Source organism: Streptomyces sp. SS8 (assembly GCF_054072955.1).
In genome coordinates this window covers 1-230686 of sequence record NZ_JBSVCZ010000002.1, presented here as the reverse complement: position 1 = coordinate 230686, position 230686 = coordinate 1, and the positions used below count along the sequence as shown (strand labels likewise).

The window sequence follows — 230686 nt, the reverse complement described above, 5'->3', positions numbered from 1 at the left end:
ATCTGGAACGCAAGGCCACCGACATCGCCCACCCCATCAACGTCCTCGAAGACGCGGGTCTGCTGCACCGGGACGCGGGCGCCTTCCGCGACAACCGGCCCACCTACCGGATCGCCGAACCGCTGATCGGCTTCCACCACGCGATCATGCGACCGGTCTGGGACCAGCTCGAACGCCCCGGCAACGCGGCACGGGTCTGGCAGGCCAGCCGTGGCCGCTTCGTCAGCAACGTCCTCGGGCCCCATTTCGAACAGGTCTGCCGCGACTGGGCGCTGCATCACGCCGGCCCCGAGCTCCTGGGCGGTCTGCCCGCCCACGTCGGACACGGTGTCGTTCACGACCCCAGGGCCCGTACCGGCAACGAGGTCGACGTGGCGGTCATCGGAATCGCGGATGGCGCCAAGCCCCCACTCCTGGCCATCGGAGAGGCCAAGTGGAACGACACCATGGGAGCTGCCCACCTCGAACGTCTCCGGCACATCCGCGACCTCATCACTCTGGCAGGCCGATACGACACCGCGAACACAAAGCTCATGTGCTTCAGCGGAGCCGGATTCAACGACAAGGCGCATGCCGCAGCGGCAACCAACCCGGACGTCCGGCTGATCGACCTGGAGACCCTCTACGGTCAGGCCTGATGTACGCCCACGCGTCCGTGACTGCCGGGGTAGAGGCGTCTGTGGCCGGAAGCCGGTGGTCACCGTACCCGGCCGCCCCGACAGCGTTGCGCCTGAACCCCCGCCGACGGCCGGACCCACACCTGCTCCGGCACCGTCCGCACCCTGCCGGGGGTTATCTGGTCGCGTAGTAGGCGCGCAGTGCGGCCTCGCCGCCGGAACCCAGGGCGGTCATGATCCGCTGGAAGCGGGCGGAGCGCAGATCTCCGGCCACGATGACACGGGGATGCTGCCCGGCGGGCGGGCAGTACCCGTCCGCACCGCGGACCAGGTCGCCGGGCGGAGCGGTCGGCGCGTTGCCGATGCTGAGGTAGGCGGCATCCGCCGCGACCGTCAGCCGCTCGCCGCCCCGGCCCACCGCTTCCGCCGACACCACGGCGCTTCCCGTGGAGCCCAGCGTCAGGTGTTCGACGGGCAGGAGCGTGACCCGGGGGTCCTCGCGGATCTCCTCGACCTTGTAGTCGTCGGCCGCCGGATACGCCACGATCAGGCGCGTGCCGGTGGCCGGGTGGGCGTGCAGGAAGGTGCCGATCGTGCGGTCACCGCCGAGGGCGAGGAGGGTGCGGCCCTCGGCGTCGGCCTCCCCGGCCTGCCACAGCGGGGGCAGGGTCAGGCCGTCGGGGGCGGTGATCCAGGCGGCGTCGCGGGGCTGGAGGGGGCCGGTGCCGGTGGCGACGACGGCGTACGGGGCGGTCAGACGGGCGCCGGTGTCGAGTACGGCGGTCACGCGGTCCGCGTCGGCGCGCAGTTCGGTGACGTACCGGCCCAGTTCGAGACGGCACAGCTCCGTGTTTTTCAGCTCCGCGGCGATTGTCCCGGCCAGTCCGGGACCGCTGGTGTGGCCGCCCAGGACGTTGCTCAGGGCCGGGATCCGGTAGAGGTTGCGGCACAGCCGGTCCGGCTCGACCAGCACCGAGCGCATGCCGACTCCGGCGGCCATACGGGCGGCGGCGCAGCCGGCCGGGCCGCCGCCGACGATGATCAGATCCGTGTCATGGACGGCGGGCGAACCGGCACGGAACGGGGACGGGGTGTCGGCCATGGGGCTATTCCAGCACCGGGGCCCGGCGTACGCGGCCAGTCGTCCCATCACCTGCTCGCCGATGACGAGTTGACCGGCCCCGACCAGGCGGCGGGCGACGAGGAGACCGGCATCGTGGACGTCCGGCCGGTCGGGGCGGGCTTCCCGGCCTCGGTACAGGCTTCTCGCGCTCCTCGCGGGGATGTGACCTTCGTCGCGGCGGTGGGGTCCCGGCGCGTTCGCCGCTGCGACCTCCGCCGCCGGCGGTGGCAGCGGCGCGTCTGCCTCCGGCGGAGGTCACAGAGGTGCGGGCGGAAGCGCGTGGAAGAAAGACCGCGTCCGCGAACAGCAATATCTGTGCCCGCGACATGAGAAATAGACGCGGCGCGCGGCGAGTATTCCCCGGCCGCGGAACAGAGGGAAATTATCGACCGTGCAGGCCCGATCGCACCGTGCTACTGTCGATCTCAGTTGCAGGTGTGGTTGCCAGAAGGTTCATTCCCGACGAGGTAATCATCACGGCGACACGGAATTCACACGCAGTGGATTCCCGAAACCGCCTCCGAAGGAGAAACAAAATGGCTACTGGCACCGTGAAGTGGTTCAACGCGGAAAAGGGCTTCGGCTTCATCGAGCAGGACGGCGGCGGCGCCGACGTCTTCGCCCACTACTCGAACATCTCCGCCCAGGGCTTCCGCGAGCTGATGGAAGGCCAGAAGGTGTCGTTCGACATCGCGCAGGGCCAGAAGGGCCCGACGGCCGAGAACATCGTCTCCGCCTGACACCGGCGACGCGTACTTCGCAGCCGGGGCCCGCACCTGAGGGGTGCGGGCCCCGGCTCGCCGCTTTTCAGGGCTCGCGGCGGAAAGCAATCCGCCGCCCACCGGCCGGCGAGGCTTTTCCCGCCGGCCCGCAACGGCCCACATCGTCTTCGGCTCGTCTCGAGATTCTCTGCGCCACTCGTCTGCTGCGGGAATTCCTTGCCACGTGCCGCACCAAGGAAGGTTCCCCATGAAGAGTGCCCGCACGTCCCGCGCACCCCGTACGTCCCGCACATACGACCGCTTCGCAGGAGGCTCCGGCGGCAGCCGCTCCGGTGGTCCGCGCCGTTCCGGAGGCTACGGAAACCGGCAGACCGGACGGACCGCGCAGGGTGAGTTCGCTCCGCCGAGGACGATCACACCCGCGCTGCCCGCCGTCGGGTCTTTCTCCGATCTCGCCATGCCGGCGAGGCTGCTGGCCACGCTCGGCCGCGAAGGCTTGACCGTGCCGTTCCCGATCCAGGGGGCGACCCTGCCGAACTCCCTGGCCGGCCGTGACGTGCTCGGCCGCGGCCGCACCGGCTCGGGCAAGACCCTCGCCTTCGGCCTCGCCGTACTGGCCCGCACGGCGGGACGGCGCGCCGAGCCGCGGCAGCCGCTCGCCCTGGTCCTGGTCCCCACCCGCGAGCTCGCCCAGCAGGTCACCGACGCGCTCGCTCCGTACGCCCGCTCCGTGAGCCTGCGGCTGGCCACCGTCGTCGGCGGGATGTCCATCGGCCGGCAGGCCGGTGCGCTGCGCGCCGGAGCCGAGGTGGTCGTCGCCACGCCCGGGCGGCTCAAGGACCTCATCGACCGGGGCGACTGCCGGCTCGACGGTGTCGAGACCACGGTCCTCGACGAGGCGGACCAGATGACCGACATGGGTTTCATGCCCCAGGTCACCGCCCTGCTCGACCAGGTGCGCCCCGGCGGGCAGCGGATGCTCTTCTCGGCCACCCTCGACCGCAACGTCGACCTGCTGGTCCGCCGCTACCTGACGGACCCGGTGGTCCACTCCGTCGACCCGTCGGCGGGAGCAGTCACCACGATGGAGCACCACGTACTCCATGTGCACGGCGCGGACAAGCACCGGACGACCACCGAGATCGCGGCACGGGACGGCCGGGTGATCATGTTCCTCGACACCAAGCACGCGGTGGACAGGCTGACCAGGCACCTGCTGAGCAGCGGTGTACGCGCCGCGGCCCTGCACGGCGGCAAGTCCCAGCCGCAGCGCACGCGGACACTGGCCCAGTTCCGGAGCGGGCATGTGGCGGTCCTGGTGGCGACCAACGTCGCCGCACGCGGGATCCACGTCGACAACCTCGATCTGGTCGTCAACGTGGACCCGCCCGGCGACCACAAGGACTACCTGCACCGCGGCGGTCGCACCGCCCGCGCCGGCGAGTCCGGCAGCGTCGTCACCCTGGTGACCCCCGACCAGCGTCACGGCATGAGCCGGCTGATGGCCTCGGCGGGCATCACCCCCCGGATCACCCAGGTGCGTTCGGGCGAGGCGGAACTGAGCCGCATCACGGGCGCCCAGGCCCCCTCCGGTGTCCCGGTCGTCATCACCGCGCCGGAAGCGGAACGCTCCCGCGGCGCGTCCTCCCCGTCCCAGGGCCGGCGGGGCCGCCGGGGCCACGCGGGCCGGGGCCGGCCCGCCGGCGAAGCGGCACACCGCGGTGCGCAGCGGCGGCCCGGCTTCGGCTCGGCCGCCTAGAGCCGCCGCGACCACGGGACGGCCGTGACCACACGGTCACCGGCCGTCCCCTTCCACTGAGGAGGCATCTATTCAGGAGGCACCCATGACACCGGTTCGGACGCGGCACCGCGCGGTGGATTCCCCGCCCAGGACCATGGCCGCCGAAGGGAACGCGCCCGGGCCCCGGGTCTGGGACGACATGACGGTCGAGGTCGCTCTGTCCCTCATGGCCTGTGCCCGCGTCGACCACCTCGTCCTCTGCGACGGGGACGACCGGAACACGGGCCTGATCACCCTGGCCCGGCTCGCCGTCTTCCGCGACAGCTCCGCCTACACGGACCGGATCCGTCTGCGGGACGTCCTCGCCGGACCGTTCGCCTCGCCCGCCGATGCGCCTCGGCCGGGAGCGGGGTGCCGGCCTCGATGAGGGGCGGCGCCCGGTGGGACCGCCGCGACCTCGGGTGAGGCGCGGGCGGGAACCGCCGCCAGGGACCCGGTGAGGGCTCTGCCGACACGTGTCGGCAGAGCCCTCACCGTCGTACCGCCGCATCACCGCCTCCCCGTCCGTGCGGAGGCCGGCACAGCGCGAAGGCCGACAGATGGTGTTGAATCTCCTTCGGGGCCCTGGTGCCGTACGGTGCCGGGGCCTCTCGACGCGTTGCACAACGAGGTGACATGGCAGCAGATACTCCGCTCAGCGACCGTCTGGACGACGACGACTACCCCGCGTACACCATGGGCCGGGCAGCCGAGATGCTCGGCACCACCCCCGGCTTCCTCCGGGCCATCGGTGAGGCCCGGTTGATCACTCCGCTGCGCTCGGAGGGCGGACACCGCCGGTACTCCCGCTACCAGCTGCGGATCGCCGCCCGCGCCCGCGAGCTCGTCGACCGGGGGACCCCGATCGAGGCCGCCTGCCGCATCGTCATCCTCGAGGACCAGCTCGAGGAAGCCCAGCGCATCAACGCCGAGTACCGCCGTGCCGCGAACGAGACACCCGGCGGTTCCGGCTCCGGTTCGGACTGATCGCATGGGCGGGTCGGCCCGGGCGCCCATAGGACTCCGGACGCGCATGGGCGAGGACGCACACGTACTGGGTTCTTCGGTTCTTCCCGACGGGTGACGAGTGGCGGAGGGGAGCCGTTCCTCACGGGACGGCCGGGCGGCGCCCCCGGCGTGCGTCAGCGGGTGGCGAGGAGTTCGAGGGTGTCGACCACGCGGTTGGAGAAGCCCCACTCGTTGTCGTACCAGGCGACGACCTTGATGTGGCGGCCCTCGACGCGGGTGAGCGCCGAGTCGAAGACCGACGACGCGGGGTTGCCGGTGATGTCGGAGGAGACCAGCGCGTCCTCCGAGTACTCCAGGATGCCGGCGAGCGGCCCCCGCGCCGCGGCGCGGTACGCCTCCAGCACCTCCTCGCGCGTCACGTCCCGGGCGACGGTGGTGTTCAGCTCGACGATCGAGCCCACCGGGACCGGCACGCGGATCGAGTCGCCCGACAGCCTGCCGTCGAGGTTCGGCAGCACCAGGCCGATCGCCCTGGCCGCGCCGGTCGTGGTCGGCACGATGTTGACCGCGGCGGCACGGGCCCGGCGGGCGTCGCGGTGCGGGCCGTCCTGCAGGTTCTGCTCCTGGGTGTAGGCGTGCACCGTCGTCATGAAGCCGTGCTCGATGCCGGCGAGTCCGTCGAGCACGGCGGCCAGCGGCGCCAGGGCGTTGGTCGTGCACGAGGCGTTCGAGACGATCGTGTGCGCGGCCGGGTCGTACGCGTCGGTGTTGACGCCGTAGGCGAGGGTGACGTCGGCCCCGTCCGAGGGCGCGCCGACGAGCACCTTCCCCGCGCCCGCGTCGAGGTGGGCGCGGGCGGCGTCGGCCGAGGTGAAGCGGCCGGTCGCCTCGAGCACGATGTCGACGCCGAGCCGCGCCCAGGGCAGCTTCGCCGGTTCGCGCTCGGCGAGCACCGCGATACGGCGGCCGTCGACGACGAGGGCGTCCCCGTCCGCGCTGACCGGGCGGCCGAGCCGGCCGGCCGTGGTGTCGTAGGCGAGCAGCCGGGCGAGGGCGGCGGGCTCCGTCAGGTCGTTGACGGCGACGATCTCCAGGGTCTCCAGGGCGTTCTCGCGCTCCAGCAGCGCGCGCAGCACATTGCGGCCGATGCGGCCGAATCCGTTGATGGCGATACGGGTCATGGGTGGCCTCCTGCGGTCCGCCACCAGCGTCGCGTGCGGCGTCCGCCCGTGACAGCGGCACGATCGCCAGGGTCCGCGAGGATCGCGCCACGCGGCGGCGGGCCGCCCGCGCCATCCGCCTACCCGCCCCGGGCGAAGGTGCGCCGGTACTCACTCGGTGTGGTGCCCAGGACGCGCCGGAAGTGCAGCCGCAGATTGGCGCCGGTGCCCAGGCCGACGTCGGCGGCGATCCGCTCGACGCTCAGCTCCGAGCGCTCCAGCAGCTCACGGGCCATGTCGATACGGGCGCGCATGACCCACCGCATCGGCGTGTGGCCGGTGTCCTCGGCGAAGCGCCGCGAGAACGTGCGCGGTGAGACGCCCGCCTGCCGGGCGAGGAGTTCGAGGGTGAGGGGCTCGCCGAGCCGGCGCAGCGCCCACTCGCGGGTGGCGGCGAACCGCTCGCCCAGCGGCTCGGGCAGGCTGCGCGGCACGTACTGCGCCTGGCCACCGCTGCGGTAGGGGGCGGCGACCAGGCGCCGGGCCGCGTGGTTGGAGGCGGCCACCCCGAGGTCGCCGCGCAGGATGTGCAGGCACAGGTCGATGCCCGAGGCGGCCCCGGCCGAGGTCAGCACCCCGCCCTCGTCGACGAACAGGACGTTCTCGTCCACGCGGACGGAGGGGTGCCGCGCCGCGAGCGCCCGCGTGTAGTGCCAGTGCGTCGTGGCGCGCCTGCCGTCGAGCAGGCCCGTGGCGGCGAGCGCGAAGGCGCCCGTGGAGATGGCGGCCAGCCGCGCGCCCCGGGCGTGGGCGGCCCGGAGCGCTCCGACCACGGCGGGCGGCGGGTCGTCGCGGTCGGGGAAGCGGTAGCCGGGGATGAAGACGGTCTCGGCCCACGCGAGCGCCTCGAGGCCGTGGACGACGTGGTAGGACAGGCCGTCGCCGCCGGTCACCGGGCCGGGCGCCGCCCCGCACACCCGTACCTCGTACGGCATGCTCGCCCGGGTCGTGAACACCTGCGCGGGGATGCCGACGTCGAGGGGCTTGGCGCCTTCCAGGACCAGGACGGCGACGCGGCGCAGACGGGGGGACGGCACGGGGGACAGGGTACGAGGGGAGCGCGCGGGGTGCGTGCGTTACGGCGCCCGGCGGGGGCTTCGCGCCCCCGGGGCGTCCGCGTCAGTCGCGCAGCAGCCCGTCCAGGGCCGCCGCCGCGTCCGACGCCGCGGCGGCGAACGGCTCGATGACCAGATCGACCCCCTCGGCGCGCAGGCGCTCGGCGTCGCGCCGGCTGTGGGCGGTGACGGCCGTGACACCCCGGTACCCGTGGTGGCGCAGCCCGTGCAGCAGCGCCCGGTTGGTGTCCGCCACCGGGATGGCGGACACCACGCAGCGGGCCCGGGCCAGCGGCAGGGACTCCAGGAAGTGGGCGTCCTCGGCGCTGTCGAAGACGGCGGTCACCCCCGCCCGTTCGTTGCGCGCCACCCGGTGCGGGTCGTAGTCCACCGCCAGAACCCGGTGCCCGGCCCGGCTGAGCCGGTCCGCCAGCAGGCCGCCGAAGCGGCCGAGCCCGTAGAGGACGACGTCGGCGTCGCGGTGGGTCTCGGTGGGCCCGGTGTGGCGGGCGCCGGTCCGCTCGAACCTCACCAGCCACCGCTCCAGGCGCCCGTAGATCTGCCGGGAGTAGAGGATCAGGTAGGTGGAGGCGCCGATGGTGACCAGGCCGACGACGGTGACCAGGCTGACGGTGGCGCCGGTGATGTGCCCGAGGCTGTAGCCGAGGGCGGCGAGGATGAGGGAGAACTCCGAGATCTGGGCGACCGTCAGCCCGGCCAGGAACCCCACCCGGACCGGATAGCGCATGGCAGTCATGATCACGACGACGATCAGCGGGTTGCCGACGAGGACGAAGACCGAGAACACCAGCGCCCCGGCGATCTGCGTGCCCGCGTCCGTGAAATCCAGCTGCGCGCCCAGTTCCAGGAAGAAGAAGAGCAGCAGGAAGTCGCGCAGGCTGACCAGCCGGGCGCCCATGGCGTCCCGGTAGGGGGTGCCGGCCAGGGAGACCCCGGCCAGGAACGCCCCGACCTCGGAGCTGAAGCCGAGCCACTCGCTCAGCGCGGCCACCGACACCGCGTAGGCCACCCCGAAGAGCAGCAGCAGCTCCTGGGAGCGGGCGACCCGGTGCAGCAGGCCGGGCAGGACGTAGCGCGCCAGCGCGGCGACACCGGCCAGCAGGCCCAGGCCCTTGGCGAAGACCAGGGCGATCTCCGCAGCCATGCCGCCGTCGCTGTCGCCGGTCCGCTGCCCGAACGCGGTCAGCGCGATCATGACCAGCACCACGACGATGTCCTGCACGATCAGGAACCCCACCGCGATGCGGCCGTGGAGCTGCTCCAGCTCGCGCTTGTCGGAGAGCAGCTTCACGATGATGATCGTGGACGAGAAGGTGAGCGCGACCGCGACGTAGAGCGCCGTCACCGTGTCCATGCCCAGCGCGAGCGCGATCAGGAAACCGATCACCGAGGTGAACAGGACCTGGCCGAGCCCGGTGGCCAGCGCGATGGGCCCGGTGGTGCGGACCAGGTGCAGGTCGAGCCGGAGCCCCACCAGGAACAGCAGCACCGCGATGCCCAGCCGGGCCAGCAGCTCGACGGTGCCCTCGGCCTCCACCCAGCCGGCGCCGGCGGGGCCGACCAGGATGCCGACGCCGATGAAGGCGACGATCAGCGGCTGCTTCAGCAGCGTCGCCAGCAGGCCCATGGCGGCGGAGATCGCGAGGACCGCGGCGACGAGGGGGAAGTCGTACGGATCCATGGCCCGGTCCGATCACTGGTTCGTTCGCTGCGGGGACGCGGTCATCGCCCCGGCCCCGACCCCGGCATCGGTCCCGGCATCGGCCCCGGCATCGGCCCCGGCCCCGGGACGACCAGCACGTCGCACGGCGCCTCGGACACCACGTGCTGGGCGACGCTGCCGAGGACGGCGTAGCCGGCCGCCGAGCGCGTGCCCGTCCCGACCACGGCCAGGTCGGCCCCCTCCTCGCCGGCGATACGGGGTACGGCGTCCTGCGGTCGCCCCGGGGCGACCAGGACGCGCGCCGGGCGCGGTGACAGGTCGGCCGCGATCCGTTCGGCGGCCGGGCGAGCCTCCTCGGTGCGGGTGCGCCGCAACCGCTCCAGCTCCTCCTCCGGCACGCCCCGCATGCGCAGCAGGTGCTCGCCGGGGACGGTGACGCAGTGGACCAGCAGGCGCTCCGCGCCGGGGGTCAGCCCCGTCCCGGTACGGGCCGCGGCGAGGGAGGCGGTGGACCCGTCGACGGCGAGCAGGGCCTTCCGGTACGCGCCGCCGGGCGGCCGCCTGACGACCAGCGCCGGCACCTCGCCGGAGCGCACCAGGTTCCCGGCGATGCCGCCCAGCCCGGCGCCGCCGGGCCGGTGCCGGCCGCGGGCCCCCAGCACCAGCAGATCGGCGCCCGCTCCACCCGCCTCGTCCGGTACGACGGCGGCGACCCTGCCGGTGCGCACCGTCCCCCGGACCGCCGGGACCTCGTCGGCGTGTTCGCGCAGGTGCGAACGGAGCCTCAGCCGGGCGAACTCCACCAGTTCCGGGGCCACGCGCGGCGGTGCGACGTACAGCACCAGCAGCCGCGCGCCGTCCCGCGCCGCGATCCGGGCCGCGCGGCCGACGGCTTCGCCGGCCGGTTCGGAGAGGTCGGTGACCGCCAGAACGCACCGGGGCGGCACTGAGTACACGGGCATCACCCCCGGTCGACCGGCTCCCATGCCAGATTAGTTCCTTTTGTCACCACGGCGCCTCCCGGGCGCGCCCTCGGCGCCCCCCGGTGCACCCTCCCCGCCCGGCGTGCGCTCCGGCAGGTTTCACCGCCCTTCCCCACGGACACCCGCCCGGTCGAACCGGACGGAATGCGAAGTATGGGCGGAATCGACCGCATGTGACGCGCGCCTCGACGGCGCTCCCGCCGGCCGTGCGCGCCGCGCCACGCCCCGCCGTGAGGAGGCAGCGATGAAAGCCGTCGTCTACAAGGAACCCTTCAGCGTCGATGTCGAGGAGGTCGCCGACCCCCGGATCCAGGACCCCACGGACGTGATCGTCAAGGTCACCACATCCGCCATCTGCGGCTCCGACCTGCACATGTACGAGGGCCGCACCGGCGCGGAGCCGGGCATCGTGTTCGGCCACGAGAACATGGGGGTCGTGGAGGAGACCGGCTCCGGCGTCGCCTCGGTGAAGAAGGGCGACCGGGTCGTCATGCCGTTCAACGTGGCCTGCGGCTTCTGCAAGAACTGCCTGGCGGGGCGTACGGGTTTCTGCCTGACCGTCAACCCGGGCTTCGCGGGCGGCGCCTACGGCTATGTGTCGATGGGCCCCTACACCGGCGGCCAGGCGCAGTATCTGCGGGTGCCGTTCGCGGACTTCAACTGCCTGCAGCTGCCCAGGGGCACCGAGCACGAGGACGACTTCGCCCTGCTCGCCGACATCTTCCCCACCGGCTACCACGCCACCGAACTGGCACAGGTCTCGCCCGGGGAGACGGTGTGCGTGTTCGGCGCCGGACCGGTCGGCCTGATGGCGGCCTACTCCGCGGTGCTGCGCGGCGCCTCCCGCGTCTTCGTCGTCGACAAGCAGCCGGACCGGCTCCGCCTCGCGGGCCGGATCGGCGCGATCCCGGTCGACTACAGCAAGGGCGACGCCGCCGAGCAGATCAAGGAGCAGACCGACGGGGAGGGCACCGACAAGGGCATCGACGCCGTCGGCTACCAGGCGACCGTCCCCGAGGGCGAGGAGCAGCCGGCGATGGTGCTCAACACCCTGGTCGAGGCGGTGCGCCCCACCGGGATGCTCGGAGTGGTCGGGCTCTACGTGCCGTCCGACCCCGGCGGCCCCAGCGAGAGCGCCAAGAAGGGCGAACTGCTCTTCAGGATCGGCAAGTTCTTCGAGAAGGGCCTGCGGATGGGGACCGGCCAGGCGAACGTCAAGTCGTACAACCGCCAACTGCGCGACATGATCATCTCCGGCCGCGCCACCCCCAGCTTCGTGGTCTCCCACCGGGTCCCGCTGGACGAGGCCCCTGACGCCTACCAGCACTTCGACAAGCGCGACGAGGGCTGGACGAAGGTGCTCCTCAAGCCCGAGATGGGCAACGGGCACAAGAAGCAGAAGGTGTCGGCGTAGCCGCGCGGAGCGGAGCGACGCGGGTGCGGCGGGGCGGTCCGGGCGCGGGCCGCCCCGCCGTCGCGCCGTCTGCCGGTTCCGGAAAACCGCAGGCGGGCGACGAGTCCCGACGCGGGGTCTTGACGGCCCACCCCCCTGCCCATACCGTCTCGCCCGCTCCTTGAAACGAATCAATTGAAACGTATCAAGAGCGTACCGGCAACGTATCGACACGCCCCTCCCGCCCCTCACGGGTCCGGCCGGGGGCGGGAAGGACCGCGCGATGAGACGACCCCCCGGGCGAACCCGGCAGCGCACCGCCTCCGGGCCGCGGCGGCGGACATCCGTCCTGCTGGCCGCCGTACTGCTCGCCACCGGCGCCCCGGCCGCCCAGGCCGGCACCCCCTCCGGCGAGACACCCGGCGGCGGGCACGGTGGCGCACCCGGCGGCGGGCACGGCAAGGGACGGGCGGTCCAGCTCGAGAAGCTCGACCGCGGCCTCGTCGCCGTCGCCACCGGCGAGGGCGTCTTCCTCAGCTGGCGGCTGCTCGGCACCGAGACCACCGGCTCCACCGCCACCGGCATGGCCGGCCCGGACTTCCGCGTCTACCGGGACGGCGAGCCCGTGGCGACCGTCACCGACAGCACCAACCACCTCGACCGCGGCGCCCCGCCGGACTCCGAGTACCGCGTCGTCCCCGTCGTCGACGGCCGCGAGGTCCGCGACGGGGGCCGCGGCCAGGCGGTCACCCCGTGGTCGGAGTCCTACACCGAACTGCCGCTGCGCAGGCCCGCCGACGGCGTCACCCCCGCCGGGGAGAGGTACACCTACTCCGCCAACGACATGAGCGTCGGCGACGTGGACGGCGACGGCAGCTACGAGTACGTCGTCAAGTGGGACCCGTCCAACTCCAAGGACGTCTCCCAGAAGGGCTACACCGGCAACGTCCTCATCGACACCTACCGCCTCGACGGCACCCTGCTGCACCGCCTCGACCTGGGCGTCAACATCCGCGCGGGCGCCCACTACACCCAGTTCCCCGTCTACGACTTCGACGGCGACGGGCGCGCGGAGATGATGGTCAGGACCGCGCCCGGCACGAGGAGCATCCGCTACGACCGGCACGGGCGCGTGGTCTCCGAGCGGTACGTCACCATGCCGCGCGAGGACGTCCGCGCCGGCCACTCCCACCACGACGACCACCGGATGAGCGCCGCGGACTACCGCGAGCACCTCGTGGAGACGTTCCTCGGCTGGCACGAGCACCCCGAGGTGACCGCCGGGCGGTGGCCCACCACCCTGGAGGCGGCCTTCGGCATCGAGCCGCGCCACGACTACCCGCTCTCGCGCACCGCCGCCGAGGACCTGGCCGACCACTTCCTCGACGTCCACGCCCCCTCCCGCAGCTCCCGCAACGACCTGCGCGCCTTCGAGGGCTTCGTCCTCACCGGCCCCGAGTACCTGACGGTGTTCGACGGCGCCACCGGCCGCGAGCTCCAGACGGTGCGCTACGAGCCCGGGCGGCACGACGACGGCCTGATGTGGGGCGACTACGCCATGAGCCGCATCGAGCCGGGCAACCGCGTCGACCGCTTCCTGGCGGGCGTGGCATACCTCGACGGCGAGCGCCCCTCGGCCGTCTTCGCCCGCGGCTACTACACGCGCGCCGCCGTGGCCGCCTACCGCTGGGACGGCAGGCGGCTGAAGCGCCAGTGGCTCGCCGACAGCGGCTGGACGCCCATGTCCAACCCCTTCGACGACTCCCCGCACGGCGTGGACGGCACCGACCCCGAGTACGGCTCCCTCACCACCCAGGGCTTCCACTCCCTGAGCGCGGCGGACGTGGACGGCGACGGCCGCCAGGAGATCGTCTACGGCGCGGCCACCCTCGACGACGACGGCTCCCTCCTCTACAGCTCCTTCGCCGAGGGACCGCCGCAGAGCGCCGTGCCGGGGCGGAGCGTGCGGCTCGGCCACGGCGACGCCATGCACGTCGCCGACATCGATCCGGACCGCCCCGGCCTGGAGATCCACACCGTCCACGAGGGCGGGCGCTGGGCCCCCTACGGCCACGCGCTGCGCGACGCCGCCACCGGCGAGGTGCTGTACGGCACCTACACCGGCGTGGACACCGGCCGCGGCATGGTGGGCGACATCGACCCGGGCCGGCCGGGCCTGGAGACCTGGGGCTCGCACGGCGTCGGCCTGTGGAGCGCGGACGGCGAGCGGCTCGGCGACGCCACTCCGGGCACCAACATGAGCATCCGCTGGGCCGCCGACATGACCACGCAGACCGTGGACGGCTCGGGCGAGAACACCCCGGTGATCAGGGACTGGCGGCGCGGCACGCTGCTGACCGCCGAGGGGACCCGTACCAACAACGGCACCAAGGGCAACCCCTCGCTGGTGGCCGACGTCCTCGGCGACTGGCGCGAGGAGCTGCTGGTGCGCACCGCCGACAGCTCGGCGATACGGCTCTACACCGGCACCGAGGTGACCGACCGCAAGCTGTACACGCTGATGCACGACACGCAGTACCGGGTCGAGGTGGCACGGCAGCAGACGACGTACAACCAGCCCGCGTACCCGTCCTTCCACCTGGGGTCGGACACCGACTGGTCGCGGGTGCCCGTGCCCGGCACGCGCGTGCCCGGCCGGCGGTAGAGGCCGGCACCGGCCGGCCCGCCGGTCAGCCGTGCCAGAGGCCGGCCACGGCCCGCGCACAGGCGGCGGCCTGCGCACGTCCCGCACGTGCGCAGGCCTCCCGGCGGGAGGCGTCCAGGGGGTTGCGGCCGAGCTCCCGGCGGGCGGCGGCGTCCGGGACGAGCAGCGCGACCTCCGCCCCCTCCGCCCGCAGCCGGGCGGCGAGCCGCTCGGCCCTGGGGCCCGGCCCGAACGCCCTGGGCAGCGGGGCGAGCACCACCACCCGGCGGTGGCCGCGCGCCAGGTCGGCGTTGGTCGTCGACCGTACGCCACCGTCGATCCACCACCGTCCGCGCAGGGCGACCGGCGGCCACAGGCCCGGCATCGCGCAGCTCGCGGCGACCGCCCGGAGCAGGTCGGCGCCGCTGCCGGAGTGGAAGGTGCCCAGCGCGCCGGTGTGCGCGTCCACCGCCGTCACGCGCAGCGCGTCCGGCCACTGCCGCACCGGCAGCAGGGCGGCGATCGCCTCCAGCACCTCCTCCTCCGAGGAGGTGCTCGCCCTCAGCGCCATCCGCCCCAGCCGCCGCGCCACCGCCTCCGGGGTGCGCCGGCCCAGCTGCGCGCGCAGGAAGCCCAGGGCCGCGCCGGGGGTGATCCGCGCCCGCGGACCGGCCTCCTTTGGACCGGCCGCCCGCGACTGCCGCCGGTGGAGCTCCTCCGGATGCTCACCGGCCGCCAGCCGGGCGCCGACCACCGCTCCCGCCGAGGTGCCGATCACCGTGTCGGCGTCGGCGAGCTCCACACCGGCGGCGGCCAGTCCGGCCAGCATTCCCACCTGCCACGCCCCGCCCGCGTGCCCGCCGCTGCCCAGTACGAGCGCTCTGTCCGCCACGGCGCCGGCCTCCTCCCTCGTCGGCCGTGTCCGCCTACCCACCGCCGCGGGCCGGAAGCAGCCGCGCCACGGCCGTCTCCCCAGCGCCGTTCCCCCCGGCCGCCGTACAGGTGACGTACGCTCGCACGGCCGATCGACCCCACGAGACCGGAGACGCCATGTCCGCCCCGCCGACCAAGCCGACCAGGCCGACCAACTGGGCCGGGAACGTCGAGTTCGCCGCCCGGACCCTGCACCGCCCGGCGACGACGGACCGGCTGCGCGAGATCGTCGCGGCCTCCGACCGCGTACGGGTGCTGGGCTCGGGCCACTCCTTCAACCGGATCGCCGACACCACCGGCGATCTGATCACCCTCGACGACCTGCCCCGCACCATCGAGGCGGACCCGGCCTCCGGCACCGTCCGCGTCGCCGGCGCGGTCCGGTTCGGCGAGCTGTGCCCGGTGCTGCGGCGGCACGGGCTCGCCCTGCCGAACCTGCCGTCCACCCCGCACTTCACCCTCGCCGGGGCGTACGCCACCGGCACCCACGGCTCGGGGCACACCGGCGGCACGCTGGCCGCCGCCGTACGGTCGGTGGAACTGGTCGCGGCGGACGGCTCCCGGGTCACCGTCTCGCGCGGCGACGCCGGCTTCGAGGGGACCGTGGTCTCGCTCGGCGCCCTGGGCGCGGTCACCGCCCTGACCCTCGACGCGTGCCCGGCGTTCGAGGTGGAGCAGTACGTGTACGAGGGTCTGCCCTGGGATGTGCTGACACAGCGCCCGGAAGAGGTGTTCGGCGCCGCGTACAGCGTCAGCGTCTTCACCGACTGGACCGGCCCCGCACGGGTGTGGGCCAAGCGCCGCACCGTTGATCCGCTGCCCGACCTCGCCCGGACCGGCGCCCGCCCCGCCGACGGCCCCCGTCACCCGATCGAGGGGATGCCGACGGAGAACGCCACCGAGCAGCAGGGCGTGCCCGGGCCCTGGGAGGAGCGGCTGCCGCACTTCCGCTCCGGGTTCATGCCCAGCGCCGGGGACGAGCTCCAGTCGGAGTACTTCGTGCCGGCCGGCCGCGCGGGCGAGGCCTTCGCGGCACTGCGGGAGCTCGGGCCGCTGCTCGCCCCCGTGCTGCAGGTCTCCGAGATACGCACCGTGGCCGCCGATCCCCAGTGGCTCAGCCCCGCCCACGGCCGCGACAGCGTCGCCCTCCACTTCACCTGGACGTCCGACGCCGCCGCCGTCGCCCCCGTGCTGCTCCGCGTCGAGAAGGCGCTCGCGCCCTTCGACGCGCGCCCCCACTGGGGGAAGCTCTCGTCCGCGGACCCGGAGGCGCTGAACGCCTCGTACGCACGCTGGGGGGACTTCCGGGCACTGCTGGACCGCTTCGATCCGGCGGGCGTGTTCCGCAACGAGCTGATCGACCGCTGGTTCCCCCGCGGCAGGTAGCCGACGGCCGACGGGGAATCGGCGGGCGACCGGACGCCGGGAGGGGGCGGCGGCCGGGGGAACGGTGTCCCCTGTTCCCGGGATCGGAGGGGTTTGGCCCCGGCGGGCGGGCGGATCACTTCCCCCAAAACGGGCCAGTTGTGCCGGGAACATTCCCTCAGCGCCCTCCAGTCGCTACCTTCCCTTCCACCACGTCCGTAACCCGGACAGGCAATCCCCCACGCCGAACAGCCCGTCCCAGCTGTCCGCACCGGAAGGATCCTCCCGTGCACGCACCTCTCTCCAGAGGCAGGAAGCGCAGAATCATCGCGGCCACCGCCGTCGCGTCCCTCGCCACCCCCCTGCTGCTCGCCGCGACCGCCACCTCCGCCGTGGCCAAGCCCGACCCCGGCAAGCAGGGCGAGAAGCTGGCGAAGCAGCTGGTCAAGAAGGCCGATGCGGACGGCGCCATGAAGCACCTGCGGGCCTTCCAGGCGATCGCCGATGCCAAGAACGACAACCGCGCCGCCGGCTCCGCCGGCTACGACTGGTCCGCGAAGTACGCCGGCACCCTGCTCAAGCTCGCCGGCTACGAGGTCACCTACCAGAACTTCGACTTCGTCTACCGCGAGACGCTCGCGGAGAGGCTGTCGGTCCTGAGCCCCACTCAGCGCGACGTCCCCGTCAAGCTGATGACGTACACCGCGAGCACCCCCGAGGGCGGCATCGAGGCCGCTCTCGCGGCCGTGCCCGTGGACGCCGACGGCACCACCGGCTGCGAGGCCGGGGACTTCGCCTCCGGCGACTTCACCGGCAAGATCGCCCTGATCCAGCGCGGCGGCTGCACCTTCGCCGACAAGCAGGCCAACGCCGCCGACGCCGGCGCGGTCGGCGCGATCATCTACAACAACACCGACGGGGACCTCAACGGCACCCTCGGCGACGCCTCCGCCGGCCGCATCCCCACCGGCGGCATCACCCAGGAGGCCGGCGAGGCGCTGGCGGCCGACGTCGCCCGGGGCACCGTCACGGCCAACATGGAGATCCGCGAGTTCCACGAGACCCGCTCCACGCCCAACGTCATCGCCGAGACCCGCGGCGGCGACGAGGACAACGTGGTGATGTTCGGCGCCCACCTGGACTCCGTCGCCGACGGCCCGGGCATCAACGACAACGCCTCCGGCTCCGCCGGCATCCTGGAGGCCGCCCTCGAACTCGCCAAGGCCGACCGCAAGGGCAAGCACGCCAACAAGGTGCGCTTCGCGCTGTGGTCCGCCGAGGAGGTGGGTCTGCAGGGCTCCGAGCACTACGTGACCAGCCTGCCCGAGGCCGAGCGCGAGAAGATCGCCCTCTACCTCAACTTCGACATGATCGCCTCGCCGAACTACGGCCTGTTCGTCTACGACGGCGACGACTCCGACGGCGTCGGCGCCGGTCCGGGCCCCGAGGGATCGGCGCAGATCGAGCACGCGATCAACACCTTCATGCGCTCGCAGGGCGAGGAGCCGCGCGGCACCGACTTCACCGGCCGCTCCGACTACGGCCCGTTCATCGAGGCCGGCATCCCCTCCGGCGGCACCTTCACCGGCGCCGAGGGCATCAAGAGCGAGGAGGAGGCCGCTCTGTGGGGCGGCAAGGCCGGCGTCGCGTACGACAAGTGCTACCACCAGGCGTGCGACGACCTGGGCAACGTCAGCAAGAAGGCGCTCGGCGTCAACGTCGACGTGATCGCGAACGCCGTCGGCAACTACGCCTGGGACACCTCCTCCCTCACCGAGGACGTGCCCTTCGAGCCCACCAAGGGCACCGCGGGCAGCGGTGGCGGTCTGCACGACCACGACCACGACCACGGCCTGACCTCCTGAGGCCCTGGCCTTCTGGGGCCCCGGTCTCCTGAGGCTCCGGTCTCCTGAGGCTCCGACGGCCCGACGCTCCACGGACGTACGGCCGTGACGGCACCCCACCGCGGGCGCCGGGGCACAAGCCCCGGCGCCCGCGGCGCTCTGTGCGCCGCGGGCGCGGAGGCGCGCCGGCCCGTGGCCGCCCGCACCCCGGAGCCGGAACACGCCCCGACCCTCCGCCGGAAGGCTGTGTCCCCCGCCGCCGGGCCGGTAGGCTTTCCGTGTGATCTTCAAGCGAATCGGAAACGGACGGCCGTACCCCGACCACGGCCGGGAGAGCACCCGCCAGTGGGCGGATGTAGCCCCACGCCCGGTGCGTCTTGACCAGCTCGTCACCACCAAGGGGCAGCTCGACCTGGAGACCCTGCTCGCCGAGGACTCCACCTTCTACGGCGATCTGTTCGCCCACGTCGTGAAGTGGAACGGGGACCTCTATCTGGAGGACGGCCTCCACCGCGCCGTGCGCGCCGCCCTCCAGCAGCGGCAGGTACTGCACGCCCGGGTGCTCGAACTCGACTGACGCCCGCCGCCGTCTCCCGGTCCACCGATCGATCCGCCGACGCCCACCGGCACCCGCTGACGTCCCGGGCCCCGCCCCGCGGGACGCGTTGGCCCTTTCGGGGCCGACTGCGGTGCGCGCATTGATCGTTTAGTAGGCATTACGCCGTCTCCGCACTACGCTGCGCCCATGAGCATGCTCACTCCCCCCGGCATGGGCGGCAAGTACCGCATCACGGGTGACAGCTACCCGCGGATGCGGCGCCCGCGCAGGCGCCGCAGGATCGTCGTCGCCTCGGTCGCGGCGACCGCCGCCCTCGGTGTGCTCTCCTGGGGGACGGTGCAGCTCCTCGACGTGTTCACGGGCGGCGGCACCACGGTGCGGGCGGCCGGCGAAGGCGGCGAGTGCGAGCCGGCCGACGACGGCGCGAAGGGCGGCTCGAGCGCCGCCGCGGCGCGCTCCGCCGGGGACTCCGCCGCCTCACCCGACGCCCTGCCGAAGCCGTCCGCCATCACCGTCAACGTCTACAACGCCACCACCCGCGGCGGACTGGCCAGGAAGACCGCGGACGCGCTGGAGAAGCGCGGTTTCACCATCGGCGAGGTGGCCAACGCCCCGGCCTCCCTCGACAAGAAGGTGAAGAAGGCCGGGCTGCTGATGGGCCCGCCCGCCGCGTACGGGAACGGCGCGTTCGACGTCCTGCTCACTCAGCTGCCCGGGGCCGAGGTCAGGGCGGTCGAGCGCAAGGCCTCCGGGGACGCCGGGAAGGCCGGGGACGGGAAGAAGAGCGCCGCGGAGAGGGAGATCGACCTGGTCATCGGCAAGGCGTTCAAGGCCCTGGCCGAGGAGAAGGACGTGCGCAAGGCCATGGCGGCCCTGGCCTCCCCCTCCCCCTCACCCTCTCCCTCGAACTGCCGGTAGGCGCCACGGCGGACGGGTACGGCGACCGGGTCAGCCGGCCGTCCCGTACATCCGGTCGCCCGCGTCGCCCAGACCGGGGACGATGTACCCGTCCTCGTTGAGCCGCTCGTCGACCGAGGCGGTCACCACCGTCACCGGCGTGCCCGCCAGCTCGCGCTCCATCAGCTCCACGCCCTCGGGCGCCGCCAGCAGGCAGAGCGCCGTGACGTCGTCGGCGCCGCGCCGGATCAGCTCCCGGATCGCCGCCACCAGCGTGCCGCCGGTCGCCAGCATCGGGTCCAGGACGTACACCTGGCGCCCGGAGAGGTCGTCGGGCATCCGGGTGGCGTACGTGGACGCCTGGAGGGTGCGCTCGTCGCGGATCATGCCCAGGAAGCCCACCTCGGCGGTCGGCAGCAGCCGCACCATCCCGTCGAGCATTCCCAGCCCGGCGCGGAGGATCGGCACCACCAGGGGGCGCGGGTGGGACAGCCGCACGCCCGTGGTGGCGGTCACCGGGGTCCGGATGCCGACCGTCTCGGTGCGCACGTCCCGGGTGGCCTCGTAGGCGAGCAGGGTCACCAGCTCGTCGGCGAGGCGCCGGAAGGTCGGGGAGTCGGTGCGCTCGTCGCGCAGCGTGGTGAGTTTGTGCGCCACCAGCGGGTGGTCGACGACGTGAATCCGCATGCCATCGACAGTAGCCGAGCCGCTTTCCCGGCTCGCACTGGCGTACAGGCGCCATTTCGGGGGACAGTGAACAGGTACGACCGGAGGTGGGCCGTATGACCGGACCGAGGCAGCAGCACGACGACACCCCCGACGACCGTCGGGCGCTCATACGCGAGGACCAGCGAGGCCAGGACCAGGACCGGCGGGACCAGGACCGGCGGGGCCAGGGCCGGCGGGACCGCCGGGGGCCCGGGGAGCGCCGCGCGGGCGCCCGGACCGCCGGTGGCTCCGCGGCCCAGGTAGCCCGGACGGCCCAGACGGCCCAGGACGACGACGCGGAGCGCCGCCGCCGCCGGGCGGTCTTCCTGCGCGAACTGAACGAGGCCAAGGCGCTGCGCGAACGGGTGCAACCGCGCCGCGCCCGCGCCGCACGCATGCGCCAGGCGATGCGGATGAGGACATTTCGCTGGTAGTCCGGCGCAACACCCACGCGACGCACGGTCGAAGACCTCTCGCTCGGCGCCGGTTTCTGCCACGATTCCGATTGGGCGGGGCGCGGTCCCGTCAGCACTCGGGCACCTGAAACCAGTGGGAGAGTCACGGTGTACTTCGCCGCACTGCTCGCGCGCACCGAAGACGGCTGGGAAGCGAGCGACACGGAACTCGACGAGGTCGAGACCCTGGCCGATCTCGCCGACCTGGCCCGGGAGGCCGCCGAGGACGATGAGCCGGTCCTGGTCTGCATCGAACAGGAGGGCGTCTGGTTCGGCGTCGTCCGGGTGGAGGGCGAGGAGGACCCCCGCATCTTCGTCTCGGACGCGGCCGCGGCCGCACGCAGCTCCTACGGGGAGATCCTGCTCACCGACGAACTCCTCGGCCGCGAACCGGGTGGCGAGGAGGATCTCGACCTCCTCGTGGACCTCGACGGCACGGAGGACGGCGAGCCGCCGAGCGACACGGAGGACGACGAGGACGAGGGGGGCGTGTCCGCGCAGGCCGCCGGCGCCGCCCCGGCGGGACCGGTCGGCGACGTCGAGCTGCTGGCCGACTTCGGCGTGGATGGCACCGCCCTGCTCTCGCTGACCTCCGAGGACGCGCTGACCGAGATCGCCGACGCGCTCGGCTGCACCGACATGCTGGAGGCAGTCCGGTAGCCGCCCGGCCGCACCTGACGCCCTTCCCCCTCTCGTAAGCCGCACCGGCCCCGTGTGTCCCATGCGTCATGCGGGGTCCCGCCGTCGCGCCCGCCCGCCGTACGCGGGGCCGGGGCGGGCGGGGACACTGGGCGCATGAGCGTTCCGCCCGACCCCCAGGTCCCTTCCCCGGACTCCCCGGACTCTCCGGAGCCCCCGGATCCCCGGGGCAGCGGGCGTTCCCCGGACGAGGCGGCCGACCCGCTGCGCGACCCGTGGCGGGCGGCGATGCGCCGTGCCCTGGCCGAGGCCGCACGGGCTCCCGGGACCGGTGACGTGCCCGTCGGCGCGGTCGTCCTGGGCCCCGGCGGCGCGGTCCTGGGGCTCGGCCGCAACGAGCGCGAGGCGACCGGCGACCCCACGGCGCACGCGGAGGTCGTGGCGATCCGCGAGGCCGCTCGGGCGGTCGGCGAGTGGCGGCTGTCGGGCTGCACCCTGGTGGTGACGCTGGAGCCGTGCACGATGTGCGCGGGCGCGATCGTGCTGTCCCGGCTGGAGAGGGTCGTCTACGGGGCGGTGGACGAGAAGGCGGGCGCGGCGGGCTCCCTGTGGGACGTCGTGCGCGACCGCCGGCTCAACCACCGGCCCGAGGTGGTCTCCGGGGTGCTGGCGCGGGAGTGCGGAGCCCTGCTCACCGACTTCTTCCGCACGCCCCCGGGCACTCCTTCCCGCACCGCTCCCCGGCCGCCGCAGGGGGCCGCGGAGGGCCGGGAGGGTACTTCCCCGGGAACCGATTTCGGCGCACGCCCGACCATGGGCTAGGCTCTCTCCCGGTAGCGTGTCCGAGCGGCCGAAGGAGCTCGCCTCGAAAGCGAGTGTGGGGGCAACTCCACCGTGGGTTCAAATCCCACCGCTACCGCGGCAGTCGAAGGGCCTCCTCCCCGAGGAGGCCCTTCGCCGTGCTCCGTCCGCTCCACCCCGGCGCGGACGGGACCACTCGCGCGACCCCTGGGAGCGCCGGTCGCCGCCGGTTAGACTCTCGCGACCGCTCGGGCGGTCCTGTGTTCGGGGACGCCCGGGATGTTCGGGGATGTTCGGGGAGAGGCAAGCACCGTGAACGTGAAGAAGGCCGTGCTCTACGTACTCCTCGTCTTCGTCCTGTACTCGATCATCGCCTCCCCCGACCGCTCCACCGAACTCGTCGGCATCGGCTTCGAGGCCATATCCAGCGCCGCGAAGAGCGTCGGAGCCTTCATGTCCGAACTGGTGAACTGAACGGGCCGGACCTCGCGCGCACCACCGTCGCGAGCACCGTCGTCACAAGCGCCGCCCGCCGTCCCGCGGCCGCCCCCCGGACGGCCGTCCGCCGTGCGCGCACCGCAACAACACGAAGTTATGCGGTGCTTGCCCACGGTGCATATACCTTGTGATGCTATGACCGCTTTCGCCGGATGGAACAACCGTGAAGGGGTTGGACGAACGGTGGCGGTCACGCAGACCCTTCCCCGGACCCCGACCGGGGCAGCCCCCAGCCGTCGGAGCGCGGAGACCCGCGCCCTGACCCAGGTGCTCTTCGAGCGGCTCTCCGGGCTGGAGGCCGGCTCCGCCGAGCACGAACGGGTGCGCGGGGCCCTCATCGAGGCCAACCTCCCCCTCGTCCGCTACGTCGCCGCCCGCTTCCGCAGCCGCAACGAGCCGATGGAGGACATCGTCCAGGTCGGCACCATCGGCCTGATCAACGCCATCGACCGCTTCGACCCCGGCCGGGGGGTGCAGTTCCCCACCTTCGCGATGCCGACGATCATCGGCGAGATCCGGCGCTACTTCCGCGACAACGTCCGCACCGTGCACGTGCCGCGCCGGCTGCACGAGATGTGGGTGCAGGTCAGCGGCGCGACGGAGGACCTGACCGTGCTGCACGGCCGCTCGCCCACCACCGCCGAGATCGCCGAGCGGCTGCGGATCGCCGAGGAGGACGTCCTGGCCTGCCTGGAGGCCGGGCGCGCCTACCGCGCCACGTCCCTGGAGGCCGCCCAGGAGCGCGAGGACGGCATGCCCGGGCTGATCGACCGGCTCGGCTACGAGGACCCGGCCCTGGACGGCGTGGAGCACCGCGATCTGGTGCGGCACCTGCTCGTCCAGCTCCCCGAGCGGGAGCAGCGGATCCTGCTGCTGCGTTACTACCGGAACCTGACGCAGTCGCAGATCAGCGCGGAGCTGGGGGTGTCGCAGATGCACGTGTCCCGGCTGCTGTCCCGGAGCTTCGCCCGGCTCCGTGCCGCAAACTCCATCGACGCGTAACCCCCGCGGGGGACACCCGTACGGGCGCATCCCCATCCCGAACTGTGCAGTTTTATCGATAAGGGGCTACGTCGTGTTGCTGACTTGTGACATTCTGCGAGAAGTGCGTTTGCCGCGACGGCGCCGCCGGTATTGACCGGGAGGTGCCTCCCTCACACCCGAGGGCGCCGCCGCGATCCGTCCGCGACCTCAAGGGGGTGGCATGTCCGTAGAACTGGGCAGCTCGAAGGTGCTCGCCGAGCCCGACACCAAGGCCGACGACGCACCGTACGTTCCCTCAGACTGCGACGCCATCGACACCCGGACCCTCTCCCGCTCCCTGTTCCAGCGGCTCGCCGCGCTCGACGCCGACAGCCCTGAACGCGTCTACGTCCGAGACACCCTCATCGAGCTGAACCTCCCGCTCGTGCGGTACGCGGCGGCCCGCTTCCGCAGCCGCAACGAGCCGATGGAGGACATCGTCCAGGTCGGCACCATCGGCCTGATCAAGGCCATCGACCGCTTCGACTGCGAACGGGGCGTGGAGTTCCCGACGTTCGCGATGCCGACGGTCGTCGGCGAGATCAAGCGCTTCTTCCGGGACACCTCCTGGTCGGTGCGCGTCCCCCGGCGCCTGCAGGAGCTGCGGCTGGCGCTCACCAAGGCCGGCGACGAGCTGTCGCAGAAGCTCGACCGCTCCCCGACGGTGGCCGAACTGGCCGCCGCCCTCGGGGTGTCCGAGGAGGACGTGGTGGACGGGCTGGCGGTGGGCAACGCCTACACCGCCAGTTCCCTGGACTCCCCCGCCCCGGAGGAGGAGGGCGGCGAGGGCTCCCTCGCGGACCGGCTGGGGTACGAGGACAGCGCGCTGGAGGGCGTGGAGTACCGCGAGTCGCTCAAGCCGCTGCTCGCCAAACTCCCGCCGCGCGAACGGCAGATCATCATGCTGCGCTTCTTCGGGAACATGACGCAGTCGCAGATCGGCGAGCGGGTCGGCATCTCCCAGATGCACGTCTCGCGGCTGCTGACCCGTACTCTCGCCCAGCTCAGAGAGGGCCTGATCTCGGAGGAGTGACGGCCCGCGCGAGGAACGGCGTGTGAACGCGGGCAGCCGCCGGGACGGTGTGAGACCGTCCCGGCGGCTGCCCGCGTTCACGGAAGCGGCGCGGGTGGAGCGGGGCCGCCCGCACCCACCCCGGACCGCTCAGGAGAGGGCGAACCAGACGACCGCCGCGATGACCGCCACGACCGCGGCGATCCCCACGATCAGACCGACCCTGGGGCCGGAGGACTGCGTCGCGGCGGGCGGACGCGGCCCCTCCTCGTCGACGAAGGCGCGGAACATCTGGGTGCTGCCGGCCGGGTCGTGGCCGCCTGCCGGACCCTGGGGTGCATGAGGGTTGTGAGCCATGCCTCCGGACCCTAGCGAACAGGCCGGTCGCCGGTCACCCCCGGTCACGTCCCCGACCCGCACGCACGGCGGCCACAGCGGGGCTTGGCGCGGGGCACACCCTTTCTTGGGGAACTGTTTGCCCCACTCGCGTCCGAATTCATTTGCTTGGGGCAACCAATGAACATACGCTTGCATTGAGCAACGATCTCTGCGGACATGAGGAGGAGGACCCGGGTGACGTCACACACCCCCTACGAGGACCTGGCCCGGGAACTCGGCTCCGTCGGCGCCGTCCGGCGCGAGCTGGCCCGCAACCTGCCGCACGACTGCCCGCCCGCGCCGGCCGTCGTACTGACCCTGCTGGGGCGGCACGGTGAGATGCGGATGACACGGCTCGCCGACCTGATGGCCATCGACATGTCCGTCACCAGCCGCCACGTCGCGTACGCCGTCGAGCGCGGCTGGGTCGACCGCCGCCCCGACCCCCTCGACGGCCGCGTCCGGCTGCTGAGGCTGACCGGAAGCGGCCGGGAGATGCTGGCCGAGATGCACCGCCGTACCAGCGAGACGCTCGCGCACCTCCTCGGCGGCTGGCCGGAGGAGGACGTGGCCCGTCTCACCGAGCTGCTGGCGAGACTGCGGGCGAGCTTCGGCGACTGCGGCTGCGGCTGCCGCACCGCCCCCCGCGGCGCCCGCCCCCTCCCACCGCACCGCACGGCCGCCGCACAGGGCTGACCGGCCGCACCCCCGGCACACTCCGAGCACCGCACGTACCGCCGGGCCCGCACCGCCGAGGCCCGCACCGCCGTGCCCGGGCGCACAGCCGTCCGGACCGCAGACCCACGGCGTGCCGTGACACGCCGCCCGACGCCGGAAGAGACACGGAAAGCAAGGAGCGCATGGCAACGTCCACCCCTTCGGAGGCGCTCAAGGGCGAGAACGCCCGCACCTCCCCAGGCGCCGAACAGGTGCCCATGACGCACCGCCAGATCATGGAGGCGCTGTCCGGGCTGCTGCTCGGCATGTTCGTCTCCGTCCTGTCCTCGACGGTCGTCTCCAACGCCCTTCCCCGGATCATCTCTGACCTGGGCGGCGGCCAGAGCGCGTACACCTGGGTGGTCACGGCGGCGCTGCTGACCATGACCGCCTCCACTCCGCTGTGGGGCAAGCTCGCCGACCTCTACAGCAAGAAGCTGCTGGTGCAGTCGGCGCTGGTGCTCTTCGTCCTGGCCTCCGCCGGAGCCGGCCTGGCCCAGGACACCGGCACCCTGATCGCCTTCCGGGCGGTGCAGGGCCTGGGCGCGGGCGGTCTGGCCGCACTGTCCCAGATCATCATCGCCGCGATGATCCCCCCGCGTGAGCGCGGCCGCTACAGCGGCTACCTGGGCGCCACCTTCGCCGTCGCCACCGTCGGCGGGCCGCTGCTCGGCGGCGTGATCACCGACACCTCCTGGCTCGGCTGGCGCTGGTGCTTCTACGTCGGCGTGCCCTTCGCCGTCCTCGCCCTGATCGTGCTCCAGAAGACGCTGCACCTGCCCGTGGTGAAGCGGGAGAACGTGAAGGTGGACTGGCTGGGCGCCTCCTTCGTCACCGCCGCCGTCTCCCTGCTGCTGATATGGGTGACGCTGGCCGGAAACAGCTACGGCTGGCTGTCCTGGCAGACGTACACGATGGTCGGCGCCTCGCTCCTGCTGACTCTGGCCTTCGTCGTCACCGAGTCGCGCGCCGCCGAGCCGATCATCCCGCTGGGGCTGTTCCGCAACCGCACGATCACGCTCACCGCGCTGGCCTCGCTCTTCGTCGGCATCGCGATGTTCGGCGCGACCGTCTTCCTCAGCCAGTACTTCCAGCTCGCCCGCGGCGAGTCGCCCACGATGTCCGGTGTGCTGACCATCCCGATGATCGGCGGCCTGTTCGTCTCCTCCACCGTCTCCGGCCTGGTCATCACCCGCACCGGCCGCTGGAAGGCGTGGCTGGTGGTCGGCGCCGTCCTGCTGACGGCCGGGCTCGGCCTGCTGGGCACGATGCGGTACGACACCCCGTACTGGCGGATCGCGGTCTTCATGGCGCTGCTGGGCGCCGGCGTCGGCATGATGATGCAGAACCTCGTCCTGGCCACCCAGAACCAGGTCGCCCTCTCCGAGCTGGGCGCGGCCAGCTCCGTACTCGCCTTCTTCCGCTCCCTCGGCGGCGCGGTCGGCGTCTCGGTGCTGGGCGCGGTGCTCGCCCACCGCATCACCGACTACGTCACCGACGGCATGATGAGGCTGGGCATCCGGCCCGAGGGCGCCACCGGCGGCAGCGGCAGCGCCATCCCGGATCTGGACACCCTCCCAGGCCCGGTCCGCACGGTCGTCGAGAGCGCGTACGGCCACGGTGTGGCCGACATCTACCTCTACGCCGCGCCGATGGCGGTGATCGCGCTGCTGCTGGTGCTGTTCGTCAAGGAGGTGCCGCTGCGCACCCGGCTCGACGAGCAGACCGACGCCGGAAAGCAGGAGCGGCAGCCGACCGCGGCCACCGCCGCCGGCCCCGGCCACTCCGCCTGACCCCGCCGCCCCACACCCCACACCCCACACCCCACAGGGCCGGAACCGCATCCGCGGTCCCGGCCCTGCTCGGTACGCCGTGGCCGAACGCGGCAACCCGCATCGCTTCCCTCGGAAACCTCCTACGAGGATTCGAAACCTTGGGACACGGTCCGTAAGCGACTGGAAACATGGAGCGCGCAACGGCTGAGGCCGTGATGCCCGCTCTTAACCGCATCGCACGGGAAGCGCACCGCCACATGGAACTCGGCAACGGACTCAATCTGCGCGCAGGCCGCACCTACCTACCCAGGCAGGGAGAGACCTGCTCAAAGGTCTTCTCCCCCGGTTTCGCAGCCGAATGGACTCTGGAGATACCCGGACGCCCTGACCTGACCATTCATGACACCCGCTGGGACAACGGCGAGCGAGATGTCGTCCTCCAGCAGCCGCCTCTTCTGCCCGAAATGCCCGCAGCCCTTGTCAACCTGCACGGTCGCCTGCGCGCGGGCATCGAACCTGGACCCTCTGGCCGGATGCGCATCATGGCGTACTTGGCCCTTCCCTCACCCAACGGGCGACGGCCAAGCCTGAAGAAGGCCCTGACCACGGCGGCTCTAGTCGACGGATGCGGTGCGCGCGCCCTACGCATGCTGATCGCGCGTCCCGGTGTGACGCTCGATCCCCCTTTCGACCTCAGGAAACCGCAAGACAAGGAAACCTTCCAACACGCCATCCACTTCCCGGAGGACGACGCGGAGACGCCGGTTGCGGCCTACGTCCTCACCCGCACTGTGCCGGTCCTGCGACACAGCGGCTGGCTGCTGGAGAGTAATTCCTGAGGAACCTCATCAAGCTGCGGGAGCCGTGTGACCAAGGCGGCTCCGCCTTGGTCACACACGGCAGACGCGCAGGATCCGATGTTTCCCGTGAAACATCGCGGTACGACAAATCCCCGTTCCGGGCGAAAGACTGCCTCCCGGTGGGCTACCGCAGACCCACGCCGCCACGGCTCCAACACATAGGTGAGAGGCCCCACCGTGTCCGGCGGGGCCTCTCACCTGCTGCGCGCTCGGCAGGATTCGAACCTGCAACCTTCTGATCCGTAGTCAGATGCTCTATCCGTTAAGCTACGAGCGCTTGGCTTCCCGGCTGTCCTCTCGCCGGTCGGCGTTGCGGGAACAACATTACATGACCTCCGCCCAGAGGCGAAATCCATTCGGTCAACCCCACCTGACCTGCACAGACGCCCTGCAGAGGGCGCTCGTGACCCCAGCCGCGGGCCCGCCGGCGGCCCTGGAACGGAGGAAGCCCCGGCCGCACGGGCCGGGGCTTCGGTGATCGTGATGATCGAAGCGGAGGCTGAGGGATTTGAACCCTCGATGGGCTTTAAGGCCCAAACCGCATTAGCAGTGCGGCGCCATAGACCAGACTAGGCGAAGCCTCCCCACGCGCCGCGTCGCCGCGACGTGTGTGCTGATGATGTCACAGCCCGGGGGCTGTCTCCAATCGGAGCCTACGTTACCCGGCTGGCGGGTCCTGCGGCAAAGGGCTTTGCCCCTGGTGGCGGCACAGGTGGTGCGGCGGGCGGGTGGAGGTGCGCAACGGCGTGCGCGGTGGCGCGTTGGAAGGGGGAGGGAAGAACCCGCAGTCGTGCGGGTCCGCCCGCACCACACCTTCGCAGGAGCCGCCATGCCGCGCCGCCATACCGCCGCAGTCCTCGCCGGGGCCGCCGTACTCGCCACCGTGCTCACCCCCGCCTCCGCCGCCTCCGACCCCGCCGCCGCGCCGGCCTCCGCACGCCCCTGGCCCGCGCCCATGCCCGAGCCCGTCATGCCGACCGCCCGGCAGGACCAGCTCACCATCACCGTCTCCACCTCCCCCGACGGCGTCGCGGCACCGCACACGGCGCCGCGCGGGGTACGCGGGGGCGGGGCTCCGACCAGGCGGACGCACACCCTCGACTGCCACCCCGCCGGAGGCAGCCACCCCGACGCCATCGCCGCCTGCGACGCCGTCGACCGGGCCTCCCAGGGACCGCACGACCCCTGGCGGCCCGTCCCCGCGGACGCGATGTGCGCCCAGATCCACGGCGGCCCGGCCACCGCCCGCATCACCGGGGTGTGGCGCGGGCAGCGGGTGGACGCCTCGTTCCGGCGTACGGACGGCTGCGAGATCGCCCGCTGGGACGCCCTCGTGCCCGCCCTCCCCGGCCCGGAGGATCTCAGGGAGGAACCCGCGGCGGAATCCCCGGCGGAACCGGTGAAGTGACGGACCTCATACGCGGGCCCGCCCCGGGCCCGCGTTCTCCCCACCCTCCCCACGCATCCGCCGTCGCTTCCGCCACCGCTGGCCGTAGACTTCCCCTCAAGTGGCACGCGCGGGAGAGCGGCGCACCGATCCGGTTCCGGCCCGGTCCCGGCGCTGCCACGGTGCACCAGCTGGTCAGCAGGGAGGATGCGTCGTCGTGAGCAGCAGGCCATCCCGAGGCGCTGCTCGCCTCGCAGCCATACTCGACGCACTGCCGGACGCGTTGCTTCTCGTGAACTGCAACGGCACGGTCGTCAACGCCAACAGCATCGCCCTGGAGGTCTTCGAGTCGCCGGGCACGGCCCTGGTCGGGCGCGGACTGCTCGACCTGCTCCCGGACTTCGACTCCAAGCTCATCCCCGGCTCGATGCGCCGCCCCGACGACGCCCCCCAGCCCCGCACCAAGCCGACGCGGATGGTGGCCCGGCGCACCGACGGAACGCAGTTCATGGTCGAGGTGACCAGTGCCAACCTGGAGGACGGGCGCACCCCCTACGAGTCCTCCTTCGAGGCCGCCTTCGCCGACCACGGCAACAGCTACACCGGCGACGAGCTGCTCATGCTCGTCGTCCGCGACCTCACCGGCACCGTCGACACCGAGGCCGAGCTGGCCCGGCAGCAGCGCCAGACCGAGATGATCCTGCGCGCCGCCGCCGAGGGCGTGGTGGGCGTGGACACCGAGGGCCGGGTCGTCCTGGTCAACCCGGCCGCAGCCCAGATCCTCGGCCACCGGGCCGGTGAGCTGGGCGGGCAGAAGCTCCACCCGCTCGTCCACCACTCGCGCCCCGACGGCAGCCAGCTCCCGTGGGAGGAGACGCCGCTCGCCGACAGCCTGCGCTCCGGGCGCAAGCACCGGGTGCGCGGGCAGGTGCTGTGGACCAAGGACGGGCGCGCGGTGCCGGTCGACATGACGACCGCGCCGGTGCGCGACGGCGACCAGCTCGTCGGCGCGGTGCTCGCCTTCACCGACCGCACCGCCTACGACGCCCTCGCCGCACGCCACGAGCAGCTCCTGGCCGTGCTGGAGAGCGGGCTGCGCGGGCCGCTGGAGCAGCTCCGCGGCGAACTGGGCGGCCTGGCGGCCGATCCGGCCGGGCAGCTGTGGCCGGAGGCGAACCAGACGCTGCACTACCTGGCCGCCGGCTACGCGCGTATGACCACGCTCGTGGACAACGTGCTGGGCTACCAGCGGCTGGACGCGGGCGCCGAGCGGCTCGCGCGCGAGACGGTGTCGCTGGACGAGGTGGTGTCGGCCGGTGTGGAGGGCGCGATCGAGCTGATCGGGCCCGGGCGCGCGCAGTTCGCGGTGCACGCCCCGCCGGTCGACGTGGAGGTGGACCCGGTACGGCTGGCGCAGGCGCTGGCCCATCTGGTCGCGGACGTGGCCGGCGTGGACGCGACCGGCAACGCGCAGGGCCCCGCCTCCGGCGACTCCACGATCGTGGTCGCGGCGGCGCAGCGCGGGGACGTGGTGCGCATCGAGGTGCGCGGCCCGTACGGCGGCGGCAGCCCGGTGCACGAGCCGCTGGTGCGCGGGATCGTGCGGCGGCACGGCGGTGTGCTCCAGACCCATCAGGTGCCCGGCGCCGGAGGCGGCAGCGCCTACGTGCTGGAGGTGCCGGTCGGCTCCCCCGATCCGGAGAAGGCGGCGGCCCGGCGGAAGCGGGGCGCCCGGGAGCAGGATGCCCCAAAGGCGCGGGGGGACCAGGGGTCCAAGGACACTCAGGGCTCCCCGGACACGCAGGCGGCCCAGGAGGCACGGGCCGCCCAGGGCGGGGGCGAGACGACGGTGATGCCCGTGCCGTCGCAGCCGGTGCGCGGCACGCCCGCGGCGCACGCGGCGGGTGCGGCGGAGGCCGCCGGTGGCGGGGCGATCGCCCTGCCACCCGGCTCGCAGGACCGGGCGGAGACCGCCGCGCCGGACGACGGCAGCGGCGCCGGGACGATCCCGCCCGGCGGCGGACGGCGCCGGGCGCGGCGCGCACTGGCCCAGGGCGGCGAGCCCGCGGAGAACGCCGGGGGCGCCGGGGACAGCGGTGAACACGCGCCGGCCCAGTTCCCCCAGCAGAGCACCGGCCGGCGTGCCCGCAGGGCCGCCGCCGGGCCCCAGCCGCCGGCCCCGGCCGCCCCCGCGCAGGCGCCGGGGCGCGCGGCGTTCGCGCTGCCGCCGGGCCCGACCCCGGCTCCGGACCCGGCAGCGCAGCCCGGGCAGCCGCCCGCGCAGCCGCAGTTGCAGCCCGTACAACCGCAGTCCGGGCAGCCTCAGCCCGTACAGCACCAGCCCGTCCAGCAGCCCGGGGCCGGGGCCGGGGTCGGGGCCGTCCAGGAGGACCGGCCGACCGGCCGGCGCCGCCGCGTGCCGCCGCCCGAGGAGACTCCGCAGCCGGCTCCCGCCGCTGCCGGGCCGCAGGCCCCCGGGCCCGAACGGCACGCCCTCGCCCAGCACTCCGAGCACACCCAGCTCCCCGAACACGACGGCACGAACGGCGTGGGCGGTGCGGGTGGCGCCGAGCAGCCCGCCCAGGCCGACCTCACCGTGGTCGCGGGCAGTCCCATCCTGGGCGGCGCGGTGCCGCCCGAGGCGGCGCCCCGGCAGCGTGCGCTGCCGATGCCGGGCAGTGAGGCGGCGCCGCAGGAGCAGACCTCCGGCGTCAGTGTGCGCACCCTCGGCCAGGGTGTGCCCTTCGCCCGGCAGGCGGGCGAGCAGCACACCGGCCAGCACGCGGTCCAGCAGCCCGCGCCCCCGGCACCGCCTGCCGCGCCGCCTGCCACACCGCCCGCACCTGCCGCACGCCCCGCGCCGCAGCCCCCGGCCCAGGCGCCCGCGCCCGGCCCCGCACCCACATCTGCGTCCACGCCCACCCCCACGCCCGCGCAGACCAGTGCCGGCCCGGGCCGCCGCCGCAAGCTCGCGGCCCCGCCGGCGGAGAAGGAGCGCGCCGCCGAGGCGGCCGCCGCGGCCATCGCCGCCACGCCACCGCAGGCGCACCCCCAGTACCCGCCGGCCCAGCACACCCACAGCGGGCGGGAGTTCGCCATCGGCGCGCCCGAGGCCGGGGCCGAGGGGCCGGAGCACCTGGACGGTCCGGGCGGCGCGGTGGAGGTCACCGGCGGCAGCGGCCAGGTGCCGCTGCCGGCCGACGACGAACTGCCGCCCGAGCCCCTGGACAACCCCCGGCGACTGCTGGTGTGGCCCGAGCCGGACGTCTCCACCCAGCAGGCCCTGACCGACCGCGGCTACCGCCCCGTCATCGTCCACTCCCGCGAGGAGGTGGACGCCCAGATCGCGGCGTACCCGGCGGCCCTCTTCGTGGACCCGCTGACCGGCCCCATCACCCGTACCGCCCTTCAGTCGCTGCGCCAGGCGGCCGTTGCCGCCGAGGTACCGGTGCTGGTGACGGCCGGTCTGGGGGTGGCCTCGCGTGAGGCGGCGTACGGCGCGGACCCGGCCGTACTCCTCAAGGCCCTCGCGCCGCGCGACAGCGAGCAGCACCCGCCGCGGGTACTGCTGGTGGAGGAGCACGCGGCCATCGCGGACGCCATGGCCGCGACGCTGGGCCGGCGCGGCATGCAGACCGCGCACGCCCCCTCGGACGCGGAGGCGGTGCAGCTCGCGGCGCAGATCCGGCCGAATCTGGTGGTGATGGACCTGATGCAGGTGCGCCGCCGCCGTGCCGGGATCATCGACTGGCTGCGGGTGAACGGCATGCTCAACCGCACGCCGTTCGTCGTCTACACCTCCGCCTCCATCGACGAGGCGGAGCTGCCCGGTCTGGCGTCCGGCGAGACGGTCCTCTTCCTCGCGGAGAGGTCCACGAGCCCGGAGGTGCAGTCGCGCATCGTGGACCTGCTGGCGAAGATAGGCGCCAACTAGCCGCCGCCGGCCGGGCGTACCGGCCCACCGCTTCGTCGGCACGGCCGACCGGAGGCGTTCGCCGTCGCGGTGTCCGGACCGCCGCTTCACACGGTGCCGGGACCGGTGCCACTGGCCCGCGCACCGGCCTCGATGTCGTGGCGGAACCACACCGGCGAGGCCGACGCGAGGGAGCCCTACGGACCGCACGCGGGCGGCGGCCCGGACGGGAGTCCCGTCCGGGCCGCCGCGGCAATCCCTGTGCGCCGTACGCGCTCAGAGCCGGGTGACGTCCAGCTCTCCCTGCGCGTACTGCGCCCGGATCACCTTCTTGTCGAACTTGCCGACGCTCGTCTTCGGCACCGCCGGGATCACCGCCCAGCGCTCGGGAAGCTGCCAGCGGGCGACCTTGTCGGAGAGGAACTCGCGCAGGTCCTCGTACGAGACGTCACCGGCGCCCTCCTTGAGGACGACCGTGGCCAGCGGGCGCTCGCCCCACTTCTCGTCCGGCACGGCCACGACGGCGGCCTCGGCGACGGCCGGGTGGCCCATCAGGTGGTTCTCCAGCTCCACCGAGGAGATCCACTCGCCGCCGGACTTGATGACGTCCTTGGCGCGGTCGGTCAGCGTCAGGTAGCCGTCGGGGGTGATCACGCCGACGTCGCCGGTGCGCAGCCAGCCGTCGGGGCTGAACTTGTCCTCGGGGCGCAGGGGTTCGGCGTCCGCGCCCCCGTAGTACGCCCCGGCGATCCAGGGGCCGCGCACCTCCAGCTCACCGGCGGACTCGCCGTCCCACGGCATCTCGGTGCCGTCCGGGCCGATCAGCCGCGCCTCGACGGAGGCCGGGAAGCGGCCCTGGCTGATGCGGTACGGCCACGCCTCCTCCTCGCTCAGCCCGCCCGGCGGGTGGGCGACGGTGCCCAGCGGGGAGGTCTCGGTCATGCCCCAGGCGTGGGTGACGGTGACCCCGTACTTCTCGCCGAACTCCCGCATCAGGGAGGGCGGGCAGGCCGAGCCGCCGATGGTGACGTTCTTCAGGGAGGAGATGTCGCGCGGGTTGGCGGCCAGCTCCGCCAGCAGCCCCTGCCAGATGGTGGGCACGGCCGCCGAGTGGGAGGGCTTCTCGGCCTCGATCATCGCGGCGAGCGGGGCCGGCTGGAGGAAGCGGTCGGGCATCAGCAGGTTGACGCCGGTCATGAAGACGGCGTGCGGCAGGCCCCAGGCGTTGACGTGGAACATCGGCACCACCGGCAGGGTGGTGTCGGCGTCGGTCAGGCCCATCGACTCGCCCATGTTGACCTGCATGGAGTGCAGGTAGATGGAGCGGTGGGAGTAGACGACGCCCTTGGGGTCACCGGTGGTTCCGGAGGTGTAGCACATGGCCGCGGCCTCGCGCTCGTCCAGCTCGGGCCAGTCGTACGAGGTCGGCCGGCCCTCGATCAGCGCCTCGTACTCGTGGACGGCCGGGCGGCAGCCCTCCAGCACGGAGGTGTCGCCGGGGCCGACGACCACGATGTGCTCGACCGGCTCCAGCTTGGGCAGCAGCGGGGCGATCAGCGGCAGCAGCGAGCCGTTGACCAGTACGACCCTGTCGGCCGCGTGGTTCACGACCCACGCGAGCTGCTCGGCGGGCAGCCGGAGGTTGAGGGTGTGCAGCACCGAGCCCATGGACGGGATGGCGAAGTACGCCTCGACGTGCTCGGCGTTGTTCCACATCAGGGTCGCCACGCGGTCGCCCGGGGCCACGCCGAGTTCGTCGCGCAGGGCGTGGGCGAGCTGGGCGGAGCGGGCGCCGACCTCGGCGAACGTCCTGCGGTGCGGTTCGCCTTCCCCGGTCCAGGTCGTGATCCGCGATTTTCCGTGCACCGTGGTTCCGTGTCGCAGAATGCGCGAGACGGTCAGCGGTACGTCTTGCATCGTGCTCAGCACCGGGGCCTCCCGTGAACGAGATATACGTGCGCCGCCGCCTGCGGGCGGGCGGCGCTGTCGTTGCGGGAAGCCTGCCACCGACCGGTCGGTATGTCACTAGGTCGGACCCCGATATGTCGCCGTCTTTCCCCCGGCCCGCCGCTACGCGGCTACCGCCGCCTCCCCCTCGGCACCCCCCGCGCCTCTCAGCCCCCTCAGGTCACCGGCGTCTCCACCGGTGCTCCCTCGCACCTCTCGCGCCTCTCGCAGCTCTCGCGCCGCTTTCGTCCCCCGGGCCCCGCGAGCATCCCTCACACCCCGCGCTCCCCCCTCCGTACCGCCGCCCAGCACGTCCGCCAGGAGCCGCGGGTCCTCGCGGAGCTTGGCCAGCGCCCGCGACACCGCGCTCTTGACCGTGCCGACCGAGACCCCGAGCACCGCCGCGGTCTGCGCCTCGCTCAGGTCCTCGTAGTAGCGCAGGGTCACCATGGCCCGCTGCCGCTCCGGGAGCGCCAGCACCGCCCGCCACACCGCGTCGCGCACGGCCTGCTGCTCGGCGGGGTCGGGGCCGGGCACCGGCTCGGGCTCCGGCAGCTCCTCGCAGGAGTACTCGTCCACCCGGCGCCTGCGCCACTGCGAGGTGCGCGTGTTCACCAGCGCGCGGCGCACGTAGCCGTCGAGCGCGCGCTGGTCCTCGATCCGCTCCCAGGCCATGTAGGTCTTGGTCAGCGCGGTCTGGAGCAGGTCCTCGGCGTCGCTGGGGTTGGCGGTGAGCGAGCGCGCCGTGCGCAGCAGCACCGGCCCGCGGGCCCGTACGTACGAGGTGAAGGTCAGCGGCGTCACGGTCGCGGCCGTCCCATGCGTGGTCATGGCCCAACGCTAGGAGCCGGGACCCCCGTCCCGGATCGGCCCCAGGTCCCGATGCCGCGTCCCTCTCAGGGTGGAGGCGGGTCGCCGCCTCCACCCCCGGGAGGGGGACGGACCCCGTACCGCCTCGGGGTCGCCCCGGCGACCGCCGGCGGGCGGCGGACCGCACCGGCCGCGCGCACAACAGCGCACAACAGCAGAGCGGCCGCACCGAGTGCGGCCGCTCCGCCCATCCCTTCCTTCTCCCGGGACACCGGCCGGTTCCCCGCCCGGCCGGCGCCCGTCGGCTCATCCGAGCCCGTGAAGCGCGTGCACCACCACGGCCCCGAACCGGGTGATGCGGGTACGTGCCATGTTCTGTCCTTCCGGAGCGTGTGCCTGAGGTTGTCGCAGCGACGTCGCGAACTCAGACTGCCCTACGGAAACCCGGCGAACCACCCACAACGCCCCAACCACTCGCAAGAATGACGACGTGTCGATAAACCTCCCACGCAACCGCATAACCCTCTCCCACCCGTCCGCAGCAGGGCGGACGCCACCGGCACGCCCCTCGCACGCCCGTACGCGCCTCCACCGCACAGCGCCCGCGCCCTCCCCGCGCGCCCCGCGTCCGGAGCCAGGCGCCCCCACCGGCCGGCAGTGGAACGGCACGGCCTTTGGGGCGCGTCGTCCCTCCGAGGGCGCACGACGAACGCGCCCCGGAGGGGGAGACCACACATGGACACGAGCGGATTCGCCGAGTGGGCAGGGCACTTCGAGGAAGAACGCGAGCGCAGGCACGCCCAGGGCGACCCCTGCTGGGAACGGGGCGCCACCCTCCACCCGGCCGTATGGAGCAGTGTCCAGCGCTTCCAGGTGGGCGAGGACGGCGACGGCGCCAACCTGATCACCAAGGCGGACCGGGCCGGGGACCCCGACTACGCGCGGGCGGTCCGGCTGTTCGTCGCCGAGGAGCGCAACCACGCCCGCCTCCTCGCCCGCCTGCTGGCGGCGGGCGGCGCACCGACCCTGACCGGCCACTGGAGCGACAGGGCCTTCGTACGGCTGCGGCGCCTGATGGGGCTGCGCATGGAACTGCTGGTGCTGATGGTCGCGGAGGTGGTGGCGCTGCGCTACTACCGCGCCCTGCGCGACGGCGCCGACGACCCGCTCACCTCGGACGTGGCGGGCCGCATCCTGGCCGACGAGCAGCGCCACGTACCGTTCCACTGCGAGCGCCTGCACGACTCACTCGCGGAGCTGCCCCGCCCCCTGCGCCGCCCGGTGATGAGTCTGTGGCGGCTGATGCTCCTGGCCGCCTGCCTGGTCGTCGCAGCCGACCACGGCCCGGCCCTGCGCCGCCTCGGCCTCGGACGCCGCTTCACCGCCGACGTCATGGCCTCCTCCCGCCCGGTGGTCTCCGCGATCCTGAGCCCCGCCCGGCCGGGCATCCGCCCGGGCACGCCCTGACGCAGGGCGACGACCGCAGCACCGCCCCGGAGACCGTCAGTTCAGCGACTTCTCGATGGCCTCGAAGATGTCCGCGTCGGTCTCCTTCTGCCAGTCGGGCAGGTCGGTCCAGTCGGCCACGTACCCCGGCTTCGGGTCCTCGAAGTGCTTGAACATCTGGGCGATCCAGCACGTGGCGACGTAGCGGCCCTTCTGCTCCCGGGTGAGGCGCGAGGCGTGCCCGCCGCTGAGTTCGAGGAACTGCCGCACCTGCTCGTAGACGGCCCCGGCGGCCTCGCGCTCCCACTGCGGGGTCTCCTCCCAGGGCGTCACATAGCCGGGCTTCGGCTCGCCGGGGAAGTGCTCGCGAACGCCTGCGATCCAGGACTCACGGAACAGCCGCGCGCCCTCGGCCTGGGTCATACCTACCCCTTCCATTACTTCATGCTCAATGCACCGATCTCGGTCCTCAACTCGGCGACACGGGCGTCACGGGCCAAGGGACCAAGGTCATTTCCCAGAGCCCGAAGTCTACGGGTGATATAGCCGGAAGAGGATTCCCGTGCCAGGCGCAGGGCTTCTTTGGCGTAGGTGATGACCTGATCCGGGTCCTTGCGCTTGACCCCAATGGCTGCCAGGTTCGCGAGAACGGAACCTCGCCGCCGGAACGATCGGCCTTCCGCAAGAGATTCCTGGTCAAGGGCCCCCTGGAGGGCACGCTCAGCGAGGTCGAGCCGCCCGAGTTGCACGTATCGAGCGCCGCGTTCTTCCGCGAGCCGGGAGCCGTCGAAGCGGAGCCAGCCGCCGTTCTGCGGCGTCCCGGCCAGATCCGCGACCTTCTCCGCTTCGTCGAGCGCGTACTCGCACGCAGCGAGGTCCCCGATACCGGCGAACGCCTCGGCCTGCACCGCCGCAACCCAGTGTCGCGTCGAAAGACTGCTGTCCCCACGCCGTGCAATACGCTCAGCCGCCGACAGAGTGCTGACGGCCTCCTGATAGCGCCCTTCGTACATGTCAACGTAGGCGTGGCGAGTCAGAGAGCAAGCCCAGAGGTCGAACGCCCCAGCGTCTTTACTGGCCGATGCGGCGAGTGTGTACGCCGTTGCGGCATCAAGGTATCGGTTGCTGTCGAACGCCAGCTCGCCCGCAAGTTGAAATAGGTCACCCGCAGCACTGCAGAGAGTCTGCACCTCCTTGCCCGAACGGCTGTCCAGCGCTTCGGTGAGAGTCGCGAGCTGATCGCGGACGACGGGGTACACCGAACCTTTGGCGCGGGCAAGTTGGTACACCTGCCACAGATGCGCGTTCATACGGACGAAGTCCCCGGAAGATCGCCGCTGCTCGCTTTCCGCGAGGGCCTCCACCTCTTCCGCAGGCAACCCGGTCACAGCCCCGGCGACGGTGAGTATGCGCAAGAACTCGCGTCGGATCATTTCATCGATGTCCCTTGGGCCGTAGTCGTTGTCTGAAGAAACCCCTGCGGACTCCTGACTCGTACTCGGAGATCTGGAGACCAGGGCGTCCAATCCGGCAAGGTCGATTTGCAGTGCCGCTGCGTACTTCTGGCGCAATGAGGGCTGGATCTCGGTCTTCCCGCTCTCCCACCGACCGACCGTCGTACGGTCAACGCCAATGATGTTGGCGAGTCCTTCCTGACTGTAGCCCAGCGCCTTTCGCCGCTCAGCGAGGCCCACTGCCCACTCCTTCCCCGCACATCCCGCATGCGGGCGACAGTGCGCCCGTGCACGCTTCTGCATCAAGGCTGCCTCATGGATGCCGTGGAGTCTGCCGGTTCGGAACGGTTCCCTTGAACCAGCGACATCGACCGCCGGACAGACATCGAAGCCACAACGGCGAGCACCGCCATTCGTTACTGCGGCCCGCCCGGTTGCGGAGAGACCCACATGCACTGGATCAGCGAAGCGGTGCGTACGAAGAGGTGAGGAGTTGACGACCATGGCTACGGACGAGCCCGCCAAGGGCGACGCGCTCTACGACGAGATCCGGAAGACCGTGGGCGAGTTCCAGGACAGGGACGCCGCGTACTACCTCCTGCGCCCCGTCGGCGGAGGCCGCGAGTGGGCGGCCCTGCCCGAGGTGCTGCGTCCGGCCACGCAGGCCGAGTTGCTGAGCGCCCGTGTGAAGGCCGCCAACCGCGCCGCCCGGATGCCGTGACACGGGCCGCCACCTGGATGCGCTTCTGGTGCGAGCTGTCGGCGAGCGCCCCCGGCCGGCCGTCCCGGATCGTGCTGGGCCTGTACCTGGCCCCCACCCCGCGTCTCGCGGTGCGGTGGATGCGCGGGCAGGCGGAACGCGTCGCCCGGGCGCTCGATCCCGGCCCCGGCACCCCGTGGCTGCCCCCGGCCTGCCTGTGTCCCGTCCGGGCGGAGGGCGTCCCCGGCCCCGGCTCGGTCATGCGGGAGTGGGCGCGCGCCGAGGCGGAGCGGGAGAACGCCCTGGAGGTGCTGCGGGAGGGCTGGTCCTACACCGTCGCGGCCCACGACGAGACGGCCCACTACCGCCTGGCGGCCTGGCCGCTGGTGCTGCCGCCCGCCGGAGGACTGCGGGTGTACCGGCGCACCCGCGTGGCCGCACAGGCCGCCCCACTGGCTCCGCCCCGGCCGCGTCCCGCAGGACGACCGTGACCGGGGCGGCAGGCTCCCGTTCCTCACGGGACGGGAGCACGTACACGAAGAGACCACCCCGACGAAGGAGAACCCATGAACCCCATGCAGACGCTCCAGGCCGACGCGGGCAACCCGCAGGACGACAGCGACTCCGGCAACAAGCACGGCGGAGGCGGCTCGGACGAGGGCGGCAACACCAACGACGGCCAGGGCCCGGCGGACGGTCGCTGAGGTGGCCGAGGACACGACGGTGGAGGCCGGTCCCGAGCGGCTGGCCTCCACCCTCCTGGAGAAGGGCGCGCTGACCGCCGACTGGCTGCCGGCGTTCCACGCCGTGCCGCGCCACCTGTTCGTACCCGAGATGATCTGGCCGGGTCGGGCCGGCATGAACCGGCAGGACGACCGGGTCGTCCGCTCGCAGTCCCCGGACCTGTGGTGGGAAGCCGTCTACTCGGACGCGCCGATCACCACCCAGTGGGACGACGGTGCGTACACCGGGCCGGAGCGGGGCCGTACTCCGACCTCCTCCAGCTCGATGCCGACGATGGTGTTCTCCATGCTCGCCGACCTGGGCGTACGGCCCGGCGACCGGGTGCTGGAGATCGGCACGGGGACCGGATGGAACGCGGCGCTGCTGTGCCACCGGCTGGGGGACGGCCACGTCGTCACGGTCGAGGTGGACGAGGGCGTCGCCGCCGAGGCCCGCGCCCGGCTGTCCGCGGCGGGCTTCTCGCCCCGCGTCGTCGTGGGCGACGGCGCCGAGGGGTACGGCGAGGGGGCGCCCTACGAGCGGATCATCGCCACCTGCTCGGTGGGGCGCGTCCCCGCACGGTGGCTCGAACAGGCCCGGCCCGGTGCGGTGATCGTCGCACCGTGGGGGCCGATGTACGGCGGCGAGGGGATCGTCCGGCTCACGGTCCGGGACGACGGGTCGGCCTCCGGACCGTTCACCGGCTCCTCCGCGTTCATGCGGCTGCGAGAGCAGCGCAGGAGGCTGCCCCCGACGAGCGAGTACCTCGGGGGGCGTGAGTGGCCGGCCGGGGGCGCGGAGTCCACGACGACGCTCTCCCCCGACGACGTGGGCGACTGGATCCACATGTTCGCCATCGGCGTCCAGGTGCCCGACCTCTTCTGCCGGGTCGCCGGCGGACCGGACGGCTCCTACCGGCTGTGGCTGCACGACACCGGCCTGACGAGCTGGGCCACCGCCGACCACGAGAGGGGCCGGACCGAGTTCCGGATCGTCCAGGCCGGTCCCCGCCGGCTCTGGCACGAGCTGGAGTCCGCCTGGCGCTGGTGGTACCGGCAGGGACAGCCGGACTTCGACCGTTTCGGCCTCACGGTGGACGGACACCGCCACACGGTCTGGCTCGACTCCCCGGACAACCCCGTCCCGGACTTCACCAGCGCGCCAACGCCCTGAGCCCCGCCGCCCCTCACCTGTCCCCGCCCACCCGGACGGGGACAGGCCTCCCCAACCACACCACCAAGGAACCGAGTTGCCCGTACAGCACGACATCGCGGCCGAACGCGACCTCTGGGACGCCTACGCGAGCAGCACCCGCAACGACGTTACCGACGCCGAGCCCGTCTTCAACTGGACTCAGTACCGAGGGCACGGCCCGGGAACCGAAATCCTCGGGAACCCGGCCCGTGTGCTGGAGATCGGCTGCGGCACCGGCCGGGCACTCGCCCACCTCGCTCAGCGCGGCGTCAGGGCGAAGGGCGTGGACCTCTCACCCGTCATGGTCGCGAACACCACGAAGCGGTGGGGGCCGCTGGGGGTGGAGTTCGTGTGCGCGGAGGTGCTGGAGTTTCTGGCCGACGACCGGACGACCTACGACGCGGTGTACTCGGTCTTCGGCGCCGCCTGGTTCACCGCCCCCTCCCGCCTCTTCCCACTGGTCGCCGCCCGACTGAACCCGGGCGGCGTCTTCGCCTTCTCCCACCCGCCCGCCATCCCCGGCGCCTACGGCCCGCAGGGCATGTACAAGGGCGGCTTCGCCGGCCCGGCCATGTTCACCTACCGCTACAGCTACAAGCCGCAGGTGTGGGCGCGCTTCTTGGCCCGCGCCGGCTTCCGCGACGCCGAAGTCCGCATCCTCGACGCCCCCACCCCGGGCCACATCGGCACCCTCCTCGCCACCGCCACCAAGCCCTGACCGCCCACTCCCCATCAGCGGAGGAGCGAGCCCCTCGGGACTCGCCCCCGGCTCCTGGACACGAGGTCAAGGCCCGTCGGCCCGCTAGGGGAGAACGCCCGGACCGCCGTCCGGCTCGGCCTCGGACCGCTCGGCGGCCGGAGCTCCCGGCTGTCCCGGAATCGCGGTGACCGGCGCGGTGACCGGCGCGGTGACCGGCGCGGTGACCGTCTTCCTGGGGCCGAACATCAGGCTGGACGGCTGCTGCGTCCGCCGGTCGGACACGACGATCCCGCCGCGCCACTTCCTCTCGGGGTCCTGGTACCGGAACTGCAGCTTCTTCAGCCGCCGCCCGAACTGCTCCCGCAATGGCCGGTAAGCGTCGTCGCAGTGCACGTTCCACGTCACGTCGCTCAGGTAGGCGTGGCACGCGATGGGGAACAGCAGGGAGGACACCACGAGATCGGCGAGCTGGAGGAGCGTGTGGGTGTCGCTGTGGCCGAAGACCGGGGACTCGATGACCCCGCGGAGGCTGTCACCGCCCGTGCGGTACTTGCGGGTGGTCACGCAGTGCACGTTGGGCGCGTTCTTCACCTTCGTGCGGCTGTCGAGGACCATCATGCCGCGCGAGTGCTCGTGGGCGAGCTGGGCCTGCAAGGTCTCGTTCAGCGCGGCGACGGAGGCCGGGTACACCCCGGACTCGTCGAAGGCCATCCCTTCCTCCTTGATCCACACGCGGGCGAGGACGCGGGCTTCGTGGGTCTCCAGTATGTCGAGCAGCGAGGCCACCAGCTCCATGGCCGCACGGCGCCAGCCGTGGTTGCCGGCACGGAGGTTCTTGCGGACGTCCGAGCCCTTGATCTCGTGCTGGATCACCTCGGAGAGCTGCTCCGCGTTCCGCAACTGCGGCCGGTAGTGCTTCTTGACGTCGAGGAAGGCCCAGGTGAGGGACTTGACCTGGGCCCGGGGCACGGTGAATCCGCCGACGACGAGGACCGGAGGGGCATCGGGCCGCACGGGATCGAGCGTCTGCCCGTTGCCCGCCTCGTCGATGTAGCACAGATGCACCGAACCTCCCGAAACACGTCTGTGGCCGCCCCCGAAGGGACGGCCACAGGGTCTGCGCAGCCATATGCGCGATGTTTTGCTTGCTGAGGTCGATCCTGCCGAGAGCGGCTACGTTCGGTCAAGTCGGGCGCACGTTGGGTGGTACGGGTTTCGGCCAGCCTTGACGGGCGAGGCCGGGGAACGCCGCCCAGGCGGTCGGCACGACGGCGAAGCAGCAGGTTGGTGGGCCGGACAGGACGGTGGGCGCGGAGGTCGACGTCCGAGGCGCAAAGGGGGGGAGCCCCGGGCTCGTCAAGCCCGGACGGGCGTGGGGCTCCGGGAGTCGTAGGATCCCCCGTGTGATTACGGGCGAGCTGAAGAGCAAGGTGGGGCGCGTCTGGGACGCGTTCTGGTCAGGTGGCATCGCTAACCCGCTGGAGGTGATGGAGCAGATCACGTACCTGCTCTTCATCAAGCGGCTGGATGAGATTCAGTCCCGCAAGGACCGCAAGGCGGCGGCGACGGGCAAGCCCGACCCAGACCCCTTCTTCTCGGACGACCAGCAGGATCTGCGCTGGCAGAACTTCAAGATCAAAGCACCCGAAATCATGTACAGAATCGTCGCCGACGGCGTCTTCCCGTACCTGCGCCGCATGGGCGGGGACGAATCGACGTACTCCCATCACATGAAGGACGCCCGGTTCACGATCCCAGGGCCCAACCTTCTCGTGAAGGTCGTCGACCTGCTCGACGACATCTCCATGGACAGCAGTGACACCAAGGGCGACATCTACGAGTACATGCTCGCGAAGATCGCCACGGCCGGCCAGAACGGTCAGTTCCGCACGCCGCGCCACATCATCGACCTGATGGTCGAGATGACACAGCCGGGGCCCCGCGACGAGGTCTGCGACCCGGCGTGCGGCACCGCTGGCTTCCTGGTGCAGGCGGCGTCGTACGTGAAGCGGGTGCACCGTGACGCGCTGCTCGGGGTGGAGCAGCGCAAGCACTTCAACGAGTCGATGTTCCACGGCTTCGACTTCGACAACACGATGCTCCGCATCGGCTCGATGAACATGCTGTTGCACGGCGTGGAGAACCCGGACATCCGGCACCGAGACTCGCTCGCGGAGAGTGCGGCCGGCGAGGCCGAGCGCTACTCCCTGATTCTCGCGAACCCGCCTTTCGCGGGGAGCCTGGACTACGAGTCCACGGCGGTGGACCTCCAGCGCATCGTCAAGACAAGGAAGACGGAACTGCTGTTCCTCGCCCTGTTCCTGCGGCTCCTGAAGCCCGGTGGCAGGGCAGCCGTCATCGTCCCGGACGGGGTGCTGTTCGGTTCGACCAAGGCACACAGGGAACTGCGACGGACCCTGGTGGAGGAACAGCAGCTCCAGGCGGTGGTCAAGCTTCCGAGTGGTGTCTTCAAGCCGTACGCCGGTGTCTCGACGGCGATCCTGTTCTTCACGAAGACGGACTCGGGCGGCACGGACCACGTCTGGTTCTACAACGTGCAGGCGGACGGCCTGAGCCTGGACGACAAGCGCAACCCGCTGCTTCCGGAGGAGCGCCTGGGCGTCCGCCCGCAGGGCGACCCGCTGACACCGGACGAACTCCTGAAGAACAACCTCCCGGACGTCCTGGCCCGCTGGCAGGAACGAGACGGCGCGGAGAGGGACCGGGCCAGGACCGAGCAGAGCTTCTGCGTACCCAAGGTGGACATCGCGGCCCAGGGCTACGACCTCTCCCTGAACCGCTACAAGGAGATCCTCCACGAGGAGATCGAGACGCGGGCGCCGGCGGAGATCCTGGCGGATCTGGAGCAGCTGAACGAGGAGATCGCCAAGGGTACGGCGGAGCTGAAGGGGATGCTGGCGTGAGTCGGTGGCCGGAAGCCGCGCTGGGAGATCTTTGCGAAATCACCATCGGTAAAACCCCTCCGCGCGCAGAGCGGAAATACTGGGGAGAGGGCACGCCATGGTTGTCGATTGCCGACATGAATCAAGGGCGTGACCTCAGGGTAACGAAAGAGCAAGTCACTGACCTTGCCGCGAACGGCCCGGCTGGACGGCTCGTTCAATCCGGTACGCTGCTTCTAAGTTTTAAGCTCAGCGTCGGCAAGGTAGGGTTCTCTCGAGTTCCCATGTATACAAACGAAGCCATTGCCGCATTGCCTATTAAAGATAGATCTCGCACTCACCCTGAATTTATGTACTGGGCCCTAAAGTGCGCCGACTTGCTCCGTGGTGCGGATGATGCGGCCATGGGTAAGAATCTCAACAAAAAGAAGCTGGCGGAGTTCGCCGTTCCGCTTCCGTCTCTCGCAGAGCAGAGGCGCATCGCCGCCGTCCTCGACCAGGTGGATACCCTCCGCGCCAAGCGCCGCGAGGCCATCGCCCTCCTTGACGACCTGACCCAATCCATATTCCTTGACATGTTCGGTGACCCTTCTGTAAATACTCGCGGCTTTGAGGTGCGTGAAATTGAGACCCTGGTTGCGGAGGGTGACCGGATCAACTACGGTGTGGTACAACCTGGCCGGCATGTTGAAGACGGGGTTCCTTTGATTCGATCCGGAGACTTGAGGCGGCTTGGGGTTGACAGATCATCGTTGATGCGAATTTCTCCGAATATTGAGTCACGCTATTCTCGATCCAGGATTAAAGGGAACGAGATTCTGATCGGCTGCGTCGGCGCGATCGGAGAGGTGGCCATTGTTAGTGCCGATGACGTGGGTTCCAATATTGCCCGCGCCGTCGCACGGATCCCAGTTACCGACGATGCGGATCGTGAATATTTGGCCGCCTATTTGCGGATGGATTTTGCGCAGCATTATTTCACTAGGGAACTGCGCACAGTCGCGCAGCCTACGCTAAACATTAAGCAAATCAAGAGTGCGCCCGTGGTGTTTCCGCCCTCTCACCTGCGCTCAAAATTTGCAGAAAGCGTACGCAGCGTGATGCAGCAGCGTGCGGCACATGTAACCCACCTCGCCACCCTCGATGAACTCTTCGTCTCCCTGCAACGCCGCGCCTTCTCCGGCACTCTCTGGGAGCATGAAGCCACCGGCGAGGCCGCGTAAGCCGCTTTCGCCGTTTCCGGTGCGCAGCACCGGCCGCACCACCAGCACCACAAGCCGCTCGTGCGGTCGGGCAGGGGAGCCCGGCCCTCGGGTGGTTCTGCCGTAGGAGACGGACGGATACGTCGGCCCCGTGCGGGACCGGGGCTGGGACGCCAACTCGGGTCCCCGGTCCCGCACGGCAGCGCCGCAACAGGGGAGAGGGGCACCGCACCGCCATGGGTAGCGATCAGAACGGTCAGAGCAACCAGAACAGCGACGGCCAGGGTCAGGCCGACCACGGCAAGAGCGCCCGCGACCGCGCCGCAGCCGACAACGTCGGCCGCACCACCGGCGGCAACTTCGCCTTCCTCCGCGCCGAGTGGCCCGCCCTCTATGACGAGGCGCTCCGCGCCGAGCGGCTGATTCACCACGATCCCCGTGCCGCCTGCTTCTACGCCCGCCGCGCCATCGAGATCACGGCCCGCTGGATGTACGACAAGGACAGCAGCCTCAGCGAGCCCTACAAGAAAGACCTCGCGGCGATGCTCCACGAGCCGAGCTTCCGGCAGCTCGTCGGGCCGACGGTCAACGCCAAGATGGATCTCATCCGCCGGCACGGCAACAACGCCGTGCACAAGGCCGCCCCGGTCCCGAGGACCGTCGCCGAGGCCAGCGTCAAGGAGCTGTTCCACTCCCTCTACTGGTTCGCCCGCACCTACACCCGCCGGGCTTCGGCCGTGCCGCCCGCCGGGCTGGAGTTCGACACCAGCGCCGTACCGCGCCCCCTCTCCCCCCAGGCCCGCGCTCTGAAGCAGGCCGAACTCAAGGCCAAGGAGGCGGAGGACGAGGCACGCTTCAAGGAGCAGGCCGAACAGCTCGCCGCCGAGCGCGCTCAGAACGAGGACCTCGCCCGGCAGCTCGAAGAGCTCAAGGCTCAGATCGCCGCCGCGAAGGCCGCCAACCAGGCCGTGCGGGACACCCACGACTACGACGAGAAGGCGACCCGGGACGCCTTCGTCGACCTGCTCCTCAAGGAAGCGGGCTGGGACCTCCTCACCCCCGGCAAGGACACCGAGTACCCGATCGCCTCCGGGATGCCCACCAAGACGGGCAAGGGCTACGTCGACTACGTGCTCTGGGGCGACGACGGCAAGCCCCTCGCCGTCGTCGAGGCCAAGCGGACCCAGCGGGACGCCCGCGACGGGCAGCAGCAGGCGAAGCTGTACGCCGACGCGCTTGAGAAGCAGTTCAACCGCCGCCCGGTGATCTTCTATACCAACGGCTACGTGACCCACCTCTGGGACGATGGCCTCGGCTACCCGCCCCGCGAGGTACAGGGCTTCTTCACCAAGGACGAGCTGCACTGGCACATCCGCCAGCGCGCCGGACGCCTCTCCCTCACGGCTACACCGGTGAACGAGAAGATCGCGGGTCGCCCCTACCAGCTCCGCGCGATCAAGCGGGTGGGTGAGACCTTCGAGCGGGACCGGGGCCGTCAGGCGCTGCTCGTCATGGCGACCGGTACCGGCAAGACCCGTACCACCGTGGCCCTCGTGGACCAGTTGATGAAGGCGGGATGGGCGCAGCGGGTGCTGTTCCTCGCCGACCGGCAGGCGCTGGTCACCCAGGCGATGAAGGCGTTCAAGGAGAACCTGCCGAACACCCCCGTGGCCAGCCTCCTCGACGACAAGGCCGCCTCGGCCCGCGTCTACCTCTCCACGTACCAGACGATGATGAAGCAGATCAACGTCACCGACGGCGCGGGCCGCCGCCGTTTCGGTCCCGGCCACTTCGACCTGATCGTCATCGACGAGGCGCACCGCTCCGTGTACGCGAAGTACGGCGAGCTGTTCCGCTACTTCGACTCGCTGCTGCTCGGCCTGACCGCCACGCCCAAGGACGAGATCGACCACAACACGTACAAGCTCTTCGCCATGGAGGACGGGGTCCCGACCGACTCCTACGACCTCCAGGAAGCCGCCGCCGAGGGCTACCTCGTCCTCCCCAAGGCGGTGAAGGTGCCGCTGAAGTTCATGGAACACGGCATCCGCTACGCCGACCTCTCGGAGGAGGAGAAGGCGGAGTGGGACGCCAAGGAGTGGACCGAGGACGGTGACGTCCCGGACGCGGTCGACCGCCACGACATGAACAGGTTCCTCTTCAACGAGGACACCGTGGACAAGATGCTGGAGACGCTGATGACGCGCGGCCACCGCGTCGAGGGCGGCGACCGGCTCGGCAAGACGATCATCTTCGCCAAGAACAACATCCACGCCCGGTACATCGAGGAGCGCTACAACGCGAACTACCCGCAGGGCGCCGGCCACACGGCGCGCGTGATCACGTACAAGGAGACGTACGCCCAGTCCCTCATCGACGACTTCTCCAACCCGAAGAACCCGCCGAACGCCCCCGACATCGCCATCTCCGTCGACATGCTCGACACCGGCATCGACGTGCCCGAGGTGGTGAACCTGGTCTTCGCCAAACCCGTCTTCTCCAGGACCAAGTTCTGGCAGATGATCGGCCGCGGCACCCGTCTGCGCCCCGCCCTCTACGGCCCCGACCCCGACAACCCCGAGCACAACAAGCAGAACTTCTACGTCTTCGACTTCTGCGGCAACATCGACTTCTTCAACAGCCAACTCGACCGGTCGGAGGGGCGCAGGGCCGTCACTCTCGGCGAGAAGCTCCTCCAGCGCCAGCTCGACCTCGTCCGGGTCCTGGACAAGCGGCAGCAGCCCGACCCGGCACGGGACGCCGGCCCCGACGCGATCGGCACCGAGGCGGAGATCCGCTGGTCGCTGGCCCACCGGCTGCACCACACCGTCACCGGCATGAACCTGGAGAACTTCCTGGTCCGTCCGCACCGCCGGGAGGTCGAGGTCTTCAGCGACTTCGGCAGCTGGCACCGGGTGGACGACGACGCGGACACCGCGATCCGCGAGCACCTGCTCGGACTGCCCAGTGAGTTCCGTCCGGACGACGAGGAGACGGGCGAGGAGGCCAAGCGGTTCGACTTGGCGGCGTACGGCCTCCAGCTCGCCGCGCTGGAAGGCGGCAGGGATTTCGCCAGGCTGCGCGCGAGGATCCAGGACATCGCCTCCAACCTGCTCACCAAGACCAACATCCCGGCGGTCGGCGAGCAGGCCGAGCTGCTGGAAGCGGTGGCGGGCGAGGAATGGTGGGACGGCGTCACGCTCCCGCTGCTGGAGGACATGCGGCGCCGTATGCGCCGACTGGCGCGTCTCACCGACCCCAAGGTCAAGCGGAACGTCGTCTACACCGACTTCACCGACGAGCTCGGCGACATCACCGAGGCCGAGATCCAGGGAATGCCCCAGGGCACGGACAAGCAGCGCTTCAAGCAGAAGGCCCGGGCCTACCTTCTCCGTCACGAGGACCAGCCGGTGGTGCGCAAACTGCGTCACAACGAGCAGATCACCGAGCTCGATCTCGCGAGCCTTGAGGAAATTTTCCTCGCAGAGGCCATCGCCTCCCCGGAGGACCTCGACGAGGTGCGGTCCTCCGGCGGTCTCGGCCTGTTCGTGCGCGGGCTGTGCGGGCTGGACCGGCAGGCCGCGCAGAAGGCGTTCGAGGCCTTCTGCACGGGCAAGCAGCTCAGCTCCCGCCAGCTCGACTTCCTGACGCTGATCATCGACACGGTGGCCAAGCGCGGAATCCTGGGGCTGGGCGACCTCTACGAGGACTCGTTCGCCGATCTCGCCCCCGGCGGCCCGGACGACCTGTTCACGGATGACGAACTCAAGAGCCTCAATGTCATCTTCAAGGAACTGGAGCGGACAGCCAAGCCCACCACCTTGGCGGCCTAGAACCGGCGCTGCGGCGCTCGGTGGTCTCTCATGCGCGCAGGACGGAGGGAGCCAGCGTCCTCGCGCGGTCGTGGAGGTCGCGGGCGGTGCGGTTGCGGAGGTGGGGGCGGATCAGGGTGAACATGGCGCGGATGCGGTCGTCCACCCGTCCGCTCTGGACCATCGGGTACTCGTCCAGCGCGCCGTGCCAGGTCTTGCACGCCGCTTCCAGGTGCCCCATCTTCATCTGGAACTCCGCGAGTGTGGCCCTTTCCTTGACCCTGGAGCGACGGTAGACGTCGTAGCAGAGACGGTCGGATTCGCGCATGGCCTCCACGGCTCCGGGAATGTCGCCGAGTTCATGACGGACATGGCTCGTGTGGTACGCGAGCGCGGCGGGGTCGTAGGAGCCGAAGGTCTTCGCTCTTGACTCGGCCTTCTCCATCGCCGTCTCCGCGTCCCGCAGGTGGGCCAGGGCGGTGCGGCGGTCGCCGGTCTGGGCGGCGGCGTGGGCCTGCTGGCCGGCGAGGAAGGCGCGCATGCGCGGTCCGGCCTGCGGGGAGGCGGCGGCTGCCGCGTCGGCCAGGCGCAGGGCCTCCGGCCCGTGGCCGAGGTCGACGGCCTGGACGCTCATGCCGCGCAGCGTGGTGCAGTACGTCAGGTGGTCCTCGGCGGCGCCGGCCAGTTCCAGGGCCTTGAGGTAGTACTGCTGGGCCAGTCCCTGCAGGCCCTCGTCCACGGCCATGTAGCCGGTGAGGTAGCACAGGTCGGAGGCGGCCGAGAGCATGTCCTTGCGCACCGGCTCGGGGGCGTCGGCGCGCAGGTACGCCGAGACGGTGTTGACGATGAACGAGGCGGCCATGGGCCGGGCGTGACGGCCGCCGAACTGGTCGTCCAGTTCGCTGATCCGCTCGGTCATGGCGACCACCATGTCCACCTCCGGCCGTCCGATGCGCACAGTGCGGCCGGCCCGTACCGCCTCCATCCGGCCCACCACGTCCTGCCAGCCGGGGACGGTCAGCGCCACGGAGAACAGCCCGACGCCCAGAACGCTCCTGCGGGATGGGTCCATGTCCGTCCTCCCGAGGTTCATCAGTCCTTCCACGGTATCCGCGCCACAGCTCGTCTCCTCGGCCTCCAGACCGATCTCGGCCAGGGTGACCGGCCTGCGCAGCCGACGTGACAGGGCCTCACGGAGGAAGGGGCGTACGGCCTTGCGCGGCCTGGTGCCGCTCAGCCAGTGGCTCACCGCGGACTCGTCGTACCGCAGCGGCACCCCTGCCTCCGCCCCGATCCGGTTGACCGCCAGGGCGAGTTGGGCCTGCGACCACTGGCTCTCGGTCAGGACGCGCCGCAGGCCCTCGTTCGGCTTCCTGGCTCCCATGCCCACTCCCCCGCATCCACGCGATCTTTCACGGGTTTCACGCGCTGCCGCTCCACCCACGGTACCGCCCAGAGTAATCACACGGTTACGTATCCGTGAGCACGGAAGTGGTCGGTCCCGAAGTCCAGCGTGCGGAGGGAATCCGTCGCGCAGTCCGCCGTGACGCGGGTCCGGCCACGGCTGTCGACGGCGCCCAGATCCAACTCGGCTGCTTGCGAAGCCAGTTCGGAATCAGCATCCAAGCGGCACAAGGCACCGGCCGGCAGACAGCATCCCCCGACAAGAGAGGGAACACCGGTGACAGTGATCGTCAAAACTCCGCCGGCCCGGAAAGCCACCACCCGGCTTCTGTGGCTGGACCTGACGCGGAAGTGCCAGCTCGCCTGCGGGCACTGCTACAACTCCTCCGGCCCGGGCGGATCGCACGGCACCATGACCCGTGAGGACTGGATCGGTGTCCTGGACCAGGCCGCGGCCTGTGGCGTGCGCGGGGTGCAGTTCATCGGTGGTGAGCCGACCATGCACCCCGACTTCACGGCCCTGGTGGACCACGCGCTGAACGCCGCTCTGGAGGTGGAGGTCTACAGCAACCTCGTGCACGTCTCCCAGGAGTGCTGGGAGATCTTCCAGCGCAAGGGACTGGCGCTGGCCACCTCCTACTACTCCGGCCGGGCCGAGACCCACAACGCGATGACCGGCCGCCGCTCCCACGGAAGGACGCGGGAGAACATCGCCAGGGCCGTCCGGCTCGGCATCCCGCTGCGCGTCGGAGTCGTCACCGGCGACGAGGACCAGGCCGCGGGTGCCCGGCGGGACCTGGAAGCCCTGGGCGTGGAGCGGATCGGTGTCGATCACGTCCGTCCCTTCGGTCGGGGCGGACAGGGCCGGGTCCCCGACACGGCCAAGCTCTGTGGCCGGTGCGGATCGGGCGTGGCCGCCATCGGTCCCACGGGGGATGTGTCCCCGTGCGTGTTCTCCGGCTGGATGGGCGTCGGCAACGTCAGGCACACCCCGCTCGCCGCTATCCTCGGCGGCGAGGCCATGACCCGCGCCACCACGGCCATCCAGGGCGCGGCCGGGAGGAACGCCCCCTGCGGCCCCGACGACGAGGAGTGCACGCCCGGTTTTCCGGGCAGCTCGTGCAGCCCGAGGAACTGAGGACGATGGACACGCCCCTTCTCGCCGCCGACTTCCGGGAGTTGATCCGCCCGCACACGGGGGACCTGACGCGCGTCCGCCCCACCGCCGGGGGGCACAGCTCGGACGTCGCCACCGTGGTCGAGTGCGAGAAGGGGCCGTTCTTCGTCAAGGCGGTTCCCAACCGGCCCGGCGGCCGGCGCGACTCCATCGTGCGGGAGCGGCTGATCAACCCGGCCGTACGTCCCCTCTCCCCCGCTCTGCTGTGGCATGCGGAGAGCGACGCGTGGGTCGTGCTCGGCTTCGACGCCGTGGAGGGGCGGGCGGCCGACTTCTCGCCGGGCTCCCCCGACCTGCCCACCGTCGTCGGTCTGGTGGACCGGATCGGGGAACTGGACCTCCCCGAGGTCGCGCAGGAGTGGCCGGAGACCCGGTGGGACCGGTTCGTCGGAGACGAGGGGCAGGCCGCCCCCCTCCGGGGCGATGACCTGCTCTACACCGACATCAACCCCGGCAACATGGTGATCGGTGAGCACACCGCCTGGGCCGTGGACTGGTCATGGCCCACCCGTGGCGCGGGCTTCATCGACCCGGCCTGTCTGGTGGTGCAGCTCATCGCGGCCGGGCACAGCCCCGAGTCCGCCGAATCCTGGGCTTCCGGCTGCGCGGCATGGGTGGATGCGGACCCGAAGGCCCTCGACGCCTTCGCCCGGGCCAACGCGCTCATGTACCGCGCCTTCGCCGACCGGAAGCCGGATGCCTCGTGGCTCGGGGCGATGGCGGACGCTTCCCGGGCGTGGGCCGACCACCGCGTCGTGAGCACGTAGCGTGGAGGACTGAGCGGTTCTCCCGGCAGGGATGCCCGCCAGGTCACCCTGCCAACAGAGATAAGGGACCCCTACGGCGGTGGGGGTCCTTCGTCATGTGCGGATGCGGTTGGTGCCGCCCTTGCCCACTTCCCCGCGTCCACGCGATCTTTCATGGGTTTCACGCGCCGCCGCTCCACCCACGGTACCGCCCGGGGTAATCGCACGGTTACGTATCGGTGAGTACGGAACCGAGCGTCAGGAAGGGCGTACATGGGCGGGAGCGCCTTCTCACAAGGGGTCGAGGAGCGGATCGGGGAGGGGCGTGCGTGCTCTGCGGACGGGCGCGGGGATTCCGGGGTGCGCCCGGCGGGGGCGGAGGGAAGCCCGGTGGAGCCCGCCGCCGCGTCGGCGCGGCCGCGCAACGGCCGGCTCAGCACGGTTCCCTACATCGCCTCGTGGAGCCGGGAGCGGATGCGCCGCCCGCCCGTGGTGCGGCGGGTGGGGGTGGGCGGCGAGGGGATCGGTTTCGCCGGGGAGTCGGCGTACGACCGGGACTGGCACGGGGTGCTGTGGATGCGGCAGACCCTCGCGCGGGGAAAGGGGCACCCCCGGTACCACACGGTGCACACACTGCGGCAGCGAAGGGCCATGCGGCACATGCTCTGCCAGGTGTGCGGCGGGCCCACCCCTCAGGACGGCCCGCGCCTCTTCGTGCTGCGGGACGTCGGCCGCCCGGTGGAGGAGGGCGAGCGGACCACGGCGCCGCCGGTGTGCGTGCCCTGCGCCCGGATCTCCGTACGGGAGTGCCCGCGGCTGCGGGAGGGGCACGTCGCCGCGCTGGTGGACCGGCCGTGCGCCTGGGGCGTGGCCGGGATCGTCCACCACCCGGCCACGCTGAAGCCCCTCGACAACGCCCTGCAGGAGGTGTCCTACGAGGACCTCGCGGTCCGGTGGACCCTGGCCCACCGGCTGGTCGTGACGCTGCACGACTGCACCCCGGTGGACCTGGACGCCCTCGCCCCGTGAGGTGGGCCGGCTGCCGGGCCCTGCCCGGTCATCGGGTGGGGCCCGGCGTTCATCCGGTTCGTGAGCGAGCCGCAGTCTCCGGGCCTGTCCTCACCAATCGCCCCTGGTGAGGACGAACGAGTAGGAGCCGCCTGTGCAGATCCGTGAGGTTCACGCGACGGCGGAGGTGCCGGGAGCCAGTTCGGGAAAAGCGCCCTCCCAGGCACCGCGGATGTCACGGCTGACCAGGGTGCGCAGTACGGGCCACAGGTCGGTCAGCAGCTCGTGGTTGAGATACCGGACCAGATCGTCGTGCATGCCCTCGGCCAGGACGATCCGGTACAGGCTCATCCTCAGCCGGGGCTGATCGAGGTCGAACCGGGTCAGCCCGGACCACGCCAGGTGCAGCGGCAGGTCGACGGTGCCGTGGACCGGGCCGGTGAGTTCCGTCAGAGCGCCGGGGAGGCGTCGAGTGAACTTGGCACGGCGGAGGTCGGAGATGCTGGGCACGGCTGACACACTCCGATCATCCCGCAGCGGTACGGCGTAGCTCCGCTCAATCCTCAGAACCCGCCGGACAAAGGCCTGTGATCGGCCGGTGAGACGAGGCGAAGGGAGAGGAGCCGGGATGAATGGTGGACTCAGGCAGGGACGTCGAGCACCAGAACGATGTGCTCGTGCTCGCCGTACCGGACCGTCTCGGTACGCCGGAAGCCGTGCTTCTCCAGCAGCCGCACCGAGCCGGTGTTCCCGACGAAGGGATCGGCGTACAGGGGGCGGGCCTTCTCCCGCTCCAGGAACAGCGCCAGTGCCCGCGTGCCGATGCCCCGGCCCCAGTACCGTCTGCCGAGCCAGTACCCGATGAAGCGCCGCCCCTCGTCCCACCACGCCACCACGTTGCCCGCCAGTTCCCCGTCGACGGTGACGGCCTGCACGAAGACGGTGGGATCGCCGAGGACCCTCGTCTTCCAGTGGGTCATGAAGGCCTCCCGCTCCCGGGGCGGGAACTTCGCCCGCCGCACGGCCTCGGGATCGTGCTCCTGCGTGAAGAACTCCTCCAGATCGGCCGGTTCGACGTCTCTCAAGCGCACCTGGTCACCCATGCCGGCGAGTCTGGCGCAGGCCACTGACACTCCCGGGAGGCCAACGGCCCCAACCCGCTGTGGCGGGCGGCGGGAATGGCGACGGCCCCCGGCCGGGTGGAATGGTCGGGGGCCGTTGTGAGGTGCGGAGGCTGTGGGATTTGAACCCACGGTGGTGTCGCCACCACGACGGTTTTCAAGACCGTTCCCTTAGGCCGCTCGGGCAAGCCTCCCCACGCCGCGCCGTGCGGTACGGCGTGGGGGACAGCCTAGCCGGTTCGTCAGTCGCCCTCGCGGGAACCCAGGGTCAGTTCGGCCTCGTTCTGCTTGCCGCCCCGCAGGTAGGTGATCGAGATCTTCTCGCCCGGCTCGTGGGCCCAGATCTCGCTGATCAGGGTGGGGCCGCTGTCGATCGAGACGCCGTCGAGCTTGGTGATCACGTCGCCCGGCTTCAGGCCCGCCTTGTCGGCCGGGCCGCCCGGGGTGACGGGCTCGCTGCCGTCGTCGGTGTTCTCGATGATGCGGGCGCCGCTGCCCTGGGCCCGCAGGTCGACCTGGACGCCGATGACCGGGTAGACGGGCTCGCCGGTCTCGATCAGGGCCTTGCCCACGCGCTGGGCCTGGTTGATCGGGATGGCGAAGCCGAGTCCGATGCTGCCGGGCGTGCCCTGGCCGAGGCCGCCGCCGGCCGACTGGATGGCGGAGTTGATGCCGATGACCGCGCCCTTGGCGTTGAGCAGGGGGCCGCCGGAGTTGCCGGGGTTGATGGAGGCGTCGGTCTGGAGGGCGCTCATGTAGGAGGCCTTGGAGCCCTGGCCGTCGCTGGAGGCCACGGGGCGGTTCTTGGCGCTGACGATGCCGGTGGTGACCGTGCCGGACAGGCCGTACGGGGCGCCGATGGCGATGGTGGCGTCGCCGACCTGGACCTTGTCGGAGTTGCCCAGCGGCAGCGGGGTGAGTTCGGCGTCGCCGGCGTTCTTCAGCTTGATGACCGCCACGTCGTAGCCCTGGGCCAGGCCGACGACCTCGGCGTCGTACTTGCGGCCGTCGGAGAAGGTGGCGGTCAGCTCGCCGCCGTCGGCCGCGCTGGCCACCACGTGGTTGTTGGTCATGATGTGGCCCTGCTGGTCGTAGACGAAGCCGGTGCCGGTGCCGCTCTCGCCGCCGCCCTCGGCCTGGATCGTCACGACGCTGGGCAGGGCCTTGGCCGCGATGCCGGCGACGGAGTCGGGGGCGCGGTCGACCTGTCCGGCGCCGCTGTCGGCCGAGATGGTCGTCGAGCCGCGGTCCGTGCGGTCGGCGGCCCAGAAGCCGACGCCGGTGCCGACGCCGCCCGCGAGGAGGGCCGTCGCCGCGACGGCGGCGATCAGGGCGCCGAAGCCGCGCTTCTTCTTCTGGCCCTCCGGGGGCGGCGGGGAGGCGAGCGGTGCGCCCCAGGGGGAGGCCGGGCCGCCACCGGGGGTGCCGGGCGCGCCGGGGGCTCCCGGGGCGGGCGGCGGGGTGCCGTAGCCGCCGCCCGGCGCGCCCCACTGCCCGGCGGAGGGGTTGGGGGCGGGGGAGGCGTACGCGGCGGGGGGCTGCTGTGCGGCGGCGGGGTCCTGCGGGGTGTGGTGGCCCTGCGGGGGCTGCGGTGACGGCGGGGGCTGCGGGGCCGGGTGGCCCTGCGCCTGCCCCTGTGCGGCGTGCCCCTGCTCGGCGTGACCCTGCGCGGCGGGGGGCGCGGGCTGGGGGGTGGGCTGCGCGGCGGGCTGTGCTGTCGGCTGGGACGCCGGCTCGGGGCCTTCCGGCTCGATCTTCCGCAGGAGGGTCGTCGACTCGTCCCTCGGCGCCGCCTCGGGCTCGGGCGCGGGGGCGGGGGCCTGGAGGTCGTAGTCCTCCGGCGGGCTGTCGGTCGGTGTCCTGGGCGCGGCGGCGCCGTTCGCGGCGGACCGGTCGGCCGGCGGGTGCGGCACGGGGGCGCCGGCCGCGTGCTCTCCGGCGGCGCCCTCGTTCTCGGTGCTCACAGCTCTCTCCTCAGGTACACGACAGTCGCACGTCTGTCCGGGGACGGCGTGCGTATTCAGGTGTATGGCGTCAAGCTTCTCCCACCGCACGTCAGACCGGCGTAAGCGCACCCGTCCGGACGGACGCCCGGGCCGCCGCGCACGGGGCGGGGTGGCACCATAACGCGGTGAGCCCTGACCAGCCCCAGAAGTCGGCCGGATCCCGGCGCCCCATCTCCGTCGTCGCCCACCGCGGGGCCTCCGAGGACGCCCCCGAACACACCCTGGCCGCCTACCGCAGGGCCGTCGAGGACGGCGCCGACGCGCTGGAGTGCGATGTGCGGCTCACCGCCGACAAGCACCTGGTGTGCGTCCACGACCGCCGCGTCAACCGTACCTCCAACGGCCGCGGCGCCGTCTCCTCGCTGGAGCTGGCCGAACTGGCCGAGCTGGACTTCGGTTCCTGGAAGGGGCGGCTCGGCGACGAGGAGTCGCCCGAGACCGAGAGCCGCGAGCACACCTCCGTCCTCACCCTGGAGCGGCTGCTGCGCCTGGTGGAGGAGCAGGCCTCCGCGGGGCGCCGGGTGGAGCTGGCCATCGAGACCAAGCACCCCAGCCGCTGGGCGGGCCAGGTGGAGGAGGAGCTGCTGCGGGTGCTGGCCCGCCACGATCCGGCCATCCCCGTGCGCGTGATGAGCTTCTCGGCACGCTCCCTGCACCGGATACGGGCCGCGGCGCCGTGGATCCCCACCGTCTACCTGATGCAGTTCCTACTGCCGCGCCACCGCGACGGGAAGCTGCCCCCGGGCGTGGGGATCGCCGGGCCGAGCATCCGGATCCTGCGCAACCACCCCGAGTACGTGGCGTGGGCGCACCGGGAGGGCCACCGGGTGCACGTGTGGACGGTGGACGACCCGGCCGACGTGGAGCTGTGCGCGCTGCTCGGCGTGGACGCCATCATCACCAACCGGCCCCGGCGCGTACTGGCCCAGCTGGAGGAGATGTTCCGGGACTGAGACGGGCCGGGGCTGCGGCGGAGCCGGGGCGGGCCGGGCGAGGGGGCCGTGGGCGGGGCGGCCGGCGCACTACGGCGCATTCGCGTCCGCCGGAGGTGAACAGGCGGTGAGGGCTGCGTCACGGTACCGGGCCGGGCGGTTTCCGCCACCGGGCGAAAGGGCATCCATCACGTGGCGTGGGGCGAACAAGGAGGTCTCGGGGGTGGCGTTGGTGGTTGCACAGGGGGCGCCGACGTCGTCGACGATGGCCGTACCCCACGGTCCTGCGGGTGTGGGTGCGGCGAGGCGCCGGATGCGCGAGGAGCTTCTCGGCTCCGGTACGCCCGAAGCCGTCGTGGACGACGCGGTTCTCATTCTTTCCGAACTTCTCAGCAACGCGTACCGGCACGCCAGACCGATCGGTGTGAGCGACTGCGTACGCGCGGCCTGGGGCCGCACAGCCGACGGAGGGGTGAGCGTCTCCGTCACCGACGGCGGGGGCCCGACCAGACCCCGGCCGTCCAATCCGTCGGTGACGGCGCGCGGCGGCAGAGGGCTGTCGATCATCACCTCGCTCGCCAGCGACTGGGGCGTGCGCGAGGACCGCGGCGGTCGCGGGCGCGGCCAGGGTCATGGGCACGGCCACGGTCACGGCCACGGCCACGGCCACGGCCACGGCGGGGTGACGGTGTGGGCGGTGGTGGCGCCGTCGGAGGACGACGCGTTCTCCTCCTCGATGCGCTTCGACCTGTCGGAGCTGGAGGGCCTGGAGGACCTCTGAGGTAGTCGTTCCGGGTGGTCTCCCCCGCGTACGCGTGCCGCCCGGGCCCCAAGGGCTAGGCTCGCGCCGAAAGCGTCCTTAACGACCGGGAGACCCCACCCCATGGCCAAGAAGCGCCGCCCCCAGACCAAGGCCGCCAAGCCGCAGCCCGCCGACGGTGAGATCCCCGTCGTCGGCGCCCGCGAGCCCTGCCCCTGCGGATCCGGCCGCCGCTACAAGGCCTGCCACGGGCGTGCCGCCGCGCAGGCGGTGACCGAGCTGGTGCGCCGCCCGTTCGAGGGGCTGCCCGGGGAGTGCGACTGGGTGGCGCTGCGCGAGCTGGTTCCGGCCGCGACGGTGCCGCTGAAGCTGAAGGAGGAGCTGCCGGGGGACGTCCCCTCGGTGACGCTGGCCACCGTCCTGCCGATGGCCTGGCCCGCGCTGCGCCGTGACAACGGTGCCGTGCTGCTGGGCGTGCAGAACGACACCCCCTCCGGCGACCTCAGCCGCGATCTGGCCGATGTGCTGCGGCGGGCCCTGACGGCGGAGCCGGGCACCCCGGTGGCCGCCGAGCGCATCCCCGCCGACGCCCCGCGCCTGCAGGACCTGCTGGACCCCGACGCGCCCTTCGTGCCCGAGGTGCACAGCGGCTTCGAGTTCTGGGTGGAGGACGCCGGCAACCAGAGCCCGGAGGTCGCCGCCTCGCTGGAACGCGCCAATTCGGCCGCCCTGCCCACCGCCCGGCTGGAGGGGGTGGAGGCGGCCTACTGGTGCGAGACCCCGGAGAAGAACCATCTGCGCTGGGTCATGCCGCACCCGGAGGAGCGGCTGCTGGACGCGCTCGCCCGGCTGCACGCGGCGGGGGCGTCGTCGCTGGGCGAGGGCACGCGGCTGGTCGGCTCCTTCCGGGCGCACGGCCTGATGGTCCCGGTGTGGGATCTGCCGAGCGCGATGGGCGCGCAGGAGTGCGAGAAGCCGGCCGCGGCCTTCGCGGAACGGCTCGCCGAGGCGCTGGAGTCCACCGATCCGCTCACCGCGGAGGAGCGCCGGGCGCGCAGTGGATTCACAAATCGCCAGATCACTCTCAACTGACAGACGAATTCCGGCTGATGAGGGAAGAAAAAGGCAAGTGATTCCCATCACAGCGGGACGTACTCGCAGGTAGGAGGGCGGCCGGAAGACGTCGGTGGAATTTGCGAACGGGCCGTTACTTGTTACGGTTCTTGCAGCCCGGTCGCTGGTGCATCCCCCGTCGCCAGCGACCGGGTCTTTTCATGCCCGCACTTCCCGCATACGGGTTCGGCGTGTGCGGGCGGCCGTTCAACTCCCCGATTTCCGCGAGGGATCGGTGGTCCGGGCATCCTCTGCTCCGCCTTTGCCGTCCGCGCCCTCCCCGGCTTCACCGGCGCCCCCGGTTCCACCCCCGATTCCGCTGCCGGAGCGCAGCAGCAGCCCCTCCCCGTCCGGTGCCGCGACCTCCGCCACCGCCGTGTAGGGCCCGCCGCCCGGCGGGCTTCCCTCCACGGGCCGGTGCGGGGTGTCGCACACGCCCTCCCGGCCGCCGGCGGGCAGCTCGCAGGGAACGGTGACCGCCCGCCCGCCGGGGCCGAGCAGGCTCAGGGCGCCGTGCAGCGCCTCGCCCGTGGTGTTCCGGTGGTACATCCGCCCCCGGACGGCACCGTCCCGCGTCAGGACGCAGGTCTGCGCGCGCAGACCTCGCGGGGAGGTGGCCCAGGGGCCGCAGAAGGCCGAGGTCTCCGGCAGGTCCGCGCCGGATGCTGCGGACAGCTCGGACGGCTCGGACGGCATGGACGGCTCGGAGGGCTCGGGGGAGAGGAGCCCGTCCGGGAGGGGGAGCGGGGAGCGGTCGGGCGCGGAGCCGGTGGCGGGGCCTGTGTGTTCGGTGGCGTCCGTGACGGCCGTACGCCCGTCGCCCGGCCGCCCCTCGCCCGGTCCGGCGGTCGCGGCGGTGAGCGGCAGGGACGCCGCGAGGGCGAGCCCGGCGGCGAGCGCGGTCACACGGAGACTGGAGGCGCGCTGCCGCGGCTCGTACATGGGGTCCACCTGCAACTCGCTGGAGGGAAGGGACTCTTCGGCGGCCCGAACATACCGGGACGAAGAAGGCGTCCCGGCGGACAGACCGCCTGTTTCCCTCCAACCCCGGCGCACCGCCACCCGTACGAGTGAGCGGGGGCCGGTCCTGTGGTGACTGACCCGCGGGGCCGGGCCGGCCGGTCAGTACGCCAGCCGGCTGCCCGTGTCCGGGACGGCCGCGCTCGCCCGCACCAGCAAGTCCACCAGCGGCTCCATCCTCGGCAGCCACGGCACGCCGCCCCCGCGCAGGGTGGCGCGGGCGCCGACGCCGAGCGCGGCCGGGGGCCGCTCCCAGCGCAGCTGCCCCGCGCCGGTGCGCGACGGCGGCAGGGCCACATAGCCGCCCTCGCCGTGGAACCGCAGCGAACTGGGCACCCAGTCCTGGGCGTGGAGCAGCTCGCCCAGCTCCTCCAGGCCGTACGGCGCCACCAGCAGCGTGCAGCGGGTCGGGCTCGCGATCACCGGGCCGGTGCGCAGCCCGAGCCGGTCGAACTCCTCCAGCGCCCGGGCCCCGGCGGCCGCCGGGAGGCTCAGCGCGCAGGGAGCGCGGCCGCCGGTGGCCAGCAGCACCGGCGCGTCGGGCCGGTTGGTCCACCACCAGCGCACCATGCGCTCGTCGGTGGTGGCCGCCGGCAGTTCGGGATCGAAGGGGTGCGCGCCGGGCACCACGCAGTCGGGCCGGGGACAGGAGCAGCGTCCCCGGGGCTGCCCCGACTGGCGTGCGGTCAGGCGCCTGGACTCCCGCGGCGCCACACCGGGCAGCACGGGCCACCCCCACCGTGTCGCGCACACGAGCGCCGCGTCGCGCAGCGCCCAGCGGGTCATGCGTCGCCTTCCGAGGATCTCGCGCATCAGCGCTCGTTCCTTTCCGTAACGCCATGGATCGACAAATACGTCGACAAGCACACTGACTAAGGACTCAGCAGGACCAGAAGGCCGATCGCGGTCTTCCGGTCCCTCACACCTGTTACACCTGTGGATCTCGTGTGACCGCGCCCGGGCCTCCGGGCAGTGCGTCACCGTGCTGTTCTCCGCGGCCGTGGCCGGGGCGTTCGTGAACCGGGCGCGGATCGCGGTGTGACGGCACACACCGGACGCCGCTCGCGCTCGCCCGTACCGCCGTACCGTCCGGCGGTCCTCCGCCTGCCGTGCTCCGGTCCTCCCGGCGCGTACGAGGACGCGCCTCGTTCCACTGCGTGGGACGCACGGACTCGTCGCCGGGTTCCGCCGGAACCCGCTCGCCGCTCGCCCGCCCGGTCCCTCGTGCCGTGGGTAACCGTGTACCCACGTCAATCGTGATGACGCGCTGCCGTACCGGGAGCCAGTCGACCGCGCACCGCCTGGCACAGGGTACGTTTTCGGCCAAGCTTGTGACCACCCCCACGACGCCTCCGGATGTGCCGGGAGCAGCGAGCGGACCCGGTCCCGAAACCGGTCGGCGGGGGACATCCGCGGCCTGCCGGGGCGATGCTGGACACCCGTTACCACGGCGTGTACACCTGAAGACATTGATAGCGGAGCAGCACGACATGGGGGTTTGCGATGCTATTGACGACGCTGATCCGCACTGAGGGCAGCCGCCCATGAGCGCCCAGCAGCCGCCGAAACTGGCCGGAATCGAACCAACTTCGCCCCTTCCCCAGCACACTGTTCCGCCCGCCGCGGCCGCGCCCCACCGGCAGCCCGCCCCCTCCCCCCGGCCACCGGCTGTCGACGACCCCGCCCTCGCACGGCCCGTCGAGCGGCTCGCGGCCCTCCAGGACCGCCTCGCCGGGTGGATCTCCGACCTCACCACCCTCCACGACCTCACCGAACGACTGGTGCGCACCGACACCCTGGAGAGCGCGGTGCACGAGGCGCTGCGCGCCGGAGCCGCCCTGGTCGGCGCCCGGCGCGGGCTGATCGCGCTGGAGCCCGCCGACGGGCTCGGCCCCGACACCACCGTCGGACTCGGCCTGGGAGCGGCGGATCTCGGCCACATCGAGACCCTCCCGCGCGACTCGGCCTCCCATGCCCGCCTCCTAGACGGGCTCCCCGGGGCCGGTGCCGGATCCGGTGCCGGGGCCGGCAGCGGATCCGCTGCCGGGGGCACGGGCCCCGGCGGCCTCCGGGAGATCACCCACCCCCACATCGCCCGCGACGAGGACCTCGACCCCCGCCACCGCGAGGTCGCCGCCCGCCTCGGCTACGCCGCCAGCCACGCCGTCCCCCTGACCGCGCGGAGCACCGGGCGGCTGGGCGCCGCCGTCTGGCTCTACGACGAGCCCGCGCGGCCCACCGAGCGCCAGCGCCATCTGCTCGGCCTGTACGTGCGGCATGCCGCCGAGCACATCGCACGCCAGGTCGACCTCACCCGCGCCCGCTCGGCCGTGGACACCGTGCGCGAGGGGCTGCTGCCCGCCCGACTGCCGCGGGTGCCGGGGGTGCGACTGGCGGTGCGGCACCGCACCGGCCCGCGCGGCGGCGGCGACTGGTACGACGTACTGCCGCTGCCCGAGGGCGCGCTGGGGCTGAGCGTGGGCGGGGTCACCGGATCCGGCCCGGACGCGGTGGCCGCGATGGGGCGGCTGCGGGCCTCGATGCGGGCGTACGCGGTGATGGAGGGCGAGGACCCGGTCGCGGTCCTGTCCGACCTGGAGCTGCTGCTGCGGCTGACCGAGCCGGCCCGGTCGGCGACCGCGCTGTTCGGGTACGCCGAGCGGACACCGCCGGCCCGGGGCGGTCCGCGGGCCGGCACCAGGGTCGTGCTGGCCGGGGCCGGGCACTGCCCGCCGCTGATCGTCGGCCCGGAGCGCACCGAGGTCGTCGAGACCGCGCTCTCCGCGCCGCTGGGCATGCTCGCCTGCTGGGAGGCGCCCAGCGTCGAGGTGGACCTGGCGCCCGGGGAAACGCTCCTGCTCTACAGCGACGGCCTGCTGCACCGCACCGGCGAACCGCTGGACCGCGCCTTCGCCCGGCTCCGGGCCGCGGCCGTCGCCGCCGCCCCGGCCGTACGCGCCGACCCCGACGCGCTGCTGGACCACCTGCTGCGCACGGTGCTGCCCGGCGGGCGGGACGGTGCGGGCGGTGGCGACGGGGACGCTCAGGGCGCCTCGGGCTCCGAGGACGCCGAGGACGTCGTGCTGCTGGCCGCCCGCTTCTGAACTCCGCCCGCGGTCCCGCCCGCGACCCCGTTCGCGGACACTGCTCACAGGCTCTGCCCGCACCTCTGTCCACAGGCCCCGGCCGCCCTCGGCGGGCCGGACCTACGATGGGAGTCGGCCCGCACCCGGCCCACACCACCAGCAGGAGGAGGCAGCGACGTGGCTGACCAGCAGACGCCGGAGATCCCGGAGGAGCAGGGCGAACCCACCTCGGAGGAGCCGATCAAGCAGCGGAAGAACGGCCTGTACCCGGGCGTCTCCGACGAGCTCGCCGAGAACATGAAGTCCGGCTGGGCGGACACCGAGCTGCGCGACCTCGACCCCGTCCCGCAGGCCGCGCACACCGCCGAGCGGCGCGCGCGGCTCTCCGCCCGCTTCCCCGGCGAGCGCCTGGTGGTCCCCGCGGGCAACCTCAGGACCCGCTCGAACGACACCGAGTACCCCTTCCGCTCCTCCGTCGAGTACGCCTACCTCACCGGCAACCAGACCGAGGACGGCGTCCTGGTCATGGAGCCGAGGGCGGACGGCGGCCACGACGGCGTCCTGTACCTGCTGCCCCGCTCCGACCGCGGCAACGGCGAGTTCTGGCTGGACGGCCAGGGCGAGCTGTGGGTGGGCCGCCGCGACAGCCTCACCGAGGCCGAGAAGCTCTACGGCATGCCCTGCCGGGACGTGCGCACCGTCGCCGACGTGCTGCGCGAGGCCTCCGGCGACGTGCGCGTGGTGCGCGGCCACGACGCGGGCGTCGAGGCCGCCCTCGCCGACAAGACCACCGCCGAGCGCGACGAGGCGCTGCGGGTCTTCCTCTCCGAGATGCGTCTGGTCAAGGACGACTTCGAGATCGGCGAGCTGCAGAAGGCCGTCGACTCCACCGTGCGCGGCTTCGAGGACGTCGTCCGCGTGCTCGACAAGGCGCAGGCCACCTCCGAGCGCTACATCGAGGGCACCTTCTTCCTGCGCGCCCGTGTGGAGGGCAACGACGTCGGCTACGGCTCGATCTGCGCCTCCGGGCCTCACGCGACCACCCTGCACTGGGTGCGCAACGACGGCCCCGTCCGCTCCGGAGACCTGCTGCTGCTGGACGCCGGCGTGGAGACCCACACCCTCTACACCGCCGACGTCACCCGCACCATGCCGGTCGACGGCCGCTTCACCGACCTCCAGCGCAAGATCTACGACGCCGTGTACGACGCGCAGGAGGCGGGCATCGCGGCGGTGAAGCCGGGCGCGAAGTACCTGGACTTCCACCACGCCGCGCAGCGCGTGCTGGCGGAGCGGCTGGTGGAGTGGGGCCTGGTGGAGGGCCCGGTCGAGCGGGTCCTGGAGCTGGGCCTCCAGCGCCGCTGGACGCTGCACGGCACCGGCCACATGCTCGGCATGGACGTCCACGACTGCGCCGCCGCGCGCCGCGAGACGTACGCCGAGGGCACGCTGGAGCCGGGCATGTGCCTGACGGTGGAGCCGGGCCTGTACTTCCAGCCGGACGACCTGACGGTGCCCGAGGAGTACCGGGGCATCGGCGTGCGCATCGAGGACGACATCCTCGTCACCGAGGACGGCAACCGGAACCTCTCCGCGGCGCTGCCGCGCCGCTCGGACGAGGTCGAGGAGTGGATGGCGCGCCTGCGGGGCTGACACCCCGGATGCCCCTGCCACGGCGCGCGGGGCTGACGTCCTGCCACGGGACAGGGCACGGGACAGAGCGGGGGCCCGGCCGCGGAATCGGCCGGGCCCGCGCTCAGGAAGCCCTCAGCAGCGAGTCCTCCCGCCACTTGAGGAGCTTGTCGAAGCAGACCATGGCGCCGTCCCCCGGACGGTTGCGGAAGTCGACGTGATCGGCGAGTGCCTCGATCAGGAACAGGCCCCGGCCGTGCTCGTCGGTGTGGACCCCGTCGCGCGCCTCCTCGCGGAACCCGTCGCGGGCCGGGCCCGCGCTCCTGGCGAACAGGGGCCCGAAGGCGGTCGCCGTGTCGAGGTCCGCCGCGGTGTTCGTACCGACGGCTTCGGCGGCCGTACCGGCCGCCGTGTCGGCGGGCTCGGCGCGGGGCGCGCCGCGGTACCCGTCCACGAAGCCCGGCCCGTGATCGGTCACCTCGATGCGGCACATATCGTCATCGATGTACGCCGTCACGTGGTACTCACCGGCGCCCGCCGGCCCCCCGCCCCCCGGACCGCCGTGCTCGACCGCGTTCGCACAGGCCTCCGAGAGCGCGATCGACAGGTCGTAGGAGACGTCGGGGTCGACCCCGGCCGTCTCCATCGCCCCGAGCAGGAGCCGCCGGGCGAGCGGGACGCTCGCAGCCTCACGCCGCAAGTGGAGAGACCACCAGATGCTCATGCTCAGCCTCCTGGCCGCGGCTCGACATACGCATACGTATTGCCCGGGGCGGCGGCGGTAAGCACGGCGGCGGCACGCTACCCCTCATTCGGCGGACCCGATGAGTTCCGCAATGTACGGAAAATGTACGAGGTGATCCCCTCGTCCGGTTGTCAACCGCGTTGTGAGGGTGCCCCGTGTCGCCGCCGAACGGGTGATGAGATGATGGCCCGGCCATGAGAGCCCCCGTCGCGCGTGCCGCCGCCGACCTGCGACTGCTGCGGGCCGCGGTGTTCGCCGCGGTCTGCGTCACGCTGTCCGCGGCCGGTCACGTGTCCGCCGCCGGGCAGTCCCTGTCGGTGTGGGCGCTCCTGGCCGGCTTCGCGGCCGTGCTCGCCACCGCCGTGCCGCTGGCCGGACGCGAGCGCTCGCTGCCGGGCATCGCGGCGCTGCTGGCCCTGGGGCAGGTCGCTCTGCACTTCCTCTTCTCCTGCGGCCAGGCCGCGCACACGGTCCAGGCCCCGGCCGCCCCGGACCGGGGCGACGGCGGGGTGTTCGCGCTGGCCGGGCGGCTGCTGTGCAACGACCGGGCCGCCGCCACCCTGAGCGAGGCCGAGGCCCGGCGCATCGTCGCGGACGCCGGGCTCTCCGGAGCCCTCCCCGGCGGCCACGCCGCCGCGGGGCACACCGCCGCGGGCGCCGCCGACTCGGTGGCCGGTGCGACGGCCGGCACGGTGGCCGGCAGCGCGGCCGACTGCCTGCGGTACGCCGTGAACTCCGCCCTGTCGCTGCTCTCCGCCCCCATGCTGCTCGGCCATCTGCTGGCCGCGCTCGCCATGGGCTGGCTGCTGCGCCGGGGCGACGCCGCGCTGTGGCGGCTGGTGAGGCTGTCGGCCCACTTCGCCGACGGGCTCGACGGGCTCCACGGATTCACCGGCGGACTCTGCGGGCTGCTCGTACGCGCCCTGCGCACCGCGCTGCGCCGTGTACGAGCCCTGCTGCGCGGGCTGCTGCCCGAGGCCGCCGTGCCCGTGCGCGCCCCGCGCGCGGACGCGGCCCGCGGTCCGGTGCCGCCCGCGTCCCTGCTGCCGGCGCACTCGGTGATCAGGCGCGGGCCGCCCGCCGCCGCGCGGGATCTGACCCTCGCGGCCTGAAGCGCACGCTCCCCGCGCCCCCGAGCACGGGTGGGGTGCGCCTGCCGCCGCGCACCATGCCCGGGCTCGTCCGGCCGGGAGGCGCAGCGCGCCTCCCCGACCCAAGTGCGGTCGCGGCCGGAGAGCGTCCCATGCCTGATGAGGAGTGTCCTTCAGCATGCAGTCCCAGACACCGGTCACCAAGCCGTCCGCCCCCGTGCCGTCCGCCGTGCCGTCCGTCCGCCGTCTCGCCGCGGCCGGCGCCGTCGCGGCCGCCCTGGCCCTCGCCGCCGCCGGACCGGCCGCCGCCCACATCTCCGTCAACCCCGGCGAGGCCGAGCAGGGCGGCTACACGACGATCGACGTCAAGGTCCCCAACGAGCGGGACAACGCCTCCACCGTCAAGGTGGAGGTCACCTTCCCCGCCGACCACCCGCTCGCCTCGGTGATGCCCCAGCCGGTACCGGGCTGGAAGGTGAAGGTGACGAAGACCGAGCCGGCCGAGCCCGTGGAGGCACACGGCCGGAAGCTCACCGAGGTCCCCTCCAAGATCACCTGGACGGAGACCGGCGGCGGCATCGAGCCGGGCACCTTCCAGCAGTTCCCCGTCTCCGTCGGGAAGCTCCCCGAGGACACCGACCGGCTCGTCCTCAAGGCCGTCCAGACGTACAGCAACGACGAGGTCGTGCGCTGGATCGAGGAGCCGCCCGCCGAGGGAGAGGGGGGCGAGGAGCCGGAGCACCCGGCGCCCGTGCTGAACCTTGTCCCGCCCTCCGGGGGCGGCCACGGCGGTGACGCGGACGCCGCCGACCGGACCACCACCGAGACCACCGCCCAGGGTGAGACCCGGAGCGAGGCGGGCGGCGCATCGGACTCCTCCGACACCACCGCCCGCGTCCTCGCCGTCACCGGCATCGCCGTCGGAGCTGCCGGCGTCGCCTTCGGCGTCCTGGCCGGACGCCGCCGCACCACCTCCTGACGCCCGGCCGCGGACCCGGAGGGCCCGCCCGCACCGGCGGCCCCTTCCGGGTCCGCGGCCACGGCCCACCACCTCAAGCGCCACCGCAAGCACCACCGCAGACCGCAAGGAAGAAAGAACCCTCATGCACCCCACTCCGCGCCGCCACCCCCGGCGCACCCGCCGCGCCCTCGGACTCGCCCTGGCCGCCGTGCTGCTCACCACCGGCACCGCCGCCTGCGGCGCCTCCGGCGACGACGGCACCGGCACCTCCGGCAACGCCCCGGCCTCCGCCGACGCGGGAACCGGCCCCAAGCAGGGCGTCGTCCTGGACACCCCCTTCGACAAGCCGGAGCTGGTCCTCACCGACACCGACGGCGAGACCTACGACCTGGCCGAGGAGACCGAGGGCCACCCGACCCTGATCTACTTCGGCTACACCCACTGCCCCGACGTGTGCCCCCTGACGATGAGCAACATCGCCGTCGCCAAGTCCAAGCTGCCCGAGGCCGAGCAGGAGAAGCTGCGGGTCGTCTTCGTCACCTCCGACCCCGAGCGCGACACCCCCGAGTCGCTCGGCCGGTGGCTGCGCGCCCAGGACCCCGACTTCATCGGGCTCACCGGCGACTTCGACAAGATCCAGGCCGGCGCCCGGTCCCTGGGCATCTCCCTGGAGCCGCCGGTCGAGGACGAGAACGGCGACATCGTCTCCTCCCACGGCACCCAGGTCCTGGCCTTCCTGCCGAAGGACGACCGGGCGCACGTCCTCTACACCGAGGACGTGCCCGTCGAGACCTACGAGAAGGACCTGCCCGCGCTCGCCCAGGGGAAGCTGCCGTGAACCGCCGAGCCCACCGAACCTGCCGCCCCGCCCGCCGGTCCCCCGGACTCGCCCTGGCCGCCGTGCTGCTGACCGCGGGCACCGCCGCCTGCGGCGCCTCCCCGGGCCCGGAGCTGAGCGTGGAGGGCGCCTACGTGCCCGAACCGGTCACCGCCGACCGGGCGGGCGGCTTCCTGGTCGTCCGCAACGACGGCGACACCGCCGACCGGCTCGTCTCGGCCGCCAGCGACATCTCCGACGACGTGCAGATCCACGAGACCGCCGGCGGGCGGATGCGGCGGGTGGACTCCCTGACCGTGCCCGCCAACGGCACGCTTGAGCTCAGCCGGGGCGGCAACCACCTGATGTTCATGGACCTGGAGCACAAGCCCGCCGAGGGCGAGAAGGTCTCGGTGGAACTGCGCTTCGAGAAGTCCGACCCGATCACCGTCGAGGTCCCGGTCGAGGCCGTCAACCACGTCCCCGACGCCTCCGGGCACACCGAGCACTCCGAAGAGTGAGGCAGGTAACCCCCTCATGACCACCACCGCCCCCCGCGCCCTGCGACGGCCGTCCGTCCGGCCCGGCCCGGTCGGCCCGCGCAGGCTGCCCGGCGTGCGCAGGCTGCCCGGCGTGCTCGGTCTGCTCGGCCTGCTGTCGGCGCTGCTGCTCGGCGGCGCCGCGCCGGCCGCCGCGCACGCCACGCTGACCGGCAGCGACCCGGCGCGGGGAGCGGTGGTGGAACGGGCTCCCCGGCAGGTGACGCTCACCTTCTCCGAGAGCGTCTCCCTGGCGGACGGCGCCATCCGCGTCCTGGCGCCCGACGGCGGGCGCGCGGACACCGGCCGGGTGCGGGACCTCTCCGGCGGCGGCGAGGTCCGCCACGGCACCGGGCTGCGCGACGGGCTGCCCGACGGCACCTACACCGTCGTCTGGAAGGCGGTCTCGGCCGACAGCCACCCCATCTCCGGCGCTTTCACCTTCTCCGTGGGCGCCCCCTCGCGGACCTCCGCCGCCGTGCCGGACGAGGAGCCGGGCGGCGGCGCGGTCGGTGTACTCCACGGCATCGCCCGCTACGCCGCGTACACCGGCTTCGTACTGCTCGTCGGCGGGTCGGCCTTCGTCCTCGGCTGCCTGCCCGCCGCCGCCCGGGCGCGGGCGGTACGGCGCCTGGTGGTGGGCGGCTGGGTCACGCTGACCGCCGCCACCGTCGCGGCGCTGCTGCTGCGCGTCCCGTACACCGGCGCGGGCGGGCCGGGCGACATGCTCGACACGGGCGCGCTGCGCACGGTGCTGGAGACCAGGACGGGTACGGCGCTGGTGTCCCGGCTGCTGCTGCTCGCGGCGGCGGGGCTGTTCGTCTCGCTGCTGTTCGGGGCGTACGCCCGGCGGAGCGGCGGGGAGCGGGACGGGGGCGGCCGGCGCGGCCGCCGGGGCCTGGTCATCGGGCTGCCGGTGGGTGGCGCGGCCGTCGCCGTGGGGCTCGCCGCGACCTGGGCCGCGGCCGAGCACGCCTCGACCGGCCCCCAGACCGCCGTGGCGGTGCCGGCCGACATCGTGCACCTGCTCGCCGTCGCCGTCTGGCTGGGCGGTCTGGCGGCGCTGCTCGCCGCACTGCGGTGGGGGCCCGCGGTGGGTGGGGAGGCGGTGCGCCGCTTCTCGCGGACCGCGCTCGGCTGCGTGGCCGTCCTCGCCGCCACCGGCCTCTACCAGTCCTGGCGGCAGGTCGGCGGCTGGGAGGCGCTGACCTCCACCTCGTACGGGCGGCTGCTGCTGGTCAAGATCGCGCTGGTGGCGCTGCTGCTCGGGGCCGCCCGGTTCTCCCGCCGCCACACCGCCTCGCCGGCGGACGCGCCCGGGGAACAGCCCGTCCCCGAACCGGTGTCCGTTCCCGAGCCGGTGTCCATCCCCGAACCGGGCCCGGACGTCACCCCCGAGCGCGCCGCGCAGCTCGCCCGCCAGCGCGCCGCGGTCGAGACCGCGCGCCGCAGGCGGGAACGCGACGCCGACCCGGCACGCGCCGGGCTGCGGCGCTCGGTGCTCGCCGAGGCGGCCGTCGCGGCCGCCGTCCTCGCCGTGACGACCCTGCTCACCGCGGCCGAGCCCGCCCGTACCGCCGTGGCGTCCGAGGCGTCGTCCGGTACGGCGTCCAAGGCCGCCGCCGAGCAGGGGCAGGGCGGGTCCGGTTCCGAGCGCTGCGGGCCGCTGGTCGTCACCGTCCCCTTCGACACCGGCGGCCCGGACGGCGCGGGCCGGGCCCAGCTCCTGCTGGAACCGGGCAGGAGCGGCGGCAACTCCCTGCTGGTGCGCACCGCCACCGTCGGCGGCGAGCCCCTGGACGCACCCGAGGTCCGGGTCGCCTTCACCCTCCCCGCCCGGGACGTCGGCCCGCTGGCCGTCACCCTGGAACGGACCGGCGAGGGCCGCTGGTCCGCCTCCGGGCTCCAGCTCCCCCTGCCCGGCACCTGGGAGGCCGCCGTGACCGTGCGGACCTCCGACATCGACCAGGTGACCGAGCGGAAGACCTTCGAACTCGACTGACCGGCGCCCGCCGCCACCCGCCCCCGTACCACCCGACGACCGAGCACCGAGCACCACCCGAGAACCGAGACTGGGCAGCGATGAGACACCACCCCGACAACGGCACCGGAACCGACGACGGCACCGACACAGGCACCGGTCCCGAGCAGTCCAACGGCCCCCGCCCCGGCCCCTCCCGCCGCCGTCTGCTCGGCGCCGCGGGCGCGGCCGGCGCCGCCGGGCTGGCGCTCGGCGCGGCGGGCGGCGCCCTGGGCACGGCCGCCGCCACCGAGCAGCCCACCGCCCTGTCCACGGTCGGCAGCAGCCGCGTCCCCTTCCGCGGCGACCACCAGCCGGGCATCACCGAGCCCGCGCAGGCGCACGGGCACCTCCTCGCCCTCGACCTGGCGCCGGGCGCCGGGCGGAAGGAGGCGGCCGCGCTGCTGCGCCGCTGGACGCGGACGGCCGAGGCGCTGATGGCGGGCGAGGAGCCCGCCGCCCGGCTGCACGACACCGGCATCGCGCTGGACGCCGGACCGTCCTCCCTCACCGTCACCTTCGGTTTCGGCCGCACCTTCTTCGACCGCACGGGCCTGGCCGCCAGCCGCCCGTCCGCCCTCGCCCCGCTGCCCCCGTTCTCGGCCGACGAGCTGGACGCCAGGCGCTCCGACGGCGACCTGTGGGTGCAGATCGGCGCCGACGACGCGCTGGTCGCCTTCCACGCGCTGCGCACCCTCCAGCGCGAGGCGGACGGCACCGCCCGGGTGCGCTGGCAGATGAACGGCTTCAACCGCTCCCCGGGCGCCACCGCCTCCCCCCGCACCGCCCGCAACCTGATGGGCCAGATCGACGGCACCAACAACCCGAAGGAGTCGGACGAGGACTTCGGGCGGCGCGTCTTCGTGCCCGCCGGCGGCGACCCGGAGTGGATGGCGGGCGGCTCGTACGCGGTGGTGCGGCGGATCCGGATGCTGCTGGACGACTGGGAGCGCGTCCCGCTCGGCGAGCAGGAGAAGGTGATGGGCCGCCGCAAGTCCGACGGCGCCCCGCTGTCGGGCGGCTCCGAGACCACCCCGGTGGACCTGGACAAGCGCGGCCCGGACGGCGACCTGGCCATCGCCGCCGACGCACACGTACGGGTGACGGCGCCCGCGTCCAACGGCGGCGCGGCGATGCTGCGGCGCTCCTTCTCCTACCACGACGGCTTCCGCGACGACGGGGCGCCGGACGCCGGGCTGCTGTTCGTCGCCTGGCAGGCGGACCCGGTGCGGGGCTTCGTGCCCGTGCAGCGCAAGCTCGACCGGGGGGACGCCCTGTCCCGCTTCATCCGGCACGAGGCGAGCGCGCTGTTCGCGGTGCCGGGCGGCGCGCGCGAGGGCGAGTACGTCGGCCAGCGCCTGCTCGAAGGCTGAGACCGCGGGCTGCCCGTCACCCGGCCGGACTACTGTGGACGGCATGTCACCCGCGAGCCGCTACACCTACCTGGGCCCCGAGGGCACCTTCACCGAGGCCGCGCTCCGCACCCTCCCGGAGGCGGCCACGCGCGAGCTGGTGCCGATGGTGTCGGTGCCCGCCGCGCTGGACGCCGTGCGCAACGGGGAGGCGGGCGGCTCCCTGGTGCCGATCGAGAACTCGGTGGAGGGCGGGGTCACCGCGACCCTGGACGAGCTGGCCACCGGCCGGCCGCTGATGATCTACCGCGAGGTGCTGCTGCCGATCGCCTTCGCGCTGCTGGTGCGGCCGGGCACCGCGCTGGAGGCGGTCAAGACGGTGACCGGGCACCCGGTCGCCCAGCCGCAGGTGCGCCGCTGGCTGGCGGAGCACCTGCCCGGGGCCCTGTGGGAGTCGGCGGCCTCCAACGCCGACGGTGCCCGGCTGGTGCAGGAGGGCCGGTACGACGCGGCCTTCGCGGGCGAGTTCGCGGCGGCGACGTACGGTCTGGAGCCGCTGGTGACCGGCATCCACGACGCGGAGAACGCCGCCACGCGCTTCGTGCTGGTCGGCCGGCCGGGGCGGCCCGCGGCGCGGACGGGGGCGGACAAGACCTCGGTGGTGCTGTGGCTCGGCGACGACCACCCGGGCGCGCTGCTGGAGCTGCTCCAGGAGTTCGCGGTGCGGGGCGTGAACCTGGTGCGGATCGAGTCGCGGCCGACCGGTGAGGGCATCGGCCGGTACTGCTTCTCGGTGGACGCCGAGGGGCACATCTCCGACCGGCGGGTGGGCGAGGCGCTGATGGGGCTGCGCCGCATCTGCCCGAAGGTGCGCTTCCTGGGGTCGTATCCGCGGGCGGGCGTGGAGCCGTCGCAGACCACACCGCTGCGGCGGGGGACGACGGACGACGAGTTCGCGGAGGCGGCGGACTGGCTGGCGCGCTGCGTCGACGGCCGCGCCTGAGGGCGTGCGGCACCGCGCGGAAGTTATCCACAGGGCCGGTGGCCATCCTGTGTACAACGCGGAACAGCTGAACGGACATCACGGACAAAAGCCCTGAATCTCTCTTCTCTTTTCATAACCCCTCAGAAACTCAGCATCCGCTCAATTCGATTGATCGACACCCGAGAGGGTGGCATTTCCATCCGAAAAGGCGTGCAGGAGATGCGGGAGAGGGGAATCGATGGGCGAGCGCGAATCCCGTACGCGCGCCCCCTCCGTCTTCCACAGGGTTTTCATAGCCCCTGTGGAAAACTCGGCGGTATCCCCCGAGGCTGTGGATAACAATCGCCTCTCCCCCCGGTCGAACCCCGGTCGAGCCCCGGTCGAGCCCCGGTCGAGCCCCCGACAGGACCCGGTCGAGCCCCCGTCCGGTCTCGCGCACACCGCCCCGCACACGCCCTTCCGCGCGCCTCCGCCCCCTCCCTTCCACTTCCGTCCACCTCCACACCCGCGCGCCCCTCTGTACGGTGACAGCGGGAATTCCCTTGACGGCTCGCCGCTCCCATTCCGTTCCCCTTCTCCTCCCATTCCGCCACGGAAGACAAAAGCCGCATAACGCCACGTACCGCCATATCGGGTCGAGCGGGCCGCGCGCCCCCGGTACTCTGACGGCGTGATTGACCTTCGCCTGCTCCGTGAGGACCCCGACCGTGTGCGCGCCTCCCAGCGCGCCCGTGGAGAGGACGTCGGCCTCGTCGACGCCCTGCTCTCCGCCGACGAGCGGCGCAGGTCGTCCGGCGTCCGCTTCGACGAACTGCGCGCCGAGCAGAAGCAGCTCGGCAAGCTGATCCCGAAGGCCGCCGGCGAGGAGAAGGCCGAACTGCTGAAGCGGGCCGGCGAGCTGTCCGCCGCGGTCAAGGCCGCCGACGCCGAGCGCGACGAGGCCGAGGCCGAGGCGCAGCGCCTCCTTCTCCAGCTCGGCAACCTCGTCCACCCCGAGGTCCCCGTCGGCGGCGAGGACGACTTCACCGTCCGCGAGACGCACGGCACCCCGCGCGACTTCGGCGCCGAGGGCTTCGAGCCGAAGGACCACCTGGAGCTCGGCCAGGCACTCGGCGCGATCGACGTCGAGCGCGGCGCCAAGGTCTCCGGATCGCGCTTCTACTACCTCACCGGCGTCGGCGCCCTGCTGGAGCTGGCCCTGGTCAACGCCGCGATCGCGCAGGCCACCGAGGCCGGCTTCATCCCGATGCTCACCCCCGCGCTGGTCAAGCCGCGCGCCATGGAGGGCACCGGCTTCCTCGGCCAGGCCGCCGAGAACGTCTACCACCTGGAGAAGGACGACTACTACCTCGTCGGCACCTCCGAGGTACCGCTCGCCGGCTACCACATGGACGAGATCGTCGAGGCGGACAAGCTCCCGCTGCGCTACGCGGGCTTCTCCCCCTGCTTCCGCCGCGAGGCCGGCTCGTACGGCAAGGACACCCGCGGCATCTTCCGCGTCCACCAGTTCGACAAGGTGGAGATGTTCTCCTACGTGACCCCCGAGGAGGCCGAGGCCGAGCACGCCCGGCTCCTGGAGTGGGAGAAGCAGTGGCTGACCGGCCTCGAGCTGCCGTTCCGGGTGATCGACGTGGCCACCGGCGACCTGGGCGCCTCCGCCTCGCGGAAGTTCGACTGCGAGGCGTGGATCCCCACCCAGGGCAAGTACCGCGAGCTGACCTCGGCGTCGAACTGCGACGAGTTCCAGGCCCGCCGGCTGTCCATCCGGATGCGCCGGGACAAGAAGGTGCGCCCGCTGGCCACCCTCAACGGCACGCTGTGCGCGGTGCCCCGCACCATCGTGGCCCTGCTGGAGAACCACCAGCAGGCCGACGGATCGGTCCGCGTGCCCGAGGTGCTGCGCCCCTACCTCGGCGGGCGCGAGGTGCTGGAGCCCGTGTCCCGGTGAGCACCGCAGCGCCGGGCTTCCCCTTCCGGCTGGTCGCCACCGACCTCGACGGCACGCTGCTGCGCAGCGACGACACCGTCTCGGCGCGCACCCGCGACGCGCTCGCCGCCGCCACGGCGGCGGGCGCCGCGCACATCGTGGTGACCGGCCGCGCCGTTCCCTGGACCCGGCACGTCCTGGACGAGCTGGGTTACGACGGTCTGGCCGTCTGCGGGCAGGGCGCGCAGGTCTACCACGCGGGCGAGCACCGGCTGCTGACCTCCGTCACGCTCGACCGGCAGCAGGCCCGGCTGGCGGTGGAGAAGATCGAGACGGAGACCGGTCCGCTGGCCCTGGCCGCCTCCCGGGACGGGCTGGACGGCGAGGTGCTGCTCGGGCCCGGCTACCGGCCGGTCGGCGAGGAACTCCCCGCCGTCGCCGGGGCCGACCCGGACGAGCTGTGGGCCGAGCCCCTGAACAAGCTGTACATCCAGCACCCCGGGCTGGACGACGACGCGCTGGCCGACACCGCCCGGCGGATCGCGGGCGATCTGGTGAGCGTGGTGATGGCGGGCGAGGGCGTCGTGGAACTGCTGCCGCTGGGGCTGTCCAAGGCCCGCGGGCTGTCGATCGCCGCGCGCCGCCTGGGCCGTTCGGCCACCACCACGATCGCCTTCGGCGACATGCCCAACGACGTCCCCATGTTCGCCTGGGCCGCCCACGGCGTCGCCATGGCCGACGCTCACCCGGAACTGCTCGCGGTGGCCGACGAGGTGACCGCGTCCAACGACGAGGACGGCATCGCGGTCGTGCTGGAGCGGCTGCTCGCCGGTATGTGAGCCGGCGCCCTGCGGCCCGGCACCTGTGAACGGCGCCCCGTGAGCGGGCGCCCGGCTCAGTCCGCCGGTGCCGGGCCCTCGCTGGTGCCCTCCAGCACCGCCCGGCATATCTCGTGGAGGTGCCGGGTCTGCTCGGGTGTGAGGTGGTCGAACAGGGAGAGCCGGACCTGCTCCACATGGCCGGGGGCGATGGCCTCCAGCTCGGCCAGCCCCTCGTCGGTCAGCGTGGCCAGGGTGGTGCGGTGGTCGGCGGGGTGCTGGCACCGGCTGACCCACCCCTTGGCCTCCAGCCGGGCGACCGCGTGGGAGAGCCTGCTGGCGGAGGAGCGGGTGGTCCGGGCGAGCCGGCTCATGGTGAGGGTGCGATCGGGCGCCTCGGAGAGCATGGCCAGGATCTGGTAGTACGCCAGCGGCATCCCGGCGTCGCGCTGCAACTGCCGGTCCAGCTCCTCGCGTACGCGCTGGGTGGCGGCCAGGAACGCCCGCCAGGTCCGCTGCTCGTCGTCGTCCAGCCACCGTGTCGTGCCCATGTTTCCAGCGTACGAGGCCGGAGGGCGTTGCCCTCCGGCCTCATGCGTCCGGTATCCGGTGTTCGGCGTCTGGTATCCGGCGTTCGGCGGTCGGTCACTCCTCGCCGGCGAGGGTGAGGGTGCGCAGCTTCCGCCCGGCGTACCAGGCGCCGGCGACGGTCACCGCGGCCAGCAGCACCGCGGCGACCGGCAGTCCGACGTCGGAGGCGATGCCCGCGCCCGGCGCGGTCTTCTCGGCCAGCGCCAGGGCCCACTGCTGGACGCTGAGAGTCCGGGCGCCGGGGACGAGGCTGCCGATGAGCGCCTCCCAGATCAGGGCGTAGACCAGGCCGAAGACGACGGCCTGCCGGCTGACCGTGCCCAGCAGCAGGAAGAGCGCGCTGTAGGCGACGGAGGCGGCGACCGCGGCGACGGCGTAGGCGACGGCGATCTGCTGGCTGTTGCCGTTGAGGACGAACCCGGCGATCAGCATGGGGACGGCGGAGAACACCATGGTGACGCCGACGGCGACGGTCAGCTTGGTGAGGATGATCGTCGGCCGCTTCAGCGGCTTGGCCAGCAGGTAGACGATCGAGCCGTCATCGATCTCCGGGCCGATCGCGCCGGTCCCGGCGATCACGCCGATCAGCGGGACCATGGTGGCCAGCGCGAAGCCGCCGAGCACCTGGTCGGCGACGGCGTCGTCGGCGCCGACCAGCAGGCGGACCGCGACGGAGATCATGATCAGTACGGCGGGCAAAACGAACAGGATCAGCGCCCGGCGGCGGCCGAGCAGGGCCCGGTAGGTGAGCCGGGCGACCGTGGGGTCGTACATCGGTGTGTGGCTCCTTGGTTCTCAGGCGGTCTCGGGATCCTCGGCGGCCCGGTCGTTCTCAGGCCGTGACGAGGTAGGAGAAGACGCTCTCCAGGGACTCGTCCGAGGGCGAGACCGTGAGGAGCCGGATCCCGTGCTCGCGGGCGATGCGCGGGAGCTGCTCGGTGAAGCGGGTGAAGTCGATCGCCTGGACGCGCAGGGCCCGCTCGGACCAGTCGAGTTCGATGCCCGCCGTGCTGGGGTCGGCGATCAGGGCGGCGGCCAGCGCGCGGTCGTCGCTGGAGCGCACCAGATAGCGGTGGGGGCGGTCGGTCATCAGCCGGCGGATGCGCCGGAAGTCGCCGGAGGCCGCGTGCCGTCCCGCGACGATCACCTCGATGTGGGAGGCGAGCTGCTCGACCTCCTCCAGGATGTGGGAGGAGAACAGCACCGTGCGGCCCTCGGCGCCCATCCGCCGCAGCAGCTCCATCAGCTGCATGCGCTGGCGCGGGTCCATGCCGTTGAACGGCTCGTCCAGCAGCAGCACGGACGGGTCGTGGACGAGCGCGGAGGCCATCTTCACACGCTGCCGCATGCCCTTGCTGTAGGTGGAGACCTTCCGGTCCTGGGCGTACTCCATCTCCACGGTGGCCAGGGCCCGCCGCGCGGCCCCGCCCGCGTCGGACAGGCCGTGCAGCTCGGCGTTGGCCAGCACGAACTCGTGGCCGGTGAGGAAGTCGTACATCGCCTCGCGCTCGGGGACGACGCCGATCTCCCGGTAGACCTGCTCGTTGCGCCAGATCGCCGCGCCGTCGAGGGTGACGGAACCGGTGGAGGGGGCCAGGAAGCCGCCCATCATGTTGATCAGCGTGGACTTGCCCGCGCCGTTGGGGCCGAGCAGCCCGGTCACGCCCGGGCCGATGTCCATGGTCACGTCGTTGACGGCGACCACGTTGCCGAACCAGCGGGACACATGGTCGATGCGGATGGTGGTCATGGGTCAGGCCGCCTTCTCGTTCCTCGTCCGATGCTTCGCCGTCCGGAGCGTCCGCGTCCGGACCGCCGCCGTCCGGGCCCTGCGCGCCCGCGCCCCGGTCATCACAGGCCCGCCTTGCGGTAGCGGGCCATCAGCGCCGCCCAGCAGCCGGCGATCAGGGCGAGGGTGACCAGGACGTAGACGGCCGCCGCGGCGGTGCCGGGCTCGTGGAAGCCGGGGAAGCCGGAGTTGCCGCCGAGGAAGGCCGACTGGATGCCGTCCACCAGCGTGCCGGGGGAGGCCAGTCCGAGCCAGGTGACGGCGGTGGCGCTGTTCGCCTGGAACTCGGCGACCGCCTGGACGGTGGTGACCGCGAAGTAGGGGATGGTGAGCACCGCGATGACCGCGGCGACGCCGAAGCCCCGGCGCGGGGTGAGGGCCGCGACCAGCAGGCCGATGCCCGCGTGGAGCACGGAGAACACCGCGGTGGAGCCGAGCCCCTGGAGGAACTGCGTGGTCTGGTCGGCGAAGCCGAGCTTCGCCAGCAGCCCGCCCGCGTACAGCACCACCAGCGGCAGGGATGTGAACAGGAACAGCGCCGCGGTCATGGCCGCGTACTTGGCCCCCACGTAGTCGGCGCGCTCGATCGGGCGCGAGAAGTACAGCGGCACGGTGCGGAAGCGCAGGTCCAGGGAGACCGACTGCGGGGCCTGGGCGGCGATGTAGAGGCCGATGACCGGCTGCATCACCAGCACGTAGTCGGTGTACCGCAGCGGCAGCTCGTCGGCGCCGGTGACGACGGTGATCGCGACCATCGCGCCCGCGGGCAGGACCATCACGGCCAGCAGGATGAACGGCAGCACCTTGGACTTCGCCGAGCGGCCCAGGCCGTACGCGCCGCGCAGGGACTGGACCAGCAGCGACCACCGGGCGTAGGAGCGGCCCAGGCGGGGGCCGTCGTAGTGGCGGTAGCCGATGTTGTGGATGCTGGCGTCCTCGCCGCGCTGGGCGGGGACGGCGGCTCCGGGATGGGTGCCGGGGTGGTTGCCCGTGTCAGACCGCATCGGTGCTGCCTCCCTTCTGCGTGCTCTTCTCGGCGGCCCGCTCCGCGGCCTGTCCGCCGGCTTCCCCGCCGGTGCCCGCGGTGGTGCCGGGCGTCTGGAAGACCTCGGCGATGCGGTGCCTGCGCTGCTCCATGCGGACCAGGCCCAGGCCCAGTTCCGCGACCGTGTCGCGGACGGTGTCGTGGACGGCCTCGGAGCCCGCCTCGACCAGCAGTACGTGCCCGGCGCCCGGCAGGCCCTCGCCTCCCGCTCCGGGGGGCGCCACGGTGAGCCCGGCCCCGGTCAGGGCGGCGCGCAGGGCCGCGGTGCCGTCGGGGTGGGCGTCGGTGTCGGTGACCTCGACGGCCAGGGTGGTGGTCTCCTGGGTGAAGCTGGCGGTGGAGGAGGAGCGCAGCAGCTTCCCGCCGTCGATGACGACGACGTGGTCGCAGGTGCGCTCCAGCTCGCCCAGCAGGTGCGAGGTGACCAGCACCGAGATGCCGAAGTCGGTGTGGACGCGGCGGATCAGGCCGAGCATGTCGTCGCGGCCGACCGGGTCGAGGCCGTTGGTGGGCTCGTCGAGCAGCACCAGCCGCGGGTCGTGGACGAGCGCCTGGGCCAGCTTGACCCGCTGCTTCATGCCCGTCGAGTAGCCGCCCATCGGGCGGTAGCGCTCCTCGTACAGGCCGACGTGGCGCAGGGTGTCGGCGGTGCGCTCGCGGGCGGCGGAGGCGGGCAGACCGGACATCCGCGCCATGTGGACGACGAACTCGGTCGCCGACACGTCGGGCGGCAGGCAGTCGTGCTCGGGCATGTACCCGACGCACTCGCGGATGGCGCCGCCCTCGGTGGCCACGTCCAGGCCGAGCACGGAGGCGGTGCCCTCGCTGGCCGGGGCCAGGCCCAGGAGGATCTTGATCAGGGTGGACTTGCCCGCGCCGTTGGCGCCCACCAGTCCGGTCACCCCGGGTTCGATCTGCATGGTGAGCCGGTCGAGCGCGGTCACCCGTGGGTACCGCTTGCTGAGGCTTTCGGTCGCGATCACAGTCACGTCCATGACCGTAGTACCGGGTGGCGCCGGTCACCTCACCCCGGGGGCGTGATTGTTCCTCGTCCTGAAGGCGTAGATGCCCCTGAGGACTCCTCCGGCGGGGTAGGTCATGACCGGATCCGGTGTCATGCCGGGGAGACCGGCTACCCGGAGGGCGGGAGCGCCGGGCGCGGCGGGAAAAGAGGAGAAGCGCGTATGGAGGCGGAGGCGAGTGGTCCGGGGGGCGCGCGGGAGCGGCGCGTGCCCGGGGCGGACGGCGTGGAGCTGTGCGTCGCCGAGCTGGGCGGGGCGGTGGGAGCGGACGGGAGCCGCCGCCCCACGGTGGTCCTGCTGCACGGCTACCCGGATTCCAAGGAGGTCTGGGCGCCGGTGGCCGAACGGCTGGCGGACCGCTTCCACGTGGTGCTGTACGACGTGCGCGGCTGCGGCCGGTCAGACGCCCCGCGGCCGCTGCGCGGCGGCTTCACGCTGGAGCGGCTGACCGGCGACTTCCTGGCGGTCGCGGACGCGGTCAGCCCGCACGCCCCGGTGCACCTGGTCGGGCACGACTGGGGCTCGGTGCAGGGCTGGGAGTTCGCCACGGCCGAGCGCACCCGGGGCCGGATCGCGTCCTTCACCTCGATGTCCGGGCCGTCCCTGGACCACTTCGGGCACTGGTTCCGCAGGCGGCTGACCCGCCCCACCCCCCGGCGCCTGGCACAGGCGCTGGGGCAGGGCGCCCGCTCCTGGTACGTGTACGCGATGCATGTGCCCGTCCTGCCGGAGCTGGCCTGGCGGGGGCCGCTGGGCAGGGCCTGGCCGGGCATGCTGCGGCGCTCCGAGGGCGTCTCGGGCGGGGGCCACCCCGCGCCCTCGCTGCCCCGCGACGCCGCGCACGGCCTGTGGCTGTACCGCGACAACGTACGGGCCCGGATGCTCCGGCCGCGCGAGGCCCCCTACGCCCATGTGCCCGTGCAGCTCGTCACCCCGACCGGGGATCCGTTCCTCTCCCCCGCGCTGCGGGACGAGGCGGAGCGCTGGACACCCCGCCTGACCTGCCGCTCCCTGCCCGCAGGCCACTGGGCGCCGCGCACCCGGCCCGACCGGCTGGCCGCCTGGATCGGCTCGTTCGTCGAGGAGTGCGAGGCGAACGGGGCGAACGGAGAGCAGGGGGCGCACGGCGGCGGGGAGGTGGGCGCACCGGCGACGGTGCGGCGTGGTGGACTGCGCGGGCGCCGGGGGCGCGCGCGGCAGGAGGAGTACGCGGAGCACTTCGGCGGCCTGCTGGTGCTGGTCACCGGCGCGGCCCGGGGCATCGGCCACGAGACGGTGCTGGCATTCGCCCGGGCCGGCGCCCGGGTCGTCGCCGTGGACGTCCGGGGCGAGGAGGTGGCGCGTACGGCCGAGCTGGCGCGGCGGGCCGGCGCGCAGGAGGCGTGGGCCGAGACCGTGGACGTCTCCGACGGGGCGGCGATGGAGGAGCTGGCGCGCAGGACGGCCGCCGAGCGCGGCGTGGTGGACGTACTGGTCAACAACGCCGGGATCGCGGCGGCCGGGCCGTTCCTGGAGCACACCGCGGACGACTGGGAGGCGGTCCTGGGCTCCAACCTGTGGGGCACCATCCACGGCTGCCGCCTCTTCGGGCGGCAGATGTCCGAGCGGGGGCAGGGTGGCCACATCGTCAACGTCGTCTCCTGCGCCGCCTACGAGCCCTCCCGGGCCCTGCCCGCGTACTGCACCTCCAAGGCGGCGGCGCTGATGCTCAGCCAGGTGCTGCGCGCGGACCTGGCCGGCGAGGGCATCGGGGTCTCGGCCGTCTGCCCCGGCATCGTCAGCACCTCGATCATCGAGGACACGCGATTCCGCGGCACCGACGAGCGGGACGCCGACCGCCGCCGCAGGAGGGCCCTCCAGGTCTACCGGATCCGCAGGTTCGCCCCGGATAGGGTCGCCGACACGGTGCTGCGCTCGGTGATCCGGAACAAGGCGGTGGTCCCGGTGGGGCTGGAGGCGTGGGGCGGTGTGGCGCTGGCCCGGCTGGCGCCGAGCGCGCTGCGGGCGTTCGCCCGGATCAACGTGCGGACACGAGCGTGAGAGCGGGGCCCGGGCCCCGGCGGGCGCGAGGACCGCGGACCTGAGGACCGCGGGCGTGAAAACGAGGTGCGCCGCGACGGCTCCCGGGGCACTCTGGCCGGTCATGGACGACAGGCGCCGCAAACGGATCTCCAGGTACGTCGCACGGCATCTGCGGCACGCTCCCGAGCGGATCGGGCTCACCCTGGACGCCCACGGCTGGGTGGGTGTCGGGGAACTGCTGGAAGCCGCGGCGCGCCACGGCTTCCGGCTCACCCGCGAGGAGTTGGAGGAGGTCGTCGCCACCAACGACAAGCGGCGCTTCACCCTCGATTCCGGGCGGGACCGCATCCGGGCCGCCCAGGGGCACACCGTCGGCGTGGATCTGGGCCTGCCTCCCGCCGAGCCGCCCCCGTACCTCTTCCACGGGACGGTCGGGCGGTACGTGGCCGGCATCCGGCGGGACGGCCTGCGGGCGATGGCGCGTCACGACGTCCACCTCTCGCCCGACCGCGGGACGGCCGCAGCCGTGGGGGCGCGGCGCGGGAGGCCGGTGGTGCTGGTGGTGGACGCCGGGGCGATGCACCGGGACGGGTATACGTTCCGGGTCAGCGACAACGGGGTGTGGCTGGTGCCGCGCGTGCCGCCGGAGTACCTGCGCCTGCCCGGCTGAACCGGTACCATCCGGCCGCCGCTGCCGCCACGGAGCGGATGCGCCCGGGCGCCCTCGTCACCTCGGTCGAGCCTCGTTCACCCACCGCGGCCTGACCTGTGGGAATACTGCAAGCCCCAGGAAGGAACCGGTATGGGCGCTCAGACCGGTTCGACGGCGATGCGGGGGAGGCACAACCGGCGGAGGTCGTCCGTGTCGCTGGTGATGACAGTGACGTCGCCATGCTCCGCGTGAGCCGTGGCCGCGAGCATCGCGTCGATGGCGTACTTGTGACCGTGCAGGTTTTCCGCGGCGAGCAACCTGCTCGCCGTACGTGCGATCTCCTCCGTGATGGGACGCACCTTGGCCAGGGAGACCGCGTGATCGAACGCCGCCTGCGGCACCTTCGGGTCGCGTGCCTCGACCAGCGTGGCGGCGCTCGTCACGACGAGCAGGTCCAGTCTGCGGGCGACGTCCAGCCATACGGTCATGTCGCGGTGCCGACGGGAGAGCTTGGAGAGGGCCTCGCTGTCGAGAACGAGAGTCCCGCTCATGCAGCGTCCGCCGGAGCGGACGCACCGCGGTGGGCGGCGTGGTGGGCGCGGATGCGCTCGGCCCTGTCCGACACCTCGGCGGGGTCGACAGGGCCGTGCTCCGCTTCGGCGGTGGCGATGTACTCGTCGATGGCCTCGCGCTGGAGCTGCCGCTGCACGGCCTCCTCGATATAGGAGGAGACGCCCTGCCTGCCGGCGCGCGCGCGGATCGCCTCCAGGGTCTCGGCTCGCAGGGAGACGCTGGTGACTCGGGTCTTGCCGGGGCGGGGCGTGTCCATGGAGTCAGTGTATTACATGACCTGTTAACCCGCTGGCGCTCCGCAGCGGCCACCGGGCGGCCTGCGACGGCCTGCCGTGGGTCCCGCTGTGCCCGCTCTGCTCGATGCCAGCCGTGTACAGGGCTCCGGACCTCCGGTCGACTGCCGCGGCGGGAAGCCCGCGCAGGGTCGTGGCATGCGTCTGAGCACCGTGATCCTTCCCGTCGACCGCCGGCACGAGGGAGGCCGCGCGAAGTGGCGGCGCGCCGAGGAACTCGGCTTCCACACCGCGTACACCTACGACCACCTGTCCTGGCGCGTCCCGTTCCGCGACGGCCCCTGGTTCGGCGCGCTGCCGACGCTGACGGCCGCCACCACCGCCACGGAGCGGATGCGCCCGGGCGCCCTCGTCACCTCGGTCGAGCCTCGTTCACCCACCGCGGCCTGACCTGCGCAGATCCCTTCGGCCGACGAGCACAGCCGTCCGTTCAGACGCCGATGAGCCGGACGCGGCCGCCGCACAACCGGGCCATGTCATCGACATCGGACGTCAGTACGGCCACCGGGCCCGGCTGACGCAGTGCCACCTCGGCGACGGTCGCGCCGATCGCGTACTCGTGGCCGTGCAGCCCCGCGGTCTTGAGCAGTTGCGCGGACGCCTTCGCCGCCGCCTCGGTCACCGGATCGACCTTGACGCGGGAGAGCACCCACCGCAGTCGAGGCATGTCCACCCGCGCATGGCTGACCTCCACGATGGTGTTGGCGCCGATGACGAGGTCGGCCCCCATGGTGTGGAACACCTGGAACATCGCGAGGATCTTGCGGTCCTGGGCGATCCAGGCGGAGAGCCCCTGGGAGTCCAGGACGACGGTCTCGACGTGCTCGATCACGCCGCGCTCGCCGGTCCGCCGGCATCAGCCGTGCCGAAGATCCTGGAGCGGGCCTCGTCCAGCTCCTCCTCGGTGAACGCCCCGTGTTCTTCCTGGTGACGCCGTAGATCGGCGCCGAGCAACTGATGCCGCAGCTGACGTGCCACCGCCTCGGCGACATATCCCGAGACGTTGTCGGTGAGCTTCCTGAGTTCGGCGACCTGGTCGGTCGGCAGTGTCACCGTGATGCGTGTCGTGTCCGCCACGCCCCGAGCATACTCCGGTATGCGCGCCTGCGGTCGTCCGTCGGCGGTGCCCGCGACCACGGGGGCTAGGGTTGCGGGCATGCGTCTGAGCACCGTGATCCTTCCCGTCGACCGCTGGCACGAGGGAGGCCGTGCCAAGTGGCGGCGCGCCGAGGAACTCGGCTTCCACACCGCGTACACCTACGACCACCTGTCCTGGCGCGTCCCGTTCCGCGACGGCCCCTGGTTCGGCGCGCTGCCGACGCTGACGGCCGCCGCCACCGCCACGGAGCGGATGCGCCTGGGCACCCTGGTGACCTCGCCCAACTTCCGGCATCCGGTGACGCTCGCCAAGGAACTGATCTCGCTGGACGACATCTCGGGCGGCCGGATCACCCTGGGCATCGGCGCGGGCGGCAGCGGCTTCGACGCGACCGCGCTCGGACAGGAGCCGTGGACGCCGCGCGAGCGGGCCGACCGGTTCGCCGAGTTCGTGCCGCTGCTGGACCGGCTGCTGACCGAGGACGCGGTCTCCCACCGGGGCGCGTTCTACTCCGCCGACGGGGCCCGGAACATCCCCGGCTGCGTGCAGCGGCCCCGGCTGCCGTTCGCGGTGGCGGCCACCGGGCCGCGCGGGATGAGGCTGGCCGCCCGGCACGGGCAGGCGTGGGTGACCACCGGCGACCCGAGGCTGTACGAGACCGGGACGCCGAAGCAGTCTCAGGCCGCGCTGCGCGGGCAGATCGAGCGGCTCGGCGAGGCGTGCGCCGAGGCGGGCCGGGACGCGGCGGAACTCGGCAAGGTCCTGCTGCACGGCTTCACCCCGGAGAGGAACACCCCGCTGGAGTCGGTGGAGGCCTTCGTGGACTTCGCGGGCCGCCACCGCGAACTGGGCTTCACCGAGATCGCGGTCCACTGGCCCATCCCCGGCACGGGCTTCGCCGCCGACCGGGCCGTCTTCGAGCGCATCGCCACGGAGGCGGCCGCCCGGCTGGGCTGAGCGGAGCAGCGGGGAAGGCGCGTGCGTTTCGCGCCATGCCCGTGGCGGCCTCCGTGGAGCCGTAACGTTTTTCCTACGTGTACGGGTGGGTGCCCCCGAAGCCGACTGTCCGTGTCCATCCGGTTTCGAATGCGTTCGTCCCGTGGCTCATTCGGGCACCTCTGCGCACGCCTGTGCGGGCATATGCGGGACCATGGGGAGCGTGACCCATGCTCCCGCGCCTCCGATGACACGTCCGCGCCTCATCGCCACCGATCTGGACGGCACACTGCTGCGCGACGACAAGTCCGTCTCCGACCGCACGGTCGCGGCGCTGGCCGCCGCCGAGGAGGCCGGAATCGAGGTCTTCTTCGTCACCGGGCGGCCGGCCCGCTGGATGGGCGTGGTCAGCGACCATGTGCACGGGCACGGCCTGGCGATCTGCGCCAACGGCGCGGCCGTCGTCGACCTGCACCGGGGGCGGCGGATCGTGCAGGTCAGAGAGCTGCCACGCGACACCGCGATGACCGTGGTCGAGGAGTTGCGCACCGCCGCCCCCGACGTCAGCTTCGCCGTCGAGCGGACCGGCGGCATCCACTACGAGCCGCAGTACCCGCAGTTCCACCTCGACCCCGGCGCGCTGATCGCACCGGCCGAGAAGCTGCTGACGGACGAGGCCGAGTACGCCGACGAGCCGGTGCTCAAGCTGCTCGCCCACCACACCTCACTGGTTCCGGACGAGTTCCTGGGCATGGCCCGCACCGTCGCGGGCCACCACGCGGAGTTCACCCGCTCCAGCCCGAGCGCGCTGCTGGAGGTCAGCGGCCCCGGCGTCAGCAAGGCCAGCACCCTGGCCCGGTGCTGCGCGCAGCGCGGTGTGGCGGCCGAGGAGGTCGTCGCCTTCGGCGACATGCCCAACGACCTGGAGATGCTCTCCTGGGCCGGCACCTCCTACGCCATGGCAAACGCCCATCCGGCGGTGCTGGCGGCGACCACGCACCGCACCCTCGCCAACGAGGAGGACGGCGTGGCCGCCGTCATCGAGCGGCTGCTGGAGCTGCCCCCGGCCGGCTGACGGGGGCGGATGCCGATACGGGCGCGGATGCGGGAACGTTTCGGCTGTGGGTTGTCAGGGCGTGGGTGGTCCGGTCTTGGGCTGTCGGTACGGCCGCGGGCGGTCCGGTCCCGGTCGCGCTTGCCTTGAAGTGCTCTCCAAACGCCAGCATGGGGCCTTCGAGCGCGGCGGTGACGCCGCACGGACGAGAGGACCGCCGGTGGGCACACCGTATTTCGCCCTGGGCGCCATGGACTTCGGCACCCGGCTGGACCGGGGCACGTCGATGGCGCTGCTCGACCGCTTCGTCGAGCGGGGAGGGCGCTGGATCGACACCGCCAACTGCTACAGCTTCTGGATCGACCCCTCCGGCGTCGGCGGGCAGAGCGAGACCGTGATCGGCGAGTGGCTGGCCGCCCGGCCCGGCGTACGCGACCGGGTGCTGATCAGCACCAAGGTGCGCCAGCAGCCGACCGTGCCGGGGAAGTGGCCGGAGTCCGCCGAGGGACTGTCGGCACCCGCCGTGCGCTCGGCGGTGCGCGAGAGCCTGAAGCGGCTGCGCACGGAGTGCATCGACCTGTACTGGGCGCACGCGGAGGACCGCGACGTGCCTCTGGAGGAGACCGTCACCGCCTTCGGCGAGGTGGTCTCGGACGGGCTGGCCCGCCGGCTCGGCGCCTCCAACCACGCCGCCTGGCGCGTGGAGCGCGGCCGGGCGCTCGCCCGTGAGGCGGGAGTGGCGGGCTGGACCGCCCTGCAACTGCGGCACTCCTACGTCCAGCCGCGGCCGGGGGTCGTCCTGCCGGAGAGCGGGCACCGGCTCGCGACCGATGAGTCGCTCGACTACGTGCGCAGCGAGCCCGGCATGGAACTGTGGGCCTACTCCTCACTGCTGTGGGGCTCCTACACCCGCTCCGACCGCCCGCTGCCCGAGCACTACGACCACCCCGGCACGGCGCGGCGCCTGGCCGTGCTCGGGGAGGTGGCCGCCGAGACCGGGGCCACCGCGAACCAGGTGGTACTGGCATGGCTGACCGGCGGGGACCCGGCCGTCGTGCCGATCGTCGGAGTGAGCCGGACCGAGCAGCTCGACGAGGCGTTCGACGCGATGGAGCTGCGGCTGGACGAGGGGCAGCGGCGGCGGCTGGACGAGGCGGCCTGAGAGTCCGCCGGGGCCGGCGGGGTCCGCCGGGGGTCGGCGGGGAACCGGCGGGGGCCGGCGCCCCCGTCAGGCCCGGGTCGCGGCCGGCTCCCCGATGGCCCGCTCCCGCTCCAGCATCCGCCGGAAGGGGCCGTCCGCCCGGGCCAGTTCCGTGTACGGACCGCGCTGGACGACGCGCCCCCCGTCGAGGACGACCACCTCGTCCACCGCTTCCAGACCGGCCAGCCGGTGGGTGATCAGCACGGTGGTGCGGCCCTCGGTGGCGGCCAGCAGATCGGCGGTCAGGGCATCGGCGGTGGCCAGGTCCAGATGCTCGGCGGGCTCGTCCAGGACCAGGACGGGGAAGTCGGCGAGCAGCGCGCGGGCCAGGGCCAGGCGCTGGCGCTGGCCACCGGAGAGCCGGGCGCCGAACTCACCGACGAGGGTGTCCAGACCGTCCGGCAGCTCGCCGACCCAGTCGTCCAGGCGGGCGGCCGCCAGGGCGGCGTGGAGGTCGTCGTCGGTGGCCGGTGGCCTGGCCAGGCGGAGGTTCTCGCGCAGGGAGCTGTCGAAGATGTGCGCGTCCTGGGCGCACAGGCCGACGAGGCGGCGTACCGCGTCGGGGTCGAGGGTGAGGGCGTCGGCGGGGGCGGTGGTGTCCTTGGTGGGGGTGGTGGTGTTGGGGGTGGTGGTGTTGGGGGTGGTGGTGTTCGCGCCGAGGGTGTAGCTGCCGGAGACGGGGTCGAGGAAGCGCAGCAGGACGTGGGCCAGGGTGGTCTTGCCCGAGCCCGACGGGCCGACGACCGCGACGCGCCGGCCGGGGGTCAGGGTGAGGTCCACCTCCCGCAGGGCCGGGCGCTCCTGGCCCGGGTGGCGGGCGGTGAGGGCGGTGAGGGCGAGGGGGAACGGGTCCTCGGGCGCCGGGGCGGGGTCCTCGGGCTCGCGTACGGGGGCGGGTGCGTCGATCACCTCGTGGACGCGCTCGGCCGAGCGGCGGGTTCGCTGCCGGTGCTGAACGGCGAGCGGCATCCCGGACACCGCCTCGAAGGCGGCGAGCGGGGTGAGCACGACCACCGCCATGAGGAGGCCGTCCAGCCGTCCGCCGTGGACGGCCGCGGCGCCGAACCAGGCGGCGGCGGTGACGGTGAGCCCGGCGGCGAGCGCGGACAGCCCGCCGCCGAGCGCCGTGACGGCGGAGCTGCGGGCGGCCAGGCGGGTCAGTGCGGCGTCGGCCTCGCGTACGGCCTCGGTGCGGCGGGGCAGCGCACCGGCGACGGTCAGCTCGGCGGTGCCGGTGAGCAGGTCGACGGTACGGGTGGTCAGCTCGCCGCGGGCGGGCGCGAGGCGGCGCTCGGTGCGTCGGGAGACCGCGGCGGCGAGCGCGGGGACGGCGACACCGGCGGCCAGGAGGCCGGCGGCTAGAGCCGCTCCCGCCTCGGGCAGGAGCCACCCGGTGAAGACGGTGGCCGCGAGGGAGACGGTGGCGGCGACGGCCGCCGGCAGCAGCCAGCGCAGGAAGTAGTCCTGGAGGGTGTCGACGTCGGCGACGAGCCGGGCGAGCAGGTCGCCGCGCCGGGTGTGGCGCAGCCCGGCGGGGGCGAGGCGCTCCAGCCGGCGGTAGACGGTGACGCGCAGATCGGCCAGGACGCGGAGGACGGCGTCGTGGGAGACGAGGCGCTCGGCGTAGCGGAAGACGGCGCGGCCGATGCCGAAGGCGCGGGTCGCGGTGACGGCGACCATCAGGTACAGCACGGGGGGCTGCTGGGATGCGCGGGAGATCAGCCAGCCGGAGGAGGCCATGAGGCCGACGGCGCTGAGGAGCGCGAGGGAGCCGAGGAGCAGGGCGAGGGCGAAGCGGGGGCGCAGGGGGTGCGCGATGCGGCGTACTCGGGTGAGGGGGTGGGGGGCGTTCTCGGGTGTGCCGGTGGCGGGCGCGCCGGTGGCGGGTGCGCCGGTGGGCGCGGGGGTGGCGGGCGCGCCGGTGGGCGCGGGGGCGGCGGGCGCGCCGGTGGGCGCGGGGGCGGCGGGCGCGCCGGTGGGCGCGGGGACGGTGCGTGCGGGGGTCGGGGCCGGTCCGGGACGACCATTCCGGACGGCATGATTTACGGCCGCTCCGTGCACCGTCGCGTGGACCGGCGATTGGCCGCAAATCACGCTTGAGTGTCCGGAACGGCCGTCCCTACCCGTCCCCTCCGGCACGCTGCCGGGTGCGGGGTGGTCCGCCCCGGGGGTGGGCGTTGCGGGCTCGAACGCACCGTTCGCGTCGGGGGTCACTGCCGGCACGCTGCCGGGTGCGGGGTGGTCCGCCCCGGGGGTGGAGGGTGCGGTCTCGGCCGCGTCGTTCGCGCAGAGGGTGGTGGGTTCCGTCGCCGTCGGGGCGGGGTGGTCCGCCCCGGGGGTGGAGGGTGCGGTCTCGGCCGCGTCGTTCGCGCAGAGGGTGGTGGGTTCCGTCGCCGTCGGGGCGGGGTGGTCCGCCTCGGGGGTGAGAGGGATCTGCGTTGCGCCGGTGGGGGTGAGGAGGATGACGCGGTCGGCGAGGGGGAGGAGCGCGGGGCGGTGGGCGATGAGGATGACCGTGCGGTCGTGGGTGAGGCGGGCGATCGCATCGACGACCTGGGCTTCGGTGGTGACGTCGAGGGCTGCGGTGGGTTCGTCGAGGAGGACGACCGGGCGGTCGGCGAGGAAGGCGCGGGCCAGGGCGACGCGGCGGCGCTGGCCCGCGGAGAGGCCGGTGCCCGCCTCCCCGAGGAGGGTGTGCGGGGGGAGGTCGGGGGCTCCGGCGTCCCGGAGGGCGCGCAGGACTTCGGCCTCGGTGGCGTCGGGGCGGGCCAGGCGGACGTTGTCGGCGATCGTCCCGGCGAAGAGGTGGGGGTGCTGGGGGACCCAGGCGATCTGGGAGTGCCAGGTGGCCGGGTCGAGGGTGGACAGGTCCCGGCCGGCGATCAGGATGCGGCCCGCGGTGGGGGTGGTGAGGCCGAGGAGGACGCTCAGCAGCGTCGTCTTGCCGGCACCGGAGGGGCCGGTGACGGCGACGGTCTCGCCGGGGGCCACGGTGAGGGTGGTGGGGGGCAGTGAGTCGGTGGTGCGGCCCTCGTGGCGGACGGTGAGGCCGTCGAGGGCGATGGTGGCGGTGCGCGCGTCGGGGGCGGGTGCGGTGCCGGCGGGGGCGGGGCTCTTCTCGAGGGTGGAGAAGACGTCCTCCGCCGCGGCGAGGCCCTCGGCGGCGGCGTGGTAATGGACGCCGACCTGGCGCAGGGGGAGGTACGCCTCGGGGGCGAGGATCAGCACGACCAGGCCGGTGTAGAGGTCGAGTTCGCCGTGGACCAGGCGCATGCCGATGCCGACGGCGACGAGGGCGACGGAGATCGTCGAGAGCAGTTCGAGCGCGAAGGAGGAGAGGAACGCGATCCGCAGGGTGCGCAGGGTGGCGCGGCGGTAGTCGGCGGTGATGGCGCGGATGTTCTCGGCCTGTGCCTTGGCCCGGCCGAAGACCTTGAGGGTGGGCAGGCCGGCGACGACGTCGAGGAAGTGGCCGGACAGACGGGACAGCAGGCGCCACTGGCGGTCCGTACGGGCCTGGGTCGCCCAGCCGATCAGGATCATGAAGAGCGGGATCAGGGGGAGGGTGACGGCGATGGTCGCCGCCGAGATCCAGTCGTCGGTGAGGATGCGCGCGATCAGGGCGGCGGGGACGACGACGGCCAGCGCGAGCTGGGGCAGGTAGCGGGCGAAGTAGTCGTCGAGGGCGTCGATGCCGCGGGTGGCGAGGTTGGCCAGCTCACCGATGGGCCTGTCCAGGCGGGCGGGGCCGAGGGCGGTGGCGTGGGTGAGCAGGCGCAGGCGCAGTTCGGACTTGACCGCGGCGGAGGAGCGGTGGGCGGCCAGTTCGGTGAGCCAGGAGACCAGGGCGCGGCCGAGGGAGACGGCGGCGAGGAGTACGAGGGGGGTGGTGAGTTCGGTGGGGGGTGTGTGGTGCTGGAAGGCCCGTACGACGATCTCGGCGATGAGCATGGCCTGGGCGATGACCAGGCCCGCTCCGGCCAGCCCCAGCACCACGGTGGCCGCGAGGAAGACGCGGGTGGTGCGGGCGTACCGGAGCAGGCGGGGGTCGACGGGCTTCATGTGCGGGTGGTTTCCGGTTCCGGGTGTGGGGTGTCCGCGATGTGCTGGGTGCCGATGCGCTTGCGGAACACCCAGTATGTCCAGCCCTGGTAGAGGAGCACGAGCGGAGTGGCCAGGGCTGCCAGCCAGGTCATGATCGTCAGGGTGTAGGGGGAGGAGGCGGAGTTGGCGACCGTCAGGCTCCAGGCGGGGTCGAGCGTGGAGGGCATGACGTTCGGGTAGAGGGCGAGGAAGAGCATGGCGACGGCCGCGACCACGGTGACGCCGGAGAGGGTGAAGGACCAGCCCTCGCGTCCGGCGGCGATCGCGCGGACGGCCGCGAGCAGGGCGAGCGCGGCGACGGCCAGGGCGAGCAGGGTGGTGGTGTCGCCGCGGTCGAGCTGGGTCCAGCCGAGGAAGGCGACGGCGAGGGCGGCGGTGAGCAGGCCCAGGCGTACGGCGAGGGCGCGGGCCCGGACGCGGATGTCGCCGACGGTCTTCAGGGCGGTGAAGACGGCGCCGTGGAAGGTGAACAGGGCGAGGGTCGTCGCGCCGCCGAGCAGGGCGTAGGGGTTCAGCAGCTCCAGCAGGCCGCCGGTGTACTCCTTGTTCGCGTCGATGGCGACGCCGCGGACGATGTTGGCGAAGGCCACGCCCCACAGGAAGGCGGGGATCAGGGAGGTCCAGAAGATGGCGCGCTCCCAGTTGGTCTGCCACTTCTCCTCGGGGCGCTTGGCGCGGTACTCGAAGGCGACGCCGCGGACGATCAGGCAGACGAGGATGATCAGGAGGGGCAGGTAGAAGCCGGAGAAGAGGGTGGCGTACCAGTCGGGGAAGGCGGCGAAGGTGGCGCCGCCGGCCGTCAGCAGCCAGACCTCGTTGCCGTCCCAGACCGGGCCGATGGTGTTGATCAGTACGCGGCGCTCGCGGCGGTCGCGGGCCAGCGGCCGGGTGAGGACGCCGACTCCGAAGTCGAAGCCCTCCAGGAAGAAGTAGCCGGTCCACAGGACGGCGATCAGGACGAACCAGACGTCGTGGAGTTCCATCGGGAAACCTCGGTCGGACCTAGTAGGAGAAGGCCATGGGGCGGTCGGCGTCGTCCTTGTCGTGGCCGCCGATCCGGGTGGGCGGGTCGAGGTCGGCCTCGGTGAGCTCGGGGGGTCCGGCCTTGACGTACTTGGCCAGGAGCTTCACCTCGATCACGGCGAGGACTGCGTACAGGAGGGTGAAGACGGTCATCGAGATCAGCACCTCGGCCTGGGAGACTCCGGGGGAGACGGCGGAGGAGGTGCGCAGCAGGCCGTAGACGACCCAGGGCTGGCGGCCCATCTCGGTGAAGATCCAGCCCCAGGCGTTGGCGATGAGCGGGAAGCCGAGGGTGAGGAAGGCGAGCTGCCAGTAGCGGCGGCTGAGGGCGGGGCCGAGCAGGCGGGTGGGGGTGAGGGCGAGGTTGGGCACCTCGTCCTCGGTGGTGCGGTGGTGTTCGGCCAGGAGGAAGCGTCGGCGGGTGAGCCACAGGCCGAGGGCGCCCAGGGCGGTGGAGGCCATGCCGAAGCCGATCATCCAGCGGAAGCCCCAGTAGGCGACGGGGATGTTGGGCTTGTAGTCGCCGGGGCCGTACTGCTCCTGGAGGGCCTCGTTGGTGTCGTTGATGCCGGGAACGGGGCTGGAGAAGTCGCTGTGGGCGAGGAAGGAGAGCAGGCCGGGGATCTCGATGGCGACCTTGTTGTGGCCCTCGTCGACGTCGCCGTAGGCGAAGACGGAGAAGGGGGCGGGTCCCTCGGTCTCCCACAGGGCTTCGGCCGCGGCCATCTTCATCGGCTGCTGTTCGTACATGATCTTGCCGAGGTGGTCGCCGCTGACGGCGGTGAGCGCTCCGGCTGTCACCAGGGTGACCAGGCCGAGGCGGAGGGAGGTGCGCATCACGGGGATGTGGCGGCGGCGCATCAGGTGGTACGCGGCGATGCCCGCCATGAAGGCGCCGCCGGTGAGGAAGGCGGCGGTCATGGTGTGGAAGAACTGCGCCACGGCGGTGTTCTGGGTGAGCACCGCGAGGAAGTCGGTGAGCTCGGCGCGGCCGGACTCGGGGTCGATGCGGTAGCCGACCGGGTGCTGCATCCAGGAGTTGGCGGCCAGGATGAAGTACGCGGACAGGACCGTGCCGATGGCCACCATCCAGATGGTGGCCAGGTGGATCCTCTTCGGCAGCTTGTCCCAGCCGAAGATCCACAGGCCGATGAAGGTGGACTCGAAGAAGAACGCGATCAGTGCCTCGAAGGCGAGGGGGGCGCCGAAGACGTCGCCGACGAAGCGGGAGTAGTCGGACCAGTTCATGCCGAACTGGAACTCCTGCACGATGCCGGTGACGACGCCCATCGCGATGTTGATCAGGAAGAGTTTACCCCAGAACTTCGTCGCCCGCAGATAGACCTCGCGGCCGGTGCGCACCCAGGCGGTCTGGAGGCCGGCGGTGAGGGCGGCGAGCGAGATGGTCAGGGGGACGAAGAGGAAGTGGTAGACGGTGGTGATCCCGAACTGCCACCGGGCCAGGGTCTCCGGGGCCAGAGCTAGGTCCACAGCACTCTCCCAAAGTGGACATGGTGTGACGTAGCACACGCGCTCGTGAATGCGTTCACATTCACAAGAAGTATGACCCACTTATGTTCGTTCCCTCCCACCGGGGGGTGGGAGGGAACGAAAGTCCTGTTCGGAGGGCCGATGGTCCCCGGGGGCGCGGGGCTAGAGGTCCCGGCGGAAGTCCTGTGCGGCCTTGAGGAAGAGGTCGTTGGCCTCCGTCTCGCCGATCGTGACGCGGACCCCCTCGCCCGCGAACGGCCGCACCATCACGCCCGCCGCCTCGCAAGTCCCGGCGAAGTCGCCCGTGCGCTCCCCCAGCCGCAGCCAGACGAAGTTCGCCTGGGTCTCGGGGACCGTCCAGCCCTGCGCGGTCAGCTCGCGCACCACCCGCGCCCGTTCGGCGACCAGGGCGTCCACGCGCTCCAGCAGCGCGGCCTCACCGCGCAGCGAGGCGACCGCCGCGTCCTGCGCGATCTGGCTCACTCCGAACGGCACCGCGGTCTTGCGCAGCGCCGCCGCCACCGGCTCGTGGGCGACGGCGAAGCCGACCCGCAGCCCGGCCAGGCCGTACGCCTTGGAGAAGGTGCGCAGCACGCAGACGTTCGGGCGGTCGCGGTACAGCTCGATGCCGTCCGGGATCTCCTCGTCGCGGACGAACTCGCGGTAGGCCTCGTCCAGCACCACCAGCACGTCGCCGGGGACACGGTCCAGGAAGCGCTCCAGCTCCGCGCGGCGGACGGCGGTGCCGGTGGGGTTGTTGGGGTTGCAGACGAAGACCAGGCGCGTGCGCTCGGTGACGGCCTCGGCCATCGCGTCCAGGTCGTGCCTCTCATCGGCGTCCAGCGGCACCCGGACGGAGGCCGCGCCGGAGATCTGGGTGATGATCGGGTAGGCCTCGAAGGAGCGCCAGGCGTAGACCACCTCGTCGCCGGGGCCGGCGGTGGCCTGGAGGAGCTGCTGTGCGACGCCGACGGAGCCGGTCCCGGTCGCGATGTGGCTCATCGGCACCCCGAAGCGGTGCGCCAGCTCCGACGTCAGCAGACCGCAGGCCATGTCCGGGTAGCGGTGGAAGGAGCCGGCGGCGGCGGTGGCGGCCTCCAGGACCCCGGGCAGCGGCGGATAGGGGTTCTCGTTGGAGGACAGCTTGTACGCCGTGGGGCCGTCGGCGGCCGGGCGGCCGGGCCTGTAGGTGGGGATACCCTCCAGCACCGCGCGCAGTTTCGGGGCCATCTCCGTCATGCCAGGTCCTCCTCGACCCTTCGGGGCCAGTCGTGGGGCGGCCGTGCCGCCGCCCGTACCACCAATGCTGCACACCTTAGAAGGATTCGCCGGAACGGCGTAGGGGCCGGATGAAGGGGGCGCATTCGCAGAAGTGTGCGCCGGTGGCGTGCTCCGTGGCGCGCATCGCCCGTGAAGGTGAGTTGAGACAGCTTTGAGACATCCCTACTTCTGCTGCGGCAAGCGGTGAAGCATCGACAGAAACGATGAGGCAAAGGCTCAACTCCCGCTTTTTCCATGGTCGTTACCACAGAGCGGCTTGCAGAATCGTCTCTTCTGACGTTGTTCTGTACACCCCAGCAAACGGCGCGGCGCGGCCCTAGTATCAGCACGCCATGACAGCAGCAGGGAAGCACCAGGTGAGCCGGGCTCACGGCCGTCGGCTGGGGCGTGCGGGCATCCGGGACGTGGCCGCGGCGGCCGGCGTCTCGATCACGACCGTCTCCGACGCGCTCAACGGCAAGGGCCGCCTGCCCGACGCCACCCGACGCCGTGTCCGCGAAGTCGCCGACCGGCTCGGATACCGCCCCTCCGCGGCGGCCCGCACGCTCCGCACCGGCAAGTCGGGGCTGATCGGGCTGACGGTCACGACCTACGGGGAGGAGCCCTTCACCTTCACCGAGTTCGCCTACTTCGCCGAGATGGCACGCGCCGCCTCCTCGGCGGCGCTGGCCCGTGGCTACGCCCTGGTGATCCTCCCCGGCAGCACCCGGCAGAGCCCCTACGACGTCTGGTCCAACGTCGCCCTCGACGGCACCGTCGTCATCGACCCCTCCGACCGCGACCCCGTCGTCACCGAGCTGGTCCGCCAGGGCGTCCCCGTGGTCTCCGACGGCCGACCCTGCGGCGACCTGCCCGTCACCGCCTGGGTCGACAACGACCACGAGGCCGCCGTCACCGGACTGCTCGACCACCTGGCCGCCGCCGGCGCCCGCCGTATCGGCCTGCTCACCGGCACCAGCACCGACACCTACACCCGGCTGTCCACCGAGGCCTACCTGCGCTGGTGCGAACGCGCCGGGCAGGACCCGGTGTACGAGGCCTACCCCGCCCACGACCCCTGCGCCGGAGCCGTCGCCGCCGACAGGCTGCTGGCCCGGCCAGACCGCCCCGACGCCGTGTACGGGCTCTTCGACCCCAACGGCACCGACCTGCTCGCCGCCGCCCGCCGCTACGGGCTGCGCGTCCCCGACGACCTGCTGCTGGTGTGCTGCAGCGAGTCCGCCGTCTACGCCGGCACCGAGCCGCCCATCACCACCCTGTCGCTGAAGCCCGGGCGCATCGGCACCACCGTCGTCCAGCTCCTGATCGACGCCATCGAGGGCACCGGCGGCGGCCGCCCCGTCCAGCGGATCATGCCCACCGACCTGATCGTCCGCACGTCCTCGCAGCGCCGGCGCCGGCGGACGACGGTGAGCGCCCCCCGCTCCCCCGAACAGCGCGGGCAGGCGTAGGGTCCGTTCATTCCGGGGCGAACCGGCCGCTCTCCGCCTCCCGCCCGGACCCGGTCCGAATTGCCGTCCCCCGGGTGCGTCACAAGGTGCGACCTGCGTTCCTATGATGGGCCCACGACACCGGGACCGGCTCTCGACACGGGGCGACCCGCGGGAGGCGGAGAGAGGTCCGGCAGGTGCAGGCGCGCGCGATGGTGGAGGGGCCGATGACTCTGGGGGCCGGTCGGGGATCCGACGTGTGGCACGGCGGCGCGGGCGTGACGGGTCCGGGCCCGGTGAACTCGGGCGTCGTGGGTCCGGGTGTCGTGGGTCCGGGTGCGGCGGGCGGCGGCGAGCAGATCGGTGCCGAGCCGCGCCCGGAGGGGTACACCCCCACCCGGCGCGACCTGCCCGTCGTCGGCGCGGCCCCCGCCGTCCCCACCCCCACGCTGGTCGACACCCCCTCCCCCGCCGCCGCCGGCGGTGAGCAGGGCCCGCTGTACGTCGTCGGCGACGTCCACGGTTATCTGGACGAGCTGCGCGCGGCCCTGCTGAACCAGGGGCTCATCGACACCGAGGACCACTGGATCGCGGGCAACGCCCGACTGTGGTTCCTGGGCGACTTCACCGACCGCGGCCCGGACGGCATCGGCGTCATCGACCTGGTGATGCAGCTCTCCGCCGAGGCCGCCGCCGCCGGCGGCTACTGCAAGGCGCTGATGGGCAACCACGAGCTGCTGCTGATCGGCGCCAAGCGCTTCGGCGACACCCCAGTCGGCTCCGGTGCGGGCACCGCCTCCTTCCAGGCGGCCTGGCTGCTCAACGGCGGGCAGCGCTCCGACATGGAGCGGCTCCAGGAGCACCACATCCAGTGGATGTCCCGGCTGGACGCCATGGCCCTGGCCGACGACCACCTGCTGGTGCACTCCGACACCACCGCCTACCTGGAGTACGGCGACAGCATCGCCGACGTCAACGACGCGATCACCGAGTCCCTCACCCGCCACGACGCCGACGAGACCTGGGACCTGTTCCGCAAGTTCACCAAGCGCTTCGCCTTCCGCGACGACGCCGGCGCCATGGCGGCCCGCGAACTGCTGGACACCTACGGCGGACGGCGCGTCGTCCACGGCCACAGCCCGATCCCCTACCTGCTGGGCGAGGTCGGCTCCGAGGACGGCGAGGACGCCGCGCCCCGGGTGCACGGGCCGCACGTCTACGCCGACTCGCTCGCGATCGCCATGGACGGCGGGGTGACCATGGCCGGAAAGCTACTGGTGTCCCGGCTCCCCCTCCCGGCCTGAGCGTCGTCTCCCCCGGTGTCCGCCTGATCCTCCCCGTACGCACCCGTGCACACCGCCCGGAGGGTGAAGACCGCACGGCAGTGGCGCGTGTTTTCCGGAAACACCCTGTCACTGCCGGAAGGAACCGCTCTACCATCGGGTCCCTGTCTCAAGCGAGCTCTCCTCCGTTTCCGGCCCCAGGGCCTTACGGAGCACCGGGGGATGCACATGAACACCGCTCCGCACCTGCGTTCCGAGGACCGCCCCGAGTTCGAACGCGTCCTCGACGAGGCACTGCGCGCCGTACGCGACCGCCCCGAACCGGCGGCCGGAAGACGGCTGAGCACCGAGCAGCTGCGCGCCGCCGCGATCGGCGCGGCCGCGGCGATCGCCGCCTGCGCGGCGGCGGAGTACGAGCACTTCGCGGCACTCCGCGACGAGCTGCGCCTGCCCGGCCACGCGCCCTCCTCACAGGGGCCGGCGCGGGGGGCGGCGGGCTCGCCAGGGGATTCCGGTTCCGGTACGGGCGGCGCCGGACTGCTCGCCACGCTCTCCGTCCTGGCGCCCGTGCTGGCCGGAACCGCGGCGCTGATCTTCCTCCTGGCCGGCCATCTGCTGCGGGTGCTGGACCCCGAGCCGTCCATCGCCGCGCAGCTGCGCGACGCGGGCTGGGCCTTCGCCGCCCTGACCGCCGCCTCCCTTCTGGCCGCGTGTGCCGGACTGCTGGTCACCGCGGTGCGCCACGGCGCCGGCGCGATCCGGGCGGGCGGCCCCAGCGGGCAGAGCGCGCTCGCCGAGGAGGTGGCGCGGGCGCGCACGGCCTGGCGCACGGCGCTGCTGGAGCGCGGGGTGCTGCCCTTCCTCCAGGAGGCGCTGGCCGCGCCGGCCGCAGGGGCCGAGCCCGCTTCGGAGACGGCGGACTCCCTGGATGCCTCAGGGGTCCCGGGGGCGGGGAAGGCCCGGCCGGAAAGCCGCCACCCCAGGCTGGGCTACACCCACCCGGGCTTCTCCAGCCCGGCCGCGAAGACGCCCCGCGACAGGGGTGGCGGGGCCCGCTTCAGCAGCCCGGACTTCACCAGTCCCGACTTCGGGGGCCCCGAGCACCCCGTCGACCGGCACCCGGACCGGGCCCCCGACTGAGCCACGGCCGGGCGCCGGAGCCCGGGGCGGGGACGGGCCGGGTCCGTAAAGCGGTGGGACCGGCGGACCCGCGCTGGCATCCTGGGGAGGGTGACGGACCGACCACAGCCCCCCGGCGGCACCCCGCCGCCCCGCGAACTGCTCCTCCGCGTCTCTCCCGAACTGCGGATCTTCCTGCCCTCGCGCCACCGCGGCGCCGAGCTCCTCACCGTGCCCCACGACGGCGCCTCCTCCCTCGTCCACGTCGTGCAGTCCGCCGGCATCCCGCTCACGGAGGTGGGCGCGCTCGTCCTGGAGGACGCCGCCGGAAGCGGCGGGGACGGGCGGCGGGTGGAGCCCTCGTACCGCCCCGAGGCGGGCCGGACGGTCCGGATCGAACCCGTCGTACGCCCGCAGCGGGTCCCCCACGGGCCGCCGCGCTTCCTGCTGGACGTCCACCTGGGCACGCTGGCCCGGCGGCTGCGGCTGGTGGCGGGCGCCGACACCGCGTACCACAACGACATGGACGACCCCGCCCTGGTCGAGCAGGCCAACGCCGAGCGGCGCGTCCTGCTCACCCAGGACCGCGGGCTGCTGATGCGGCGGCAGCTGTGGATGGGCGCCTACGTGCGCGGCTCGCGCCCGGACGACCAGCTCGCCGACGTCCTGGACCGGTTCGCCCTGCCACTGGCTCCGTGGACGCGGTGCACGGCGTGCAACGGGCTCCTCGCCGAGGCGGCGAAGGCCGAGGTCGAGCATCTGCTGCGCCCCGGCACCCGCCGCACCTACGACACCTTCGCCCGCTGCCGCGACTGCGGCCGCGTCTACTGGCGCGGGGCCCACGGGGACCGGCTGGAGGCACTGGTCGCGGAGGCCGCCGGGTCGGCGGGCGAGCGGGAGACCGGCGCGCCGTAGGCGCTCAGTCGATCAGCCCCAGGCGCGCGGCGCGCACCCCTGCCGCGAACCGGCTCCCCGCCCCCAGCTTCTCGGTGATCCGGGTCATCATCCGCCGCAGTGTCCGTTCGGAGCAGCCGAGCCGCCGGGCGATGCTCTCGTCCTTGGTGCCGGTCGCGAGCAGGGCGAGGATCTCCCGCTCCTGCTCGGTGTACTCGTCGGCCGGGTGGGAGCCGTCGGCACGCCCGGCCCGGCCCGCGCCCTCGGGGTAGGGACGCGCCACGTCCCACTCGTGTTCGAAGACCCGTACGAAGCACAGTGCGATCCGCGAACTGCGCAGCAGCACGTCGCCGTCGCCGCCCAGGGGATCGTCACCGGCGGGCATCAGCGTGACCGTGCGGTCCACGACGTGAAGGTAGAGGGGCAGGGCGGCCGCGACGCGGACCCGGGCGCCCGCCTCCCGCAGGGCGTCGAGGTAGGCGGCGGCTCCCGGGCCGCGCGTCGCGCCGATGGTGGCCAGCATCCTGACCTCGGTCCCCTGTGCCAGGATGCGGCGATCGTGGACGAGGCTGGCCTCCAGCACCTCGGGGCCGGGGAAGGCGGTCCGCATGCACAGCACCTCCCGGCGTCCCACCGGCTCGAACTCGTCCAGCCGTCTGCGGAGCCGGTCGCGGTCCTCGACGAACTCCACCTCGACGCTCTCGTGCCCCGACCCCCGGAACTCCGGGAGCAGGTCGAGGATGTCGTCGACGGCACGGAGGTTGCGGTCCAGGGTTTCGGCGGCCGACCGCAGCCAGGCGCGCTGCTCGCCGAACAGCTCCCGCAGGGCCCTCTCCGGTGAGCTGACCCCCTGGCCCTCGGGGTCGAGGAGCCTGCGCTCGGCGAGCCAGCGCCTGACCTCCTCGGGTGTCTCCTCCGGCCGCGGGACGCGTGTCGCGCGGGTGCTCCTGAGCGTTCCGACCAGTTGCGTGTAGACCTGCCTGGCCCCGGTCCCGACCGCGTCGTCACTGTCAGCGGACATGTCAAGAAAATAGCCCGTGACCCGGATCTTCTCCATAGTCCGGCCGGCACAGGAGCCGTGTCCGAAGCTGGCCGGGTCCGGCCACGCCGGTTCCGACCCGGCCCCCGTACCGAACGGCCGGGCTTAACGTGGCGCCGCGGCACCGGGAACCGGCGGCCGCCGCCGCGTCACGCGGTATCCCCCCTCAACGTGCCGGCGCACACCCACAGCGCCGGCCGACCACCGGAAGGTGTGCACCCCCATGAGACGAACGCACCTGGGCGCGCTGCTGCTCGCCATCCCCACCGCGCTGATACCCGCCGTCGCCTCCGCGGCCCCCGCCGCCGACTCCGCGCGTGCCGGAGCGCCGCTGGTCAAGGTCGCGCAGGCCCCGGACGCGCTGGCCGTCGAGGGGAACTACATCGTCACCCTGAAGCCCGGCGCCAAGGCAACGAAGCTCACCGGCGACAGGGACATCAAGACCCGGCACGTCTACTCCGAGGCGCTCAACGGGTTCGCCGCGAAGCTGACGGACGGCCAGCTCAAGGCACTCCAGCGCCACCCCTCCGTCGCGGCGATCGAGGAGGACCAGAAGATCACCGCCAGCGCCACCCAGTACAGCCCGCCCTGGGGACTGGACCGGATCGACCAGCGCAACCGCCCGCTGGACGGCGCCTACACGTACAACCGCAACGGTGCCGGGGTGACGGCGTACATCATCGACACCGGCATCGACACCTCGCACCCCGACTTCGGCGGCCGGGCACGCAACGTCTTCGACGCCTTCGGCGGCAACGGCCAGGACTGCCAGGGCCACGGCACCCATGTCGCCGGCACCGTCGGCGGCGCGACGTACGGCGTCGCCAAGGGTGTGGCGCTGCGCGGTGTCCGGGTGCTCAACTGCCAGGGCAGCGGCACCTACTCGGGCATCATCGCCGGTTTCGACTGGGTCCGGCAGAACGCCGTCAAGCCCGCCGTGGCCAACGCCTCCCTGGGCGGCGGCTACTCGTCCGCGGTGAACACGGCCGCCACCAACCTGGCCAACTCCGGCGTCCACCTGTCCGTCGCCGCCGGCAACGAGAACCAGAACGCCTGCAACGTCTCCCCGGCCAGTGCCTCCGGCGTCCTCACCGTGGCCGCCTCGGACAGCTCCGACCGCAAGGCGTCCTTCAGCAACTGGGGCTCCTGCACCAACCTGTACGCTCCCGGCGTCTCCGTCGCCTCCACCCGCATGGGCGGCGGCAGCACCTCGCTGAGCGGTACCTCCATGGCCTCCCCGCACGCCGCCGGCGTGGCCGCGCTGTACAAGTCCGCTTACGGCGACGCCTCGTCCTCGGCCGTCAGCAACTGGCTGACCAGCAACGCCACCGCCAACGTGATCAGCGGCAACGTCACCGGCACGCCCAACCGCCTGCTGTTCAAGAGCACTCTGTGACACACCCTCCGGCCGGCTGAGCCGGACGGAGGGAGCGCGGGCCGTCCGGTACCGGGCGGCCCGCGACGGCAGCACACCGGGGGCGGGGAGGGCCCGGACATCCGTCCGGGCCCTCCCCGCACGATCGCGCCGATTCCGCGCCCCCACAGGGCGATTGGCCTGAATCGATCGGTTCGGGGCGATTGCCGCAACCGTCCCGGGAAACGCGTAGCGCATCGAACGACGATCCCCTCACGGAAGCGGAGGAGACGCGATGGCGCGCGTGTCACGCGGGACCAGGACGGGTGCGGTGGCGGCCGCCGGACTGCTGGCCGGTACGGCGCTGATCGCCGGATGCGGCGATCAGGACCCCGGGCCGGAGGCCAAGACCGGAACCGGGGCCGAGCGGGAGGCGGGTACCGGCGGCGAGGACGGCGGGGAAGGCGACGAGGCGGCCGCCGAGGTCGTACGGACCGCGCACGAGAAGACGGTCGCGGCCGAGACCGCGAAGATGACGCTGAAGGTCCGCGCCGCCATGGGCGGGCAGCAGCAGACCCTCACCGGCGACGGCACCGTCGACCTGACCGACGGTACGAGCGACCTGACCGTCGAGGCGGGCGGCGGCGAGCGGATCGAGCAGCGGGTGGTGGACGAGACCCTCTACCAGCGGCTGCCGGACCAGGCGCGGGACCGGCTCGGGGTGGACAAGCCGTGGATCAGCGTCGACCTGAGGGAACTCGCCGGAACCGACGGCACCGTGGGCGGCGTGCGGATCAACGACCCCGTCCGGGGCCTCGACTACACCCGGGCCCTGGACGACGACGCCGCCCGCGTCGGCACCGAGGAGATCGGCGGTGTGGAGACCACCCACTACCGTGTGAACGTCGACGTGGACGAACTCGCGGACGAGAACACGGCCGAGGCCGAGCGCCTGCGGCGGCAGCTCGGCGACTCCCTGCCGATGCACCTGTGGCTCGACGACCAGGACCGCATCCGCCGCCAGCAGTTCGAGATCTCCCTCGACGGCGAGGCGGCACGGTCGAACTCCGGCTCCCGGGCCCAGTCCCAGCCGCCGTCGCGGGAGGCGCGGGAGGCGAAGATCCGCACCGTCATCGAGTTCAGCGACTTCGGCACCGAGGTCGAGGTCTCCCCGCCTCCGGCCGAGAAGACCGAGGACGTCACCGGCAAGCTCGCCCGGCAGACCGACCGCTCCTCGAACGGGTGAACCGGACAGGTGAACTCACCGGCCGCCGACGAGTCCCGCCGGCGGCCGGCGTCATACCTCCACAGACGCCCCGGCGGACCGGACACGGCCGGAGCGTTCTGGGAGGCTGAGGTGATGACGACCCCGGAAGCACGGTGGGAGCAGCGGCTCGAGAGCCTGTGGGCCTCCTTCGACGACCACGGACCCGACGACTTCCTGCGCCGGATCGAGGCACTGGCCGCCGAGCTCCCGCCCGGCGACGCCGTCGCCCTGTACGAGCTGGCCTCCGCCCACGACGCGGTCGCCGCCTTCCTGTCCCTGGCTCTCACCGACGCCGGGCGGGAACGGGAGGCGGCGGCCCTCGCCCTCACCGCTCTCGTCCCCCACCTGCCGGAGTACCGCCGCTCACTGACGCACTACGCCCGCGCCCTCACCGCCGGGGACGGCGCCTGAACCGGCTCCGACACGGCTGCCGTACCAGGCGGGCCCCGGGAAAGACCGAGTCCAGGTGCGCGACCCGGCCGCGGGCATGGGGCGGGTCCCGGACCTCGACGCGTTCGGCACCCGCCCCGTTGTTCCCGGCTTCCGCGGTCAGTCCGTCAGCGGCAGATAGACGCGGTTGCCGCTCGCTGCGAACTCCTCGGACTTCCGCCTCATGCCCTCCTCCGGATCCAGGGCGAGATCGCCGCCGTGTTCGCGGCGAATGTCCTGGGATATCTTCATCGAACAGAATTTCGGACCGCACATCGAGCAGAAGTGCGCCGTCTTCGCCGGTTCGGCCGGGAGCGTCTCGTCGTGGAAGGCGCGGGCCGTGTCCGGGTCGAGGGCCAGGTTGAACTGGTCCTCCCAGCGGAACTCGAAGCGGGCGTCGGACAGGGCGTCGTCCCACTCCTGGGCGCCGGGGTGGCCCTTGGCCAGGTCGGCGGCGTGGGCGGCGATCTTGTAGGTGATCACGCCTGTCTTCACGTCGTCGCGGTCCGGCAGGCCCAGGTGCTCCTTGGGCGTGACGTAGCAGAGCATCGCCGTACCCCACCAGGCGATCATCGCCGCGCCGATGCCGGAGGTGATGTGGTCGTAGGCCGGGGCGATGTCGGTGGTGAGCGGGCCGAGGGTGTAGAAGGGCGCCTCGTCGCAGATCTCCTGCTGGAGGTCGACGTTCTCCTTGATCTTGTGCATCGGGACGTGCCCGGGGCCCTCGATCATCGTCTGCACGTCGTGGGACTTGGCTATCCGGTTCAGCTCGCCCAGCGTGCGCAGTTCGGCGAACTGCGCCTCGTCGTTGGCGTCAGCGATGGAGCCCGGGCGCAGTCCGTCGCCGAGGGAGAAGGTGACGTCGTAGGCGCGCAGGATCTCGCAGAGCTCCTCGAAGTGGGTGTAGAGGAAGCTCTCCTTGTGGTGGGCCAGGCACCAGGCCGCCATGATCGAGCCGCCGCGCGAGACGATGCCCGTCTTGCGGCGGGCGGTCAGCGGGACGTAGCGCAGCAGGACGCCGGCGTGGACGGTCATGTAGTCCACGCCCTGCTCGCACTGCTCGATGACGGTGTCCTTGTAGATCTCCCAGGTCAGCTCCTCGGCCTTGCCGTCGACCTTCTCCAGCGCCTGGTAGAGGGGGACGGTGCCGATGGGGACGGGGGAGTTGCGCAGCACCCACTCACGGGTGGTGTGGATGTTGCGGCCGGTGGAGAGGTCCATGACGGTGTCGGCGCCCCAGCGGGTGGCCCACGTCATCTTCTCCACCTCCTCCTCGATGGAGGAGGTGACGGCCGAGTTGCCGATGTTGGCGTTGACCTTCACCAGGAAGTTCTTGCCGATGATCATCGGCTCGGTCTCCGGGTGGTTGACGTTCGCCGGGAGGACGGCGCGGCCCGCGGCGATCTCGTCGCGCACGTGCTCCGGCGAGCAGCCCTCGCGGACGGCCACGAACTCCATCTCGGGGGTGATCTCGCCCCGCTTGGCGTACGCGAGCTGCGTGACGGCGGTGGCGCCGCCGCGTCCCCGGCGCGGCAGGCGGGGGCGGCCGGGGAAGACGGCGTCCAGGTTGCGCAGCCCGCCGCGCGGCGAGGTGTGCCTGAGGCCGTCGTCCTCGGGCCGCACCTCGCGGCCCGGGTACTCCTCGGTGTCCCCTCTGGCGATGATCCAGTTCTCCCGCAGCGGCGCCAGGCCGCGGCGGACGTCGGTGTCGATGTTCGGATCGGTGTACGGGCCGGACGTGTCGTACAGCGTCACGTCGCGGCCGTTGGTGAGGTGCACACGGCGGACGGGCACCCGGATGTCGGGGCGCGAACCGCTCAGATAGCCCTTGTGCCAGCCGATCGCGCGCTCCTCGGCGCTCCCGGAGGCGTTTTCGGGCGTGCGTGCGTCCTGCGTGGTCATGAGACCCAACTCCCTACGCCGGCATTACCCGGTAACAGGTTCGGCGGTCGACGCAGCCGTCCCCGTGGCGGTGTCCACGGAGGTCAGCGTCCTCTCAGCCCCGTGCTCGGAGCTCCCGCGATGTGCAAAAGCGCCCCCACGCTAACGGCTGACACCGGGCGCGCGCCAGGGCGCCCCCGCCGTGCCTGCGATGATCGGGCCGTGGACTCCTCCTCCCCGCTCCCCCCGCCGTCCCGCCCGCCGGTTCCCCCGCCGGTGCCGCCGGTACCGCCCTCCGCCCCGCCGCCCCGGCGTCCGTCGCCCGGCCACGGGCATGCGCCGCACGGGCACGGCCACTCGCACGGGCCGCCCGCCCCCGTCTCGGCGCGGCTGCGCAGGGTGGTCGCGGCGGTGCTGGTCCCGTTCGCCGTCGCGGTGCTCGCCGGGCTGGTCGTGCTGTGGCCGGGCGGCGCGCCCGAGGGGGAGGGCTCGCCCAGCGGTGTCGGCTTCGACCGGCAGACGCTCGGCGCGCGGGTCACCGCGGTCGAGGAGGTCGACTGCGCGGAGGTGGGCGCCGCCCGGCCGCCCGGCGGCGCAGGGGGCGCCGGAGGCGCGCAGGAGGGCGGAGGCGGCGATTCGGGCGCTCTCCCGGAGGGTTCCGGGGAGGGTTCCGGAGCGGACCCCGGGGAGGGCGCCTGTCTGCGGGCGACCGTCGAGATCGCCGAGGGGAAGGACGCGGGCCACACCTTCCCGGAGATCGTCACCCCGGACGCCACCCGCCGTCTGAGCCCCGGCCAGGATGTGGTGGTGGCGTACGCGCCCGACGCGCCGCGCGAGTTCCAGTACAGCGTGGTGGACGTGGCGCGCGGGACGCCCATGGTGGTGCTGGCGGGTGTCTTCGCACTGGCGGTGGTGGTCGTCGGGCGGCTGCGCGGGCTGCTGGCGCTGGTCGGGCTGGTGGTCAGCTTCGGGGTGCTGACGCTGTTCATCCTGCCCGCGATCCTCCAGGGCTCCAATCCGCTGCTGGCGGCGGTGGTGGGCGGCAGCGCGATCATGCTGGCCACGCTGTACCTGTGCCACGGCGTCAACGCCCGTACCTCCGTCGCCGTCCTGGGCACCCTGGTGTCGCTGCTGCTGATCGGTCTGCTGGGCTCGGCGTTCATCGGCTGGGCCGCGCTGACGGGCAACACCGACGACCAGACCGGACTGGTGCACGGCCTCTACCCGGACATCGAGATCCGCGGCCTGCTGCTGGCCGGTGTGCTGATCGGTTCGCTGGGCGTGCTGGACGATGTGACGGTGACGCAGACCTCGGCGGTCTGGGAGCTTCGGCAGGCCGACCCGTCGGCCGGGTGGCGCAGGCTCTACGGCGCGGCGATGCGCATCGGGCGCGACCACATCGCATCGGTGGTGAACACGCTGGTGCTGGCGTACGCGGGGGCCGCGCTGCCGCTGCTGCTGCTGTTCTCGATAGCGGAGAGCGGAATGGGCCAGGTGGCCACCAGCGAGCTGGTGGCGGAGGAGATCGTGCGGACGCTGATCGGCTCGATCGGCCTGGTCGCCTCGGTCCCGGTGACCACGGCGCTGGCGGCCCTGGTGGCGGTCGCCGACCGCGAGGGGGCGCCCGGTGGCGAGGCAGCGGCCGGGCCGGTGCGCGCCCGGGGCCGGGGAGGCAGGCGGCGGGCGCGGCGCTGAGCCGCGCCCGGGGCGCCCGGCGGAACGGGCCGGGTGCCCCGGCCGGAGGCGTCAGCCCCCCGAGGAGGATCCGGAGGAGGTGAACTTCCGCACCAGGTAGACCAGTGCGCCGACCAGCGCCACGAACAGCAGGACCTTGAAGAGCAGCTTCACGACGAAGCCGACGACGGCGAAGATCAGGCCGCCGAAGACGAAGATCGCGATGAGCGGGATCGCGACCCACTTCACCCACCACGGCAGCGCCGCGAAGGTCTCCTTGAGATCCATGACCGTGTACCCGCTTCCTGAATTCTTCGGCCACCGGGAGGACCCGGCGGCCGGGTGCGTCCGGTGCTTCCGCCTCCGATGCTAGGCGGGCGGGCCCTGCGCCGGGACGCCGCGGGCCCGGGTCCTTCCCTGACCGGACCCCTAGGGCGTGCTTCGGAGGTCCCGTCCGCGGGGCGGCGTCCCGGACCGCCCGTACGGCCGGACCTCCCGCACGGCCGGAGGGACCCGGTCAGCCCTCGGGGGGAGAGAAGACCACCAGGACCCGCAGGTCCTCGGTGATGTGGTGGAACCTGTGCGGCACACCGGCCGGCACGTAGACCACGCTGCCGCGCGCGACCGGGGTGGTCTCGTCCCCGACGGTGATCAGCGCCCGGCCGCTGGCGACGAAGTACACCTCGTCCTGCCGGTGCGGCTGCTGTGGGTCGAGCGAGCCCCGATCCAGGGCGTACAGGCCGACGGACATGTTCCTCTCGCGCAGGAACTGCAGGTACGCGCCGTCGTTGGCGGCCCGCTCCGCCTCCAGTTCCTCCAACCGGAACGCCTTCATGACTCCTCGACCCCTCACCGGTAGGCGACCGTCCCCGTTTCTGGAACGATCTCGGACATGGTGAATTTCCTTGTCAGAACGATCGCCAACGCGGTGGCCCTGGCCGTCGCCGTCTGGCTGCTGGACGACATCACGCTCACGGGTGACGACACCGCGGGCAAGACTCTCACGCTGGTCCTCGTCGCGCTGATCTTCGGCGTCGTCAACGCCGTGGTCAAGCCGATCACGAAACTGCTGTCCCTGCCGCTGCTGGTTCTCACGCTCGGCCTGTTCACCCTGGTGATCAACGCGCTGATGCTGATGCTCACCTCCTGGCTGGCCGAGCAGTTCGACCTGGCCTTCCGCGTGGACGGCTTCTGGACGGCGGTGCTCGGCGCCCTGGTGATCTCCATCGTGTCGTGGGCGGTGAGCATGGTGCTGCCCGACGGCGACTGACCGCCGCGCGCAGAAGGACGGAAGACGACGGGGGCAGGGGCCGGGGAGGCCTGGAGCGTCGCCGATGATGGAGGGCATGCGCACCTCCGACCCCGGCGCCCCCGGCGGCGTCCGTACGCCCTACCACGTCTGCTTCGTCTGCACCGGCAACATCTGCCGCTCCCCCATGGCCGAGGCCGTCTTCCGCGCCCATGCGGAGCGGGCCGGCCTGGCGGAGCTGGTGGAGGTGAGCAGCGCGGGGACGGGCGGCTGGCACGCCGGCGACAGCGCCGACTCGCGCACCGTCGCGGTGCTGACGGCCGCCGGATACGTGCACGAGCACGTGGCACGGCAGTTCCGTCGCGACTGGTTCGAACGGCTTGATCTGGTGATCGCCCTGGACGAGGGGCATCTGCGGGACCTGCGGAGGCTGGCGCCCGGCCCCGGGCACGCGCGCAAGGTCCGGCTGCTGCGGTCGTACGCCCCCGGGGCGGGCGGCGGCTCGTGCGACCTGGACGTGCCCGACCCGTACTACGGCGGGCCGGAGGGCTTCGAGGAGTGCCTGACCCTGGTGGAGGAGGCCGTGCCGGGCCTGCTGGAGGAGGTGCGGGCCGCTCTCGGCGGGCCGCCGGCCGGAGACGGCGGGGCCGGTGACGGCGGGGCCGGTGACGGCGGGACCGGCGGGGCGGCGCCGCTGTGACGGGTGTGGCGGGCGCTTCGGGCGGGCCCGGAGAGTCCGGGGAGGGCGTCGCCGGGCGGGCGGCCGCCCTGACCGGCTCGGCCGCCGGGCAGGTACGGCCCGTGGGCGGCGGCGACATCTGCGACGCGTACCGGATCGAGCTCGCGGACGGCCGCACCGTCTTCGCCAAGACCCTGGACGGCGCTCCCCCGGGCTTCTTCGCGGCCGAGGCCGCCGGTCTGGAGCTGCTGCGCTCCACCGGCGCGGTGGCCGTGCCGGAGGTGATCGGCGCCGGGCCGGACGTACTGGTGCTGGAGTGGGTCGAGCCGGGCGCGGCGAGCGCCGGACAGGCCGAACGGCTGGGCCGCGAACTGGCCGCCCTGCACTCCTCACCGGCCCCGGTCTGGGGCGGCACGGACCCCGCCCTCCCCGTCCATCTGGGCTCGGTGCCCCTGCCCTCGCCACCCGAACCGCCCTCCGGGGCAAAGGACTGGCCGGCCTTCCACGCCGAGTGGCGGCTGCTGCCCCTGCTGCGGCGGGCGGTGGACGGCGGCGGGATCGGCCCGGGGGACGCCCGGGACGTGGAGCGGCTGTGCGAGGCGCTGGCCGCGGGCGGGGCGGCGGGCGGTGGGTTGGCGGGCCCCGTTCAGCCGCCCGCCGTCGTCCACGGGGATCTCTGGTCGGGCAACGTCCTGTGGTCCCCCGACGGCCGTGCCCGTCTGATCGACCCGGCCGCGCAGGGCGGTCACCCCGAGACGGACCTGGCGGTGCTGGAGCTGTTCGGCTGCCCGCATCTGGAGCGGCTGCTGGCGGCTTACGAGGAGGTCCGCCCGCTGCCCGGACGCGGGGAGCGCGTGCCGCTGCACCAGCTCCAGCATCTGCTGGTGCACGCCGTCCTCTTCGGCTCCGGCTACGGCGCCCGCTGCGGTGCGGCGGCCCGGGCGGCGCTCGGCTGAGCCACGCACGTACGCTCGAAGGCGCCGGAAGGGCTGGCGGGGGAGAGCGACGAGGAGCGGGACATGACGCGCGAGCGGGACGGGCGGAACGAGCCGGGCGACGTCCGCGGGGACGGGGACGGGACGCGGGTGGTGCGGGCCGGGCTGCCCGAGGAGGAGCCGTACGCGCCGCCGCTGCCGGGCCCGGTGCTGGCCGCGCACTTCCACCTGCCCGGCGATCCGGCGCACGCCCCCTACACCTACGGCCGCGACGGCAACCCCACCTGGACGGGCCTGGAGAGCGCCATCAGCGAGCTGGAGGCTCCCGGCGACGGGACGGCGCGCACGACCGTCTTCGCCTCCGGCATGGCCGCGATCTCCGCGGTGCTGCTGTCCCGGACACGGCCCGGCGACGTGGTGGTGCTGCCCTCGGACGGCTACAACCTGCTCGTTCCGATGCGCGAGCGGCTGGAGGGCTGGGGGGTGGAGGTGCGTACCGCGCCCACCGGCGGCGAAGCGCAGCTCGACGCCCTGGACGGGGCGGCACTGCTGTGGATCGAGTCCCCCTCCAACCCCGGCCTGGACGTGTGCGACATCCGCCGCCTGGCCGACGCCGCCCACGAGCGCGGCGCGCTGGTCGCCGTGGACAACACCCTGGCCACCCCGCTGGGCCAGCGGCCGCTGGAACTGGGCGCCGACTACGCGGTGGCCAGCGGCACCAAGGCGCTGACCGGCCACGGTGACGTGCTGCTGGGCTATGTGACGTGCCGGGACGCGGAGCTGACGGCGTCGGTGCGGCTGTGGCGCAAGACGGTCGGCGCGATCCCCGGGCCGGTGGAGGCGTGGCTGGCGCACCGCTCCCTGGCCACGCTGGAGCTGCGCACCGAGCGGCAGGCCGCGAACGCGCTCGCCGTCGCCGAGGCGCTGCGCGAGCGGCCGGAGGTGAGCGGTGTACGGCACCCGGGGCTGGCGGACGACCCGGCGCACCAGGTGGCGGCTCGGCAGATGCGGCGCTTCGGCTGCGTGGTCTCCTTCACGCTGCCGGACAAGGGGTTCGCCGAACGGTTCCTTGCCGCGCTGCGGCTGGTGGACGACGCGACGAGCTTCGGCGGGGTGCGCTCCACCGCCGAGCGGCGCGGCCGGTGGGGCGGGGACGCGGTGCCGGAGGGCTTCGTGCGGATGTCGGTGGGTGTGGAGGACGCGGCCGATCTGGTCGCCGACGTCCGGGCGGCGCTGGACGAGGCCGGGCGCGGCTGACGTACGGGCCGGTGGGAAGGCGCGCGGTGGGGCGCGGGGCGGCTTGATGCTCCCCCCTCCTGCCTCAAGCCGCCCCGTGCGACGCGCGTAAACAGCGCATGGTCAAGGGTAGTTGACCGAGCGTTGTTGTCCAGTCGTCATATCCGGATGTGAGTGGTTGCGGCACAGGTGATCCCGGTGAGATTGATCTTGTCGTGATTCCCCCGCTTCCGACGAGGCTCGGGCGTGCCGGCCCCGGGGGCGGTCCCGCCTCCCCCGGCCGCCCCGGGCCGCGGTCCTCCGGCGTCGGCGAAGGACGCCCTGAACGTCATGGCGACCTGATTCCGCCGGGCCGTGGGGTGAGCGCGGACGGGTCCGGGGTTCGCGGACTGCGGTCGCCTACCCCGCTCCGGCGCACGCCTCCGCTTCCGCCAGGTACCGCGCCACCGGGCCCAGGGTGAGCATTCCACCGGCGGCGCCGGCGTGTTCCGCACGGGCATCACGCAGGACGGCCGCACAGCGTGCGGCGGTTCCGCGCTCGCCGAGACGTACGGCGGCGCGGGCGGTCAGGCACCACATGGCCTCCTGCATGTGGTCACGCGGTGGTTCGGGGGCCGCGGCGAGGGCGGTACGGGCTTCCTCGCCCCGGCCCTCGGCGAGCAGCACGAGGGGCCGCGTCCAGGGCCTGTACGGGCCCCAGTCCAGGTGCGGGTCGGTGGGCGCCGGCCGGCCGTGCAGCAGACGCAGTCCCAGCAGGGCGAGCGGGAACAGTCCGCGGTGCAGCCCCGGCATTCCGGCCGCCCTAAGGGCGTCCTCGGCACGGCGGTAGCGCGCTGCCGCCGTGGCGGCGGTCGGTCCGCCGGGCTCGGCGCTGCGGGCGGCCGTGGCCCGGGCCCTGAACCACCCGGTGAGGACGGGGACGAGGGGCGCCTCGGTGGTGGCGGCGAGCCGGTCGGCCGCGTCGGCGTGTGAGGCCGCGGCGTCGAGGTCGCCGAGGGCCGAGGCCGACTGCAGGCGGACGAGTCGGCCGAGTACGGCGAAGTTGGGCAGCTCGTGCCGGGTGGCCAGGTCGAGGATCTCGGCGCCGGTCCCGTCCCGTGCCGCCGCGAGTCCGGGGCGGGTGAAGGACTGCAGGGACACCCCGTTGAGGGCGAAGGCCAGCAGGGCGGGATCGGCCAGGCGCCGTGCCAGCTCCTCCGCCTGTCGCGCCGCCCGCCGCGCGTGCTTCAGCTCGGTCTCGGACAGATCGGCGCTGCGGCTCTCGACGGCGACCGTGGCCAGGAGGCGGGCGCGCAGGTCGGCGGGACCGTCCGGGCCGAGCCCGGTGAGCGTGCGCTCGGCGGCCGCGATGACGGCGCGGGACTGCTCGGGATCGTCGGCGCGGCTCCAGATGGCGGGCACGTCGTAGGCGCCGATGGTCCGGGCGGTCAGGGAGAGGTCTCCCGTGCGTTCCGCCGCGTGGATGGCGGCGAGGCGGTCGCGCCGGGAGTGGACGAGGGCGTCGCCGCCCGCCAGCGCGAGGGTGCGGGCCAGATCCACGGTGGTGCGCGGGCCGAGCCGGACACCATGGCCGGTCCACGCGGCAGGTGCTCCTGGGGACGCGGCCCCGTTGAGGATGTCCGTCTCCAGGCGCTGAAGGCCGGTGCCGGGGTCGAGTCCGAGCCGGTGGACGAGCATCGCGCGGGCGCGGCGGAGGACGGCCAGTGCGTCGGCCCGGCGGCCCGCGCGGTACAGCGCGCGGGCAAGCAGCTCCCAGGCCGGCTCGCGCCATGGGTGTTCGGCGACATGGGCGCCCAGTTCGGCGACCAGGTCGGCCCCCTCCCCGGAGTCGAGGAGGATGCGGGCGCGCAGTTCCACCCCCTCCAGCCTCAGTTCCTCCAGTCGGGTCCGCTCGCGCTGCGCCCATGCGGAGCCGGTCACATCGGCGTAGGCGGGTCCGCGCCAGGTCGCGAGCGCCGTGCCGAGGTCGGTCACCGCGCCGGGGTCGCGGCGGGCTCGGGCCAGGGCGTCCTCGAACCGGTGGACGTCCACGTCGTCGCGCGGCAGGCGCAGCGCGTAGCCGGGGCCTTCGGTGACGATCACGCGCGGCGGGTCCCGGGGCGGCCGGTCGGGTTCGAGGGCGCGGCGCAGCGCGGCGACGAACGTGCGCAGAGCGCCCACGGCGCGGGCCGGCGGATCGGTCCACAGGTCATCGACAAGGGTGTCGGTGGTGACCATCCGTGCCTCGGCGGCGACGAGCCGGGCGAGTACCTCACGATGGCGGGGGCCGCCCAGGTCGACCGGGCCGCCGTCGTCACGGAGAGCCCGCACCGCACCCAGCACGTCGATTCGCACAACCCCATCATCCGTGCCGGGGCCGGCCGCGCCCAACCGTACTGATCGGCTGCTGATCGCCGTCGCCCAGGCTGGTCCGGTCAAGTCCCCGACCCGAAAGGGTGCCCACTCATGACGTTCACCGTTCCCGGCTTCGATCACGTCCGCCTGCCCGGTGCGGGCGGTGTGGAGCTGGCCGCGTCCGTCGGCGGCAGCGGCAGCCCGGTCGTGCTGTTGCACGGTTTCCCCCAGACCCGCCTGATGTGGCGACACGTCGCCGAGCGGCTCGGCGACGAGCACACGGTGATCTGTCCCGACCTGCGGGGTTACGGCGCCAGCGACAAACCGGCGGCCACCGGCCCCGATGTGTACGCCAAGCGCACCATGGCCGCCGATGTCGTGAACCTGGTGAAGGCGCTCGGCCACGAGCGCTTTGCCCTCGTCGGCCACGACCGAGGCGCCCTGGTCGCCTTCCGGGCGGGGTTGGACCACCCCGAGATCATCACGCACCTGGGCATCCTCGACATCGTGCCGACGCTCGACATGTGGAACGTCCTGCACGGCGTCTCGGCGGCGGTCGGCTACCACCTCTTCCTGATGGCACAGCCGCCGGGCCTGCCGGAGGCGATGATCGCAGGCAGCGCGGACGCGTTCTTCGGTTCGTTCCTCGACGCCTGGGCCAACGACCCGAACGCCATGCCCGAGGATGTGCGTGCCGAATACCTGCGCGCGAGCGCCGCGGCGGTGACCTCGATCGTCGCGGACTACCGGGCCTCGGCGGACATCGACGTCACGCACGACCAGGCGGATCTGGACGCCGGGTCGCAACTGGCCATGCCCGTGATGGTCGTCCAGCAGGACTGGGGCGCACAGCTGGGCTACGACGCCGCCGGGGTGTGGAAGGCGTGGGCGCCGGACCTGGACCACAGGCTGACCCGCGCCGGGCACTTCATGGCCGAAGAGGCGCCCGGCGAGATCACGGCGGCGGTCCAGGACCTGCTGGCCCGCTGAGCCTCCTGCCCCCGACCCGTCGGCCGGGCCGCGCCGGCAGGCGAGCGCCGGGTCTCCGGCGATCGGTGTTCTTCTCCCGCGCCGGCTTCCCGCGCGTTGCCGCTTCGGCCGACCCGTCGTCCCCGGGCAACGGGGGCAGCGGCAGCGGGGCCCCGGCGGTCGCGGCCATCCCCGCCACCGCCGTACGCGGCACCGCCGGCCGGTCCCGGAAGGTTTCACCGGCCCCGGAGCGGGCCAGACCTCCCCCATGACCGCCGACGCGCGCCCCGTGGTCAAGCGCACCGCCCGGGCCATCCTGATCGATGACGACGAGATGATCCTGATCAAGCGGACCAAGCCCGGCCGCGAGCCGTACTGGATCACTCCGGGCGGCGGTGTCGAGACCGGGGACGCAACCGTCGTCGACGCCCTCCACCGTGAGCTGGACGAGGAGTTGGGGGCGAAGGTGACCGATGTGGTCCCCGCCTTCGTCGACACCGTCCCCTACGACCCTGCCGAGGACGCGGGGGGCTGCGCGGCGGTCGTCGCGCCGCGGGCCGCGGAGGCGGCGGACGCCGTGGGAGGCGCGGTGAAGGTGCAGTTCTTCTTCGTCTGCCGGCTGGCCTCGATGGACCTGTCGCGCCGGCACGGCCCGGAGGTCGAGGAGCCGCGCGGCGAGTACGAGGCCGTCCGCGTCCCCTTCACCCGCGCGGGCATCGCCTCGGTGGAGGTGGTGCCCCCCTCGCTGCGCGCCTACCTCGACGCCAACATCGAGGGCGTACGCGCCCTGCTGGACCCGGACCTGGGCTGACTCCCCGGCGAGTCGTCCCGGTCCCCGGTCCCCGGTCCGGGGGAGCCGGGGGAGCCGGGGCCGCTCAGCCGAACCAGCCCCGGAACGGCGTCCGCTCGCCCTCCGCCCGGCGCCGCCGGGCCTTGTCGAGCAACTGCTCGGCGTGGGCGCGCCAGGCCGCCGGGTCGTCGGAGGGCGGCACGTGCCCGCCGGGTCCGCCGTGCGCACCCGCGTGATCACGCTCGCGCGGCGGCCGTACGGCCGGGCCGCGACGCCGCGCCTCCTGTGCCGCCCCGAAGAAGTCCCCGCCCTTGCGCCGCTGGTCGTCCGTGCCCCAGTCGCGCGGGGTCCCCCTGGGCGCCCGCTGCAGATGGGGGATGTGCTTGGCGCAGTGGATGTAGGCCTCCTCCACCGTCACCCGCACCCACACCAGCGCCCGCCGGCCGGGCACGGAGTCGGTCGGCAGCTCCGGGTGGGCCGGGCGCAGTTCGGCGTCCTCGACGATCTCGGCGCGGCCGTTGACGTGCAGACCGATCCGGGCCTGGAAGAAGTCGATCAGCAGGATGCCCAGATGCGGGTTCTCCTGGATGTTGCCGAGGCTGGCGTGCACTCCGTTGCCCCGGTACTCGGGGTAGACCAGGGTCCGCTCGTCGATCACGTGCAGGAAGCCGGGCGGACCGGCGCGGAAGGAGTTGTCGCACTCGCCGTGCCGGTCGGCGGTGGCCAGGAAGAACATCTCCTGCCGGCCGATGAACTCCCGCATCCGCTCGTTGAGGTGGTCGAGCATCTGCTCGCCGTAGAAGCGGTCGGCGCGCTCGGTCGTGCCCAGACGCTGCTGCATCGCGTGCTCGCCGTCGCTGCCGGGGCGTACGGGCTCGCCGGGAGCGGGGTCCGGGGCTGTGGCGGGTGCCGGGGAGGGGGCGGGTGCCGGGGAGGGGGCGAAGCCCGCCGCCTGCCGGTGCCGCCCGACCGGCGCCGTGCCCTCCGGCTCGTCCGCCGCCCATGCCGGGCGTGCCGGATGTGCCGGGCCCGCGCGGTCCGGCACGGGTGCCGTGTGGACCGGGCGTACCGTCCTGAGCGTCATGGTGGCGTCGACCGTTTCCGTCGCGTCCACGTCGTGGTTCACGTGGTGGTTCCGTCCTGTCTCGCTGTCGCGTCCGCTTCGTCCGTCCGCCGCCGCCCGGCCTCCCGCGGGAGGCCGCGGGCCCCGCGGGCACCGGCCCCGCAGGGCTCAACTCCGCTGTGCCACCAGCCCGCCGAGGGAGTCGTGCCGTATCCGGTCGGAGGGGATCCCCACCCCCACCAGCGCTTCCAGCCCGCTGCGGATCATCCCCGGCGGACCGGACAGATAGCCGTCGAAGGCGTGCCACGGGCCGCCCTGCCGTACCGCGTCCGGGAGCCGGCCGGTGATCCCGCCCGACGGCCCCTCGACCACCGGGCGGACCGACAGCCACGACAGCCTCCGCTCCATCTCGCGCAGGGTGTCCAGGTCGTACAGGTCCAGATCGCTGCGGGCGCCGTAGAACACCTCCACCGGCCGGGCACGGCCGTGCCCGGCGACGTCCTCGACCAGCGCCTTGATGGGGGCGATGCCCGTACTGCCGCCCAGGCAGAGCAGGCCGTTGCCGCGGGAGTGGTCCACCGTCATCGAACCGGCCGGCCCGCCCAGCCGCAGCACGTCGCCGGGGCGGGCCCGGTGGACGAGCGCGCGCGAGACCCAGCCGGCCGGCACCGCCTTGACGTGGAAGACCAGCAGTCCGTCCGGGCGCGGGGCGCAGGCCAGGGAGTACTGCCGCCACACCTTCGGCCACCAGGGCGTCTCGACACTGGCGTACTGGCCGGCCAGGAACGGATAGGGCTGGTCGGGCCGGACGGTGACGACGGCGATGTCGGAGGTGCGCATCTCGTGCGAGACCACCTCGGCGTGCCACAGCGCCGGCGCCCTGCGCTCGTCCTCGGCCGCGGCGTCGATCATGATCTGGGAGATGGCCGTGTAGGCGCGCACCCAGGCGGCCTCCGCCTCCTCGCCCCAGGTGCGCGGGGCGTAGCGGGCCAGCGCGTCGATCAGGCACTCGCCGACGGCGGGGTAGTGCTCGGGCCTGGTGCCGTACTTGCGGTGGCCGCGGCCGAGATGGGAGAGGTACTCCACCAGCGTGCGGCGCTCGTCGATCAGTCCGGCGGCGGTGAGCAGCGCCTTGAACAACCGGTCGCGCTGGGTGTCCATGGCGGCGGGGAACAGCGTGCGCACCCCCGGGTTCCGGGTGAACAGCAGGGCGTAGAAGTACGAGGTGAGTGCCTGGGAGACCGGCTCGACCTCCTCCAGGACACGGCGTATCAGCGTCGCGTCGCGGGAGGGTTCGAACCGCCCGTAGCCGGGGTTGGCGGTGAACTCCGGGACCGGGCCGGGCGCGGAGGGCGCGGGGCCGGGCCCGGACGCGGGTACGGGTCCCGGGCGGGACGTTGGTGCCGTTCGCTCCTCGCCCCGCTTCGGCGCGAACCAGCCCCGGTCGCCGCCTCCGCCGCCGGTGGGCGGCCCACCGGCCGCGCGCTGGGGAGTTCCGTTGCCCGCCGACGTAGTGGCCATGGTCTGTCTCGCCTCGTACATCTTCCGATCGGTCCGGTCACTTACAGAGCGGAAACCACCTGGGCAGAGCCCCCCGTTTCATTGGCCGCGGATATGCGTGAGCGGTGATACGCGGTCTCGACCATACCGGTGCACGATCGATACACAAGCCCCGGCAGGACTTCCACCGAATTCCACGGACTCCGGCATCCCGCTGAATTGCGCTGCGCCCGCGCCCGGCACGGGCCGCCCGCGCAGATCGGCCGGAAGAAGCCTCCCCGCCACGCCCACCAGCGGCGATCACCATGCCACAACCGTCGGTCGTGACACGGGAGGCACGGCCTGAGGCCTCTCTCCACAGGATCCGCCACCTCGAATCCGGCACACTCTCCATACGTTATCTTCACTTTTCCGGACACAGTCACAGAAAGCATCGGAGAGTGTTCTCTGCGCAGTTTTCCAGAGCGCCCCGCTCCCTTTCCAACCGGCTTGCGGATTCCGGCCGGACGCGCCCGGAAAAGCGGCGAAACCGTGTACCCGGATCCTTGCGGGGTATTCCCCGCGTCCACGGCTGTGGGCACGCGTAAACCGGTGGCCGTCCCGCCACCCGACGGCCAGGCCGGGCACCCGTGACGCCCGCCGTACTCGGTGGCGCCGGGCTGACGCCCCGGCCCGGGCACCCGGGCCGGGGCGCGGGGTTCACCCCGCGCGCCACCCCTGCGGGTCCACACCGCCCGGAACGGGCGCCTCCGGGTCGTACGGGGCCCGGGTGAGGACGAACGTGCCCAGGTCCAGATGGCTCACCTCCCCGTCCGCCCCGCGCACCACCCGCAGCGTCTCGCCCGCGTAGTAGCCGTCCAGTCCCGTCCAGGTGCCGTCCGCCTCCGGCCGGAAGCGCGAGGCCCGCCCCGCGCCGCCGACCGGGACCAGCTCCAGCGCCCGCCCCTCGCACACCCGCAGCGCGAACGCCGACGGCCCCCAGTACCACGCCCCCGTCAGCTCCAGCAGTTCCGGACCGGTCTGCGAGCGCGGACGCCAGGGCTCGGGGAAGGACGGCTCGCGCTCGGCGACGATCCCCAGCAGATCGGCCGCCAGACCGCCCACGGGCAGCCCCGAGGTCGCGTTGACCAGCGCCACACTCGCCAGCCGCTCCCCGGGAGCGGTCCACACCGCCGCGAGGAAACCCGGCATGGAACCGGTGTGCCCGGCCAGCAACCGCCCGCCGGAGCGCACCAGTTGCATCCCCAGCCCGTACGCCTGGTCCCAGGACTCGGCCTCCGGCGCCACCGCCGGTGTCCGCATCCGCGCCAGGCTCTCCGCGCCCAGCACCCTCTCGTCGCCCGCCGCCAGGAACGCCGCGAAGCGGCACAGGTCCCCGGCCGTGGACCACAGCTGCCCGGCCGGCGCCATCAGCCCGGTGTCCGCGAGCGGTTCGGGCAGCACCGCGTCCGCCCACGGATGCACGGCCCACCCCCGGGCGTACGGCTCCCGCGGCAGCGGCGTCGTACAGTCCATGCCCAGCGGGTCGAGCACCTCCCCGCGCAGCACCTCGTACCAGGGCGCGCCGCGCAGCCGCTCCACCAGGGAGCCCAGCAGCGCGTAGCCGAGGTTGGAGTAGTGGTGCCGCCGGCCGGCCGGATGCCGCACGGGCCGCTCGCCGAACAGGTCGGCCGGCTCGGGGCGCAGCTCACCGGGCGTCCGCTCCCACCAGGGGCCGCGCGGCTCGGTGGCCAGCCCGGCCGAATGGGACAGCAACTGGGCGACCGTAGCCCGGGCCACCTCCTCCCCGGCCCCGGCGGGCACCTCCAGATGCTCGCCGAGCGGGTCGGACAGGTCCAGCAGCCCCTCGTCGCACAGCCGCATCACCAGCACGGCGACGAACGTCTTGGTGATCGAGCCGATCCGGTACCGGGTGTCCGCGGTCGGCTCGCCCTCCGTCTCCCCCGCCGCGCCGGGCGGGCCGACCGCACCGCCGCGCACCCCCGTCCACACCGTCCGCCCGTCCCGCACCACGGCCCCGACCGCCGACGGCACCCGGCCCTCGGCCTGGGCGACGGCCAGTCTGTGGAGGAGCGCGCGACGGGTCTCCGGCAGCAGTTCCCCGTCCATGTCCGCACTGGAATCACTCATCCGCCCACTCTCCCCGGCGACACCGGCCGGGGCCAGCGTTTTCCACCGCGTCGACCGCCGCCCCGGGTGACAGGGGTGTGGACAACCGTGCGGGGTGGCAGGGCGCGGAACTTCGCACGCTTTCATGCCATTCGATCGTGTCTTCAGATGTTTCACCTCGTTCTCCCGGTGAGGGGCTGCGCCATCGGGGTGATGCCCGGACGGAGGAGACGGTGACGGTGAACGAGGAAGTCCTGCTGGAGTCGAGGACACTGCGCGAGAGCGTGGCCGAACGCACGGGCGCGCTGGACAAGGTGAAGGCCCTCTCCGTCCTGCCGGACGGGATGCATGTCACGACGCGGATGGTGGCCGATTACTTCGAGGTGGGGCTCAAGGCCATCACGTCGCTGGTGGTCGATCACCGGGAAGAGCTGGAGAGCAACGGTTACCGCGTTTTGACAGGTTCAGAACTGAACTCCTTCAAGGAGTTCTGTGGAGTCCAGTCACGCACAAGGTCACAGGCCGTCTTCTCCCGGCGCACCGTCCTCAATGTCGCGATGCTGCTGCGCGACAGCATCGTCGCACGTCAGGTGCGTGCCTACCTGCTGGACGCCGAGCGGAACGCCCGCCCCCGGCCGGTGGAAAACCTTCTCCACATCGACCTCGACGCCCTGGACGAGCGCATCACCCGCATCAGCACCCAGACCGCGGGCCGGCTCATCGGACAGACCATCGTCCCCATGCTGAACCACCTCATCCACGCCTCCGGCGAGCAGCGCCGGGAGCTGACCGCGATCCGCGAGGACCTCGAACGCGTCAAGCGGACCCTCCAGGAGCGGGAAATCACAGGAGCGGCGACGGCAGCCGCGGCGGCCGTGGACGCGATGGGACGGCGCGAGTTCGAGGACCACGTCGCCGGCCTCTGCCGCCGCGACGGATGCACCGTGGCGAACACCGGCTCCGACAGCGGCCTGGTCACCGATCTCGTCGGGCGCACCGCCGACGGGCGGCGGCTGGTGGTGCGATGCGAGCACTCCGCACCGCACCGGGCCGTGGAGAGCGGGGCGATGTGGGAGTTCGCCGGGATGGCGAAGCTCGAACACGAGGCGGAGGTGGCCCTGTCCGTCACCACCTCCACTTTCGCTCCCGCCGCACTCGGCCTCGCGGCCCGCCACGGCATCCCACCGTGCACCGCGCGCTGCTGGAGGCGTGGAACACGGGGACGGCGCTCCAGGTGCTGCGCTGACGACCGGCACGGCCGACAACGGCCGGTGTGTGCGGCACGACCGCGCACAAAGGCCCGAAGTCACAAGCGGAAGTCGCGGCTTCGGGCCTCCCGCCGTCTAACGGCGGAAGGAGCCGGCGGGGGCTCAGAGCGCCAGCTTGAACCCCACGTGCGAGGCCGTGAAACCCAGCCTCTCGTAGAAGCGGTGGGCCTCCGTGCGGGTGGCGTCGGAGGTGAGCTGGACCAGGGCGCAGCCAAGGCCGCGCGCCTCCTCGACCGCCCACTCGATCAGCCGGGTGCCCAGACCCCCGCCGCGCTCGCCGGAGCGGACGCGCACGGCCTCGATGAGCGCACGGCTCGCGCCGCGTCGCGACAGCCCGGGGATGACGGTGAGCTGGAGCGTGCCGACGACCCGGCCGTCGCGGACCGCTACGACCAGGTGCTGGTGCGGGTCGGCGGCGATCTCCGCGAACGCCTCACGGTAGGGGGCGAGGTCGCCGGGCGACTCGCGGCGGGCGCCCAGCGGGTCGTCGGCGAGCATGTCCACGATGGCCCGCAGGTCGTCCGCCGTCGCGGGGCGTATGTCGAAGTCGCTCATGACCGGCACCCTATGCCGCCCCGCGCGGCGGCACCGGCCCGTTTCCGTCCGCACCGGGCCACCCGCCCGGGCCACCCGCCCGGCGCGTCCGCCGGACACGTCCGATTCCTTCAAGACCTCCGGTCCGGCGAAGCCCCAGCATGGCCGTATGGCACCCCGTATCGATCTCGTCGGCCTGGTCACCTCCGACATGGCCGCCTCGCTCGCGTTCTACCGCCGCCTCGGACTCGACATCCCCGCAGGCGCCGAAGATCAGCCCCATGTGGAGGCCCCGCTGCCCGGCGGGCTGCGCATCGCCTGGGACACCGTCGAGACCATCCGCTCCTTCGACCCCTCCTGGACCCCGCCCAGCGGCGGCGGCCGCGTCGAACTCGCCTTCGTCTGCGACGATCCGGCCGACGTCGACCGGCAGTACGCCGAACTGGAACGAGCCGGACACACCGGGCACAAGGCGCCCTGGGACGCCTTCTGGGGTCAGCGGTACGCCATCGTCCTCGACCCCGACGGCAACGCGGTCGCCCTCTTCGCCCCGCTGCCGGAGAGCGCACCCGGCGACCAATCCCCCGGCGGTCAACCCTCCGGCGGCCGGTCCTCCGACAGCAGCACCGAGAGCTGAACCCCGGCCAGCGTCCTGACCTCGCGCGACAGATGCGCCTGGTCCGCGTATCCGGCCTCGGCCGCGGCCGAGGCCGGCGGCACGCCGCCGCGGACCAGGCGCAGAGCCCGCCGGAACCGCAGCACCCGGGCCAGGGGCTTGGGCCCGTAGCCGAAGGCCGCCAGCGAGCGGCGGTGGAGCTGCCGCTCGCTCAGCCCCACCCCGCGCGCCACCTCGGCGACACTCACGCCGTTCCGCAGCCCGGCGGCCACCGCCGCAGTCAGCGGATCGCCCGGCGCCCGCCGCAGCCGTACCGCCGCGGCCTCCTCCAGCACCGCGGCCCCGCTCCGGGCCCCCGCCGTCCGCTCGGCCATCCGCTCGGCCAGCTCCCGTACCTCGCGCTCCGGCCAGAGCGCCTCCAGCGGCACCCGCGCGTCACGCAGCTCGTGCGCCGGCACGCCCAGGACGCGCGGCCCGGTACCGGGCGGGAAGCGCAGCCCCACATAACCGGCCCCCGGCGGGTCGTCGGTCAGCTGGGCCCTGGTGTCCGGCCCGGCCACCAGCAGCCCGCCGGCCGTCCGGATCAGGTCCATGCACCCGTCCGGCAGCACCCTCGCCCGCCGAGGCCGCGCAGGGGCCTCCCGGCGCCACACCACCGCGCCGGCCACCCACCGCGACCCCCGCTCCTCGTACACCTCGCCGGCCTCCCACCCGTGCCCGTGTCCGTGCGCCGCCGACCGGGCGGGCGCCGCACCCGGTCGGATCAGGTCAGGCCGGGTCAGGTCTGGGCCATGTCCACGAAGCGCGAGTAGTGCCCCTGGAAGGCCACGGTGATCGTCGCCGTCGGGCCGTTGCGGTGCTTGGCCACGATCAGGTCCGCCTCACCCGCCCGCGGCGACTCCTTCTCGTAGGCGTCCTCGCGGTGCAGCAGGATGACCATATCGGCGTCCTGTTCGATAGAGCCCGATTCACGAAGGTCCGAGACCATCGGCTTCTTGTCGGTGCGCTGCTCGGGGCCGCGGTTGAGCTGGGAGAGCGCGATCACCGGCACCTCCAGCTCCTTGGCCAGCAGCTTGAGGTTCCGGGACATCTCCGAGACCTCCTGCTGACGGCTCTCGGGGCGGCGCGAGCCACCCGACTGCATCAGCTGGAGGTAGTCGATGACGACCAGCCGCAGGTCGTTGCGCTGCTTGAGGCGGCGGCACTTGGCGCGGATCTCCATCATCGTCAGGTTCGGCGAGTCGTCGATGTACAGCGGCGCGCCCGTGACATCGGGCATCTGGCGCGCCAGCCGGTTCCAGTCCTCGTCCGTCATGCTGCCCGACCGCATGTGGTGCAGCGCCACCCGCGCCTCGGCGGACAGCAGCCGCATCGCGATCTCGTTGCGGCCCATCTCCAGCGAGAAGATCACGCTGGGCAGGTTGTTCCTGATCGAGCAGGCCCGGGCGAAGTCCAGGGCGAGGGTGCTGTTGTGCGTAGGGACCATGGACCGGCTGCACAGGTACAGGTGGGCCGGGTTGTCGACCTGGACGCACCGCACCGGAACGGATTCGATCTCCTCCACGCTCGTGATGAACCGCTGCCCCGGCTTCGGCGTGGACGGGCGGAGGCGGTCCCGGTGCGCCTGCTGCTTGCGGCCCAGCCGGAACACCTCGTCGTCGGTGGTGAAGGTGACCGTGTAGCAGGTCGAGGACTCCTCCGATCTGCCCTTGACGCGCTTGGTCGCCATCCCGCACCGGTACCCAAGGCTCATGACCAGCTCCCGGAACCCTTCGGCGAGAGCGTGGTTGGTGACGGCGAACTGCACGGAACCGGTGCGGGATACGGTGCCGTCGGTGTCGAGAAGCCCCGCCAGCAGTGCTCTCCGCTGGGCAACGGACCCTCGCAGGTACTCGGCGGGAATGTGCTTGTTCCCCAGCACGCCCAGCTCCCGCAGAAGGACGAGGAAGCTGCCGTGCCGCCTGGTGCACGGGGCGCACCGGGGCTCGGTGAAGGGAGAGAAGCACGTGGTCCCGCAGTCGACGCAGGTGGTGTGTGGTACCGGGGCGGAAGCGGCACGCGCCCGGCCACCGCAGGATCGGCCGCAGGTGCGGACATGCGCCAGCCTGGGGACGAACTCCGTGCCGCACACGGCGCAGGACCGCTTGAGGCGTTCCGGTGCGTCCACCGTCAGAGACAGAGCATAGGTGACTTCCGTGTTGCCGACCGGGCGGGTGGTGATGCCGTCCTTCTGGACGTACTCCAAGATCTCAGGGTCCACGGTGGTCAGGCGTGCGGCGGTGCTTGAGCCGTCTCCGAGCCAGACGCCCAGGGTGTAGGGCGGGATCGGGAACGCCCGTTCGGGCAGGTCAAGCGGAGCGGTGTTGCGCACGGAGTGGTTCGTGCGCCGGTCGGCGGTCAGGCACCGTACCGTCTCCGCGATCTCCTTCGTGGTCTTCACCGTCGCGGCTTGGTGGGCGTAGCGCCGGGAGGAGCGGGTGTCGGTGAGCCACTGGTGCTCGGCATCCGCGACAACCGTGGTTCCGTCATCGAAGGTGATCCGGTAGCACGGGCGGCCGTGCATGACGTCGGTCGCGGCGACTACGCGGGTGGGGCGCCCGTCGGCGTCGAGGAGGTCATCCCCTTCGCGGACGTCGCCCATCGTGGTCCACCCGTCAGGGGTGGGCAGCGGGGTGTCGAGCGCCAGTGCCTTGCCCATCGCCGGCCTGGCCGCGATGACGATCATCTGGCCCGGGTGGAGGCCGTTGGTCAGTGAGTCCAGGTCGGTGAAGCCCGTCGGCACGCCCGACATCTGGCCGCTGCGCGAGCCGATCGCCTCGATCTCGTCGAGCGCGCCCTCCATGATGTCGGCGAGCGGGAGGTAGTCCTCCGAGGTGCGCTGCTCGGTGACGGCGTAGATCTCGGCCTGGGCCGAGTTGACGATCTCGTCCACGTCCCCGTCGGCCGCGTACCCCATCTGCGTGATGCGGGTGCCGGCCTCGACCAGGCGGCGCAGGACGGCGCGCTCGTGGACGATCTCCGCGTAGTACTGGGCGTTGGCCGCGGTGGGGACGGCCTGGACCAGGGAGTGCAGATAGCCGGGGCCGCCGACCTTGGCGATCTCGCCGCGTCTGGTCAGCTCGGCGGCGACGGTGATGGGGTCGGCCGGCTCGCCCTTGGCGTAGAGGTCGAGGACGGCCTGGTAGATCGTCTCGTGGGCCGGGCGGTAGAAGTCCTTGCCCTGGAGGGTCTCCACCACGTCCGCGATGGCGTCCTTGGACAGCAGCATGCCGCCGAGGACGGACTTCTCCGCATCGAGGTCCTGCGGGGGGAGACGGTCGAAACCGCCCACCGGGCCCGAGGGCCAGGCGTCGGCGCCGCGGTCGTGGCGCTCGCCGTCGACGGCGGCGTCGCGGCTGCGGCGGGAGACCGGGAGGTGGTCCCCCGGGCCGGGGGAGCCGGTGGCGTATCCGGGTGCCGGGCTGTCGACGTGCTCGGACGGTGTCACCCCGCCACCTCCTCCCGTTCCTCGCGACCCGCGCCCCTCTTTCCTACGGCGCGGCTCTGACACTGGGCGCGCCCGCTCCCCGGTCGCGGACCGGGCGAAGAAGAGGGGAACAGCAGGCGGGCGCCGGACAACGGTAGGGCTACGGGGGCCTCCAGCCAATCCGGTTATCCACAGGGCGTGTGGATGAACGACCGCATCCTGTGGAGAACTCGGCGATTCCTGTGCACGGGGCAGGGGACGGGCCTGTGGAGAACTCCTCCGGCCGACTTTTACACAGGGCCTGAGCTGCTGTTTTCCCATCCACCGGCTGTGCAGGAGAAAAACTTCGCGACTCGCGTCGGGATCGCGACAAACGGCGCAGAGGATCTCACCCCAGGTGAGGAATGGTAATGGTCACACATCTATTGCAACTATTACTTGTGGATGTTTGGATCGGATCATGACACACGCTCCCCCGCCGGCCGGACGCACCGCGGTACGCCGCCACGACCGCGAGATCATCGCGCTGGCGCTCCCCGCCTTCGGCGCGCTCGTCGCGGAGCCCCTGTTCGTCATGGCCGACAGCGCGATCGTGGGCCACCTGGGCACCCCTCAGCTCGCCGGGCTCGGCGTCGCGGCCACCCTGCTGACGACCGGGGTGAACATCTTCGTCTTCCTCGCCTACGCCACCACCGCCGCCGTCGCGCGCCGCGTCGGGGCCGGCGACCTGCCCGCCGCCATCCGGCAGGGCATGGACGGGATCTGGCTGGCGCTGCTGCTCGGCGCGGTGGTGGTGGCCGCCGCACTGCCCGCCGCGCCCGCCCTCGTCGACCTGTTCGGGACGTCCGCGACCGCGGCCCCGCACGCGGTGACGTATCTGCGGATCAGCGCGCTGGGCATCCCCGCCATGCTCGTGGTCCTGGCCGCCACCGGTGTGCTGCGCGGGCTGCAGGACACCCGTACCCCGCTGTACGTGGCCGTCGGCGGCTTCTCCGCCAACGTCGTGCTCAACTTCGCCCTGGTGTACGGCGCCGGGCTGGGCATCGCCGGCTCGGCCTGGGGCACGGTGATCGCGCAGTGCGCGATGGCGGCCGTCTATCTGGTTGTGGTGGTCAGGGGCGCCCGGCGGCACGGCGCCTCGCTGCGGCCGGACGCCGCCGGGATCCGGGCCAGCGGCAGGGCCGGGGCGCCGCTGCTGGTCCGCACCCTGTCACTGCGCGCCGTGCTGGTGCTGGCGACCGCCGTCGCGGCGCGGCTGGGGGACGTCGAGGTGGCCGCGCACCAGATCACGCTGACCGTCTGGTCGCTGCTGGCCTTCGCGCTGGACGCCATCGCCATCGCCGGGCAGGCGATCATCGGCCGCTACCTGGGCGCGGGGGACGCGGCAGGGGCACGGGCCGCGTGCCGGCGGATGGTGCGGTGGGGGATCGCCTCCGGGGTGGTGCTGGGGGTGCTGGTGGTCGCGGCGCGCCCGCTCCTGCTGCCGCTGTTCACCCCGGATCCCGCCGTACACGACCGGCTGACGCCCGCGCTGCTGGTGGTGGCGGTGACCTCGCCGGTCGCGGGGGTGGTCTTCGTGCTGGACGGGGTGCTGATGGGCGCGGGCGACGGACCTTATCTGGCCTGGGCGGCGCTGGCGACGCTGGTGGTGTTCGCCCCGGTGGCGCTGGCAGTCCCGGCGCTGGGCGGGGGGCTGACCGCACTGTGGTGGGCGGTCGCCGGACTGATGATGGGGATGCGGCTGGCCACTCTGTGGCTGCGGGCCCGGTCGGGCCGCTGGGTCGTCACCGGGGCGGTACGCGCCTGAGCGGTGTGCCGGGCACGGCACGGAGCACGGCGAAGGGCCGCGGCCCCCTCGCGGGGACCGCGGCCCTTTCGGCTGTGTGCCGGGGGTGCCGTCAGGCGGCGCCGACCTCGATGCCGATCTTGGCGACGACCTCGGGGTGCAGACGCACCGAGACCCGGTGCGAGCCCAGGGTCTTGATCGGGGCGTCCAGCTCGATGCGGCGCTTGTCGACGTCCGGTCCGCCCGCGGTCTTCACCGCCGCGGCGACGTCGGCCGGGGTGACGGAGCCGAACAGGCGGCCCTGGTCGCCGGCGCGGACCTTCAGGCGCACGGTGACGCCCTCGAGCCTGCCCTTGATCTCGTTGGCCTGCTCGATCGTGGCGATCTCGTGGATCTTGCGGGCGCGGCGGATCTGCTCGACGTCCTTCTCCCCGCCCTTGGTCCAGCGGATGGCGAATCCGCGGGGGAGCAGGTAGTTGCGGGCGTACCCGTCCTTCACCTCGACGATGTCGCCGGCGTTGCCGAGACCCGAGACCTCGTTGGTCAGGATGATCTTCATGAGTCGGTCATCCTTCCCTTATCGAGCGGTCGAGGTGTAGGGCAGCAGCGCCATCTCACGGCTGTTCTTCACGGCCGTGGCGACGTCACGCTGGTGCTGGGTGCAGTTGCCGGTCACGCGACGGGCACGGATCTTGCCGCGGTCGGAGATGAACTTCCGCAGCAGGTTCGTGTCCTTGTAGTCGACGTACTTGATCTTTTCCTTGCAGAACACGCAAACCTTCTTCTTCGGCTTGCGAGCAGGCGGCTTCGCCATTGTCTCTCTCCGTTTGGTTCAAGAAGTCTGTGCCTGTGAGCGCAGCCCCTCCCGGAACCCCTGGGGGTCCCTCAGAAGGGGGGCTCGTCCGAGTAGCCGCCGCCGGAACCGCCGGAGCCACCGCCCCAGCCGCCACCGCCGCCGCCCTGCTGGCCGCCGGCCGGAGCGCCGGTCGCCCACGGGTCGCCCGCGGGTGCGCCGCCGCCCTGCTGGCCGCCGCCGGGGCCGCCGCCCCAGCCGCCGCCACCGCCCTGCTGGCCGCCGCCGCGGCCGGTGGTCTTGGTGACCTTGGCCGTGGCGTTGCGCAGGCTGGCGCCGACCTCGTCGACGTCCAGCTCGTAGACCGTGCGCTTGATGCCCTCGCGGTCCTCGTAAGAGCGCTGCTTGAGCCGGCCCTGCACGATGACGCGGGTGCCCCGGGTGAGGGACTCGGCGACGTTCTCCGCCGCCTGCCGCCACACCGAGCAGGTCAGGAACAGGCTCTCGCCGTCCTTCCACTCGTTGGTCTGGCGGTCGAAGGTGCGGGGAGTGGACGCGACGCGGAACTTCGCGACCGCCGCACCGGAGGGGGTGAAGCGCAGCTCGGGGTCGTCGACCAGATTGCCGACGACCGTGATGACGGTCTCGCCTGCCATGGGTGAACCTCTCGGCGGGGTGCTGCTGGCTGCTGGTGATGCTGTGGTGCCGGTGCTTCCGGAGTGCCGGAGGCGCTACCGGTTGCCCGGGATCCGCTGAGCGGGGGCGCTCAGTGGGTCTCGGGGCGGAGGACCTTGGTCCGCAGAACCGACTCGTTCAGGTTCATCTGACGGTCGAGCTCCTTGACGACCGCGGGCTCGGCCCGCAGGTCGATGACCGAGTAGATGCCCTCGGGCTTCTTCTTGATCTCGTACGAGAGACGACGACGGCCCCAGGTGTCGACCTTCTCGACCTTCCCCTCGCCCTCGCGGACGACGGAAAGGAAGCTCTCGATCAGCGGGGAGACAGCGCGCTCCTCGAGATCGGGGTCGAGGATGACCATCACCTCGTAGTGACGCATGTGGAACCCACCTCCTCTGGACTCGGCGGCCACGGTCGTTCCGTGGCAGGAGGGTCGTGATGCGTGAGCAACGGTATCGGCCGGCACTGACAGTCCCGGTCCGTTCCCCGGAAAGTCCCCGGTCCGTTCCCGGATCCGGTCGCCGCCGGGCAGACACCGCGCAGACGGTACAGAGTACCCGCACCGCCACTCGGGTTGAAATCCGGTGCCCGGTCCCCGCAATCTGGACACAGGGGGCGTGACACGCGTCACCCGTCGCACCCTCGCAAGTCCGGCGGATGCGGCCCATCCGCCCTGTCCGGGAGTCCGGCGGTCCGGCAGCACGGCCGTCCGGACGGTCCCGCGGGAGGTTCCCCATGGCACAGGCGGTACGGAGGAGCCCGGTCTCCTTCCTCCTCAACACCGACGGCCGGCGGCACCCGGTCGAGAACCGGTTCGTCGCCGTGACCGCGGTGCTCGGCGTGGTCGCGTTCGTCACCGGCTTCTTCCCCGGTCTCAGTCTGATCGCGTCCTGGGCCGGGCTGCTGGGGATCGTCTCCGGAGGCTGGGGGCAGATGATCTCCGCGACCACCGGCGAGCGGTTCGCCCTGGTCGTCAGCATGGGAGCGGCGGCGGTCGGCTTCTACCTGGGCATGTCGAACGGCGGCCTGTTCGGCTGACCTCCCGGCTTCCCGCCCGGGACGGGGCGCGGCGGGCGGCGGCTCGCCACGGCCCCGTACTGGCACGTCCGGGGCGCGTGCCTGCGCAGTAGGCTTCCGGCCAGACCCTGCGAAGTACGCCGGAGGAGCGCCCCGTAATGAGCCTGACCCTGAGGACGATCAGTCGCGAGCAGCACCTGGCGTATATCCGGAGCCTGCCATCGGCCAGCCACATGCAGGTGCCCGCGTGGGCGGACGTGAAGGCCGAGTGGCGCTCGGAGAGCCTGGGCTGGTTCGACCCGGGCGGCGAGCTGGTCGGGGCGGGCCTGGTGCTGTACCGCCAGCTTCCCAAGGTCAAGCGCTACCTGGCCTATCTCCCCGAGGGGCCGGTGATCAACTGGTTCGCGCCGAACCTGGAGGAGTGGCTGCGCCCGATGCTGGCGCATCTGAAGGCCAAGGGCGCGTTCTCGGTGAAGATGGGTCCGCCCGTGGTGATCCGGCGCTGGGACGCCCCCGCGATCAAGGCCGGCATCCAGAACCCGGACGTGAAGCGGCTGCGCGACGTCGAGGCCACCCACATCGAGCCGCGCGCCTTCGAGGTGGCCGACCGGCTGCGGCGGATGGGCTGGCAGCAGGGCGAGGACGGCGGCGCCGGCTTCGGCGACGTCCAGCCGCGCTACGTCTTCCAGGTGCCGCTGGAGAACCGCTCGCTGGACGAGGTGCACAAGGGCTTCAACCAGCTGTGGCGGCGCAACATCAAGAAGGCCGAGAAGGCCGGCGTCGAGGTCGTGCAGGGCGGCTACGACGACCTGCCGGTGTGGCAGGAGCTGTACGAGGTCACGGCCGAACGCGACCGCTTCCGGCCGCGTCCCCTGGGTTACTTCCAGCGGATGTGGACGGCGCTGAACTCCGAGGACCCCAACCGGATGCGGCTGTACTTCGCCAAGCACGAGGGCGAGCCGGTGGCCGCGGCCACCATGCTGATCGTGGGCGGGCACGTGTGGTACTCCTACGGCGCCTCGGCCAACCACAAGCGCGAGGTGCGCCCCTCCAACGCCATGCAGTGGCGGATGCTGCAGGACGCGTACGCGCTCGGGGCGAGCGTGTACGACCTGCGCGGCATCAGCGACTCCCTGGACGACTCCGACCACCTCTTCGGTCTGATCCAGTTCAAGGTGGGCACCGGCGGCCAGGCCGCCGAGTATCTCGGCGAGTGGGACTTTCCGCTCAATAAGCTGCTGCACAAGGCGCTCGACATCTACATGTCGCGCCGCTGACGCCCTGCTCCACGCACGTCCGGCGAGGCCGGCGGGACGGAAGACGGCCCGCCGGCGCACGCCGGGACCGATGAGAAAGGTTCCGTACGGCCATGGCGCTCTCCCTCTACGTCGACACCGAACGCTGGCGGGCGCACCAGCAGACGGTGCTGCGGCAGTTCCCGGGGCTGGTCCCGGTCTGCAAGGGCAACGGATACGGCTTCGGCCACGAGCGGCTGGCCGAGGAGGTGACCCGCTCCGGCTCGGACGTCATCGCCGTGGGCACGACGTACGAGGCCGCCCGGATGAAGGACTGGTTCAGCGGGGACCTGCTGGTGCTCACTCCCTTCCGCCGCGGTGAGGAGCCGGTGCCGCTGCCGGACCGGGCGATCCGCACCGTCTCCTCGGTCGACGGGGTGAACGCGCTGGTCGGAGCCCGTGTGGTCATCGAGGTGATGAGCTCGATGAAGCGGCACGGGGTGGTGGAGGAGGACCTGGGCAAGCTGCGCGCCTCGATCGAGGACGTGCGGCTGGAGGGCTTCGCGATCCATCTGCCGCTGGACCGCACCGACGGCACGGACGCGGTGGACGAGGTCATCGGCTGGATGGACCGGCTGCGGGCGGCCCGCCTGCCGCTGGAGACGATGTTCGTCAGCCATCTGGGGCCTCAGGAGTTCGCGCTGCTCCAGCAGCAGTTCCCGCAGACCCGCTTCCGGGCGCGGATCGGCACGCGGCTGTGGCTGGGCGACCACGAGGCCACCCGGTACCGGGGCTCGGTGCTGGACGTCACGCGGGTGGTGCGGGGTGACCGCTTCGGCTACCGGCAGCAGAAGGCTCCGGGCGACGGCTGGCTGGTGGTGGTGGCCGGCGGCACCTCGCACGGGGTGGGCCTGGAGGCGCCGAAGGCCATGCACGGTATGACCTCGCGGGCCAAGGGCGTGGCGCGCGCCGGGCTGGCGACGGTCAACCGCAACCTCTCGCCCTTCGTCTGGGACGGCAAGCAGCGCTGGTTCGCCGAGCCGCCGCACATGCAGGTGTCGATCCTGTTCGTGCCGGAGGAGGCCGCGGAGCCGAAGGTGGGCGACGAGCTGACGGCGATCCTGCGGCACACGACGACGCAGTACGACCGGCTGGTCGACAACTGAGCGGCCGCGCGGCGGCGGGCGCCGTACGACGGCCCGGCCGTACGACGGCGAGGGGTCCGGACACGGAATCGTGTGTCCGGACCCCTCGCCATGTCGCGTCACCGGACGCGTCCCGGCGTCCGGTGCGGTGTTCCCCGGCGCCTCCCGGGCGCTTCCCGGTCGGCGCCCCGGGTGACACCCGGTGTGCTTCCTAGCGCTCCACCTCACCGTTGATGAACTTCTCCACGTTCTCCCGGGCCTGGTCGTCGAAGTACTGGACCGGCGGGGACTTCATGAAGTAGGAGGAGGCCGAGAGGATCGGGCCGCCGACACCGCGGTCCTTGGCGATCTTCGCGGCGCGCAGGGCGTCGATGATGACGCCGGCGGAGTTCGGGGAGTCCCAGACCTCCAGCTTGTACTCCAGGTTCAGCGGGACGTCGCCGAACGCGCGGCCCTCCAGGCGGACGTAGGCCCACTTGCGGTCGTCCAGCCAGGCCACGTAGTCCGACGGGCCGATGTGGACGTTGTCCTCGCCCAGGTCCCGGTCGGGGATCTGGGAGGTGACGGCCTGGGTCTTGGAGATCTTCTTGGACTCCAGGCGCTCGCGCTCGAGCATGTTCTTGAAGTCCATGTTGCCGCCGACGTTGAGCTGCATCGTGCGGTCGAGGACGACGCCGCGGTCCTCGAAGAGCTTGGCCAGCACACGGTGCGTGATGGTCGCGCCCACCTGGGACTTGATGTCGTCGCCGACGATCGGGACACCGGCCTCGGCGAACTTGTTCGCCCACTCCTCGGTGCCGGCGATGAAGACCGGCAGGGCGTTGACGAAGGCGACCTTCGCGTCGATGGCGCACTGCGCGTAGTACTTCGCGGCGTCCTCGGAGCCCACCGGGAGGTAGCACACCAGGACGTCGACCTCGCGGTCCCTGAGGACCTTCACGATGTCGACCGGCTCCTCGGCCGACTCCTCGATGGTCTGGCGGTAGTACTTGCCCAGGCCGTCGAGGGTGTGGCCGCGCTGGACGGTCACGCCGGTGGCGGGCACGTCGCAGATCTTGATGGTGTTGTTCTCACTGGCGCCGATGGCGTCGGCGAGGTCCAGGCCCACCTTCTTGGCGTCCACGTCGAACGCGGCCACGAACTCGATGTCCGAGATGTGGTAGTCGCCGAACTGCACGTGCATCAGACCCGGCACGCGGCTCTTCGGGTCGGCGTCCTTGTAGTACTCGACGCCCTGCACCAGCGAGGCGGCGCAGTTGCCCACGCCGACGATGGCTACGCGAACCGAACCCATTGGCGGTTGCTCCCTGTGTTTGTTCCGTGTCGTTTCCGACGGTGGTGTTGGTGCCGGTCCGCTCGGTGCGGACCTTCACGCGGTGTCATCGGACGGATCGGACGGGGTCTCCCCCCGGTTCTGATCACGCCCCGCCCGCTCGCTCTCGATGAGTTCGTTGAGCCAGCGGACCTCGCGCTCCACGGACTCCATGCCGTGTCGCTGCAGTTCGAGGGTGTAGTCGTCCAGCCGCTCCCGGGTGCGGGCCAGGGCGGTGCGCATCTTGGCGAGGCGCTCCTCCAGGCGGCTGCGGCGGCCTTCCAGCACCCGCATCCGCACATCGCGCGAGGTCTGGCCGAAGAAGGCGAAGCGGACGCCGAACCCCTCGTCCTCCCAGGTGTCCGGCCCGGTCTGGGAGAGGAGCTCCTCGAAGCGCTCCTTCCCCTCGGCCGTGAGGCGGTAGACGATCTTGGCCCGGCGTCCGGCGAGCGGCGCCGCGAGGGAGTCCTCGGGCTCGTCGCCGGGCTCCTCGGCCAGCCAGCCGCGCTGGACCAGCGTCTTCAGGCAGGGGTAGAGGGAGCCGTAGCTGAAGGCCCGGAAGACTCCCAGCGAGGTGTTGAGCCGTTTGCGCAGCTCGTAACCGTGCATGGGTGACTCACGGAGCAGTCCGAGGACGGCGAACTCCAGGATTCCCGAGCGTCTGCCCATCGCCGTCACTCCTTCCGCCGGTGTCCGTCGGCCGGCCCGTCCGCGGGCGGCCGCCTCGGGCTCACGCCCTGTCGTCCTGTGCCATTGTCTCTCACCGATGTATCGAGTCGATACATCGGATCGATAGCGAAGACGATAGAACGCCTCCGGATGCGCGACAAGGGGGGACGGGCGCGGGGGAGAGTGAGCGGTTTCACATCGCTCCTTCACTACAGCTCGGCAGCCCCTCTTTCTCCTGAATGCCGGAGATGGGGTTTTCGTACCTGCGTAGTCTGTCCGCTGTGCGGAAGGCCACCGGGAACCAACGAGGCGTCGGACGCGTCCTCGTCCCGGGTGCAGTGCGGCCAGTTCTGGGAACGTGGGCGGGCCGCACTTCGGGGGACTGGAAGTACACTGCCGCCTTCAGGCGCGAGCGCCTGCCCGAGGAGTAGCTGTTCCACATGAGCGAGCACCGTCGTAAGCCACCGCAGTCGCGTGGCCGGCGCGCCGCACAGCCGCCGTCAGGCGGTCGGCGTGCCGCACAGTCGTATGGCTCCACCGCCTCCCACGGCATGCCCTCGGACCGCCCCCACGGCGGCCGGGCCGAGGCGCGGCGCGCGGCACAGCGCGCCGGCGGCGGCAGACGCCGGGCGGCCGACACCGCCGGGGACGTCACGGTCGTCGGCCGGAGGCGGGGGCGCTACGAGCCCGAGAAGAAGCGCTTCATCGACTACCCCAGGTCCGGCAAGTACGGCTGGCGGCGCTGGCTGCCGTCCTGGAAGCTGGTCACCGGCCTGGCCATGGCCTTCATGGGGATGCTGATCGGCCTCGGCGGGCTGGCGCTGGCCATGGTGGAGGTGCCGGACGAGAAGAACGCCCTGGCACTCCAGCAGAACAACGTCTACTACTGGTCCGACGACACCGTCATGGCCAGGGCCGGCAAGACCAACCGGCAGAACATGAAGATAGAGGACATCCCCAAGTCGATGCAGCAGGCGGCCGTCGCCGCCGAGAACGCCTCCTTCTGGGAGGACAAGGGCATCGACCCGGTCGGCATCGGCCGGGCGGTGGTCAACATGGCCACGGGCGGCGACACCCAGGGCGGCTCGACCATCACCCAGCAGTACGTCAAGAACACCTATCTGAGCCAGGACCAGACCATCACCCGCAAGGCGCGGGAGCTCTTCATCTCCATCAAGGTCAACGCCAAGATGAGCAAGGAGGACATCCTCCAGGGCTACCTCAACACCAGCTACTACGGGCGCGGCGCACACGGCCTCCAGGCCGCCTCCCAGGCCTACTTCGAGAAGAGGGCCGAGGACCTCACGCCCGCCGAGAGCGCGCTGCTCACCACCGTCCTCAAGGGCGCCGACCTGTACGACCCGGCCGGCGGCCTGGGGCCGAACTCCTCCCCCGAGGAGAACCGGAAGCGCGCCGTGAAGCGGTGGAACTGGGTGATGGACCGGCAGGTCGAGCTGAAGCTGATGAGCCAGAGCGAGCGGGACGAGTACGAGTTCCCCGAGGTCGCCCCGCGCAAGGCCCAGGCAGGCCTCAACGGGCAGACCGGCTATCTGGCCGCCCTCGCCGAGGCCGAGGTCAGGAAGACCCTGGGCATCAGCAAGCAGCAGTTCGACCAGGGCGGCTACGAGATCCACACGACTTTCGACAAGAAGAAGACCGCCGCGATGGAGAAGGCGGTCGACAAGGTCACCAAGCAGTACATCGACCCCGAGAAAAGGCCCGAGACCGACAAGTTCGTGCAGTTCGGCGCCGCCTCGGTGGAGCCCGGCACGGGCAAGGTCGTGGCCATCTACGGCGGCCCGGGCTTCGACAAGGGCCACTTCACCAACAACGCCGACACCCTGGGCGTCCCGGTGGGTTCGACCTGGAAGCCGTTCGTGCTGGCCGCGGCCATGGAGCACGGCACGTACCGGAGCAACGGTGTGGGCATCGCGCCGAGCAGCGAGTACAACGGCGACAACAAGCTGAAGGTCAAGCAGCAGGACGGCACCGACTACCTGGACAAGGAGGGCAACCCCTTCTACCAGGTGAACGACGCCGACAAGGACCACGGGTACGTCACCCTGCGACGGGCCATGGAGGTCTCCGCCAACACCCCGTTCGTCCAGCTCGGCATGGACGTGGGCATGGACAAGGTCAAGGGCATGGCGGAGAGCGCGGGCATCGAGAAGGACAGCTTCGACCCGAACCTCAACCCGTCCTTCGCGCTGGGCACCTCCACCCCGGGCGCCATCGAGATGGCCAACTCCTATGCGACCTTCGCCGCCTCGGGGACCCAGGTCGACACCTACACGGTGCGGAAGGTGACGCACAACGGCGAGGAGGAGCCCGGCTTCGAGAAGCCCCAGAAGGAGACGGCGATGGACCCCGACATCGCCGACAACATCACCGACGTGCTGCGCGGCGTCGTCGAGAAGCCGCACGGCACGGGTACCAGGGCCCAGGAGCTGGGCCGCCCCGTGGCGGGCAAGACCGGTACGACCGACAAGAACAAGTCCGCCTGGTGGGTCGGGTACACCCCGCAGCTGTCCACCGCGGTCACGCTGTTCCGCACGGACCCGGAGAAGCGCACCCTGCTGTCGATGAACGGCACGGGCGGCTTCCCGTCCATCCACGGTGGCCGGCTGCCCACCGAGGTGTGGACGGCGTACATGAAGAGCGCAGTCAAGGGGGTGCCGGTGAAGGACTTCCCCGAGCCCGGCCCGGTCGGCAAGAAGATCGACCAGGTCGGTGCGCCGTCGCCGTCACCGTCGCCGTCGGAGAGCGAGGAGCCCGAGCCGTCGCCGTCGGAGAGCGAGGAGCCCGAGCCCAGCACGGAGCCTTCTCCCTCCCAGGAGACACCGTCCGGGCCTCCTTCGAACACCTGCCGTCCCAATGACTGGTTCTGTGACGACACCGGCGGCACGGACACCGGTGGCACGGACACCGGCGGCACGGACACCGGAGGGACCGACACCGGTGGCACGGACACCGGGGGCACGGACACCGGCGGGACCGACACCGGGGGCACGGACACCGGCGGGAACGGCAACGGAGGGAACGGCGGCAACGACGGCGGGATCTGGGGCCGGGACGGCTGAGGCAGTTCCCGGAGCAGTGACCGCTCCCTGCCGGAGTTCCGGCAGGGAAGGTTGAGCGAGGAGTGGGAAGCGGCGCCGGAAACGGCGCCGCTTCCGGCTTCTCCGGGCCCGGCCCGCCGGGGCGGCCGAGACGGTGGCCTGTGTGCCATCGCCTCGCGCGCCACGTGTCCGGATCCGCCATACGGCAGGATGTGGCTCATGACGAGCGCGCACCAGGAGCAGCAGGCACCGGTACGGCCCACCGTCCAGGACGAGGTCTCCGCCGCGGGCAGCGAGCTGATCGGCGGGCCGATCGGCAGGCGCGCGCTGACCGGAGGGTACTGGTGGACGCCGGTACGGGTCGTGCTGCTGGTGATGCTGGGGATGTTCGCGCTCGGCATGGTGCAGAAGCTGCCCTGCTACGAGAGCGGCTGGTTCCGCGGGGCGACCAGCCAGTATGTGCACGCCTGCTACTCCGACATCCCGCACCTCTACACCGGTCGCGGCTTCGCCGCCGGCCTCACCCCGTACTTCGACCGCATCCCCCAGGAGATCTCCGGCGGGATGGAGTACCTGGAGTACCCGGTGCTGACCGGAGTGTTCATGGAGGTGGCGTCCTGGTTCACACCGCAGGACGGCGAGATGATGCAGCGGCAGCAGATCTACTGGATGGTCAACGCCGGGATGCTGATGGTGTGCGCCGCCGTCCTGGTGGTGTGCGTCGCCCGTACGCACCGGCGACGCCCGTGGGACGCGCTGCTGGTCGCGCTCGCCCCGGCCCTCGCGCTCACCGCGACGATCAACTGGGACCTGCTGGCGGTGGCCCTGACCGCCGCCTCGATGCTGATGTGGGCGCGCGGCCGCCCGCTCGTCTCGGGGGTGCTGCTGGGGCTGGCGACCGCCGCCAAGTTCTATCCGTTCCTTCTGCTGGGACCGCTGCTGGTGCTCTGCTGGCGTGCGGGACGCTGGAGGGCGTTCGGCGCGGCGCTGGGCGGAGCCGTGGCCTCCTGGCTGGCGGTGAACCTGCCCGTCATGCTGCTCGCCCCGGAGGGCTGGGGGAAGTTCTACGCCTTCAGCCAGGAACGGAACATCGACTTCGGGTCGTTCTGGCTGATCATCTCGCAGCGCACCGGCAACCCGCTGGAGCACGCCAACACCTACGCCACGCTGCTGGTGTTGCTGGGCTGTGCGGCGATCGCCCTGCTCGCGCTGCGCGCGCCGCGCCGTCCGCGCTTCGCGCAGCTCGCCTTCCTCGTGGTCGCCCTGTTCATCGTGACCAACAAGGTCTACTCACCGCAGTACGTGCTGTGGCTGATCCCGCTGGCCGCCCTGGCCCGGCCGCGCTGGCGCGACTTCCTGATCTGGCAGGCGTGCGAGGTGATGTACTACCTCGGCATCTGGTTCTACCTGGCCTACACGGGTAGCGGTGACGACCACCATGGGCTGCCCACCGAGGGCTACCAGTTCGCGATCCTGCTCCATCTGCTGGGCACGTTGTATCTGTGCGCCGTGGTGGTGCGGGACATCCTGTCGCCGGACCGGGATGTGGTCCGGCGGGACGGCTCCGACGATCCCTCCGGGGGCGTCCTCGACCACGCGCCCGACGTCTTCGTTCTCGGCTCCCGAAGGCGTCGTCATCCGGTTCTTCCTGGCCCACAGAGCTCCCAGAAGTCTCAGGACCCTCAGGGCCCGCAGGTCTCCGAGGGCCCGCCGGTGCAATGGGGAACCCACACTGGCGGGTCTGGCGGGTCCGGCGGGAAATGACGCCCGCCGATCCATGCGGTGTTTCACGTGAAACACCGCATGGATCGATCACTCTCGGGGGCGCTGCGCCTCCTCGCCGGGCAGGTATGTGAGGCTGACCGCATGGCTGTTGTGCGTGATCTGCGCGTGCTCCTGCGTTTCTCCGGCTTCCGCCGGCTGCTGGCGGTACGACTGCTGTCCCAGTCGGCCGACGGGGTCTTCCAGGTCGCGCTCGCCGCCTATGTGGTCTTCTCCCCCGAGCAGCAGACCTCTCCCGCAGCCATCGCCTCCGCGATGGCCGTCCTGCTGCTGCCGTACTCGCTGCTCGGTCCCTTCGCCGGGGTACTGCTCGACCGGTGGCAACGGCGGCAGGTGCTGCTGTTCGGCAACCTGCTGCGCGCCGTTCTGGCCACTGCCGCCGCAGCTCTGGTGCTGACCTCGGCACCGCTGTGGCTGTTCTACCTCGCCGCGCTCTCGGTCACCGCCGTCAACCGCTTCGTGCTCGCCGGGCTCTCCGCCGCACTGCCGCATGTGGTGGACGGCGAGCGACTGGTGATGGCGAACTCCCTGTCCCCCACCGCGGGCACTCTGGCGGCCACCGCGGGAGGCGGACTCGCCTTCCTCGTACGGATCCCCGCTCCGGACGGCGTGGGCGCGGACGCCGCCATCGTGGTTCTCGGCGCCGGTCTCTATCTGCTGGGCGCCCTGGCATCGCTCCGGATCGGCCGTGGGACTCTCGGACCGGACACGATCATCCGGGTCCGGCTGAGCATCGCGCTGGCCGATGTCTCACGCGGACTGGTCGCCGGGCTGCGCCATCTGGGGGAGCGGCGCAAGGCAGCCCAGTCACTCGCCTCGATGGCGGTGCTGCGCTTCTGCTACGGCGCGCTGACGGTGATGGTGCTGATGCTGAGCCGGTACGCCTGGGACGGTGGCAGCGGGGGAGGCAGCAGCGGCGGCGGAGGCACGTTGGGTGGAATGGCACTTCTGGGGCTGGCCGTGGGCGTCTCCGGGCTGGGCTTCTTCGCCGCGGCCGTCATCACCCCCTGGGCCGTACAGCGCGTCGGCCGGTTCGGCTGGATCGCACTGTGTGCTGCGGGGGCGGCGGTGCTGGTCCCCGCGCTGGCGCTGCCCTTCCAGCCCGCGCCCGTGCTGGGCGCCGCCTTCGTGGTGGGACTGGCGACTCAGGGGGCGAAGATCACCACGGACACGGTCGTGCAGTCATCGGTGGACGACGTCTACCGGGGGAGGGTTTTCTCCCTCTACGACATGCTCTTCAACGTCGCCTTCGTCGGCGCCGCCGGCCTGGCCGCCCTGATGCTTCCCCCGGACGGCCGCTCACCGGCTCTGGTGATGACGGTGACGGCGCTGTACGCGGCGGTGGCTGTTGCGGTGTTTCACGTGAAACACCGCAACAGCCACCGTAAGGGAAAGAGCGGTACGGTCAGTCCCGACCGGCCCACCACTGCCTGAGGGCCTCGATCGCGGCCTCGCGCCCCATCGGACCGTGCTCCAGCCGCAGCTCCAGCATGTGCCGGTAGGCCTCGCCCACCTCGGGGCCGGGGCGCAGTCCGAGGATCTCCATGATCTCGTTGCCGTTGAGATCCGGGCGGATGGAGTCCAACTCCTCCTGCTCCTTCAGCCTCGCGATGCGTTCCTCCAGGCCGTCGTACGCACGCGCCAGGGCATTGGCCTTGCGCTTGTTGCGCGTGGTGCAGTCCGACCGTGTCAGCTTGTGCAGCCGCTCCAGCAGCGGGCCGGCATCGCGGACGTAGCGCCGTACCGCCGAGTCGGTCCACTCCCCGGTGCCGTAGCCGTGGAAACGCAGATGCAGCTCGACCAGGCGCGATACGTCCTTCACCATCTCGCCCGGGTACTTGAGCTTGGTCATCCGGGACTTGGTCATCTTCGCCCCCACCACCTCGTGGTGGTGGAAGGAGACGCGCCCGTCCTTCTCGAACCGGCGTGTCCTCGGCTTGCCGATGTCATGCAGCAGCGCCGCCAGCCGCAGGGTGAGGTCCGGGCCGTCCTCCTCCAGGTCGATGGCCTGTTCCAGCACGGTGAGGGTGTGCTCGTAGACATCCTTGTGCCGGTGGTGCTCATCCCGCTCCAGGCGGAGTGCGGGCAGCTCGGGCAGGACCCGGTCGGCCAGCCCCGTCTTCACCAGCAGCTCCAGACCGCGACGGGGCTGGTCGGCGAGGATCAGTTTGTTCAGCTCGTCCCGCACCCTCTCGGCCGAGACGATCCCGATCCGCTCGGACATCGCCGTCATCGCGGCGACGACCCCGTCCTCCACCTCGAAGCCGAGCTGGGCGGCGAAGCGGGCGGCCCGCATCATCCGCAGCGGGTCGTCGGAGAAGGAGTCCTCGGGGGTGCCGGGCGTACGCAGCACCCGGCGCGCCAGATCCTCCAGGCCTCGGTGCGGGTCGATGAAGGTCTTCTCGGGCAGCACGACCGCCATCGCGTTGACGGTGAAGTCCCGGCGGACCAGGTCCTCCTCGATCGAGTCACCGTAGGAGACCTCGGGCTTGCGCGATGTCCGGTCGTACGACTCCGAACGGTACGTGGTGACCTCGATCTGGTAGTCGTCCTTGCGGCAGCCCACCGTGCCGAAGGCGATGCCCACCTCCCACACCGCATCCGCCCAGGGCCGGACCAGGGCCAGGATGTCCTGCGGCCGGGCATCGGTGGTGAAGTCCAGGTCGTTGCCGAGCCTGCCCAACAGCGCGTCGCGCACGGAACCACCGACCAGGGCCAGAGTGAATCCGGCATCCTTGAAGCGGCGGGCCAGGTCGTCGGCGACGGGGGAGACCCGCAGCAGCTCGCTCACGGCTCTGCGCTGGGCTTCTCCCAGCACCGCCGGAGGAGCCCCTCGGGTGGGCCCGTGGGCCTGCTGCTGGGGATGGCTGTCAGTGTTGGCGTTCGGCACAGCAGAACAGGGTACGTGGCCCGTCTCCCACCGGTCCTCCCCGTTGCTCTTCCGGCCCGTCGGCCGAGCCCGACCCGTGACCGACGCCATGACCGACCCCCGGCCGACGCCGTGGTCGGTTCCATGGTCGGCTCCGCGGCACTCACGGCCGGCGGGGATCGTTAGCATCTGAGTGCGTCACAGCGGCGGCAGACCAGTAGCAGGCCAGCGGCAGACCATTGGCAGATCGGCAACGCACCGGTACGGACGACCGGCGGACAGGATGGACTAGGCACGTGGCCGAGGCGGCACAGACCCCAGGGACCCCCATCGCTCCTGCCCGCCGCCGATGGGCGGTGCGCTGTACGGCTGCGCTGGCCGCCTCCCTGCCGCTGCTGGCGGCAGTGGTCCCCCAGTCCTCCGCCGTGGCCGCCGCTCCATCGGCCCCCGCCACCCAGGCAGCACCGGCGGCCCCCACCTCCGACGAGTCCCGTACGGCCTCGGTCTCCATCACCGGGCTCACCCCCTCGGCGCCGGGCAAGGGTGACACGGTCACCGTCTCCGGTCGCGTCAGCAACAGAACCTCGTCCGACATCACCGAGGCCAAGGTCGCGCTGCGCCCCGGCGCCCGGCTGACCACGCGCAGCGCGATCGACCGCGCCGACTCGCGTACCGCCTACGTGCCCGGATCCGACGGTGAGGAGATCGGTGGCAAGGGCACCGTGAAGATCGGTGACCTCCCCTCGGGAGCGGGCTTCTCCTTCACCCTGAGCGTGCCGGCCGACAAGCTGCCGTTCGACGAGCCCGGGGTCTACCAGCTCGGTGTGTCGCTGTCGGGCCGGATGAACGGCGAGCCGTACGGACGCGTCCTGGGCATCGAGCGGGCCGTCCTGCCATGGCAGCCGTCCGCGCCCGAGCAGGCCACACAGCTGACCTTCCTGTGGCCGCTGATCTCCTCCACCCATGTCACGGCCCGCACCGAGTCCGGGGACCGGCGGCGGGTGCCGGTGTTCGAGGACGACGACCTCGAGGCCGAGATCGCGCCCGGCGGACGGCTTCAGCAGATGGTCGCCCTGGGCAGCAAGCTGCCTGTCACCTGGGTGGTCGACCCGGATCTGCTCGCCTCCGTGGAGGCGATGACCAACAACTACAAGGTGCTGGCCGAGGACGGCCGGGAGGTCGCCGGAAAGGGCCAGGACGACGCCCGGCGGTGGCTGCACGAACTGCGGCAGGCGGTGGAGGACGGGGAGGTCGTGGCCCTGCCCTTCGGCGACCCGGACCTCGCCTCCCTCGCCCACCGGGGCAAGAAGGTCTCCGACGCGCTCAGTCACCTGGGGCCGGCCACCGAACTGGGCCGGATGACTGTGGAGACCACCCTGCTCACCGAGCCCAGTACCGACTTCGCCTGGCCGGTGGAGGGCGCCGTCGACCCCTCCATCGTCTCCGTGGCCACCTCGGCGGGCGCCCACAACGTCATCGCCCGCAGCGACAGCATGCGTGAACCCGCCTCCCTGAACCACACCCCCACAGCCGCCCGGCCGATCGGCGGCGGCACCACCGCGATCGTGGCGGACGCCCGGCTGTCGGAACTGTTCCAGGGGGACATGACCCGGGCCGACGACTCCACACGGGCCGTGCAGCGGTTCCTGGCCCACACCCAGTCGATCACCGCGCAGCAGCCCGGCCGGCAGCGCAGCATCGTGGTGGCCCCCCAGCGGATGCCCACCGTCAGCCAGGCCCAGGCGATGGCCGAAGCACTCGACACACTCCAACTCGACGGACGCTGGGCGGAGTTCGTGAGCCTGACCGAGGCCGCGGAAGCCGATCCGGATCCGCGGGCCGGCCGTAAGGTGCCGGGACAGGGCTCCTATCCGGACGCGCTGCGCAAGCGGGAGCTGCGGACCGGGGCCTTCGAGGAGATCCGCGCCATCCGGAACACCCTGGACGACTTCAAGAGCATCCTGTCCGAGCCGGCCCGGGTGGAGACGCCCTTCAACAGCGCGCTCCACCGCTCGATGTCCGTCTCCTGGCGCGGTGACCGCGAGGCGGCGGCGGAGTACCGGGACTCGGTGGGCGGCTATCTGGAGGAGCTGACGGGCGGTGTCAGGCTGATCAGGAAGTCGGACATGAAGCTGTCCGGCCGTAGCGCCACCATCCCGGTGACCGTGCAGAACAAGCTCCTCCAGGACGTGGAGAACCTGGAGCTGCGGCTGGTCTCCGGGCGCCGGATCGGCCTGGACGTCGGAGAGGCGCAGCCGGTCACGGTGGAGGGCGGGCACAGCCAGTCGGTGAAGGTCCCCACCACCGCCAAGGCCAACGGCCGCACCTGGGTCGAGGCCCGGCTCTACACCGAGGACGGCAAGCCCTGGGGCGAGGCGATGCGGTTCCAGGTGGAGGTCACCGAGATCACCTCCGCGGTGATGCTGGTGATCTCCGGCGGAGTCCTGCTCGTGGTGCTGGCAGGGGTGCGGATGTACACCCAGCGCAAGCGCATCGGCGAACAGCCGGACCCGGACGCACCTCTGGTGCGGCACGCGGACGGACCGGAGGAGCGGGGAGAGCCGGGGGAGTCCGCGGAGCACGGCGGAGAGTCCGCCGGGGAGGCCCGTGACGGAGCCGGGGACGGGGCCGGGGACGGGCAGGCGGGTGACCCCGCCGGGAACACCGGAGCCGGACGTCGCGACCCCTCCGGCGCGGGTGAGAAGGTGGAGCGTTGAGCGAGCTGTCGGGGCCGGGGAAGACGGCCGCGGACGATGAGGTGGGGTTGCAGCGATGAACGCGCCGTACGACCGTGACCGCGGTGATGCGCCCGGCGGCGGGGAACCGGCCGCTCCGGGCGGCCAGGACGCACAGGAGCGGTACCCGTACCGGCAGTACCCGTACGGCCGGAACGCCCCCCGGCCCGCCCCTCAGGGCCCTCCGGGGCAGCCGGGGCGGGGCGGCGACTCGGCGACCGTGCGCTTCACGGGCGTGGACGACATGCTGGACGCGGGGGCGCGGGAGAGCGGGGACCGCGCCCGCGACGACGCCTTCGCCCACCTCTTCCACGACCAGCAGGTGTCCCCGTCCCAGGAGCACCGGCAGTACCCGCCCACCGGGCAGCCGGCCGGGCCGCAAGGACAGCCGTACGAGCAGAGCCGACACGGGCAGGGACAGCCCTCGGCACCGTACGCACCGCAGGATCCGTACGCGCCGCAAGGGGCTCCAGGGGCCCAGAGCCCCCACCACGGGCCGCAGGAGCCCTACGGGCGGCCCCCGCAGCCCGGCCCGCAACAGCCCCCGTCCCCCGCCGCCTCCGCGCCACAGGCGGCACCGGAACCGGAGACTGCCGCGGAACCGCCTCCCGCGGCGGCGGGCAAGTCCGCCCGCCGGGGCGGCGGCATACTGAAGTCCAGTGCCATCATGGCCGCGGGCACGATGGTCTCCCGGCTCACGGGCTTCGTCCGCACCCTGGTGATCACCGCCGCACTCGGCGCCGCCATCCTCGGCGACGCCTACACCGTGGCGTACACGCTGCCGACGATGATCTACATCCTGTCCATCGGCGGCGGTCTGAACTCCGTCTTCGTGCCGCAGCTCGTACGCGCCATGAAGAACGACGAGGACGGCGGCGAGGCGTACGCCAACCGTCTGCTCACCCTGGTGATGGTCGTCCTCGGCGGCCTGGTCGCCCTCACGGTGCTGGGTGCGCCACTGCTGGTCCGGGCTCTGTCCGTGCAGATCGCCGACGATCCGGCCTCCAACAACGTGGCGGTCACCTTCGCCCGCTACTGTCTGCCCACGATCTTCTTCATGGGCGTCCACGTCGTCATGGGCCAGATCCTCAACGCCCGGGGCCGCTTCGGCGCGATGATGTGGACCCCGGTCCTGAACAACATCGTCATCATCACCACCTTCGGCCTCTTCATCTGGGTGTACGGCACGGCCCGCACCTCCGGGATGAGCGTGGAGACGATCCCGCCGGAGGGCGTCCGGCTGCTCGGCGTGGGCACCCTTCTGGGCCTGGTCGTCCAGTCCCTGGCGATGATCCCCTACCTGCGTGCCACCGGCTTCCGCGTCCGCCCGCGCTTCGACTGGCGCGGTCACGGTCTGGGCAAGGCCGCCCGGCTCGCCAAGTGGACGTTCCTGTTCGTCCTGGCCAACCAGGCGGGCGTCCTGGTCGTCACCCAGCTCGCCACCTGGGCCGGAAAGACCGCCGAGGCCGACGGCCACCCGGGTACCGGCATCCTCGGCTACAGCAACGCCCAGCTGATCTGGCAGATGCCGCAGGCCATCATCACCGTCTCGGTGATGGCCGCCCTGCTGCCGAGGATCTCCCGCGCCGCGCACGACGACGATCCGGCCGCCGTCCGCGACGACATCTCGCACGGGCTGCGCACCTCGGCCGTCGCCATCGTGCCCGTGTCATTCGCCTTCGTGGCCCTCGGCGTGCCGATGTGCCTGCTGATGTACTCCTCCGCGACCGTCGACGCGGCCACCTCGATGGGCTACATCCTCATGGCCTTCGGCCTCGGGCTGATCCCCTACTCCGTGCAGTACGTGGTCCTGCGCGGCTTCTACGCCTACGAGGACACCCGCACTCCCTTCTACAACACGGTGATCGTGGCCGCCTGCAACGCCGCGGGCTCCGCCCTGGCCTTCCTGCTGCTGCCCAGCCACTGGGCGGTCGCCGGCATGGCCGCCGCCTACGGCCTCGCCTACGCCGTGGGCGTCGGCGTCGCCTGGAAGCGGCTGCGCACGAAGCTGGGCGGCGATCTGGACGGTCCCCGCATCGTGCGCACCTACGCCAGGCTCTGCGGCGCCGGCATCCCGGCCGCCCTGGCCGGCGGTGCGGTCGCCTACCTCATCGTCCGGGCCCTCGGCCTCGGTGCCGTCAGCGGCGCCGCGGCCCTGGCCGCGGGCGGCGTGGTGCTGGGCGCGGTCTTCGTTCTGGCAGCCCGGCGTATGCGGGTGGAGGAGCTGACCGCCATGATGGGCATGGTCCGCGCGAAGCTCGGCCGCTGACGGCCCTCCGAGGCCGGTCGCACAACCTTCGGTCCCACCCGTGTGTCGTGCACAGCGGCGGACTGTGGGCACAATTGTCTCTGGCTGTGTTGGGACACAGGCTGCAACGAATGGGGAGGCGGGAGCGACGGTGGCGGAACGGAGCACGGCTGCCGTCGACGTGGCCGACGAGAGCGGCGGGACGGACGGCGGAAACAAGCCGCCGACCGCCGCTGTCGAGCGGACCACGGCCGACGGTTCCACGGACCACGACGGCGATGACAGCGCAACGGCGGACGCCTCCGGCACCCCTGATACCACCGACGCGGTGACACCGGCCCCCGAACCCTCCCAGGCCCCGCAGCCGCCCGAGCTGCACAGCGGTCACAAGCTCGCCCGGCGCTACCGCCTGGAGGAGTGCATCACCCGTCTGGACGGCTTCAGCAGCTGGCGAGCCGTCGATGAGAAACTGCGCCGTGCCGTCGGCGTCCATCTCCTCGCGGCCGACCACCCGCGCGCCCGGCCGGTCCTGGCCGCCGCCCGCTCCGCAGCCCTCCTCGGCGACCCCCGCTTCGTGCAGGTGCTGGACGCGGTCGAGGAGAACGACCTCGTCTACGTCGTCCACGAGTGGCTCCCGGACGCCACCCCCCTCACAGCCCTCCTCGCCTCCGGCCCGCTGCCCACCCACGATGCCTACCAGCTCGTCACCCAGATCACCCAGGCGATGGCCGCGGCCCACCGGGAGGGCCTGGCCCATCTGCGGCTGACCCCCGGCTGCGTCCTGCGCACCGCCGCCGGTCAGTACCGCATCCGCGGCCTGGCCGTGAACGCCGCCCTGCGCGGCATCACCTCCGACCATCCCCAGCGCACCGACACCGAGGCGATCGGCGCCCTGCTCTACGCCTCTCTCGCTCACCGCTGGCCGTACGGCGAGGACGCCTACGGCCTCGGCGGCATGGCCGAGCTGACCGGCGACTCCCTCGTCCCCCCGGACCAGGTACGCGCCGGGGTGCACCGCGGACTCTCCGAGCTGGCCATGCGTGCGCTGGTCAACGACGGCGCCACCGCCTCCCGCCAGGAACAGCCCTGCACCACTCCCGAAGAGCTGGCCAAGGCGATCGCCACGCTGCCGCGCATCCGGCCGCCCGAGCCCGAGTTCACCGCTCCGCCGCCGTACCAGAGCCCCGGCTATCGGCAGGGCGCCTACAGCGGCCCTGCGCCCCGTCCTCCCGCGGGGCCCGCAGGCGCACCCACCGTGACGACGCCCGCGGCGCCCCCCGCACTGCCCGGACGCGCCGGCCGACTGCTGAAGTGGGGCGTCTCCGCTCTGCTCATCGCCGCCCTGGGGCTGGGGAGCTGGCAGCTGGCCGACACCCTCCTGAAGGGCGGCGAACCCCCGGCACCGGACCCCGGGCAGAGCGAGATCGAGCAGCAGAAGCAGCCGGAGACCGCTCCCGTCGGCAAGCCGGTCGAGATCTCCCTCGCCAAGGACTTCGACCCGTTCGGTGGTGACCCCACCGAGAACAGTGATCAGGTGGGCAACGCGATCGACGGCGACGCGGGCACCTTCTGGCAGACCATGTACTACAACAGCGCGAAGTTCGGGAACCTCAAGGACGGGGTGGGCCTGATCCTCGACCTGGGCGAGTCCCGGCAGGTCAGCACCGTCAAGGTCGGCTTCAGGGGCAGCACCTCCGTCGACTTCCTGGCGGCGGACGAGGACACCGCGCAGATGCCCGGCTCGCTGAACGGCTTCAGCAAGGTCAGCAGCGGCTCCGGAACCGAGGTGGAGCTCAAGGCCAAGAAGCCGATCAGGACGCGCTATGTTCTGGTGTGGCTCACCGAACTCCCCCTGACGGAGGAAGGCAACTACCGTGGCCGCATCACGGAGGTCGAGGTCCTCAGCTGACCTGGCGCCCGTGGGCACAGCGGACTGAGGAGGGGACCGGCTGGTGGGCGACGATGTGACGGGCGGCGCCGTCGACGGCGCCGGGGATGCGAGAAGCCCCGATGATGCGGACAGAGTCGACGACCGGGAACTCCTCGCCCGCCATGTCGCCGGTGATCCCCAGGCCTTCGGCGAGATCGTGCGCCGCCATCGCGACCGGCTCTGGGCTGTCGCCCTGCGTGTTCTGAGGGACCGGGAGGAAGCCGCCGACGCCGTCCAGGATGCCTTCCTCTCCGCTTACCGAAGCGCCCATACCTTCCAGGGGCGGTCCGCTGTCACCACCTGGCTCCACCGCATCACCGTGAACGCCTGCCTGGACCGCGCACGCAAGGCGGCCGGCCGCCGCACCTCGCCCATCGCCGAACCCGAGCGCCTGGAACAGCTCCTGGAGCCGCACGAATCCGCCGCCGTACCCGCCGAGCGCCGGGACCTTCACCGTCAGCTCATCGCCGCGCTCTCCCAGCTGCCACCGGAGCAGCGGGCGGCGCTCGTCCTCGTCGATATGCAGGGCTATCCGGTCGCCGAGGCGGCCCGTGTCCTCGGGGTCGCCGTCGGGACCGTCAAGAGCCGCTGCGCCCGCGGCAGGGCCCGGCTGCTGCCGTTGGTCGGCCATCTACGCTCGGAGGGTCCGGCCGGTGATTCCCGGGCGGGCGCCGGCAGAAGGAACCGGACACAGGGGGCATCCGTCCCACCGGCAAGAGGGAAACCAGGCACCGGGGCCGTGAAGGGCGGAGGTGAGCACGCATGACGTCCATGTCTTCCGCGTCGTTCGGCGCTGACGGACATCCCGAGGTCGACGAGATCTCCGACTTCACCGAGGGGCTGCTCTCTCCGGATCGCTCGGCCGATGTACGCACCCATCTGTTGGCCTGCGCGCTGTGCGCGGACGTACGGGCGTCCCTGGAAGAGATCCGCAGCACTCTGGGCACCCTTCCGGGCCCGGCCCCGATGCCGTCCGATGTGGCGGGCCGCATCGACGCCGCGCTGGCCGCCGAGGCTCTGCTCAGTGCGTCCAGTCCTTCCGGTGGCGAAACCCCGGATGCTCCGTCCTCGGTGTCTTCAGCGGATACGCCGAACGCTGTTTCACGTGAAACGGTCCGTCCCGGTCGGACCGCAGGCCGGCCCACCGGTCGGCCCGCGGGGCGGCCGCGGGGCGCCGAAGGCCCGGGAAGGAACGGCAGCAGGCGGTCGCGCCGCTGGGGCGCCGCCTTGCTCGGCACCGCGGGTGCGGCAGCCCTTCTCACTCTTGGCGCGGTCTTCCTTCCGGGCATGGGGGCGAACTCCTCCGGAGGCATGGACAAGGGCGCGACCGTGGACGCGAACGCGGAGAGCCACCGGAGCGATCAGGCGCTGGAAGCACGCGTACGGTCCCTGCTGGCCGACGGCGAATCAAGGGAGCAGAAGCAGGAGGGTCAGGGGAGTCCGAGAGAGACGGATCCCGGCTCCCCCGACTTCAGTCTCAAGGCAAGCCCGGGCTCTCCGAGCACGCCCACGACCACCATGCCGCTGTGTGTCCGGGAGGGCGTCGGCCGTGACGTGACTCCTCTGGCCGTCGGTATGAGTGAATACGAGGGGCGACAGGCGTACATCGTGGTCCTGCCTCATGAGACCGACGAATCCCGGGTGGAAGCCTATGTGGTCGACGCCGACTGCGTCGGCAGGGAGCCTTCCGGCCCCGGCACGGTACTGACCACCGGTACCTATCCACGCTGAGCGGTGCGCTCAGGCAATACCACGGCTGGGAATGCCTGGCTCCTAGGATTCGTTGGGCGGGATAGGCCTCCCCAACCCAAGGCGATGCTCCAGACAGGCATCGGCAACCCATCGGCAGACAAGGAAGACTCCGTGAGCGACGTCCGCAACGTGATCATCATCGGCTCCGGGCCGGCGGGATACACCGCAGCGCTCTACACCGCCCGCGCCGCCCTGAAGCCGCTGGTCTTCGAAGGCTCGGTGACCGCCGGCGGCGCGCTGATGAACACCACCGAGGTGGAGAACTTCCCCGGCTTCCGCGACGGCGTCATGGGCCCGGACCTGATGGACAACATGCGCGCCCAGGCCGAGCGGTTCGGCGCCGAACTGATCGCCGACGACATCACCGCCGTCGACCTGGAGGGCGAGATCAAGGCCGTGACCGACTCGGCCGGCACCGTGCACCGCGCCCGGGCGGTCATCGTGGCCACCGGCTCGGCCTACCGCAAGCTCGGCCTGCCCCGGGAGGAGGAGCTGTCCGGCCGCGGGGTGTCCTGGTGCGCCACCTGCGACGGGTTCTTCTTCCGCAATCAGCACATCGCGGTGGTCGGCGGCGGTGACACCGCCATGGAGGAGGCCACCTTCCTGTCCCGCTTCGCCGAGAAGGTCACCGTCGTCCACCGCCGCGACACCCTGCGGGCGTCCAAGGCGATGCAGGAGCGGGCCTTCGCCGACGAGAAGATCGAGTTCGTGTGGAACAGCGAGGTCGCCGAGCTGCACGCCGACGGCGGCAAGCTGTCCGGGCTGACCCTGCGCGACACCACCACCGGCGCCGCCTCCCACCTGCCGGTGACCGGGCTGTTCATCGCCATCGGCCACGACCCGCGCACCGAGCTGTTCGGCGGCCAGCTCAACCTGGACGGCGAGGGCTATCTGCTCGTCGACGCGCCGAGCACCCGCACCAACATCCCCGGGGTCTTCGCCGCCGGTGACGTGGTCGACCACACCTACCGGCAGGCCATCACCGCCGCCGGCACCGGCTGCGCGGCCGCCCTGGACGCCGAGCGCTATCTGGCCGCCCTGGTCGACGCCCCGGAGAGGCACCACGCCGAGCCGGAGAAGACCGACCAGGCCGCGGCCGCCGCTCTCTGACACCAACCGCCACCACCCCCGAGAAACGAGGAGATTCACCATGGCCACCGTGACCGCCACCGACGCCACCTTCGAGGAAGTCGTCCTCAACAGCGACAAGCCGGTCCTGGTCGACTTCTGGGCGGCCTGGTGCGGTCCCTGCCGTCAGATCGCCCCGTCGCTGGAGGCGATCTCGGAGGAGCAGGCCGACAAGCTCACCATCGTCAAGCTCAACATCGACGAGAACCCGGCCACGGCCGCCAAGTACGGGATCATGTCCATTCCGACGATGAACGTCTACCAGGGCGGCGAGGTCGTGAAGACCATCGTCGGCGCCAAGCCCAAGGCCGCCATCGAACGCGACCTGGCCGACTTCATCGGCTGACGTTTCACGTGGAACAGGCCCGCCCCACCTCAGGGCGGGCCTGTTGCCTTTCCGCCACCACAGAAATCACAGAGGCCTGAGAGCGGGTTCCTTCTGCACCGCTCCCAACAACCGATCGATCGCCAGCTCCACGTCCTGCTTCCAGGAGAGAGTCGTACGCAGCTCCAACCTCAGCCTGGGGTAGGCATAGTGCGGCCGGACCGTCTTGAAACCCACGGCGAGAAGGTGATCGGCGGGGAGCAGGCAGGCGGGCTCCCTCCAACGGGCATCCCCGAACGCCTCGATCGCCTTGAAGCCCCTCCTCAGCACGTCCTTGGCCACGGTCTGCACCATCACCCGGCCCAGCCCCTGCCCCTGGTATCCGGGCATCAGCCAGGCGGTGATCATCTGCACCGCGTCCGGCGAGACAGGACTGGTGGGAAAAGCCGTCGAGCGTGGCACATACGCGGGCGGCGCGTACAGTACGAAGCCCACCGGCACGTCATCCACATAGACCAGCCGTCCGCAGGAACCCCACTCCAGCAACACCGCCGATATCCAGGCCTCTTTCTCCAGATCGGGCCGACCCGCCTTCACAGCGGCATCACCACTGACAGGATCAAGCTCCCAGAAGACACACCTGCGGCAGCGCTTCGGGAGATCCGGCAGGTTGTCCAGGGTGAGCGGAACGAGTTGACGCCCCATGGAGACATCGTATCCATGGGGCGTCGTACGGCGGTGTTCTCGGCTGTCTCCTCGGCTGTGTCCTCGGTGGCTCGGATTCACTCGCCGCTGTCGTCGTCCCCTTGAGTGAGCTGGCGCTCCAGAAGCTGGTTCTCGCCGGGCGCGAACTGGCTCAGAATCCTCTCCAGATCCTCCATCGAGGCGAACTCGACGACGATCTTCCCCTTCCTCTGCCCAAGATCCACCTTGACCCGGGTGTCGAAACGGTCCGAGAGGCGGCTCGCCAGATGGTCCAGCGCGGGGGAGACCCGCTTACCGGCCCGTGCCCGAGCCTTGCTCTTTCCCTTCGGCTTGGGGTCCATCACGGTCACGATCTCCTCGACCGCCCGCACCGACAGCCCTTCGGCCACGATGCGGTGGGCAAGACGGTCCTGCTCCTCGGAGTCCTCCACCGACAGCAGCGCACGCGCATGCCCTGCCGACAGCACCCCGGCCGCCACACGACGCTGCACCGACGGAGAGAGACGCAGCAATCGGAGCGTGTTGGAGACCTGAGGACGCGAGCGGCCGATACGGTCCGCCAGCTGGTCATGGGTGCATTTGAAGTCCTTCAGCAGCTGATCGTAGGCCGCCGCTTCCTCCAGAGGGTTCAGCTGTGCCCGGTGCAGATTCTCCAGGAGAGCGTCCAGAAGGAGTTTCTCGTCCTCCGTAGCCCGGATGATCGCCGGAATCCGTTCCAGACCCGCCTCCCGACAGGCCCGCCAGCGCCGCTCCCCCATGATGAGCTCATACTGCTCCGGCCCCGTCTGCCGAACGACCACCGGCTGCAGGAGGCCTACCTCCTGGATGGAGGTCACCAGTTCCGCCAGGGCATCCTCATCAAACACCTCGCGCGGCTGCCGAGGGTTCGGAGTAATCGCGTCGACGGGCACCTCGGCGAAGTGAGCCCCTGCCGCCTCGTTGCTCACAGCGCCGTCCACGGCTTCGGTTTCACGTGAAACACCGTTGCCATGCTGCTGCCCGGCATCACTGGGCAGACCTGTCACCTTGGCTGCCGCCACACCACGCCCCGGGGTGAGCACCGGGACAGCGGTCGGAGAGGTCGCCCCGTTCTCTCCCACTACGGGGGTAACACTGTCATCCAGCCCCGTCGGCGCCGCGGGGATCAGCGCGCCGAGCCCTCGGCCCAGCCCTCTACGTCGTTCCGTCACTGAGTCCCCTCCACCATGTGCTGTTCCTGCTGCTTGCCGGCGCCTCGCAGCGCGATCTCCCGGGCCGCCTCCAGATAGGAGAGCGAGCCACTGGAACTCGGATCGTAAGTGAGAACCGTCTGCCCGTAGCTGGGTGCCTCCGAGATACGCACCGACCGCGGGATGTTGGTCCGCAGGACCTCCTTGCCGAAGTGTCCTCGCACCTCCTCCGCCACCTGGGAGGCCAGCCGCGTACGGCCGTCGTACATCGTCAGCAGAATCGTCGAGACATGGAGCTTGGGGTTGAGATGCCCCTTCACCAGCTCGACGTTCCGCAGGAGCTGCCCCAGCCCTTCGAGCGCGTAGTACTCGCACTGGATCGGGATGACCACCTCCGCGCCGGCGACCAGCGCGTTGACGGTCAGCAGGCCGAGCGAGGGCGGGCAGTCGATGAAGATGTAGTCCAGGGGCTGCTCGTAGGCGGAGATCGCCTTGTGCAGACGACTCTCCCTCGCCACCAGCGACACCAGCTCGATCTCCGCACCGGCGAGATCGATTGTGGCCGGAGCGCAGAAGAGACCCTCCACCTCCCGAACCGGCTGGACGACATCGGAGAGCGGCTTGCTGTCCACCAGAACGTCGTAGATCGACGGCACCTCGGCGTGGTGGTCTATCCCCAGGGCAGTGGATGCGTTCCCCTGGGGATCCAGGTCGATCACCAGGACCCGGGCGCCGTGCAGGGCCAGGGAGGCAGCGAGATTGACCGTGGTCGTGGTCTTGCCCACTCCACCCTTCTGGTTGGCGACCACCATCACCCGGGTCTCCTCGGGCCTGGGAAGACCCTCACCGGCACGGTTCATCGCCTCGACCGCCTGCTGGGCGGCACGGCCGACGGGGGCGGAGACATCCCCTTCGTACCGGGGGGAGGCGTCCATCGGAGGCGGTGTCTCACTCATCGTTTCACGTGAAACATCCGCCGTTTCAGAACGGGGACCCGGGACCGGATCGGTCATCGGTCCCGCGATATGGCCGTCGGACCGCAACGGTTCACTCTCCTCGACGTCAGGCTCGCAATGAGAAGAGACTGCCATGCCCTCCGGGTCGGGAACCAGCGAGCCCCGCTCACCTGTGGATGAATCCACCTCTGAGCGGGGCTCGGATGGGTCTGACGCGTCAGCCGCGCGCCCTCGACGGATGAATCCATGCAGAAAGCGACGTTTCACGGGAAGCACGATGCATCCACGTTCGCCTGCGATCGTGACGACACTCCGCATGGCTCGTCTTTGGCGACTCTACGGAGTAACGGAAGCCCCTTCGGGAGGCGTCCATCGGTCTTCCGGGGATCACCTACGGCGGCGCGCACTCCGTGAGCGACCGGTCCTGGCTGCCTTCGCTTTCTTGGCCGCGAAGCGCACCCCACCCGGGCTCTCGCCGACCTCCACACGCACCACGGTGGCGGTCGGCTCCACCAGGCCCTCACCGATGCGGAGCACCGAGGAGTCCACCGCACCGAGCTTCTGAAGCGCGGACCGCGCCGCCTTCAGCTCCTCCTCCGCCGTGTCTCCCTTGAGTGCCAGCATCTCGCCGTACGGCCGCAGCAGCGGCACACCCCAGCCTGCGAGCCGGTCCAGCGGAGCCACGGCTCGGGCCGTCACCACATGCACCGGAGGCAGCGACCCCAGAACCTCCTCGGCCCGGCCCCGCACCACCGACACATGGTCCAGCCCCAGCAGTTCGACGACCTCCTGAAGGAAGGTCGTACGCCGCAGCAGCGGCTCCAGCAGCGTGATCTTCAGATCCTGCCGCACCAGGGCGAGCGGAACACCCGGCAGGCCTGCGCCGGAGCCGACATCGCAGACCGTGACTCCCTCAGGCACGACCTCGGAGAGCACCGCGCAGTTCAGCAGGTGGCGCTCCCACAGCCGGGGCACCTCGCGCGGTCCGATCAGCCCGCGCTTGACCCCGACCTCCGCCAGCAGTTCCGCGTAGCGGACAGCATCGTCGAAGCGGTCACCGAAAACCTCCCGCGCCACCTCGGGCGCGGGAGGAAGGGGCGACGACACGGCGTCCGTCACGGCAGCACAACCACGCAGCGCTGCGGTTCCTCGCCCTCGGACTCGCTACGCAGCCCCGCCGCGGCCACCGCGTCGTGCACCACCTTGCGCTCGAAGGGCGTCATCGGCTTGAGCTTCACCGGCTCACCGGTGCGCTGCGCCTCCTTGGCCGCCTTGGTGCCCAGCGCCGACAGCTCCTCGCGCTTGCGGGCCCGGTAGCCGGCGATGTCCAGCATCAGCCGACTGCGGTCACCGGTCTCACGGTGCACCGCGAGCCGCGTCAGCTCCTGCAGGGCCTCCAGCACCTCACCGTCCCGGCCGACGAGCTTCTGCAGGTCCCGGCTGTCACCGTCGCTGATGATCGACACGGCTGCGCGGTCGCCCTCGACGTCCATGTCGATGTCGCCGTCGAGGTCCGCGATGTCGAGGAGCCCCTCGAGATAGTCGGCCGCGATCTCACCCTCCTGCTCGAGGCGGGTCAGGGTGTCGGTGCCCTCTGCGGTCGTGTCCGTCACGAGTGGACTCCTTCTTACTTCTTGGACGGGTGCTTGGAACGCTGCGAGCCCTTGCGCTGCCCGGGCTTCTTCTTCGACTGCTGCCCGGACCGCGTCGACGGGGAGTCCTTGGAGGCCTCCTTGCTCAGCGAGGTCTTCTGCCCGGCCTCCTTCTTCGCCTTGGCATCCGCCTCAGCCTGGGCCGCGGCGGCCTGGCGCTGCGCCTTGGTCATGCGCTTGGGCTGCTGGCGGTTGGCACGGGCGGCCTCGACGGCCTTCTTGGCCTCGACCTCCGCCGGGTCCTCCTTGAGCTTGCCCTTGGCCCGCAGCTTCTCCTGGCGCTGCTTGTAGGCCAGCGATCCCGGCGTCGGGTTGCGCTTGATGATGTACATCTGCTGCCCGAGGGTCCACACGTTGGTGGTCAGCCAGTAGACGAGGACACCGACGGGGAAGTTGATGCCGAAGACGGCGAAGATGATCGGGAAGACGTACATCAGCATCTTCTGCTGCTGCATGAACGGCGTCTTCGCCGTCAGATCGACGTTCTTGGTCATCAGCTGGCGCTGCGTGTAGAACTGCGACGCCGACATCATCAGGATCATGATGACCGTGACCACGCGCACGTCGGTCAGCGAGGCGCCCAGCGCCTGGACCGTCTCGGCGCTGTCCATGAACCGGGTCGCGATCGGGGCACCGAAGATGCTCGCGTTCCGGGCGCTCCCCACCAGGTCGGCGCCCATGACGCCGACCTCCTGGTTGTTCGCGATCTTGTTCAGCACCTGGTAGAGCGCCAGGAAGAACGGCGACTGCGCGAGAATCGGAAGGCAGCTGGAGAGCGGGTTGGTGCCCGTCTCCTTGTACAGCTTCATCATCTCTTCCGACTGGCGCTGCCGGTCGTTCTTGTAGCGCTCCTGGATCGCCTTCATCTTCGGCTGGATCGCCTGCATGTTCCGCGTCGCCTTGATCTGCTTCACGAAGAGCGGGATCAGGGCGATGCGGATCACGATCACCAGCGAGACGATGGACAGACCCCAGGCCCAACCGCTGTCCTCGTCGAACACGAGGCTGTACAGCTTGTGGAACTGGACGATGATCCAGGAAACAGCGGTATACAGAGGACCGAGGATCGTGTCGATCGTGTCCACGAGTCAGGCTCCTTGGGCATTGGACTGGGTCCGGTGCTGCCAGCGGTCACGCATCCGCTGGTGCCAGACCGGATGCTTCCGGGCGGGAACGTGGTCGACCCCGCCGGGCGACCATGGATTGCAGCGCAGAATGCGCCAGGCTGTCAGCGCCGTCCCCTTCACCGCGCCGTGCCGTCGGATGGCTTCGTAGCCGTAGTGCGAACACGACGGGTAGTACCGGCACACCGGACCGAGCAGCGGGCTGATGGTCCACTGGTACAACTTGATCAACCACAGCAGCGGGTATTTCACGACGGGCCTCCAAGCAGCCGCTGCAGCGCGGTGTCCAGATCGCGGGCCAGCCTGTCGTGGTCCGCCTCCCCCGCACCGGGCAGCGCCCGTATGACCATCAGGCTACCGGGCGGCAGAACGTCAAGCCTCTCCCGGACCAGATGACGCAGTCGCCGCTTCACGAGGTTGCGAACCACCGCGTTGCCCACTGCCTTGCTCACGACGAAACCCGCACGCGCCGGGGGAGTGACTCCTCCGGCGGCGTGCGGGTCCGTACGCTCCCCGGAATCACTCCGGGGCGACGCCCTGCGCAGATGGACGACGAGGAGCGGGCGCCCGGCCCGGCGTCCTCGGCGTACCGCGGCCGCGAAATCCTCGCGCCGCCTCAGCCGGTTCTCGGTGGGCAGCACGTCACGGATCCGCGGTCGGACTCGCCTGGTCGGTCAGGCCGACAGACGGGCGCGGCCCTTGCCGCGGCGGGACGCGAGGATCGCGCGGCCGGCGCGGGTCCGCATGCGCAGCCGGAACCCGTGGGTCTTCGCGCGGCGGCGGTTGTTCGGCTGGAAGGTGCGCTTGCTCACTCGGGGCTCCAGGAATGCTTGTGTCTCGTACGAGACGTGTGGGGCGCCGACTGGCTGTCACCGTGCGCCCACGAGTAGCTCGCAACGCCCGAGTGCACCGCTTCTATGATCACCAGGATCTTGCCCATCGGAGGCAGGCGGCAGCAGCCATCGACAACTCGACCTGGTTACGGTACGCGCGCCCGCACCATCAGGTCAAACCAGGGCCGGGCGGGGGGTTCTGTACACAGCCTGTGGACAACGACTTGAACCGCGCACGCCGCGCTGACTACCGTGGCCGAACTTCCGTTTCCTCCCGACCGTCCCAAGCACCACACATGGGTGGGACTGTCGAACCCGAACAACCCCGCCCCGCGAGTGAGTGAGAGAGCGTGCCCTGTGGCTGACCTACCTGCCGATCTTGCCGCAGTGTGGCCACGCGTGCTGGAACAGCTCCTCGCCGACGGCCAGGGAGTCGAGGCCAAGGACCAGCGGTGGCTCAAAGACTGCCAGCCCCTGGTGCTGGTCTCCGGCACCGCGCTGCTCGGCGTGCCCAACGAGTACGCGAAGGGCGTACTGGAGGGACGGCTCTCCCCGCTGATCACCGACGCGCTCAGCCGCGAGTGCCAGCAGCCGATCCGCCTGGCGATCACCGTCACCGGGCCGGCTCCCGAGCCCCAGGCCCCGGCGCCTCCCGCTCCGCCGGCGTCCCCGGAACCACCGCAGCACCGCCGGCCGGCACCGCACCAGCAGCCGCTGCACTTCGACGAGCCGCGCTACGACGCTCCCCGGCACGGCGGCCGCCACGCCCGGCAGCACGACCCCCGGCACGAGGACCGGCAGCAGGAACTCGAGCTGCCCAGCGCGCGGCCCGCGTACCCGGACTATCCGCACGCGCCCCAGCAGCACCAGCCCGGGGGCTGGCCCCGGCCCCAGGACCCCGACGCCTGGCAGCCGCCGCGCGACCCGTACCAGTCGCAGAGCCCGTCGTACGAGCCGCCCTCCTACGACGGCCGGCACCACGCCTCCCCCTACGACCAGCCACCGGTGCCGCGCTATGACGGCGCCCGGGGCACCGGCCGCCCCGATCCACAGCAGCTCCCCGCCCCCAGCGGCGCCCCCGGCCCGCTCGCCGCGCAGCCCGCGCCCGCGACCGGCCCCGGCGAGCCGACGGCCCGGCTGAACCCGAAGTACCTCTTCGACACCTTCGTCATCGGCGCCTCCAACCGCTTCGCGCACGCCGCCGCGGTGGCCGTGGCCGAGGCGCCGGCCAAGGCGTACAACCCGCTGTTCATCTACGGCGAGTCCGGGCTGGGCAAGACCCACCTGCTGCACGCCATCGGGCACTACGCCCGCAGCCTCTACCCGGGCACCCGGGTGCGGTACGTGAGCTCGGAGGAGTTCACCAACGAGTTCATCAACTCCATCCGCGACGGCAAGGCGGACGCGTTCCGCAAGCGCTACCGCGACATGGACATCCTGCTGGTCGACGACATCCAGTTCCTGGCGAGCAAGGAGTCCACCCAGGAGGAGTTCTTCCACACCTTCAACACCCTCCACAACGCCAACAAGCAGATCGTGCTCTCCTCCGACCGGCCGCCCAAACAGCTGGTCACCCTGGAGGACCGGCTGCGCAACCGCTTCGAGTGGGGGCTGATCACCGACGTCCAGCCGCCGGAGCTGGAGACGCGCATCGCGATCCTGCGCAAGAAGGCCGTCCAGGAGCAGCTGAACGCGCCGCCGGAGGTGCTGGAGTTCATCGCCTCGCGGATCTCGCGCAACATCCGCGAGCTGGAGGGCGCGCTGATCCGGGTCACGGCCTTCGCCAGCCTCAACCGGCAGCCGGTCGACCTGGGCCTGACCGAGATCGTGCTGAAGGACCTCATCCCCGGCGGCGAGGACGCCGCCCCGGAGATCACCGCGGCCAACATCATGGCGTCGACGGCCGACTACTTCGGGCTGACGGTGGACGACCTGTGCGGCTCCTCGCGCAGCCGCGTCCTGGTCACCGCGCGGCAGATCGCCATGTACCTGTGCCGCGAGCTGACCGATCTGTCGCTGCCGAAGATCGGCGCCCAGTTCGGCGGCCGGGACCACACCACCGTCATGCACGCCGACCGCAAGATCCGCGCGCTGATGGCCGAGCGGCGGTCCATCTACAACCAGGTCACCGAGCTGACCAACCGCATCAAGAACGCCTGACGCCGCTGAGCCCGCCGCCGCGCACGGCCGGTGCGGACCACGCCGGCTCCGGCACGCACCGCACGCGGCCGCACCGGCCCCCCGACAGCGAGAAGCCCCCGAGGAGGTCCCTCCCGGGGGCTTCTCGCTGTTCGAATCCACAGCCGGGAAGAAGAGTGATCCACAGATTCACCGACTTTCCTCCGTCCACACTCTGGGGACCATCGGGTTGTCCAGATAGCGTCCACAGGCACACCGCTCGATGATCGAATGAGCCTGGTCAGATGCCTGGGGATCTGTGGTCAGAAGTTATCCACAGGCTGTGGATCCCGAATGTGCCCACAAGCGGCAGATCGGATTGTCCACCGCCCGCCCACAGCCCCGGCCGCGTTGTGCACAGCTTTCACCAGCTTCTCCACAGGGCTGTCCACTGTTCGACAACATGGCGCGCGATGTCACCCCTCCGTGTGAAAGGCGTCACACCGAGGGGCTGGGTTGGGCTGTTGAGAAGGTGGGTAAAACTGTGGGCGACCCTGGGGAGAAGTCCCGGATCGCTGTGCACGGGATGTGCAGAACTTTCCGGCGTCCACAGGACCCCCCTGTTCGTCCACGTCCCCACCCACAGGGCCGGTGGACAAAACTTCCGGCCTGACCTGCGCGGATCGAGTTATCCCCGGTTTCCACAGGCCCTACTACTACGACCACGGAGATAAAGGGCGGACATCGATCGGAAACGGGCCCTGTGCACAACTCGGCCAGACCGCGCTCCGCGTCCCTCCGCCCGACTTGACCCCGACCCGCCCCGACTGTCAGCCGGGTGCGTCAGACTGGTCCCCGGCGACAAGCCGACGACGAAGACCAGCAAGGCGAGCAGCCAGCAACAGCGGGAGGCGGCTTAAGTGAAGATCCGGGTGGAGCGCGACGTCCTCGCGGAGGCGGTGGCCTGGGCGGCCCGCAGCCTGCCGGCCCGGCCCCCGGTGCCGGTCCTCGCGGGCCTGCTGCTGAAGGCCGAGGAGGGCTCGCTGAGCCTGTCCGGGTTCGACTACGAGGTCTCGGCACGGGTCTCGGTGGAGGCCGATGTGGAGGAGGACGGCACCGTCCTCGTCTCCGGCCGTCTGCTGGCCGACATCTCGCGCGCCCTCCCCAACCGCCCGGTGGAGATTTCCACAGACGGTGTACGGGTGAGCGTCGTCTGCGGATCCTCGCGGTTCACACTCCACACACTGCCTGTGGAGGAGTACCCGGCTCTTCCCCAGATGCCGGGCGCGACCGGCACGGTCCCCGGAGAGGTCTTCGCCGCCGCCGCGGCCCAGGTCGCCATCGCCGCCGGACGCGACGACACCCTTCCGGTGCTCACCGGCGTGCGCATCGAGATCGAGGGCGACACCGTCACCCTGGCGTCCACCGACCGCTACCGCTTCGCGGTCCGCGAGTTCCTGTGGAAGCCGGAGACGCCGGACGCCTCCGCGGTGGCCCTCGTCCCGGCCAAGACCCTGCTGGACACGGCGAAGTCCCTCAGCGGCGGCGACAACGTGACGCTGGCGCTGTCGGGCTCCGGTGCCGGCGAGGGCCTGATCGGTTTCGAGGGCAACGGGCGGCGGACCACGACGCGGCTGCTCGAGGGCGACCTGCCGAAGTACCGCACGCTCTTCCCGACGGAGTTCAACTCGGTCGCGGTGATCGAGACGGCCCCCTTCGTGGAGGCGGTCAAGCGCGTGTCCCTGGTGGCCGAGCGGAACACCCCGGTGCGGCTCACCTTCGAACAGGGCGTCCTGATCCTGGAGGCGGGATCCAGCGACGACGCACAGGCCGTGGAGCGTGTGGACGCGCAGCTGGAGGGCGATGACATCTCGATCGCCTTCAACCCGGGCTTCCTGCTGGAGGGCCTGAGCGCCATCGACGCCCCGGTCGCGCAGCTCTCCTTCACCACCTCGACCAAGCCCGCGCTGCTGAGCGGCAGGCCGGCGGTGGACGCGGAGGCGGACGAGGCGTACAAGTACCTGATCATGCCGGTGCGGCTGTCGGGCTGAGGCCGGTGGATGGCCGGGGCGCCCGGCCGGGTGTGCGGGGGCGTCCCCCGCGCGGGTGCGGCTGCCGGGCCGAGTCCGGAAGCCGGCGGTCCCGGCCGGGAGAGCTGGAGGGCCGCCGGGGCCCGGTCCGCGCGCATACGAGCGGAGTGTGCCCGCAGCTGTGCGCCGCCCCCTCCGTCGTAGGCTCGTACCCGGGTACGCAACACCAGGACACCGAAGAAAGGCCCCCTGATGGAGCTCGGTCTCGTCGGTCTCGGCAAGATGGGCGGCAACATGCGCGAGCGCATCCGCCGCGCAGGCCACACCGTCGTCGGATTCGACCGCAACCCCGACCTCGCCGACGTTCACAGCCTTGAGGAGCTGGTGGACTCGCTGAAGGCCCCGCGGGTGGTGTGGGTCATGGTCCCGGCCGGCGGCCCGACGCAGTCGACGATCGACGCGCTGGGTGAGCTGCTCTCCCCCGGCGACGTGGTCGTGGACGGCGGCAACTCCCGCTGGACGGACGACGAGCGGCACGCCGGGGAACTGGCGGCCAAGGGCATCGGCTTCGTGGACTGCGGCGTCTCCGGCGGCGTGTGGGGCCTGGAGAACGGCTACGCGCTGATGTACGGCGGTGACGCCGAGAACGTCGCGAAGGTGCAGCCGGTCTTCGACGCCCTCAAGCCGGAGGGCGAGTTCGGCTCCGTGCACGCGGGCAGGGTGGGTGCCGGCCACTTCGCGAAGATGGTCCACAACGGCATCGAGTACGCGATGATGCAGGCCTTCGCCGAGGGCTGGGAGCTGCTGGAGGCGGCCGAGGCCGTCACCGACGTCCGCGAGGTCTTCCGCTCCTGGCAGGAGGGCACCGTCATCCGCTCCTGGCTGCTGGACCTGGCCGTCCGCGCGCTGGACGACGACGAGCACCTGGGAGCGCTGCGCGGCTACGCGGCCGACTCCGGCGAGGGCCGGTGGACGGTGGAGGCGGCGATCGACCACGCCGTGCCGCTGCCCGCGATCACCGCGTCGCTGTTCGCCCGCTTCTCCTCGCGCCAGGACGACTCCCCGCAGATGAAGATGATCGCCGCGCTGCGCAACCAGTTCGGCGGCCACGCGGTGACCGCCGCGGCCGGCGGGGAGAAGGGCGCCGACGCGCCGGGCGCGGACGTCACCCCGCCCGTCGGCGGCTGACCGGCCCAGAAGCGGATCCGATGCACGTCACGCATCTGTCGCTGGCCGACTTCCGGTCCTACGCCCGGATCGAGGTTCCGCTCGATCCGGGCGTCACCGCTTTCGTCGGTCCGAACGGCCAGGGCAAGACCAATCTCGTCGAGGCGGTCGGCTACCTCGCGACGCTGGGCAGCCACCGGGTCTCCTCCGACGCCCCGCTGGTGCGGCAGGGCGCCGAGCGCGCCGTGGTGCGGGCGGTGGTGCGGCAGGGGGAGCGGCAGCAGCTGGTGGAGCTGGAGCTGAACCCGGGGCGGGCCAACCGGGCGCGGATCAACCGCTCCTCGCAGGTCAGGCCGAGGGATGTGCTGGGCATCGTGCGCACGGTGCTGTTCGCCCCGGAGGACCTGGCGCTGGTGAAGGGCGACCCCGGGGAGCGCCGCCGTTTCCTGGACGAACTGGTGACGGCGCGCTCGCCGCGGATGGCGGGGGTGCGGTCGGACTACGACCGGGTGCTCAGGCAGCGCAACACCCTGCTGAAGACGGCCGCGATGGCGCGCCGGCACGGCGGTGCCTCCGGCGGCGGGGCGCTGTCCACCCTGGATGTGTGGGACCAGCACCTGGCCCGTGCCGGGGCGGAGTTGCTGGCGCACCGGATGTCGCTGGTGGCGGCGCTGGGGCCGCTGGCGGACAAGGCGTACGAGCGGCTGGCCCCGGGCGGTGGCCCGGTGGTGCTGGAGTACCGCTCGCCGGTTGAGGGCGGTACGCGCGAGGAGCTGTACGAGGGGCTGCTGGCCGCGCTGTCCGAGGCGCGCCGCCAGGAGATCGAGCGCGGTGTGACGCTGGCGGGTCCGCACCGTGACGATCTCGTGCTGAGGCTGGGGGAGTTGCCGGCCAAGGGGTACGCGAGCCACGGGGAGTCGTGGTCGTATGCCCTGGCGCTGCGGCTGGCCTCGTACGACCTGCTGCGCGGCGAGGGCAACGAGCCGGTGCTGGTGCTCGACGACGTCTTCGCCGAGCTGGACGCCAGGCGGCGGGAGCGGCTGGCGGAGCTGGTGGCGCACGGTGAGCAGGTGCTGGTGACGGCGGCCGTGGAGGAGGACGTCCCCGAGCTGCTGGCGGGGGCGCGGTACGCGGTCGGAGGCGGGGAGGTGACCCGGTTGTGAGGCGTGAGGATCGTCCGGAGGAGCTCTCCGGCCTGTCCGGGAGTCCTTCCGCACCCTCCTCCCCGGGCGGGCGGGGGGATTCCGCGGAGGTGCGGATTCCGGGACCGGCGGCCGAGCCGTCGGGGGTCGATCTGGCCAGGGTGGCGCTGCGTGCGGCCCGGGAGCAGGCGCGGGCGCGCGGTGGTGCGGCGCGGCAGAAGCGGCAGGCCCGTGTCGGCGGCCTGCGGTCCGGGGCGCGGCGGGACGGGCGTGACCCGCTGCCGCTGGGGGCGGCGATCGAGCGGCTGAAGACCGAGCGCGGCTGGGAGATGCCGATGGCGGTCGGCGGTGTGATGGGCCGCTGGCCGGAGTTGGTGGGCCCGGAGCTGGCGCGGCACTGCGTACCGCAGTCCTACGACGAGCAGGAGCGGGTGCTGTCGGTGCGCTGCGACTCGACGGCGTGGGCGACGCAGGTACGGCTGCTGGCTCCGCAGCTGGTGGCGCGGCTGAACGCCGATCTCGGGCAGGGGTCGGTGAAGTCGATCAGGGTCCGGGGGCCGCAGGCGCCGGACACCCGGCACGGCCGGCTGCGCGCTCCGGGCAGCCGGGGGCCGGGGGACACCTACGGCTGACGGCCGGCCTCGGCGGGCCGCCCGTCGGCCTTAGGTGCCCTCCCGGGTTCCGGAAGGAGCCGCCCGGCTGCTGCGGAAAGGCCTCTGACCAGCGCGGACACCCGGTGTGGGAGGAGGGGCGGAGGCCTTCGTTCCGTGAGTGCGCTCACAGTGACGGTCCATTGACATGCCGAGGCGCTGAGGGCCGTCGTGAGCGTCCTGGGGGCCCGGCCCGCATATGGGGAGTCGGCGGAGGCCGGTTCAGGGCGGCACATGCGGCCCCAGGTACCGGCAAACCCCCATCGATGTCAGTGGTACCGGTAGACTGGAGACACACCCGCCTTACTGCGGAACATGTCGAACGACGCAGCCGCTCCTGCCGTGCGGACAGGGTCTCCGGAAGACCTTCCGGAACTCTTCCCTCCGGTCGCAGGGGAAGGCTTGTGCTGTGCCAGAAAGGGCGCTTCGTGGCCGATTCCGGCAACTCCAACGAAACCATCCCCGCCTCCGGCGAGGAGACCCCTGTCCCGTCCGCGACCCCGTCCGTCTCCGGAGCCGGTGGCGGCGAGCCGTCGTACGACGCCAGTGCGATCACGGTCCTGGAGGGCCTGGACGCGGTCCGCAAGCGGCCCGGCATGTACATCGGGTCCACCGGTGAGCGCGGCCTCCACCACCTCGTGCAGGAAGTGGTGGACAACTCCGTAGACGAGGCGCTGGCCGGCCACGCGGACACCATCGACGTGACGCTGCTGGCCGACGGCGGCGTCCGGGTCGTGGACAACGGCCGCGGCATCCCGGTGGGCATCGTCCCCTCCGAGGGCAAGCCGGCCGTCGAGGTCGTGCTGACGGTGCTGCACGCGGGCGGCAAGTTCGGCGGCGGCGGCTACGCGGTCTCCGGCGGTCTGCACGGTGTGGGCGTCTCGGTGGTCAACGCGCTGTCCACCAAGGTCTCGGTCGAGGTGAAGACCGACGGCTACCGCTGGACGCAGGACTACAAGATGGGTGTGCCCACCGCTCCTCTCCAGCGGCACGAGGCCACCGAGGAGACCGGCACGACGGTCTCGTTCTGGGCCGACGGAGACATCTTCGACACCACCGACTACTCCTTCGAGACGCTCTCGCGGCGTTTCCAGGAGATGGCCTTCCTCAACCGCGGTCTGACGATCACCCTGACCGACGAGCGGGCGGCGGCCAAGCAGACGGCCGGCGCCGACACCGCGGACACTTCCGAGGACGACAAGCCGCGCCACGTCCGCTACCACTACGAGGGCGGCATCTCGGACTTCGTCCGCCACCTCAACTCCCGCAAGGGCGAGCCCGTCCACCCCTCGGTGATCGACATCGAGGCGGAGGACAAGGAGCGCAAGATCTCGGTGGAGATCGCGATGCAGTGGAACACCCAGTACACCGAGGGTGTCTACAGCTTCGCGAACACCATCCACACCCACGAGGGCGGCACCCACGAGGAGGGCTTCCGGGCCGCGCTGACCGGTCTGGTCAACCGTTACGCGCGCGACAAGAAGCTGCTGCGCGAGAAGGACGACAACCTCACGGGCGAGGACATCCGCGAGGGTCTGACGGCGATCATCTCGGTGAAGCTGGGCGAGCCGCAGTTCGAGGGCCAGACCAAGACGAAGCTGGGCAACACCGAGGCCAAGACCTTCGTCCAGAAGATCGTCCACGAGCACTTCGGCGACTGGCTGGACCGCAACCCCAACGAGGCCGCAGACATCATCCGCAAGGGCATCCAGGCGGCCACCGCGCGCGTGGCGGCCCGCAAGGCGAGGGACCTCACCCGCCGCAAGGGCCTGCTGGAGACGGCCTCGCTGCCGGGCAAGCTGAGCGACTGCCAGTCCAACGACCCGGCCAAGTGCGAGATCTTCATCGTCGAGGGCGACTCCGCGGGCGGCTCGGCCAAGTCCGGCCGCAATCCGCAGTACCAGGCCATCCTGCCGATCCGCGGCAAGATCCTGAACGTGGAGAAGGCGCGGATCGACAAGGTCCTGCAGAACCAGGAGGTCCAGGCGCTGATCTCGGCCTTCGGCACCGGGATCCACGAGGACTTCGACATCTCCAGGCTCCGCTACCACAAGATCATTCTGATGGCCGACGCCGACGTCGACGGCCAGCACATCAACACCCTGCTGCTGACGCTGCTGTTCCGCTTCATGCGGCCGCTGGTCGAGGCCGGCCACGTCTACCTGTCCCAGCCGCCGCTCTACAAGATCAAGTGGTCGCGCGACGAGTTCGAGTACGCGTACTCCGACCGTGAGCGCGACAGCCTGATCCGCCTGGGCCGCGAGCAGGGCAAGCGCATCAGGGAGGACTCGGTCCAGCGCTTCAAGGGTCTGGGCGAGATGAACGCCGAGGAACTGCGCGTCACCACCATGGACCAGGCCCACCGGGTGCTGCGCCAGGTGACGCTGGACGACGCGGCCGCCGCCGACGACCTGTTCTCGATCCTGATGGGCGAGGACGTGGAGGCGCGGCGCTCGTTCATCCAGCGCAACGCCAAGGACGTCCGCTTCCTCGACATCTGAGTCGGCCGTACGCCGCTCAACGAAGGGATTGACCAGTAATGGCCGACGAGACCACCCCTGCCCCGACCGAGGGCGACGCCGCGCCCGGCCCCCTGGCGCCGGCCCCGGGCGTCCCCGTGGTCGACGAGAGCGCCGGACTCCGGGTGGAGCCGGTCAGCCTCGAGACCGAGATGCAGCGCTCGTACCTCGACTACGCGATGAGCGTGATCGTCTCGCGTGCGCTGCCCGACGTGCGCGACGGGCTCAAGCCGGTGCACCGCCGTGTGCTGTACGCCATGTACGACGGCGGCTACCGGCCCGAGAAGGGCTTCTACAAGTGCGCCCGCGTCGTCGGCGACGTGATGGGCACCTACCACCCGCACGGCGACACCTCCATCTACGACGCCCTGGTCCGTCTGGCCCAGCCGTGGTCGATGCGGATGCCGCTGGTGGACTCCAACGGCAACTTCGGCTCGCCGGGCAACGACCCGGCCGCCGCCATGCGCTACACCGAGTGCAAGATGGCGCCGCTGGCCATGGAGATGCTCCGGGACATCGACGAGGAGACCGTCGACTTCCAGGACAACTACGACGGCCGCAACCAGGAGCCGACCGTCCTGCCGTCGCGCATCCCCAACCTCCTGGTCAACGGCTCGGCGGGTATCGCGGTCGGCATGGCCACCAACATCCCGCCGCACAACCTGCGCGAGGTGGCCGCCGGCGCCCAGTGGTACCTGGAGCACCCCGAGGCCACGGGCGAGGAGCTGCTCGAGGCGCTGCTGGAGCGGATCAAGGGACCGGACTTCCCCTCCGGCGCGCTGGTGGTGGGCCGCAAGGGCATCGAGGAGGCGTACCGCACCGGCCGCGGCTCGATCACGATGCGCGCGGTGGTCGAGGTGGAGGAGATCCAGGGGCGCCAGTGCCTGGTCGTCACCGAACTGCCCTACCAGGTCAACCCGGACAACCTGGCGCTGAAGATCGCCGAGCTGGTCAAGGACGGCAGGGTCGCCGGCATCGCGGACGTCCGCGACGAGACGTCCTCGCGCACCGGCCAGCGGCTGGTGATCGTCCTCAAGCGGGACGCGGTCGCCAAGGTCGTGCTGAACAACCTGTACAAGCACACCGATCTGCAGACCAACTTCGGCGCCAACATGCTGGCCCTGGTCGACGGGGTGCCGCGCACGCTGTCGCTGGACGCGTTCATCCGCAACTGGGTCACCCACCAGATCGACGTCATCGTCCGCCGCACCCGCTACCGGCTGCGCAAGGCCGAGGAGCGCGCCCACATCCTGCGCGGCCTGCTCAAGGCGCTGGACGCGATCGACGAGGTCATCGCCCTGATCCGGCGCAGCAACACCGTGGACGTGGCGCGCGGCGGGCTGATGGAGCTGCTGTCCATCGACGAGATCCAGGCGAACGCGATCCTGGAGATGCAGCTGCGCCGCCTGGCCGCCCTGGAACGGCAGAAGATCACCGCCGAGCACGACGAACTCCAGGCGAAGATCGACGAGTACAACGCGATCCTGGCCTCGCCCGAGCGTCAGCGGCGGATCATCGGTGAGGAACTGGCCGCGATCGTCGACAAGTACGGCGACGACCGGCGCAGCAAGCTGGTGCCCTTCGAGGGCGACATGTCCATCGAGGACCTGATCGCCGAGGAGGACATCGTCGTCACCATCACGCGCGGCGGCTACGTCAAGCGCACGAAGACCGACGACTACCGCTCGCAGAAGCGCGGCGGCAAGGGTGTGCGCGGCACGAAGCTCAAGGAAGACGACATCGTCGACCACTTCTTCGTCACCACCACCCACAACTGGCTGCTGTTCTTCACCAACAAGGGCCGCGTCTACCGGGCGAAGGCGTACGAGCTGCCGGACGCCGGGCGGGACGCGCGCGGCCAGCACGTGGCGAACCTGCTGGCCTTCCAGCCGGACGAGACAATCGCCCGGATCCTGGCGGTCCGGGACTACGAGGCCGCGCCGTACCTGGTACTGGCCACCAAGTCGGGCCTGGTGAAGAAGACCCCGCTGAAGGACTACGACTCCCCCCGCTCCGGCGGCGTCATCGCCATCAACCTCCGGGAGCTGGAGGGCGGCGGCGAGGACGAGCTGATCGGCGCGGAGCTGGTCTCGCCCGAGGACGACCTGCTGCTGATCAGCAGGAAGGCGCAGTCGATCCGGTTCACCGCGACCGACGACGCGCTGCGCCCGATGGGGCGCGCCACATCCGGTGTGAAGGGCATGAGTTTCCGTGAAGGGGACGAACTGCTCTCGATGAACGTGGTGCGAGCCGGTACGTTCGTTTTCACCGCCACCGATGGCGGGTACGCGAAGCGCACGGCCGTGGACGAGTACCGCGTTCAGGGCCGTGGTGGTCTGGGCATCAAGGCGGCCAAGATCGTGGAGGACCGCGGTTCGCTGGTGGGGGCCCTGGTGGTCGAGGAGACGGACGAGATCCTCGCCATCACCCTCGGCGGCGGCGTGATCCGTACGCGGGTCGCCGAGGTCAGGGAAACCGGGCGTGACACGATGGGCGTCCAGTTGATCAACCTCGGCAAGCGCGACGCCGTGGTCGGTATCGCACGCAATGCCGAGGCCGGCCGTGAGGCCGAGGAGGTCGACGCGGAGACGGGTGCCGAGGACGGCACCGAGGAGTCCTCGCCGGCGTCTTCCCCGGAGACGGCCGCCGAGGCGGCTCCGGACAACGAGGAGTAGACAGAACGTGAGTGGAACCGCGGGCGCCGCCAGGGGCGGCGACGATGAAGGCGGCGCCCGTGGACCGGCCGCTGACGACGCTCGACGACAGGGCGAATCCCACCGTGGGGGAACAACCGTGACCAGTGCCCACCCGCAACCGCAGCCGCACGCCCAGCAGCACGCGAGCGCGCCGCAGCCGCACCAGCCGCCGCAGGCATACCCGCCTCCGCCGGGCGCCACCCCGCCGCCGCGGGCCGCCCAGGAGGAGCGGGACGACCTCCGGCAGGACGTCATGCGCCGCTCGCGCACCGGCGCCCGTACGGTCCCCCGGACGCGCAAGGCGCGGCTGCGGGTGGCCAAGGTCGACCCGTGGTCGGTGATGAAGGTCGGCTTCCTGCTGTCGATAGCCCTCGGCATCTGCACCGTGATCGCGGTGGCGGTGCTGTGGATGGTGATGGACGCCATGGGGGTGTTCGCGGCGGTCGGCGGGACGGTCAGCGAGGCGACCTCCTCGGACAGCGGCGAGGGCTTCGACCTCCAGGGCTTCCTGTCCCTGCCCCGGGTGCTGACCTTCACCTCGGTGGTGGCGGTGATCGACGTGGTGCTGATGACGGCCCTGGCCACGCTGGGGGCGTTCATCTACAACATGTCGGCCGGCCTGGTCGGCGGCGTCGAGGTGACCCTCGCGGAGGACGAGTGACCCCCGGGAGCCTCCCGGGCGCCGCACCGGAGCGGCCGCGGACCGACGCGATTTTGGCACGCGGCTGAAGTGCGCTAATCTTTCGGTGCAGCGCGGGGCTATAGCTCAGACGGTTAGAGCGCTTCCCTGATAAGGAAGAGGCCACAGGTTCAAGTCCTGTTAGCCCCACACGGCGGACCGAGCGCCCGGACCCTCCCCGGAGGGGCCGGGCGCTCGGCGTTGTAGGCCCTCCCGTGCGCGGAGGGGCGGGTGCCGTCCGTCCGGGTCGGTCGCTCTGCCGGGATGCCCGCTTGGGTATCATCGGGCGCCAGTAGGTCCCAACGTCTAGAAGAGGACGAGGTAGCGCGGTGAAGAAGCTTCTCCTGATCGCACTGGCCGCCGTCGGCGGGCTCCTCGTGTACCGCCAGATCCAGGCGGATCGCGCCGAGCAGGATCTGTGGACGGAGGCGACCGACTCCGTGCCCGCGGGTTCGGGCGTCTGAGAGCAACAGGTACTTCGCGCGAAGCCCCGGCCGGTCTCCGGCCGGGGCTTCGCCGTCTTCGCGCGCCCGGGCCCGGGCGGTGGGTGCGCACATGTTGCGGGACCGTGACGACAGTTGCCTTGATATACGCGTTAGCAAATATCTACGATGCTTCCGCAAAGTCAAGCCGAGAGGCGCGCCCGAGGGGGACGAAGGTACATGGCACGACTCCACCGCCGCATGGCAGCGGCGTTGAGCTGCGGGACACTCTTGGCGCTGATCGCGTCACCGCTCGCCGCCGCAGTCCCCCGCGGGGCTCCGGCAGCGCCGCGGACGGTTGCGGAAGGCAACGCCTCGCTGGTGATGGTGCTGGACTCCTCCGGCTCGATGTCCGAGGACGACGGCTCGGGCAGCACCCGTATCGAGTCCGCCCGCCGCGCCGTGGGCGCGGTCGTCGACGCGCTCCCCGACGGCCACCCCACCGGCCTGCGGGTCTACGGCGCCGACCGGGACGAGGGATGCACCGACACCCGCCTGGTGCGGCCGGTGGAGCCGCTGGACCGCGCCGCGGTCAAACGCGCCGTCGCCGAGGTGGAGCCCAGGGGGGACACCCCCATCGGTCTGGCGCTGCGCAGAGCGGCCGAGGACCTGCCGGAGGCGTCCGGAGGTTCCCTGGACCGCCGTACGATCCTGCTGGTCTCCGACGGCGAGGACACCTGCGGCACCCCCGACCCGTGCGAGGTCGCCGCCGAACTCGGCGGACGGGGATCCTCGTCGGGGTCCTCGGGGACCCTGCGGATCGACGCCATAGGCTTCCAGGTGGACGGTAAGGCCCGCGAGCAGCTGGAGTGCATCGCCCGGGCCGGCCACGGCTCGTACTACGACGCGCCCGACGCCGGCGCCCTGGCCCGCCAGCTCCAGCGTGCCTCGCGGCTGTCCGCCGACGGCTACCGCATGGAGGGCGAGCGGATCACCGGCGGGCGGACGGCGGACGACGCGCCCGAGATCGCCCCCGGTCAGTACACGGACACCATCGGCCCCGGCGAGAAGCGCTGGTACGCCGCGGAGCTGGGCGGTCCCGCCGAATCGGCCGCCGACGACCTCGCCGTGACGGCCGTGCCCCAGCCCGGGGTGCCGGTCGCCTCCATGGACGGCCTCCGGCTCACCCTGGTCCGGGACGACAAGTACCGGCCGCAGTGCGGCAGCGCCTGGCGGTACTTCGGCCGGAACGCCGGAGCCATGCCGATCACCGCCGCCGTCAGCCGGATCCCCTCGGCCGCCGCAGACCGGGCCTGTGACGGGGCGGGCCGCTATCTGCTGACGGTCGAACGGCGCTCGCACAAGGACTCCGACCGGGGCCGGTGGCCCCTCGAACTGCTCCTTGCCACCGAGAAGCCCCTCGCGAAGGGCACCGTGCCGGCGCACTCCGAGCCCGACTACGGCGCGGGCGGTGCGAACGCGCCCCTGCCCACCGACCCGCCGCGCGACGTCGAGGGCGGCACCGGCTTCAACGACGCCCGCCGCCTCGGACCGGGAGTGTGGCGCGACGAGCTGGTCCCCGCACAGACCCGCTGGTACCGGGTGCGGGTCGGCTGGGGCCAGCAGCTGCGCTACGACGTGGAGTTCGGCAACGAGCCGACCGTCGGCGGCCCGGCCGGGAAGCTGACGCGGGTGAGCACCGATGTGTACGGCCCCACCCGGGTGCCCGTCCAGCCGGACGGCGAGTTCGACACCCAGGCCCTCTACCGCGGCGAGCCGGCGGCGGTGTCGGGCGGCACGGTGCCGGTGGCGTGGACCAACCGCTGGGAGAGCGCGACCCGCGCGGTGCCGGTGCGGCGCGCGGGCGAGTACCACATCGGCGTCGGCCTCGACCCGGACGCCGCGGAGCTCGCCGAGAACGTCGCCGTCGGTTTCGTGCTGCGCGTGGCGGTGATCGGCGAGGAGAAGGCCGGACCGGAGCACGGCGCGCCCGCCGTACGCGAACGCGACGACGGGCGCGGCGGCGGTCGCGACGCCGTGGACACGCGGGAGGAAGCGGGGGCCGACCGGGACGGATCGGGCCCCGGCGGTGCAGGATGGTCCGGTCCGGCCGTCGCCGCGGCGGCCGGGGCCGTGACGGCGCTGGCGATCGCGCTGGCGGCCGTGTGCACGCGGTACGCACGCTCGCGCGGGCGCGCGGCGACGCGTACGGCGGAGGCGGAGGGCGGCGGCGCCGGCGGGACGGCGAACGGCACGGCCAACGGCAAGACGGAGGGTGGCGCATGGTGAAGGGGCGGGCGGGACGCACGATGAGGAACTCACTGGCCGCCGCGGCGGCACTGTGCGCGGTCGCGGCACTGCCGGGCTCGGCCGCGGCCGCGCGGTCGGCCGGACCGGACGACCTGCCCGCGTACGAGACGGCTCCGGGCGCCCAGCGCGTCGAGGGCGAGGAGAGCAGCGCCCACGGGCCGTCCATCGAACCGGGCTTCTACACCGACGACATCGGACCGGGCGAGCGCAGGTACTACAGCGTCACGCTGGACGGCGAGTCCAACGTCTGGATCTCCGCGACCGCCCTGCCCGAGCCGGGCACCCGGGTCAAGAGCATGGACGGCATCGAGGTCTCCCTGGAAGCGGCGGACGGCACCGACTGCGGTGACGGGGACGTGAGCTTCGGCTCCGACGACACGGCCAGACCGATCGCCGACCTCGCCGGACGCATGATCAAGAAGGACGGCTACTGCCAGGAGCCGGGCGTCTACCACTTCTCCGTGGAGCGCGACAGCCACGAGACCGCCGACGCCGGACGCTGGCCGCTGGAGATCTCCTTCATGCGGGAGCCGGGGCTGCGGGACCCGGCCTCCGGCGGTCCGTCCGAGGCCGCACCCGACGCCGCGACGCCGAGCCCGCCGGGGGCGCCGGAGGGGGAGGCCAGGCCCATCGAGGGCGGCACCGGCTTCAACGACGCACCCGGTATGGGCGAGGGCAACTGGAGGGACCGGCTGCGGCCCGGCGAGACCCGCTTCTACAAGGTGCCGCTCGACTGGGGCCAGCGGCTCCACACCCAGGTGGAGTTCGGCACGGCCAAGGCCAGGGGCGACAGGGCCCCGTACGTCAGCGGCGCCTTCCGGGTGGACTTCTACAACACCGCCCGCGGGCGGATCGGCACCGACGGAGTGGGCTACCGGCCCGACCAGCCCGCCGCGTACCGGCTGGACGGGCAGCGCGTCGCGTTCGCCAACCGCTTCGACGGCGGCACGAAGCTCGGCGGGACGCGCTTCGCGGGCTGGTACTACATAGCGGTGCACGCGAACGCGAAGCTGGCCGAGTCCGTCGACGGCACGGTGCCGGTGGTGCTGCGCACCACGATCGCGGGCGAGCCGGTGGCCGGTCCCGAGTACGACGGGAACGCCGAGGAGGCCGGCTTCGGGGTCACCGAGAACGACCGCGAGGCCGCGGCCGAGGGGCTGAACCGGTCGGCCGCGGAGAGCGGGGAGACCCTGCGGCTGCTGGGCTGGGCCGGGATCGGCTCCGGCACCGCGCTGATCCTGGGGCTCGGCCTGTGGACGGTCCTCGCCCGGCGGAGCGCGGCCCGCGCCTGAGGGCCGGGGCCCGCCACGGCCCCCCGGGGCGCCGCGGCTGCCGGGTGTCAGGGCGCCTGGGTCAGGGCCCAGACGCCGACGGCGATGAGGACCAGGGCCAGCACCAGGAGCGGGGCCGCCACCTTCGGGGGCGGCCCCGGCCTGCGCGTCGCGGGGGCGCGGTGCCCGGCGTCCGCCGGCCCTGCGGGGGCGAGCGGCCGGGCCGTCGTGTAGGGCCGTGTCGGCTGGGTCTGTTGCGTCGGCATGCCGGCGAGGGGCGGCTGCGAGTACGGCTGCGGATACCCGTACGGCTGGGCGGGGGCTCCGGGAGACGTCTGCGTGGTCTCCTGCGCCGGCACGTGGGCCGGGGCCGCCGGCGGGGCAGGAGCCGGGAACGGCGGGGCCTGCGGCGGTTCCTGGGGGTGTGTCCGCACGGGCGGGGGAAGGTGGAAGCTTCCGGTGTCGGAGACCGGGAACGCCGCGGCCTGAGGGCCTTCCCCGTCCCCGCTCCCCGGCCCCCGTCCGAGGTCCCCGGAATCCCCGGTGTCCCCGGGGCTCCCCGCCTCCTGCGGGCCCTCCCTGTTCTCCGGCCCGTCCGGCCCGAACCCCGGCGGCAGCGGACCGATCTGGTCGAAGACCTCCACGGCCTCCTGCTCCGCCGCGGCGTCCGCCGACAGCAGCTCCACGGCGGACGCCAGCGCCCTGCGCACGCCCGTCGCCGTACGGAAGCGGGCTTCCGGGTCGGGGTGCAGCAGGGTGCCCAGCACCTGCCACAGCGGCTCGGGGATGTCCTGCGGCGCGGACGGCACTCCGTGGACGTACGCCTCCACCAGCGCCTGGGAGTCGGGCTTGCGGCCGGTCAGCAGGTACAGCGCCACCAGCCCGACCGCGTACAGGTCGGCGGGGAAGTCAGGTTCGGCGCCCATCAGCTGCTCGGGGGCGAAGTAGCCGGGGGTGCCGACCACGTAGTCGGCCTCGGTCAGCCGCGGTTCGCCCTTGCGCATCGAGATGCCGAAGTCGGACAGCCGCAGATGGGGCCGGCCGGTGCCGGTGGCTTCCAGCAGGATGTTGGCGGGCTTGATGTCGCGGTGCACCACGTCCTCGGCGTGCACCGCGGAGAGCCCCGAGAGCAGCTGGTCGAGCAGTGCGCACACATACGCCGGGGGCAGGGGGCCGTAGTCGCCGATGAGGTGCGCGAGCGACCCGCCGCGGACCAGGTCCATGGTGAACAGGACCTTGTCGTCGTCGGCGGCCCAGCTCGTCGGGGCGAGGACGTGGGGGTGGTCGATGCGCAGCGCCTGCTCGCGGACGAACCGCAGCAGGGTGTGCGCGTCGCTCTGCTGGAGGACCTTGGCGGCCACGTAGCGCCTGCGCCGGTGGTCCCAGGTGCGCCAGACCGCACCCACGCCGCCGCGTCCGATCGGGTCGACCAGTTCGTACCGACCCGCGAAGACCTCGCCCATCGCGCTGTGCCCGCCTCGTCCCTGTACCCGTCGGTTGCCCGTCCCGCCGGCCGCCGCCGCCGTTCTCAGGCCTGGTGCGCCTCGTAGTGCCGGACCGCGTCGGCGGTCTTGCCCGCGCCGTACACCCTCAGGAACTCTGCCAGCTCCGGGTGGCTTTCGGCGAGGGAGTCGGAGGCATCGATGATGTCGGCCGCGTCCGCGACCGAGCGCAGCAGCGCCTGGATCTCGCGTACGACGCGCTTGACGGTGGTGGCCTGGCCGCCGGAGGGGGTGACATGGGTGGAGGAGGTCAGCACGTTGCCGCCGGCGGTGCGGCGGATCTCGTCCATGCGCTGGGTGGCCTCGGCCGCGGTGACGGTGCCCTTGCTGACCTCGGCGGCCAGTTCCTGCAGCGCCTGGACCCGCTGGACGACGGCGGGGTTGCCGATCTTCGCCCGCTGGCCGCTCATCAGCTGGGAGAGCATGGGGGCCGAGAGGCCGAGCACCGTGGCCAGCCGTGCCTGGTTGAGACCGAGGTCGTCGATGAGCCGGCGGAAGAGGGTGCCCAGCGGTTCGCCGTACCACTGGCTCTGCAGTTCCCTCGCCCGGGCGGTCGCCTCCTGCTGTGCTGCGTCCATCGCTCTCTCCCCTGATCTCCCCGGGTCCGCTTCGCTGGAGCGAACTTCCGGAGCATCCTACGGAGGCGGCGCACGCGGAGCGATACCCGGTCGGAACCAACCCGGGGCATTGGGTACTCTGTTCCATGGCGGGGCTTTAGCTCAGTTGGTAGAGCGCTGTCTTTGCATGGCAGATGTCAGGGGTTCGACTCCCCTAAGCTCCACACCACACAGGCCCGGTGCCGCGGAATCCACGGATTCCGCGGCACCGGGCCTGCTGCGTGCCGTGCCGCTTCGTGAGGTCCCCCGCGGCTTACGCGAGGTGCGCGACGGGCCGCCCGCCGGAGGGATGGCGGCCGCCGGCGCCGTCAGCGCTCCTCGTCCGACGGGGCGGCCTCCGAGGGGGTGCCCTGGGTGTCGGTCTGTGCGGCGGTCGCCCCGGCCTTCGGCCCGGCGGATCCGGTGCCCTCCATGACGGCCGCGTCCTCGCCGACCTCGGTGGCGGCCGGGGGCTCGACCAGCCAGTCGGGGCTGGACTGCCTCTCCCACCACTTCCAGACGGCCGCCACACCGCCGGCGACGACACCGACCACCATCAGCCGCTTGAACGCCCGGCCCCTGCGCGCCCGGCGGGCCTTGCGCCGTGCGAGCTTGCGGATGTCCTGGGCGGTCAGCTCGCCGCGCAGCGCGGCGACGGCCGCGGTGGAGCGGGCCACCGCCGCCTCCCGTACCGGGCCCGCCGCGGCGCGGGCGGCCTCGACGCGTGGGGTCGCGTACTCGCTCGCCGTACGCGCCGCCTCGCGGGTGCGGTGGGCGGCCCGGGCGGCGGCCTGGTCGACCGCGGGGGGCAGGGTCTCGCGGGCTTGCTCCAGCCGCGGCGCGACACGGGCGGCGTACTGTCCGCGCACCGTGGACCGGGCCTGTCCGGCCGCGAGGGCCACCTTCGGCGCCACCGCTTCCGCGGCGTGCCGCACGGTCTCCCTCGCGTTGTCGGTCGCGCTGCGCACGCTGTCCATGCGGGTCACGGGATCTCCTCCTCGTCGGTGGCGTGTGTCTTCCGCCTTCCACCCATGGTGGAGATCATGCCTTCACAACGGTGTCGAGGCATGTCTCAACGGGCATACGGGCTATGGCGTATTTCCGGTGTTCGTTCCGTTTGACGCGCCCGTGCCCTTCTCGTCCCGCTTCCGCCCGCGCCTTCCCCCGGCTTCCGCGGCCCACGTGGTCCACGCGGTTCACGGGTTTCCGCGACCCGTCCGGCCGGACCCCCGCCGAACGGCGCCGGGGGTCCGGCTGTGCGAGGATCGGGGGGTTCCGAAAGTGCAGACGGAAGGTAGACCGTGGCCGAGCAGCTCTACGCCACCCTGAGGACCAACCAGGGCGACATCACCATCCGGCTCTTCCCGGACCATGCGCCGAAGACGGTCAGGAACTTCGTCGAACTCGCCGAGGGCAAGCGCGAGTGGACCCACCCGGCCACCGGGAAGAAGTCCACGGACCGGCTGTACGACGGCACGGTCTTCCACCGGGTGATCAGCGGCTTCATGATCCAGGGCGGCGACCCGCTGGGCAACGGCACCGGCGGCCCGGGCTACGAGTTCGGTGACGAGTTCCACCCGGACCTGGCCTTCAACAAGCCGTACCTGCTGGCGATGGCCAACGCCGGCCCGGGCACCAACGGGTCGCAGTTCTTCATCACCGTCGCCCCGACGGCCTGGCTGACCGGCAAGCACACCATCTTCGGCGAGGTCGCCGACGAGGCGGGGCAGCGGGTCGTCGACGCCATCGCGGCCGCCCCGACCAACCAGCGCACCGACCGTCCGCTGCAGGACGTCGTGATCGAGTCGGTGGTCGTCGAGAAGCGCTGAGAAGCGCCGGGAAGTGCCGGTCGGCGCCGGGAAGTGCCGACCGGAGCCCGGCCGCCGGGAGCCCGGCCCCGTGCGCGCCGCGCGGCCGGGCCGTCCGACGGGAACCCGCCGCCTTCTTCGTCCGTAGGACGGAGGGGGCGGTGTTCTCCGTCTCCGTGGGTATGCCACCGCCGTGGGCGGGGTGTGCCGTGTCCGTCGTGAGGGGGCGTTGAGGTGGCCATGGAGGAGCAGCAGGACGGTGGGCGGTCGGCGATGCCGCGCTGCTACCGGCACCCGGACCGGGAGACCGGCATCTCCTGCGCCCGCTGCGACCGGCCGATCTGCCCCGAGTGCATGATCCCGGCCTCGGTCGGCTACCAGTGCCCCGAGTGCGTGCGCGGCGGTTCCGGTGCGGGCCGCACCGGGGGCGACGCCCGGCCGCGCACCCTGGCGGGCGGCACCGTCGCCGCCGACCAGCGCCTGGTCACCAAGGTGCTGCTGGGGATCAACGTGGCGGTGTTCTTCGCCGTGCTCGCGGCCGACGACCGCTCACTGCTCGGCGCGCTGACGATGCTGGGCTACGCCTACGATCCGGCGGCGGCCGACTGGGCCGGGGTCGCGGACGGCGAGTGGCACCGCATGCTGACCTCCGCCTTCCTGCACCAGGAGATCTGGCACATCGGCTTCAACATGCTGGCGCTGTGGTGGCTCGGGCCGCAGCTGGAGGCGGCGCTGGGCCGCTGGCGCTTCCTGGCGCTGTATCTGCTGTCCGCGCTGGGCGGCAGCGCGCTGACGTATCTGCTGGCCGCGCAGAACCAGGAGTCGCTGGGCGCCTCGGGCGCGATCTACGGGCTGTTCGGCGCCACCGCCGTGCTGGTGCGGCGGATGCGGTACGACATGCGTCCCATCCTGGTGCTGCTGGCGATCAACCTGTTCATCACCTTCAGGCTTCCGAACATCGCCTGGGAGGCGCACATCGGCGGCCTGGCGGTGGGGGCGGTCATCGCCTACGCGATGGTGTACGCCCCGCGCGCCCGGCGCGCGCTGGTGCAGTACGGGACGATGGCCGCGGTGCTGCTGGCGATCGCGGTCGTCTGCGTGATCCGCACGGTGGAACTGCTCGGCCGCTGACCGGCGGCCACCGACCGGCGGCCGTCGACGAGCCGCCTGCTGCGCACGAAGCTGTGGCCAGAGGTTATCCACAGCAGGTGACCGATCTTGTGCACGGTGTGGGCGGCCGTCGGTGCGGGAGCCCGGCGGCCGCGCGCATGCGCGTTTCCCCAGGGTGACGAGGGTCGGACCCACTCGTCTACCGAGGGTCACCGGTCATAACGACAGACAGGCTGAAGAAGTTATCCACAGATCTTCTGAAGTTTTCCCAGGGCTGTGGAAGACCTGTGGATAACGCTGCCCCGGAGTGGATCCGGCCCGGTCGCGGCCGGGTGCGGCGGGTCGTGGCGGGATGCGGCGGGGGGGGGTGTGGAGACGGCTACTTCCACTGTGTGGAGACGACGAACCCCGCCGCGATGAAGCCGAAGCCCACCACGATGTTCCAGTTGCCGAGCGACTGGACCGGCAGATCACCCGTCGTCACATAGAAGACGACGATCCATGCGAGTCCGATCAGGAACAGCGCCAGCATCAGCGGCGCGACCCAGCTCCGCCCCGTGGTGAGGCTGATGTTCGCGGCCTTCTTCGCCGGCGGCGGCGTGAACTCGTCCTTCTTGCGGATCCGTGACTTCGGCACGAGGGACTCTCCTGTCGATGCGCTGCGTGACCGCGCGGGCCTGTCCGTGATGGCCCTTCCCCGGCGGCCGGAGCCCGGTTCGGGATCCGGAGGGGGCCGGGGAGGGGACGATTCCTGATTCCGCTAGCGTAGTACTTCCGCGTGCCGGAGGGAGACAAGGGTAAGGTGACCAATTCCCGCTTCCGGCCCGTCCGGCTCGCCACGGCGGGCGTCTTCGCCCTCGCCGGCTTCCTCTTCTGGGTCAGTTTCAACACCGCCCAGGGCACCGACCTGCGCACCGACGACTCGATGCTGCGGCTGTCCGACCTCATCGAGGCCCGCAGCGACGGCAACGAGGCGCTGAACGAGTCCGTGGGAGCCCTGCGCCGGGAGGTCGACGCCCTCGCCCGGCGCGACAGCGGCGGCACGGAGAGCGAGAAACGCGTCTTCGAGGAGCTGGAGCGGACCGCGGGGACGAAGAAGCTCTCCGGATCCGGCCTCACCGTCACCCTCGACGACGCCCCGCCCGACGCCACCGCCCGCATGCCCGGCATCCCCGAGCCCCAGCCCAACGACCTCGTCGTCCACCAGCAGGACCTCCAGGCCGTGGTCAACGCGCTGTGGGCGGGCGGGGCCGAGGGCATGAAGGTCATGGACCAGCGGCTGATCTCCACCAGCGCGGTGCGCTGCGTGGGCAACACCCTGATCCTCCAGGGCCGCCTGTACTCCCCGCCGTACACCATCACCGCCGTCGGCGACCCCGGCCGGATGCGCGAGGCGCTGGACGCAGCCCCCGCCGTCCGCAACTACCGGGAGTACGTCGACGCCTACGGTCTGGGCTGGTCGGTCGACGAGCACGGCGAGGTGACCCTCCCCGGCTACTCGGGCTCGGTCGACCTGACCCGGAGCACGCCGGTGGGCTAGGAGGCCGGTGGGCTGGGCGGTCGGCGGCGGCCGGACCGCGGGTGGCCTGTGACGCATTGCGGGACTTGTGCCTCCCGCCGGGCCCGCGTACCCGTACTCTGGTTGCGCGAGTAACAGAAGGGACGGCTACACGGCATGTACGGCTGGATCTGGCGGCATCTGCCGGGCAACACGCTCGTACGGGCGCTGCTCTCGCTCGTGCTGGCCCTGGCGGTTGTCTACGTTCTCTTCCAGTACGTCTTCCCCTGGGCGGAGCCCCTGCTCCCGTTCAGCGACGTGACGGTCGACGAGGGCCGGGCCGGATCGGGGCAGGGACGATGAGCGCGCGCATCCTGGTCGTCGACAACTACGACAGCTTCGTCTTCAACCTCGTCCAGTACCTCTACCAGCTCGGCGCCGAGTGCGAGGTGCTCCGCAACGACGAGGTCCGCCCCGAGCACGCGCGGGACTCCTTCGACGGCGTGCTGCTCTCCCCCGGGCCGGGCACGCCCGAGGAGGCCGGGGTCTGCGTCGAGATGGTCCGGCACTGCGCCGCGAGCGGTGTGCCGGTCTTCGGTGTCTGCCTGGGCATGCAGTCCATGGCCGTGGCCTACGGCGGTGTGGTGGACCGGGCGCCGGAGCTGCTGCACGGCAAGACGTCGCTGGTCAGCCATGGCGACGGCGGTGTCTTCGCCGGGCTGCCCTCCCCCTTCACCGCCACCCGGTACCACTCGCTCGCCGTCGAGCCCGCCACCGTCCCGGCGGAGCTGGAGGTCACCGCGTGGACGGAGACGGGCGTGGTCATGGGGCTGCGTCACCGCGAACTACCCGTTGAAGGCGTGCAGTTCCACCCCGAGTCGGTGCTCACCGAGTGGGGCCATCTGATGCTCGCCAACTGGCTCGCGGAGTGCGGTGACACCGGCGCCGTGGAGCGCTCGCGGGGGTTGACCCCCGTGGTCGGGGCGTGACGGCCCTGCGTCCGGAGGGCACCCACGGGGCTGACCCGCTCGCCGGGCGCCACCGGGCCGGCCCGCCCGCCGACGCCTACACCCACCCCGACGCCTATGCCGACGCCTATGCCGAGCAGGTCGAACAGCAGGCCTTCGAGGCCGCGGTGGGGCGGCTCGCCGATCCGCTGAACGATCCGCTGCCGGGGCAGGAGCCGGTGCGGGGGGAGGGGCGGACGCAGGCGTACGCGCCCCACGCCGGACCGTACGCGCCCGGCGCGGGCCCGCACCCGGAGGCTTACCGGTCGGCCGCCCCCGGGCCGGCTCCCGTACCCGGGCCGGCCCCGGCCCTCGACGACGAGACGGTGGCGCTGCGGCAGGCGCATCTCCCGGCGGACGAGACGATGGCGCTGCGCCGGGTGGCGGCCCCGTCCCCGGCGCCGCACGAGGAGTCCCCCGCCTCCGGGCCCGGAGACGAGTCCGCCCCGGAGACCGGCGCGCCCCGGCCCGGCGGCCGTGCCGCCCGCCGCCGCGCGGCACGGGCGAGCCGGGAGAGCCCGATGGTGGTCGCCAGCCGGGTCCTCGGAGAGCTGTTCATCACCCTCGGCGTGGTGATGCTGCTGTTCGTCTCCTACCAGCTGTGGTGGACGAACGTGATCGCCAACCACCAGGCGGGCGACGAGGCGAAGAAGCTGGAGCAGCGCTGGGGCGAGAAGGGGGACGAGGACAGCCGCGACCCCGGTGCCTTCTCCGCGGGCGAGGGGTTCGCGATCATGCACATCCCCAAGCTGGACGTGAAGGTGCCCGTCGCCGAGGGGGTGGACGAGGACGGCGTCCTCGACCGCGGCATGGTCGGCCACTACGCCGAGGAGCCTCTGAAGACGGCGATGCCCTGGGACGAGGAGGGCAACTTCGCGGTGGCCGGGCACCGCAACACCCACGGCGAGCCGTTCCGCTACGTCAACAAGCTCGACCCGGGCGACCCGATCGTGGTGGAGACCAAGGACACCTACTACGTCTACGAGATGGCCAACCGTCTCGACTCCACCCTGCCCTCGAACGTCGGTGTCATCGACCCCGTCCCCGAGGGATCGGGGTTCACCGAGCCGGGGCGGTACATCACCCTGACCACCTGCACGCCCGAGTTCACCTCGAAGTACCGGATGATCGTCTGGGGGAAGCTGGCCGAGGAGCGTCCGCGCAGTGAGGGGAAGCCGGACGCTCTCGTCCGATAACCTGCGCACAGGAACTGCGGAGGGGAACGGGCGGTGCGTCGGGTGGCAGTGATCGACCAGGACAACGGTTCGCGGGCGGAACCGCCCCCCGCACCCCGCCGCCGGCGCCCGCGGCTCGCCGCCGTCGTCAGCCTGCTGGGTGAACTGCTGATCACCGCCGGTGTGGTGCTGGGCCTCTTCGTCGCCTACTCGCTGTGGTGGACGAACGTGCTCGCCAACCGCGAGGCCGAGCGCGACGGCAACGAGGTGCGCGAGAGCTGGGCGAAGGACGGGCCGGGCGGCGAGGAGAAGAAGGAGTACGAGGGCGGGGACGGCGTCGGCTTCCTCCATGTGCCGTCCATGGGCGGCGAGGTGCTGATCAAGAAGGGCACCGACACCGAGGAGCTGAACAAGGGCGTCGCCGGCTACTACACCGAGCCCGTGGAGGCCGCGCCGCCGTGGGAGGGCGAGGGGAACTTCTCGCTGGCCGCGCACCGCGACGGCCACGGCGCCAAGTTCCACGACATCCACAAGATCGCCAAGGGCGACCCGATCGTGGTGGAGACCGAGGACACCTGGTACGTCTACAAGGTCTACGAGACGCTCCCCAAGACCTCCAAGTACAACGTCGGCGTACTGGCGGACATCCCCGAGGAGTCCGGGAAGAAGAAGTCCGGCCGGTACATCACCCTGACGACCTGCACCCCCATCCTCACCTCCGACTACCGCTACATCGTCTGGGGCGAGCTGGTGCGCACCGAGAGGGTGGACGAGGAGCGCACCCCGCCGAAGGAGCTGCGCTGAGCGGTGCGCGCTGACCGGCAGGGGCCGACCGGTACCGACCGGTACCGACCGGTACGCGCCGAGCGGCGGTTGAGCGGCGGGATCCGGCCGCCGCGCGTACCGCCCGCGGCACCCCGGACCCGCCCGCCGGGGACGGGGACGGAAGGCCCGAGGGCCCCGACCGGTCGCTTCCGGTCGGGGCCCTCGGCTGTGCACCGCGTGCGTACGGGCCTCGTGGGCGCCCCGCGGGATCAGTCGTCCCCGCCGGTCATCCCCTCGATGAAGCCTCCGCCTCCGCCGCCCGGCCTGCCGTTCCCGCCGTCTCCGCCGCCGAAGGTGCGCACGGTGACCGTCTCGCCCTTCTTCAGCTGGGTGCCGGCGGGCGGGTCGGTGGTGAGGACGACGGCGTTGTCGTCGCCCGGACCCGACACGTTGACGTTGAAGCCGGCGTCCTGGAGCGTCTTGCGGGCGTCCTTGAGCGGCGTGCCGGCGGCGATGGCGGGGACGGCCACCTGCTCCTCGGCGGGTGCCTTGGCCACGATCAGGGTGATGGGGGTGTCCGCCTCGACCTTCTGGTTCCCCGGGGGGTCCTGCTTGAGGACCGTGTTCGGAGGCTGCTCCTCGTTCTCCTGCTCGGCGCGCGAGATGTTGGTGAAGCCCGCGTCCTGGAGCTGCTTCCTGGCCGCCTCGTAGTCCTGTCCGACGACGGGCGGCAGGGTCGGCCGCGGGTCCTCCGTGGCCACCGTGATGGTGACGGTGGTGCCCGGTTTGGCGCTCTCGCCGCTGCCCGGGTCCTGCTCGGTGACGGTGCCGGCCGGCTGCTCCGAGACCTCGGTCTCGCGCTTGACCTCGAAGCCCGCCTCCTTCAGCTCCCGCTCGGCGTCGTCCGCCGTCTCGCCGACGACGTCGGGGACCTCGACCTCGCTGGGGCCCTTGGACATGATCAGGGTGATCGTCTCACCCTCCTCGACCTCGGTGCCGGCCGCCGGGTCGGTCCTGCAGACGGTGTCCTTCTCCTCCTCGCAGAACTCGCCGGCGCCCTTGGCGACCTCGAGTCTGGAGTTGACCGCCTTCTGCTCGGCCTCCTCGAAGGTGTCCCCGATCATGTTCGGCACCTTCGGGTTGTTGTCGGTGGGACTGAAGATCACCTTGCCGATGAACACCGCGCCGACCAGCACCAGGATGCCGCCGAGGACCAGCAGGACCGTGGAGAGCCGGTTCCGCCCCCCGCCGCCGCGCCGCCGGTCGGGCCGCTCGTCGTAGCCGTAGCCGCCGTCGTCCTCGCGCATCGGCGGCAGCATCGAGGTCTGGGCGGACGCCGGGGCCGCGGCGCGCAGGGCGGTGGTGGGCTGGTCGTCGGGGTGGTAGCCGCCGCCCGCGCCGTAGCCGGCCGCGCCCATGGCCGCCGCGGCGCCGACCGGCTGGCCATCGAGGGCCGCCTCGATGTCGGCGCGCATCTCGTCGGCGGACTGGTAGCGGTAGTCCGGGTCCTTCATCAGCGCCTTGAGGACGATGGCGTCCATCTCGGGCCTGATCTCGGGATCGAAGGAGCTGGGCGCCTGCGGTTCCTCGCGCACATGCTGGTAGGCCACCGCGACGGGGGAGTCCCCGACGAACGGCGGCCGCACCGTCAGCAGCTCGTACAGCAGGCAGCCGGTGGAGTACAGGTCGGAGCGGGCGTCGACCGTCTCGCCCTTGGCCTGCTCCGGGGAGAGGTACTGGGCGGTGCCGATGACGGCGGCGGTCTGGGTCATGGTCATGCCGGAGTCGCCCATGGCGCGGGCGATGCCGAAGTCCATCACCTTGACCTGCCCGGTGCGCGTCAGCATGACGTTGGCGGGCTTGATGTCGCGGTGGACGATGCCGTTGCGGTGCGAGTACTCCAGCGCCTGGAGGATGCCGACGCACATCTCCAGGGAGCGCTCGGGCAGCAGCTTGCGCCCGGAGTGCAGCAGCTCGCGCAGGGTCGAGCCGTCCACGTACTCCATGACGATGTACGGGATGGAGATCCCGTCGACGTAGTCCTCGCCGGTGTCGTAGACGGCGACGATCGCCGGGTGGTTGAGCGAGGCGGCGGACTGGGCCTCACGGCGGAAGCGGGCCTGGAACGTGGGGTCGCGCGCGAGGTCCACCCGGAGGGTCTTCACCGCGACGGTGCGCCCCAGGCGGGTGTCATGGGCGAGGTACACCTCGGCCATACCACCCCGGCCGAGCACCGAGCCCAGCTCGTACCGGCCGCCGAGGCGACGCGGCTCTTCCATAGTCTCCAGCCCTCTCCGTGCGTCCTGACCGTCTCCCTGCGCGGTCCGGCGGTGCTGCTCGGCATACGGTACCCGGACCGTGTGGCGGGCCGGGATGCCACCGCTGATGCGACCGTCGGCGTGACCGGTGCCTCCCGGTCACCTCTTGCCGTCGAGAGCCGCCTCCATCATGGCCCTGGCCACCGGGGCGGCCAGCTTGCTGCCCGCGATGTCGTCGCGGAGGACGTCGGCGCTCTCGACGACGACCGCGACGGCGATCGGGGTCGAGCCGTCGGAGGTCTTGGCGTACGAGATGAACCACGCGTACGGGTTCTTCTCGTTGTTCTCGCCGTGCTGAGCGGTACCGGTCTTGCCGCCCACTGTGACGCCGTCGATCTGCGCGGGGGTTCCCGTGCCCTTCTCGACGACCGTCTCCATCATCTGCTGGAGCTTCTGGGCGTTCTCCGCCGAGGCGACCTCGCCCATCTCCCGGGGCTTGTGCTCCTCGACGACGTTGAGGTTCGGCGCGATGAGCTGGTCCATCATGTACGGCTCCATCATCTTGCCGTCGTTGGCGACGGCGGCGGCGACCATGGCCATCTGGAGCGGGGTGGCGCGGTTGGACGCCTGGCCGATGCCGGCCATGGCGTTCTGCGGCCGGTTGTCCTCGGGGTAGACGGACTCGGCGGCGCGGACCGGGACGAAGTACTCCTGGTTGAAGCCGAACCGCTCGGAGTACTCGATCATCTTCTCGTTGCCGAGCTCGTCGCTGATCTTGGCGAAGACGGTGTTGCACGACCACTGCATGGCCACCCGCAGCGAGGCGTCCTCACAGGGGTGGTCGCCGTCGTTGCCCAGGTCGGTGGTGCTCTGCGGCAGCCGGTACGGGTCCGGGGTGTCGGTCTTCTCGTCGATGTCGTACATGCCGCTCTCCAGCGCCGCGGCGGCGGTGACGACCTTGAACGTCGAGCCGGGCGGGTAGGTCTGGCGCAGCGCCCGGTTGAGCATCGGCTCGTCCTCGTCCTTCAGCAGGCCGTTCCACTTCTCCGCGTCCTTGGAGGAGTTCCCCGCGAAGGAGGACGGGTCGTAGGAAGGGGTGCTGACCAGGCCCAGGATCGCGCCCGTCTCGGGGTTGATCGCGACGGCCGCGCCCTTCTTGTCGCCCATCTCCTCGAAGCCGGCCTTCTGGACCTTCGCGTCCAGCGTCGTGACGACGTTGCCGCCCTTCTGGTCCTCGCCGGTGAGCATGTCGATGGTCTGGTTGAAGAACAGCCGGTCGTCGTCGCCGGTGAGGATGCCGTCGTAGATGGACTCGAGCTGGGTGGCCCCGAAGGCCTGGGAGGCGTAGCCGGTCACCGGGGCCCAGATCTCGCCGTTCTTGTACGTCCGCTTGTACTTGAAGTCGGTGCCCTCGGTCGCCTTCGAGCCGGTGATGGCCTTGCCGTCGACGATGATGTTGCCGCGTGGCTGGGCGTACCGCTCGATGGCGACACGGCGGTTCTTCGGGTCGTTCCTCAGCTCGTCACCCTGGGCGAACTGGATCCAGTTCCCCCGGATCATCAGGGCGATCATGAGAAGGCCGCAGAAGATGGCGACACGGCGCAGGGGCTTGTTCACGATCGGACCACCTGGGTCATCTCGGCATCGGGTGAGGGCGCGGGTGCGGGCGCGGGACGCCGGGCGGTGTCACTGATCTTCAACAGGATCGCCACCAGCGCCCAGTTGGAGATGACGGACGAGCCGCCCTGCGCCATGAAGGGCATGGTCATACCGGTCAGCGGGATCAGGGCCATCACACCGCCGGCCACCACGAAGACCTGGATGGCGAAAGCCGCGGACAGCCCGACGGCCAGCAGCTTGCCGAACGGGTCGCGGGCGGCCAGGGCGGTGCGGATGCCGCGCTCGACCAGCAGGCCGTACAGCAGCAGTATCGCCATGACGCCGGTCAGCCCCAGCTCCTCGCCGACGGTGGCGAAGATGTAGTCGCTCTTGGCGGCGAAGCCGATCAGGTCCGAGTGGCCCTGCCCCAGACCGGCACCGAGCATCCCTCCCGAGCCGAAGGCCCACATGGCGGCCGCGGGCTGGTTTACCTGGCCGGTCTCGCGGACGGTGTGGAACGGGTCGAGCCAGTCCTCGACACGGCTCTGCACATGGGACTCGAAGCTGGCCACGGCCACGGCGCCGACGACGGCCAGGGTGAGGCCGAAGAGGATCCAGCTGGTGCGCTCGGTGGCCACGTAGAGCATCACCACGAAGAGGCCGAAGAAGAGCAGCGAGGTGCCCAGGTCGGTCTCGAAGACCAGGATGAGCACGCTCAGGGCCCAGATCACCAGGATCGGGCCCAGGTCGCGGCCGCGCGGCAGGTACAGGCCCAGGAAGCGGCGGCTGGCCAGCGCCAGGGCGTCCCGCTTGACCATCAGGTAACCCGCGAAGAAGACCGCGATGATGATCTTGGCGAACTCGCCGGGCTGGATGGACATCCCGCCGATGGTGATCCAGATCTTCGCGCCGTAGACCGCCGGGAAGAACATCGGCAGGATCAGCAGGATCAGCGCGACGACCATGGAGATGTAGGTGTAGCGCTGCAGGATGCGGTGGTCCTTGAGGAAGACCAGCACCGCCAGGAAGAGCGCTATCCCCAGCGCGGACCACATCAGCTGGTTGGGCGCGGCGATCCCGTCCCCGCGCAGGGCGAGTCTCTCCGACTGGTCGAGCCGCCAGATCAGCACCAGCCCCAGCCCGTTGAGGAGCGTGGCGATCGGCAGCATCAGCGGGTCGGCGTACGGCGCGAACCTGCGCACCACCAGATGGGCCACGCCGGCCATCAGACCGAGGCCGAGGCCGTAGCCGAGCATGCCCGCGGGCATCTCGCCGTTGATGGCCAGGCCCACGTTGGCGTAGGCGAACACCGGGATCAGCACGGCGAAGACGAGCATCGCCAGCTCGGTGTTGCGGCGGCTGGGCAGGCCTCCGGGGGAGATCGTCGTGTTGCTGCCGGTGGTCCCGGTGGCTTGACTGGTGCTCATGGCGTGCGGCCCCCTATGACGTGGTGCACTGCTTGGCGAGCCTCTGCTGCTCCTCCGGAAGGGTGGGGCCGGGGGTGGGAGCGGTCGGGCTCTTGAGGCTGGCGGTGGCGGCGGAGTTGAGGGAATCGGGAGAGGACGTGGCCGGGTCGGGGGAGGCGGACGGCTCGGAGCGCTCGCCGGTCCCCGCGCCCTCGCGGGCGGAGCCGTTCTTGTCGGCCTTCCCGGCCTCCGCCTCCGCGCGCTCCTTGGCCTTGCGCTGGGCGGCGACGATCTCGCAGACCTCGGCCTGCTCCGCCAGCTTCTCCAGCTGGCTCTCGGCCTGGGCGAGGCTGTCCATGGAGATTCCGGCCTCGACCTCGTTGCGCTGGTAGGTCGGAAGGTACTTGAGTTCGACCGACGAACTCCGCTCGACCTCGCTGAGCCGGATCCAGGCCAGCTTCTGGCTGATGCCGCGGTAGATCGCGACGCGGTCGCCGTCGGCCCCGACGTAGAACTGGGTCTGGGTCCATCTGTGGGCGCCGTAGAGGCCGCCGCCGAGCAGGCCGAGGACGAGCAGGGCGAGGAAGATCCGCTTCAGCCACCTGAACCGCTTGCGCGGCTTGGCGAAGTCGCCCTCGGCGTGGGCGCCGAACGCCCCGGCGGGCGGGGTGGCGCCACCGCTGCCGGGCGGGCCGAAGCTCCCCTGCGGTCCCTCGGGCGACTGCTGCTGGGGCACCCCGCCGCGGCCGAGCTCGGCGGCGCGGGCCGCCGGTGTCCGGAGGGCGCCGGGGTCGCCGAGCTGCTGCTGGTTCTCGGCGACGGCGCCGACGATGACCGGGGTGTCGTTGAGCCGGCCGGCGAGGGTGTCGTCGCCGACGTCCAGGACGTCCGCGACGATGCAGGTGATGTTGTCGGGGCCGCCGCCGCGCAGGGCGAGCTGGATCAGCTCCTGCACGGTCTCGTGCGGCTCCTGGTGGGCGGCGAGGGTCTCCTCCATCGTCTGGTGGCTGACGACGCCGGACAGGCCGTCGGAGCACAGCAGATAGCGGTCCCCGGCCCGCACCTCGCGGATGGACAGGTCCGGCTCCACGTGGTCGCCGCTGCCCAGCGCGCGCATCAGCAGGGAGCGCTGCGGGTGGGTGGTGGCCTCCTCCTCGGTGATCCGGCCCTCGTCCACCAGGCGCTGGACCCAGGTGTGGTCCTGGGTGATCTGGGTGAGCCGGCCGTCGCGCAGCAGGTACGCGCGGGAGTCGCCGACGTGCACCAGACCGAGCCGACGGCCCGTCCACAGCAGGGCGGTGAGCGTGGTGCCCATGCCCTCCAGCTGCGGGTCCTCCTCGACCATGACGCGCAGCTGCTCGTTGGCGCGCTGCACCGCCGTGCCCAGCGAGGTGAGCAGGTCGGAGCCGGGGACGTCGTCGTCCAGCTGCACGAGGATCGAGATCACCTCCGAGCTGGCGACCTCGCCGGCGGCCTGGCCGCCCATCCCGTCGGCGATCGCGAGCAGCCGGGGACCGGCGTAGCCGGAGTCCTCGTTGCCCTCGCGGATCATGCCTCTGTGCGATCCGGCGGCGAAGCGCAGTGACAGACTCATGCGCACCTCGCCCGTCGGCTCCGGGTACATCCGCACGGTGCCCACCCTCCGGTCGTCATGGTCGCGTTCACTACTTCCGCAGCTCGATGACCGTCTTGCCGATGCGGATCGGCGCACCGGGCGGGATCGGTGTCGGTGTGGTGAGCCGGGTCCGGTCCAGGTACGTGCCGTTGGTGGAGCCCAGGTCCTCGACGATCCACTGGCCGTCGCGGTCCGGGTAGATCCTGGCGTGGCGGCTGGAGGCGTAGTCGTCGTCCAGCACGATCGTCGAGTCGTGGGCCCGGCCGAGCGTGATGGTCTGGCCCTGGAGGGCCACGGTGGTGCCGGTGAGCGACCCCTCGGTCACCACCAGCTTGGTCGGGGCGCCGCGGCGCTGCCGCCCGCCGCGGGCCGCCTGCTGCGGGGCCTGGCGCGGCTGGGGAGGGCGCTGGGCCTCGGCGCGGCGGGCCGTGCGCTGGGTCACGCGGGTGCCGAAGAGGTCGCTCCTGATGACCTGCACGGTCACGATGACGAACAGCCACAGTACGGCGAGAAAACCCAACCGCATGACCGTCAGGGTCAGCTCTGACATTGCCCCCGCTTCACCCTTCGGCTTGCCGGTAAATGATCGTGGTGCTGCCCACGACGATGCGTGAGCCGTCGCGGAGCGTAGCGCGCGTGGTGTGCTGTCCGTCCACCACGATGCCGTTGGTGGAGCCCAGATCCTGGATCGTCGCCGGATTTCCGGCCCTGATCTCGCAGTGGCGCCGCGAGACGCCGGGATCGTCGATCCGCACGTCGGTCTCGGTGGAGCGGCCCAGCACCATGGTGGGGCGGGAGATCTGGTGGCGGGTGCCGTTGATCTCGATCCAGCGGCGGGTCCGGGCGGGCGGCACCGGAGCGCCGGGCGCGTGCCCGGGGGGCGGGCCGGCCGGCATGGGCGGCGGCCCGGCCGGGCGCTGCGGCGGGTACCCGTAGCCGCCCGGGGCTCCGGGGGCTCCAAGGGCTCCGGGGGCGTGTGCGGGAGGCGGTGCGCCTTGCGGGGACTGGTGCTGGGAGGAGCTGGAGGCGAGGGTTCGGCTGCGCACCCGGTACAGGCCGGTGTCGAGGTCGTCGGCCCGCTCCAGGCCCACCTTGACCGAGCCCATGAACGTGTAGCGCTGCTGCTTGGCGTACTCGCGCACCATGCCGGCCAGCTCGTCGCCGAGCTGCCCGGAGTAGGGGCTGAGGCGCTCGAAGTCCGGGGCGCTGAGCTGGACGACGAAGTCGTTGGGGACGACCGTCCGCTCCCGGTTCCAGATGGTGGCGTTGTTGTCGCACTCGCGCTGGAGGGCGCCCGCGATCTCGACGGGCTGCACCTCGGATTTGAACACCTTGGCGAAGGTGCCGTTGACGAGACCCTCGAGACGCTGCTCGAAGCGCTTCAGAACTCCCACGGTGCACCTCCTTCCCCGATGCCCACGGCTCTAGTGCGCCGGTCGCGGTCGCGCACGACGCGTTGCCTTCCGATACTGCTTACTGATCGTATCCACGCGCGGGGTGAACGGCTGGTTCCCCACCGGCGACCCGGCGCGCGGGTGTCAACCCTCACACGGATCGTAGAGGTGGCACGGGTCCAGTGTCCCAAACCGTGGTCGGTCGATACGGGTGTGAGACCACCCCGGACAGCGTGCTAATGTTCTGTGTGTCGCCAGGCGATCCCACCGGACCGGACGAGAGCAGTCCGGGGAGTGTGGGAGAATCAAAGCGGCAACACCCATGCGCGGGTGGCGGAATAGGCAGACGCGCTGGATTCAGGTTCCAGTGCCCGAAAGGGCGTGGGGGTTCAACTCCCCCCTCGCGCACAGAGAGCGAGCCTCTCACAGTGACGGAAGTCACCGTGAGGGGCTCGCTTCGTTTTCGGGTCCGGTCGCGGTTCCGGAAGCGGTCCGGGCGCCGCGGGTGTCCGGACCTCCGTCCGCTTCGGGGGCTGCCCGGCAGCGGGTGGAGGGGTACCTTCGAGTCCGCTGATCGTCGCGGTCGGCGCGGGTCGGCCCCGGCCGTTGCCGGCCCGCCGCCGCCCGCTGGTAAGTAGCAGGGGGTGGGGGCCGTGGACGAGCGGCTGCCGTATGTGCCGGGTTTCGCGGACCGCGGGAGCCTGCGGGCGCCGAAACGGGAGGGCAGGGCGCTGCGGGAGGCGGTGCCCAGGCGGGCGCACGCCGGGTTCCTCCAGGCGCCGGGGCGGCCGGACGCGGTGACGGCCGTGGAGGAGTCCAACCGGGGCCGGATCGGGGAGCTGGTGCCGATCCGGGTCGGCCGGATGGTCGCCTCTCCCTTCGCGTTTCTGCGCGGCTCCGCCGGGCTGATGGCGTACGACCTGGCGCACGGCACGCCCGCCACCGGCGTCGGCGCGCAGATCTGCGGTGACGCGCACGCCGCGAACTTCGGCGTCTACGGCGACGCCCGCGGCGGCCTGACCATCGATCTGAACGACTTCGACGAGACCGTGCGCGGCCCCTGGGAGTGGGACCTCAAGCGGCTGGCCGCCTCCCTGGTGCTGGCCGGGCGGGAGGCGGGGGCGGACGAGGACGTGTGCCGGACGGCGGCCCGCGACGCGGCCAGCGCCTACCGGCACACCCTGCGCCTGCTGGCGAGGATGCCGGCGGCCGACGCCTGGAACGCCGTCGCCGACGAGGAGCTCGTCTCGCATGCCGAGGCCCACGATCTGCTGGGCACCCTCCGGCGGGTCTCGGAGAAGGCCCGGCGCAACACCAGCGCGCGCTTCGCAGCCAAGTCCACCCGGGAGACCGGTGACGGCGGCCGGGTCTTCGTGGACGCCCCGCCGGTGCTGCGCAGGGCCTCCGACGAGGAGGCGGCGGCGGTGGCCGCCTCACTGGAGGAGTACCTGGGGACGCTGCCCGAGGACCGGCTGCCGCTGCTGGCGCGGTACGCGATCCACGACGTGGCGTTCCGGGTCGTGGGCACCGGGAGCGTGGGCACGCGCTCGTACGTGGTGCTGCTCCTGGACCACCGGGGCAAGCCGCTGGTGCTCCAGGTGAAGGAGGCGCGGCCGTCGGTACTGCGGCCGTACACGGCCCTGGCGGGTATCGCCGGGCCGGAGCCGGGGTCGGGGGCGGAATCGGGGCCGGTGCACGAGGGGTGCCGGGTGGTGCTGGGCCAGCGGCGCATGCAGGTGGTCTCCGACACGCTGCTGGGCTGGACGACGGTGCGGGGGCGGCCTTACCAGGTGAGGCAGTTCCGCAACCGCAAGGGCAGCGTGGACCCGGCGGCGCTGGGTGCCGGCGAGATCGACGACTACGCGCGGATGACCGGGGCCCTGCTGGCCCGTGCGCACTCCCACAGCGCCGATCCGCGGCTGCTGGCGGGGTACTGCGGCAAGTCGGAGGAGCTGGACGAGGCGGTGGCCGCCTTCGCGGTCGTCTACGCCGACCGTACCGAGAGGGACCACGCGGAGCTGGCGGCCGCGGTGCGCGCCGGGCGGCTGCCGGCCGAGCGGGAGGTGTGAGGGCGGGGGATGAGGCCGGGCCTGAGAGCTTGCGCGGAGACGGGAGCGCAGGCGGGTTGTGAGGGCGGGGCGCGAGGGCGGGGGATGAGGCCCGGGCCGGGGGAGCCGTAGGCTGGCCGGGTGACGCCGCCGTCCGGCCGGGGGACCCTCCCGGTGGCCGCGGCGCGAATCCCGGTCAGGGCCCGGTCAGAGGCCGGTCAGGGCCGGGGCGCAGTGGAACGCCGTCGCGAGGAAGCCCGTGGATCCGGAAGCCCAGCAGGAAGCCCGGCAGGCCGGGCACGAGCCGCACGAGCCGTACGAGCCGCACGAGCCGCAGGACACGCCGGAGGCCGCCCCGAGCGCCGGCGGGGAGGCCGTCGAGCGTCTGGAGCGGGCCGTGCGCGCGGCCGAGACGGCGCTGATCGAGTACGAGATCGCCGTGGAGACCTTCCGGGTCGAGGTGGAGAACTTCTCCCGGCTGCACGAGCAGCGGCTCGGCCCGCTGTACGGCCGGATCGAGGAACTGGACGTCCTGATCGCCGAGGCGGTGGCCGCGTGCACCGGTGATCCTGAGGATGTGCGCAGAGCGCGCGAGGCACGCGCCTCCTTCCTGCCGATGCCGGCCGTGGAGGAGCTGTACCAGGGCTGGATGGACTCCGCCGGGCTGCCGCCGGAGGCCGTCGCGATGCTCACCGGGCAGCGGGTGCGGCCCCCGGAGCGGGTGCGGCCCAGCGAGCGGGCCAGGCGCCTGTACCGGGAGCTGGTGCGCTCCGCGCATCCGGACCTGGTGCAGGACGAGGCGGAGCGCGGGCGGCGCGAGGAGTTCATGACCCGGGCGAACAAGGCGTACTCCGACGGCGACGAGGAGGCTCTCGCCGCGCTGGCCGAGGAGTGGGCCGCCGGGCCGCGGACCGGGGAGGAGCGGGCGGTCGCCCGCGGCGAGGAGCTGTACGCGCGCCTGGAGTGGCTGGCGCGGCGTAAGGAGATGCTGGCCGCGGCCGCGGCGGAGCTGGAGGAGGGCGCGATCGGCTCCATGCTCAGGCTGGCGCCCGACGATCCGGACGGCCTGCTGGAGGAGATCGCCGGGCGGCTGCACGAGCGGATCGCCGAGAAGGAGGCGCGTCTGGCCGAGCTGACCGGTCGGATGGGCCGGGCGGAGCAGCCGGGGCCGACGGGTTAGGTTCCCGGCAGGCGCTCGGCAGGCGCTCGGCAGGTGCTCGGCCGGCGTCCGGCCGGTTGCAGGCCGGGGCGCTCGGCCGGAGTGTGTGACATGTGCGGAATATGCGGGATGTATGGGACGGCGCCGGAGGGCCGGGGCCGGGTGAGAGGGGCGTGACCTGATGCAGTACGGCCGGATTCCTTCGGTGGAGGCCACGGCGGTGCCGTCGGAGGGCCTTCTGCTGGACGTCCGGGAGGACGACGAGTGGGCGGCCGGGCACGCGGAGGAGGCCGTGCACGTGCCGATGAGCGAGTTCGTGGAGCGGTTCGGCGAGGTGACCGAGAAGGCCGCGGACCGGCGGGTGTACGTGGTCTGCCGGGTCGGTGGCCGGTCGGCGCAGGTCACGCGGTATCTGCTGGGGCAGGGGATCGACGCGGTGAACGTCGACGGCGGCATGCTGGCCTGGGAGGCCGCCGGGAAGCCGCTGGTGAACGACGGGCAGGGGCCCGCCCACGTGGCGTGAGGCATGCGGAAGCGCGCTGTTCGCGGGGCGCGCTGCCGAGGCGGACGCCGTGTGCCGTGTGACACATGTCATGAGCTGCGAGTGATGCGAGGGAAAGGGGCCCGGCGCGGGGCCAAAGCGCGCCGGGCCCACCGGCTGTGCGAAAGCCGGTTGTCCAAAGGGCCGGTTGTGAGGGGCCGCGGTCTGTACCGCCTGAAAGGCTTTGGAGCCCTCAGGCGTCGAAGTCCACCTCGACGGCCCCGGTGACCGGCCGCGACTGGCAGGCCAGTACGTATCCCGCCGAGACCTCCTCCGGCTCCAGGGCGAAGTTGCGGTCCATGCTCACCTCGCCGGACACCAGCCGCACACGGCAGGTGCCGCACACCCCGCCCTTGCAGGCGTAGGGCGCGTCGGAGCGGTTGCGCAGCACCGTCTCCAGCAGCGTCTCGCCCTCGGCGGCGGGCCAGACGCCCATCCGGCCGTCGAGCGTGGCGGTGAGCTTCGAGCCGCCGGGCGCGGTACGGGCGGCCGTCCGCCGCTCCGCGGCCGGGGAGGCGTCGTCCACATGGAAGATCTCCTGGTGGACCGCGGCGGTGGGCACCCCGAGCGTGGTCAGCGCGCGTTCCGCCTCCCGGACCAGTCCGTGCGGCCCGCACAGGAACCAGCCGTCCACGTCGGGCACCGGCAGCAGGGCGGGCAGCAGGTCGGCGAGGCGCTCGGCGTCGAGACGCCCGGTGGGCAGGCCGGCCTGGCGTTCCTCGCGGGAGAGCGTGTGCACCAGGTGGAAGCGGTCCGGGTGGCGGTCCTTCAGCTCGGCGACCTCCTCCAGGAACATCGCCGACGCCGCGGTGCGGTCGGTGCGGAGCAGACAGAACCGGGCGTCCGGCTCCTCGGCCAGCAGCGTGGCGGCGATGGACAGCACCGGTGTGATGCCGCTGCCGCCGACGACCGCCGCGAAGCGGCCGGGACGGGGGCGCAGGGTGAAGCGGCCCGTCGGAGGCATCACGTCGACCGTGTCCCCGGCGGACAGCTCCTTGACGGCGTGGGCGGAGAACGCGCCGCCCTCCACCAGCCGGATGCCGACCCGGAGCACCGGCTCGGCGGGCGCGGGGACGGCGGGGGAGCAGACGGAGTAGGTGCGGCGCACCTCCGTGCCGTCCACCTCGCGCCGCAGGGTGACGTGCTGGCCCGGAACGTGGCGGAAGGTGTCGTGCAGCTCGGGCGGCACCTCGAACGCCACGGCCACCGAGTCGTCCGTGAGCCGCTCGACCTCGCGGACCCGGAGCGGATGGAACCTCATAGCAGCTCCTTGAAGTGGTCGAACGGCTCCCGGCAGGAGGCACAGCGGCGCAGCGCCTTGCAGGCGGTGGAGGAGAAGCGGCTGAGCAGGGTGGTGTCGGTCGATCCGCAGTGGGGGCAGCGGATGGCCAGGTCCACCGTGACCGGCCCACCGCCGGAGGCACCCGCACCGGGACGGGGCGGGGCTATCCCGAACTCGGCCAGCTTGCGGCGGCCCTCGGCGGTGATCGCGTCCGTCGTCCAGGGCGGGGAGAGGACCGTACGGACCGTCACCTCCGCCACGCCGTGCTCGCGCAGCGCCCGCTCCACGTCGGCGGACATCGCCTCCACCGCCGGGCAGCCGGTGTAGGTGGGGGTCAGCTCGACCTCCACCCGGCCGGGACCGACCAGGTGCAGACCGCGCAGCACTCCCAGCTCGGCCAGGGACACCACCGGCAGCTCCGGGTCCGGGACGGAGCCGGCGATCTCGCGCAGCTCCGTCTCCAGCGCCGTCGCCTCCACCGGGGGCGTCACCACGACGCTCCCGGGTGGCTGCGGTGCAGATGCTGCATCTCGGCGAGCATCCGGCCGAACGGCTCGGTGTGGACGCCCTGCCGTCCGGCACCGGCGGCCCAGGGGCTGCTCCGCGGCCCTTCGGGGACGGTGAGGGTCGCGCGCTCCAGCACGGCGGTGATGCGGCGTGACCACTCCTCGTCCAGGCCGGCCCAGTCGACGTCCAGGCCCTCGACGGGCCGGAACAGCTCGCCGGTGTAGCGCCACAGCCCGTCCAGCGCGTCCTTCATGCGCTTGCGGCTCGTCTCGGTGCCGTCGCCCAGGCGCAGTGTCCAGTGCTCGGCGTGGTCTCGGTGGTAGGTGACCTCCTTGACCGCCTTGGCGGCCAGCGCGGCGAGCTCGGCGTCCTCGGTGCCGCCGCCGGCCAGCCGCTCGTACAGCAGCTCCTGGTAGGCGGAGAAGTACAGCTGGCGGGCGATGGTGTGGGCGAAGTCGCCGTTCGGCTGCTCGACGAGCTGCACATTGGTGAAGGCCCGCTCCTCGCGGAGGTACGCCAGCTCGTCCTCGTCCCCGGCCATCGTCAGCAGGGTGCGGGCCTGGCCGAGGAGATCCAGCGCGATGTTGGCGAGGGCGACCTCCTCCTCCAGGACGGGGGCGTTCCCGGCCCACTCCCCCAGCCGGTGGGAGAGGACCAGTGCGTCGTCGCCGAGGGCCAGTACGGCCGTACGGGGAGCGCTCACAGGTGCCGCACCCCTTCCGGGACCTCGTAGAAGGTGGGGTGGCGGTAGGGCTTGTCGGCGGCGGGCTCGAAGAACGGGTCCTTCTCGTCGGGCGAGGAGGCGGTGACCGCGGACGACGGCACCACCCAGATCGAGACGCCCTCCGACCGCCGGGTGTACAGGTCCCGCGCGTTGCGCAGGGCCATCTCGGCATCGGGCGCGTGCAGGCTGCCGGCGTGGGTGTGGGACAGGCCGCGCCTGCTGCGGACGAAGACCTCCCACAGTGGCCATTCGCTGGTGGTCATGCCGCCGTCCTTCCGTCGCCGTCCTGCCCGCCGTGCTTGCGGGCGTACGCCGCGGCGGCCTCGCGCACCCAGGCGCCCTCCTCATGGGCGCGGCGGCGGCGGTCCAGCCGCTGCTCGTTGCAGGGGCCGTTGCCGCGCAGCACCTCGTGGAACTCGGACCAGTCGATCGGCCCGAAGTCGTAGTGCCCGCGCTCCTCGTTCCACCGCAGCTCGGGGTCGGGCAGGGTCAGGCCGAGGGACTCGGCCTGGGGAACGCAGATGTCCACGAAGCGCTGGCGCAGCTCGTCGTTGGAGTGCCGCTTGATCTTCCAGGCCATCGACTGGGCCGAGTGCTTCGAGGCGTCGTCGGGCGGCCCGAACATCATCAGCGACGGCCACCACCAGCGGTCCACGGCGTCCTGCGCCATGGCGTGCTGGGCCTCGGTGCCCCGGCTCAGCGCGAGCAGCAGCTCGTACCCCTGGCGCTGGTGGAAGGACTCCTCCTTGCAGACGCGGACCATGGCCCGCGCGTAGGGCCCGTAGGAGCAGCGGCACAGCGGCACCTGGTTGGTGATGGCCGCGCCGTCCACCAGCCAGCCGATCGCGCCGACGTCGGCCCAGGTCAGGGTGGGGTAGTTGAAGATCGAGGAGTACTTCTGGCGCCCGGAGTGCAGCTTGTCCAGCAGCTCGTCGCGACTGGCGCCGAGCGTCTCGGCGGCGCTGTAGAGGTACAGCCCGTGCCCCGCCTCGTCCTGCACCTTGGCCATCAGGATCGCCTTGCGGCGCAGCGAGGGCGCGCGCGTGATCCAGTTGGCCTCCGGCTGCATGCCGATGATCTCGGAGTGGGCGTGCTGGGCGATCTGGCGCACCAGCGTGGCGCGGTAGGCGTCGGGCATCCAGTCGCGCGGCTCGATCCGCTCGTCCGCCGCGATCGCCGCGTCGAACGCCTCCTGATGCGCCCCGGGCCCTCCGCCCCGGTCCGTCTCCGGCAGCAGCGTCGTCATGCAGAGCTCCCTTGCTCCTGGCGAGGAACCAACCGACCGATCGTTCGGTTCAATGGTGGTCGTCCGGGCCCCAAGGTGTCAAGGCTGTGGATAACCTCGTAGGGCCGCCGCGGACCGGGGCGGCCGCGGGGGAGCGCGACCGTCGTCGCGGGGTCGTGAGAGCGGGGCCCGGACGGGCCCGAGATCGGGGAGGGCATGGATCCACAAGCACAGACGCGCCAGGAGGCGCCCCCGGACGCGCCGCCCCCGGCGGCGGACGGCGCCCCCTCCGGTACGCCCCCCGGGGGGCCTTCCGGCACGCTCCCCGGGAACGCGCCCGGAGTGATGTCGCTCCCGCCCGCGGCGCGGATCGCCGTCGCGGTGGCGCTGGGTGTCGTCACCGTGCTCACCGGCGTACACCTGACGATGGTCTTCCTGCACGTCGCGCCGGACAACACCCTCAGCAAGCAGCACGGCTCGACGGTCTCGGACTACATCAACCCCGAGTTCGAGCAGAACTGGAAGCTGTTCGCCCCCAACCCGCTCCAGCAGAACATCGCCGTCCACGCCCGTGCGGAGGTGGTCCGGCCGGACGGCGGACGCGACCGGACCGGCTGGGTGGACCTGACGGCGATGGACATCGGCAACATCCGCGGCAACCCCTTCCCCAGCCACACCGACCAGAACGAGCTCCGCCGCGCCTGGGACTTCTTCACCGGCTCGCACGACGAGGAGAACCGGCCCAACGGGCTGCGCGGGGAGCTCTCCGAGGAGTATCTGCGGCGGATCGTGATGTCGCGGTTCGGAGCCGAGCTGAACGGCGGCGAGGTCCGGCGCGTGCAGGTGCGGTCGGCGACCACGCCGGTCGCGCCGCCGCCGTGGAGCGGTGAGAGCGCGGGTGCCGGGACCACGTACCGGGTGCTGCCCTGGTGGCCGGTCGACCGCACGGACATCCCGGAGGACAAGTGACACAGTCCGAGAACGGCTCCCCCGCCCCCGCCTCCCCCGCCCCCGCCTCCACCGTGCCCGCCTCCACCGCGTCCGTCCCCGGCGCCCGGCGGGCCGTGGAGCGGCCGCCGGGGACCGGGGAGCAGCCGTCCGGCGCACCGTCCGCCGCACCGCCCGGGCCGTGGTCGCGGCGCCTGCTGTCGAAGGCCGACGAAGCGGTCGTACGCGGCATCGTCAAGGTCAGCGACCGGGCGCTGGGCCCGTACCAGAGCGCGGTCGTCCGGATCGGCTTCTCCTTCACCTGGCTGGCCTTCCTGCTCTTCGAGTGGCCCCACCGGCGCGAGCTGTACGGCCCGGACGGCCCGTGGAGCTGGGAGCTGGGCGAGCGGCTGGTGGCGAGCAACCACGCCTTCACGGTGCTGCTGTGGTCCGACAGCGCCGTCTGGTTCGAGGCCGTCTACGCCCTCGCCGTGCTCTCCTCCGCCGCGCTGCTGGCCGGCTGGCGCACCAGGACCATGTCGGTGCTGTTCATGGTCGGTGTGCTGTCGCTGCAGAACCGCAGCGTTTTCATGGGCGACGGCGGCGACAACGTCATCCATCTGATGGCGATGTACCTGGTGCTCACCCGCTGCGGCCAGGTCTGGTCGCTCGACGCCCGCCGCGCCCGCCGCTCCGGCTCCGGGGGCGGCGCGGGCGCCGGGGGGAACGATCTGGTCGGCATCGCGCTGTGGTCGGTGCTCGGCGCCGTCCTGCTGGTGGCCACCGCCGGCGGCCGGCTGAGCTGGTTCGGCGACGACGGCCCGGTGCTCTACGTGGGCTGGGCGACCTTCCTGTGGGGCCTGTGGCTGGTGTACGGGCTGTGGTGGTACATCACCCGCCCCGCGGACGGACGGACCGGCCGGGAGAACGTCCGCCGGCTGATGGACGTGCTGGGCAACATCGTCCACAACGCGGCCCTGCTGATCATCATGGCCGAGGTCTGCCTGATCTACGCGACCGCCGGCTGGTACAAGATCCAGGGCTCGCGCTGGCAGGACGGCACGGCCGTCTACTACCCCCTGCACCTGGACTACTTCTCCCCCTGGCCGGCCCTCGCCGAGGTGCTGGGCAGCAGCGGACTGATGATCATGCTGCTCACCTACGGCACGGTGATCGTCCAGGTCGCCTTCCCCTTCACCCTCTTCAACCGCCGGGTGAAGAACGTGCTGCTCGCCGTGATGATGCTGGAGCACGCCTCCATCGCCGTCATCCTCGGCCTGCCCTTCTTCTCGCTCGCCATGATCGCGGCCGACGCCGTCTTCCTGCCAACGGTCTTCCTGGTCTGGATCGGGGCCGGGGCGTCCCGGGCGGCCGGAAGGCTGCGCCGCGGCCGACCGCGCGAGCCGGAGGAGGAAGCGGAGCCGTCCGGGGCCTCCGGGGCCGGCGGCCCCGCGCGTACCCTCGTGGGGTGAGCGAAGGCGAGAGGGAGAACCGGCCGGTGCGGGACGAACCCGTGCGGGACGAACCCGTGCAGTACGACGAGGGCTACGGCACGGAGGTGGGCGTCGGCCCCCACCCCGGGCCGTGGCCGGCCGGTGAGCACTACGACCCGGAGCTGCTGGCCGGCGGCGACCGGCGCAACGTCGTGGACCGCTACCGCTACTGGACCCGGGAGGCGATCGTCGCCGACCTCGACACCCGGCGGCACGACTTCCACGTCGCGGTGGAGAACTGGAACCACGACTTCAACATCGGCAGCGTCGTGCGCACCGCCAACGCCTTCCTGGCCAGGGAGATCCACATCGTCGGAAAGCGCCGGTGGAACAGGCGCGGCGCGATGGTCACCGACCGGTACCAGCACATCACCCACCATCCGGACGTGGCGGCACTGGCCGACTGGGCACGGGCCGAGGGGCTGCCGGTCATCGGGATCGACAACCTCCCCGGCGCCGTCCCGCTGGAGACGACCGAACTGCCCCGCCGCTGTGTGCTGCTCTTCGGCCAGGAAGGCCCGGGGCTGACGCAGGAGGCATGGAAGCACGCCGAGCGCGTCTGCTCCATCGCCCAGTTCGGCTCCACCCGGTCCATCAACGCGGGCGCGGCGGCGGCCATCGCCATGCACGCCTGGATCCGCGCGCACGCCGACATCGGCTGAGAGCGGCCCGCCGGGAGCCGTCCGGCCCGGAGCCCACCGCACGGCGGACCCCGGGAGGGGAGGACATCAGGCCTGCCGGCGGACCTCCACCACGCGGAAGCGGCTCGCCACGAACGCCCCGTCGCACAGCGCGGCGTTGGCCGCCGGGTTGCCGCCGGAGCCGTGGAAGTCGGAGAACGCCGCGGTCTGGTTCACGTACACCCCACCGGTGAGGTTCAGCGAGAGCTGGGCGCACTCGTCCAGGCAGGCCTCCTCCACCAGCCGCTCAACCTCGGGCGAGGTGGTGTAGGCGCCGACCGTCATCGCGCCCTTCTCCCGGACGGTGCGGCGCAGCAGCTCGACCGCCTCGGCGGTGGAGTCCACGGCGACGGCGAAGGAGACCGGGCCGAAGCACTCCTCCAGACAGACCTCCTCCGACTCGGGCTTCGACCCGTCCAGCCCGACGATCGCCGGGGTGCGGACCGTGGCGCCGGGGAACTCCGGGTGCTCCACCGGGCGCGAGGCCAGGATGGTCTCGCCCAGCTCCGAGGCGCCCTCCAGCCGCTCGCGCACCCCGGGGTTGACGATCGCGCCCAGCAGCGCCACCGCCCGCTGGTCGTCGCCCAGCAGCTTGTCCACCGCGCCCGCCAGGTCGGCGGTGAACTCCTCGTAGGACTTGTGGCCCGCGTCGGTGTCGATGCCGCCGCGCGGGATGAGCAGGTTCTGCGGGGTGGTGCACATCTGGCCGCTGTAGAGGGACAGGGAGAAGGCCAGATTGCCCAGCATGCCCCGGTAGTCGTCGGTGGAGTCGACGACGATCGTGTTCACGCCGGCCTTCTCGGTGAAGACCTGGGCCTGGCGGGCGTTGGCCTCCAGCCAGTCGCCGAAGGCGGTCGAACCCGTGTAGTCGATGATCCGGACCTCGGGGCGCAGGGCCAGCTCCCTGGCGATGCCCTCACCGTCCCGCTCGGCGGCCAGCGCCACCGTGTTCGGGTCGAAGCCGGCCTCGGCGAGGACCTCGCGGGCGACCCGCACCGTCATCGCCAGCGGCAGGACCGCGCGCGGATGCGGCTTGACCAGTACGGGATTCCCCGTGGCCAGGGAGGCGAACAGGCCCGGGTAGCCGTTCCAGGTGGGGAAGGTGTTGCAGCCGATCATCAGCGAGACCCCGCGCGGCACCGGCGTGAACCCCTTGGTCAGCTCCAGCGGGTCCCGCTTGCCCTGGGGCTTGGACCACCGCGCCGAGGCCGGGGTGCGGGTCTGCTCGGCATAGGCGTACGCCACCGCCTCCAGGCCGCGGTCCTGGGCGTGCGGGCCGCCGGCCTGCATCGCCATCAGATACGCCTGCCCGCTGGTGTGCATCACCGCGTGGGCGAACTCGTGGGTGCGCGCGTTGATCCGGGCCAGGATCTCCAGGCACACCAGCGCCCTCACCTCGGGCCCCGCGTCCCGCCAGGCGGGCAGCGCGGCGCGCATCGCGGGCAGCAGCGCCCCGACGTCGGCGTGCGGGTACTCCACGCCCAGCTCGACGCCGTACGGCGAGACCTCGCCGCCCACCCACCCGTCCGTGCCGGGCTGGTCCAGCTCGAAGCGGCGGCCCAGCAGGGCGTCGAACGCGGCCTTCCCCTCGGCGGGGCCGAGCGTGCCGTGCTCCTCGCCGTACGCCTTGGGGTGCTCCGGATACGGGGACCAGTACTCCCTGGAGCGGATCGCCTCCAGCGCCCGCTGGAGCGTCGGGCGGTGCTTGTCCGCGAGCCCCTCCGGGGTCAGCGGCGGGGCCTGGGTGGGTGCGGCGGCCATCGGGGACCAACTCCTCGTCGAGCTTGTCGAGCGGGCGGCGGCGCCCGTACGGACGGCGCCGGGGCGGGCCGCGGAGGGCGCGCGGGCAGCCGTGCGCGGACGGACGGACAGGTAGATACTGCTACCGAACGATCGGTCGGGGCAAGAGGGGCAGGCCGCCTGTGGATAACATCGAGGCCATGCCAGTCGAGCCGCCAGCCAAACCGCCAGTCGAGCCGTCGGCCGGGTCGCCGGCCGGGTCGCCGGCCAAGCCTCCGGCCAGGTCGCCGGGGCGCGACACCTACACGCCCGAGTCGCTCCTCGCGGTGGCCGTCGAGGTGTTCATCGAGCGCGGTTACGACGGCACTTCGATGGAGCACCTCTCCCGTGCGGCGGGGATCTCCAAGTCCTCCATCTACCACCACGTGCGGGGCAAGGAGGAGCTGCTGCGCCGGGCGATAGCCCGCGCGCTCGACGGCCTCTTCGCCATCCTGGACGAGCCGGACGCCGGCCGGGGGCGGGCGATCGAGCGGCTGGAGCACGTCACCCGCCGCACCGCCGAGGTGCTGATGGCCGAGCTGCCCTACGTCACCCTGCTGCTGCGGGTGCGGGGCAACACCCGCACCGAGCGCTGGGCGATGGAGCGCCGCCGGGAGTTCGACCACCGGGTGGCGGGGCTGCTGAAGGCCGCCGCGGCCGAGGGCGACATCCGCTCGGACCTGGAGGCCCGGCTGGCCACCCGGCTGCTGTTCGGAATGATCAACTCCATCGTGGAGTGGTACCGCCCGCAGCCCGGGGACGCCGCGGACCGCGAGCGGGTCGCCGACGCCGTGGTGCGGCTGGCCTTCGAGGGGCTGCGCAGGCAGTAGCGGCAGCGGCGCGGGAGCGGAGGTCGGGGGCCGGGCACGGCCATCCGCTCACGGCTCGGGCTCCAGATCGGTCTCCTCGAAGACCAGCAGGGTGCGGGTGCTCAGCACCTCCGGCATCGCCTGTATCCGGGTGAGCACCAGCTCCCGCAGCGCCCGGTTGTCGGCGGTGTGCACCAGCAGCAGCACATCGAAGTCGCCGCTGACCAGCGCGATGTGCGCGGCGCCCGGCAGCGCCTGGAGCTTCTCGCGCACCGCGCGCCAGGAGTTCTGCACGATCTTCAGCGTGATGTACGCCGACGCGCCCTGGCCGGCCCGCTCGTGGTCCACGCGGGCCGTGAAGCCGCGTATCACCCCGTCCTCCACGAGGCGGTTGATCCGGGCGTACGCGTTCGCCCGGGACACGTGCACCCGTTCGGCGACCGACCGTATCGACGCGCGCCCGTCCAGCTGCAGCATCCGCAGGATGGACCGGTCGACGGGATCGAGCGGTCTGGCGGGCGGCCGGTCCCCCTCCTCCGGCGCCTCGGGGGCCATCTGTTCTTCCGGCATGGCCTGCCGCCTCCCCTCCATGGACGTCCTGCCGACATCCCACGCGGTGCGGAACCGTTTGTCCACAGGGCGATGCCACCCGTAGCCAAAATGCGCCGGCGACCGAACAATCGGTAGGGGGGATCGCCCGATCCGGCGGTCCTTCCTGCCCGCAGATGCCCCCTACCAGGAGGTGCCGCATGACAGTCCTGGAGCAGCCAGGCGCGTACCGCCCCGCGCCGCCGCCCGCCTGGCAGCCGCGCACGGACCCGGCGCCGCTGCTGCCGGACGCCGAGCCGTACCGGCTGCTGGGCACCGGCGCCGACCTCGACCCCGGCCTGCTCAGGACGCTCTACGCGCATCTGGTGAGGGGCCGCCGCTACAACCGGCAGGCCACCGCGCTCACCAAGCAGGGCAGGCTCGCCGTCTACCCCTCCTCCACCGGGCAGGAGGCGTGCGAGGTGGCCGCGGCCCTGGTGCTCCGGGAGCGGGACTGGCTCTTCCCCAGCTACCGCGACACCCTCGCCGCCGTCACCCGCGGCATGGACCCGGCAGAGGCGCTGGGGCTGCTGCGCGGCGACTGGCACACCGGCTACGACCCGCACCGGCACCGCGTCGCCCCGCTGTCCACCCCGCTGTCCACCCACCTGCCGCACGCCGTCGGGCTCGCCCACGCCGCCCGGCTCAGGGGCGACGACGTGGTGGCGCTGGCCATGGTCGGCGACGGCGGCACCAGCGAGGGCGACTTCCACGAGGCGCTGAACTTCGCCGCCGTCTGGCGCACCCCGACGGTCTTCCTCGTGCAGAACAACGGCTTCGCGATCTCCGTCCCCCTGGCCAAGCAGACCGCCGCGCCCTCGCTGGCCCACAAGGCCGTCGGCTACGGCATCCCCGGCCGGCTGGTGGACGGCAACGACGCCGCCGCCGTCCACCGGGTGCTGGCCGAGGCCGTCGAGCGCGCCCGGCGCGGCGAGGGGCCCACCCTCGTGGAGGCCGTGACCTACCGGATCGACGCCCACACCAACGCCGACGACGCCACCCGCTACCGCGGCGACGACGAGGTCGGCGAATGGCTCGAACACGACCCCGTGACGCTGCTGGAGCGCGAGCTGACCGAGCGCGGTCTGTTCGACGACGCGACACGCGACGGGGCGCACGAGGAGGCCGAGGAGATGGCCGCGCGGCTGCGCGAGGCGATGAACGAGGACCCGGTGCTCGACCCGACGGACCTCTTCGACCACGTCTACGCGGAGAAGACCACGCAGCTTAAGGAGCAGGCCGCACAGCTGCGCGCGGAGCTGGACGCGGAGAACGACGACCAGGACGGGAACGGCGGGCACGCCGGGAACACCGCGGGAGGCGAGCGATGACGACCGCGACCACGGGCAGGAGCGCGGACAGGGCCGACCGGAGGAGGCAGGCCGGGGCCGGGGCCGCCCGCAAGCCCGCCACCATGGCCCAGGCCCTCAACCGCGCGATGCGCGACGCCATGGCCGAGGACCCGTCCGTGCACGTGCTCGGCGAGGACGTCGGCACGCTCGGCGGCGTCTTCCGCATCACCGACGGCCTGACCGCCGAGTTCGGCGAGGACCGCTGCACCGACACCCCGCTGGCCGAGGCCGGCATCCTGGGCACGGCCGTCGGCATGGCCATGTACGGACTGCGGCCGGTGGTGGAGATGCAGTTCGACGCCTTCGCCTACCCGGCCTTCGAGCAGCTCCTCAGCCACGTCGCCAAGATGCGCAACCGCACGCGCGGCGCGATGCCGCTGCCCATCACCGTCCGGGTGCCCTACGGCGGCGGGATCGGCGGTGTGGAGCACCACAGCGACTCCTCCGAGGCGTACTACATGGCCACCCCGGGCCTGCACGTGGTGACCCCGGCGACGGTGGCCGACGCCTACGGGATGCTGCGGGCCGCCATCGCCTCCGACGACCCGGTGGTCTTCCTGGAGCCCAAGCGGCTGTACTGGTCGAAGGCCGACTGGTCGCCGGAGGAGCCCGAGGCCGTCGAGCCCATCGGCCGCGCCCGGGTCCGCCGCACGGGCACGTCCGCCACGCTGGTCACCTACGGCCCGTCGGTGCCCGTCTGCCTGGAGGCGGCCGAGGCCGCCCGCGAGGAGGGCTGGGACCTGGAGGTCGTCGACCTGCGCTCCCTGGTCCCCTTCGACGACGAGACGGTCTGCGAGTCGGTGCGGCGCACCGGGCGGGCCGTGGTCGTCCACGAGTCGTCCGGTTTCGGCGGCCCGGGCGGCGAGATCGCCGCCCGGATCACCGAGCGCTGCTTCCACTACCTTCAGGCGCCTGTGCTGCGAGTGGCCGGATTCGACATCCCCTACCCGCCGCCGATGCTGGAGCGCCACCACCTGCCCGGAGTGGACCGGGTCCTGGACGCCGTCGCCCGGCTCCAGTGGGAGTCGGAGTGGACCGAGCGGCCCGAGGCCTTCGGAACACCCGGAAGGGGTGGCCGCTGATGGCCGAGGTCCGCGAGTTCGCCCTCCCCGACCTGGGCGAGGGCCTGACGGAGGCCGAGATCGTCCGCTGGCTGGTGTCCGTCGGCGACGTCGTCGCCGTCGACCAGCCGGTGGTGGAGGTCGAGACGGCCAAGGCGATGGTCGAGGTGCCCTGCCCGTACGGCGGTGTGGTCACCGCCCGGTTCGGGGAGGAGGGCGCCGAGATCCCCGTCGGCGCGCCGCTGGTGACGGTGGCCGTCGGAGCGTCCGCCATGCCGGCGGACGGGTCGGCCGGAGCCCCCGCCGAGGGGCGGGCCGGGGCGTCGGCCGACGCCCCGGCGGACACCCCGGCCGACGACTCGGAGAAGTCCGGGAACGTGCTGGTGGGGTACGGCACGGGCGCGCCCGCCGCCCGCCGCAGGCGGGTCCGCCCGGCGAACGGCGTGCCTGCCCCGGTCCCCGCCGCAGCGCCCACCGTGCCCACCGTGCCCACCGTGCCCACCGCGCCCGCCGCTCCGGCTCCGGAGCCCACCGCTCCCGTGGCGGCCGGCCTGCCCGCGGCGCCCCTGGAGATCCGTCCCGCCGACGGTCCCGTCCCGGTGATCTCACCGCTGGTGCGGCGGCTCGCGCGGGAGCACGGGGTCGATCTGCGGCAGGTCGCCGGCTCCGGCCCGCGGGGGCTGATCCTGCGCGCCGATGTCGAGCGCGCGGTGGCCGCGGCCGGGATCGCGCCCGCCCCGGCCGACGGCGCCGCCGCGCCCGCACCCGTACCCGCCGACGGCGCCGCCGCGCGCGGCGAGCGGATCCCGCTGCGGGGGCTGCGCGGTACGGTCGCCGACAAGCTCTCCGCCTCCCGGCGCGAGATCCCCGACGCGACCTGCTGGGTGGACGCCGACGCCACCGAACTGCTCGCCGCCCGGCGGGCGATGAACACGGCGGGGCCGAAGATCTCCCTGCTCGCGCTCCTCGCCCGGATCTGCACGGCCGCCCTCGCCCGCTTCCCCGAGCTGAACGCGACGGTGGACACGGCCGCGCGCGAGATCGTCCGGCTGCCCGAGGTCCACCTGGGCTTCGCCGCGCAGACCGACCGCGGACTCGTGGTCCCCGTCGTACGCGACGCCCACACCCGCGGCGCGGCCGGGCTGTCCGAGGAGATCGCCCGGCTCACCGAGTCCGCCCGCGCGGGGAGGCTGACGCCCGCCGAGCTGACCGGCGGCACCTTCACCCTCAACAACTACGGCGTGTTCGGGGTGGACGGCTCGACTCCGATCATCAACCACCCCGAGGCGGCGATGCTCGGAGTCGGCCGCATCACCCCCAAGCCGTGGGTGCACGAGGGCGAGCTGGCGGTACGGCAGGTCGTACAGCTGTCCTTCACCTTCGACCACCGGGTGTGCGACGGCGGTACGGCGGGCGGCTTCCTGCGGTACGTGGCGGACTGCGTCGAGCACCCGGCCGTACTGCTGCGCACCCTTTGACGGCGGCCCGGCGTTCGCCCGGGTCCGTCTGCCCCCGCCGCCCCGCCCCGGGCCGGGCCCCCTTCGCCCGGGGCGGGGCGGCGGGGGTCAGACTCGGGGCATGACTGATGTGTACGACGCCGTCGTCATCGCCGGCGGCGCCGCCCGCCGGCTCGGCGGGACGGACAAGCCCGCCCTCACCGTCGGGGGCCGGACACTGCTCGACCGGGTGCTGGACGCCTGCGCGGACGCGGCGCGGACGGTGGTCGTCGGCCCGCGCAGGCCGACGGCCCGGCCGGTGGACTGGACGCGCGAGGACCCGCCCGGCGGCGGGCCGCTGGCGGCCCTCGACGCCGGGCTGCGCCGCACCGGGAGCGAGACGGTGCTGGTGCTCTCCGCCGACCTGCCGTTCCTGACGCCCGCCACCGTGCGGGCGCTGCTGGACGCGGTGCACGGCACGCGCGGCGTCCCCGGCACGGCCTCCGGCCCCGGCGGCCCCGCCGCCCCCGACGGGGCGATCGTGGTGGACGACGGGCGTGCCCAGCCCCTCCTGGGCGCCTACCGAGCCGAGTCCCTCCGCCGCGAACTGGCCCTGCTCACCGCCGAGCACGGGCGGCCGGCGAACCTCCCCCTGCGGCTGCTCACCGACGAGCTCGTACTGCGCCGCATCGCCCCCGCCGGCCCCGAGGAGGCCCGCGACTGCGACACCTGGGAGGAACTCGCCTCGGCCCGCTCCCGCATCAGGGAGCATGGACGCGTGCTGAACGAATGGATGACCGCGGCCAAGACCGAACTCGGTATCGACCTCGACGTCGACACCACCGCCCTCCTCGACCTCGCGCGGGACGCCGCGCACGGCGTGGCCCGGCCCGCCGCCCCGCTGACGACCTTCCTGGTCGGATACGCGGCGGCGCGTGCGGGCGGAAGCCCCGAGGACGTGGCCGGGGCCGCGCGCAAGGCCGCCGAACTGGCCCGGCGCTGGGCCGAGGAGGCCGCCGAGTCCGCCGGGGCGGAGGGCACGGAGAGGACCGGCGGCGGGCGGCCTCGCGGCGGAGAGGGAACGGACGCCGGATGAGCGGCGACGAGCTGGCCGACGCCCTGGCCCTGGCCAACGGCCGCGGCGACACGCACGGCACCGCCCCCGGCGGCCCGCACGGCGGCACCCGCGGTGACGGCCGGCCGGGGGGACGGGAACCCGGCCCGGCCCCCCGGGGCAGCTCCCCGCGCGCCCCCCGCGACGCGCAGAACCCACAGAGCCCGCAGAACCCACAGAGCCCGCAGGACGCGGTACGGCACCGCGACTGGTCCGCCGCCCGTGCCGCCGCCGCCCGCGCCGGGGCCGGCCGGCGGTCCGAGCCCGCCGCCGTCCCCCTGGACGAGGCCCTCGGCCGCCGTCTCGCCGCACCCCTGACCGCGCTCACCGATCTGCCGGCGTTCGACACCTCGGCCATGGACGGCTGGGCCGTCTCCGGCCCCGGCCCGTGGGAGCCGCTCGGCCCAGGGGACGGCACGCCCCGCGGTGCGTCACACGGCACGCCCCACGGCATCCTGGCCGGCGACGACCGCCCGGCCCCGCTCCCGGACGGCCACGCCGTCCGCATCGCCACGGGCGCCCGCATCCCGCCCGGCACCACCGCCGTGCTGCGCTCCGAGTACGGCGAGGTCCGCGACCGGCGGCTGCGCGCGAACGGCGCGCCCCAGCACGGCGCGGACATCCGTCCGCGCGGCCAGGAGTGCCGTGCGGGCGACCACCTGCTGCCCGTCGGTACGCCGGTCACCCCGGCCGTGCTGGGCCTGGCCGCCGCCGCGGGCTGGGACGAGCTGCCGGTGGTACGCCGCCCCCGCGCCGAGGTCCTGGTGCTGGGCGACGAGTTGCTGGCCTCCGGCATCCCCTCCGGCGGCCGGGTCCGCGACGCGCTCGGTCCGATGCTCGGCCCCTGGCTGACGGCTCTGGGCGCCGAGGTCACCGCCACCCGCCGCCTGGGCGACGACGCCGGGGCGCTGTACGCGGCACTGGAGGAGACCGCCGCCGACCTCGTCGTCACCACCGGCGGTACGGCCTCCGGCCCCGTCGACCACGTCCATCCGTCCCTGCGCCGCCTGGGGGCGGAGCTGCTGGTGGACGGGGTGCGCGTACGCCCCGGTCACCCGATGCTGCTGGCACGGCTGCCCTCGGGCGCGCATCTGGTCGGGCTGCCCGGCAATCCGCTGGCGGCCGTGTCCGGCCTGCTCACCCTCGCCGAACCACTGCTGCGGGCCGCCACCGGCGCCGGCCCGTCCGAAGCGCGGCACACCGGACCGCACACCGGGTGGTCCGCCGGACCGCACACCGGACCGCACACCGGGCAGTCCGCCGCGGACGACGCCCTGCCCTCCGCCGCCCTCCTCGGCGATGTCCAGGGCCACCCCCGTGACACACGGCTGGTCCCGGTCGTGCAGGATGGCGGTGGCGTACGGCCGCTGCGGTTCAGCGGCCCCGCGATGCTCCGCGGCATCGCGGCGGCCACCGCCCTGGCGGTCGTGCCGCCCGGCGGCGTCCCCACCGGCGCCGGCGTACACCTCCTGAGACTCCCGTGGGCGTGACGGCATGAACCACACCTCGCCCGAGGACCTGCAGCACTTCGTGCAGCTGCCCGAGCCTTCGGCCGGGCCGCTGCGGCAGGTGCTGCGCCGGCTGCTGGCCGCGCTGGTCGTGCTGCTCGTGACGGTGTTCCTGGTGTACCTCGAGCGCGACGGCTACACCGACGGAGCCGACGGCGAGGTCTCGCTGCTGGACTGCTTCTACTACACCACCGTCAGCCTCTCCACGACCGGCTACGGCGACATCGCCCCGGTCAGCGACAGCGCCCGGCTGGTCAACGTACTGGTCATCACCCCGCTGCGCGTCCTGTTCCTGATCATCCTGATCGGCACCACCCTGGAGGTGCTGGCCGAACGGACGCGCCAGCAGTTCCGCCTGGCCCGCTGGAGGTCCTCCTTGCGCGACCACACCGTCATCATCGGCTTCGGCACGAAGGGGCGTTCCGCGGCCGAGACGCTCATCTCGACCGGGGTCCCCCGGGAGCGGATCGTGATAATCGATCCGAGCCGCAAGGTCGTCGAGGCGGCGAACGCCGACGGCTACACCGGCGTCGTCGGCGACGCGACCCGCAGCGACGTCCTGCTGAAGGCGGAGGTGCAGCGGGCGGCCCAGGTGGTCATCTCCACCCAGCGCGACGACACCGCGGTCCTGGTGACGCTCACCGCCCGCCAGCTCAACCGCAATCTGCGCATCGTCGCGGCGGTACGCGAGGAGGAGAACGCGCCGCTGCTGCGGCAGTCCGGCGCGGACGCCGTGATCACCAGCGCCAGCGCCGCCGGGCGGCTGCTCGGGATGTCCATGCTCAGTCCGAGAGCGGGCGCGGTGATGGAGGACCTGATCCACCAGGGCACGGGCCTGAACCTCACCGAGCGCCCGGTCACCAAGGCCGAGGCCGGCCGCTCCCCCCGCGAGTGCAAGGACCTCGTGGTCTCCGTGGTCCGCGGCCACCGGGTGCTGGGCTACGACGACCCGGACGCGGCCGTCCTGGAGCTGACCGACCGCCTCGTCGTCATCCGCCGTGCCACCCCCTCCACCACCGTCATGCCCTCGGAGACCCCGCGGGGGTAGCGTCATCCCATGTACGCGATCACCATCACCGAACCCGGCGGCCCCGACGTCCTCGCCTGGACGGAGGTGGACGACCCCGTGCCCGGCGACGGCGAGGTGCTGGTCGAGGTGGCGGCCGGCGCCGTCAACCGGGCCGACATCCTCCAGCGGCAGGGCTTCTACGACCCGCCCCCGGGCGCGTCGCCCTACCCCGGGCTGGAGTGCGCGGGCCGGATCGCCGGGCTGGGGCCGGGCGTGGGCGGCTGGAGGACCGGCGACCAGGTGTGCGCGCTGCTCGCCGGCGGCGGGTACGCGCAGAAGGTCGCCGTGCCGCACGGCCAGCTCCTGCCGCTGCCCGAGACCCCCGACGGCCCGCTCGACCCGGTCACCGCCGCCGCCCTCCCCGAGGTCGTGTGCACGGTCTGGTCGAACGTCTTCATGCGGGCGAAGCTGCGCCCCGGCGAGATGCTGCTGGTCCACGGCGGGGCCAGCGGCATCGGCACCATGGCGATCCAGCTCGCCAAGGCCGTCGGCGCGCGGGTGGCGGTCACCGCGGGCAGCCGCAGGAAACTGGAGCGCTGCGCGGAGCTGGGCGCGGACGTCCTGATCGACTACCGCGAGCAGGACTTCGCCGAGGAGGTCCGGGCGGCCACCGGCGGACGCGGCGCGGACGTGATCCTCGACATCATCGGCGCCAAGTACCTGGAGCGGAACGTGAAGGCGCTCGCCCGCGGCGGCCGGATCGTCGTCATCGGCCTCCAGGGCGGGGTCAAGGGTGAGCTGAACCTGGGTGCGCTGCTCGCCAAGTGCGGTACGGTCTCGGCCACATCGCTGCGCGGCCGTCCGCTGGAGGAGAAGGCGGAGATCGTCGCGGCGGTGCGCGAGCACGTCTGGCCGCTGATCGCCGCGGGGCGGGTCCGCGCGGTCGTGGACCGCACCGTGCCGATGAGTAATGCCTCCCGGGCTCACCGGGTACTCGAGGAGAGCGATCACGTGGGCAAGGTCGTCCTCACCGTCTGAGGCACCGGTCCGGCGGTCCGGGCCGGGATGCCGGGTCCGCGCGTTCGTGTGACGCTTGTTACACCATTCGATGCCTGGTACGGGAGGGGGCGTAGCGGTGAGGGAAGCCGCGATCACCCTGCTGGCCTGCGCGATGGTGCTCGTTCCGGCACCCGTCGCCCTGGCCTCCCAGCAGTCCGCGGCCGTGGCGGCCGCGCCCGGCGGCGCGCAGGACGCGGTGGGGCCCAGAGCGGAGGGCCAGGGCAAGCCCTCGTCCTCTCCCACCGCCTCCCCGGACGACCCGGGGGAGAGCGGGGAGCCGGACGACCCGGAGGAGACGGACGACCCGGAGGAGACGGAGCGTCCCCCGCGGTTCACCCTGCCACCGTGGCCGCCGGGCGACTCCTCCCCCGGCCCGGACCCGTCGTCCACGCCCACACCCACGCCGGAGCCCTCCTCCGGCGAGCCCTCCGGCGAACCGTCCGGTACGGCCCCCGGCCGGGACGGCGACGGGGAGCGCGGCTCCACAGAATCCGCCGAGCCGCCGGGCACCCCGCCGCAGACCCCGCGGGGCCGGACCGAGCAGATCGTCGACCGGCGGGCCGGCGTCGGCGACCACTACGACGACTACGTGTACGACGACGGCCGAGGCGGCGACGAGCCGGCCCGGCACCGTGCGACGCCCGCCACCGGCGGCCAGCTCCTCCCGGTGCTGCCGCTCGGCGCCGGGCTGACCTTCCTCGGCCTGGGCCTGGCCTCGCTCGCCCTGCGGCTGCGGCGCTGAGACGGGCCGCACCGCCCCGGGGGGATCGCCCTCCGGCCGCACGGGCGGGCATTGCAGAATGGGGGTATGACTCAGCCGATGAACGAACGCTCGCAGGAGAGCCAGCACGTCCTGGTCGTCGGGCCGGACGGGATGGCCCTCGGCAGCACCGCCGCTCCCAGGAGCGGGGACGGCGGCTCCGACGACGAGCCGCGCGAGATCCCCGTGACGGAGATGGTCGAGCAGCCCGCGAAGGTCATGCGGATCGGCAGCATGATCAAGCAGCTCCTGGAGGAGGTCAAGTCGGCCCCCCTGGACGAGGCCAGCCGCGCTCGGCTCAAGGAGATCCACGCCAGCTCGGTCAAGGAGCTGGAGGACGGCCTGGCGCCCGAGCTGATCGAGGAGCTGGAGCGGATCTCGCTGCCGTTCACCGACGACGTGGTGCCCACCGACGCCGAGCTCCGGATCGCCCAGGCGCAGCTGGTGGGCTGGCTGGAGGGGCTGTTCCACGGCATCCAGACGGCGCTGTTCGCCCAGCAGATGGCGGCCCGCGCCCAGCTGGAGCAGATGCGCCGCGCGCTTCCGGCGGGTGCGCTGCCCGACGAGGAGGGCGACGGGCGCGGCGGCCAGATCCGCTCCGGCGGCCCCTACCTCTGAGCCGCCGCCCCGAGGGGCCTCCTCCGGAAAGCCCCGGGGCGGCCCGGACTCCGTACGCGCGAGGGGCCGGCACGCGATCCGCGTGCCGGCCCCTCGTCCGCGTCCGCCGCCGTCAGCCCTCCGGGTGGCCGGTGGAGACGGTCAGCGTGATCTTGTCCTTCTTCGGGTCGAAGCCCTTGTAGGCCTCCGGGGACTGCTTGAGGACGGTGTTCTTCCCGTACAGGTTCTCGTCCTCGTACTCGATGTCGTCCAGGATCCAGCCCGCCTCGCGGACGCACTCCTTGACCGAGTCCAGGTGCTTGAACGTCAGGTCGGGCATGCTCGTCTTGCCCTTGTCGAAGAGGCTCTCCGAGGCCTCCGTGCACTTGGCCGGGTCGATGGTCTTCGAGGTGTCCTCGTCCTTGAAACCGTCGTCGCCTTCGTCGCCTTCGTCGCCGTCGTCACCGCCGTCGTCGGTGTCCGTGCCGGCGCCTTCGCCGTCGGTCTTCCGGCCGCCCGTGCCGCCGGAGTCGCCCCCGCCGGTGCCCGCGGGCTGCTCGGCCGTCCGCACGGGCCCCGGGGACTCGCCCGCCCGCGGGTCCTCCCCGCTGCCGTTGTTGAGCGTCACCGCGATGATCACGGCGGCGACGACGATGATCGCCGCGACCGCCGATCCGACGATCACCCCGGTGTTCCTGCCGCCGCCCGAGGGCTGGGGCTGGGGCGAGACGGTGTACGGCGGCGGGGTCGGCGGGCCGCCCTGGGGGCCGTACGGGCCCGGCGCCGGGGTGGAGTAACCCTGCTGGACCGGCCCCGCGGCCCCGAAGCCGGCCGTCGGCGCGTAGTGCGGCTGGTACGGCTGCTGCACGTTCGGCGGCGGCGGGGTGGCCTGGGCGTCCACCGGCGGGAAGACCGACTGGGAGACGGCCGCCCCGCTGTTGGGGCCGGGGGCGCCGCCGGCGATCAGCGGGGTGGTGTTCGAGGCGACCACCGAGTTGCGGACGCGCTCGCACTCCCGGCGCATCGCCTCGGCCGTCGGGAACCGCTCGTTGGGGTTCTTCTTCAGCGCCCGCGCGACCAGCGCGTCCACGGCCACGGGCAGCGACCGGTTGATCGACGACGGTACGGGCGGCTCCTCCTGGACGTGCGCGTACGCGATGGCCAGTGGCGAGTCCGCGTCGAAGGGGAGGCGCCCGGTGAGCAGCTCGAAGAGCATGATGCCCACCGAGTACAGATCGGAGCGGGCGTCCACGCCGCGCCCCAGCGCCTGCTCGGGGGAGAGGTACTGCGGGGTGCCGACGACCATGCCCGTCTGCGTCATCGAGGTGACGCCGGACTGCATGGCGCGGGCGATGCCGAAGTCCATCACCTTGACCGTGCCGCGTCTGTTGAGCATGACGTTGCCCGGCTTGATGTCCCGGTGCACCAGCCCCATCTCGTGGCTGGCCTCCAGCGCGGCGAGCACCTCGGAGACGATCGTCAGCGCCTTGTCGCTCGGCATCGCCCCGAGCCGGGCCACGTCCTCGTCGAGGACGGTGCGCAGCGGCTTGCCCTCGACGTACTCCATGACGATGTACGGCACCGTCGCGCCGTCGATCTCGTCCTCGCCGGAGTCGAAGACGGAGACGATGTTGGTGTGCGTCAGCTTGGCGACCGCCTGCGCCTCGCGGCGGAAGCGCTCCCGGAAGGACTGCTCGCGGCCCAGCTCGGTGTGGAGGGTCTTGACCGCCACCTGCCGGTCGAGCACCGTGTCGTAGGCGAGGTGCACCGACGCCATGCCGCCCTGGCCCAGCAGATCGCGCAGCTGGTAGCGCCCGCCGCCGACCGTACGCCCCTGGTACGCGGCCTGTGCGCCGTCGTCGCTCATCTGACTGCTTCCCCCTCGGCGCCGCAGGACTGCCGTCTTACGGGCCTGCGCGTGTGCGGTTGCTCTGCTGGTGCCCGTGGTGCCGCCGACCGGCCTTCCGGGAACGCCGGGCGGGGCACCGGTCCGCCCGTGGACTCCACCCGTGATTCCAGGCCAAGTCTGCCCCAGCGGCCGGACACGTCAAGGCGCTTGCCCGTTCCGTGACCCGATGCGCGCATAGGTGTCACACGCGCTCGCGGGGGCGCCCGACATCGTAACTTGCCAGCCGGACACCCGAGCGGGTTGGATGGTCCGTTGCTGCCCCCAGCGCTCTCGGCACCACGTTCCGCGCCGCTCTCTCCGCCTTCGCCGAGGGGCCCGGCCCCCGGACCCTGTTAGCGTGCTCAGGGAGCAGAGCGTACGGATCCGCGCTCGCGGACCTGATCTACGGCGAGGACTGATGGCACAGACACAAGCCGCCGGAGGGCCTTCGGAGCCCGACGAGACTGCTGGTGGGGTGTCCGATTCGCCCGAGTCGTGGGGCAGCGGCGGTGTGGTGGGCGACGGGCGCTACCGCCTCACGCGCCGACTCGGCCGGGGCGGCATGGCGGAGGTGTTCGCCGCCGAGGACGTACGCCTGGGCCGCACCGTCGCCGTCAAGCTGCTGCGCGCGGACCTCGCCGAGGACCCGGTCTCCAAGGCCCGCTTCACGCGCGAGGCGCAGTCCGTCGCCGGCCTCAACCACCACGCGGTGGTGGCCGTCTACGACTCCGGCGAGGACGTGGTCGGCGGCAACACCGTGCCGTACATCGTCATGGAGCTGGTCGATGGCCGCACCATCCGCGAGCTCCTGCTCAACGCCGACGCGCCGCCGCCCGAGCAGGCGCTGATCATCATCTCCGGTGTGCTGGAGGCGCTCGCCTACAGCCACCAGCACGGCATCGTGCACCGCGACATCAAGCCCGCCAACGTCATCATCACCAACAACGGCGCCGTGAAGGTGATGGACTTCGGCATCGCCCGTGCCCTGCACGGCGCGTCCACCACCATGACCCAGACGGGCATGGTCATGGGCACCCCGCAGTACCTCTCCCCCGAGCAGGCGCTCGGCAAGACGGTCGACGCCCGCTCCGACCTGTACGCCACGGGCTGCATGCTCTACGAGCTGCTCGCGCTGCGCCCGCCGTTCACCGGCGAGACCCCGCTGTCGGTGGTCTACCAGCACGTCCAGGACGAGCCGGTGCAGCCCTCGCGGGTGAACGACTCGGTGCCGCCGGAGCTGGACGGCCTGGTGATGCGGGCGCTGGCCAAGGACCCGGACGACCGCTTCCAGACCGCCGAGGAGATGCGCGGCCTGGTGCAGTACGCGCTGCGCATGCTCCAGGAGCAGGGCGGCCACACCGGCGGCCTGTGGAACACCGGCGCGGTGGTCTCCACCGGCGCCACGCCCGCCATGGGCACCCCGGGCGCCTACCAGGGTGGCGACACCCCCTCCGCCACCCCCGCGGGCGGCTACACCGCCGACGCGACCCGGGTCGGCCCGCCGCTGCTGATGGGCACCCCCGGCGGCGGCTCGTACGACGGCGGCGGATACGACACGGGCGGCGGCTACGGCGACGGGCGCCGGGGCGGCAGCGGCCTGAAGTACGGGCTGATCGCCTTCTTCTCCGTCCTCGCCATCGCCGCGGGCATCTTCCTGGCCGTCAACGGCAACGAGGGCGGCCAGGAGCACAAGGGACCGGAGAAGACCACCTCCACGCCCTCCCAGGAGGAGAGCTCGTCCGAGCCCTCGCCCGACGAGGAGGAGACCGAGGAGCCAGGCCAGGACGGCAACACCGAGCCCGGCGGCACGGGCGGCTGGCAGAACGGCGGCGGGAACACCGGCGGTTCCGGCGGCTGGCAGAGCAGCCCGGAGCCCTCGCCCAGCGGCGAGCCCAGCGAGCCCGACGGCGGCACCGACGAGGGCACCACCGAGGGCGGCGCCGACACCGGGGGCACGGGTGATGGCGGCGCCACCGAGGGCACCACCGAGGGCGGTACGGAGACCGGTGGCACGGGTGACGGCGGCGCCACCGAGGGCGGCTCCGGCGGCGACTCCGGCACCACCACCGGCGGTACCGACACCACCACCGGCGGCACTACCGCCGGCGACGGGGCGGCCACGGCCGGGGGAGCGCCGGGCGGGCCCGGCGGCGGCTCCGGGGGCTGACCCGGCTCCGGCCGGCAGCCCCGCAGCCCCGCCCCGGGCGGCGGGCCCGGACGGCCGGAGCGACCGGCACCCGGCCCGCGGCCGGTGGCCCTGAGCCCGGCACCCCGCCCCGGGCACCCCGCCCCGGGCGGCGGATCCGGTCGGCCCGGTATCTCCGGCCGACCTCGGCCAACCCCGGTCGGTTCCAGCACCTGGCCCGTCCCACGGCCGGTGCCCCGACACCCGGCTCGGCCCAGGGCGGCGGATCCGGTCTGTCCCGGGCCCCCGGCAGCCGGCGCCCACGGCCGGTGCCCCGGCGCCTGACCCGGCCCCGCGCCCCCGGCCGGGCAGAGCCCGCCCCCGGGCGGCAGTCCCGGGCGGCCCGGCGCCCAGCCGGCGACCTCCGGCGGCAGTCCCAGCCGGCAATCCCGGGCGGCCCCGGCCGCCCATACCACCTCCGCACCCCCGTCGCACAACGCGTCCGGACGGTGGCTCCCGGTGATCTACGATCCCCGGCGTGCAGTCTCCCCACCTCTCCCGTTTCACCCTCGCCACGCTGGTGCGGCGCTTCGGCGCCGGGGAGCCGATCTCCTGCGAGCCGGTGGCCCAGGGGCTGCTGAACCGCGGCTACCGGCTGTCCACCACGCGGGGCCGGTTCTTCCTCAAGCACCACCTCGACGGCGATCCGCGCGACCCGGCCCGCATCGAGCACCAGCACCGCGTCACCCTCCGCCTCGGCGCCCTCGGGGTGCCGGTCGTACCGGCGGTCGAGGACGCCTCGGGGCGGACCGTCGCGGTGGTGGAGGACCGCTGCTACGCCCTCCACCCGTGGGTGGACGGCCACCACCGCGACGGCGGTGAGCTCTCGTGCGGGCAGTCGCGCCGCCTGGGCGCGCTGCTGGGCCTGGTGCACGTACGGCTGGGCCAGGTCGCGCCCGTGCCAGCCGCCGAGTGCGCCGCCGAGCCCAGCGCCGACCCGGAGGTCACCTTCGGCCTCATCGACGAACTGCTGGCCCGGGTGCGCACCCGTACCCGGCGCGACTGCTTCGACGAGCTGGCCGACCACCGGCTGCGCGAGCGCCGCGCCCTGCTGGAGCGCCACGCCCACCGCCGCCCGCCCGCCGGGGCCGAGCCGGTCGCCGGGTGGGTGCACGGCGACTTCCACCCCCTCAACCTGCTCTACCGGGACCGGGCCCCCTGGGAGCCCGTCGCGATCGTGGACTGGGACCGGCTCGCCGTGCAGCCGCGCGCGGAGGAGGCGGTGCGGGCCGCCGTGATCTTCTTCCTGCGGCCCGGCGGCGCCCTGGACCTGGCCAAGATCCGGGCCTACGCCCGCGCCTACCGCGCCGCCACCGGGGCCGGGGCGGACGAGATGGCCGCGGCCGTCCACCGGGTGTGGTGGGAGCGGCTCAACGACTTCTGGATGCTGCGCTGGCGCTACCAGCTGCGCGACCGCCGCACCGATCCGCAGTTCCCGGCGGCCTCCGCGCTGGTGGTGTGGTGGACCGGCCGCTACGAGGCGGTGCGCGATGCCTTCTGTCTGTAGCCCTGCCTGTGGTTCCGCCTGTGGTTCCGCCTGTGTCTCCGCCCGCACTTCCGCCCGCAGGAGGTGTATGGGCCCGTATGGGCGGTACACGGCTCCTGCGGGACCGTATGCCCCTTCACCCTCCGTGTCCGTCTCACATACCGATCAGGCACCATCTCCGCGTCACTCATCCACAGCTCTTCCCGTCACTTCGGTACCGGGATAACGTGCGCTTGTCCCAGGCGCTTGCGAGGCTGTGACCAGTGACGTTCCAGGCTTTTGCGATTTACTTGGAAACCCAAGCAAAATTGCAGGTCAGGGACCCTTCGCGCATGTGCGGAGGTACTGGGTAACGTGCTGACAGCGGGCCGTCGAACGGGACACCTGTCACCGCTCGGTTCCGTCCGCGCCGCACCTACCCCGTGGGCCGTACGGATCCGGGCGAGCCTCTCCCTGCCACCGGCGGGGAAACCCCAGGCTTCCCGGCGACCCCGGGGGCCGGACAGACGGAGGAGCACAAGTGACCGTGGAGAGCACTGCCGCGCGCAGCAAGCCGCGCCGCAGCAGCGGAAAGCGCACCACGACGAGCGGGGCGAGGAAGCGCTCGCAGTCGGCCGCGCGCCCCGAGCTCGTACAACTGCTGACGCCGGAGGGCGAGCGGGTCGAGCACCCGGACTACTCGCTGGACCTGACCCCCGACGAGCTGCGCGGTCTGTACCGCGACATGGTCCTCACCCGCCGGTTCGACGCCGAGGCCACCGCGCTGCAGCGTCAGGGCGAGCTGGGCCTGTGGGCGTCGCTGCTGGGCCAGGAGGCCGCGCAGATCGGCTCGGGCCGGGCCCTGCGGGACGACGACTACGTCTTCCCGACCTACCGGGAGCACGGCGTGGCCTGGTGCCGCGGGGTGGACCCGACCAACCTGCTGGGCATGTTCCGCGGCGTCAACAACGGCGGCTGGGACCCGGGCAGCAACAACTTCCACCTCTACACCATCGTCATCGGCTCGCAGGCGCTGCACGCCACGGGCTACGCGATGGGCGTGGCCAAGGACGGCGCGGACAGCGCGGTGATCGCCTACTTCGGCGACGGCGCGTCCAGCCAGGGCGACGTGGCGGAGGCGTTCACCTTCTCCGCGGTCTACAACGCGCCTGTGGTGTTCTTCTGCCAGAACAACCAGTGGGCGATCTCCGAGCCCACCGAGAAGCAGTCCCGCGTCCCGATCTACCAGCGCGCCGCCGGCTTCGGCTTCCCCGGCGTCCGGGTGGACGGCAACGACGTGCTGGCGGTGCTGGCCGTGACCCGGGCCGCCCTGGAGCGCGCCCGCGCCGGCGAGGGCCCGACCCTGGTCGAGGCGTTCACCTACCGGATGGGCGCCCACACCACCTCCGACGACCCCACCCGCTACCGCAAGGACGCCGAGCGCGAGGAGTGGGAGGCCAAGGACCCGATCCTGCGGCTGCGCACCTACCTGGAGAAGGAGGGCCTGATCGACGCCGACTGGCTCGCCGGGCTCGACCAGGACAGCGACGCGCTGGCGCTGCGGGTGCGCGAGGCCATCCGGACCATGCCGGACCCGGACACCATGGCGATCTTCGAGAACGTCTACGCCGACGGGCACGCGCTGGTCGACGAGGAGCGCGCCCAGTTCGCCGAGTACCTGGCGTCCTTCGCCGACGAGGAGGGCCGCTGAGATGGCCAACACCAAGATGCCCATGGCCAAGGCGCTCAACGAGTCGCTGCGCAAGGCCCTGGAGACCGACCCCAAGGTCCTGATCATGGGTGAGGACGTCGGCAAGCTCGGCGGCGTCTTCCGCATCACCGACGGCCTGCAGAAGGACTTCGGCGAGGACCGGGTCATCGACACCCCGCTGGCCGAGTCCGGCATCGTCGGCACCGCGATCGGCATGGCGCTGCGCGGCTACCGGCCGGTGGTGGAGATCCAGTTCGACGGGTTCGTCTTCCCCGCCTACGACCAGATCGTCACCCAGCTGGCGAAGATGCACGCCCGCGCGCTGGGCAAGGTCAAGCTGCCGGTCGTCGTCCGCATCCCCTACGGCGGCGGCATCGGCGCGGTGGAGCACCACAGCGAGTCGCCCGAGGCGCTGTTCGCGCACGTGGCGGGCCTGAAGTGCGTCTCGCCGTCCAACGCCTCGGACGCCTACTGGATGATGCAGCAGGCGATCGCCTGCGACGACCCGGTGATCTTCTTCGAGCCCAAGCGCCGCTACTGGGACAAGGGCGAGGTCGACACCGAGGCCATCCCCGGACCGCTGCACAGGGCGGTCGTCGCCCGTGAGGGCACCGACCTGACGCTGGCGGCCTACGGGCCGATGGTGAAGACCTGCCTGGAGGCCGCCGCGGCGGCCGAGGAGGAGGGCAGGTCGCTGGAGGTGCTGGACCTGCGGTCGATGTCCCCGGTCGACTTCGACGCGATCCAGGCCTCGGTGGAGAGGACCCGCCGCCTGGTGGTGGTCCACGAGGCGCCGGTCTTCCTGGGCACGGGTTCGGAGATCGCCGCCCGGATCACCGAGCGGTGCTTCTACCACCTGGAGGCGCCGGTGCTGCGGGTGGGCGGTTTCCACGCGCCGTACCCGCCGGCCAGGCTGGAGGACGAGTACCTGCCGAACCTGGACCGGGTGCTCGATGCCGTCGACCGCGCGCTGGCGTACTGAGAGTAGGGGCTGAGGAGAGTCGTGACGATGACTGATACGGCTGCCGCCGGGGCCACTGCCCAGCGCATCCGCGAGTTCAGGATGCCGGACGTGGGCGAGGGCCTGACCGAGGCCGAGATCCTCAAGTGGTACGTCGGGCCCGGTGACACGGTGACCGACGGCCAGGTGGTGTGCGAGGTGGAGACGGCCAAGGCGGCCGTCGAGCTGCCCATCCCGTACAACGGCGTGGTGCACGAGCTGCGCTTCGAAGAGGGCGTCACCGTGGACGTGGGCACCACGATCATCACGGTGGACACCGACCCGTCGGCGGGGCCCGCGCAGGCGCCCGCCGCGCCCGCGGCCGGGGAGACCGCGCCCGCCGCGCCCGCCCCGGCCGAGCCGGAGGCGGCCGAGGAGGAGGGCGCCAAGCGCCAGCCGGTGCTGGTCGGCTACGGCGTCGGCACCGCCTCGACCAAGCGGCGTCCGCGCAAGCAGCAGCAGAACCACGTGCGGGACGCGCAGGCCGCCGTCCAGGCCGAGATGGACGCCACCACCACGCCCCCGGCCGCGGCGCCCGCCGTCGAGGAGGCCGAGCGTTCCCCGCAGCGCCCGCTGGCCAAGCCGCCGGTGCGCAAGCTCGCCAAGGACCTGGGTGTGGACCTGGCCGCGATCGTGCCGACCGGCCCGAACGGGATCATCACCCGCGAGGACGTGCACGCCGCTGCGGCCCCGGCGCCCTCGCACGAGGCCGCCGCCGTGACCGGCACCGCCCCCCAGGCGGCCCCCGCTCCGGCAGAGGCCCCGGCCCCGGCCCCGGCGGTGTGGAGCACCGGCGAGCGCGAGCGCCGGGTGCCGATCAAGGGTGTGCGCAAGGCGACCGCGCAGGCGATGGTCTCCAGCGCCTTCACCGCGCCGCACGTCACGGAGTTCATCACCGTCGACGTCACCCGCACGATGAAGCTGGTGCAGGAGCTCAAGCAGGACCCGGACATGGCGGGCCTGCGGGTCAACCCGCTGCTGCTGGTGGCCAGGGCGCTGCTGGTCGCCATCCGCCGCAACCCGGAGGTCAACGCCGCCTGGGACGAGGCCAACCAGGAGATCGTCCACAAGGATTACGTGAACCTGGGTATCGCCGCGGCCACCCCGCGCGGTCTGATCGTGCCGAACATCAAGGACGCGCACGCCAAGACCCTGCCGGAGCTGGCGCGGGCGCTGGGCGATCTGGTCGCCACCGCCAGGGAGGGGAAGACATCCCCGGCGGACATGTCCGGCGGCACGGTCACGATCACCAACGTCGGCGTCTTCGGCGTCGACACCGGCACCCCGATCCTCAACCCCGGGGAGTCGGCGATCCTGGCCCTCGGCGCGGTCAAGCTCCAGCCGTGGGTCCACAAGGGCAAGGTCAAGCCGCGCCAGGTCACCACTCTGGCGCTCTCCTTCGACCACCGCCTGGTCGACGGCGAGCTGGGCTCCAAGGTGCTGGCCGACATCGCGGCCGTCCTGGAACACCCCAAGCGCCTGATCACCTGGGCCTGACGGCCTGACGGCCTGACGGCCTGACGGCCTGACGGCCTGACGGGCCGGCGGACCACGGCGGGGGCCCCCCCCCCCCCCCCGGCGGGCGCCCCCCGCCCCCCCCCCCCCCCCGCCCCCCCCCCCCGGGGGGGCCCCCCCCCCCCCCCCCCCCCCGCCCCCGGGGGGCGGGGGGGGGGGGGGGGGGCGGTGGGGGGGGCCCCCGCCCCCCCCCCCCGGCCCCGCCCCCGGGGGGCCGCGTGGTAAA

Annotated in this window: 198 protein-coding genes, 7 tRNA genes and 3 pseudogenes (1 of these 208 cut by a window edge); 127 read left to right on the top strand and 81 right to left on the bottom strand. The window is 72.4% G+C overall.

Annotated elements, in window-relative coordinates; genetic code table 11:
• Positions 1–638 carry the 3' portion of a hypothetical protein gene (locus ACW69E_RS02915; RefSeq protein ID WP_457496576.1) on the top strand. 97 nt of this gene lie to the left of the window's left edge, so the window shows 638 of its 735 coding nt (coding positions 98–735); its start codon lies beyond the left edge, outside the window; the stop codon is at positions 636–638.
• A gap of 154 nt (positions 639–792) precedes the next feature.
• Here ACW69E_RS02915 and ACW69E_RS02910 read toward each other — a convergent pair whose 3' ends face one another.
• Positions 793–1719, bottom strand: a complete 927-nt coding sequence (locus ACW69E_RS02910; protein ID WP_457496575.1) for an FAD-dependent oxidoreductase — start codon at positions 1717–1719, stop codon at positions 793–795.
• Positions 1720–2276: 557 nt separating this feature from the next.
• Here ACW69E_RS02910 and ACW69E_RS02905 point away from each other — a divergent pair.
• The 4 genes from ACW69E_RS02905 (at position 2277) to ACW69E_RS02890 (ending at position 5229) form a co-directional block, all read left to right on the top strand.
• Positions 2277–2480, top strand: coding sequence for a cold-shock protein (locus ACW69E_RS02905; RefSeq protein WP_237877585.1), 204 nt, complete (start codon positions 2277–2279; stop codon positions 2478–2480).
• A 229-nt stretch (positions 2481–2709) separates the two neighbouring features.
• Positions 2710–4221 (top strand): DEAD/DEAH box helicase, encoded by a 1512-nt coding sequence (locus ACW69E_RS02900; RefSeq protein WP_457496574.1) that lies wholly within the window; start codon positions 2710–2712, stop codon positions 4219–4221.
• 85 nt (positions 4222–4306) lie between these two features.
• The gene (locus tag ACW69E_RS02895) at positions 4307–4630 is read left to right on the top strand and encodes a CBS domain-containing protein (RefSeq protein WP_457496573.1); all 324 of its coding nucleotides are present in this window, start codon (positions 4307–4309) and stop codon (positions 4628–4630) included.
• A 248-nt stretch (positions 4631–4878) separates the two neighbouring features.
• Positions 4879–5229 carry a helix-turn-helix domain-containing protein gene (locus ACW69E_RS02890; protein ID WP_457496572.1) on the top strand — a complete coding sequence of 117 codons (351 nt, stop codon included), beginning with the start codon at positions 4879–4881 and terminating at the stop codon, positions 5227–5229.
• Positions 5230–5384: 155 nt separating this feature from the next.
• On the opposite strand, the gene gap is transcribed toward ACW69E_RS02890, so the two are convergent.
• From gap to ACW69E_RS02870, 4 genes are all read right to left on the bottom strand, one after another.
• Positions 5385–6392: a type I glyceraldehyde-3-phosphate dehydrogenase gene (gene gap / locus ACW69E_RS02885; RefSeq protein ID WP_457496571.1), complete on the bottom strand. Its 1008-nt coding sequence runs from the start codon at positions 6390–6392 to the stop codon at positions 5385–5387.
• Positions 6393–6511: 119 nt separating this feature from the next.
• Positions 6512–7468 carry a GlxA family transcriptional regulator gene (locus ACW69E_RS02880; protein ID WP_457496570.1) on the bottom strand — a complete coding sequence of 319 codons (957 nt, stop codon included), beginning with the start codon at positions 7466–7468 and terminating at the stop codon, positions 6512–6514.
• Between the two features lie 82 nt (positions 7469–7550).
• Entirely contained in the window at positions 7551–9188 is a 1638-nt protein-coding gene (locus tag ACW69E_RS02875) for a cation:proton antiporter (RefSeq protein WP_457496569.1), read from the bottom strand.
• 41 nt (positions 9189–9229) lie between these two features.
• Entirely contained in the window at positions 9230–10156 is a 927-nt protein-coding gene (locus tag ACW69E_RS02870) for a universal stress protein (RefSeq protein WP_457496568.1), read from the bottom strand.
• 241 nt (positions 10157–10397) lie between these two features.
• Here ACW69E_RS02870 and ACW69E_RS02865 point away from each other — a divergent pair, with 241 nt between their 5' ends.
• Positions 10398–11567: a glutathione-independent formaldehyde dehydrogenase gene (locus tag ACW69E_RS02865; RefSeq protein ID WP_457496567.1), complete on the top strand. Its 1170-nt coding sequence runs from the start codon at positions 10398–10400 to the stop codon at positions 11565–11567.
• A gap of 262 nt (positions 11568–11829) precedes the next feature.
• Positions 11830–14211 (top strand): rhamnogalacturonan lyase, encoded by a 2382-nt coding sequence (locus tag ACW69E_RS02860; RefSeq protein ID WP_457496566.1) that lies wholly within the window; start codon positions 11830–11832, stop codon positions 14209–14211.
• 25 nt (positions 14212–14236) lie between these two features.
• Here the strand turns inward: ACW69E_RS02860 and ACW69E_RS02855 are convergent, their stop codons facing one another.
• Positions 14237–15082 (bottom strand): patatin-like phospholipase family protein, encoded by an 846-nt coding sequence (locus ACW69E_RS02855; RefSeq protein WP_457496565.1) that lies wholly within the window; start codon positions 15080–15082, stop codon positions 14237–14239.
• A gap of 158 nt (positions 15083–15240) precedes the next feature.
• Here ACW69E_RS02855 and ACW69E_RS02850 point away from each other — a divergent pair, with 158 nt between their 5' ends.
• From ACW69E_RS02850 to ACW69E_RS02835, 4 genes are all read left to right on the top strand, one after another.
• Positions 15241–16509 carry an FAD-binding protein gene (locus ACW69E_RS02850; RefSeq protein WP_457496564.1) on the top strand — a complete coding sequence of 423 codons (1269 nt, stop codon included), beginning with the start codon at positions 15241–15243 and terminating at the stop codon, positions 16507–16509.
• 266 nt (positions 16510–16775) lie between these two features.
• The gene (locus tag ACW69E_RS02845) at positions 16776–18353 is read left to right on the top strand and encodes a M20/M25/M40 family metallo-hydrolase (RefSeq protein ID WP_457496563.1); all 1578 of its coding nucleotides are present in this window, start codon (positions 16776–16778) and stop codon (positions 18351–18353) included.
• Positions 18354–18612: 259 nt separating this feature from the next.
• A complete protein-coding gene (locus ACW69E_RS02840; protein ID WP_031508611.1) occupies positions 18613–18909 on the top strand; it encodes a type II toxin-antitoxin system VapB family antitoxin in 297 nt (98 codons plus the stop codon).
• Positions 18910–19077: 168 nt separating this feature from the next.
• Complete coding sequence (locus ACW69E_RS02835) at positions 19078–19809, top strand: LytR C-terminal domain-containing protein (RefSeq protein WP_457496562.1); 732 nt, start codon at positions 19078–19080, stop codon at positions 19807–19809.
• A gap of 30 nt (positions 19810–19839) precedes the next feature.
• On the opposite strand, the gene upp is transcribed toward ACW69E_RS02835, so the two are convergent.
• Positions 19840–20475: a uracil phosphoribosyltransferase gene (gene upp, locus ACW69E_RS02830; protein ID WP_206347456.1), complete on the bottom strand. Its 636-nt coding sequence runs from the start codon at positions 20473–20475 to the stop codon at positions 19840–19842.
• 149 nt (positions 20476–20624) lie between these two features.
• Between upp and ACW69E_RS02825 the strand changes: the two genes are divergently transcribed.
• The 7 genes from ACW69E_RS02825 to ACW69E_RS02795 all read left to right on the top strand — a co-directional run bounded on the left by ACW69E_RS02825 (position 20625) and on the right by ACW69E_RS02795 (position 24945).
• Positions 20625–20930, top strand: coding sequence for a hypothetical protein (locus tag ACW69E_RS02825; protein WP_457496733.1), 306 nt, complete (start codon positions 20625–20627; stop codon positions 20928–20930).
• Between the two features lie 129 nt (positions 20931–21059).
• A complete protein-coding gene (locus ACW69E_RS02820) occupies positions 21060–21611 on the top strand; it encodes a tRNA adenosine deaminase-associated protein (RefSeq protein WP_457496561.1) in 552 nt (183 codons plus the stop codon).
• A 267-nt stretch (positions 21612–21878) separates the two neighbouring features.
• Entirely contained in the window at positions 21879–22412 is a 534-nt protein-coding gene (tadA, locus tag ACW69E_RS02815; protein ID WP_457496732.1) for a tRNA adenosine(34) deaminase TadA, read from the top strand.
• A gap of 10 nt (positions 22413–22422) precedes the next feature.
• Positions 22423–22509 (top strand) — tRNA-Ser (locus tag ACW69E_RS02810).
• 161 nt (positions 22510–22670) lie between these two features.
• Positions 22671–22865 (top strand): hypothetical protein, encoded by a 195-nt coding sequence (locus tag ACW69E_RS02805; protein ID WP_457496560.1) that lies wholly within the window; start codon positions 22671–22673, stop codon positions 22863–22865.
• A 120-nt stretch (positions 22866–22985) separates the two neighbouring features.
• Complete coding sequence (locus tag ACW69E_RS02800; RefSeq protein WP_457496559.1) at positions 22986–23891, top strand: RNA polymerase sigma factor SigF; 906 nt, start codon at positions 22986–22988, stop codon at positions 23889–23891.
• 202 nt (positions 23892–24093) lie between these two features.
• Positions 24094–24945: an RNA polymerase sigma factor SigF gene (locus ACW69E_RS02795; RefSeq protein ID WP_093657309.1), complete on the top strand. Its 852-nt coding sequence runs from the start codon at positions 24094–24096 to the stop codon at positions 24943–24945.
• A 129-nt stretch (positions 24946–25074) separates the two neighbouring features.
• On the opposite strand, the gene ACW69E_RS02790 is transcribed toward ACW69E_RS02795, so the two are convergent.
• Positions 25075–25281: a hypothetical protein gene (locus ACW69E_RS02790; protein WP_457496558.1), complete on the bottom strand. Its 207-nt coding sequence runs from the start codon at positions 25279–25281 to the stop codon at positions 25075–25077.
• A 216-nt stretch (positions 25282–25497) separates the two neighbouring features.
• Between ACW69E_RS02790 and ACW69E_RS02785 the strand changes: the two genes are divergently transcribed.
• The 3 genes from ACW69E_RS02785 (at position 25498) to ACW69E_RS02775 (ending at position 28633) form a co-directional block, all read left to right on the top strand.
• Positions 25498–25998 (top strand): MarR family winged helix-turn-helix transcriptional regulator, encoded by a 501-nt coding sequence (locus ACW69E_RS02785; protein ID WP_457496557.1) that lies wholly within the window; start codon positions 25498–25500, stop codon positions 25996–25998.
• Positions 25999–26162: 164 nt separating this feature from the next.
• Entirely contained in the window at positions 26163–27812 is a 1650-nt protein-coding gene (locus tag ACW69E_RS02780) for an MDR family MFS transporter (protein ID WP_457496556.1), read from the top strand.
• 170 nt (positions 27813–27982) lie between these two features.
• Entirely contained in the window at positions 27983–28633 is a 651-nt protein-coding gene (locus ACW69E_RS02775; RefSeq protein WP_457496555.1) for a hypothetical protein, read from the top strand.
• Positions 28634–28858: 225 nt separating this feature from the next.
• On the opposite strand, the gene ACW69E_RS02770 is transcribed toward ACW69E_RS02775, so the two are convergent.
• Both ACW69E_RS02770 and ACW69E_RS02765 read right to left on the bottom strand, forming a co-directional pair.
• Positions 28859–28931, bottom strand: a tRNA-Arg gene (locus tag ACW69E_RS02770).
• A gap of 216 nt (positions 28932–29147) precedes the next feature.
• Positions 29148–29238, bottom strand: a tRNA-Ser gene (locus ACW69E_RS02765).
• Between the two features lie 245 nt (positions 29239–29483).
• Here ACW69E_RS02765 and ACW69E_RS02760 point away from each other — a divergent pair.
• Positions 29484–30062 carry an SSI family serine proteinase inhibitor gene (locus ACW69E_RS02760; RefSeq protein WP_457496554.1) on the top strand — a complete coding sequence of 193 codons (579 nt, stop codon included), beginning with the start codon at positions 29484–29486 and terminating at the stop codon, positions 30060–30062.
• A 196-nt stretch (positions 30063–30258) separates the two neighbouring features.
• Complete coding sequence (locus ACW69E_RS02755) at positions 30259–33975, top strand: PAS domain-containing protein (RefSeq protein ID WP_457496553.1); 3717 nt, start codon at positions 30259–30261, stop codon at positions 33973–33975.
• A gap of 255 nt (positions 33976–34230) precedes the next feature.
• Here ACW69E_RS02755 and ACW69E_RS02750 read toward each other — a convergent pair whose 3' ends face one another.
• Positions 34231–35883 (bottom strand): long-chain fatty acid--CoA ligase, encoded by a 1653-nt coding sequence (locus ACW69E_RS02750; protein WP_457496552.1) that lies wholly within the window; start codon positions 35881–35883, stop codon positions 34231–34233.
• A 339-nt stretch (positions 35884–36222) separates the two neighbouring features.
• A pseudogene (locus ACW69E_RS02745) lies at positions 36223–36732 on the bottom strand (SigE family RNA polymerase sigma factor); the annotation flags it as partial.
• 714 nt (positions 36733–37446) lie between these two features.
• Between ACW69E_RS02745 and ACW69E_RS02740 the strand changes: the two are divergent.
• Positions 37447–38178 (top strand): ferritin-like domain-containing protein, encoded by a 732-nt coding sequence (locus ACW69E_RS02740; protein ID WP_457496551.1) that lies wholly within the window; start codon positions 37447–37449, stop codon positions 38176–38178.
• A 36-nt stretch (positions 38179–38214) separates the two neighbouring features.
• Here ACW69E_RS02740 and ACW69E_RS02735 read toward each other — a convergent pair whose 3' ends face one another.
• Complete coding sequence (locus ACW69E_RS02735; protein WP_457496550.1) at positions 38215–38580, bottom strand: hypothetical protein; 366 nt, start codon at positions 38578–38580, stop codon at positions 38215–38217.
• A gap of 14 nt (positions 38581–38594) precedes the next feature.
• Positions 38595–39851, bottom strand: coding sequence for a helix-turn-helix transcriptional regulator (locus ACW69E_RS02730; protein ID WP_457496549.1), 1257 nt, complete (start codon positions 39849–39851; stop codon positions 38595–38597).
• 262 nt (positions 39852–40113) lie between these two features.
• On the opposite strand from ACW69E_RS02730, the gene ACW69E_RS02725 reads away from it, so the two are divergent.
• The 5 genes from ACW69E_RS02725 (at position 40114) to ACW69E_RS02705 (ending at position 42946) form a co-directional block, all read left to right on the top strand.
• The gene (locus ACW69E_RS02725) at positions 40114–40332 is read left to right on the top strand and encodes a hypothetical protein (RefSeq protein ID WP_457496548.1); all 219 of its coding nucleotides are present in this window, start codon (positions 40114–40116) and stop codon (positions 40330–40332) included.
• The gene (locus tag ACW69E_RS02720) at positions 40329–40802 is read left to right on the top strand and encodes a hypothetical protein (RefSeq protein WP_457496547.1); all 474 of its coding nucleotides are present in this window, start codon (positions 40329–40331) and stop codon (positions 40800–40802) included. Before ACW69E_RS02725 ends, ACW69E_RS02720 begins: the two co-directional genes overlap by 4 nt.
• Before the next feature lie 75 nt (positions 40803–40877).
• A complete protein-coding gene (locus ACW69E_RS02715; RefSeq protein WP_457496546.1) occupies positions 40878–41015 on the top strand; it encodes a hypothetical protein in 138 nt (45 codons plus the stop codon).
• A gap of 1 nt (position 41016) precedes the next feature.
• Positions 41017–42207: a methyltransferase domain-containing protein gene (locus tag ACW69E_RS02710; RefSeq protein WP_457496545.1), complete on the top strand. Its 1191-nt coding sequence runs from the start codon at positions 41017–41019 to the stop codon at positions 42205–42207.
• 76 nt (positions 42208–42283) lie between these two features.
• The gene (locus ACW69E_RS02705) at positions 42284–42946 is read left to right on the top strand and encodes a class I SAM-dependent methyltransferase (protein WP_457496544.1); all 663 of its coding nucleotides are present in this window, start codon (positions 42284–42286) and stop codon (positions 42944–42946) included.
• Between the two features lie 84 nt (positions 42947–43030).
• Here the strand turns inward: ACW69E_RS02705 and ACW69E_RS02700 are convergent, their stop codons facing one another.
• Positions 43031–43993: a DUF3800 domain-containing protein gene (locus ACW69E_RS02700; RefSeq protein WP_457496543.1), complete on the bottom strand. Its 963-nt coding sequence runs from the start codon at positions 43991–43993 to the stop codon at positions 43031–43033.
• Positions 43994–44331: 338 nt separating this feature from the next.
• Between ACW69E_RS02700 and ACW69E_RS02695 the strand changes: the two genes are divergently transcribed.
• The 3 genes from ACW69E_RS02695 to ACW69E_RS02685 all read left to right on the top strand — a co-directional run bounded on the left by ACW69E_RS02695 (position 44332) and on the right by ACW69E_RS02685 (position 50866).
• Positions 44332–45852, top strand: coding sequence for a type I restriction-modification system subunit M (locus ACW69E_RS02695; protein WP_457496542.1), 1521 nt, complete (start codon positions 44332–44334; stop codon positions 45850–45852).
• Positions 45849–47054 carry a restriction endonuclease subunit S gene (locus tag ACW69E_RS02690; RefSeq protein WP_457496541.1) on the top strand — a complete coding sequence of 402 codons (1206 nt, stop codon included), beginning with the start codon at positions 45849–45851 and terminating at the stop codon, positions 47052–47054. The genes ACW69E_RS02695 and ACW69E_RS02690 overlap by 4 nt, the downstream gene beginning before the upstream one ends.
• 215 nt (positions 47055–47269) lie before the next feature.
• Entirely contained in the window at positions 47270–50866 is a 3597-nt protein-coding gene (locus ACW69E_RS02685; protein WP_457496540.1) for a DEAD/DEAH box helicase family protein, read from the top strand.
• Positions 50867–50894: 28 nt separating this feature from the next.
• Here the strand turns inward: ACW69E_RS02685 and ACW69E_RS02680 are convergent, their stop codons facing one another.
• Positions 50895–52229: a tetratricopeptide repeat protein gene (locus tag ACW69E_RS02680; protein ID WP_457496539.1), complete on the bottom strand. Its 1335-nt coding sequence runs from the start codon at positions 52227–52229 to the stop codon at positions 50895–50897.
• A 297-nt stretch (positions 52230–52526) separates the two neighbouring features.
• On the opposite strand from ACW69E_RS02680, the gene ACW69E_RS02675 reads away from it, so the two are divergent.
• The 3 genes from ACW69E_RS02675 (at position 52527) to ACW69E_RS02665 (ending at position 55201) form a co-directional block, all read left to right on the top strand.
• Positions 52527–53387, top strand: coding sequence for a radical SAM/SPASM domain-containing protein (locus tag ACW69E_RS02675; protein ID WP_457496538.1), 861 nt, complete (start codon positions 52527–52529; stop codon positions 53385–53387).
• 5 nt (positions 53388–53392) lie between these two features.
• Entirely contained in the window at positions 53393–54193 is an 801-nt protein-coding gene (locus ACW69E_RS02670) for a hypothetical protein (protein WP_457496537.1), read from the top strand.
• A gap of 369 nt (positions 54194–54562) precedes the next feature.
• Positions 54563–55201, top strand: coding sequence for a hypothetical protein (locus ACW69E_RS02665; RefSeq protein WP_457496536.1), 639 nt, complete (start codon positions 54563–54565; stop codon positions 55199–55201).
• Between the two features lie 150 nt (positions 55202–55351).
• Here the strand turns inward: ACW69E_RS02665 and ACW69E_RS02660 are convergent, their stop codons facing one another.
• The 4 genes from ACW69E_RS02660 to ACW69E_RS02645 form a co-directional block, all read right to left on the bottom strand.
• A complete protein-coding gene (locus ACW69E_RS02660) occupies positions 55352–55699 on the bottom strand; it encodes a transcriptional regulator (protein WP_457496535.1) in 348 nt (115 codons plus the stop codon).
• 122 nt (positions 55700–55821) lie between these two features.
• Positions 55822–56283: a GNAT family N-acetyltransferase gene (locus tag ACW69E_RS02655; RefSeq protein ID WP_457496534.1), complete on the bottom strand. Its 462-nt coding sequence runs from the start codon at positions 56281–56283 to the stop codon at positions 55822–55824.
• A gap of 125 nt (positions 56284–56408) precedes the next feature.
• Positions 56409–56495 (bottom strand) — tRNA-Ser (locus ACW69E_RS02650).
• 48 nt (positions 56496–56543) lie between these two features.
• On the bottom strand, positions 56544–58265 hold the full coding sequence (locus ACW69E_RS02645; protein ID WP_457496533.1) for a S1C family serine protease: 1722 nt from the start codon (positions 58263–58265) through the stop codon (positions 56544–56546).
• 167 nt (positions 58266–58432) lie between these two features.
• On the opposite strand from ACW69E_RS02645, the gene ACW69E_RS02640 reads away from it, so the two are divergent.
• The 3 genes from ACW69E_RS02640 to ACW69E_RS02630 all read left to right on the top strand — a co-directional run bounded on the left by ACW69E_RS02640 (position 58433) and on the right by ACW69E_RS02630 (position 61091).
• Entirely contained in the window at positions 58433–59260 is an 828-nt protein-coding gene (locus tag ACW69E_RS02640) for a glycerophosphodiester phosphodiesterase (protein WP_457496532.1), read from the top strand.
• Positions 59261–59366: 106 nt separating this feature from the next.
• A complete protein-coding gene (locus tag ACW69E_RS02635; protein ID WP_457496531.1) occupies positions 59367–60020 on the top strand; it encodes an ATP-binding protein in 654 nt (217 codons plus the stop codon).
• Positions 60021–60122: 102 nt separating this feature from the next.
• The gene (locus ACW69E_RS02630; protein ID WP_457496530.1) at positions 60123–61091 is read left to right on the top strand and encodes a DUF5926 family protein; all 969 of its coding nucleotides are present in this window, start codon (positions 60123–60125) and stop codon (positions 61089–61091) included.
• A 228-nt stretch (positions 61092–61319) separates the two neighbouring features.
• Here ACW69E_RS02630 and ACW69E_RS02625 read toward each other — a convergent pair whose 3' ends face one another.
• The gene (locus ACW69E_RS02625; RefSeq protein ID WP_457496529.1) at positions 61320–62054 is read right to left on the bottom strand and encodes a hypothetical protein; all 735 of its coding nucleotides are present in this window, start codon (positions 62052–62054) and stop codon (positions 61320–61322) included.
• 180 nt (positions 62055–62234) lie between these two features.
• The gene (locus tag ACW69E_RS02620) at positions 62235–62945 is read right to left on the bottom strand and encodes a bifunctional DNA primase/polymerase (protein ID WP_457496528.1); all 711 of its coding nucleotides are present in this window, start codon (positions 62943–62945) and stop codon (positions 62235–62237) included.
• A gap of 731 nt (positions 62946–63676) precedes the next feature.
• Between ACW69E_RS02620 and ACW69E_RS02615 the strand changes: the two genes are divergently transcribed.
• Both ACW69E_RS02615 and ACW69E_RS02610 read left to right on the top strand, forming a co-directional pair.
• Complete coding sequence (locus ACW69E_RS02615; protein WP_457496527.1) at positions 63677–65236, top strand: SpoIIE family protein phosphatase; 1560 nt, start codon at positions 63677–63679, stop codon at positions 65234–65236.
• 159 nt (positions 65237–65395) lie between these two features.
• Positions 65396–66871: an aminopeptidase P family protein gene (locus ACW69E_RS02610; RefSeq protein ID WP_457496526.1), complete on the top strand. Its 1476-nt coding sequence runs from the start codon at positions 65396–65398 to the stop codon at positions 66869–66871.
• 103 nt (positions 66872–66974) lie between these two features.
• Here the strand turns inward: ACW69E_RS02610 and ACW69E_RS02605 are convergent, their stop codons facing one another.
• The gene (locus tag ACW69E_RS02605; protein ID WP_457496525.1) at positions 66975–67574 is read right to left on the bottom strand and encodes an ATP-binding protein; all 600 of its coding nucleotides are present in this window, start codon (positions 67572–67574) and stop codon (positions 66975–66977) included.
• A gap of 215 nt (positions 67575–67789) precedes the next feature.
• On the opposite strand from ACW69E_RS02605, the gene ACW69E_RS02600 reads away from it, so the two are divergent.
• The 9 genes from ACW69E_RS02600 (at position 67790) to ACW69E_RS02560 (ending at position 78126) form a co-directional block, all read left to right on the top strand.
• Positions 67790–68707, top strand: a complete 918-nt coding sequence (locus ACW69E_RS02600) for a hypothetical protein (RefSeq protein ID WP_457496524.1) — start codon at positions 67790–67792, stop codon at positions 68705–68707.
• 157 nt (positions 68708–68864) lie between these two features.
• Positions 68865–69665: a YcnI family protein gene (locus tag ACW69E_RS02595; protein WP_457496523.1), complete on the top strand. Its 801-nt coding sequence runs from the start codon at positions 68865–68867 to the stop codon at positions 69663–69665.
• A gap of 124 nt (positions 69666–69789) precedes the next feature.
• Complete coding sequence (locus ACW69E_RS02590; RefSeq protein WP_457496522.1) at positions 69790–70485, top strand: SCO family protein; 696 nt, start codon at positions 69790–69792, stop codon at positions 70483–70485.
• On the top strand, positions 70482–70985 hold the full coding sequence (locus ACW69E_RS02585) for a copper chaperone PCu(A)C (RefSeq protein WP_457496521.1): 504 nt from the start codon (positions 70482–70484) through the stop codon (positions 70983–70985). Before ACW69E_RS02590 ends, ACW69E_RS02585 begins: the two co-directional genes overlap by 4 nt.
• Positions 70986–71001: 16 nt before the next feature.
• Positions 71002–73005, top strand: a complete 2004-nt coding sequence (locus tag ACW69E_RS02580) for a copper resistance CopC/CopD family protein (RefSeq protein ID WP_457496520.1) — start codon at positions 71002–71004, stop codon at positions 73003–73005.
• A gap of 80 nt (positions 73006–73085) precedes the next feature.
• Positions 73086–74396: an iron uptake transporter deferrochelatase/peroxidase subunit gene (gene efeB, locus ACW69E_RS02575; RefSeq protein ID WP_457496519.1), complete on the top strand. Its 1311-nt coding sequence runs from the start codon at positions 73086–73088 to the stop codon at positions 74394–74396.
• Between the two features lie 43 nt (positions 74397–74439).
• On the top strand, positions 74440–75378 hold the full coding sequence (pheA, locus tag ACW69E_RS02570; protein WP_457496518.1) for a prephenate dehydratase: 939 nt from the start codon (positions 74440–74442) through the stop codon (positions 75376–75378).
• A 652-nt stretch (positions 75379–76030) separates the two neighbouring features.
• Positions 76031–77308 carry a serine--tRNA ligase gene (gene serS, locus ACW69E_RS02565; RefSeq protein ID WP_457496517.1) on the top strand — a complete coding sequence of 426 codons (1278 nt, stop codon included), beginning with the start codon at positions 76031–76033 and terminating at the stop codon, positions 77306–77308.
• On the top strand, positions 77305–78126 hold the full coding sequence (locus ACW69E_RS02560; protein ID WP_457496516.1) for an HAD family hydrolase: 822 nt from the start codon (positions 77305–77307) through the stop codon (positions 78124–78126). Before serS ends, ACW69E_RS02560 begins: the two co-directional genes overlap by 4 nt.
• A gap of 56 nt (positions 78127–78182) precedes the next feature.
• On the opposite strand, the gene ACW69E_RS02555 is transcribed toward ACW69E_RS02560, so the two are convergent.
• The 5 genes from ACW69E_RS02555 to ACW69E_RS02535 all read right to left on the bottom strand — a co-directional run bounded on the left by ACW69E_RS02555 (position 78183) and on the right by ACW69E_RS02535 (position 82525).
• Positions 78183–78656 carry a MarR family winged helix-turn-helix transcriptional regulator gene (locus tag ACW69E_RS02555; RefSeq protein ID WP_237879674.1) on the bottom strand — a complete coding sequence of 158 codons (474 nt, stop codon included), beginning with the start codon at positions 78654–78656 and terminating at the stop codon, positions 78183–78185.
• A 94-nt stretch (positions 78657–78750) separates the two neighbouring features.
• Positions 78751–79470 (bottom strand): ABC transporter permease subunit, encoded by a 720-nt coding sequence (locus ACW69E_RS02550; RefSeq protein WP_457496515.1) that lies wholly within the window; start codon positions 79468–79470, stop codon positions 78751–78753.
• Positions 79471–79528: 58 nt separating this feature from the next.
• Positions 79529–80446 (bottom strand): ABC transporter ATP-binding protein, encoded by a 918-nt coding sequence (locus ACW69E_RS02545; protein WP_457496514.1) that lies wholly within the window; start codon positions 80444–80446, stop codon positions 79529–79531.
• A gap of 101 nt (positions 80447–80547) precedes the next feature.
• On the bottom strand, positions 80548–81489 hold the full coding sequence (locus tag ACW69E_RS02540) for an ABC transporter permease (RefSeq protein WP_457496513.1): 942 nt from the start codon (positions 81487–81489) through the stop codon (positions 80548–80550).
• Positions 81479–82525, bottom strand: coding sequence for an ABC transporter ATP-binding protein (locus tag ACW69E_RS02535; RefSeq protein ID WP_457496512.1), 1047 nt, complete (start codon positions 82523–82525; stop codon positions 81479–81481). Before ACW69E_RS02535 ends, ACW69E_RS02540 begins: the two co-directional genes overlap by 11 nt.
• 189 nt (positions 82526–82714) lie before the next feature.
• On the opposite strand from ACW69E_RS02535, the gene ACW69E_RS02530 reads away from it, so the two are divergent.
• Positions 82715–84592, top strand: a complete 1878-nt coding sequence (locus ACW69E_RS02530; RefSeq protein WP_457496511.1) for an SDR family oxidoreductase — start codon at positions 82715–82717, stop codon at positions 84590–84592.
• Between the two features lie 103 nt (positions 84593–84695).
• A complete protein-coding gene (locus tag ACW69E_RS02525) occupies positions 84696–85244 on the top strand; it encodes an RNA 2'-phosphotransferase (RefSeq protein ID WP_457496510.1) in 549 nt (182 codons plus the stop codon).
• 140 nt (positions 85245–85384) lie between these two features.
• On the opposite strand, the gene ACW69E_RS02520 is transcribed toward ACW69E_RS02525, so the two are convergent.
• Both ACW69E_RS02520 and ACW69E_RS02515 read right to left on the bottom strand, forming a co-directional pair.
• Complete coding sequence (locus ACW69E_RS02520) at positions 85385–85777, bottom strand: type II toxin-antitoxin system VapC family toxin (protein ID WP_093851923.1); 393 nt, start codon at positions 85775–85777, stop codon at positions 85385–85387.
• On the bottom strand, positions 85774–86055 hold the full coding sequence (locus ACW69E_RS02515; RefSeq protein ID WP_457496509.1) for a hypothetical protein: 282 nt from the start codon (positions 86053–86055) through the stop codon (positions 85774–85776). Before ACW69E_RS02515 ends, ACW69E_RS02520 begins: the two co-directional genes overlap by 4 nt.
• Positions 86056–86230: 175 nt before the next feature.
• On the opposite strand from ACW69E_RS02515, the pseudogene ACW69E_RS02510 reads away from it, so the two are divergent.
• Positions 86231–86470 (top strand): annotated as a pseudogene (locus ACW69E_RS02510) (LLM class flavin-dependent oxidoreductase); the annotation flags it as partial.
• A 52-nt stretch (positions 86471–86522) separates the two neighbouring features.
• Here the strand turns inward: ACW69E_RS02510 and ACW69E_RS02505 are convergent.
• Both ACW69E_RS02505 and ACW69E_RS02500 read right to left on the bottom strand, forming a co-directional pair.
• Complete coding sequence (locus ACW69E_RS02505; protein ID WP_457496508.1) at positions 86523–86924, bottom strand: DNA-binding protein; 402 nt, start codon at positions 86922–86924, stop codon at positions 86523–86525.
• Positions 86921–87169, bottom strand: coding sequence for a hypothetical protein (locus ACW69E_RS02500; RefSeq protein WP_457496507.1), 249 nt, complete (start codon positions 87167–87169; stop codon positions 86921–86923). Before ACW69E_RS02500 ends, ACW69E_RS02505 begins: the two co-directional genes overlap by 4 nt.
• 79 nt (positions 87170–87248) lie before the next feature.
• On the opposite strand from ACW69E_RS02500, the gene ACW69E_RS02495 reads away from it, so the two are divergent.
• From ACW69E_RS02495 to ACW69E_RS02485, 3 genes are all read left to right on the top strand, one after another.
• Positions 87249–88148 carry an LLM class flavin-dependent oxidoreductase gene (locus ACW69E_RS02495; RefSeq protein WP_457496506.1) on the top strand — a complete coding sequence of 300 codons (900 nt, stop codon included), beginning with the start codon at positions 87249–87251 and terminating at the stop codon, positions 88146–88148.
• Positions 88149–88341: 193 nt separating this feature from the next.
• Positions 88342–89202, top strand: coding sequence for a Cof-type HAD-IIB family hydrolase (locus ACW69E_RS02490; RefSeq protein ID WP_457496505.1), 861 nt, complete (start codon positions 88342–88344; stop codon positions 89200–89202).
• 229 nt (positions 89203–89431) lie between these two features.
• Positions 89432–90343, top strand: a complete 912-nt coding sequence (locus ACW69E_RS02485) for an aldo/keto reductase (protein WP_457496731.1) — start codon at positions 89432–89434, stop codon at positions 90341–90343.
• Positions 90344–90409: 66 nt separating this feature from the next.
• Here ACW69E_RS02485 and cydD read toward each other — a convergent pair whose 3' ends face one another.
• The 4 genes from cydD to hisC form a co-directional block, all read right to left on the bottom strand.
• Positions 90410–94444, bottom strand: coding sequence for a thiol reductant ABC exporter subunit CydD (gene cydD, locus ACW69E_RS02480; RefSeq protein WP_457496504.1), 4035 nt, complete (start codon positions 94442–94444; stop codon positions 90410–90412).
• Positions 94441–95469 (bottom strand): cytochrome d ubiquinol oxidase subunit II, encoded by a 1029-nt coding sequence (cydB, locus tag ACW69E_RS02475; protein ID WP_457496503.1) that lies wholly within the window; start codon positions 95467–95469, stop codon positions 94441–94443. The genes cydD and cydB overlap by 4 nt, the downstream gene beginning before the upstream one ends.
• Positions 95470–95488: 19 nt before the next feature.
• Entirely contained in the window at positions 95489–97000 is a 1512-nt protein-coding gene (locus ACW69E_RS02470; protein ID WP_457496502.1) for a cytochrome ubiquinol oxidase subunit I, read from the bottom strand.
• Between the two features lie 162 nt (positions 97001–97162).
• Positions 97163–98239 (bottom strand): histidinol-phosphate transaminase, encoded by a 1077-nt coding sequence (gene hisC, locus ACW69E_RS02465; protein WP_457496501.1) that lies wholly within the window; start codon positions 98237–98239, stop codon positions 97163–97165.
• Between the two features lie 374 nt (positions 98240–98613).
• On the opposite strand from hisC, the gene ACW69E_RS02460 reads away from it, so the two are divergent.
• The 4 genes from ACW69E_RS02460 to ACW69E_RS02445 all read left to right on the top strand — a co-directional run bounded on the left by ACW69E_RS02460 (position 98614) and on the right by ACW69E_RS02445 (position 103028).
• A complete protein-coding gene (locus tag ACW69E_RS02460; protein WP_457496500.1) occupies positions 98614–99732 on the top strand; it encodes a LacI family DNA-binding transcriptional regulator in 1119 nt (372 codons plus the stop codon).
• A 206-nt stretch (positions 99733–99938) separates the two neighbouring features.
• Complete coding sequence (locus ACW69E_RS02455; RefSeq protein ID WP_457496499.1) at positions 99939–101015, top strand: metallophosphoesterase; 1077 nt, start codon at positions 99939–99941, stop codon at positions 101013–101015.
• A 207-nt stretch (positions 101016–101222) separates the two neighbouring features.
• The gene (locus ACW69E_RS02450; RefSeq protein ID WP_457496498.1) at positions 101223–102134 is read left to right on the top strand and encodes a hypothetical protein; all 912 of its coding nucleotides are present in this window, start codon (positions 101223–101225) and stop codon (positions 102132–102134) included.
• Positions 102135–102224: 90 nt separating this feature from the next.
• A complete protein-coding gene (locus ACW69E_RS02445; RefSeq protein ID WP_457496497.1) occupies positions 102225–103028 on the top strand; it encodes a Mut7-C RNAse domain-containing protein in 804 nt (267 codons plus the stop codon).
• A 4-nt stretch (positions 103029–103032) separates the two neighbouring features.
• Here the strand turns inward: ACW69E_RS02445 and ACW69E_RS02440 are convergent, their stop codons facing one another.
• A complete protein-coding gene (locus ACW69E_RS02440; protein WP_457496496.1) occupies positions 103033–104028 on the bottom strand; it encodes a response regulator transcription factor in 996 nt (331 codons plus the stop codon).
• A 241-nt stretch (positions 104029–104269) separates the two neighbouring features.
• On the opposite strand from ACW69E_RS02440, the gene ACW69E_RS02435 reads away from it, so the two are divergent.
• From ACW69E_RS02435 to ACW69E_RS02425, 3 genes are all read left to right on the top strand, one after another.
• Entirely contained in the window at positions 104270–105442 is a 1173-nt protein-coding gene (locus tag ACW69E_RS02435; protein ID WP_457496495.1) for a S8 family peptidase, read from the top strand.
• A gap of 253 nt (positions 105443–105695) precedes the next feature.
• Positions 105696–106646 (top strand): hypothetical protein, encoded by a 951-nt coding sequence (locus tag ACW69E_RS02430; protein WP_457496494.1) that lies wholly within the window; start codon positions 105696–105698, stop codon positions 106644–106646.
• Positions 106647–106760: 114 nt separating this feature from the next.
• Complete coding sequence (locus tag ACW69E_RS02425) at positions 106761–107078, top strand: tetratricopeptide repeat protein (protein WP_457496493.1); 318 nt, start codon at positions 106761–106763, stop codon at positions 107076–107078.
• A 138-nt stretch (positions 107079–107216) separates the two neighbouring features.
• Here the strand turns inward: ACW69E_RS02425 and thiC are convergent, their stop codons facing one another.
• Positions 107217–108998 (bottom strand): phosphomethylpyrimidine synthase ThiC, encoded by a 1782-nt coding sequence (thiC, locus tag ACW69E_RS02420; RefSeq protein ID WP_457496492.1) that lies wholly within the window; start codon positions 108996–108998, stop codon positions 107217–107219.
• Between the two features lie 120 nt (positions 108999–109118).
• On the opposite strand from thiC, the gene ACW69E_RS02415 reads away from it, so the two are divergent.
• Entirely contained in the window at positions 109119–110672 is a 1554-nt protein-coding gene (locus tag ACW69E_RS02415; protein ID WP_457496491.1) for a YibE/F family protein, read from the top strand.
• Between the two features lie 51 nt (positions 110673–110723).
• Here the strand turns inward: ACW69E_RS02415 and ACW69E_RS02410 are convergent, their stop codons facing one another.
• Positions 110724–110939: a DUF5326 family protein gene (locus ACW69E_RS02410; protein WP_457496490.1), complete on the bottom strand. Its 216-nt coding sequence runs from the start codon at positions 110937–110939 to the stop codon at positions 110724–110726.
• A gap of 229 nt (positions 110940–111168) precedes the next feature.
• Entirely contained in the window at positions 111169–111486 is a 318-nt protein-coding gene (locus tag ACW69E_RS02405) for a cupin domain-containing protein (RefSeq protein ID WP_412695635.1), read from the bottom strand.
• A 57-nt stretch (positions 111487–111543) separates the two neighbouring features.
• Here ACW69E_RS02405 and ACW69E_RS02400 point away from each other — a divergent pair, with 57 nt between their 5' ends.
• From ACW69E_RS02400 to ACW69E_RS02385, 4 genes are all read left to right on the top strand, one after another.
• Positions 111544–111921 (top strand): phage holin family protein, encoded by a 378-nt coding sequence (locus ACW69E_RS02400; RefSeq protein ID WP_457496489.1) that lies wholly within the window; start codon positions 111544–111546, stop codon positions 111919–111921.
• A gap of 76 nt (positions 111922–111997) precedes the next feature.
• Positions 111998–112600: a low molecular weight protein-tyrosine-phosphatase gene (locus ACW69E_RS02395; protein ID WP_457496488.1), complete on the top strand. Its 603-nt coding sequence runs from the start codon at positions 111998–112000 to the stop codon at positions 112598–112600.
• A complete protein-coding gene (locus ACW69E_RS02390; RefSeq protein ID WP_457496487.1) occupies positions 112597–113535 on the top strand; it encodes a fructosamine kinase family protein in 939 nt (312 codons plus the stop codon). Before ACW69E_RS02395 ends, ACW69E_RS02390 begins: the two co-directional genes overlap by 4 nt.
• 63 nt (positions 113536–113598) lie before the next feature.
• Positions 113599–114771 carry a cystathionine gamma-lyase gene (locus ACW69E_RS02385; RefSeq protein ID WP_457496486.1) on the top strand — a complete coding sequence of 391 codons (1173 nt, stop codon included), beginning with the start codon at positions 113599–113601 and terminating at the stop codon, positions 114769–114771.
• Positions 114772–115149: 378 nt separating this feature from the next.
• Here the strand turns inward: ACW69E_RS02385 and ACW69E_RS02380 are convergent, their stop codons facing one another.
• Positions 115150–117084, bottom strand: coding sequence for a BTAD domain-containing putative transcriptional regulator (locus tag ACW69E_RS02380; RefSeq protein ID WP_457496485.1), 1935 nt, complete (start codon positions 117082–117084; stop codon positions 115150–115152).
• 111 nt (positions 117085–117195) lie between these two features.
• Here ACW69E_RS02380 and ACW69E_RS02375 point away from each other — a divergent pair, with 111 nt between their 5' ends.
• Positions 117196–118074, top strand: a complete 879-nt coding sequence (locus ACW69E_RS02375; RefSeq protein WP_457496484.1) for an alpha/beta fold hydrolase — start codon at positions 117196–117198, stop codon at positions 118072–118074.
• Positions 118075–118321: 247 nt separating this feature from the next.
• Positions 118322–118864: an NUDIX domain-containing protein gene (locus ACW69E_RS02370; RefSeq protein ID WP_457496483.1), complete on the top strand. Its 543-nt coding sequence runs from the start codon at positions 118322–118324 to the stop codon at positions 118862–118864.
• Positions 118865–118928: 64 nt separating this feature from the next.
• On the opposite strand, the gene ACW69E_RS02365 is transcribed toward ACW69E_RS02370, so the two are convergent.
• The 3 genes from ACW69E_RS02365 to ACW69E_RS02355 form a co-directional block, all read right to left on the bottom strand.
• A complete protein-coding gene (locus ACW69E_RS02365; protein ID WP_457496730.1) occupies positions 118929–119684 on the bottom strand; it encodes a pyridoxamine 5'-phosphate oxidase family protein in 756 nt (251 codons plus the stop codon).
• Positions 119685–120074: 390 nt separating this feature from the next.
• The gene (locus ACW69E_RS02360) at positions 120075–121448 is read right to left on the bottom strand and encodes a globin domain-containing protein (RefSeq protein WP_457496482.1); all 1374 of its coding nucleotides are present in this window, start codon (positions 121446–121448) and stop codon (positions 120075–120077) included.
• Positions 121449–122105: 657 nt separating this feature from the next.
• On the bottom strand, positions 122106–123536 hold the full coding sequence (locus ACW69E_RS02355; RefSeq protein ID WP_457496481.1) for a serine hydrolase domain-containing protein: 1431 nt from the start codon (positions 123534–123536) through the stop codon (positions 122106–122108).
• Positions 123537–123859: 323 nt separating this feature from the next.
• On the opposite strand from ACW69E_RS02355, the pseudogene ACW69E_RS02350 reads away from it, so the two are divergent.
• Positions 123860–124633: pseudogene (locus ACW69E_RS02350) on the top strand (restriction endonuclease); the annotation flags it as partial.
• Positions 124634–124885: 252 nt separating this feature from the next.
• Here the strand turns inward: ACW69E_RS02350 and ACW69E_RS02345 are convergent.
• A complete protein-coding gene (locus ACW69E_RS02345) occupies positions 124886–125338 on the bottom strand; it encodes an N-acetyltransferase family protein (RefSeq protein ID WP_457496480.1) in 453 nt (150 codons plus the stop codon).
• A 148-nt stretch (positions 125339–125486) separates the two neighbouring features.
• Here ACW69E_RS02345 and ACW69E_RS02340 point away from each other — a divergent pair, with 148 nt between their 5' ends.
• Entirely contained in the window at positions 125487–125954 is a 468-nt protein-coding gene (locus tag ACW69E_RS02340; protein WP_457496479.1) for a VOC family protein, read from the top strand.
• Here the strand turns inward: ACW69E_RS02340 and ACW69E_RS02335 are convergent.
• Together ACW69E_RS02335 and dnaB are read right to left on the bottom strand one after the other, a co-directional pair.
• Entirely contained in the window at positions 125909–126628 is a 720-nt protein-coding gene (locus tag ACW69E_RS02335; RefSeq protein ID WP_457496478.1) for a helix-turn-helix domain-containing protein, read from the bottom strand. The two genes, ACW69E_RS02340 and ACW69E_RS02335, sit on opposite strands and share 46 nt — an antisense overlap.
• A gap of 83 nt (positions 126629–126711) precedes the next feature.
• Positions 126712–129420: a replicative DNA helicase gene (gene dnaB, locus ACW69E_RS02330; protein WP_457496477.1), complete on the bottom strand. Its 2709-nt coding sequence runs from the start codon at positions 129418–129420 to the stop codon at positions 126712–126714.
• Between the two features lie 439 nt (positions 129421–129859).
• Here dnaB and ACW69E_RS02325 point away from each other — a divergent pair, with 439 nt between their 5' ends.
• Positions 129860–131206: an MATE family efflux transporter gene (locus ACW69E_RS02325; RefSeq protein ID WP_457496476.1), complete on the top strand. Its 1347-nt coding sequence runs from the start codon at positions 129860–129862 to the stop codon at positions 131204–131206.
• A gap of 91 nt (positions 131207–131297) precedes the next feature.
• Here the strand turns inward: ACW69E_RS02325 and rplI are convergent, their stop codons facing one another.
• The 4 genes from rplI to rpsF form a co-directional block, all read right to left on the bottom strand.
• Complete coding sequence (gene rplI, locus ACW69E_RS02320; protein ID WP_237877927.1) at positions 131298–131744, bottom strand: 50S ribosomal protein L9; 447 nt, start codon at positions 131742–131744, stop codon at positions 131298–131300.
• A gap of 18 nt (positions 131745–131762) precedes the next feature.
• Positions 131763–131999, bottom strand: coding sequence for a 30S ribosomal protein S18 (gene rpsR, locus ACW69E_RS02315; RefSeq protein ID WP_027765513.1), 237 nt, complete (start codon positions 131997–131999; stop codon positions 131763–131765).
• A 71-nt stretch (positions 132000–132070) separates the two neighbouring features.
• Positions 132071–132634: a single-stranded DNA-binding protein gene (locus tag ACW69E_RS02310; RefSeq protein ID WP_237877926.1), complete on the bottom strand. Its 564-nt coding sequence runs from the start codon at positions 132632–132634 to the stop codon at positions 132071–132073.
• A gap of 110 nt (positions 132635–132744) precedes the next feature.
• On the bottom strand, positions 132745–133035 hold the full coding sequence (gene rpsF / locus ACW69E_RS02305; protein WP_093657167.1) for a 30S ribosomal protein S6: 291 nt from the start codon (positions 133033–133035) through the stop codon (positions 132745–132747).
• Positions 133036–133391: 356 nt separating this feature from the next.
• On the opposite strand from rpsF, the gene ACW69E_RS02300 reads away from it, so the two are divergent.
• From ACW69E_RS02300 to ACW69E_RS02290, 3 genes are all read left to right on the top strand, one after another.
• Positions 133392–133694 (top strand): hypothetical protein, encoded by a 303-nt coding sequence (locus ACW69E_RS02300; protein ID WP_457496475.1) that lies wholly within the window; start codon positions 133392–133394, stop codon positions 133692–133694.
• 137 nt (positions 133695–133831) lie between these two features.
• Entirely contained in the window at positions 133832–134950 is a 1119-nt protein-coding gene (locus ACW69E_RS02295; RefSeq protein ID WP_457496474.1) for a lipid II:glycine glycyltransferase FemX, read from the top strand.
• A 92-nt stretch (positions 134951–135042) separates the two neighbouring features.
• Entirely contained in the window at positions 135043–136074 is a 1032-nt protein-coding gene (locus ACW69E_RS02290) for an alanine racemase (protein WP_457496473.1), read from the top strand.
• A 190-nt stretch (positions 136075–136264) separates the two neighbouring features.
• Here the strand turns inward: ACW69E_RS02290 and ACW69E_RS02285 are convergent, their stop codons facing one another.
• Together ACW69E_RS02285 and ACW69E_RS02280 are read right to left on the bottom strand one after the other, a co-directional pair.
• Positions 136265–137347 carry an inositol-3-phosphate synthase gene (locus ACW69E_RS02285; RefSeq protein WP_457496472.1) on the bottom strand — a complete coding sequence of 361 codons (1083 nt, stop codon included), beginning with the start codon at positions 137345–137347 and terminating at the stop codon, positions 136265–136267.
• Between the two features lie 75 nt (positions 137348–137422).
• Positions 137423–138034: a helix-turn-helix transcriptional regulator gene (locus ACW69E_RS02280; protein ID WP_457496471.1), complete on the bottom strand. Its 612-nt coding sequence runs from the start codon at positions 138032–138034 to the stop codon at positions 137423–137425.
• A gap of 440 nt (positions 138035–138474) precedes the next feature.
• Here ACW69E_RS02280 and ACW69E_RS02275 point away from each other — a divergent pair, with 440 nt between their 5' ends.
• From ACW69E_RS02275 to ACW69E_RS02265, 3 genes are all read left to right on the top strand, one after another.
• The gene (locus ACW69E_RS02275) at positions 138475–141114 is read left to right on the top strand and encodes a transglycosylase domain-containing protein (RefSeq protein ID WP_457496470.1); all 2640 of its coding nucleotides are present in this window, start codon (positions 138475–138477) and stop codon (positions 141112–141114) included.
• Between the two features lie 198 nt (positions 141115–141312).
• On the top strand, positions 141313–142857 hold the full coding sequence (locus ACW69E_RS02270; protein WP_457496469.1) for a glycosyltransferase family 87 protein: 1545 nt from the start codon (positions 141313–141315) through the stop codon (positions 142855–142857).
• Between the two features lie 102 nt (positions 142858–142959).
• The gene (locus ACW69E_RS02265; protein WP_457496468.1) at positions 142960–144309 is read left to right on the top strand and encodes an MFS transporter; all 1350 of its coding nucleotides are present in this window, start codon (positions 142960–142962) and stop codon (positions 144307–144309) included.
• Here ACW69E_RS02265 and ACW69E_RS02260 read toward each other — a convergent pair.
• Positions 144281–145765 carry a CCA tRNA nucleotidyltransferase gene (locus ACW69E_RS02260; protein ID WP_457496467.1) on the bottom strand — a complete coding sequence of 495 codons (1485 nt, stop codon included), beginning with the start codon at positions 145763–145765 and terminating at the stop codon, positions 144281–144283. The genes ACW69E_RS02265 and ACW69E_RS02260 overlap by 29 nt on opposite strands.
• A 275-nt stretch (positions 145766–146040) precedes the next feature.
• Here ACW69E_RS02260 and ACW69E_RS02255 point away from each other — a divergent pair, with 275 nt between their 5' ends.
• The 7 genes from ACW69E_RS02255 to trxA all read left to right on the top strand — a co-directional run bounded on the left by ACW69E_RS02255 (position 146041) and on the right by trxA (position 155883).
• A complete protein-coding gene (locus tag ACW69E_RS02255; protein ID WP_457496466.1) occupies positions 146041–148461 on the top strand; it encodes a DUF6049 family protein in 2421 nt (806 codons plus the stop codon).
• 55 nt (positions 148462–148516) lie between these two features.
• Positions 148517–150748, top strand: a complete 2232-nt coding sequence (gene murJ, locus ACW69E_RS02250) for a murein biosynthesis integral membrane protein MurJ (protein WP_457496465.1) — start codon at positions 148517–148519, stop codon at positions 150746–150748.
• 130 nt (positions 150749–150878) lie between these two features.
• Complete coding sequence (locus ACW69E_RS02245; protein WP_457496464.1) at positions 150879–152636, top strand: protein kinase family protein; 1758 nt, start codon at positions 150879–150881, stop codon at positions 152634–152636.
• A 55-nt stretch (positions 152637–152691) separates the two neighbouring features.
• The gene (gene sigM, locus ACW69E_RS02240; RefSeq protein ID WP_457496729.1) at positions 152692–153423 is read left to right on the top strand and encodes an RNA polymerase sigma factor SigM; all 732 of its coding nucleotides are present in this window, start codon (positions 152692–152694) and stop codon (positions 153421–153423) included.
• Complete coding sequence (locus ACW69E_RS02235; protein ID WP_457496463.1) at positions 153420–154388, top strand: anti-sigma factor family protein; 969 nt, start codon at positions 153420–153422, stop codon at positions 154386–154388. Before sigM ends, ACW69E_RS02235 begins: the two co-directional genes overlap by 4 nt.
• 132 nt (positions 154389–154520) lie before the next feature.
• A complete protein-coding gene (trxB, locus tag ACW69E_RS02230; RefSeq protein WP_457496462.1) occupies positions 154521–155519 on the top strand; it encodes a thioredoxin-disulfide reductase in 999 nt (332 codons plus the stop codon).
• Between the two features lie 40 nt (positions 155520–155559).
• Complete coding sequence (trxA, locus tag ACW69E_RS02225) at positions 155560–155883, top strand: thioredoxin (RefSeq protein WP_457496461.1); 324 nt, start codon at positions 155560–155562, stop codon at positions 155881–155883.
• 66 nt (positions 155884–155949) lie between these two features.
• Here trxA and ACW69E_RS02220 read toward each other — a convergent pair whose 3' ends face one another.
• The 9 genes from ACW69E_RS02220 to rpmH all read right to left on the bottom strand — a co-directional run bounded on the left by ACW69E_RS02220 (position 155950) and on the right by rpmH (position 162280).
• Positions 155950–156567 (bottom strand): GNAT family N-acetyltransferase, encoded by a 618-nt coding sequence (locus ACW69E_RS02220; RefSeq protein ID WP_457496460.1) that lies wholly within the window; start codon positions 156565–156567, stop codon positions 155950–155952.
• A 77-nt stretch (positions 156568–156644) separates the two neighbouring features.
• Positions 156645–157757: a ParB/RepB/Spo0J family partition protein gene (locus ACW69E_RS02215; RefSeq protein ID WP_457496459.1), complete on the bottom strand. Its 1113-nt coding sequence runs from the start codon at positions 157755–157757 to the stop codon at positions 156645–156647.
• Positions 157754–158827, bottom strand: a complete 1074-nt coding sequence (locus tag ACW69E_RS02210; RefSeq protein ID WP_457496458.1) for a ParA family protein — start codon at positions 158825–158827, stop codon at positions 157754–157756. The genes ACW69E_RS02215 and ACW69E_RS02210 overlap by 4 nt, the downstream gene beginning before the upstream one ends.
• A gap of 252 nt (positions 158828–159079) precedes the next feature.
• Positions 159080–159811 carry a 16S rRNA (guanine(527)-N(7))-methyltransferase RsmG gene (gene rsmG / locus ACW69E_RS02205; protein WP_457496457.1) on the bottom strand — a complete coding sequence of 244 codons (732 nt, stop codon included), beginning with the start codon at positions 159809–159811 and terminating at the stop codon, positions 159080–159082.
• Positions 159808–160305: a Jag family protein gene (locus tag ACW69E_RS02200; protein ID WP_457496456.1), complete on the bottom strand. Its 498-nt coding sequence runs from the start codon at positions 160303–160305 to the stop codon at positions 159808–159810. Before ACW69E_RS02200 ends, rsmG begins: the two co-directional genes overlap by 4 nt.
• Before the next feature lie 14 nt (positions 160306–160319).
• Positions 160320–161420 carry a membrane protein insertase YidC gene (yidC, locus tag ACW69E_RS02195; protein WP_457496728.1) on the bottom strand — a complete coding sequence of 367 codons (1101 nt, stop codon included), beginning with the start codon at positions 161418–161420 and terminating at the stop codon, positions 160320–160322.
• Positions 161421–161432: 12 nt separating this feature from the next.
• Complete coding sequence (yidD, locus tag ACW69E_RS02190) at positions 161433–161720, bottom strand: membrane protein insertion efficiency factor YidD (RefSeq protein WP_206347352.1); 288 nt, start codon at positions 161718–161720, stop codon at positions 161433–161435.
• Entirely contained in the window at positions 161717–162109 is a 393-nt protein-coding gene (gene rnpA / locus ACW69E_RS02185) for a ribonuclease P protein component (protein WP_457496455.1), read from the bottom strand. Before rnpA ends, yidD begins: the two co-directional genes overlap by 4 nt.
• Before the next feature lie 33 nt (positions 162110–162142).
• The gene (gene rpmH / locus ACW69E_RS02180; protein WP_003949374.1) at positions 162143–162280 is read right to left on the bottom strand and encodes a 50S ribosomal protein L34; all 138 of its coding nucleotides are present in this window, start codon (positions 162278–162280) and stop codon (positions 162143–162145) included.
• A gap of 378 nt (positions 162281–162658) precedes the next feature.
• Here rpmH and dnaA point away from each other — a divergent pair, with 378 nt between their 5' ends.
• From dnaA to ACW69E_RS02120, 12 genes are all read left to right on the top strand, one after another.
• A complete protein-coding gene (gene dnaA / locus ACW69E_RS02175; protein ID WP_457496454.1) occupies positions 162659–164461 on the top strand; it encodes a chromosomal replication initiator protein DnaA in 1803 nt (600 codons plus the stop codon).
• A gap of 878 nt (positions 164462–165339) precedes the next feature.
• On the top strand, positions 165340–166470 hold the full coding sequence (gene dnaN, locus ACW69E_RS02170) for a DNA polymerase III subunit beta (RefSeq protein ID WP_457496453.1): 1131 nt from the start codon (positions 165340–165342) through the stop codon (positions 166468–166470).
• Positions 166471–166701: 231 nt separating this feature from the next.
• Positions 166702–167637 (top strand): phosphogluconate dehydrogenase (NAD(+)-dependent, decarboxylating), encoded by a 936-nt coding sequence (gene gnd / locus ACW69E_RS02165; RefSeq protein ID WP_457496452.1) that lies wholly within the window; start codon positions 166702–166704, stop codon positions 167635–167637.
• A gap of 20 nt (positions 167638–167657) precedes the next feature.
• Positions 167658–168779: a DNA replication/repair protein RecF gene (gene recF, locus ACW69E_RS02160; protein WP_457496451.1), complete on the top strand. Its 1122-nt coding sequence runs from the start codon at positions 167658–167660 to the stop codon at positions 168777–168779.
• 89 nt (positions 168780–168868) lie between these two features.
• Positions 168869–169390, top strand: coding sequence for a DUF721 domain-containing protein (locus ACW69E_RS02155; protein WP_457496450.1), 522 nt, complete (start codon positions 168869–168871; stop codon positions 169388–169390).
• A 422-nt stretch (positions 169391–169812) separates the two neighbouring features.
• Positions 169813–171909: a DNA topoisomerase (ATP-hydrolyzing) subunit B gene (gene gyrB / locus ACW69E_RS02150; protein ID WP_457496449.1), complete on the top strand. Its 2097-nt coding sequence runs from the start codon at positions 169813–169815 to the stop codon at positions 171907–171909.
• A 38-nt stretch (positions 171910–171947) separates the two neighbouring features.
• A complete protein-coding gene (gyrA, locus tag ACW69E_RS02145) occupies positions 171948–174602 on the top strand; it encodes a DNA gyrase subunit A (RefSeq protein ID WP_457496448.1) in 2655 nt (884 codons plus the stop codon).
• A gap of 7 nt (positions 174603–174609) precedes the next feature.
• On the top strand, positions 174610–175284 hold the full coding sequence (locus tag ACW69E_RS02140) for a DUF3566 domain-containing protein (RefSeq protein WP_457496447.1): 675 nt from the start codon (positions 174610–174612) through the stop codon (positions 175282–175284).
• Between the two features lie 94 nt (positions 175285–175378).
• A tRNA-Ile gene (locus ACW69E_RS02135) sits at positions 175379–175452 on the top strand.
• Positions 175453–175631: 179 nt separating this feature from the next.
• The gene (locus ACW69E_RS02130; RefSeq protein WP_217655894.1) at positions 175632–175766 is read left to right on the top strand and encodes a DLW-39 family protein; all 135 of its coding nucleotides are present in this window, start codon (positions 175632–175634) and stop codon (positions 175764–175766) included.
• Between the two features lie 198 nt (positions 175767–175964).
• Positions 175965–178013 carry a vWA domain-containing protein gene (locus ACW69E_RS02125; RefSeq protein WP_457496446.1) on the top strand — a complete coding sequence of 683 codons (2049 nt, stop codon included), beginning with the start codon at positions 175965–175967 and terminating at the stop codon, positions 178011–178013.
• 20 nt (positions 178014–178033) lie between these two features.
• Positions 178034–179326: a hypothetical protein gene (locus tag ACW69E_RS02120; protein ID WP_457496445.1), complete on the top strand. Its 1293-nt coding sequence runs from the start codon at positions 178034–178036 to the stop codon at positions 179324–179326.
• Between the two features lie 47 nt (positions 179327–179373).
• On the opposite strand, the gene ACW69E_RS02115 is transcribed toward ACW69E_RS02120, so the two are convergent.
• Both ACW69E_RS02115 and ACW69E_RS02110 read right to left on the bottom strand, forming a co-directional pair.
• On the bottom strand, positions 179374–180768 hold the full coding sequence (locus ACW69E_RS02115; RefSeq protein WP_457496444.1) for a protein kinase domain-containing protein: 1395 nt from the start codon (positions 180766–180768) through the stop codon (positions 179374–179376).
• Positions 180769–180833: 65 nt separating this feature from the next.
• Positions 180834–181385 (bottom strand): helix-turn-helix domain-containing protein, encoded by a 552-nt coding sequence (locus ACW69E_RS02110; RefSeq protein WP_206347342.1) that lies wholly within the window; start codon positions 181383–181385, stop codon positions 180834–180836.
• A 130-nt stretch (positions 181386–181515) separates the two neighbouring features.
• Here ACW69E_RS02110 and ACW69E_RS02105 point away from each other — a divergent pair.
• Positions 181516–181588: transfer RNA gene (locus ACW69E_RS02105), tRNA-Ala, on the top strand.
• 144 nt (positions 181589–181732) lie between these two features.
• Here the strand turns inward: ACW69E_RS02105 and ACW69E_RS02100 are convergent.
• Positions 181733–182389 carry a DUF5324 family protein gene (locus tag ACW69E_RS02100; RefSeq protein ID WP_457496443.1) on the bottom strand — a complete coding sequence of 219 codons (657 nt, stop codon included), beginning with the start codon at positions 182387–182389 and terminating at the stop codon, positions 181733–181735.
• 315 nt (positions 182390–182704) lie between these two features.
• Between ACW69E_RS02100 and ACW69E_RS02095 the strand changes: the two genes are divergently transcribed.
• Together ACW69E_RS02095 and ACW69E_RS02090 are read left to right on the top strand one after the other, a co-directional pair.
• Positions 182705–183232, top strand: a complete 528-nt coding sequence (locus ACW69E_RS02095; RefSeq protein ID WP_457496442.1) for a peptidylprolyl isomerase — start codon at positions 182705–182707, stop codon at positions 183230–183232.
• Positions 183233–183451: 219 nt separating this feature from the next.
• A complete protein-coding gene (locus tag ACW69E_RS02090) occupies positions 183452–184342 on the top strand; it encodes a rhomboid family intramembrane serine protease (protein WP_457496441.1) in 891 nt (296 codons plus the stop codon).
• A 358-nt stretch (positions 184343–184700) separates the two neighbouring features.
• Here ACW69E_RS02090 and crgA read toward each other — a convergent pair whose 3' ends face one another.
• The gene (crgA, locus tag ACW69E_RS02085) at positions 184701–184958 is read right to left on the bottom strand and encodes a cell division protein CrgA (protein WP_237881424.1); all 258 of its coding nucleotides are present in this window, start codon (positions 184956–184958) and stop codon (positions 184701–184703) included.
• 165 nt (positions 184959–185123) lie between these two features.
• Between crgA and ACW69E_RS02080 the strand changes: the two genes are divergently transcribed.
• The 5 genes from ACW69E_RS02080 (at position 185124) to ACW69E_RS02060 (ending at position 188805) form a co-directional block, all read left to right on the top strand.
• On the top strand, positions 185124–185861 hold the full coding sequence (locus tag ACW69E_RS02080) for a DUF881 domain-containing protein (protein ID WP_457496440.1): 738 nt from the start codon (positions 185124–185126) through the stop codon (positions 185859–185861).
• A 135-nt stretch (positions 185862–185996) separates the two neighbouring features.
• On the top strand, positions 185997–186182 hold the full coding sequence (locus ACW69E_RS02075; protein ID WP_206347339.1) for a hypothetical protein: 186 nt from the start codon (positions 185997–185999) through the stop codon (positions 186180–186182).
• Positions 186179–186808 (top strand): aminodeoxychorismate/anthranilate synthase component II, encoded by a 630-nt coding sequence (locus ACW69E_RS02070; protein WP_457496439.1) that lies wholly within the window; start codon positions 186179–186181, stop codon positions 186806–186808. Before ACW69E_RS02075 ends, ACW69E_RS02070 begins: the two co-directional genes overlap by 4 nt.
• Positions 186805–188022 (top strand): class E sortase, encoded by a 1218-nt coding sequence (locus ACW69E_RS02065; protein WP_457496438.1) that lies wholly within the window; start codon positions 186805–186807, stop codon positions 188020–188022. The genes ACW69E_RS02070 and ACW69E_RS02065 overlap by 4 nt, the downstream gene beginning before the upstream one ends.
• Positions 188023–188064: 42 nt before the next feature.
• Entirely contained in the window at positions 188065–188805 is a 741-nt protein-coding gene (locus tag ACW69E_RS02060; protein ID WP_457496437.1) for a class E sortase, read from the top strand.
• A 230-nt stretch (positions 188806–189035) separates the two neighbouring features.
• On the opposite strand, the gene pknB is transcribed toward ACW69E_RS02060, so the two are convergent.
• From pknB to ACW69E_RS02030, 6 genes are all read right to left on the bottom strand, one after another.
• Positions 189036–191045 (bottom strand): Stk1 family PASTA domain-containing Ser/Thr kinase, encoded by a 2010-nt coding sequence (pknB, locus tag ACW69E_RS02055; RefSeq protein ID WP_457496436.1) that lies wholly within the window; start codon positions 191043–191045, stop codon positions 189036–189038.
• A gap of 138 nt (positions 191046–191183) precedes the next feature.
• Positions 191184–192641: a peptidoglycan D,D-transpeptidase FtsI family protein gene (locus tag ACW69E_RS02050; protein ID WP_457496435.1), complete on the bottom strand. Its 1458-nt coding sequence runs from the start codon at positions 192639–192641 to the stop codon at positions 191184–191186.
• Positions 192638–194050 (bottom strand): FtsW/RodA/SpoVE family cell cycle protein, encoded by a 1413-nt coding sequence (locus ACW69E_RS02045; protein WP_457496434.1) that lies wholly within the window; start codon positions 194048–194050, stop codon positions 192638–192640. The genes ACW69E_RS02050 and ACW69E_RS02045 overlap by 4 nt, the downstream gene beginning before the upstream one ends.
• A 13-nt stretch (positions 194051–194063) precedes the next feature.
• Positions 194064–195668: a Stp1/IreP family PP2C-type Ser/Thr phosphatase gene (locus ACW69E_RS02040; protein WP_457496433.1), complete on the bottom strand. Its 1605-nt coding sequence runs from the start codon at positions 195666–195668 to the stop codon at positions 194064–194066.
• A gap of 25 nt (positions 195669–195693) precedes the next feature.
• Positions 195694–196194, bottom strand: coding sequence for an FHA domain-containing protein FhaB/FipA (locus ACW69E_RS02035; protein ID WP_093851012.1), 501 nt, complete (start codon positions 196192–196194; stop codon positions 195694–195696).
• 10 nt (positions 196195–196204) lie between these two features.
• Entirely contained in the window at positions 196205–197038 is an 834-nt protein-coding gene (locus ACW69E_RS02030; RefSeq protein ID WP_457496432.1) for an FhaA domain-containing protein, read from the bottom strand.
• 324 nt (positions 197039–197362) lie between these two features.
• Between ACW69E_RS02030 and ACW69E_RS02025 the strand changes: the two genes are divergently transcribed.
• From ACW69E_RS02025 to ACW69E_RS02010, 4 genes are all read left to right on the top strand, one after another.
• Positions 197363–197446 (top strand) — tRNA-Leu (locus tag ACW69E_RS02025).
• Between the two features lie 236 nt (positions 197447–197682).
• The gene (locus ACW69E_RS02020; protein ID WP_457496431.1) at positions 197683–199107 is read left to right on the top strand and encodes a DUF2252 domain-containing protein; all 1425 of its coding nucleotides are present in this window, start codon (positions 197683–197685) and stop codon (positions 199105–199107) included.
• 238 nt (positions 199108–199345) lie between these two features.
• Positions 199346–200266, top strand: a complete 921-nt coding sequence (locus ACW69E_RS02015; protein WP_457496430.1) for a hypothetical protein — start codon at positions 199346–199348, stop codon at positions 200264–200266.
• 160 nt (positions 200267–200426) lie between these two features.
• On the top strand, positions 200427–200768 hold the full coding sequence (locus ACW69E_RS02010; RefSeq protein WP_457496429.1) for a rhodanese-like domain-containing protein: 342 nt from the start codon (positions 200427–200429) through the stop codon (positions 200766–200768).
• A 211-nt stretch (positions 200769–200979) separates the two neighbouring features.
• Here the strand turns inward: ACW69E_RS02010 and ACW69E_RS02005 are convergent, their stop codons facing one another.
• The 5 genes from ACW69E_RS02005 to paaA are packed head-to-tail and all read right to left on the bottom strand — an operon-like array spanning position 200980 to position 204545.
• Entirely contained in the window at positions 200980–202047 is a 1068-nt protein-coding gene (locus ACW69E_RS02005; RefSeq protein WP_457496428.1) for a 2Fe-2S iron-sulfur cluster-binding protein, read from the bottom strand.
• Positions 202044–202562 carry a 1,2-phenylacetyl-CoA epoxidase subunit PaaD gene (gene paaD / locus ACW69E_RS02000; RefSeq protein ID WP_457496427.1) on the bottom strand — a complete coding sequence of 173 codons (519 nt, stop codon included), beginning with the start codon at positions 202560–202562 and terminating at the stop codon, positions 202044–202046. The genes ACW69E_RS02005 and paaD overlap by 4 nt, the downstream gene beginning before the upstream one ends.
• Positions 202556–203278 (bottom strand): 1,2-phenylacetyl-CoA epoxidase subunit PaaC, encoded by a 723-nt coding sequence (paaC, locus tag ACW69E_RS01995; RefSeq protein ID WP_457496426.1) that lies wholly within the window; start codon positions 203276–203278, stop codon positions 202556–202558. The genes paaD and paaC overlap by 7 nt, the downstream gene beginning before the upstream one ends.
• Positions 203275–203562 carry a 1,2-phenylacetyl-CoA epoxidase subunit PaaB gene (gene paaB / locus ACW69E_RS01990; protein WP_093851005.1) on the bottom strand — a complete coding sequence of 96 codons (288 nt, stop codon included), beginning with the start codon at positions 203560–203562 and terminating at the stop codon, positions 203275–203277. The genes paaC and paaB overlap by 4 nt, the downstream gene beginning before the upstream one ends.
• The gene (paaA, locus tag ACW69E_RS01985; RefSeq protein ID WP_279950442.1) at positions 203559–204545 is read right to left on the bottom strand and encodes a 1,2-phenylacetyl-CoA epoxidase subunit PaaA; all 987 of its coding nucleotides are present in this window, start codon (positions 204543–204545) and stop codon (positions 203559–203561) included. Before paaA ends, paaB begins: the two co-directional genes overlap by 4 nt.
• 324 nt (positions 204546–204869) lie before the next feature.
• Here paaA and ACW69E_RS01980 point away from each other — a divergent pair, with 324 nt between their 5' ends.
• From ACW69E_RS01980 to ACW69E_RS01970, 3 genes are read left to right on the top strand one after another with little or no spacing between them, the layout of a single operon-like run.
• On the top strand, positions 204870–205493 hold the full coding sequence (locus ACW69E_RS01980; RefSeq protein WP_457496425.1) for a DUF5819 family protein: 624 nt from the start codon (positions 204870–204872) through the stop codon (positions 205491–205493).
• Positions 205490–206923 (top strand): HTTM domain-containing protein, encoded by a 1434-nt coding sequence (locus ACW69E_RS01975; RefSeq protein ID WP_457496424.1) that lies wholly within the window; start codon positions 205490–205492, stop codon positions 206921–206923. Before ACW69E_RS01980 ends, ACW69E_RS01975 begins: the two co-directional genes overlap by 4 nt.
• Complete coding sequence (locus ACW69E_RS01970) at positions 206920–207606, top strand: TrmH family RNA methyltransferase (RefSeq protein ID WP_457496423.1); 687 nt, start codon at positions 206920–206922, stop codon at positions 207604–207606. The genes ACW69E_RS01975 and ACW69E_RS01970 overlap by 4 nt, the downstream gene beginning before the upstream one ends.
• Positions 207607–207672: 66 nt before the next feature.
• Here ACW69E_RS01970 and paaN read toward each other — a convergent pair whose 3' ends face one another.
• The gene (gene paaN, locus ACW69E_RS01965; protein ID WP_457496422.1) at positions 207673–209385 is read right to left on the bottom strand and encodes a phenylacetic acid degradation protein PaaN; all 1713 of its coding nucleotides are present in this window, start codon (positions 209383–209385) and stop codon (positions 207673–207675) included.
• A 179-nt stretch (positions 209386–209564) separates the two neighbouring features.
• On the opposite strand from paaN, the gene ACW69E_RS01960 reads away from it, so the two are divergent.
• Positions 209565–210233 carry a TetR/AcrR family transcriptional regulator gene (locus tag ACW69E_RS01960; protein ID WP_457496421.1) on the top strand — a complete coding sequence of 223 codons (669 nt, stop codon included), beginning with the start codon at positions 209565–209567 and terminating at the stop codon, positions 210231–210233.
• Between the two features lie 48 nt (positions 210234–210281).
• Here the strand turns inward: ACW69E_RS01960 and ACW69E_RS01955 are convergent, their stop codons facing one another.
• Positions 210282–210782 carry an Lrp/AsnC family transcriptional regulator gene (locus ACW69E_RS01955; protein ID WP_457496420.1) on the bottom strand — a complete coding sequence of 167 codons (501 nt, stop codon included), beginning with the start codon at positions 210780–210782 and terminating at the stop codon, positions 210282–210284.
• Positions 210783–210961: 179 nt separating this feature from the next.
• Here ACW69E_RS01955 and pdhA (ACW69E_RS01950) point away from each other — a divergent pair, with 179 nt between their 5' ends.
• The 9 genes from pdhA (ACW69E_RS01950) to ACW69E_RS01910 all read left to right on the top strand — a co-directional run bounded on the left by pdhA (ACW69E_RS01950) (position 210962) and on the right by ACW69E_RS01910 (position 220717).
• Positions 210962–212131, top strand: coding sequence for a pyruvate dehydrogenase (acetyl-transferring) E1 component subunit alpha (pdhA, locus tag ACW69E_RS01950; RefSeq protein ID WP_457496419.1), 1170 nt, complete (start codon positions 210962–210964; stop codon positions 212129–212131).
• An 83-nt stretch (positions 212132–212214) separates the two neighbouring features.
• The gene (locus tag ACW69E_RS01945; protein ID WP_457496727.1) at positions 212215–213234 is read left to right on the top strand and encodes an alpha-ketoacid dehydrogenase subunit beta; all 1020 of its coding nucleotides are present in this window, start codon (positions 212215–212217) and stop codon (positions 213232–213234) included.
• A complete protein-coding gene (locus ACW69E_RS01940) occupies positions 213234–214691 on the top strand; it encodes a dihydrolipoamide acetyltransferase family protein (protein WP_457496418.1) in 1458 nt (485 codons plus the stop codon). The genes ACW69E_RS01945 and ACW69E_RS01940 overlap by 1 nt, the downstream gene beginning before the upstream one ends.
• A gap of 100 nt (positions 214692–214791) precedes the next feature.
• A complete protein-coding gene (locus ACW69E_RS01935; protein WP_457496417.1) occupies positions 214792–215745 on the top strand; it encodes an NTP transferase domain-containing protein in 954 nt (317 codons plus the stop codon).
• Positions 215742–217253, top strand: a complete 1512-nt coding sequence (locus ACW69E_RS01930) for a molybdopterin molybdotransferase MoeA (protein ID WP_457496416.1) — start codon at positions 215742–215744, stop codon at positions 217251–217253. The genes ACW69E_RS01935 and ACW69E_RS01930 overlap by 4 nt, the downstream gene beginning before the upstream one ends.
• Before the next feature lie 4 nt (positions 217254–217257).
• On the top strand, positions 217258–218319 hold the full coding sequence (locus ACW69E_RS01925) for a potassium channel family protein (RefSeq protein ID WP_457496415.1): 1062 nt from the start codon (positions 217258–217260) through the stop codon (positions 218317–218319).
• A 9-nt stretch (positions 218320–218328) separates the two neighbouring features.
• Positions 218329–219318: an NAD(P)H-quinone oxidoreductase gene (locus ACW69E_RS01920; RefSeq protein WP_457496414.1), complete on the top strand. Its 990-nt coding sequence runs from the start codon at positions 218329–218331 to the stop codon at positions 219316–219318.
• A gap of 97 nt (positions 219319–219415) precedes the next feature.
• Positions 219416–220081: a hypothetical protein gene (locus tag ACW69E_RS01915; RefSeq protein ID WP_457496413.1), complete on the top strand. Its 666-nt coding sequence runs from the start codon at positions 219416–219418 to the stop codon at positions 220079–220081.
• Between the two features lie 66 nt (positions 220082–220147).
• Entirely contained in the window at positions 220148–220717 is a 570-nt protein-coding gene (locus tag ACW69E_RS01910; RefSeq protein WP_457496412.1) for a bacterial proteasome activator family protein, read from the top strand.
• 112 nt (positions 220718–220829) lie between these two features.
• Here ACW69E_RS01910 and ACW69E_RS01905 read toward each other — a convergent pair whose 3' ends face one another.
• Positions 220830–222563 (bottom strand): protein kinase domain-containing protein, encoded by a 1734-nt coding sequence (locus ACW69E_RS01905; RefSeq protein ID WP_457496411.1) that lies wholly within the window; start codon positions 222561–222563, stop codon positions 220830–220832.
• A gap of 439 nt (positions 222564–223002) precedes the next feature.
• Between ACW69E_RS01905 and ACW69E_RS01900 the strand changes: the two genes are divergently transcribed.
• The 5 genes from ACW69E_RS01900 (at position 223003) to ACW69E_RS01880 (ending at position 230442) form a co-directional block, all read left to right on the top strand.
• Complete coding sequence (locus tag ACW69E_RS01900; RefSeq protein ID WP_457496410.1) at positions 223003–224751, top strand: protein kinase domain-containing protein; 1749 nt, start codon at positions 223003–223005, stop codon at positions 224749–224751.
• Between the two features lie 496 nt (positions 224752–225247).
• Positions 225248–226276, top strand: coding sequence for a phosphotransferase (locus tag ACW69E_RS01895; protein ID WP_457496409.1), 1029 nt, complete (start codon positions 225248–225250; stop codon positions 226274–226276).
• A 499-nt stretch (positions 226277–226775) separates the two neighbouring features.
• A complete protein-coding gene (gene pdhA / locus ACW69E_RS01890; RefSeq protein WP_457496408.1) occupies positions 226776–227945 on the top strand; it encodes a pyruvate dehydrogenase (acetyl-transferring) E1 component subunit alpha in 1170 nt (389 codons plus the stop codon).
• Position 227946: 1 nt separating this feature from the next.
• On the top strand, positions 227947–228927 hold the full coding sequence (locus ACW69E_RS01885) for an alpha-ketoacid dehydrogenase subunit beta (RefSeq protein WP_457496407.1): 981 nt from the start codon (positions 227947–227949) through the stop codon (positions 228925–228927).
• Positions 228928–228954: 27 nt separating this feature from the next.
• Positions 228955–230442 (top strand): dihydrolipoamide acetyltransferase family protein, encoded by a 1488-nt coding sequence (locus ACW69E_RS01880; RefSeq protein ID WP_457496406.1) that lies wholly within the window; start codon positions 228955–228957, stop codon positions 230440–230442.
• Positions 230443–230686 lie beyond the last annotated feature (244 nt).

Excerpts from the sequence above, each read along its gene's own strand:
- ACW69E_RS01900 (WP_457496410.1), top strand. The coding sequence starts at position 223,003 with ATGGCACAGACACAAGCCGCCGGAGGGCCTTCGGAGCCCGACGAGACT.
- rpsF (WP_093657167.1), bottom strand. The coding sequence starts at position 133,035 with ATGCGTCACTACGAGGTGATGGTCATCCTCGACCCCGATCTCGAGGAG.
- ACW69E_RS02285 (WP_457496472.1), bottom strand. The coding sequence starts at position 137,347 with ATGGGTTCGGTTCGCGTAGCCATCGTCGGCGTGGGCAACTGCGCCGCC.
- ACW69E_RS02600 (WP_457496524.1), top strand. The coding sequence starts at position 67,790 with ATGAGAGCCCCCGTCGCGCGTGCCGCCGCCGACCTGCGACTGCTGCGG.
- ACW69E_RS02900 (WP_457496574.1), top strand. The coding sequence starts at position 2,710 with ATGAAGAGTGCCCGCACGTCCCGCGCACCCCGTACGTCCCGCACATAC.
- gap (WP_457496571.1), bottom strand. The coding sequence starts at position 6,392 with ATGACCCGTATCGCCATCAACGGATTCGGCCGCATCGGCCGCAATGTG.
- ACW69E_RS02795 (WP_093657309.1), top strand. The coding sequence starts at position 24,094 with ATGTCCGTAGAACTGGGCAGCTCGAAGGTGCTCGCCGAGCCCGACACC.
- ACW69E_RS02455 (WP_457496499.1), top strand. The coding sequence starts at position 99,939 with ATGACTCTGGGGGCCGGTCGGGGATCCGACGTGTGGCACGGCGGCGCG.
- ACW69E_RS02495 (WP_457496506.1), top strand. The coding sequence starts at position 87,249 with ATGCGTCTGAGCACCGTGATCCTTCCCGTCGACCGCTGGCACGAGGGA.
- ACW69E_RS02485 (WP_457496731.1), top strand. The coding sequence starts at position 89,432 with ATGGACTTCGGCACCCGGCTGGACCGGGGCACGTCGATGGCGCTGCTC.
- ACW69E_RS02615 (WP_457496527.1), top strand. The coding sequence starts at position 63,677 with ATGAGCGCCCAGCAGCCGCCGAAACTGGCCGGAATCGAACCAACTTCG.
- ACW69E_RS01945 (WP_457496727.1), top strand. The coding sequence starts at position 212,215 with ATGGCCCAGGCCCTCAACCGCGCGATGCGCGACGCCATGGCCGAGGAC.
- ACW69E_RS02280 (WP_457496471.1), bottom strand. The coding sequence starts at position 138,034 with ATGGGCAGACGCTCGGGAATCCTGGAGTTCGCCGTCCTCGGACTGCTC.
- ACW69E_RS02800 (WP_457496559.1), top strand. The coding sequence starts at position 22,986 with ATGCGGTGCTTGCCCACGGTGCATATACCTTGTGATGCTATGACCGCT.
- ACW69E_RS02535 (WP_457496512.1), bottom strand. The coding sequence starts at position 82,525 with ATGGACGTGACTGTGATCGCGACCGAAAGCCTCAGCAAGCGGTACCCA.
- rpsR (WP_027765513.1), bottom strand. The coding sequence starts at position 131,999 with ATGGCGAAGCCGCCTGCTCGCAAGCCGAAGAAGAAGGTTTGCGTGTTC.
- ACW69E_RS02410 (WP_457496490.1), bottom strand. The coding sequence starts at position 110,939 with ATGGATCTCAAGGAGACCTTCGCGGCGCTGCCGTGGTGGGTGAAGTGG.
- ACW69E_RS02360 (WP_457496482.1), bottom strand. The coding sequence starts at position 121,448 with ATGTACGAGGCGAGACAGACCATGGCCACTACGTCGGCGGGCAACGGA.
- ACW69E_RS02875 (WP_457496569.1), bottom strand. The coding sequence starts at position 9,188 with ATGGATCCGTACGACTTCCCCCTCGTCGCCGCGGTCCTCGCGATCTCC.
- pdhA (WP_457496419.1), top strand. The coding sequence starts at position 210,962 with ATGACAGTCCTGGAGCAGCCAGGCGCGTACCGCCCCGCGCCGCCGCCC.
- ACW69E_RS02270 (WP_457496469.1), top strand. The coding sequence starts at position 141,313 with ATGACGAGCGCGCACCAGGAGCAGCAGGCACCGGTACGGCCCACCGTC.
- ACW69E_RS02310 (WP_237877926.1), bottom strand. The coding sequence starts at position 132,634 with ATGGCAGGCGAGACCGTCATCACGGTCGTCGGCAATCTGGTCGACGAC.
- ACW69E_RS02805 (WP_457496560.1), top strand. The coding sequence starts at position 22,671 with ATGTTCGGGGATGTTCGGGGAGAGGCAAGCACCGTGAACGTGAAGAAG.
- ACW69E_RS02620 (WP_457496528.1), bottom strand. The coding sequence starts at position 62,945 with ATGCGCGAGATCCTCGGAAGGCGACGCATGACCCGCTGGGCGCTGCGC.
- ACW69E_RS02265 (WP_457496468.1), top strand. The coding sequence starts at position 142,960 with ATGGCTGTTGTGCGTGATCTGCGCGTGCTCCTGCGTTTCTCCGGCTTC.
- hisC (WP_457496501.1), bottom strand. The coding sequence starts at position 98,239 with ATGACGGAGATGGCCCCGAAACTGCGCGCGGTGCTGGAGGGTATCCCC.
- ACW69E_RS02550 (WP_457496515.1), bottom strand. The coding sequence starts at position 79,470 with ATGTACGACCCCACGGTCGCCCGGCTCACCTACCGGGCCCTGCTCGGC.
- ACW69E_RS01960 (WP_457496421.1), top strand. The coding sequence starts at position 209,565 with ATGCCAGTCGAGCCGCCAGCCAAACCGCCAGTCGAGCCGTCGGCCGGG.
- trxA (WP_457496461.1), top strand. The coding sequence starts at position 155,560 with ATGGCCACCGTGACCGCCACCGACGCCACCTTCGAGGAAGTCGTCCTC.
- ACW69E_RS02295 (WP_457496474.1), top strand. The coding sequence starts at position 133,832 with ATGAGCCTGACCCTGAGGACGATCAGTCGCGAGCAGCACCTGGCGTAT.
- ACW69E_RS02460 (WP_457496500.1), top strand. The coding sequence starts at position 98,614 with ATGACAGCAGCAGGGAAGCACCAGGTGAGCCGGGCTCACGGCCGTCGG.
- rplI (WP_237877927.1), bottom strand. The coding sequence starts at position 131,744 with ATGAAGATCATCCTGACCAACGAGGTCTCGGGTCTCGGCAACGCCGGC.
- thiC (WP_457496492.1), bottom strand. The coding sequence starts at position 108,998 with ATGACCACGCAGGACGCACGCACGCCCGAAAACGCCTCCGGGAGCGCC.
- ACW69E_RS01910 (WP_457496412.1), top strand. The coding sequence starts at position 220,148 with ATGACTCAGCCGATGAACGAACGCTCGCAGGAGAGCCAGCACGTCCTG.
- cydD (WP_457496504.1), bottom strand. The coding sequence starts at position 94,444 with ATGAAGCCCGTCGACCCCCGCCTGCTCCGGTACGCCCGCACCACCCGC.
- ACW69E_RS02580 (WP_457496520.1), top strand. The coding sequence starts at position 71,002 with ATGACCACCACCGCCCCCCGCGCCCTGCGACGGCCGTCCGTCCGGCCC.
- ACW69E_RS01955 (WP_457496420.1), bottom strand. The coding sequence starts at position 210,782 with ATGCCGGAAGAACAGATGGCCCCCGAGGCGCCGGAGGAGGGGGACCGG.
- ACW69E_RS02775 (WP_457496555.1), top strand. The coding sequence starts at position 27,983 with ATGGAGCGCGCAACGGCTGAGGCCGTGATGCCCGCTCTTAACCGCATC.
- ACW69E_RS02345 (WP_457496480.1), bottom strand. The coding sequence starts at position 125,338 with ATGAGCGACTTCGACATACGCCCCGCGACGGCGGACGACCTGCGGGCC.
- ACW69E_RS01920 (WP_457496414.1), top strand. The coding sequence starts at position 218,329 with ATGTACGCGATCACCATCACCGAACCCGGCGGCCCCGACGTCCTCGCC.
- ACW69E_RS02655 (WP_457496534.1), bottom strand. The coding sequence starts at position 56,283 with ATGGGTGACCAGGTGCGCTTGAGAGACGTCGAACCGGCCGATCTGGAG.
- efeB (WP_457496519.1), top strand. The coding sequence starts at position 73,086 with ATGAGACACCACCCCGACAACGGCACCGGAACCGACGACGGCACCGAC.
- ACW69E_RS02540 (WP_457496513.1), bottom strand. The coding sequence starts at position 81,489 with ATGCGGTCTGACACGGGCAACCACCCCGGCACCCATCCCGGAGCCGCC.
- ACW69E_RS02405 (WP_412695635.1), bottom strand. The coding sequence starts at position 111,486 with ATGAAGGCGTTCCGGTTGGAGGAACTGGAGGCGGAGCGGGCCGCCAAC.
- ACW69E_RS02325 (WP_457496476.1), top strand. The coding sequence starts at position 129,860 with ATGACACACGCTCCCCCGCCGGCCGGACGCACCGCGGTACGCCGCCAC.
- ACW69E_RS02075 (WP_206347339.1), top strand. The coding sequence starts at position 185,997 with ATGTACGGCTGGATCTGGCGGCATCTGCCGGGCAACACGCTCGTACGG.
- ACW69E_RS02235 (WP_457496463.1), top strand. The coding sequence starts at position 153,420 with ATGACGTCCATGTCTTCCGCGTCGTTCGGCGCTGACGGACATCCCGAG.
- pheA (WP_457496518.1), top strand. The coding sequence starts at position 74,440 with ATGTCACCCGCGAGCCGCTACACCTACCTGGGCCCCGAGGGCACCTTC.
- ACW69E_RS02890 (WP_457496572.1), top strand. The coding sequence starts at position 4,879 with ATGGCAGCAGATACTCCGCTCAGCGACCGTCTGGACGACGACGACTAC.
- ACW69E_RS01880 (WP_457496406.1), top strand. The coding sequence starts at position 228,955 with ATGACTGATACGGCTGCCGCCGGGGCCACTGCCCAGCGCATCCGCGAG.
- ACW69E_RS02860 (WP_457496566.1), top strand. The coding sequence starts at position 11,830 with ATGAGACGACCCCCCGGGCGAACCCGGCAGCGCACCGCCTCCGGGCCG.
- ACW69E_RS02395 (WP_457496488.1), top strand. The coding sequence starts at position 111,998 with ATGCGCACCTCCGACCCCGGCGCCCCCGGCGGCGTCCGTACGCCCTAC.
- ACW69E_RS02110 (WP_206347342.1), bottom strand. The coding sequence starts at position 181,385 with ATGGACGCAGCACAGCAGGAGGCGACCGCCCGGGCGAGGGAACTGCAG.
- ACW69E_RS02340 (WP_457496479.1), top strand. The coding sequence starts at position 125,487 with ATGGCACCCCGTATCGATCTCGTCGGCCTGGTCACCTCCGACATGGCC.
- ACW69E_RS02010 (WP_457496429.1), top strand. The coding sequence starts at position 200,427 with ATGCAGTACGGCCGGATTCCTTCGGTGGAGGCCACGGCGGTGCCGTCG.
- murJ (WP_457496465.1), top strand. The coding sequence starts at position 148,517 with ATGAACGCGCCGTACGACCGTGACCGCGGTGATGCGCCCGGCGGCGGG.
- ACW69E_RS02850 (WP_457496564.1), top strand. The coding sequence starts at position 15,241 with ATGTCCGCCCCGCCGACCAAGCCGACCAGGCCGACCAACTGGGCCGGG.
- ACW69E_RS02870 (WP_457496568.1), bottom strand. The coding sequence starts at position 10,156 with ATGGGAGCCGGTCGACCGGGGGTGATGCCCGTGTACTCAGTGCCGCCC.
- ACW69E_RS02520 (WP_093851923.1), bottom strand. The coding sequence starts at position 85,777 with ATGAGCGGGACTCTCGTTCTCGACAGCGAGGCCCTCTCCAAGCTCTCC.
- ACW69E_RS02115 (WP_457496444.1), bottom strand. The coding sequence starts at position 180,768 with ATGGGCGAGGTCTTCGCGGGTCGGTACGAACTGGTCGACCCGATCGGA.
- ACW69E_RS01980 (WP_457496425.1), top strand. The coding sequence starts at position 204,870 with ATGTCGCTCCCGCCCGCGGCGCGGATCGCCGTCGCGGTGGCGCTGGGT.
- ACW69E_RS02125 (WP_457496446.1), top strand. The coding sequence starts at position 175,965 with ATGGCACGACTCCACCGCCGCATGGCAGCGGCGTTGAGCTGCGGGACA.
- ACW69E_RS02685 (WP_457496540.1), top strand. The coding sequence starts at position 47,270 with ATGGGTAGCGATCAGAACGGTCAGAGCAACCAGAACAGCGACGGCCAG.
- recF (WP_457496451.1), top strand. The coding sequence starts at position 167,658 with ATGCACGTCACGCATCTGTCGCTGGCCGACTTCCGGTCCTACGCCCGG.
- ACW69E_RS02275 (WP_457496470.1), top strand. The coding sequence starts at position 138,475 with ATGAGCGAGCACCGTCGTAAGCCACCGCAGTCGCGTGGCCGGCGCGCC.
- ACW69E_RS02910 (WP_457496575.1), bottom strand. The coding sequence starts at position 1,719 with ATGGCCGACACCCCGTCCCCGTTCCGTGCCGGTTCGCCCGCCGTCCAT.
- ACW69E_RS02290 (WP_457496473.1), top strand. The coding sequence starts at position 135,043 with ATGGCGCTCTCCCTCTACGTCGACACCGAACGCTGGCGGGCGCACCAG.
- ACW69E_RS02120 (WP_457496445.1), top strand. The coding sequence starts at position 178,034 with ATGAGGAACTCACTGGCCGCCGCGGCGGCACTGTGCGCGGTCGCGGCA.
- ACW69E_RS02760 (WP_457496554.1), top strand. The coding sequence starts at position 29,484 with ATGCCGCGCCGCCATACCGCCGCAGTCCTCGCCGGGGCCGCCGTACTC.
- ACW69E_RS02385 (WP_457496486.1), top strand. The coding sequence starts at position 113,599 with ATGACGCGCGAGCGGGACGGGCGGAACGAGCCGGGCGACGTCCGCGGG.
- ACW69E_RS02400 (WP_457496489.1), top strand. The coding sequence starts at position 111,544 with ATGGTGAATTTCCTTGTCAGAACGATCGCCAACGCGGTGGCCCTGGCC.
- ACW69E_RS02895 (WP_457496573.1), top strand. The coding sequence starts at position 4,307 with ATGACACCGGTTCGGACGCGGCACCGCGCGGTGGATTCCCCGCCCAGG.
- ACW69E_RS01940 (WP_457496418.1), top strand. The coding sequence starts at position 213,234 with ATGGCCGAGGTCCGCGAGTTCGCCCTCCCCGACCTGGGCGAGGGCCTG.
- ACW69E_RS02670 (WP_457496537.1), top strand. The coding sequence starts at position 53,393 with ATGGACACGCCCCTTCTCGCCGCCGACTTCCGGGAGTTGATCCGCCCG.
- ACW69E_RS02740 (WP_457496551.1), top strand. The coding sequence starts at position 37,447 with ATGGACACGAGCGGATTCGCCGAGTGGGCAGGGCACTTCGAGGAAGAA.
- pknB (WP_457496436.1), bottom strand. The coding sequence starts at position 191,045 with ATGGAAGAGCCGCGTCGCCTCGGCGGCCGGTACGAGCTGGGCTCGGTG.
- ACW69E_RS02780 (WP_457496556.1), top strand. The coding sequence starts at position 26,163 with ATGGCAACGTCCACCCCTTCGGAGGCGCTCAAGGGCGAGAACGCCCGC.
- ACW69E_RS02605 (WP_457496525.1), bottom strand. The coding sequence starts at position 67,574 with ATGAGCATCTGGTGGTCTCTCCACTTGCGGCGTGAGGCTGCGAGCGTC.
- tadA (WP_457496732.1), top strand. The coding sequence starts at position 21,879 with ATGCGCCGTGCCCTGGCCGAGGCCGCACGGGCTCCCGGGACCGGTGAC.
- upp (WP_206347456.1), bottom strand. The coding sequence starts at position 20,475 with ATGCGGATTCACGTCGTCGACCACCCGCTGGTGGCGCACAAACTCACC.
- ACW69E_RS01925 (WP_457496415.1), top strand. The coding sequence starts at position 217,258 with ATGAACCACACCTCGCCCGAGGACCTGCAGCACTTCGTGCAGCTGCCC.
- ACW69E_RS02045 (WP_457496434.1), bottom strand. The coding sequence starts at position 194,050 with ATGAGCACCAGTCAAGCCACCGGGACCACCGGCAGCAACACGACGATC.
- ACW69E_RS02595 (WP_457496523.1), top strand. The coding sequence starts at position 68,865 with ATGCAGTCCCAGACACCGGTCACCAAGCCGTCCGCCCCCGTGCCGTCC.
- ACW69E_RS02680 (WP_457496539.1), bottom strand. The coding sequence starts at position 52,229 with ATGGGAGCCAGGAAGCCGAACGAGGGCCTGCGGCGCGTCCTGACCGAG.
- gyrA (WP_457496448.1), top strand. The coding sequence starts at position 171,948 with ATGGCCGACGAGACCACCCCTGCCCCGACCGAGGGCGACGCCGCGCCC.
- cydB (WP_457496503.1), bottom strand. The coding sequence starts at position 95,469 with ATGGAACTCCACGACGTCTGGTTCGTCCTGATCGCCGTCCTGTGGACC.
- ACW69E_RS01885 (WP_457496407.1), top strand. The coding sequence starts at position 227,947 with ATGGCCAACACCAAGATGCCCATGGCCAAGGCGCTCAACGAGTCGCTG.
- ACW69E_RS02440 (WP_457496496.1), bottom strand. The coding sequence starts at position 104,028 with ATGTCCGCTGACAGTGACGACGCGGTCGGGACCGGGGCCAGGCAGGTC.
- ACW69E_RS02435 (WP_457496495.1), top strand. The coding sequence starts at position 104,270 with ATGAGACGAACGCACCTGGGCGCGCTGCTGCTCGCCATCCCCACCGCG.
- ACW69E_RS02555 (WP_237879674.1), bottom strand. The coding sequence starts at position 78,656 with ATGGGCACGACACGGTGGCTGGACGACGACGAGCAGCGGACCTGGCGG.
- ACW69E_RS02370 (WP_457496483.1), top strand. The coding sequence starts at position 118,322 with ATGACCGCCGACGCGCGCCCCGTGGTCAAGCGCACCGCCCGGGCCATC.
- ACW69E_RS01930 (WP_457496416.1), top strand. The coding sequence starts at position 215,742 with ATGAGCGGCGACGAGCTGGCCGACGCCCTGGCCCTGGCCAACGGCCGC.
- ACW69E_RS02035 (WP_093851012.1), bottom strand. The coding sequence starts at position 196,194 with ATGTCAGAGCTGACCCTGACGGTCATGCGGTTGGGTTTTCTCGCCGTA.
- paaN (WP_457496422.1), bottom strand. The coding sequence starts at position 209,385 with ATGGCCGCCGCACCCACCCAGGCCCCGCCGCTGACCCCGGAGGGGCTC.
- ACW69E_RS02415 (WP_457496491.1), top strand. The coding sequence starts at position 109,119 with ATGTGCAAAAGCGCCCCCACGCTAACGGCTGACACCGGGCGCGCGCCA.
- paaB (WP_093851005.1), bottom strand. The coding sequence starts at position 203,562 with ATGACCACCAGCGAATGGCCACTGTGGGAGGTCTTCGTCCGCAGCAGG.
- ACW69E_RS02735 (WP_457496550.1), bottom strand. The coding sequence starts at position 38,580 with ATGACCCAGGCCGAGGGCGCGCGGCTGTTCCGTGAGTCCTGGATCGCA.
- gnd (WP_457496452.1), top strand. The coding sequence starts at position 166,702 with ATGGAGCTCGGTCTCGTCGGTCTCGGCAAGATGGGCGGCAACATGCGC.
- paaA (WP_279950442.1), bottom strand. The coding sequence starts at position 204,545 with ATGACGACGCTGCTGCCGGAGACGGACCGGGGCGGAGGGCCCGGGGCG.
- ACW69E_RS02525 (WP_457496510.1), top strand. The coding sequence starts at position 84,696 with ATGGACGACAGGCGCCGCAAACGGATCTCCAGGTACGTCGCACGGCAT.
- ACW69E_RS02865 (WP_457496567.1), top strand. The coding sequence starts at position 10,398 with ATGAAAGCCGTCGTCTACAAGGAACCCTTCAGCGTCGATGTCGAGGAG.
- ACW69E_RS02355 (WP_457496481.1), bottom strand. The coding sequence starts at position 123,536 with ATGAGTGATTCCAGTGCGGACATGGACGGGGAACTGCTGCCGGAGACC.
- ACW69E_RS02450 (WP_457496498.1), top strand. The coding sequence starts at position 101,223 with ATGAACACCGCTCCGCACCTGCGTTCCGAGGACCGCCCCGAGTTCGAA.
- ACW69E_RS02545 (WP_457496514.1), bottom strand. The coding sequence starts at position 80,446 with ATGACCACCATCCGCATCGACCATGTGTCCCGCTGGTTCGGCAACGTG.
- ACW69E_RS02210 (WP_457496458.1), bottom strand. The coding sequence starts at position 158,827 with ATGGCAGTCTCTTCTCATTGCGAGCCTGACGTCGAGGAGAGTGAACCG.
- ACW69E_RS02070 (WP_457496439.1), top strand. The coding sequence starts at position 186,179 with ATGAGCGCGCGCATCCTGGTCGTCGACAACTACGACAGCTTCGTCTTC.
- ACW69E_RS02430 (WP_457496494.1), top strand. The coding sequence starts at position 105,696 with ATGGCGCGCGTGTCACGCGGGACCAGGACGGGTGCGGTGGCGGCCGCC.
- ACW69E_RS02490 (WP_457496505.1), top strand. The coding sequence starts at position 88,342 with ATGGGGAGCGTGACCCATGCTCCCGCGCCTCCGATGACACGTCCGCGC.
- ACW69E_RS02905 (WP_237877585.1), top strand. The coding sequence starts at position 2,277 with ATGGCTACTGGCACCGTGAAGTGGTTCAACGCGGAAAAGGGCTTCGGC.
- ACW69E_RS02375 (WP_457496484.1), top strand. The coding sequence starts at position 117,196 with ATGACGTTCACCGTTCCCGGCTTCGATCACGTCCGCCTGCCCGGTGCG.
- ACW69E_RS02530 (WP_457496511.1), top strand. The coding sequence starts at position 82,715 with ATGGAGGCGGAGGCGAGTGGTCCGGGGGGCGCGCGGGAGCGGCGCGTG.
- ACW69E_RS02625 (WP_457496529.1), bottom strand. The coding sequence starts at position 62,054 with ATGTACGAGCCGCGGCAGCGCGCCTCCAGTCTCCGTGTGACCGCGCTC.
- ACW69E_RS02365 (WP_457496730.1), bottom strand. The coding sequence starts at position 119,684 with ATGCAGCAGCGTCTGGGCACGACCGAGCGCGCCGACCGCTTCTACGGC.
- ACW69E_RS02790 (WP_457496558.1), bottom strand. The coding sequence starts at position 25,281 with ATGGCTCACAACCCTCATGCACCCCAGGGTCCGGCAGGCGGCCACGAC.
- ACW69E_RS02515 (WP_457496509.1), bottom strand. The coding sequence starts at position 86,055 with ATGGACACGCCCCGCCCCGGCAAGACCCGAGTCACCAGCGTCTCCCTG.
- ACW69E_RS02425 (WP_457496493.1), top strand. The coding sequence starts at position 106,761 with ATGACGACCCCGGAAGCACGGTGGGAGCAGCGGCTCGAGAGCCTGTGG.
- ACW69E_RS02090 (WP_457496441.1), top strand. The coding sequence starts at position 183,452 with ATGGAGGAGCAGCAGGACGGTGGGCGGTCGGCGATGCCGCGCTGCTAC.
- ACW69E_RS02590 (WP_457496522.1), top strand. The coding sequence starts at position 69,790 with ATGCACCCCACTCCGCGCCGCCACCCCCGGCGCACCCGCCGCGCCCTC.
- ACW69E_RS02220 (WP_457496460.1), bottom strand. The coding sequence starts at position 156,567 with ATGGGGCGTCAACTCGTTCCGCTCACCCTGGACAACCTGCCGGATCTC.
- ACW69E_RS01905 (WP_457496411.1), bottom strand. The coding sequence starts at position 222,563 with ATGAGCGACGACGGCGCACAGGCCGCGTACCAGGGGCGTACGGTCGGC.
- ACW69E_RS02300 (WP_457496475.1), top strand. The coding sequence starts at position 133,392 with ATGGCACAGGCGGTACGGAGGAGCCCGGTCTCCTTCCTCCTCAACACC.
- ACW69E_RS02835 (WP_457496562.1), top strand. The coding sequence starts at position 19,078 with ATGAGCATGCTCACTCCCCCCGGCATGGGCGGCAAGTACCGCATCACG.
- ACW69E_RS02715 (WP_457496546.1), top strand. The coding sequence starts at position 40,878 with ATGAACCCCATGCAGACGCTCCAGGCCGACGCGGGCAACCCGCAGGAC.
- ACW69E_RS01935 (WP_457496417.1), top strand. The coding sequence starts at position 214,792 with ATGACTGATGTGTACGACGCCGTCGTCATCGCCGGCGGCGCCGCCCGC.
- ACW69E_RS02725 (WP_457496548.1), top strand. The coding sequence starts at position 40,114 with ATGGCTACGGACGAGCCCGCCAAGGGCGACGCGCTCTACGACGAGATC.
- ACW69E_RS02005 (WP_457496428.1), bottom strand. The coding sequence starts at position 202,047 with ATGAGGTTCCATCCGCTCCGGGTCCGCGAGGTCGAGCGGCTCACGGAC.
- ACW69E_RS02630 (WP_457496530.1), top strand. The coding sequence starts at position 60,123 with ATGGCCAAGAAGCGCCGCCCCCAGACCAAGGCCGCCAAGCCGCAGCCC.